We start from the raw sequence: 228,660 nt of genomic DNA, 5'->3' as shown, positions 1-228,660 counted from the left end.
TCAAGCTCGTAGGAAGCGAAATAGTAGATGTAGCGAGACCCGGAGACCACGTTTCTATAGTGGGAATAATTCGCGCATTCGCGCCGACGCTTCGAGGCGTAGGAAAGCTTAGAGTGTTCATGTTGCATTTAGACGCTAACTCAATAGAAGTTTTAGGTAAAGAACCAGAAACAGCGATCCCGTCACCTGAAGAAGAAGAAAAAATTCTCGAACTTGCAAAAGACCCGTGGATACACCGAAAAATCATGAACTCAATAGCACCTTCAATCTATGGCTACGACCACGTGAAAGAAGCAATAATGTACCTTCTCTTTGGAGGAGTGCCAAAAACTCTTCCAGACATAACAGTAAGAGGAGAACTAAACGCTCTTTTCATTGGAGACCCGGGAACAGCAAAATCACAACTATTACAGTATGTAGCTAGAATTGCACCACGAGGATTGTATACTTCTGGACGCGGCACAACAGCCGCCGGTTTGACTGCAGCAGTAATAAGAGAGAAAGGAGGCGGAATGAGCCTCGAAGCTGGAGCACTAGTATTGGCTGACAAGGGAATTGCATGCATCGACGAGATGGATAAAATGCGTCCGGAAGATAGAGTTGCAATTCACGAGGCAATGGAACAGCACACGGTTTCCGTTGCAAAAGGCGGCATCGTCGCAACACTCAACGCGAGAACCGCAATACTCGCAGCCGCCAACCCCTCCTTAGGAAGATATGAGCCGCATCGTACCGTGGCAGAGAACATTTCCTTGCCGGTTACGATACTTTCAAGGTTCGACCTTATTTTCGTATTGAGAGATGTGCCCGACAAAGATACAGACAGTAAAATGTCCGAACACATTCTCGAAATCCACAGAAAAGGCTTGAGCCCCGTTGAGCCTCCAATACCATTAGAATTATTGAGAAAATACATAAGTTACGCAAAAGGAATCAAGCCAGTCCTAACTCCAGACGCATTAAACCGTCTCAAAGATTTCTATTTAACAATGCGTTCAGCAAGCGAGGCGGAAGGTTCACCGGTTGCAATAACTGCGCGGCAACTTGAATCATTAGTGCGTATAGCAGAGGCACGAGCCCGTGCAGCTCTCAGAAAAGAAGTTACAAGTGAGGATGCAGAAGCAGCGATTAATATAATGAAGAAGTCTCTGGCAGAAGTCGGAATAGACGTGTCCTCGTACAAGTATGATATAGACATTATAATGACGGGAAAATCAAAAAGCATGAGAGACAAGCTGCAAGTGATTCTTTCGACTTTGGCGGAGATGGAAAGGGAAACTGGAATGGTCGAGAAAGCAGCACTTCAGAACGAGTTGGAAGCAAAATATAAGATTCCAAAAGGAGACGCAGAACGCCTAATCACACAACTGTTACGTGAAGGAACAATTTACGAACCTAGAGAAGGTTACCTAAAAAAGACATAGAGTAAACGTAAAGGGCTTAACAGGTAATAAAAGGGAGGACTGTGCGCTGTCACTCGGAAGCTTCAACGTTGGCTTCTTTGTAGTATTGTGCGTTTGCAGTGAACACTGTTACGCCTACGGTTACGCCGATGTCGCTGACTGAAACGTGGTCTGGATTGGTTACGTAGACTATCATGCTCCAGCCTGACTTCAGAATCAAGTCGTCATTGGCCTGGACAAGGTCATAATTCACAGTTAGTGGCACTTGCTTGCCAGAAAGCGAACCGTCACTGTTTGGAGCGATATATGGTAAGTCATCGTTTATTGTGTCTTGTGTTTTATTGTAATATATAGTGCTCCAGCCGCACTCTTGACCTCTTACAGATATTTTGTCAATGACGATGTCACGACCGCCTGTGTTAATTATCAAGAAGGCTGTTTCAGCAAAGGTTGTGCCATTATGCCACGTATGCAGCTTGTATACTTGGAGACTTTCCTCTTGAACTCTTGTTGTGGTTACGTTAATGGCGTAAAAAGTGACAACGGTCGCGAGCAACACTGAAACGACTAGTATGATTAGTGTTGTTACTACAACGCTTAGTCCTTTTTTATTCTTTAACATACGCATAGCATTCATTCCTACCTGAATTGTTTGAAAAAGTAATTGAAAATGAAAAGTAATAGCATTTGTATGTCATAGAAACTAACGCAATTTAACGATTATGATTAAAGTAGCTGATTAAAATTTAGAACTTAACAAAAATATTTGAAGTAAATTCTAACGATTCAGTCTCGATTCGTGAACAAACGTTAAAAATCCAGTAGCGTTAGATAGCAGTTGTGAATGTTTCATGAAGCCAGTGATGGTTGTTGTTGGCACAAGACCAGAAATAATAAAGATGGCACCGGTTATCAGAGCTTTACGTAAGAACAAGATACCGTCAGTTTTTGTTCACTGCGGTCAACATTACGATTACAACATGTCTCAGCAGTTTATTGAAGAGCTTGAGCTGCCAATGCCAGATTACGGATACAAACTCAAAGCTTACTCGCAAGGAGCGCAAACTGCACGCATAATAGTCCACATGGAACGATTATTGAAAAAAGTGCAGCCCGCTCTTGTTTTGGTGGAAGGAGACACAAACGGAGTTTTAGCAACCGCTTTGGCAGCAGTCAAGCTGAGAATACCAGTGGGACATGTAGAAGCAGGTTTGAGAAGTTTTGATTTGCGCATGCCCGAAGAACATAACAGACGCTTAACAGACCATGTTTCTACCTACCTGTTCGCACCAACAAAAACAGCGGAAAACAACTTAAAAAAAGAGAATGTGTGGGGAAAAATCTACATTACTGGAAACACTGTGATAGACGCAGTAGCTCAGCACTTGCCAATAGCAGAAAGAAAATCAAAAATATTGGAAACTATTCGCTTTAAAAGATTCGCTTTAGCAACAGCCCACAGAGCAGAAAACGTAGATGACCTCAAGGTTCTCAAGAATTTTATGGAAGCCTTCGCAGAAGCACCAATCTCAGTGGTTTATCCAATGCACCCTCGCACAAAAAAGAGACTGAAACAGAACAAGATATACGCTAAAATCAAAAAAACAGGAAATCTGCATATTTTGCCACCGCTTGGCTATTTAGACTTCTTGGTTCTAATGAAGAGATGTGAGATGATAGTGACCGATTCAGGTGGCATCCAAGAAGAGGCAACAGCGCCATCTATACGCAAACCAGTCTTGGTTATTCGCCTTTCCACCGAGAGACCAGAAGCCGTCGAAGCAGGTTTCGCCACGGTTGTTGGGGTAGAAAAGAAACAAATATTGAACGCTATCATAAGAACGCTGGAGCAACAAAAAGAACTTCCAGAAAAATCGCCTTACGGAGACGGAAATGCAGCTGAAAAAATTGTCAAAATAATCAGGGAAGAAATGAGTTTTTAGTGTTTATGAAATGTATGTGACTTTTTTATCTTCTTCTTTACGGGTTTCCTCTGCTTGTAAAGCTCTTTTCTCTTCTATCTTCTGCAAACGAACAACCATCTTCTCTGCTTTTGCGATTTCTTCGTCTAAACCATCTAAATTCACATCAAGATTTAATATCGACTGCAAAACTTCCAAAACACTCTTAGCAGCCTTCGGGTCGGGTAGGTACCCGCGCGTTTCGCCTAAAAGACAAAGCGCATCCATTTTCTTCAAACGCGCTAAACCAAGAATCAAGCCGGCAGTGCCGACGATAGGACTTCCCATAGGGCTGAGCATGGCTTTGGCCTGTAATGCCTTATTCAAAAGTTCTGGACCTGTCGCAGCAGCAATTACTTTAGGTTTATCTTTTACCTCGACGCGGTAACCGCCAATCGTTATTATCAAGCTTACTTTGTGTTGCTCAGCAAAGTTGAGAATGCGGTCTGATATTTCGTATTGACCTTCAATTGTTTGTGCTTGGCTGTCGCCTGTGAAAAGAATAAGGTCGTTTTTCCCATTTCTGTTCTTCCAAAAATAGAATGTTCCACGTAAGAGTCGAATCCCTCCTTTTTTGTTAACGAGCACGAAATAGGGAAAATGTGGAGAGTACAAGTATGCGAATTTTTCAGCCTTCAACTGTTTAATTAAATAGCGTATGGCGATTTTGCCGACAATCCCTAATCCCGGAAGACCCTCAATTAGAATGGGATTATCCAACTGAACCGTGACAAATTCTTTAATGACTGTCTCCTTCATTTTGTCAATCCTTCCTCTTCAAAGCCATCCTATACTTGAGGTATTTATCGTCAGGAGAGAACTTTGGTGGATGTGGTACACGAACTTTTCCACCGCAATAGGGGCATCCATCACTTTTCAATGTGTATTTTCCGCATTTTTCACATTTTCTTAAGAGCCAAACCACTACTTCTCCCTTCTAAAGACGCCTTGCCCGCCAGCTTTAGAAACGTTAGAGATAACATTTTGAGCAACTCTCTGCAGAACATCCTCTGCGCGCTTGTAATTTTCCGCCATAACCTCAATACAATATTTGGGCGCTGCAACAACATAAAAGCGAAGCTTTGCGTCACGGGATTTTTCAGCCTTTTTGGCGTTTAGAAAGGCTTCTTTGATAACTTTTACTCCGTTAGGTTTCATGCAACGAAGCTCAACCACGCCTTTTACACGAACCATTGGAACACGGATTCTTTCTTTTGCAACCTCAACAAGAACCTTTGCAAGGTCTTCGGGCACACCTATTTTTGTCAGAGCTTCTATGCCTTCTTTCAAACCCTTTTCGAACCCCTCATAAAGTCCATATTCTTTTTCGATTGGCGCACCAACTTTTTCATAAATACTTTCCAGCGGTTGCCCAGTTTTTTCGGCGACGCTTCTGAGTAGGGCTTCTGCTTTTCTTTCCTTTTTCCATGACATGATTTTCTCGATTTTCTCTCTTTTTGTAACTCTTCTAAGAGACAAATCAATGTGTCCTTTTTCTACGTCCACCCGCAAAACTTTCAAAACAACTTTTTGCCCTTCCCGAACGAAGTCTCGGATGTTCCGAATCCAAGAAGAAGAAACTTCAGAAATGTGAAGCAACCCTTTTTTATCGTACTCATCTAGTTTTACGTAAGCACCGTAATCTGTTACGGCTTCTACCGTGGCTATCACTAAGTCGCCCACTTCAGGCCATTCTTGTTTTTTAAAAGCCATTTTGGTGTTCATCCTCTTTCAAAAACCGCGACTATCTCACCTTTGATTATTGCTTTTCCACCTGATGGTGAAGCCAATTCGGTTCCGCAGACATTGCAGTTGACCTTGTTTACGGCACGATTGAAAACTAGTTGTTCATTTCCGCACTTTTGACATTTCACTCTGAGGAAACTGCTTCTCGGTCTCGGAATAAGTTTTTCCCATTCAGCCATTTCTTGCTCACCTCAAAATCTACACAATTGCCAATTTTCTTAATCGTACACCGTCTTTATGCCTAGTGTAACCGCAAACTTTGCATTTCAACTTTAAGGTTTGCTTTTTTGTTGTCTTTGAAAATTCTCTTTGAAGAGGATACTTCTGTCCGCCATAACCTTTCTTCTCGCGTTCGTGATGGCGTTCGCCTTTGGCTAAGGCTCTTCGCTTTCCAGCCTTGTAAAGAGATACTGCGTGAGCTTGATGCTGTTTGCATCTTGGACAGTATGTTCTGATTTCTTTAGGAACATTCACTTTAACCACGACCAGCCTTCCATAAAGAAAACAAACACGTTCTTATACTTTTTCGCTATGTCCCCGAAATAAATGTTTAACTAATCGGCGTGTGTTAAGCATTATTTAATTGGATATAACGAGACGTTAAGGATAGATGTGGAAAGGACTCATGCTAAGTCAAACTATTAAGAAAAACAGCGTTACCATAATGATACTGTTACCTTTATTCTCAATCATCGCTCCATTTGCGATACTATATCTCTATCAAGACGTGGCATACCCACCATATCCATACTACTATAAAGTGTACACAAACACGTTCGAAGCCACATGGAAGGGCAGAACCTTCTACCTCTTCTTTCTCTGGCTGTTCGCCTTAGAAATGATACTCGGCTGGGAAGCACTCAAAACAATAAAGTGGAAGTTAAAATCCATAAAGACAGCCATATTTGTTATAACGCTCTTGCTTCCTACTGTGTACATAATCGTTGCCAATTTCTACGGATTTAACAAGGCAATAGTTGATTGGACTTATAACAGAGGGATGCATCCTCCAGAACGCCCACCCGACTGGATGCCGCTTTCAACAGAATACCTGGTTCTCACCGTTCTTTTTGCATTAACAATTCTTGTTGGATATGGAATTATAGGCTTAATGAATTACTCCATTTCGATAACCTTTCTAGGAATTATTGGGCTAATATACACAATAGACAATTTATATCCAAAAGGACAATTTACGCCATTTCAAATTCTTGTTCCTACAACATCAATGCTTGCGGCAAACGTCCTAAACTTGCTGGGATACCGAACCACATTTCTAACACCCACAGAAGGAATGCCACATCTTGAAGTTAGCAATTCAACGAACAGTTGGAATGCAGTTATAGCATGGGCGTGCTCGGGAATAGACAGCCTAATAATTTACTCAGTTACGATTCTCTTATTCCTAAAAAGAAGCGCCATTCCAACAAAACAACGGATAATCTATTTTGTGATAGGCGCTGCTGTTACCTACTTCATCAACATTATTAGAATAGCAACCATTTTCATTATTGGAGTAAACGGCGGCGATTGGGAAGCTTTCCATAACTTTTATGGACAATTATACTCAATAACGTGGATTATATCGTATCCATTAATAATAATTGGAACCCGTGCTTTGTGGAGCAAAATTAGAAGCTGGAAAACGGTCGCAAATAACACGGCTGGTTTCTCGCATCAAACAAAACCTTCAACGTGAAGCCCTTAACTGTCACATTTAGTTAACTTCAACTTTCTCCGCTAAACCCTGTTTAACCAATATTTTAGCATTTTCCATAGGCAGAGAAGCAACATCCTCAACTTTAAAAGGACCATAAAGTTTCATATCCGCACCAATTATGGCAGGAACGTCCTTAAGAAAACGCAAGACAGCCCTCTTACGCTCCTTTCCAACATTGACTTTTGGCGTGTGCCCGTGAAGAACATCTTCTGTAAGCTTTCGAAAAGCCTCAGCGTAAGGTAGAGCGCCCTTGAGAAAACTCTCTTCCTCAGCAGTTAACAAATCAGAAGGAACCACGTTGCCTTTCGCAATCATATTGACCAATTTTCTGTAACGTGCATGAGTCACTTCACGGAACATGCGCTTAACATTTTGCATTTCTCTAAACAGAAGCCTTGCTCTTGCCGTTTTCTTGTCGAGCATTCGGCTTTCTTCTCTAAGTTTTCGCATATAATCAGTGATTCTAAAGTAAAAATCGGAGGGAAGCTTGCCCAATTCGGTAGTTTCTGTTTCTATTTTCCAGATTTCGTAGAGTTCATTGTACATTTTTATTCACGCCCTCTGCATGTTTTCAACGTGCTTTTTGTGGTAACAAATCTTCGCCATGCTTTATATCCATCGCATAACCCTTTTAACGCATTAACCACTGATAAGGGTTCCACTTTAACTCGAACATTAGATTTTAAAACGTAATCTCTCGGCGGAAAAAATGTATAGCGCAAGAATTGTGGAAAAGTAGTTTTTGATTGGGCGAAGAAATTTTTGAAGTAGAAGTAGGTTTGGTTGCGAATGTACCAATATAGCCATTCTGTGCCTACTTGCTTGCCTTTAAACTTGTGCCAAACCAGCGCCTTCGAATTATAAATTAACTTGTAGCCAAGCCTTTTGATGCACATGCAAATGTCCGTGTCATCTCTGTAGCTTGTCCCCATGTAATTTTCGTCAAATCCTCCTACTTCCAGAAGCAAGTCTCGCCGAAACGACATGTTGCATCCAATGAAAGAATCAACTTCCCGTAGGTTATCGAAAGGAATGTCAAAGTTTCCAACAACAAACCCGCTGTCAAGAACCTTCCCCACTTCGCTCCTGCCTATTTCTACATAAAACTTGCTAGGTTTCCCGTAGGGAATTACTCTTCCCCCAACTCCACCAACACTATTGTCTAAGTAAGGTCCACAAATATGCCTTAACCACTCGTTATGAACGACAACATCATCATCCAAAAAGGCAACAACATCCCCCTCAGCTTCGGAGACCCCCACATTCCTAGCATGTTGCCTGTTTCTTTCGCGTATAGAAATGTACCGTATTGGAAAACGATCACTCAATTTTTTAGTGTCATCCGTAGAGTTGCTGTCCACAACGATAACTTCGTGTAGTTCATCCTTCAAATTAAAGAGTGAGGTTAAACATTCCTGCAGATCTGAGCATCTGTTGTAGGTAACGATTACGGTTGATACTTTGATTGTCAGCTGCAGCTCACCTCAACAACATTTAACCTACAGTCTCTGCTCGATTTTTGCAGACAAGCAACACAGCAGCAGCTGTGGACAGCTCCACTTCTTGATTCTTGTAAGGACCAAATGTTTCATCGCCGATTCTGAAGGAAGGCGCATCTGAAACATGAACTTTCACTGTTCCGCTTTTAAAGGCCACAGCGTCTTTGAACGGGTCAAAACTGTCTATGGCTGATGCTGGAAACTCAACTTTTTTCAAGCCAGTCTTACCATGCAAGGTGCCAGACAAACGAATCAGTCGATGCACGTCTGTAGTGACGACGGTGTCAATTTTTGCAGATTCAAGTTTAACAACATGCTCCATTATTTTTCGCCAACTTTCTGCACCAACGCCCTTGACTCGACCCAAAGCCTTCATGTCAGACCAATCTTTTAACACCAACGCTTTATTCCTTAATATTGCATTTGAAACATTACTCTTAAGTCCGATTCTCTTGAGGTCATCTTCCTCAGCTTTCTGAATGAACCGTTGCAGTCCCGAGGCTAGGCGTTTACGCCAACCAAAATCACCTAGTTGGGTGGGAAAGGCGGATGACGTTTCTCCGTGTTTCTCATCTAAACCGTGAAAGGGGAAATTGAATCCTAAACCAGAAAAGTAATCAACAATTTCCTTACGGGCAACCGTGTCCAACGTTTGAACCGTTTCGTTTTCTACATGCACGTGATAGCCCCGGTGACCCGAAAAAAACACATGCGTTTCCTTCGTGGAAAAACCAAAATCAGTCATCAACATGTCCAAGACTTTAATGGTTTCTTCCCTAGCAGATTGCAAACAAACCTCACAAAGCCACGTGTTAACCTCAAACTTTTCCTTTCCACAAACAGGGCATTTATCAGGCACAATTCCTTTTCCAGAAAATCCACAAGCCCCGCAAGCCCATTCGTCATGCACTTTATCGCATGGAGTGGGTATGTGGTCTGCGTCGATGTCGAAAATCAAGTCGGCGCCTAGCCAGCCTTTCTTGTCCATTTCAGCTTTAGGGTCGTCATAATAAGCACAAGAATAATATGCGTCAGATGGAACGAATTCTTTCAGAAAATTCCGCAATTCGTTTTGATTTGCGAAAGCCTTGTGGCGCACCATAACGTTGTCAAATGAGATAAAGCCGAACTCTCTCTTTTCAATCATACGTGGAGTTGCAACTTCGCAATTCTCGCTACTATAATAATCATGGAATAACTTGTTGATGAACAGTTTTGACTGCACTTGACATCCTCTTTTATAGGGATGGACTAGCCACTTATATGTAACAATATTCGACAGAAACCAAGATAAACACTTTATGCAACATGCTAAGGAAACTCATCAAAAACAAATTTCTCCGGAGGCAACCACATAAGCTTAAGAAAAGCGTCACCCACAAACTCGAAATACAAAATAGAAATTTTATGCTTGCCAGCAGTTAACTCCACATCAAAATAACCCGAATCGGAAGTGTATGAATCGTAAACTAGCTCGTCATCAATAAAAATCATAGTACAATTATCTACAATTACCTTAAACTTGTAATTGCCCGAGGTTTCCACGTTAAAGAACCCGTCAATAAATGAGGAGAAATAGTCTCTGTGTATCGTGGGAAATGGTGACATATACCGAAAATTAAATGAAGGCGCAAGAACCACCGACGAAACTGTTGGAATGCTGGAGAGATACAGAAAGTCAGAAGTAAGGAGTTTGGGCACTGTTTCCCACGGAGGCTTCCAGAACAAAAATAGAGTCTCATTTTCTTCAGTTACATTGTACTCGAACTGAATTGGGCGGAAACCTTCTTCTAACACAAGTTTTGCTGAACTGTCTTGAAAATCTATTACTGTTTCATTTTTAATTGACAAACGTCTATAGTTACTTGAATTTGACACGATATAGAAACTGTACTCCCCACTCACGGGAATGAACAGTTGCCCATCCCACACCACACTCAATTCAGAACCATCCCTGTGAGGATTCAGTTTTTCAAACAAAGTAGAAGAAACAGTCACGTTCAACACGGTTTCATTAAAAAGGGGCACATCACCAGTAAACGAACCATTATAAACAGTCATCAGCAAGCCTTGATTATACAAACTGATATTAAAACCACTGTCAAAAAGACGAATAGAATCGCCCACAAATTCCTTTTTAAGAAGCCAAACATAATCCGCAGAAGCGTATACGCCATAACTTCCATTCTCAATCAAGCTCAAAGCATATTTTTCCATATTCTCAAAGTACCATTCAGATACCGTATCAAACAAGATGAAATCAGGAGAAATATTTTGGAGGAAAAACTCCACTGCACTAACGTTGCCTGCACTCGATAAGACATTCCATTCCCACATTGCATACGCGTACATCCGTTGGCTCAAATGGGGATGTATATTGTTTTGAGTCATTATTGACGCATCAGACGGCACTAATTCTAAGATTTTGTTTAACGCTGTAAGATGTTGAGAAGAGCACCAGTTGACTTTGTTTGCAAGAGCACCAAAGTGGGGCTGATAGAAGAGGATACTGTAAGAAATTACCAGCACTGATGTGTAAAATATCGCCAACACCTTCTTACCTAAGCTTCCAAAAGAAAGATTAAACGAAAAGAAAGATCTAACCTTGTCTTTCAAAAAGGAGAGTCTTCTGCTTCCTCGTACAGCGGATATAAATACAAATGGCACGGCAAACGCGACATACTGATAGCCTATAACTGTATAGTAAGGCGGATAATTAGATAAGATCACAGCCAAAAACCACGGAGCGCCAATAAGAAGAGAGGGAATATCCAACAAAGACAACAAGCCCACCGGAATCAGCAGCCCAAACATGTAGAGAATCTTGTCGCCCAGAGTAGGTAATATCAACTGTAAAGTTCGCAACGGATTAACAATAGTATTCCATAACAGTCCCAACGGATTATGCACGGGATCTCCAAACTGAGCCCAATTTAGGTTAGGACGCACTGTGGGGTTACAGATAAAGAGAACAGTTCTCGCGAGTAGGTACCAAGAAATTCCTAAAATTATCGTTAATATGGAGGCAACTACCGTCTTGTTAAATAAAAACTTGTAATTGAGATTTTTAATTGAATGTTTAATTTCTTTTCTTTCGCTCCAAAAGCCGTATAAACCAAAAAATATGACAATAAACGGGACAAATTCCACAACCGACAATGCTAGAATTATGAACAAGAAATAGTTTAGAAACTTCTTTTCGCTGAAGTAGTAAAACGCAAAAAAGAAAAAGAGTGGTAGAAATGCTTGTGTGTGAAAATCAAAGAGGTTTACACCTATCAAGGGCGGATAAATTAAATATAACAAAGAGAATAGATAGGCGTATTTCGGACTACGGGTTTCTTTTAAACCAATCAAATAAAGCGGAACAGCACCCAAAGCAATCACAAAAGATTGCAAAACCAACAAATACGCAGTGCTTTGAAAAATCTTATACACTGGAACCGCAAGGAAAAGCACCGGAGAAAAGTGTATTCCAAAAAAACACCCGTTGGGGTTTATAGGCAGCTCAACAGTGTACCAGAAAAATCTGCCGGCATTTGCTGTGGACCAAATGCCTTGTTCGTAAATGCCTAAATCCCAAGCGGTCGTCAAAAAAAGACCATGCTTGAGTATTGATAAATAAGAGAGCACTATAACGTACGTTAAGATAGAGACTAGGAGCAGCACCGGAAGCTTGCGAAATCGTACATAACTCCCAATTTTTTCCATCAACTTAAAGCGCATGCACCTTCAGACGAACTAGGTATATCTAGAGCTTGTTCTTATTTTTATCTAAATCATAAAAAAGATACGCTAAGAAAATGTAAAATAGGCTCAAGCAACAAAACCTTCTCAAGGAGCAACATAGAAAAATAATGACGACAATTCCTTGATTATCTCAAAATAGAAAAGTTAAGAATAAGAAGAAGTGAGTTCCTATTGAAGGAAAAAATAACAATAATCTGTGACCCCTTACTCAGCGAGTACGGTCCAACACGCCCACCAACGCTAATAGCAAGGGAACTAAAAAGACGTGGTTACCAAGTAACATTGGTATCGATTATTGCAAGCCAAAAAGTAAGGCAGAATCTTGAATTGGAAGGAATTAGCGTTAACGTGATTGGCGGTAGAACGCCTTTCAAGAGCGAATCGTTAGCATGGTTTTATTTTTGGTTGTTAGAAGGATTCTTCTCCGCGAACTCAAAAAAGCTAAAGGGATTAAGATCAGCACTAGACGGACCTGTGCTGAATTTCTCTAACACAATAATTTTTCCATGCAAGATTTGGTACGCTCAAGGTCCACCAACAGTCTTGCTGGATAAAACCAAAGATTACTTAGCATTACATTATAGAACAGTTTACCTTTTTTCTGCACCCGTCCTTAGAAGAATAGACAGAAAAATGACCAACAAATTTTCCAAATTATCGGAAAAAGTATTCGCTAATTCTAAATATTTAGCTAGAATTTACGAACAAATGGAAACAAAAGTCGAGGCCGTTATCTATCCGCCTATTGATTGTCAAATATTTAAACCCACAACAACCACGCCAAAAGGAAACTATGTAGTGACATACTTTGGAAAAGAAACAAACTTCAGAGTCATCAAGAAAGCTTTGGACAAAGGAATCAAAATAAAGGCTTTCGGAGGAAAAATAGTGACGGCATCTAAAGAAACTTTAAAGCATCCAAACTTGGAATTCTTGGGCAGAATCAGCAACCATAAACTCGTCGACCTTTATTCAAATGCCGCATTCACACTCTTTCCATACATTGATGAACCATTTGGATACATCCCAGTTGAAAGCATGGCATGCGGCACGCCTGTCGTAACTTTTGGCAATCAAGGGCCAGGAGAAACGGTTATTGATGGAATAACTGGGTGGCTTACATATAATGAAAACGAAATTGTGGATATTGCCTTGAAAATATGGAACACGGGATACTCCAAAGATGTAAGAGAAGAATGTAGGAAAAGAGCTTTGGCATTTGACATTAAAGCAATCGCGAAACAATGGATTAGCGAGATCGACAATAAAGCATGATTAAAAAGGTTTTAGGCTTCTCTCAATCGTGTATGAACACGGGCGTTGAAGAATTCAATGAGAGTTTCATTGGAGAATTCTACATTGTCGTAAAAGATATACCTTGGGATTCTAAGATAATCTTCGAAATTTGCCTTTCCTATGTAGAAAAGGAACTGTTTTATCTCGTTCAAAGTCAGTTTGGACTTCCCCAGTTTTCTGTTAGTGAATACTATTGGCATCTCGGTTATGTAGCATCCTTTCTTAACAGCTTGCCGTATAGTTTCTATTTGTATTTCATATGTTTGGCTGTGAAGTTCGCCTATTACTTTTTTTAACATGTTTAGGGAGTAACATCGTAATCCACTGGTACAATCTTTTATCTTTGCTCCAATTATTACAGACGCGAATTTGTTAGCTACCTTACTTATCATTATTCTTATGGGGCTCCAGTCGGTGATTTTTCCTCCTGGAAAGTACCTACTACCTATCACCAAGTCGTAGCCCCTTTTTGCGACCCGCACAAGTCTAGGTATGTCTTTTGGGTTGTGTGAGTAATCTGCATCCATCGTAATTACGTATTTGGGAGGAGTTTCCATTGAAAGAAATATTTTCATTCCATCAGTAATTGCCGTTCCAAGACCGGATTTTTCAGGTCTCACAAGAAGTAGAATGTTATCGTATTTCTTCTGAAGTGCCCGTACAATGTTTGCTGTTCCATCAGGGCTGGAATCGTCAATCACCATTATTGAAACGTTTAGGTTTAGGTTTTCAATCTCGTTTATTATTTGCTGGATGTTTGCTGCTTCGCAGTAAGTTGGAAGGATTATTCCTATATCTGCGTTTAGTTCAAAGTTTCCTTCAAGTATTTTTGGAGAACTTGTTTGGAGAATAGTGTCTCCTACGTGTCTCCAGTTTTCCACACTTGTAGTGAAGGAAACTTCAGATTTCATTTTTATGTTTCAACCTTCTAATTATCTTATTAAAGAGAGAGTTATCTCTTATCATGCCGAACATACTTACCGCGTTTTCAACTTATAAGCTTATTTCACGTTTTTTGCTTTTCTGCGGTAATAAGTGAGCGGGTGATGAATTTTTTCGCATAGGGCGTCCGGGTTTGTGCATACACCGTGGGTTTTTAGTGTTTCACATTTGGGTGACGTGTATTGCGTTCTGGAGCCTCTTTCTCCAGCGATGTGCTCGACTTGGTAGCGTGTTAGTCTCTCGTTAAAATCAGAGAAGTTTCTAAACAGTTCAATTACGCTTTCTGGAGACATTCCTATGTTGACGAGAAAGGATGTTAAGGTGAATCTGCCTATGTGTGATAAGTGACGCCCAGAAGATACGGCTTTATAAAGTGTGTCTATGCATGGTGGAAAAGCTTCTCGGATGACAGCCTTTGGAAATCCTTCCATTTCCATTTTGCCTATACGGTCTAAGGTTAGTTTCTTTAGTTTTTCAGCGATTGTTGAAAATTCTGGGGGGAATTTGGCTTCTTTTATTTCTAATCTTTTCTCGATGTACTTGCGAATTTCTTCCTTCAGTAGCCTCACTATCTTGTTTGTGTTTAAGTAAACCTTTCCGTTGGATAGTAAGCAGTTTACGAGTTTCCATTCTTTCTCTCGCAAGTGTGTCGTGTTTTTAAGATAGTCTGTAAAGTGTAACGTGAATTCGTAGGGAAGCTTGTCATTACGGTTTATTTCAAGTTTCCATCCAAAATTCTGTGCAATTGCCAAGATTTTTTCTTTCGGTTCGTCTTGCATGTCGTTGAGAACTTGTTCTGCCTCTGCCAAAGCGTATCTTTTTTTGATGAAGGAATTTTCCGTTGCAATAGCCAGCATTGTAGCGACTGGGAAGGATAAGATTTCAACTTCAGGCCTTCGGAGGTCTCGACTTACTAAAGCGAATAAAATTGCTTCTTCAACTCTCGTTTCGGCGCGTTTCAGAATTTCCGCAAATTCGGGGCTTGTTAAATCTTGAATTTTTAAATCCAATTTTTTTACATAGTCTGTGGTTTCTTTGAGAAAAGGATATTTTGCTAAGTCAGAAAGGGTGAATTTGGCAGCGGTAACTTGCATTTTGTTTTTCACGTTATTCTGTTTCGATTCTTGGTGCTAAATAGAACGTGAGTTTTCCTTCTTTTGTTTGTTGAAAGTCTATTTTTATGGGCATGTCTGTGGAGAATTCCATAGTTGCAATGTCAGATGTTGCTGACGCTGTTTTTATGATTTCGGAGAGGTAGCTTAGGCTGAATGTTGATTTTGATGGTTCTTTGGCTTCTAAGTCTAGGAGGGTGTCGCTTCCTTTTTGAAGCGTTATTGTAGCTCCCATGAGGTCACCTGTGGCGTTGAAAACTATTTTTTCAGCGTCTGCTTCGATTCGCACGTGGTCGCTTACGAGTTGTGCGTCTTCGATTGCTTGGCTTAAGCCTTGGGTTGTGGTTTTGGCTTTTACGTTGAATGTGAGTTTTGGCGTGGGTACTTCTTCTTCTGAGGCTTCGAGAGTTGGCATTGTAAAGTTTCTTGAGTATTTTCCGGTTATTTTTAGTTGTAAACGTGCAGTCTTTTCATCTAGCGAGAGTTCGACTACTTCGTCTTTGCCGGCTCTCTTAAGCAGTTTTAGCAGTTCGCTTATGTTTATGCACATTTTCGTTGGTTCTGTGCACATGTATTCTTCGAAAACTGTTTTTGGCCATTCGAAGTCTACCATGGCGACGCGTGATGGGTCCATGGCGCGTAGTTTCATTCCTTCTGGGTCGAGTTTGAATGTGGCTTCGTCTACGAGGATTGATATGGATGTGACCATGTCTCGCAGAAGTTTTGCGTCGGCTACTTTGAGTTTGAACATTGTAGTCACCTTTTTATTGGATATTGTTAGCTGTGAATAAAGCCTTTGCGCATTTAAGCGTGATGCTGAATTAGAGAGGTTGCTGAATGAAGACGGTGGATTTGAAAAGAGAGTATCACGTCATAAACAGATTTAGCTGTATTCTCTGAATGTGTAACTACATTTTGTGCATCGCAGAAACTGCGTGGAAGATTCATCAGCGCCTCTCGTTTGCACTTGCCAAACATAAGCTGTGTTATTTCCGCATTTGGGACACTCAATCCTAACCGTTGGTAATGTTCGAAGTTTTTGTTCTTCCTTGCTTATTACCGCGACAAGTTTTTGCGGGTTATGCTGTATTACTTTGGCAACTTTTGGCGTCACCCTCTTTTCTGCGGGTTTCTTTTTGTAGCCGCACTTGGGACAAACCATCATCAATGATGCTTCTTTGCCGGTTTTTCCTTTTTTAGGTACAAGGCGAGAACCACATTTGGGACAAAATTCCATGTGTTTTTACTCCGATGTCCGTTTGTTTTCCCTTATCATTGTCCCTTTTAAACTTTTTCTTATTGGAATAAATATTAGGGCTAAACGAAACTTATTCCAGAAGCAATAAGATGTGCTACACGTAGTGCCTCAGGAATGTTACTTCTTGTTGAAGTTAACTGTAAAATTTTTTCTGCGTCATCCTTGAGGATTCCGGAGATTTGCATGTAGACTTTCTCGTTTTTGTTTCGTGTGAAAACTTTGAATATTTCTCCCGCGTTCTGTATTGCTTCCCAGCGTTCTTCGCTTTTTGGTAGATTTTTCAAAGCCTTGCGGATTTTTGCAAGGTTTGGTTTTTCGCGTGTAACTGCTATCGCTGGAAGCTTTGTTTTCGCATTTAACTTCTTAATGTCGACAATGTTGAAGCCTGCAAAGGTTACTCCATTAAGCATTATGACCCTTAACTGTTTATAGTGAGGCGAGTTAATTATCATGGAAGCTATTTTTCTTGTAGCGTCAAAACCGTCAATTTTCACTTTCGTATGCATTACGCCGTCGAGGAAGTATCCACCGCGAAAAACAACTCCCACAACAGGTATAAGTCCCTTGGTGCGGGGTGTGAACATGCCATCGTCGATTCCGAGAACGCGAATTTCGGGTTTGATTACGCGGAATTTTTTTGAAACCAAAATATCTCCCTGGAGAGGTGGCAATCATGAAATATAGGACTACATTCATTATAAGTTTAGCGAAAAACCAAGAGTAATGTAGGAATTATCAGAGTACGGGGGAAGCGTGTGAAGATTAAGTCTTCCATTAAGAACTATGGCAACATGACCGAAGTGTTAACAGACCATGGGTTGGCTTCTCTTGGAGATGCTTACGTAAACTTCGTATATTCCGTGGCAATATCGGCTAGAAAGGGTGCACCTTGCGGTGAAAAGGTTAAAGGAAGCGTACTTGCTGAGGCAATAAGAAGAACTGGGTTAAGAGAAAAGTTGCCTTCAAGAATGACGCGGCATTTGATGGCTGATGCTGCTGAGGCACTAATAGCGTACGCGTGGCTTCAAGGGTACATTACAATAGAAGAGAGTATTACAATATTGACAAGCACAGAAGACTCAGTAGAAGGTTTTAGCCAGTTACTTTCGGCAATAAAGAAGAGAATTAGGCTTTCTTGAGGGCTTTCTCGAACTCTTTACCGAAAAGTTTGTTCATGTCACGTGTTTTTTCTAATGCGTTATGTAAGATGGTTTCGGGTTTTGCTTTGCCCTTTGTGCGAACGTAAATTATGGAGCTTGATGCTAAGGGGTGTGGCATGTCATAGCCTGCTAAATCAACATTTTCGTCTTCTAAAAGTCTCTTTTGCAGTAGGTTGCAAATGGTGTGTCCTATGCCTTCAACTTCTATTTTTATCTCGTTTGACGTTTTCTTTAATACTTTAACTTTCATCTCTAGTCTCTCCTTTTACATTACAACGGTCCTTTTCCATAATCTAAAGCTGTCTTGCGCTTTTCAATTTTCCCACATCTCGGACAATGCATAGCTTGCCGTCTCTGCTCTAATAAGAAGCCGCACTGAGAACAAAAAGCGTAAACCACTCCTAAATTTTTATCTTTGGTTGACAAATGGTAGACTTTGTTCTTTTCGCTTATTACTTCAGCTCTTATGATGTCGCCTGGCTTGCACACATCAAACATCGAATCCACATAACGCATTTGCACGTCAGAAATGTGCAGGACACCAGTGAAAATGCCGGAAAGTCGTTTATTATTTATTTTGAAAATTCGTACACTTGCACTTTCAGACTGGACATTTGAAACTTGCCCAAGAACCGTGTTTCCAACTCTAGGAACTAGTGCCCCCCGAATTAATGGAAAAACTGAAACACGCCTATTCACAAGGTCAAGCAGAGCGCGCCCAACAACCTTAGAATAAATTACGCCGTCCTTAACGTAGGTTCCAGCATCTGGAATAAACTCTTCAATAACGCCTAAGCGTTCTCCGGGCAGCACAAATTGGCCGCTTTCTTGTTTGGAGGGTTGTGGATTCATTTAAATTCACTTTCTGCATGGCTTGTGCATAGATTTGGACGAAGCGAGGGATAAATGTTCGCCAATGTGATATGTGTAGTTTTCTGTGCCGCTCAATAAACCTTTTGATTGGTGCTGGCAGTAAGGCATGCCACAGTTACTTTTTGCTAAGTTCATCTCTTTCTTTCTATAACATATAGGTCTACTAGAAACTCATGCTTCCTTTTCGTGTGGAACTCAAACATGTGCGGAATCGTCATAAGCATGGCATAAACTGCTTTGATTCGTCCGTCATGTTCTTCGATGAATTTTTCTAAAAAAGAGTTAGGCGCTACTGGTTCCAAAGCTACTTTGTTGCGTTTCAGTCTTTTAATGAGTGCTTTGTCTTTTTGTGTGCTTTTGTGTAGCGAGTAAATGATTTTGCTTGTTTTAAGAGCTTTTTCGAGAAATTTTCGGTCTGCATGTTGTCTTTGTACGCCATAGGGCGGATTTTGTAGGATGGTATCAAAGTTTCCGCGGATAGCGTCTATGTCCGCAATAATCCATTCCACTTTTTCTCGCAGGCCTACATGTCTTGCATTTTCGTATGCAACTTTTATTGCGGTCTTATCTAAATCTACGCCTACGACTTGGTTTGCACCTAAAAACGCGGCGCCTAACGCGAGTCTTCCAGTGCCGCATCCTAAATCCAAAACCGATTTACCAATAATGCCGTTGTATGTGTAGGCTGCCGTGTAAAGGATTGTTGCTGCAACATCTGCTGGAATTGTGTATTGTTCAAGGCTTGGTTTAGGTGAAGGATGCGGCTTCACTTGTGAAAGCAGCATTTCCAAGTCTAATTTTCGAATAATCCTTTTCTGCATAATTCTTCCCAAGACAACTCGTCAACAACCACGCGAGCTTCATTAATTGTGAGCACGGGTTTCGGGAATTTCGAGGCGTCATCGAGAGAAATTCTTGGACATGCAGTGTTCACGTAAGCGTCTACCGTGGGAAACTCCATGAGCACTTCTGGCGTGACCTCTCTAACGACAAAGAGAAATGCTGTTTTCCCGTTTTCTTCAAGTTTACGTTTCAAATTCAATGCTTCATCAAATCTTCTTTGCCCAGGCTTCAATCCAATTAAAACTGCCGTGGATTTTGCCTTTTGGGCTTCTTCTATGCTTGCCCATCGTTGTTTCAGAATTTTCGCTGCTTCCTCATCAATCGGATAGGCGCGGTTTTCGTAAGGGTCCGCAACTATTGTGGGCTTAGACGTAGAAAGCGCAACGCCTAATGCATGAAAGCGCCCGCCGCCAACAAAAATAAAGGCTTCAACATCTTTTGCTATTGATTTAGCGTTGCTGTAATCGCATCCGATTACTTGCCCGGGATAATTCAATCGTCCAGCGTCGCCTAAGACGACAATTTTTCCGGCGCGGAGTAGGATTTCTCTGACGCTGTCGAGGGCTTGCACATGCTGGACGGTTGTTGTTAAACCTATCTTACGCCATTTTTCTATTATGGGTAGGGCTTTTTCGATGGCGCTGTCCACATTTATGGTTGCTCTAGCTTCGATGTAGATTGTTGGAACTCGTTCGTATTTTAACAGTTTTGCATGTCCATAATGGATGATTAGGTCCACGCCGAGTGTTTTTGCTTCGGCTGTGGCTAAGTCGCATGCGCCATAGCATGGGTCTGCAGAAATTATCGGTAATGCACCAAATTTTTCAATGGTTTTGGCTAGTCGTGGCGCTTCGGGTTTTAGACCTTCTGGAAGTTGTATTAAGACGTGTTTCGCTCCTAGTTTGAGTATCTCCTGTTTGATTCTTTCTTCTTCAAAATCGAATTGTTTCAATTTTGGACACTCTCTAAACCGGAAAGTAAGAATGTTTAATTTAGAAAAGAGAAAGCGAGGTTTATTCTTCTGTTTCGTTCCATCTGGGCGTCCATTCCCAGTCCGGCTTTGGTTTTCGGTTTCCGCGCCCAAGAGCTCTTTCGCTTTGCTCGGCGAGTCTTTCAAGTATTATTTTGCGTTCTATGCTTGCGACAAGTTTTTTGGTGGATATTACTGCGTCGTTGTTTACTGATATGCTGTCGATTCCGGCTCTTACGAGAAATTCTGCAAAGTCTGGTAGGTTTGATGGTCCTTCTCCGCAGATGGAGACTGTGCAGCCGTTTTCATGAGCTACTTTGATTAAGTGAGCAATTATACGCTTTACAGCTAGGTCTCTTTCGTCGAAGTATCCCATCTGTCCTAGCCTTTCAGAATCTCGGTCAATCATTAATATGCCTTGGGTCATGTCGTTTGAGCCTATGGAGAAGCCGTCGCAGAGTTTCGAGAATTCGTCGGCAAGTATGGCGATTGACGGCGTTTCAGCCATGAACCACACTTGGAAGTCTCTTGACCTTTCTAAACCTTCTTCTTTCATGATTTGGAGGCATCTTTTGGCTTCCCACACTGTACGTACTACTGGGAGCATCACCCAAACGTTTTTCAAGCCCCATTCTCTGCGGCACTTCTGGATTGCTTGACACTCAAGTCGAAAAGCCTTCTCGTACCATTGGCTTATGTAGCGGCTGCATCCACGCCAGCCAAGCATGGGGTTGGCTTCGACAATTTCGTATTTTTCGCCGCCCTTCAATTCGCGGTACTCGTTTGTTTTGAAGTCGCTGAAGCGGACGACAACTGGGCGGGGTTGGATGGCTCTCGCGACTGTGGATATGCCTTCGGCAAGTTTGTCCACGAATTTTTGTCCTTGCCCGGTTTCTATAAGGTATAGTGGGTGTTCGCCTATATAGCTGGCTAAGATGAATTCTATTCGCATCAGCCCTATGCCTTCGAAAGGCAGGTCCTTGTACTCTTCGATTTTTTCGGGAACGCCTAGGTTCATGTAAATTTTTGTTGCGGTTACGGGTACGGATTGGAAGGTGCCGCCGACAACTGTTGGGGATGGTGTTGAAGCTCCGGAAGCGGATGAAAGCTGTTCGGTTAATGTTGCCATTATGCCTTCGTAAACAACGCCGCTTCTTGCGTCGACTGTGTATTCTTTTCCGGTTTCCATCAGTTTTGTGGCGTGTTCTGTTCCGACGATGCATGGGATGCCGAGTTCGCGGCTTACGATTGCTGCGTGGCATGTTACGCCGCCTTTATCGGTGACTATGGCGCCTGCGAGTTTCATGAATGGCACGAAGTCGGGGTTTGTCATGTCTGTGACGAGTATGTCGCCTTTCTGCATGACTTTTGCTGCTTCGTCTGGGTTTAACACGACTTTTGCTTTGCCTACTCCAAAGCCTCTTTTGCCTGCTGCGATTCCCCTCACAACAACTTTTAAGGTTTCTGCGGGTTTCATTGCTTCGGCTTCTGGCTTTTCAGGTTTCTCTGCAAGTTTTAGGCTCCAAACGGTTTCTGGTCTGGATTGTGTTATGAAGACGCTGTTTGGAAATTGCAAGTCTCCGTCAATTGCCCATTCAATGTCTTGTGGTTTACCATAATGTTGTTCGATGCGGTTGGCTAATTCTGCAAGTTTGAGAATTTCTTCGTCGCTTATGCATGGTTTTTCTTGATGTTCCGGATGGACTTGCAAGTGTACTGTTTTTCCAGTGTTTGGGTCACGCACATAAGCAATTGTTTTTTTGGCAATATTTCGTTCGACTATTTTCATGGTTTTTTTGTCGACGACGAAGTGGTCTGGGGTGACTGCTCCAGAAACCACTGCTTCGCCTAAACCATAGTTGCCTTCGATAACAATTTGGTTAGGGTCGCCTATGACAGGGTTTATTGTGAACATTACGCCGGCAGCTTTGGAATTTACCATTTTTTGGACGCCGACGCTTATGAGCACTTTTTCGTGGGCGAAGCCTTTCTCGGTGCGGTAAAAGATTGCGCGTGGAGTGAAGAGGCTTGACCAGCATTTCACGGTTTTTTCTAGAACATCGTTGACGCCTCTGACGTTCAAGTATGTTTCTTGTTGTCCCGCAAAAGAGGCGTCTGGTAAGTCTTCAGCGGTTGCGCTTGAGCGCACTGCGACGAAAACATCTTTTATGTTGAGCCTTTTGGATAGTTCTTCATAAGCAAGTCTTATTGCGTTCTCGATTTCTTTTGGCATCGGCGTGGATTCTATTAAGGCGCGAATTTTTTTGGAAGCTATTTCATATTGTTTGGGGTCGCTGGGGTCGGTTACGGTTTCTTTTATTATTTCGTAGATTTTTGCTGCTATGCCGGTTTCTTCAATGAATTTTTTGTAGGAGTAGGCGGTTATTGCGAAGCCCGGTGGAATTGGTATTCCAGCGCTTGTCATTTCGCCGAGGTTTGCGTTTTTGCCTCCTACTAGTGGGATGTCGGTTTTTCGAAGGTTTTCAAACCATATTACTAAATCTTTTTTTGCTTCATTCAACTGTTTTCGCCTCTTCTGTTTGTAGTTTTTCTACAATTATGCGGCATGGAATTGGGAGCTTGGCGCTTCCGCGTTTTAATGCTTCTTTTGCTACTTCAACGCCGTCTGCGTTCACGTTGATTGTTATTATTGTCTGGTTTGGTTCAACGCGCGCGGCGGTTCCGATTGGTTTTCCAAAGGACCTGCGCATGCCATCTTGCAGACGGTCTGCGTGGGCGCCAAAAATCATTTTGTTTTCTCTAAGGATTATGTGAGGGTACGGATGAACGTGTAAGCGGTAATTGTTTTGGAATTTATCCATTAAAGGACGGTTTGCTGCCACACGTGCGGCTTCTAGGGCGTTGTGGCGGACTTGGGCTCTTTCTAACGCGATTAGTTTGACTGCGTATGCAAACTTGGTTTTGGTATCTCCCATAGTGAATTTGGTGATTTTTGGTGGTGGAAAGCCTTTTACGAAGTCTTTTCTTGCGTAGGGTTGTCCTTTAACGGCTCTGTAATTGCGTGCACGCATTTTGGGTTCCCTTTTCTGCATACATAAGCGCAATATTTAAACGATTTGTTGACGTTGCCTTTTGATTAAAGTTATGAATTTGGAATTAGTTTTGAAAATTCAGAATGACGGTTCATGTTTTTATGGTGGTAATGGTTTGTTTTTGAACCATGTTTTTGCTAGTTCCTCGTAGTTTGGGAAGACGTTTTTGAGTATTGGAATGTACATTTGTATTTCTTCTTGGGTTAGGTATTGGAATTGGTATTCGCCCATGTATGGTGATGCTTCGCCGTCTCTTGTTACGAATTCCACGTGCATGAAGGGGTCGCCGCGTTTTATTGTTATTGGGCAACGGTCGTTGCTGAGGTTTACTAGTTCTAGGGCTAGACGCCCGATGAAGCCGCTGTGGACTTTTGCTGCGTTTAGGAAGCTTAAGCCCATGCGTCCGTATTTGCTTTTGGCGGTTAGGTGTGCCACGTAGTTTGGTGGTGTGAAGACTATTTCATATGTTGTTAGGTTTTTGTGTTCGAGATAGTGCAGTGTGGTTTCTTCTTTTACCGTTAGGATGTAGCCGTCTCCGTCGAGGAGGTTGTGGTCGTATGGGTATATACACTTGTATTTTTCGATGAGTTCTTTGAGTTTGTCCTTACCGAGTATGCACATGTTGTATGCGCCTCGTTGAGTTTTGTAGAAATACTGAAGTTCTTTTGTTATATAGCTTTTTAACACAAAGATGTGTGCGCGTGAAACAGCGAATAACCTATTTGTTTGGAACCAAATATGTTCTGTTGAATTGTTTTGGTTACTTGTGAATAGAGATAGTTCTATAAGTTTATTGGGTTACTATTTCATTAACTTGCAAGTTTGAGGTTTTTAGTTTGAAAGTGGAGTTTAGTGGTCATGCAATGGAGAAAATGCGAAAGAGAGGCGTAAACGTGGCACATGTCTATAATACGTTAGAGAGCCCGAAAGAGCTTTTTGAGGATATAGAGCATGATGTGATGGTAGCGATTAAGAAAGTTGACGACAAATTTGTTATAGTAGTTTTTAGGGAAGAGGACGGTGTAGTTAAGGTTATTACACTCTACTACACTACTAAATTTGAGAGACTTGTGAAGTCTAAAATGGTGAGAGGGGCATGGAAGAGAATAAAGTGAGAGCATGGTATGACAAATCGGTTGACATATTGTATATGCTATTTGAAGAGGGCCCAAGTCACGAGATTGTCGAGGTGGACCCTGATGTTCATTTGGAACTTAATGAGAAGGGCAAAGTTATCGGCATAGAGATTTGGAATGCTGGCAAACGCGGTCTCATAAAGCAAATAGCAAAAGCCACAACAGAAACAGCATAATTGTAAGGGAATAATCAGCGTTTTTGGCTACGTAGTTTATCGATTATTATGTGCATGAAACGTGGAACATAGAAGCAGAACAACCATTTGCTGTTAAATGAAATATTTTTGCGCCCTAACACGCCTGGAAGTTTCAGTAAGCATACAGCAAGTTACTAGCAATGTCACCATTAAATCCTAACCATGCTTAAGCCCCTCTAATAAAAAATGGAGAAACAAACTCTATACCATAAACACTTTCAGACTAAAGGTTCAACCTATTTATAAGGGAGGGGTATAGTTTTCGCAGAGCGCAATAGTTTCTCATAACCACGAACACGCATAGTTAAGTAAAACTTCTCACACAAACAATAACCCAACCCAAGGAGAAACCAAAAAATGAGTTGCAAACACTGTCATAACCAAGCAGTTTACACATGCACAGTCTGCGGAAAACCACTATGCCCACAACACACTCGATTGCGAACCGTATGCCCAACATGCCAAAAGAAACCCACACAGAACTATACCATCACAATAGCAAAAACAAAAAAAGAAAAAGACAAAATCCGAAAGTTTGTAGAACGCTTCTGGGGAGAACAAGAACAACTAACCTTTAACAAAAAATTCATCGTCACCGAACTCCCAGCCTACATCGCAAAAACAAAAAACACCATTGCTGGCTTCGTCTCATTCGCCGAAACACAAAACGCCATCATAATCGTAGCATTGGGCATACTACCAAAATACCAAAACGCTGGAATAGGCAAAGCACTAATCAAAAAAGTCGAAACAAAAACCAAACAATCAAACAAAAAACAACTACTTGTTTCAACGTCAAACGACGATTTACCAGCATTAGCATTCTACCAAAGCCTAGGCTTCCAAATTTATGAAGTAAAACCAAACGCCATAGCAGAGAAACACGGCAAAACAATAAAAGGAATAAGCGAATTGCCAGTAAGAGACGAACTAAGACTGCGAAAAATCATCCCTTAACAATACCACGTTCACGCCTAATACCATCCAACACTTCCTTCGCCACACCATACTTACCAAACAACTCAGAAAGCCGCTCACAAGGATACTCCACACAAAAACCACAATTCTCAACCTTCTTCGCTCTACCACACTTCCTTATCCCACACTCATTACAATACCAAAAAATCCGCGCACCATCGCCTACACAACCATCACAATTAATATCCTCTAACTTGTATTCCCGCTCATACTGCTTGGTAAAAATTTCAGCTACACGCTTCCGCTCTGCATCATTATCCTTCTGCGTAGCAACAAAAACAGGACAATCAGAGCAGACTATCCCACAATAACCAACAACCCTAACCAAACAAGTTCTCTCCAACACCATATTAGAACCATAAACAGATTAACCTACCGCTTCGCTTCAACAAGCACCAACGTCTCAAAAAAAGGCAAATCACGCCTCGCAACAACATTCGCCCTCAACCCTTCCCTCGCAAAATCTTCCAAAGTCTCTTCAACTCCAGCCAAAGTAGACTGCATAAGCAACACACGCCCACCACGCCTAAGATAACCTGGCACTTCACGAATAAAACGGTCAATAACCCTTCTACCACTCTTCCCACCAGCCCAAGCACGCTCAATCCAAAACGCCCCTTCACTAAACTCAACAGGCAAATAAGGAGCATTAAAAAGAACCAAATCAAATCTCTCATTCGGCTTAAACGGCGAAAACAAATCTCCTCGCACAAAAAACATTTTATCCATAACCCCATTCAACTCAGAATTTTCCTTCGCACAACGCACAGCATACGGGTTCACATCAACCGCAACGACACCAGACGCTTTCTCCGCAGCAATTATGCCCAAAAAGCCACAGCCTGCACCCACATCAAGAACAAAATCGCCTTTCTTAACAACCAAATTCTCAGCAAAAAGAAACGAATCCTCACAAGGCTCATAGACATTCTCCCAAACAACAAAAGCATAATCTCCAAAAAACACTTTTTTACACGCAAAACGCATTAGCTAACACTCCAAAATCTTCAGGCGCCAACTCCCTAACACGCCTATCACCAAAAGGAACAACCACATCAGAGGACACACCCCTCAAAAAAACCGACACAGCATTCCTAACCTTCCTATTACGCTGCGTAAACAGCATACGCACCAGCCGCTTGAACAATTCCTCATTCTTTAACTTGAATGGCTTAGGCTTTTTCGGCTTCAAACGCACAACAACCGAATCAACCTTCGGCTGCGGAAAAAACATCCCCTTCGAAACATCATCCAACAACTCCACTTCCACAAAATAATACGCAAAAACAGCCAACCAACCATAACCATCACTCCCCACAGAAGCCACAAGCCTATCCGCAAATTCCCTCTGAAAAACCAAAACCGCACAATCAAAACTTCTATTCAAAAGCCACAAAAACAAACGAGAAGAAATACGATAAGGAGGAACAGAAACAACCTTATTAAATTCTGGAACTGCCACCTTAAGAACATCACCCTCAATAACCTGAACATTCATCAAATCCTTAAGCTGCTCACGCAAAACCCTAACAAGCCTCGCATCAAATTCAACAGCCAAAACACGCCCACACTTGCCAGCAAGAAAACGCGTCAAAAAACCAAGCCCAGCACCAACATCTAACACCACATCCCTATTGCACACCATCGCATAATCAATCATCCGCCGAAAAACCGATGGCTCAACCAAAAAATTCTGTCCTAGACGCTTCTTCGGAAAAATTCGATGCGCTCGAAGCAAAAACTTCGTCTCAGCCAACAAGTCCATACTACCACAAATAAACTATTGAGCCCTCGTAAACAACCGATACTTACTCTCGCCCGACAACTCCTCCAAAACACGCTTAGTAATCAACTTAACCGGATTAGGCAACTCCGTACGCTTCTGCAAATCATCAAAACTCTCAAAAGGCTTCCTCTCACGCTCATTAATAACTTGCCACATATACTTCTTACCAATACCAGGAATCAACTCCAACGCATGCATCCGAGGCGTTATAGCCCTTGCAGTATTAAAAAAGTTAACAAACCACTTTTCACGATTCAAAACTATCCTACTAATAGCTGTGGGAAGTTCCATCTTCGCAGCAGCCGTCAACTCCTCATAACTCACCCTCCCAATAATATACGTAATCTCCTCACGCGCATCCTTACCCACATAAACACGGTCATGAAGCTTAAGCGTAACACCTTCCTTAGCCAAAGCCTCCAAAAGCGTAAAAAACTCTTCACCTATCAACTGCACAAGCGCTCCCGCTCGGTAACCAGCCCTGCCAGTAGGACGAATCCCAGGACGCCCATGGGGCAAGAAGTCTAAGACGTAAGCGTATTCTTCGTATCTTTTCTCCATCATGTTCGCCTTTATCTTACACTCTTTTTGCTTAAAAAATAGTTGCTAAAAAGGTTCATTCAACTTTTCGATGTTCATCCAAAAGGGCAACTATGGCTTCCAATTTTGAAGTCTCAATAATCTTGCGTCCAGCAGCAAGAAAAACCCTTAACTCATCAACACTCTTCGGCATACAGTTAACTATCTGAACCGCTTCCTCCTCATCCAAACCAAACTCCTTCACAAGCCTTTCTACAAGCTTTCCAGCAGCCTCCGCATCTACCTTCGAAAACTTAGAAACATAATCATAAGTGCGCCGCTGGAACTGATCCAGATTCTCCTCGCCAATAGACTCCAGCATCTTCTTAACTTCGGGAAGAGTAAGCTTCTTTTCCTTCTCACTTTTTCCCGCCATCTCAATCACGCTTTAAACGGCTCCAAATGTTCCGGTCTAACAATAATCTCCTTAACCGCATCCCCTTGCATAACGCTTACGACATAACTTCGCCCGCGTTTATCAACTATCGTGCCAACCTTTCCATGGTAACGTCTATGCGGCATGCCTTTCTGAACACTTGGGTCTATCTTTATAACCACACTACTTCCAGAAGGATACTCATACAGAAGCTTGCTCAACTTCGTTTTCCCACGTTCACGCGGTTCCTTACGTAGCAAACGCCGAGTCCCTGAACGATATCCCTTTGACTTCTTCATCCATTCTTCACCTTTTCAATCTTTCATAACCACGTTCAAAACATCAAGTTTTATAGGCTTCGCTCTGTTCTTGAGAAGTTCTGAAACGCTCGGAGTTGTTCTTCCATCATCCCCAGTCACCAATTCTTTAACGTAAAGCCCTCCTTGGCATCGTATTTTCATCTCAGCCTTTTTAGGCGACAAAACCTTTACTTTCACGTCATATATGTACTTTTCCCGTGTCAAATCTGCTCGCCTATGCAAAACACGGGTTGGCGTCTTTTGTTTGATAATTGCATTTGTTAATTTATCTTCAAGAAGCCGCATTTCTTCTTCCGTGATTTCATCCTCAAACTCGACTATTACACGGTATTCTTTCTGAGAAGATTCAGCCCTCTTCAACCTTCGAATCGCATCTTTGCTTGAAAATTTTAGATTCGAGACTTCAACCTTACCTTTTGCATAAGCATTCACTTCGTTTTCTAATTTCTTAAGGTCCAAGAACCGCTTCTTAGGTCTCGAAATTTCAATCACGAAAGGTCTACCTTTGCCAAGCATACGAGCATCAATGTCTTCCCTTCCAGAAGCATGAAACGATGTTTTTGCACCACATGTCGTGTCCAAAAACAATTTCCCAATAATCTCCTCAACCGATTCCGGATACATCTTCCCAGTCCAATTACATTTTTCGCAACCTTTTCCTCTGCAGTTCGAACAGAACCATTTTGACTGCGGTATGCCTCTGGCAAGTTTCTTGTAGCGCCCAGAAATGAAAAGAGGGTTCACTTGAAGCACTATCTTGTCAGTGAATGGATTAACAAGCACAACCACATCGGGCTTCTTATGTTCCACAACCTTCTCACTATACAAAGCAATCTTTTTACCCAACATCCTTCCAAATGCGGTTCGCATACTTTCAGCATATACCGCCTCAAACTCAGCCCTAAACTCGTCCTCTCGCTCCTCTACAAAAAGAGGTAATTCTACGCCCACCAAAAAGTTGTTATATTCATATTCCCTAAGCCACTTTAATGCTTTTTTTGCCAAATCTTCAGTCATTTCAAATTTGTTTTCGCACAAAAAACATGCCTTAGGCAGATTCTTTTCCGGCACTCGCCTTTTCATTTTATGCAATATTTCTTTGGCTGTTTCAAAAAAACCGTTTGTCGCAAGAATTTTGAGGATTCTGATGCCTTCTTTAGTTTTAGAAATGGCTAATGCGTGCGCTTCCAAAGTTAATGCAAGTTTTATTGTTTTTCCTCGTTCGTCGTTTTCTACTCCATGCCCAAGTAGAGCGAATTGTCTTCCTAAACAATGGTCGCACAAAGGATACTTTTCAAGCATTTTTAACGCTTTTTTTAAAATGTTAAACCCCATTGTAAGGTCCTTTCCAAATCACTGTGCACATTACTTAAAATCAAGCGGTAAGCCTTTCCCAAAGAACGGCAACTTCTTCTTTCGTCTAAGCGACTTTAACATTTTACGCATCATCACGTATTGTTTCAGAAGTTCTTTCACTTCCTTCTCGCTTGTTCCAGAACCCCTTGCAACACGCTTTATTCTGGAGGCGTTGAAAATTTTTGGATTATTCTTTTCTTCCGGCGTCATAGACTGAATCATTACACGCCACTTTTCCAGACGGTCTTCAGCAGTGTTCAACATATCCTCAGGTATATCGTAAGACATGCCTGGAACCATTTTCAAAAGCTTCCGAAAAGTTCCCATGCCTTTCATGGCTTCGAACTGCTCATACATGTCTGTCAACGTGAACTTGCCACTCAGAATAGCTTTGGCTTTCTTCTCTGGCACTTTAATCTCTGCTTCGCGAACTTTCTCCAACAGAGTTTCAAGGTCACCCATGCCTAAGAGCCTGCCAACGAAACGGGAAGGAATGAAGGCTTCTATGTCTTCCACTTTCTCGCCGGTGCTGATGAATTTTATAGGAGCACCAGTAGCAGCAACCGCGGAAAGAGCACCGCCACCTCGCGCAGAACCGTCCAATTTTGTAACGATAATTGAGCCTAAAGGTGTGGCTTCATTGAAAGCTTTCGCTTGAACTGTTGCTTGTTGTCCGATTGTTCCATCAATTACAAGCACAATTTCGTCGGGTTTAATGTTTTTTTCAAGCATTTTCATTTCTTTAATTAGTTCTTGTTCCTCTTTGTGGCGTCCTGCCGTATCGATTATCACAATTTCCTTGTTGTGGAATTGTTTTAAACCGTCAAGTGCGATTTTAACAGGGTCTTTTGCTTTTGGGTCGCCGTATAATGGCACATTTATTCTATTTGCTAATTGTTGCAATTGCGCATACGCTCCGGGTCTGTACGTGTCAACGCATATTAGCGCTGGTTTTAATCCTCTCTTTTGGTAGTATCTTGCAAGTTTAGCCGCCGCGGTTGTTTTTCCTGAACCTTGAATTCCAACAAGCATTATCACGTTGCGTTTTCCGGGTTCCACTTTTATTGGTGCTGGTTTTTCTCCGAGGAAACGAGTTAATTCTTCATAAACAACTTTTATTACGTGTTCGCGGCGTGAAATGCCTGGAGGGACTTTTTCTTTTAGGGCTCTTTCTTCTATTTGTTTGGAAATGTCTAGTACAAGTTTAACGTTGACGTCTGCTTGCAGCAGAGCCCTTTGTATGTCGCGCACAAGCTCTTTGACTGTAGCCTCATCTACGATGGATGCTTTGAAAACTTTTTTTAGGGCTTCGTAAAGTGTGGAGCCCAAGCGTTCTAGTGCCATGTTGTTTCTCCAGATTTTAAACAGTTTATGCTTTTAAATAGGTATTCTGCTCTTTAAGCTTAACTTGCATAACCTTTTTACGGCTAATTTAAAAAAAGATGAAGTTGAGGGTTAAAGTTTGAGTGACGAAGTTAAAATTGTAGAGAAGAAAGAGATTCCGTCTGGCACTACGATGTTGTTTGGTTTTCCAGATGTTGGGTTGGTCGGCGTTATTGCAGCGTCGCATTTGATAGAAGAACTTAAAGATTTTGAGGAAGTTGCGTTTATGGATTCAAAGTTGCTGCCGCCGATAATTGTCTTGCATGAGGGCTTGCCGCATTCTCCGATAAGAATCTTTGGAAACAATGAAGTCTTGTTAGCTGTTTCTGAAACTGCAATATCTGCAGACATTATTTATCCAGTAATGAACGCGTTAATTGAATGGGGAAAAAGCAAGAATGTTAAGATGATGATCTCATTAAGCGGTATTCCAATACAGGACAGACAAGATGTTCAGGAGTTGAAAGTTTTTGCTGCAGCATCAAGTCCAGATATGCTGAAAATGGTGCAAGAAAAAGGCATAGAAATATTGAAGGAAGGATACATGGTTGGTCCCCAAGCACTTATGCTCCAACGATGCGCGACTATGGGTTTACCAGCCATAGCATTGCTTGCGCAATGTTTCCTTAACTATCCAGACCCAGAAGCCGCAGCAGAAGTACTAAAAGGATTAGCAAGCGTCACTGGAATAAAAGTGGATGTTTCAAAACTTCTTGAGAAAGGCGAAGAAATTCGTTTGAGAGCCAGAGACGTTATGAGACGAACACAGCAGGAGATGACTAAAATGAAGAAAACGCAAGAGTACGACATTCCATTGTACGTTTCGTAAGGAGGAATGTAAATGTCTAGTAGAAGAAGACGTTCAATCTTTGACTTGATTGATGAATACTTTGACGAGTGGGAAGAATGGTTCGAAAGGTTTGGAGAACGATTAACAGAAAGACCAAGCTGGAACCATAAAACTTGTGCCGTTGAACCACTTCGTGACATAATGGTAACGCCGACAGAAGTGATCGTAACTGTTGATTTGCCCTACACAGAAGAAAGCACCGTGCAAGTTAAAGCGTTAGATGAGGATACTCTCGAGATATCAGCGAGAATGAAACGGAAAATACGCCTCGAAGAACTTGGCATAACACATTACAAAGGCGAATTCCAAACATTCCATTGTCAAACGCGCATTCCAGTGCCCGTACAGATGGATAAAATGGCAGTGCGTTTCAAAAAGGGAGTGCTAGAAGTGCGCATTCCCCGCAAACACGAATATACAATTCCAGTGGAATAAGTGCAGAAGCCTCAGCCCATAAATGTCTTCACAAATCCGACGGCTCTTCTCGCATCATCGGCTTCAATAAACACAAGCACTAAACGAGAAAATAAACTTTGATGGAAAGTTTTAACAATAAGATACGCCAACTTCTAGAAACAGCTTGATGGTGAAAATTCATGGCAACCGAACGTGCTATCCAATTTGCCGTGTTCGCACTTTTGCTTGTAGGATTAGGTGGTGTTAGCGCTTGGGCAAGCTATACTTACGTCTCACCTGATGTCTTAAAATTCGCTGGTATAGCATTAAGTTGGGGAATAATTCTGCTGGTCCTTTATTTAGGCTTCAAAAAGCTCAATTGGGAGTGGTGGAGTTAGTTAAGTAACACGCCCATCACCAGTTCATCATGATATTTACCGTCTTCGCCAAAGTATGCATCCTTCAGTATTCCCTCAATTTTAAAGCCAAAGTTCTGATAAAGGTGAACAGCAATTTTGTTATCAGCGACAACATGTAAGCCTACTCGGTGCAGTCCTTCCTCTTTCGCAAGTTCCATGAGCCTAGCAAGCATTGCGGTTCCTAATCCCACGTTATGAAAGCTTTGGTGAAGATACATCACCAAATCGCCTGTTCCTTTTCTTCGTACATGAGGACCCTTGAAAATCTGCATGTGTCCGATAATATCGCCTTTATATAAAGCGATTATAGCTATAATGTTTTGAAAATTGCTAAACCAATCTCTTTCAAGCTTTTCCCGATTGTAAGGAGGCATTCCCCAACGTACAGCGTCGTTCGAAAAAGATGCGTACATGTGGATAAGTTTCTCTTTATCGTCCATCTGAAACTTTCTTATAAGTACGGTTCTGCCATCTTTTAACTTGACCTTTTCAGCTGTCAAGAAGGAGTAACCTCCAATAAGGAGCAACTGTCAGATGAGCTCATTTTCGTTTGATGTCAAAATTTCGATCTTTCACTTTATTTTGTTCTTACTATCTTGATTTTGCCCATTATCCGCCAATACTCAATCTCAACGCCAGCAGCAATTTTCGCCTTCAACTCTTCCTCTTCTGGATAAGGAGCATCAAAATATTCGTAGGTTTCCAGGTCCATTATTTGAATGCTTGAGGGAGTGACAGCGTAAACTTGTCCACTGCGCTTTTCGATTATTGGAACCTCCGCGTTAGCATCCACAGGTTTTACAATGCTCCTTTTTACGCCGTCAAAAACGCCGATGGCCACGATTCTTGCTTTGGCAGAGCCATGTTTTCCTGGTTTTGATTTGGTTATGTCAACTATTCGGCACGGTTCGTTGTCAACAATCATATATCCGCCTACGCGTAAACTTCCAACATCAACTGGTTTGCTCATTTACTCACCAACTGCTCACGGTTTTCATCCACAGCAATTTTAAACAACACCCATATATAGATTAAGGTGTCGCTAATACAAAACGGTGAAGCAGTTGTTCAAAAGCGTCGGATTGGTTGCCCGTTTTGACAAAAAAGCAGCCATAAAACTTACTGAAGACTTGGCTAATTACTTGATAGAAAAAGGATTAGAAGTATTTGTAGAGGACACATTGGCAAACAAGGCAAGCATAAAAGGGAAAACCATTCCGCTTGAGAAAATGAAAACCGATTTCATAATAACAATTGGTGGCGACGGAACCATCCTACGAACATGCGTCGCTATTCCAAAGCCAGAACCACCAATACTCACAATAAACATGGGCATTCGAGGTTTCCTAACAGAAGTCGAACCAAAACAAGCCTTTGCCGCCATAGACAAGTGCTTAAAGAAAGAATTTGACATTGAAAAGTGCATGAAGCTTTCAGTAATGGCGGACGGCACAAAGTTTCCCGACGCCTTAAATGAAGTATTAATTGTAGCTGATGAACCAGTAAAACTGCTTTACACGCGCATCCTAAAAGATGGACAGCCAATTTTAGGCTCCCAAGCAGACGGATTAATGGTTTCAACACAAACCGGCTCCACGGGATATTCGCTTTCGGCTGGTGGACCAGTGTTGGACCCGAATGTAGACGCGTTTGTTTTGACTTCTATATGCGCCTTAAGCGTTTTTCGCTCGATTGTCTTCCCAGCAAATTCCAATTTAACTGTTGAAGTTGTTAGACCGAGAAAGATTCTAGCAATAATTGACGGACAGTATCGGAAAATTATAAATTCTAAACTTCCACGCATTACAGTCACACGTTCAAAATATGAAACCTCTTTTATAAGGTTCAGAGAGAACTTTTACCATCGCCTCAGAAGCAGACTTCTCTTTAAAGGAGTCTGACTGACAACGTGAATAGAAAAGTTATAGTTTTGGACACATCGGCTTTCGTGGCCGGCTTCGACCCATTTTCTATAAGCGAGGAACAATATACTGTGCCGATGGTTAGAGAAGAAATATTTGGAAGCTCAATGTCTTGGGTTAGATTTAAAACGGCAATGGAAAGCGGAAAGTTAAAAGTGAAAATGCCAGACGAGAACTTTCTCAATAAAGTTAAAGCGTCGGCAAATCTTATCGGCGACGCATTTTTCCTTTCAGATGCGGACCTTCAAGTTTTGGCTTTGGCTCTAGAGCTTAAGTCGCAAGGTTATAATCCGTTAGTTGCTACAGACGATTACTCTATACAGAATGTAGCAAACCAAATGGGTATACCATTTACTTCTCTAGCGACATTTGGCATACGCTTCCGATTACAATGGATAAGATATTGCCCAGCGTGCCATAAGAGATACCCGGCTGATTACAAATACGAAAAATGCGAGGTATGCGGTACAGGGTTGAAAAGAAAACCATTAAGGAAAAAGAACTTAGACCAAGAATAATCATCAACAATATAAGAAAGCAGATAGTTTAAAATTTGAAAATTGTTGAGGTTTAGTTATGAGCACGATCGAACGTAAAACCATTTACTTCAAGGAAGCAGGCGCTAAGAACACAGATGCATTGCTCAAACTTGTTAAAGAGTACGTAGAAAAAGAAGGCATAAAAGACATAGTTGTTGCATCAACAACCGGCGAAACAGGGGCAAAAGCATCCAAAATCTTCAAAGGTTACAATGTCGTTGTGGTAACGCATTGCCACGGCTTTCGTCAACCCGGAGAAACTGAGCTAATAGAAGAATATAAGAAGGAAATTTTGGCGAATGGAGCGAAAATCTTCACGGGCATTCATGCCTTAAGCAGTGTAGAACGAGCAATTCGCAAAGATTTCGGTACTATCCAATCTTTAGAGCTTATTGCAAACGCGCTTAGACTTATGGGAGAAGGAACAAAAGTATGCGTAGAAATCGCCTTGATGGCTGCAGATGCTGGTTTAATTCAAGTTGACAAGGACATTGTAGCTATTGCTGGAACTGGAAGAGGCGCAGACACAGCATTACGAATTCAGCCCGCAAATGCCGCGAGGTTCTTTGAACTAAAAATCAGAGAAGTAATAGCAAAACCACATGAGTTCTAAACAAACATTAGAACAAAAGTTTCAATCAACCTTTATTAATTCCGCTTGTTGTAAGAATGAACTCCAAAGGAAGCGTTTAACCATTGAATTTTGCGGAAAAGCTGAGGCAAGAATTTTCATTTTTTCGAGGAAACTACCTAATACTTATCATAAGCTGGATTCTAATAGATTTCGCCCATGAACTGCCAGGAACATACTATCCCGACTATGTCATTCAACTCGGCGGAAGCGCGACAATCCTGGGAATAATAATGCTTGTTTCTCTGTTAGCATTAGCTTCCGTTCAGTTTTTGGGAGGATACTTAGCGGACAAATATGGAAGACGATGGCTTGTCTCAAGCTTAACCTTCGGAGTTGCCCTTTCATTCATTTTTTACGCGATTGCTCCAAGCTGGGAACTCATTCTAGTCGGAGCCGCCATACAAAACCTATGCCTACTATACCAGCCAGCCTTAAACGCGTTAATGGCTGATTCGCTACCGCCGGAAAAACGTGGAATGGGATTTTCTGTGCTTAATTTAATAATGAGCGTTTCAACCACACCTGGACCTGTTGTTGCACTATTTTTGGTGACTGCTTATAGTTCCATAACGGGCATGAGAATCGCCTATACTATTGTTATATTCCTATATCTCGCAGCCGCAATCGTGCGCCTAAAATTGAAGGAAAGCATCAAAACCCCCGAGAAAATAAACATAAGAGAAGCACTACGAGCATACCCAAAAGCCATAAAAGAAGGAATAAACGTCTGGAAAACAGTGCCGCATTCAACACGGTTTCTATTTTTCTCTGAATTAATTATGCGTTTCTCGATTGCAATGACCCAGACATTATTCATGGTCTACGCTTTCTACGTTCTCCAAATAGGAGGCCCACGCGAAGTCGACCCAACATTCCAGCTTGCTCGCATAAATTGGGGTTATGCCATGATTGCCCTTTTCGTCTGCATGATATTTTTGTCTTTGCCCGTAGGTAGATTGATTGACAAAATTGGCAGGAAAAAACCTTTACTAACTGCAAATCTTCTGATGATTCCAGCCATATTATTGTTCATTCTCGGAAATTACTTGACGCTCTTCATAGCCATGCCACTTGTTGGATTTTCGATGCTTCTCGGCTTTTCGTCTTATCAAACAATGTATGCTGACCTTGTTCCGCAATCAAAACGAGGAAAAATAACGGGTTCAGCGAACTTTTTCGCTTACATATTCATGGCTTTAGGCGCAGGTTTGGGCGGAATCTTGTATGATGCTGTATCTCCTATGCTTCCGTTTCTACTTACAGCTACTTTTGCAATTCCTTCTACAGTTTTGATATTATTTGTACATGAACCGAAGCCCGAAGAAAGGCAAGCATGATTCACATAATCTTGACATGATCAACTGCTTCATTAAAAGAAAAGATGAAAAGAAAGTTATGTTAGAAGAAAAACGACGAAGATGTAGGTCATGGTTGTTAAAACATTAGGTGGAGAAACTTCTGCTACACTTCCTCACTATCGCGTTTGCTGAAGTATAATATGTCACGGTGTTCCACATACCCGCATTTCTTGAACAACTTTTTTGACGCAATATTATAATCTTCGATTAAGGCGCAGAAAATTCCTAAACCATGCTTTCTAAATATTCGCTCTGATTCAGAAATCAGTGCTTTGGCAAAACCGCGGTTTCTATAGTCCGGATCAATTGCTAATCGGTTTATCCAACCTCTTCGCATGTCACTGCTTAGAACCGCGACGCCTACAAGGCGGTTATTCTCAAAAACTCCAAGAAAAAATTCCGGGTTCGCCCTCATTTGCACGGCTATTGCTTCTTTGCTATCTCTTCCGTTAGGTTTAAAAGGCAAGTCTGCTTTGCGCCAAAGCCGTACTATTTCTTCATAGTTCTCTATGGTTAGTTTTCGAATTTCCATGCAACCACACAGAGAGCAACAGAAGCCCCTATTCTTTTTCGACCTCTTTTACGACATCTACAATTATGTCTAATGCAGAATCAACGAGTTCTCGCGTAATATTAAGTGGAGGCGCAATCCTAACTGTGGAAGCCCCACAGGTTATCACGGCAACTCCTCGTTTCCAAGCGCGCATCATAATTTCCGAAGCTTTTTTAGATTCGGGTTTTTTGTTTTCTTTGTTTTCCACGATTTCCATTCCAATCATTAAGCCTTTGCCCCTTACGTCGCCGACTATCTCGCTTTTCTCTTTTAACTCCTCAAGTCTTTTAAGAATGTACGCGCCTTGTTTGGTTGCGTTTTCCAGAAGTCTTTCTTCCTTGATTATTTCGATTACAGCGTTTGCAGCAACGCATGAGAGTGGATTACCACCGAAAGTGCTTGCATGAGAACCGCCAACCCAGTCCATAATTTTCGCTTTAGCTATAGTTGCGCCTAAGGGTAGTCCCGAAGCTAATGCTTTGGCACTACAGATGATGTCAGGTTCAACGTTCCAGTGTTCGATTGCAAACCACTTCCCAGTTCTGCCTATACCAGACTGAACTTCGTCATCAATGAGTAGAATGCCATATTTGTCTGCGAGTTTCTTTAGCCGCTGGAAATATTCTGGTGGCGGAACCACGTATCCTCCTTCGCCTTGAATAGACTCAAAAACAATGGCAGCAACATCTTCTGGAGGCACATACTTCTGAAGGACAAACTCGTCAATAAAGTCTACGCACCAATAGTTACACTCTGGATAGTTAAGTTTGAAAGGGCAACGGTAACAGTACGCATAAGGCACATGAGTGACGCCTGGCATAAGCGGGAAGAAATAACGCATTTGAGCGGGTTTACTAGCAGTAAAAGATAAAGAGCCAATTGTACGCCCGTGAAACGCGCTTATGAACCCGATGAAAAGTTGCTTACGAGTGTGCCATTTTGCAAGTTTGATTGCTGCTTCAATTGCTTCGGTTCCGCTGTTACCAAAGTAGACTTTTTTGGCGTCTTTTCCTGGCGTAATTGATGAAAGGTTTTCTGCGAGGTCAATCACTTCCTTATAGAAGAAGTCAGTGTTTGAATAATGCAAAAATCGGTCACATTGATTCTTTATTGCTGCAATAACCTTTGGATGGTTATGACCAACGTTTAGGCATACCAAGCCAGAGTTGAAATCTATGTATTCGTTTCCATCCACATCTTTCACGATACAGCCTTTTCCAGATTCAACAACAAGCGGGTAAAACCGCACGTATGACGGCGAAATCAGTTCCTCGTCTTTTTTTACGAGCGCTCTAGCTTTTGGTCCAGGTGGAGTGACAACGATTTTTGGGTAATTCATCCTAAATCACCAATAGGAGGATAAGGATTAGAAAAGAGGGTTTTATATAATTACCTATCTTTTTGGACAAAAAATAATGATTAGATAAATGGTCCAAAATAGGCTAGTTGCACATTTTATTAGTACTTTGGAGGAAATTAAGACGGTTTATGGTCGCGTCACTGTAATCTCAATCGCTGAAACATTAGACTTTTGGCCTTCACCGCGCGTTACTTCCTCTGTAGATATGTTGATACCTTGAAGCTGCAAATCCTTCAGAAACGCTCGCCGTAGCAACTCAACAGTGTCAACAGCTCTGCTTATCACTCGTCCCCTTGCTTTAACTGTGACTTTTTTGGCGCCTGAGTTGAAGAAGGTTAAGCAAGCGACTACGTAGTTCATCACTGGTTTTTTGCCGATGAATACAACGTTATCGTTTGATTCTGGGTTCCGTTGTGGTTTCGCTGGTTTTTGGGCGGTTTCCTCCTTTCGCTTCTTTTCTGTCATATTTTACCTCCTTTTTCGCTGATTGCAAATGGATGGCATCGTAAAGCGGAGTATACATGGTTTTTGAGATTCTTATATTTTTCCGTGCAGTGTAGCGTCAGACAGACTGTTTGAAGTCAATTTGCGGTAGCGTTCCCAGTCTTCATCAACCCACTGTTGGATTCTGTTGATGTCTTCTTCTGTCAAGTTACGGAATCTGCCTTGCAATTGTAGGTATTCCTTAACAGGTTTTCGTTTTGCTTTATCAACCAAACGGTCGCTTGGAGAATTAAGCTTGAACTTGCCATACTCAATTTCGTATAAAGCCCACAAGCCCGTTTGAACGGCGAGGCGCCCAAGCTCTACTGTCTTGTTTGCGTCATAACGCCATCCTGTAGGACACGGTGCTAAAATATGAATATATTTTGTACCTTTGATGTCTCTTGCCTTTCTCATCTTTTCTACAAAATCTATAGGATATGACGGACAAGCGGTTGCAACATAAGGTATTCGGTGCGCCGCCATTATGAAAGGCATGTCTTTTTTCCTTTCTCTTTTTCCTGACGGAGTAGTTGTTGTCCACGCACCATAAGGTGTCGCTCCGCTTCGCTGCATCCCAGTATTGCCGTAAGCCTCGTTATCATAGCAGATGTAAATGAAGTTTGTTTCTCTTTCTGCAGCCCCAGATAATGCTTGAATTCCAATATCAACCGTTCCACCGTCACCAGCCCAACCGATAACCGTTATGTCTTCCATTTTTCGCTGACGTAATGCAGCAACAATTCCAGAAGCTGCGGCAGCGGTAGACTCAAAAAGAATGTTTTGGAGAGGAACAGCAACGGAAGTGTATGGGTAAGGTCCTTGAATTACAGTCGTACAGCATGCTGGAACAACCATTATGACCTTGTTTCCTAACGCTTTGAAGAGTAGACGAATTGCGATAGATGGACCACAACCAGCACAAGCTGCATGGCCCTTAAGTAAGTATTCTTCTCTTGGAAGTTCTTTTATGGTCACCATTATTCTCACTCTCTCAAATCAACCCATTCAGTTTCTTTCTCAACTTTTCCAGCGTGCATCTGTTTTAGCGATTTCTTAGCAATTTTCTTGATAGTTTCTGAAGTGACATCTCTTCCTCCTAAGCCCGCAATAAAGCCCGTAAGCAATGGTCTGTTTTTTTTGTTGTAAAGAGACGCTTTGATCTCCGACGAAAGAAAGCCTTCCATTCCAAAGGATATGTGACGGTCTATTGTTGCTAACATTTTAGTTTGTTCAGCAAGCTTTGCTATTTCTTCCGTTGGGAACGGACGAAAAACTCTAACCCTTGCCACGCCCACTTTTAAACCTTCTTTGCGAAGGCTGTCAACGGCTATTTTTGCGTCGCTTGCCATGGTACCCATAGTAACCAATACTAAATCCGCATCATCACACTTGTACTTCTCAAGCAACCCGCCATACTCAAACCCAAAACGTTTACCGTAGTCCTTATCGATTTTCGGAATCAACTGCTTCGCGTTCTCCATAGCTTCTTGAATCATGTAACGAAACTCCATATACCAATCAGGCGAAACCAAATTCGCATGAGACAAAGGACGATTAACATCTAAAATCCACCCACATCTGTAGGGAGGCAGAAAATCGTCAATCTCCTTTTGTTCAGGAATTTTTACAGGCATGTAAGTGTGCGATAAAATAAAGCCTTCTAAGCACACCATGGCAGGCAAAAAGACTCGTTCGTCTTCGCAGAGTTTGTAAGCTTGAATAATCGTGTCAAAAACTTCTTGATTATCAGCGCAGTAGAACTGAATCCAACCAGTGTCGCGCTGCGAAAGAGAGTCACTAAAGTCGGACCAAATGCTCCAAGGGGCGCCCATAGCACGGTTAACAACAGCCATAACCACAGGCAAACGAGAGCCAGAAGCCCAATGTAATGCCTCATGCATAAGTGCTAATCCGTGGGCAGAGGTCGCCGTGAAAGTTCTGACTCCCGCAGCCGCTGCGGCAATACACGCAACCATGGCGCTGTGTTCGGATTCCACTCGTATGTATTCGGCGTCCATCTCTCCGTTTTCAACAAAGTCAGCTATTTTTTCTACCACGGTTGTTTGAGGAGTTATTGGGTATGCAGCTACAACCTTTACTCTTGCTGCCTTTGCAGCGTATCCAGCGATGTGATTTGCAGTATCAATAATCATTTGCGCCATTTTTATTCTTCCTCCCGTTTCATCGTTATCGCTTTGACTGGGCACTCATTAGCGCATATTCCGCAGCCTTTGCAGTAGTCGTAATCTATCTTTGGCGAGTCGTCTTCTTGACGTGCAATGGCTGCGTCTGGACAGTAAATCCAGCATAAAGTGCAGCGAGTACATTTGGAATAATTAACTTCAGGCCGGAATGTTCTCCAAGTTCCTGTTTTTCCCATGCTGCCCACTGTAGGTTGAGATAACGGCGTAAGAGGCATTTCCTTACGAGTTTTTGAGGAGCTACTCATGCGTTTTCACCATCCTTTTATTAGACGCTCATAAGCCAATTCTGCAGCCCGAGAATTCTTTTCTCCAGCTGCGCCTGACCAAGTTTCTTTTATGGCTTTCACGACACTTTCCAGTTTAACTTCTTCGGTGGCCTTAGCGAAAGCACCTATTATCGACGTGTTAACCACGGGCGAACCAGCGACTAGGAGATTTAGTTCGAGGGCGATTCCTGTTGCGTCAACAGTTGCAACCTTATAATTTTTTATTCCAGTTTCATCAGGGTGCTTTGTCGTGTTTAGGATTATTACCCCATCTTTCTTCAATCCTTCAGTTACATCCACAGTTTTGTAAATTGCAGGGTCAAGCACAATTACATAATCGGGATTGTACACTTGACTATGTATAAGAATTGATTCGTCACTTATCCTTGCAAAGGCTTTGACTGGAGCGCCACGTCGTTCTGCTCCAAAATAGGGAAAAGCTTGAACCCATTTGCCCTCAATAAAAGCGGCATGCGCCAACAACTCTGCTGCTGTTACGCTGCCTTGTCCTCCGCGCCCATGAATTCTGATTTCCTTAAGCACGGCTCTTTCCTTCCATTGAGAAGAGAGAAGAGTTTGTTTCAGACTTATTAGTTTAGCTTAGAAAAAACACCAAAAACAACATTAAAATGATGCCGCTTGACACAAAAACTGGGGCAACTATTCTCTTTGCTCTTCGTTTAGCCTTATCTATAAGAAGACAGAGGGTTTCTAGTGCTTTTTCTCCTATAACTTTAACGTTGTGGATTTCCACTTTACGGCATGCAACTTTAACGCGTTCTAAATTTGATGTGGCAGCAACTATGGCCTCTTTTATATACTCAATGAGTTTTTCGTGGTCTATAACCTCGCCGATAGGGTGATATCCGCGTTCAACTAGCACTATAGCATTTACTAAATGTGTATCTGTTGTGAAGATTTCGCCTTCATTTATTCCTATAGAAGATAGGGCAGAGAGGATTTTTTCACGTAACCCAGTGACCATGTTGTTGCCGTCAATGACTAAGTAAGCAGTCTTTTGAACTCCCACTTTGACAACCAAGGCGGTGATTCCTCCCGGTCCCATGCCATCTCTGAGACTGAATTCTTTAGGCTGAACAGTGGCTATGCCGACTTCGAAAGGTAACTGTTTGAGGGAAACCGCTTTTTCTAAGCATTCCACCGCGACAGCTTTCAATGACCTTAAGACTTCTTCTGTACCTGCATTTCCGTTGATACTATTATGGGCGTTAACAACCGTATAGCATGCTATTCCATGTCTTTCTGCTTCTTGACTAACAAAAGAACCCAATTCTTGAGGAAAATCTTCAGTGGTTCCAGGTGCAAGACTGAAAGAGATGAAAGCTGATTTACCGAAAATTTGGCAACACGCCGTGGCTATGCCATTACTAACTTTAACAAATGGCGTTGCTTTTGCCTCTGAACCCTCAAAGTTTAGTGAGTCAATAACTTGACTGATTACTTTTTGGTTTTGAGACTGCGAAGCCAAGTCAAACTCGTGCCCAAGCAATCCATGGGGGATGCATGCGACACACTTCAGCGCATTTTCTAATGATGTTTTAAGCATCGAGGGCAGAGGGCTGCTTCCAATGTTTTTGAAGGGCCCAGGATGAATAGATGGCACGGCAATTACTGCTTTGGGTTTGGCGGAATCAAATTTTATGAGAGAAACTTCCACGTTTTGTTCTTCACCCAGCTGTTCAAGAAAACTTTCAAACGGGGCATTTAAGTCCGCAACCCAATTCAACAAGAAAGCCTTTAAAAGAGATAAGGAAGGAACTTTAAGCGTTTTTTCGCCTACACGATTCAAAGGGGAAAGGAAAAGCCAACTTGAAATAATGCTTACAACACACGCGAACACTAAAAACAACAAAAAGAAGAGATAATCAAGTTTCGTCCAAATTATCATCAATTGAAGTACGCAAGGGATTGGTTGAAGGAAAGAAGCTGCGAGGAGTTTGCTGTAACTTTTGAATGATGTCGCGTTAAGAACCGTTAACCGAAAGATAAGCACGGCAGAAAATCCCAAAAGGCATAATCTAATCCACCAAATTGAACCAAACCAGACAGCGACAATAGCTCCTGTAAAAATGAAAAAAAGCCAGAAAACCCAACTGAAAAGTGAAAGTCCAGTAGTTCTTCTCAAATCGTAAATGGGGTCGCCTTTCAAAATTAGAGCGCTTATAACATGGTCAAGAACGATGTTCGTAAGTAATAAAGAAATGCCGAGAAGCATTCCCATTATTAATCCGTAAAGAGAAGGAAAAAGGATAATTGCAGAAAATATACCACTGCCCATGCAAAGCAAGGCAAGAAGCAAAACCATCTTTCCATAAGGCGGAAGCTTAAACAACGAAGAATAATGCTTAACCGCCTTGTCCATGGATATAGTTAATGGGTCGCTGCTTGCCACAATCATCCTCTCGTTCAAATTTCCTATGAAACATTATTAGGCATATTTTAAAGTGTCGCGAAGCTCCGCATAATCACCACGGAGAGTTAAGACACTCTTAGGAATAATCATTCACAAGAGAGACCCAAAATTTTTACATAAACACTGAAAAAATGGGAACACATAAATCAAAAGGCTATCATGGCGAAAACGGTGAGTGAACATTGCCTCATTAGGGGCAACGGTTTTATTTACCAAATATCTATTATAGGATTTTGCGAACCTTATGCCAGAACAAAACGTCCCTCCAACCATATTTCACATGCTCGAGAAAAATCTGGGTAAACAAATACGTGTAATTTTAGACCCAGCATATGGCTTTGAGGGGACATTAGCAGCAATTACGCGTGAACCCGCGGGGATATGGCTTTCCGATGCAGAAGCTATAATATTACGTGCAACAATCGCGCAACCCATACCACAAGTCGCAGGAAGGGAAGAAAGAAGCGAAATATTCGTTCACCTTAACTCTGTTCAACGAATAGAAGTTTTACATCCGCCTTCTCGACGCTAGAATGGCACTTTTAGAAAAAGACATTTGCCAAAACACAAACAACGATTAAGGTTATTGCCAAAGCCACAAGTATCTCAGGTTTAACCTTGACCCCTTCCGTCTCCTCCTCAAAGAACCGGAGCAACCCTGCACTTGCAGCAGGCATTGGCGCTGACTCTTTCTTCTTCTTTTTCTTGCTCATCTGAGCCAACCTTTCTCAATCAAGAGTGTAAGTAACTTTACAAGTTTCTCTATTATTAATGTTATGTTGTCTCAAAAGAGTTTTTATTTGTGAGTAAAGGATACTGTGATGCAAAGGGTGTTGATGATGACTACTCCACATGATGAATATAATCACGTGATTAATCTTCTACAACAACATCACAAATGGTTCCAAGAAAGTATCCCACTCATAGCCAGCGAAAATGTTCCAAGCCCAGCCGTTCGCGAAGCAATAATGTCTGACTTTGGAAACCGCTACGCAGAAGGATGGCCCGGAGAACGCGTGTACGCCGGATGCCGCTTCATTGACCAAGTAGAATTCAAATGCATTGAACTTATGAAAAGGCTTTTTGATGCAGAGTTTGTGGATGTCAGACCCATTTCTGGCGTCGTAGCAAACTTGGTTGTTTATACCGCGTTCACAGAACCTGGCGACACTATGATGGCTTTGTCCATTCCGTGCGGTGGACACATCACGACAGGCAAGAAGGAGCTGGGAGGAACAGCTGGAGCTGTCCGCGGTCTAGTAGTTGAGTATCTTCCGTTGGATTATAAGGAATTAAATATTGATATTGACAAGGCAAAGGAGAGAATTCAAAAACTAGCAGCAGAAGGAAGACCACCTAAACTTGTCATGTTTGGCGCGAGTGTTTTTCCATTTCCGCATCCAATTAAGGAACTGGAAGATATGATTCATTCAGTAGGCGGAACAGTAGCATACGACGCAGCCCACGTAGCAGGATTAATTGCGGGAAAACAATTCCAAGACCCACTTAGAGAGGGCGCAGATGTAGTAAGCTTAAGCACACATAAAACATTCTTTGGACCACAACATGGCGGAGTTCTTTCATGGAATAAATATGCCGATAAGATAAAGCGTGCAACATTTCCAGGAATGGTAAGCAATCACCACTTACATGCAGTTGCAGGCGTCACAATAGCATGCGCGGAAATGCTTGAGTTCGGACAGGAATATGCAAGCCAAATAGTGAAAAACGCTAAAGCATTAGCCCAAGCACTTTACGAGAGAGGCTTCAATGTATTAGCAGAACATAAAGGTTTCACGCAGTCGCATGTGATTCTAATCGACATAACGAAACAAGGAGACGGCGGAACAATCGAAGAGACTTTGGAAAAAGCGAACATCATAATTAATAGAAACTTGCTACCATGGGATATCAAAGAAGGACGTCACTTCATGCACCCGGGCGGCATAAGATTGGGCGTGTCAGAAGTTACAAGACTTGGAATGAAAGAATCCGAAATGGATGAAATAGCAGAGTTCATTAAGCGCGTGGTAATGGACAAGGAGCCTTTAGAAAAAGTGAAAACGGACGTGGCAGAATTTCGAAGAGACTACCAAAAAGTACATTACTGCTTTGAAAACGCAACTGAAGCCTACAAGTACATAAAAATTCGGTAAACGCGTTTAATGCTTATGATAAAAGAGAAAATACAAGTATGGACTATTGGACACAGCAGCCGTTCAATAGACACTTTTCTCGAATTACTGAATGAATACCAAATTCAAGTGCTCATAGACATCCGTAGATTTCCAACATCAAAAATCGAACATTTCAAAAAAGAACAAATGCAAAAGTGGCTCTCGGAGCATGGCATAGAATATATTTGGCTTGGCAATGAATTAGGCGGATACCGACAAGGAGGATACAAAAAGCACATGCGAACTAAACTTTTCAAAAAAGGAATAAAGAAGCTTTGTGGACTCGCGGCAAGCAAGCGTGTTTGCCTCATGTGCATGGAGAAAAACCCGAAATATTGTCACCGCCGATTTATCTCCACAAATTTAGAAAGAAAAGGTGCCAAACTAATTCACATCATTGAAAAGGGACAAAAGAGCCTTACCGTTTAAGTTGGCGATAAAGGCACTCACAGCCGCTCAGAACTTAAAACAACATCCAAAGAGGTCAACTTTTTGCTTCCAAACATATTCTGAGAAATCTATGAAGAGCTCAACATGCCCAAGATTCTGAAAGCCTTGCTTGTGAAGGAATCGAATAGCTTGGATGTTTCGTGCCACAGGTCTTACAGATAAAAATCGCACTCTCAATAATCGCGCTTCCGAAACAGCCCGTTCTACTAGTTTTCTTCCAATTCCCTTGCCACGATAACTTCTACTAACAATGAGGGGCTCTATTTCCGCCTCATTCCCTTCAACAATCAATCCTACAAGCCCAACCACTTTAGAAACAGCAACCGCCACCCAAAGCTGCTCGCATCCAAACTTTGTAAGATATTTATCAAAATAGTCTTTTGGATGCTCTCCACCGATTGTGGAATCTTGGTAAATTTCACGATGCCATTCTATTAATTCGCGCCATAAAGAGCGGCATTCTTCTCGGTCAGTATCTCGGTATTTACGAATAGTGATAGACATTAACACTTTAACCTCAATTAAGCCTACACTAATTTTATCTATAATAATTTCATCTTCTCTATTTTAATAAATGAACAACGCTCTCTACGTGAACCAAGGTGAAAAAATTTTGCACATATCAAGGTTTCAAAAAATGATGCGCCAAATATACTTTCATAGAGATTCCAAACGTGGAATAGATGGAACATATAATTGGCTTGCAGACGAAGTGAAAGAATTAGGCGAAGCGTTAAAAGCAAACAACAAAAAAGCGTTAGAAGACGAATTTGCAGATGTCATTGCATGGTTAGCTTCACTCGCAAACGTCGCCAACGTAGACCTAGAACAAGCAGCACTAAACAAATATCCTAATCAATGCCCAAAATGTAAACGCACACCATGCAAGTGCACTTTTTAACCTAAATTTTCCAATCGCTTCTGCCCTAAACCCGTGAGACCCCAAACGCGCGGTTTATTGCCTTTTCTCTCAACTATCCCTTCAACCTCAAGAAGCTTCAAATGATGCATAACAACACCATAACGCATTCCCGCCTCTTTCATAATGGCTCTAACGTCGAGGGAACGCCCCTCAAGAGTATTCAAAATTCGTGTTCTAGCTTTAAGCCCAAGCTTGACGTTTCTTATACGTGTCAAGTAGGCATTAGGATGATAAATCTCTTTTAGCATGTCCACCGCATATTAATTACGCCGTTAAAATAGAAAAAGTTTCTTAAGCAAAATCCATTAGGCTTATCTGCTTTGGCTTTTGCCCCTTAAACAAAGCGTTAATTTCCTCTCTTACAAGTGAAATTCTCTGAGAATAATACCGCGGCAACCGATACTTCTTGACAAGGTGCTCCGCTGCCTCAAGATACTTCTCAATTCCACCACGATAGACAGTGAGAGTTAATTGCCCTCCACAAGAGGGGCACTTACCGCGAAGAGGCAACCGTCGAAAATGCTTGTTGCACGATTTGCATCTGAAACCTTGTGTCGAGAAAGCACGTAAGTTTCCAGCAATATCTCGAATAAAATGTTTAGTTAAAACCTTTAAGGCTACCTTCCTAGCATCCACAGCCTCAATTTTCTCAGCTAACTCAAGCTGACTATTTAGTTTTTCAACCATCGTTTTGAACAATTTATACGCACTATCAACATTTCCCATGTTAACATTTGACACCGGAGTCGTGAAGCCGAACCCTTCAAATTGTGCCTCTGAACCAAGACGGTATTCGATGATGTCAATGAGGTGGCTTACTTGTCTAGCCTCTGTATGTTCCCATGTTTTTTCATAAAATTCTAGGGGGTAAGCTTTAGCGACATCCACATCGTGCGCTTGCCTTTGCACTTCTTGTGGATTAACAATTGGAATAAGAAGCAGTGGAGCATCCATTATTCCGCCTATCTGCGCGGGCAAATACTCTCTGGAAAAATTGAGCAGAGTGTCCAAAGCAAGCATTAAAGCGTCTTCGTCGCCGTCGCAGTCTCTACGCTTGGCTGAATGCCAGATTGGATGCGCATAACACACGTTTAAGTTGGTAAAGCCTAAAATGCGCCCTATAATACTGACAGAAGTATGTGGAGCTAGACCTGCAACTAAATGTCCAACAAGGTCTTCCACTCGCTTAACGTTATAGTAAGGCGAAAGCCCATAGACTTTCGTTAAGAGCTCATCAATAAAGTCTGCAACATGCACAAAGTACTCCGCACATTTCACCGGAACTATAACATCTTGAAGTTTCAATTCGCACACTTGATTTGGCTCGGTTAATTCTGCACCATCAACTGCGTGAGTGTAGCCCAATTGCCTAAGCCTTTCCACAGAAACGCCAATTTCAGAAGGTTTGAAATGCGTCAAAGGAGCGTTTGTAACATCAAAACGAATTGTTCCATCCTTGTAGACTGACAACCCATGTCTTGCACGCAAAACGCCCTTTTCAAGGATTTCTGGAACCTTTTTCTCATTCGTTAAACCTTTGACGCATTTCAATATTTTGGGTGTGGAAACACCTAGACGACTACACGCGCCTTCAAGCATTTCTCTAAAGTTAATTACTTGCTTTTGATAGAACTGCACGAGCACTTTACAGGATGGACATTCTTCTGCATTCAAAGTTCTCCCGCATCTGGGACAACTTTTCTCGAGAATGGTTTCAGAGCCGCATACCGGACAAATAATCCTAAATGTGAAAGTCTTGCAAACAGGACATTTACGCTTGACAACTTCTACAAATGCTGGTTCCTTTTTTGCCGCTTCAACTATGTCTCGTTGAGAACCACCAGACAAACCTATAGGAAAAAGAACGTGGACAAGAGGTTTCATCTCCCGCCTTTTCGCTTTTTCGGGTCTTCCCATCCTAGCACCAACGAGAGTTGGAGCTTTTTCCCGTACTTCCACGCCAGAGAGTAACTTAATCACACCGAGAATAGTTTGCGTGGATGAAAAATTCTCATCGAAAGATTTCCCATAGCCAAGACAAAACGCAAACGCATGGGCATCTTCATCTTTAATGTGAATCTTGCTATTGAAAACTTCATGTGGCAAACAGATTGTTTCCAACGCTTGCTTGACATTTGCCTCAATTTCTCCAACAATTTCGCAGCAAACGCTATTTTCAAATTGTACTTCTGCATTATGAAGCCAGTTTCTTAATAGTTTAAGCTCTTCAACTGAAGAAAGGTACGGCCAGAAGAATGTAAAAGACGGGTGTAGGGGTACGCGTAAAGCTAGTGATAATACAATAGCTTCCTTAACATCGGGCTTGTAAAAGAACGGATCTGCCAAGAAAGCAGTTAACCTCTCAAATGGAATCTTCGTAGTTTCTGTTATAACCTCCAAATTTCCATTAAATTGCTCTGAAATCGCTTTCCGTAAATCTTCAACCCACCACTCTTCAACGTATCCAGAAGGCGCAAGAGATTTACTGCTATACAAGAAATCGCCATAACCAATCAACATGTCTCCTAAAAACAGAATTTTTTCTATTTCGCCTTTTATAGCATTGAAATTTTCAAGAGTAACTCGAATAACAGACCCATTTTTCAACCGAACAATAGGCGGCTCCACAGTATCCACAGGAACAGCAATGCCGCCTTTTCCGGGAAGTTCCAAACGAAGTTGAGTGCCAGCCGCCAGAAAACCTTGAAGAACTAGCATAGTCGCAGGATGAATGCCCACAGCAGACAAACCAGTGTTCCGAGCTCTACCATATCTTAAACGAAACCCTCCACGCCTCGACGGAAATGAAAAGATTGGACGCCCAGCAATAACATCATCCATAAACCCTGCAGACTTTTTCTCAGATTTCTTACGAAACTCCTTAAGCCAATCCCACCCTTGAATCCCAAGCTTCTCAATTATCGTTAAGACTTTAAGCGCACGCCCAACCACACCATCATTCACAACCCTTAATGCACCACCTCTTACACGGTTAGTCTCTACCCGCGGAAGATTCCTAAAAGAAGAAACTTCCACAGGATCGGATTCCGTGCCCGTTACTTCAACTGGAAGCCACTGAAGCGCCTTACGCAATTCATCATCTGAAACATGAAATTGAAAGCGGCTTACAGAACGTTCATAGAGTCTAACTTCCTCAATGAAACGTAAAATCTCTTCTTCTGTAGGCTTATAACGGTCAAGACCCAACAATCGCCGCACAAAGTCTCCAACAACTAGTGTAAGAGCTTGGTCTGTTCCACCTGCTGATCTGATGGGACCGGCAAAATAGATTGCGAGATATTGTGTTCGATCACGGTTTGTTTTAATTTTTACTTTTGCTACCCCTTGAAGAGGCGCGGCTGTCAGCCCTTCTGTTAGAATTGCAAGTGCGGTGCGTATTGATTGCTCCGCTGCTGCTTCAGCTTCCATATGCCCAAATTTGCCATAAACGATTTCTTCAGCGATTTTGAACGCTATCTCTTCCCTTGGTAGCCTTTTGCTTAACTCTCTTATACTTTCTGCAACACCTTTCGGTCCAACAAGACCTTCTACAAGATCGGCTAAATCTTTAGCAATTATGCACTCGGGTTTTAATGTTGGGTCAAGACCTTTTGCTCTGGCTTTTTCGCTTATGGTGTATAGTTGGTTTAGTTTACTTTCTAAAGTCTCCATGTATTGCCGATAAGCTTCGCTCATTGGACCATTCAAACTTTCTCCCGGCTACAATTCTTTTTGCCATGGTATATTTTGGTTTTGTAACACGAAAAACGCAAAAATGTTAAAGCAGAATACTTCTACTCCCTATGAATTCTACACAAAAACACTGTTGACCATTTTTCTTTTGTGCGTCCCGTGGCTTTATGATAAGCGTCCCCTGCAAGTTTACATCGCTTTTCAACACACCCTTTACAGTGCCCATGTCTCAAATCAGAAGGCCCATCACAAACGCCACAGTTAAGTATCAAAACCTCACCTAAACCTCTCAGTGTAGCCCAAACATATTCATATTCATCATATTGCGGTTCAAAATCAGGCCACACATCATAGACATTTTCGTTTCCAAGAATTTTCTTCAAAGCAGAAAAATAGTTTTCAAAGGCAGTCAAACCCGTTTCACATCTTGCCTTGCCTTATGCCTTCTACAATCTCAGAAACTTTTTGCTTAACTTCATTGTTTTCGACAACATTACCAGTGACGATTATGTCCGCACCAGCCGAAGCTGCCGCTAAAGCTTGCGTTCTGGATCTTATGCCGCCTCCAACAATCAAGGGAACATCAATGTAATGTTTAACAGCATGAATCATTTCAGGAGGAACAGGTTTTTTGGCGCCAGAGCCAGCTTCCAAATATATGAAGCGCATACCCAGATACTGCCCAGCTAAAGCATGTGCCGCAGCCAGTTCTGGCTTATTGTAGGGAACTGGAACCGCTCTGCCAACGATGCCGGCTGTGCCACCCTCACCAACAATTATGTACCCCATGGGAATCGGCTCTAACCTATGCTTCTTAACTAAGGGAGCCCCCAAAACTTGCGCACCCATTAAGAAATAAGGGTCAACAGAATTTAAGAGAGACATAAACCAGATAGCGTCAGCGTAACGCGTTATGCCTGTTACGTTATTTGGAAAAAGGATTACTGGAATCTTTACTGTACGCTTGACGGCTTTAACAACGTGATCTAAGTGTGTGCTGGAAGTAAATGTTGATCCGCCAATCATTATAGCAGAGGTGCCGCTTAAGTTTGCTTTGGCGGCAATTCTAGAAGCTTGAGGAGGTGTCACTTTTTCTGGGTCTATAAGGGTCATGTGAATTGACCCTTCTGACTCAATTTTTTCAAGGAGATATTTTTCAACACGCCCTATCATGGCTAACCAGCTCAGCTAAACATTTTTACTCTCGGGCAAAGAGGTTTTTCGTGAGCTTCCGTAAAGTTTGTCAGTAAACATGCAGTAAATGTCAATTTCTCCTTGCGCAGGTTTCGCGGGAAATTCTTCTTTCAAGCCGCAGCTACCACACCCAACCACTGCGCGGTTTTCCTCTCGGAAAATTTCGACCCTCACGGCTTCCTTTCCACATTTTGGGCAAGAGAAGAATTTGGGCAACCGTTTCTTTGGGATACGAACAACCTTTCGTCTTCTTCTCCCCATTTGCATCCGCCTAAATTCCAGAGTACACCTTTTCATATTTACATTTGTCCTTAAATACTTGCCTATAAGCATAAGACACTGAGGGTGTAGCTGTTTGGAGTTGACGCCTTCAATTCTGGATTTGAACTGGCAAGAAGTAAAGGCCAAAATAACTAGGTTCATCAAGGATTACTTTGAGAAAACCAAAGCAAAGGGCATTATTGTATCGCTATCTGGAGGAATTGACAGCAGCACAGTCGCAGTACTTTCAGCCTTAGCTATTGGCAAAGGCAAAGTTTTGGGACTCATGCTACCAGAAAAAGAAACCTACAACGCTAAAGATGTTAAACACGCAGAGCTTGTCGCTAAAAAATTCGGGTTAAAAAAAGAACTAATTGATATCACTCCTGTATTAGAAGCATTCTATAATTCAATACCAATCTTTGCTCCAGCAGATAACCTTTGCAAGGGTAACATAAAAGCACGAGCCAGAATGATTTACGCGTACTACTATGCAAACAGGCTTAACATGCTCGTTTGCGGAAGCTCGGACAAATCAGAAACAATGATGGGCTACTTTACAAAGTGGGGTGACGTTGCCGCAGATATATCACCAATAATGGACCTCTACAAAACTCAAGTTCGAAAACTTGCGTATCACATAGGGGTACCAAAAGAAATCGTTAAAAAACCATCTTCGCCAGCATTGTGGCCAGGACAGTTTGCAGAAACAGAGCTTGGCATAAAATATGAAAAACTTGACCTTGTTCTTTATGGACTGGAACATTTCATGAAAACAGAAGAAATAGCAAAGCAACTAAAAATAGAGAAAGAACTTGTGGAAAAGATAAAGCATAGATGGCTTGCCGCAGAACATAAAAGGCGGATGTTGTTAACAACAAAAATCGAATACCGAACTGTGGGAGCAGATTTTAGACTCCCACGCAATATGCCCTAGTCATCGAGAGGATGATCATGAAAGAAAAATTCAAAGTATCTCTCGCACAAATAAGCTGCAAATGCGGAGACAAAGCAGCGAACATAAAGAAAATAGAAAAACTGGTTTCTAAGGCGAAGGAACAAGCGGCGGACCTTGTGATTTTTCCAGAACTTTCATTAACAGGTTATGTTGTAAGAGACCAAATTTACGAGCTAGCGGAAACAATACCTGGACCATCAACCAAAATCATCGAAGGAATCACTAGAAAGGCAAAAATGCACATGGTTTTCGGCATGCCAGAACTAAGTGAAAAAGCACAAGCGACTGTCTACAATTCAGCAGTTCTTGTAGGCCCCGATGGTTTTATCGGAAAATATCGTAAAATGCACCTTCCAACTCATAGCGTCTTCGAAGAAAAGAGATATTTCAGGCCTGGATACCAAACGGCAGTATTTGACACCAAACTTGGAAAAGTAGGTTTAATCATATGTTACGATATCTTCTTTCCAGAAGTAAGTAGACTAGCACGCCTTGCCGGTGCGCAGTTAATAGTGTGCATCTCTGCTTCGCCAGCAGTGCGGAAAACATTTTTTGAAGCATTAATAGTTGCCAGAGCCATAGAAAACACGGCTTTTCTAGCGTATGTAAATTTGGTAGGCATAGAAGATGGTTTACAGTTTTGGGGCGGAAGTAGACTAATAGGCCCTAACGGAAAAATTCTTGTGCAAGCAAAGTATGATGATGAAGACCTTGTGACATGTGATGTGGACTACACGGACATAAGACCAGTTGAGACGTTTGTTCCCACGTTGAAAGACTTGCGCCCAGAGCTTTTTGACAAGCTGAAGGAAGCCGCAGAGAACCTTTAGAACAGCTACCTACGTTTCTTCACAGCTTTTTCTATTCTGGTTAACGCCTCTTCTAATTGTTCATAAGATGCAGCGTAAGAAATGCGTAGGTACCCTTCTCCATGACTGCCAAAGGCAGAGCCTGGAACTGTTGCTACGCGGGATTCTTTGGCAAGAAACTCTGCAACTTCTTCAGAGGACATGCCAAAGTCCTTTACGTTTGGAAAAACGTAGAACGCGCCTTTCGGAAGTTTACAAGCAAAGCCTTCAATCTCGTTAAGTCTATCGTACACTAGATGGCGTCGTCTATCAAATTCTTGAACCATGCTCACGACAGAGTCATGAGGACCATTTAATGCAGCCAGCGCAGCATACTGTGCAGGAGTATTTACGCAAGCGACGGTATACTGGTGCGCCAGCCACAAAGGAGCGACAAGTTCCCGTGGTCCATAAACATACCCAACCCTCAATCCAGTCATCGCATAAGTTTTAGAAAACGAGTTAACAACTAACGTACGCTCGCGCATCCCACGAAAAGTAGCAAAGCAACAGTGTTTCGCTTCGTCATAGAGAATTTTCTCGTAGACCTCATCAGAAATCACAATCAAATCATGTTCGACAGCGATTTTTGCCAGCGCGGCAGCCTCATCATGCGAAAGAACGGCGCCTGTGGGATTGTTGGGATAGTTTAGAATTATCACACGTGACTTTTTTGTGATTAGTGACGTCACATTTTCAACCGACGGCTTAAACCCACTTTCTTCAAAGAGAGGAACAGAAACAGGAACACCACCAGCCAGCAAAATGCTTGGTTCATAACACACAAATCCAGGATTGGGAATTAACACTTCATCGCCAGGGTTTACTAAACTAAATAACGCAAGAAAGATTGCTTCTGTTCCGCCAACTGTGACTAGTATTTCAGCGTCTGGGTCGTAACGGAGATTGTAGTCTTTGTAAGCTTTTTGAGAGAGAGCTTCTCTAAGTTCTGGAATGCCGTTAGTTAGTGTGTAATGTGTTTTTCCTTCTTTTGCAGCACGAGAATACGCCTCTAAAACATGCGGTGGAGGCGTAAAATCAGGTTCTCCAACAGTTAAATTAATAATTCCTGGTGTTTTTTGCGCTAAAGCGAAAAATCGGCGTATTCCAGAGCTTTTTATGGTTTTTAGGCGTTCTGCTGGCTTGAAGTGTGAAACCAAGAGGTAATCCTCAGTATGCATTATTTTCTTCAGCATAAAATGTTTACGTTCGTAAATCAGCCAGTATGATGGAAGAATATTCGATAGTCTTAAAAGAATTACCTCGTATACAAAACTGTATTCATTAGCAAGAACGCGCAGAGGGAAAGATGTGAAGTTAAAAGAAAGTGTACAATCGTGGCTTACAAGTTCCTTAAACGACCCTATTGTGAAAATACTCGCTAAAAACAGCCACTTAACAAAAACACAGCTTGAAACACTGCTCATAGACGTTTTATCCGAAAATATCGCAGGTAAACCGCTAAAATACGATGAAAAAGCCAGATTACGATTAATGAAGGCAAAAATAAGTCGAGGAGCCTTTAACAGGACTCTAAAACAGGCAAAAGAAAACGTAATAAAAGCAATCTACACGGTACTGCTCTTAGGATATTTAGGAGTCTTCGAAAGCACAACTTTAGACCCGTATCTAGAAGTAGCAAACAAGTTGCAAGAGTATGTTGACGCGTACAAGAACATGCCAAACAAAAGTGGAGAACTGAATGAGCATCTAAAAGTCATAGAAATCATAAGAGAAGAGCTTGAAACAAGCCTAAAACAGCTTTCAAATGCCTCGGAAGGCTTAGTGTGACGTCACAAATCACACCAAAAAGAAACATAACTTATAAGACGCGGAACCCAAAATCTGTTAGCGAAGAAAACAGCGGGAAATTCGAAAATAACCCATAGTTAAGGCGATTTATGGTTTCATAGCAACAATGACGTTTGACGTGAGTGTTGCAATAAACTGTGATGTGTGACGTCATGGGAACATAGGTGCATGCGCAGGACCATAATCTTTAAATCTTTTATGGTAAAAATGTGATGTGTGATGCAACATGATTGACTCATGCATAATCACATGTGAATCACAGAGGAATGCCCTTGACTGATATTTTGCTAATTCTTGTGGGCATGTTGTCTGCTGCGACCGTAGGTGCTGCAATTGAATATTATAGGCAGCTTCGCAGAGTTCAGAGAGAATATGAAAAGGCGCGAGAAGTTGTTGAAGACATTGTTCTGAGTTTTAATAGGCAACTTAGACAGGAAGCAGGAAAATTGGAGACTGTTGCATACAAGGTTCATTCGATTTCTTCAAAAAGTGACAGCGCAGTTAGCAAGGCGGAAAATGTTGATAAACAGTTACATGTTTTGGAAACAAAGCTCAATGGGGTTGTAGAAGATAAGGATAAAATGTTAGCAAGACTAGAAGAGGTTGACAAGAAACTGCGTGATATTGTCGCGTCACATGAGACATTAAATGCTAAGGTTTCAACCATAGAAGAGCAAGCACGTCGCATCACAGCAGTTCCAGAAGCAAAAATTGAGGCGGTGATACCTATAAAGAGAGACAAAGTTATGGCTCCATTGACTGACACTGAAATTGCTGTGTTGGAAATGCTTGCAATGGAAGGCGCAAAAACGGCTCCGGAGATTAAAGAAAGAGTTAAGCTGAGTAGAGAACATACGGCACGGTTAATGAAAAAGTTGTATGAGGAAGGCTATCTGGAAAGGGATACAAACAAGATTCCATTCAGATACAGTGTTAAGAAAGAAATGGAGAAACTTTTAAAAAAGACAGAAAGCGAAGCAACGTGATATCATAAAGGAGATTCTTGTTCACGCAGTTTTTTGAGACGCTCATCCATTTCAGAAAGACCCTTTGTTTCAGCAAGCCCATAGTCCTCTTTTCCTCTTCTCTCTAAATATTCGGGGTAATGTGTAACTTTTATCGGTACGGCAAATCGAATTTTAGGTTCAGATATAAGCAGAGCCTCGCCGACATCTAACATTTTAATTTCGGTATCGCTGTATTCCAAGTAAGGCGTATTTTCAGTTAAGTATGTTCTATCTTTTCGCAACTCGGTTTTCATTATAACTTTTGTCCATAATTCAGCGAAAACGTCAAAGTTAATCCTTGATGGTCGCGGTGTTACAGCGTTAAGTCCAACTCTGTATTTGCGGTATGTCAGGGCGATGTCGGAAAATATTGTTCGTGGCTTGTTAGGGTCGAGAAATTCGTGTGCTTCTTCGAGCGTGATAAGAAGTGTTGGAAGTTTCTGCCATTCTGTATAATTTTCTTCCCACATGCGCTTGTAATGACGCGCAACGGTCGCCGCTACGAGACAAGTGATTTTGTTCTGGTCTTCTGAGCTTATTCCTGAAATGTCTATGAGGCAGGTGATTCCGTTGCATAGGTTTTGTGTTACGTTGTCAATGAAGTTGTAGTCAGAAGTGGGGAACAGGTCAGGGGAAAGAGAAGACAGCTTAAGCATTAGAGCATCAATTACATGCTTCATTTTGTAATCTGCAACGCGTCCCACTCCGGCATGTCCTTCAGCGCCATAAACTTCTCTTGTTTCTTCAATCCAGCGTTTTCCGAGCTTTTTGTAAAGCTTTCTTGCAAGCCTAATTTGAGGAAGTCCTATGTCAGGAAAAAGCGTGAGAAGCTTTTCTGGACTGATTGTGTGCAAACCGACAGTCATTTTTCCATCGCGTGAAGAATAATACTGAACCTTGCTGTGAAAAAGTGGATGATCTTTTAATCCCTTTTGGGGTTTGATGCCTTTTCCTTCGAGAAGCTGTCCGGCAAAGTCAAAGATTAAGGCCACTGTTCTGGGGCTGTTGTCAATTATTTGCGCGTTTAAAATAAGTTCAGTGTTTGTTTTTCCAGAGCCTGTCATTCCGAACATGCCCATCATTAGGGGTATAGCCTCGATGTTTATGCCTACGGAGCCAAGAGATTGCACGCCTGAACGAAGCTGCCCTAACTCTAACTCTCCAGAAAGTTTCAGGACAGCGCAATCTTCTTCGCTTGCTGTGTATACTTTGTCTCTATAGTTTGGATTGAACGTTGGAGAGCGCACCTTGCCAGTTGTTTTCTCTAAAAAGAGAATAGCGGCGACACAGCGGTAGGCAGAGTAGGGTCCAAAGGATTCTTTGCCTTCTGCCTCACGTAATTGTTCGATAGTGTCAAGCGTTGAGCTGCTTTCAGCGTTAACAATTCTTGCATAGAAACTTCTCTCGCCTGAGTGTATGCGAACTATTTGTCCAAAAGAAAGAGTTACTCCTTTATTGAGGAAAAAAGAGACTGCGTCTCCTTTTGTTCCACATATGAACCCTATAGGGTCAGACTTGTCCATCCCACCACTCCCACTCAAACGCGTGTTTTATCCCGTGAAGTTCGTCTGCAAACCGGCAAGAAAATTCTTCTCTACGCAATGTCTCCAATAATCCCGCTTCAGCAAGGACGCTTTCTACTTGATCATGGTAAGCTAAGAGCATTGCATCAGAAGGTTTCGAAAATTCATGAGCCAGCAAAAGAGGAACAGGATATCCTAAACAGCGAGGATCTTCAGCCACAACAGTTAGAGGCGCAAGCAATTCACATACATCACCTTCAGTCAGGTACTCCATGATATCACAACGAAAAACGCGTGGACTCTCTTTGCACAACTTAACAAGCGATATATCGCCATACAAACTCTGATCCTTATCCGCTTCTCTCACCGGATGAAACACCCACATATCATAGGGGGAAAGAATGCTTATAGTAGCTATAAGATCTCTACCTTTTTCATCGTGAAGCGAAGGAGAATTTTTGCTAACAGCCAGAAGGATAATCCCTTCCTTTTCGCATTTCTCATACAAAGCCACACGAAACTTCCGTTCCCCACCAAAATAGCCGCCGCCATCAAGCAAAAGGTAATTACTACGAGGATCCTCATGCTCGTAGTATGAAAAGTTGGTTTTGCCTTGAAGAAGATCAAGCCCCATTTGACTTTCTAACTCGATCCTTACGTCTGTGAGGAAGTTACTACGAGTATGTGCATCGCCAATCACGGTACATAATCGTTCGCGGTAACCCCAATCGACATTCCGTTCTTTCACTGAGGCATATGCAACTCGCATGAGGTAGATTCCCCAGTTATTTGCTCTCTTAAGAGTTCTTGTAGAGCAATCAACTGCAATAAATCTTCCAGGAAAACTGTTCATTTTCTTTAAGGGTTTTATTAAGGATACGTCCGGTTTGGCGGATATTACTGGTTCCTCTCTCATCTCAGTCACACCAGTAACTCTCCCTTTGTCAAGGTAAAACCTGAGTTTCTTTTCCATTTCATCCAAATCTAATCTTATTACGCCGTTCACTTGCGACCTTTCCCCAAAGTGTTGCTTAAATCGCAAAATTTTTCACTAAAATAGTTGTTTGTATTTGTTAATTATCTTTTTGTAGAAAAATATTCAGGGTTTCGGTATCTGTTGTTTAAGTGTGGCTTGAGGAACGTTGAATGTCAGTTTATATTTTAAACTGTTGGCTGCTCCTGTTTTCGTGAGTATTCCTTTGGTTGTTAATCTTGTGAGATAAGTTGCCACAGTGCTAAGGCATATAGGCTCTTTAAATTCTTGTTCGTAAACAGTTTGAACGTCTTTTGAGGAGAACCACACAATAGGAAAGTGCTTGTGAATTAACGTACGGACTTTTTCGTATTTAGTGAACCCGTTGCCAACGCCGGCGGGATTACTGCTAGGATTGGTTGGTTCAGTTGGCATCCCGCCTAAAAGTTCCACCATATCTAAAAGCCGTAGAGCCTTCTCTCTGGTTATTTGCCCCTCGAAGGCTACAGCATACTTATTGCCTTCACTATCGAACACTTCAACGCGTATTTTTCTTGCTGGCATAGGTTGGCATGCACCACATGTGGTGTTCACAGTTTTGCAATTCACAAGTTATAGGTGTTATGGTTAAACAAAGAAAGAAAAGCACCATCTAAAAAGGGTAAAAAGAGAAAAAAACGAACACTTCCATCTCTTTTAACTTTACAAGTTTCACACAGTCTTAAAACAACGAAAACAGCAAAAAGTAAAGGGAAAGTGTTGTTTTCCAATGGAAGGATAGGGGTGGCTTATTCACAGAAAAGAAACATAAAAAATTAAATATTTCAAGAAGAGAGGTTGGAAAAACTGCACTATTAAGTTAATTTCACAATGTTTTCACAAAATTGTGAAGGAAAAGGCAAGCTAGCAGTGTAAATTGCAAAAGAGTAAAGATGCCTTCGGGTTGCTTGAAAAGTTCATCAATCAAAGGTAATGTTTCTCAGTCACCCCTCTGTTTCCTTTGGAACGTTTTTATGGTTGAGTTAGGAAAACTTGATTTAAAATAAAAATTTTAAGTAATAATTTAAAATGTTTAATAGTAATAATTATAATTTGTTTTATCGTCTTTACCTCTCAGAGTATATTTCTCCTTTAAAGAAATCATCATTACTTGTTACAAATAAATCAGATTTCCACTGGAAACTTTGGGGTGACTGTATAAACTGCATAGTTTTATTCTTGTACTTTTTCCTTTTTAGAATGTTAAAGTTTAAATTTAGTTTTTTGTATGGTAGAGCTTATGTTCTCCACTGGAAAATGGGGCTTTACCTTTGAAAATATGTGAGGGGAAGAAATGGACGAAGAGGGCATACTTGAAAGTGTGTTTCAAAAGTTTGTTACTAACGCAAAAATCTTTAAGGACAGGGAAGTGCTACGCCACGACTATCTACCAAACAGGCTACCTCACCGAGAAGAACAGATCCGACGGCTTGGAGAAACCGTGGCTCCAGTTCTTAAAGGAGCAAGAAGTTCCAATGTTTTAATCTATGGAAAAACGGGAACAGGAAAAACAGCTGTAACAAAATATGTGCTCAGCCACCTTGAAGTTAAAGCTAAGGAATTCCATGCCCCCGCAAAGTTTTGTTACCTCAATTGTAGAATGGCGGGTTCTGAGTATCGTGTTTTTGCAACATTATGCCAAAGTGTGGGCGTCACTGTTCCTTTTACTGGTCTCTCTGTTGGAGAAGTCTTTGATAGATTTAAAAACGGTTTGGATGCCTCGAGAATAATGCTAATTATAGTTCTGGATGAAGTTGACACTCTAATAAAGGCGCATGGAGACGCTGTTCTTTACGAGTTAACACGAATAAACGAAACGTTGGCTAACAGTAAAGTGTCAATTGTTGGCATATCTAATGATCTTCGGTTGAAGGAGTATCTTGATCCTCGTGTTTTAAGCTCGTTAAGTGAAGAAGAAATTGTTTTTAAACCATACGATGCAAGTGAACTGCGGAATGTTCTGTTTGAACGTTCAAAGTTAGCGTTTTTTGACAATGTCCTGTCTGATGCTGCATTAAGCCTTTGTGCTGCTTTGGCTGCTGCAGAACATGGTGATGCGAGGCGCGCGTTGGATTTGTTGCGAGTTGCAGGAGAAATTGCGGAAAGGCAAGGTGCAAAGGTAGTTGTTGAGGAGCATGTCAGGGAAGCAGAAAAAAGCATTGAACATAACCGCGTGGTTGAAACTCTTAAGAATTTAACTTTACATTCTAAATTGGTGCTTTTGAGTGTTTACCATTTAACTAAGGTTGACGCTCAACGCGCGATAACTGGTGAAATATATGATGTTTACAGTGAACTCTGCGGGGAATTAGGGCTTGCGCCACTGACGCAACGGCGTTTAGGTACGTTAGTGAGCGAACTGGATTCTATGGGCTTATTAAATACGAAGGTCGTGAGCATGGGAAGGTATGGACGCACAAAAAAGATTAGATTGGAGATAGCCCGCAGTAGTATTAGAGATGTTTTTGCCAATGACGGTAGACTTGGACGATTGGTTGAGTATGAAGCAAAATGCCTTTCAAAACATGCCAGTAGTAGGAGTTGAGGATGGGAGTTTTCAAAAGGGAACAACACGGAAAACAGTGCTTGCTACAGTGCTGCTTAAGGGGCATACCCTTGAAGATGTAAGAACAGCAGATATACTTGTTGACGGCTTAGACGCAACAGAAAAGCTCAAAAAACTTTTGCACGGGTGGACGTTTAATGTTGTTTTCCTTGCTGGAATTTCTTTTGCTGGTTTCAACATTGTCGACCCAGCGAAGATTCATGAACAGTTTAAAAAACCGGTCATTGTGGTAACGCGAACAAAACCTGACAATAGGGCGGTGAAACGAGCTCTCCGGCGTCATTTTGAAGACTGGGAGACGCGTTGGGATGTTTTTGCGAAGTTGGGACCGTTTCTTGAGATTATTACCTCTCTTGGTAGACAACCAATTTACGTTACAGCAATAGGCGAAAGCCTTGGCTGGGCATGTAAACTCGTTCGGGCATTATGTGTTTGTGGTCGTGTTCCGGAACCACTTCGCATTGCACGGCTAATTGCACGGGGGCTATCCTAACTAAACGGAATAACCGTAACTTCCAGCGTTTGAAGGTTCACTACAGGAACTTTTCCAGGAGTAGGAACTAGTCCGAGTCGGCGCATGTAACTTGTCTGTTCTTGCCATCCGCCCGAATTTACAATCAAGACTCCTCGATAATTTGTATGCCCTAAAACATGTACGTGGCCTGCATGGAAAATGTCTGGGGCACGCTCTATAACGAGAAAATCTCTGTTTTCCGGAGAAAGTGGAGTTTTCCCACCATATGTTGGTGCTAAGTGACGACTTTGTAGTAACAGTTTCATGGCTTTTTCCGGGTGGTTAAAATCCATTCCGGGAACTGTGGAGGTAATGTCATCTAAACTGCGTCCGTGATATACCAATAATTCTACGTTGTGCAGACTTAGGAAGCAAGGGTTTCCAAGCGAATGCACATTTCGTGACTCTTCTAATGTTTTTAAGTAAGTGTTTGCAATTGCTGGTTGGGGTAGGGCTTTTCTTGGGGCATCATGGTTTCCGGGTATAATTATTACTTCTATGTAGTCTGGTATCTGCTCAATATAGTTTGCAGCAAGTTTATACTGTTCATACACATCGCGTACTGCTAACTCTTTCACTTGGTTAGGATACACGCCTATCCCGTCTACAATGTCCCCCGCAATTAAAACATATTTTACATGGCTTGCCATTTCCCTCATAGCGTCATTTCCATATTTGCCGTTAAGCCACAATATGAAACGATTGAACGCTTCTCTTTGAAATTTTGTGCTGCCCACATGCATGTCTGAAGTTAAAACGGCATAAACTGGAACTGGAGCTTTGCGTTGAGGTTTTTGGGCGATATCCGGTAAAATGATATCTTCAGCAATTAAGAGGTTGCTTCTGGTCTTTGCAACACTTAAACAAACTACTTGGTCAAGCATGAGTAGACGTGCTTTTTGTTGTAACTCTTCTGGCGCATTCTGAGGCACCAGCACCATAGCGTTCGCATGTAAATCCTCAATTGCCAAGAGCATTTTCTGTTTGGATTCCCTCTTTTCTGTTATAATGCCTATTACTTTGAGTTTAGCATTTGGAGGCGCCTTCAAAGCGTCAATCACGGATGCTGCACTTTTAACGTCCACCCTTTGTCTCAGTAGTTTTCCTATTCGTTCGAATCTGTCGCGAAAATACCCAAGATAATCCTCTATTGTTCCACCTGAGCTCAGCTTGCCTGTAGGGTCCTCGATAACCTTTATTTGTGCGTCAACTTCCTCAGCGTAGGCATGGAAAGGCCTCTTTCCTTCAGTCATTTGAGGCTCTTTTAGTTCTTGCGGCGTTTCTTCCAGTGGCTGAATTACAATTTCTTTTGTAGGTTCTGGCTTTTTGACTACTTCTTCCAAAAAACTTCTTTCAATAAACAATGGTTTTTCCTTTTGAGTCTCTATTTTCTGCAGCAACTTGCTTATGATTTCTGTTGGATCTTCCGTCGCTGCTAACGTGCTTAAAAATTCGAAGGCTTCCTTGTTTAGCTGGTATCCTGCCGAAATTGTCAGCTCAATGGCTTTTTGCAGTTTTTCTATTCCGCTCATATGCGCATAGTTCTCCAATCTTGCTTTTTTGGCACTATTATGTAGCCTTCAGCGTCATCTCCTATGGCTTCTGTTTGGTTATGTATGTAGAGATAGGCTGTAAGGGCTGCTGTAATGGCGTCGAGTTCATGTGGTGTTAACACACGTGCTTTTATGTCGCCTTCTAACTCCATGCTTTTGAAGGTTGCTTGGATTTCTCCCCAATCTTTTAGCTGCATCCCCAAAGCCTTACGCGTTGAAGTAGGATGCACTTCTATTACGTTATATCCTTTTTCCCCTATTAACTTGTTCAATTTAATCGCGCGAGATGTAAGCATTCTCATTGCTGCCAGAACAGGCGGAAAAACGCGGTATCCTTTTCTTATCATTTCTCTGTCCGCTTTTCTCAATAATCCTTTCTGAGGAAAACAAAATGGAGCATCTATTGCGATGAGAGTTGGATTATTTTTGGTAATATTCCACAAAATTTCTTGATCATCGTATAACAAACATGCCTTAACCTTCTTATTTTTCCAAAGTGCCCATCCTGAAGGGTTATTTGAGGTTCCAGCCAAATCTATACCAATTATACATTCTTTCTTCAATTTCAACACACATGCTTAGATTTATAAATTGGCATTTTGTTTAGATATGTTAATATTCGAAGCACGAATACTAACTTTAAGGATATGGCGATACGTATGAGCGAATTACGTAAAGTCCAACGCACTCCAACAGGAACCTTTTTCGTGTGTTTACCCCGCGCTTGGGCGGAACAGTATGGTTTGAAAAAAGGGTCTGTCGTAGCTATTAGCGAAACTGCCGATGGCAAACTCTTGATAGACACTAAGTACAATGTGGAACCTTCCCCCCTCACTGCCAACTTGAAGCCCGGGCCATACTTGGGGCGTGAGATTATTGGTAAATATTTACTTGGATTTGACATTATCCGTGTTGAGTCAAAGGAACGTATTAGCTTTGAGGTACGAGATGCTGTCAAAAAAACTGTCAGCCGTTTGGTTGGGTTGGAAATTATTGAAGAGGACTACGCAAAAATTGTTTTGCAATGTTTGCTTGAGCCTTCGGGGTTTCCACCTGAAAAGATTCTTCGCCGTGGCTATGCGATTGTTTCAAGCATGCATCGGGATGTTGTTACCTCTTTTACTGATGGAGATGTTCAGCTGGCAAAAAGCGTCATTGCACGTGATGACGAAAGTAACCGACTTTATTTTCTTCTGGTACGTATCTTGCGCACGATAATTCAGAATCCAAGTTTAAGCGACAAGTTAGGCGTTAGCCCAATTGAATGTTTGGATTACCGGTTAGCAGCAAGCCTTGTAGAAGCCATCGGAGATGAGTGCGTACGCGTGGCAATGAAAACTGTTGAGTTAAAAGAGACGAAGCTTGCTGAAGATTTAAAGAAACTGTTTGTAGACTTTCACTTACTATGTTTTGAGGCTCACGAAAACGCATTGACTGCATTTTTTGTGGGTGACATTGCCTTGGCGGAAAATGTACGGAATATGCGGGAAAAAATTGACAAAACATTTGCTAGCATTGAGAAGGTCGCTAGGGCCCAGTCGCTCGATGTTGTGCCGCAGATTCTGGCGGCTGCTTCGTTTTTAAGGCAAATCTATGAACATAGCGTCGACATAGCGGATTTGGTCATGCCTAAAAGGTAAAGTCCAACTGTTTTAGAACGGAAGTTTTTCTACTTTTTGTGGAGCCTTACTTAACGAAACATCTTCTTCTATTCTTAATTCGCTAGAGTAGTGAATTTCACCGTCTATGCGGCAATGAGATTCGATAACAACATTTTCGCCGTAAACATTCCTTGCGTACGCTCCTTTCCTCATTAAAATTTGCTTTCCGAAGACATCTTCCGCGTTAGCGTTTTTGTTAACAACCACTCGTTCTGCTCTTATTGGCCCATGAACCTTGCCTCTATGACCTATCTCCACAAAACGTGCTATCACGCCTTCCACCGTTCTTATTGAACCACCAACTTCCACATGATTTTCTGCCATAACTTTTTTGGCGTTTAATGCACCGCCTACTTCAATATCTTCTGCAGAAATCTCCTCGCCTATTTCAACTATGCCTCCTACTTCCAATTCGCCAGAAAGCTTCAAAGATTTGCCAACTTCCAATCTGCCACCAACATCAACTTCTATACCTTCGCCTGCACCCGTTATCTTTACTTTTCCGCCGACATCTATGTCTTCAAAAGTTAGGTCACCTTTGACTTCTAACGAACCTCCCACATCTATTTTGCGTCCTTTATTTTTGTTGGAGAGGCTGACAATTCCGCCGACATCTATGTCTTCAAATTCCAATTGGTCATCTGACTCAAAGCTTCCACCGACATTTATTTCGCCGATTTTGCCTCCTTTTACTTTGGCGGTTCCTCCTACCTCAAGTGTTTTGATGTTACTTTTTGATTCAATGAGGAGGCTTCCCCCAACGTCGATGTCGACTGCTTCGACTTCTCCTTTAGCTCTGAGGCTTCCGCCTACATCTATATCTTCTGCCTTCAGTGCACCTTCCACGTTTATGCTTCCTCCCGCATCTATCTTTTCTGCGACTAGGTCTTTGCTGACATGTAATGTCCTGTCAATGTCCACATGTTTCGCGGTCATTTTTCCATTAACCTCTAGTCGTCCATCTTCGATTTCAATTGAATTTTTTATCTCCAAGTTTCCATAAACAGTCACGTCGTCTTCTGCTTCTAGATTCTCCGCTGACAAGTCGCATTCGAAAGTGTTGTTTCCTTCGCAGTAAATGTTGCCGAGGATGTTCACTTTCGGAGGTGTTCCTGTTCCTTTTATGATTGAGTTTCTGCCAACTCTTAGGTCACCATTTACTATATCTAAAGTTACAGTACTTTTTGATGGGATAGTCTTTTTTTCATTCATTTTAAATCATCACCTCAATCTTTTTTTTAGTGTTTAAAAAGGGGACTCACATGTGGTGACTAGTTTTTGCCTCAATTTGTTGCTGTTCCCTTCAGTTTACAGTATGCCGCTTTTGCTCTTTCCATTTCTACCTTTACCTTGCAGTTTTCACATGTTTCAGTTCTAATTAACAAAGCAGAATTTGGCTTGGTTAACTTGATATTGACGTTGTTAATGTGCCCAAACAGTTTTGTTCCTATAGTAGCCTTCTTCTGTGACTCACCCTTCAAACCTACTCCATTCTTTATATGACGTGCCATTTTTTCATTCACCTCACTTTTTAACTAAAACCAGATAACTTTCTTCAGCCCTTAAAAGGCGACGCACTTAATGAGAACACATTTAGTAGTTACAATTTGTTACTGTTCCTCTAAAGCCGCGAAGAACTTTCGCATTCTCTTGAATGTTTCCAAATATTCCAGGCCCCATTTCGTTGCTCTGTATTTCTTTGAGTCGTTTACTATTACTTCGCGGACGAAACCGTGAGAGACCAGAAAATTCAAGATTTTCTTTGTTCTGTCAACGGGCATGTTGGCGCCGTAAGAGATTCTCGTTAAGGAACACAGTCCCTTCCTTGCTATTATTTCGATAATATTTGCGTAAATATCGTACTTTGTTCTTCTCTGCTCATTTGACAATTGGCGGTTTCCTCAAATTACGTTACTATTAAATGCTGCATGCTTAATCTTAGTTTTGGTGATGTCTATTGCATCCTACGCCTTCCGGTGCTGAACAATATCATATTGCATGCAAAAAAGGCGACTTAGCCAAATATTTGCTTGTACCCGGCGACCCTGACCGCGTTCCGAAAATTGCAAGCTTTTGGGATTTCGCCCGTGAAGTTTCTTGTCATCGTGAGTTTCGAAGTTTCACAGGAAAATACAAGGGAGTTCCAATTTCTGCCATGTCCAGCGGTATTGGCCCTGCTTGCATGAGCATACTTGTTAATGAGACTTCCCGTGTAGGCGTGGAGACGTTTATTCGTGTGGGCAGCACGGGCGCAATACAAAAGCACATTGAATGTGGCGATGTGATTATCTCCTCTGCTGCCGTGCGTCTTGACTGCACAAGCAACTATTACATTATACCTGAATATCCCGCTGTTGCAAACTACGAAGTCTTACTGGCTTTGATTGAAGCGGTTGAATGCTTGGGCATAAGCAACTATCATGTAGGCATTACGGCAACAACAGCAGACTTCTACGCTGGACAAAACCGCCCAACAAAAACAGCAAAAAATGATAGTCTACTGCCTGCATTACAAAAGGCTGGAGTGTTAAATTTCGAAATGGAAACCGCCACATTATACACTCTTGCAAGCCTTTATGGATTACGAGCAGGTTCAGTGTGCGCTGTTTACGCCAACAGATGCACCAGCGAATTCAAACCACAAGCAGGCGAAGAAACCGCAATAAAAATCGCAAACGAAGCAGTAAAAATACTTAATGAATGGGACAAAACAAAACATAAACACAAAAAACAATGGTTTTTCCCATCGCTTCTCTCAAAATAATAAAAACTCTTTTAGAAGACAAACACGCTTCATCTATTGAGCCGGGGTGGCGGAGCGGTTAACGCGCTGGCCTCGAGATCAACCAGCCTATATATAAGGGGGCTAGGAGAAAAAAACACAAGCAAGCCAGTGGGCCTTCGGGCTCGCAGGGGTTCGAATCCCTTCCCCGGCGCCACAATGTTAAACTATTAATTGTGCAAAGTTTAGGTCATGAAAGCAACTGCTGTTGCGCATCCTATTCAAGGCTTAATTAAGTATCATGGGTTAAAAGATAAAAAGCTGAGAATTCCCTTTCACGATAGCATATCTGTCTGCATCGAAGCCCTACACACTACGACTACAGTTGAAACACTCAACTCATCAAAGAAAGACTCTGTGATAATAAATGGAACAGAGGCTGTGGGCAAAGATTTTGAAAGAGTCGAAGCCGTTCTAAACAAACTAAGAAACCTTACCAAGTATTCGGGAAGCTTCAATGTTGCATCCCAAAACAGCATAACCGGCGGAAAAGGTTTGGGTTTTTCTGCTTCTGCTTTTGCTGCTCTTGGAACTGCCGCTTGCGCCGCCTTAGACTTTGAGATTGATTATGTTTCACTTTCTGAACTGGTCAGGCTTGGCGCGGGTTCCGCCACACGAAGTCTTGCCGGAAGCTTCGCAATATGGTACGCAAACAAGAATGGCAAATCGTATGCTGAGCCGATTGTAGAGCCAGAAACCGTTGATTTGGGCATGGTTATTATGCCAATATTTTCTACAATTAAAACGGATGAAGCACACAGTGAAGTCCTTAGCTCCCCATTATTCAAAGCTAGATTAAGACATGTGGCAAAAATCGTTAAAACAATGAAACACGCTATAGAAGTTGGCGACATTGCTACAATAGGACAGCTTGCCGAAGAAGACAGCCTAAATCTGCACGCTAGCACCATGACCGGAGAAGCCCACATGATTCTTTGGGAACCGGAAACTATCCGAATAATAAAAGAAGTACAGAAAATGCGATGCGAAGGCATGCCCGCATGGTTTTCAATAGACACCGGCCCCTCAGTATTTATTAACACTTGTGCCGACCATATGGAAGACATAGCTAATCGACTTCGCGAAATAGGCTTTTCTAAGATTATAATCAGCAAAGTCGGTGGCAAACCATTTCTTAGCAAAGAACACCTTTTTTGATGTAGCTGTTTGCCCCAAAACATGTTAGAGCTCTGTTTTTCCAAGCTCTTTTATGCTATGCTACCTTCGTTGTTACTATTGCCTTGATATTCCGTCTGTTCTCTGGTATCTGCACAAATTTTACGTTAACATTGTGTAGAAATTCTTCTACCGCCTTTTTTGCCGCTTTCTTTGTTGGATATTCTCCTTTTAATTCAATCCACGGTAAAGTCTCATCAATTTTAATCCATACCACGTACAAAGGCTTCACCAATATTAGACTTGGAAAAGGTTAGAATTCTGGTAATTAAAACAGTTATGAATTTTTAGTAATGATTTTTGTTAAGTTTTTGGAAACTTATTTAAGGGATGCTGTACCAATCGTTAGGGTTTAGGAGCGACTATTTGGGTGAAAATTGAGGGTTCGCTTGAAAAAGCCGTGTTGAAGGAGTGCCTATGGATGAGCGAAGACGTAGGAAGTTCGGGAGAAGGTGAACAAGGTGAAGCTAGCCAACAGTCCAAACTGCGTTTACAAGGATTTTCCACAGGCAACGCATACGGCAAGAAAGCCCACCCAACAAGTTTTCACTTTTAGACTAATTCCAAATCTCTTTCTGTGTGGTATCTTCCAAAAGGAGGCATCGTGCCGATGAATCACTCTGTAAACTCAAAGACTTTCCTTAAGACGTTTAAAGAAACCCAAATTGCCTTCTCCTTTGATGTCGGCGGGTTACTCGCCGGCTTCTTGGTCGCCCTCCAACTTGGCGTTTTCCAGCTTTCTCCTTGGGCTATTGCAATATACCCAGTTATTGTAAGCGCAAAAGGTGTCATTGGAGGTTTGCTTAGCGGACGTTTAAGCACAGCGTTACATATCGGTACAATTTACCCACGCTTTTTCAAGAACACTGAGAGTTTTTACCGGTTTTATGCAGCTCTTATAGTTATAACATTTGCCACTAGCATCGTAATGAGCATATTCTCCTTAATTTTTGGTCTTCTCTTCTGGAGTATTTCACTTGCAGATTTTCCCGCAATCTTAGTGGTGGTCACAGCTACTATGACTCTAGGATTGGCAATTACTTTAATTACTATGATGGTTGCGTTCGTCACTTTTAAAAAAGGCATAGACCCAGATGTTGTCGTATACCCTATAATGTCAACCACTGCTGACATAATCATAACAATATTCTATGTTTTCGTGCTGACCCTGTTCTTTCTTTCTGGCGAGTTCGGCGTCTATGCTCTACTTTTTATTGCTTTAATTCCTGTTGTTCTGATGGTTTATATTATACCTCGAAACATCCACAACAAGGAGTTCATAAAGACTGTTAAAGAGTCTTTGTTTACAATGTTATTTGTTGCAATAATCGTCAACGTCACAGGGACTGTTCTAAAGAGAATAAGTAACATTGTTGAGGGCAGAAAAGAAATTTACACGGTTTATCCTGCGCTGATAGACCTAGTAGGAGACGTAGGGTCTGTTGTTGGCTCAACAGCTACGACAAAGCTTGCTTTGGGTATGCTTAAATCATCTATGTCTTCCATAAAGCAGCATAGTACGCAGATTTTCAGTGCTTGGTTGGCTTCAATGCTATATTTTGTTCTTCTTGGTATCTTGTCTTTGTCACTAAACGGCATATTTTCACTGTTTGCATTTTTTGGTTTAATTTTGGTCTTGTTGGTAGCGAATGTGATTGCAGTCGTAGCAATAATTCTTGTGTCATATGCAATTTCAATCTTGACTTTTCAAAAAGGTCTAGACCCCGACAATTTCGTTATTCCTATTGAAAGCTCATTTGCTGATAGTATGACATCTATCGCTTTGCTTGTTGCCTTATTTCTGGCCGGCTTTCTTTTAGGAGGGTAGGGTTAAAATATTCCTTACCTTATACTTTGCCTTGGAGCGACCTCAAAAGTATGCCTCACTTCGAAAAAATCGAATACAAACCCATACCCGTAAGAGACTTGCTTTTAGAAATGAAGAACCTTTCTGAATTGATGATTGATTTGGCTTATTCTGCTGCGTTATTTAATGATAAAGAACTTGCGGAGGACGTACTAGAGCTTGAAGGACGTGTTGACACACTTGCTTACCTTTTGGATATGACTGTTATGATAGCTGCGAGAGACTCTAAAGACGCAGAAGCTTTGGTTGGCGTTTCCACCGTAGCTGCAGCAGCAGACAAAATTTCAGACGCCGCTGCTGATATTGCCGCGATAGTTACACAAAATATTGGTGTGCACCCCATTGTAGGTGAAATTTTTGAACGGGTTGAAGAACGTTTAACACGAGCTAAGGTAGTTAAGGAGTCGGTGCTTATTGGAAAGAGTATAGGCGAACTGGAATTAGCGGCAAGAATGGGGGTAGACATAATTGCAATTCGTCGAAATAAAGACTGGATAATAAACCCAAAAGAAACTGAGCGCATTCAAGATGATGACGTCCTCATAGTCCGTGGCGCCCCTCTTGGCGTTAAAGAGTTTAAAGAACTCACCGAAGGAAAAACGATAGATGCAAGAGAAACAGTAATGGCGGAGCGACGTCAAAAACAATTCGAGGAAATTGTTAACCGCTTTGTTGAATTAAAAGACACTTCCGAATTAATGATGGATTTAGCCTACTCTTCATTACTGTTGAATAGTAGAGAGTTAGCAGATGAAGTTCAAAGGCTCGAGGAATGCGTCGACAAACTACATACGGAATTTGAACTGCTTGTTTTATCTAACTCTTTCAAAAAAGAAGAGGCTAAAGGGTTCCTTGGACTGATAAGGTTGGGCGTTGTAACTGAAAAAATAGCAGACGCCGCAGCAGAGATTGCTGAGGTTGTTTTGAGAGGCATCGAACCACATCCCATTCTTAAAATGACCATAGAAGAAGCCGAAGAAACTGTTACTTTTGTTAGTGTCACCGAAAACTCTCCTTTAGCAAATAAGACTTTAAGGGATGCTAAAATTCCAAAAGAGACTGGCATGTGGGTTTTGGCAATCAGAAGAGGAGACAAGTGCATAAGACCAAGACCAGAATCGAAAATTGAAGTGGGCGACGTTTTAATCGCCTCTGGTTATGCTGGTGGAGAAGACGACCTAAAAAAATTGGCTTCCCCTTGACTTGCACTGTTCAATTGCTAGGTAGTTAGTTAGGATACTTATTTTGGATTCGCTAATACTATAAACTCGGAATCCGATTTAATGTAAAGGAGGCTGTTAACTACGAAAAGGAAAGAATCAACCACAGAAAATCAGAGCATTACATGCCCAAACCCTTCTTGCGGAAAAACTTTTACTAATCCGATAAAAGCTGAAAATTTAGGCTCAAAAAAGGTTGAAGTTTACGATGCATGCCCCTATTGCTTGACGGAAATAATAGTAGAAGAAACCCCATTAATCCCTGAAGAGAAACAAGAACCGAAAGCTAAAAAATTGGAAATTGAAAAACCCACAGTGCCCTTTACTCCCGAAAAACCAATAAAAAAACCAGGCTGCGAACACCATTTTGGATATCTTAGTCAGCGTTCATCAAAAGAAAAAATTCCTGAAGAATGCATGACATGTGAAAAGATAGTGCAGTGCATGCTCAAAAACGTGACAGGTTAAGTTGGTTATCAATGATACACACATGTTCTTTTAAACAGTCGTGTTTATTTTTACAAAATGTGTAGGGGACAGTATTAATTGGCAGCAACTTTGCAGAGACGAACGGGTGCAGTTACATCGGCTATTCCTCAATCAAAGACGTTGAACGCTGAAACAGTGACGAGCATCGCCACGGGTTTCCTTAAACGAATCGGTCACAAGGGCGGTTTAAAACCTAAAAGGGTTTCTTTAGAAGAAGGAATCTACACTGTTGAAGTGGAGATGAAAAAACTTACTGCGCTCGTGAGAGTTGACGCTGAGACGCATGAAATTAAAGAATACGAGATACAACCAAAAGGTGAGGAAACTCCTTTTATTTCGATTTCTCCTAAAGTCATAGTTGTTGTATTTGGTGTTGCGGCAGCCGTTTATGTTGCTTTTCATTTTGTGTTTAAGATGTTTGGGCTGTAAAATACCTTTTAGTGAGTTGATATTCTTCTAAATAAAATAAGATAGATGTAGAAGTCGCGTTCTTAACTAACAAGTTTTGAGGGTTATTGTTACTTTTCGCTTTTCTTCTTCCTCTCTGGCTTTTTCTCTTCTTCCGCTGATGGTGGTGGTGGAGGTGGTGGCGGCTCCAATGGCTTTTCTTCTTTTTTCTCTTCCATTTCGCTGGTTATCTCTTCGATGGGTTTTGGTGGCGGTGTCGTCGCCATGGTCCATCCTATCCATGCGCCTATGGCCATTATGGCAATGAAGGCTATGAAAACGGGCACTGCGACAACCCAGAAGCGTATTGCAGTCAAATTTGCCTCCGCTGTTGATACTCCAAAGACTGAAAGCCATTGTGGGAAGAATAATGTCAGAATATAGAAAATCGCAATCACAAAGCAGACTATGAATATTATTCCGCCTATTGATTGGTCTTTACTAACCATATTTACATCACCATATGTAAGCCATGTTTACCTTCTTACACCTTTTAAAGTTTACCATTGTTTTCAGTGTGTTGCTATATCGTTCCCATTTCCCATGTTGCCAAATATTCTTTCTGTTCGCTTGTTAGTTCATCTATTCTTATTTTCATTGCGTCAAGTTTCAGTTTCGCCACGGTTTCGTCTATTTCTTTTGGAACCAGGTAAACTTTTGGCGGCATCTTTTCACTTTTAACTAAGTGTTCCACACACAAAGCTTGATTTGCAAACGACATGTCCATGACTTCTGAGGGGTGTCCTTCTGCTGCTGCTAAATTCACGAGTCTTCCTTCTGCTAGAAGATATAGTCTTCTTCCGTCTTTGAGTGTGTACTCTTCTAGGTTTGGCCTGATGTTCCTTTTTGATGCGGATAGCCCTTCCAAGTCTTTTATGCTTATTTCCACATTGAAGTGTCCGCTGTTGGCGAGTATTGCGCCGTCTTTCATTTTTTGCATATGCTCTTTTCTTATGACGTTTATGTCGCCTGTGGCTGTTATGAATATGTCGCCGATGGCGGCGGCTTCTGTTATTGGCATTACACGTAGTCCATTCATTGCGGCTTCAAGTGCTCTGAGCGGGTTTACTTCTGTGACTATGACGTTGGCTCCCATTCCTTGGGCTCTCATGGCGATTCCTCTTGAGCACCATCCGTAACCACAAATCACGAAGTTTTTGCCTGCTAAAAGGATGTTTGTTGCTCGTAGGATGCCATCTATTGTGCTTTGTCCTGTTCCATAGCGGTTGTCGAATAAGTATTTAGTATAAGCGTCATTAACGGCTATAATTGGATATTTCAATGCGCCAGTTTTCTCCATAGCTCGGAGTCTTAGAACGCCAGTCGTTGTCTCTTCTGTTCCGCCTTTGATGTTCGGTAATGCTTCTGTTCTTTTGCTGTGAACTGTGCCAACAAGGTCTGCTCCGTCATCAAGTGTTATCATGGGTTGCTGATCTATTACCTTTTCAACACACCAGTAATATTCCTCGGTTGTCTGTCCTCTCCATGCAAAAACATTAATACCTTTTTCTGCAAGGGCTGCAGCTACATCATCTTGTGTAGAAAGAGGATTGGAACCACACAACGCAACTTTTGCTCCACCAGCGAGAAAAGCATCAACGAGAACAGCTGTTTCTTTTGTCACATGTAAGCATGCGCCTAAGGTTAAGTCTCTGAAGGGTTTCTCTTTGCTGAACTTTCTTTTTATTCGGTTTAGAACCGGCATGTGTTTTGAAGCCCATTCTATTTGTAGGTGTCCTTTTGAAGCTAGAGTTGAGTCTTTCACTTTGAATTTTTCCATTCGGTTTTTCCCTTCTCCAATGCTCATTCAAAAATTACCTATTTAACGTTGGCGTTTAATCTTTCAAGAAGTTTGCTTTTGGCTTTTTCTACTTCTTCTATCACTTTTTCAACGTTGAATGTTAGCAATTTTCTGTCTTCCATTACTATCTTGCCGTTTATGATTACTGTTTCTACGTCTGAGGCTTTTGCAGCATAGACCAGATGACTTGCTTCGTTGTATATTGGATAAAGATGCGGTTTGTTCATGTTGACTATTGCCAAATCTGCCTTTTTTCCGATTTCTATTGAGCCTATTTCCGTTTCCCAAGAAAGAGCTTTTGCTCCTTCTATTGTTGCCATCTCGAGAACTTTTTCAGCAGGCATTACGGTTGGATTTTTGTTGGCTCCTTTATGCAATAAAGCAGTTGTTTTCATAACTTCAAACATGTCTGCAGAGTTGTTTGAGCAAGGGCTGTCGGTGCCGAGTGAAACTGTTATGTTTTTCTCGAGCATTTTTGGAACCGGACTTATGCCTGAGGCGAGTTTAAGATTTGAGATGGGGTTATGGGAAGCTTTTACATTTTTGCTTCTCATCACTTTCATGTCACCGTCTGTTAATGCCACGCAATGTGCGGCAACGACTTGTTCATCTAAAACTTCCAATAAGTCCAAATACTCCATGATTCCATTTTTTACGTCGACGTTGAAGGTTCTGCGAACTTTTTCTTTTTCGTCTTCTGTTTCGGCGACGTGAATATGCCAAATTATCGGCGCATCTCGTGAACCATACCTTTCGTTTAGGGTCTCCTTTATCGTTTTTAGTTCTTTCATGTATTCTGGGTCTACAGTGTACGGCGCATGTGGGTCAACGCTAGCGCGTATTGTACAATTTGCCGTGTTATGCCAATTCTTTGCCAAATCTTCTAATGCTTTTTTGTCTTCCTTTTTTCTCCATGAAAAGCATACGTGTCCTACTACGCCACGTAAACCAGCATCAGCAAACGCTTTTGCTTCGTTTTCTTCTGGCGTGTAGTGATACATTGTGTTGACGGTGGTTGTTCCACCCATTATTGATTCAATCGCTGTTAACAAGGCGCTCACGTAAATGTCGTGTGGTGTCATGTGTTTTTCTATGGGCCATATCCACTTTTCAAGCCATTCTTGAAGCGGTAAATCGTCTGCGTATCCTCGTAGTAAACTCATGGCGGCGTGCTGATGCGTGTTTACAAGTCCTGGTATGACAACTTTGCCTTTTGCATCTATTTTTTCGTAGCTTCTTCCGTATTTTCTCTTTAGTTCATGTGTTTTTCCGATGTCTGCTATGGTTTGTTCTTCTATTACGATTGCGCCTTCGCGGATTATTTTTCGGTTTTTCATTGTGAGTATTGTTCCGTTTTGTATGAGAATGTTCATGAATGAGCACTTCTTTGTTTATTCTTGCTTGCATCGCTATATTTTTAACTTATAACCGACACCTTTCGTTTTGGTGGTTTCATGCCAGAGCTAAAGGTTGAGCGGCTGGAAGAGTATCTTTCAAGTGTTTATAAAAAACCTGTAAAGATTATCAGCGTTGCTCCTCTCGGAGGGGTGGGAATTACTGAGTTGAAAGGTTTTGGATACGGTGTACCATGGTTTATAGAGTTTAACATTGATAAAGAGACCAAACGCGTTGTTTTGGAGACAATGCGCCCCGAAGGCTTTGGGCATGACCACTTTTCTGACAGGGCCGCTGTTCTGCTTTGGCAACATTCTACCTTTAACAAACTGCCTAGGCATGTGCGTTCCGTTGATGTGGGCGCGTTCACAGCTGATGGAGAGACGTTAAAGTCGGTTGGTGATTGCAGCGAGTTTTTCTTGTTAACTGAATTTGTAGGCGATGGTGTGCTTTACCATCATGATTTAGACAGCATTAAGAAATCGGGTTTTATGAGAGATTTGGATGAAGAACGGTGTGTGGCGCTGTCTGAGTATCTCGCTGAAATTCATGCAGTAAAGAAGGATGCTTCTGGGCTTTATGTAAGGCGCATTCGCGACTTGCTTGGGCATGGCGAAGGCATTTTCGGGTTAACCGACAGCTACCCAAGCGGTTTAGGCTATGTGGATGAGAGATTTTTTGTTGAATTCGAGAAGGCTTGTTTGGAATGGCGTTGGCGGCTTAAACACAAGACGCATAGACTTTCTCAAGTGCATGGAGATTTTCACCCATGGAATGTCATGTTCAAACAAGGATTAGATTTCGTAGTATTAGACCGCAGTAGAGGCGAATGGGGCGAACCCGCAGATGACGTAAGCGCTATGACAATTAATTATCTCTTTTATGCTTTACAAAGTTCTGGAGAGATTGAAGGACCTTTTGAGAGGTTATTCTTGCTTTTCTGGCGAAACTACTTAGATAGGACGGGTGATGAGGAGATTTTAAGTGTTGTTCAACCGTTTTACGCTTGGCGAAGTCTCGTGTTGGCTTCGCCTGTGTGGTATCCGAATTTGCCTGTGGATGTGCGCAAGAAGATTTTTCGTTTTGCCACTCGTGTGTTGAAGGCTAAGGAGTTTGAATTTGAAACTGTCGAATCCTACTTCAAATAGCTTATACCACTGCTACTGGGTTTGCATGGCTAACGTTGGGGTTAAAGAATAAATAGTTTCTCAACTAAATCTGTTCGTCTGTGGTGACTGTAGTTGGACACGGTTAACTCTATTAACAATTTAAAGCGAGCACTCAAAGAAATGGGCTATTCTGATAAGGCGGTAGAAGAGATTTTGAAATGGTACCAAAGGCGTAACTCCTAACATGGATGAGTCGCGTGAAGGGCGTCTACCTTTTAATCGTTTCAATCGCTAAACCCATCCAAATTCGCGTTGGTGCGTTGGGTAACGTATCTTTCGAGAAGGGCGTCTATGTGTATGTAGGTTCTGCTCAAAACAATTTGGAAAAACGTGTGGAACGGCATCTCAAGAAGGTTAAGCGGAAATTTTGGCACATTGATTACTTGCTTGAGAATGAAAATGTGAAGATTTTACAAGTATTCTATAAAGTGACTGGAAAATCCTACGAATGCAAGTTGGCTAAAGAAATAAGTAGAAAAGGAACTGCAATAATTGGTTTTGGTTCTTCTGACTGCAACTGCAAAAGCCATCTGTTTCGGCTAAACGATTATCAGTCTTTAAAAGAACGTATGCACTCAATGAAAGTATGACTCGCGGAGCGAGTATTATGCCCCAAAATGGTTGGTGTGTCTGGATTACAGGGCTTCCAGGCAGCGGTAAGTCTGTCGTCTCTGAAACTTTGTTGAAACTTCTGAATCAGCATGGCATCCACGCGGAATTGTTGTCTTCTGACGCTTTGCGAAGGATTCTAACTCCTAAGCCAACTTATTCAGTTGAAGAACGTGACATAGTCTACGCTACGCTTGTTTACATCGCTAAGCTGTTAACACAGAATGGCGTAAACGTTGTGATTGATGCAACTGGCAATTCGAGACGTTATCGCGAAAATGCGAGAAAACAAATTCCAAAATTCATAGAAGCCTATCTCGAGTGTCCGTTGGAAGTGTGTATGAAACGTGAGGCAAACAGAGGAAAAACCTACCAAGCACCAAAACAAATCTACGCTAAAGCTTTAAAAGGCAAAGCACCAACTGTGCCCGGGATAGGACAACCATACGAACCACCCTTAAACCCAGAAATAACCTTAGACACCACAAAGCATAATCCGGAAGAATGCGCCCAAAAAATATTAAAAACACTCTTTGAACGTTTTTCATAATCATACAGCTTTAGCGTTACAGAATAAGGGTGCTTCTTCTTAGGCACACCTTTAATAGTCTCAGTCTATTTCTTTAAGGCGATTTGTGGTTTGTGAAACTTATGCCGGAACTTCCCGAAATAACCGTCATTGCTGGACAGATGAATAAGGAAATCGTAGGAAAAGATATCGCGAGTGTTGAAATAAAACAACCTAAAAACCTAAACATTCCAGTCGCTGAATTTGAGAAGATAATCAAGGGAAAAGCTGTAAAGGAGGTTTTTAGTAGAGGAAAATGGATTTTCATAAAACTAGCCTCAGCCTACTATTTGCTCGTAAATCTTGGGATGGGAGCTGAGCTTCTTCATTTCACTCAAAATCAGACGCTTCCAGAAAAATATCACTTTAAAATGGCATTTTCCAATGAAAGCGGATTTACAATTCATTTCTGGTGGTTTGGCTACATTCACTTGTTGCATGAAAAAGAATTGTGTAGGCATGAGCTTACCTTTAGGCTTGGGATATCGCCAACAGACAAATTGTTCACGGTAGAAAAGTTCAAGGAGCTATTAGCAAACAAGAAAGGAAGAATAAAGGAGTTCTTACTTGACCAGAAAAACATTGCAGGCATAGGAAATGTTTACGCTCAAGACATCCTTTTCAAAGCCAGAGTACATCCAAACAGAAAAATTCCAACGTTGTCAGAAAAAGAAATTGAAAACCTTTACAAAGCTATCACCAGCATACTAAATCACAGCATTAAATTAGGTGGATTAGCTTACGAAAAAGACTTCTATGGAAAAAGCGGCAAATTCACCATTGACGAATTTCTCGTAGGCTACAAAGCTGGAAAACCGTGTCCTTTATGTAAAACGTCAATAGAGAAAATCAAAAATGGCAGCACGTCCTCTTATGTTTGTCCAAAATGCCAACAAATACAGTGAGAAAGCGCTAAATACGACGCTAAAGTGTAACTTGCAAAAAGGCGAATAAAAAGTGCCCAGAGTAATTCACTTCGAGATTAACGCAGACGACCCAAAAAGAGCGGCAAAGTTCTATGAAAAGGTTTTCGGATGGAAAATCGAAAAATGGGGGCCGGTCGATTACTGGCTTGCCACGACCGGAAATGAAAAAGAGCCGGGTATCGATGGTGCAATAATGGAACGTTTCAAAAAGGGAACAACATTCATTTTTGTTGAAGTTCCTTCTGTTGACGATTTCTTAAAGAAGGTCATAAATGCTGGCGGAAAAGAGGTTACAAAGAAAGCACCAATCCCCGGAGTAGGTTATTCGGCGTACTGTAAAGATACTGAAGGAAATATTTTCGGACTCTTCCAACGCGACCCCAAAGCAAAATAGACAATAATCTTCTCCTTTTTCTATAACTGCTGTTTTCCCCTAATATAATTCCATACAGCGTCTGCTTGCTCTTTCGAAATCATTTTCAATTCGAAAAGGCTGCGGGTTAAATCCGAAACCTTGGAGAGAACATGTACTTTATACCCTAATTTTTCGAGGTTTTCTTTTCCGCATTGTTCTCGGTCAACAACAACCATGACATGTTTAACTTTCGCTCCCAGTTCTTCAAGAGGTTTTATTCCCTCAATCTTTGATAATCCTTCCGAAACGACATCATCGAAAAATAGTATTCTGTCGCCTTTAGCGACCTCTGCACCGGCAATTCTACCAGTCACTCCATAGGCTTTTTCTTCTTTTCGCACGACAACGCATGGCAAGTTTACTTTACATGCTATGCTGGGCAGAATTAACGCGCCCTTCAGCTCAATAGATGCCAACTTGTCTATTCTATCAACCGCCATGAGATTCTTTATTTCGCAAGCCGCAACATCCGCAATATTACACAATGCTTCTGGAGAAGACAATAAACATGCAAGGTCTATATAATAGGGGCTTAACGCACCTGACTTAATCCTGAAACTACCAAACTTCAAACATCCAGCGTTGAAAAGGCTCTCCGCAACCTTTAACGTATTATCGTTCATGTTTCGAGTCTCCTTCGCAAAGATTACGCTTTTCCAAATTTAACACTTACCGATACATTGAAGACAACTTGCATTAGGCTGGTTTCCAACAAAACACATGTTAATAAATACACAAATTATTGGTTACACCTAAACATTAACGGTAACGTTTATAACTCATTGTTTTCATTCCTAAAAGACGCGAAGCGGAAAAACAATGGGACATAGAAAAACGCATGCGCCAAGACATGGTTCACTTGCTTACTTACCTAGGAAACGTGCTAAACGCTTACTGGCTAGAATTCGCTTCTGGCCAAAAATCGAAGCAGAAACTCCGAGGCTTCTAGGTTTTATTGGTTATAAAGCTGGAATGACCCACGTATTCACGATAGAAGACAGAAAACGTTCGCCAAATTTTGGAAAAGAAGTAATGCGCTCAGCAACAGTCATAGAAACACCTCCCATACTCGTATGCGCTATACGCGCCTACACCAAAAACCAGTACGGTCTACAACCTTTTTCTGAAGCTTGGATGAAAGACCCACCAGACGAACTTGAAAGAGTGTTCACTCTACCAGAAAACTTCAACACTGAAGAATGCCTCAAAAAAATTGAAGAAAACATGGATAAGATAGCAAGGATTCGCATTATTGCTTCAACTCAGCCAAAACAAGCGAGCGTTCCCAAGAAAAAACCAGACATAGCCGAAATCGAAATAGGTGGAGGCACAATCAAGCAACAATTTGAATATGCAAAAAGCTTACTCGGAAAAACAGTATTGCCCACAGAAATATTCAAGGAAGGCCAATACATAGACATCGTAGCCGTATCCACTGGAAAAGGCTTCCAAGGACCAGTAAAACGTTGGGGAGTAACAATACTCCAACATAAAGGAAGAAAAACAAAACGAGGCATAGCAACCCTAGGCCCATGGAACCCCCACCACGTAATGTACAGCATCCCCAGAGCAGGACAGATGGGTTTCCACCAAAGAACAGAATACAACAAGCGCATATTAAAAATAGGCACAGATGGAAAAGAAGTAACGCCAAAAGGAGGTTTTCTAAGATACGGCGTAGTCCACGGTCCATACATTTTGCTGGAAGGGAGCCTGCCCGGCACCGAAAAACGCCCGATACGCTTACGATATCCAGCACGTCCACCAAAACAAGTTGCTGAAGAATCACCTCAAATTATATCCGTATCTCTTGAATCTCCCCAAGGCAAGTAACTGGTGAACGCAAAATGGTCAAGAAAGCCGCCAAAATCTTCAATCTCGAAGGCAAGCCAGTTGGAAAAATTAAACTTCCGTCAGTTTTTGAAACGCCATTGCGACCAGACGTTATAAAAAGGGCAGTTTTAGCCATTCAATCAAGCCGATTCCAACCAAAAGGCAGAGACCCAATGGCTGGAAAACGAACCTCAGCAGAATCCAGAGGCGTTGGCTTAGGCATTGCTAGAATACCTAGAACAAAGGGTCCAGCAGGAAGAGCCGCTTTTGCTCCGGGAACCGTAGGTGGCAGAGTGGCGCATCCGCCAACTCCAGAGAAGAAAATCGTTAAACAGATTCCTAAGAAGGAAAAGCGCCTTGCTTTGATGTCTGCAATAGCCGCGACAGCATCTAAGACTGTAGTAGCCTCTCGTGGGCACTCTATTGAGGATGTTCCAGAAATTCCGTTAATAGTTACTGACGATTTGGCAGAGTTAAAGAAAACCAAAGAAGTTGAGGAGGCACTTACACGGTTAGGTGTGCTTTCAGACATCTATCGAGTAAGGGAGAGCAGAAAGGTTCGTGCCGGAAGAGGCAAGAGTAGAGGGAGAAGAATCAAGCAAGCAGTGGGCCCCTTGATAGTTGTTACGGAGAACAAGGGAATAATCGACGCCGCGAGTAACATACCGGGTTTAGATGTGGTTACCGTTAGAAACTTGAACGCAGAAATTCTTGCACCCGGAACGCATCTTGGGAGATTAACAATATGGACAAGCAGCGCGATTGAAGAGCTTAACAAGCTCTATGGTGGAGGAGGAACGGAAACATAATGGACCCTTATGATGTTATACTTTACCCGTTAATGACTGAAGCCGCAAGTCTAATGGTTGAAAAGGAAAACAAATTGGTTTTTGCCGTTAATCTGAAGGCAAGTAAAAGTGACGTAAAAAAGGCAGTAGAGGAGCTTTACGAGGTTAAAGTTGAAAAAGTTAACCTTTTAATAACGCCGCAAGGAGAAAAAAAGGCTTTCGTGAAGCTTCACCCCGACTACAAAGCGGCAGATGTCGCGATTAAACTTGGAATATTGTAAGCTATGTTGAGGAATGATTAATGGGAAAAAGAATTCGTGTTCAAAGACGAGGACGTGGTGGCCCAACCTTTAGGGCATCCACCCACAAAAGGCTAGCTCCCGCGCGGTATCCTTTGACGATTCTAAAGGAATATTTTGAAAAATCATTGAAAGGCGTTGTTGAAATGTTGACCCACGACCCAGGCAGAGGAGCTCCACTCGCCTTAACCAGATTTGAAAACGGAGAAAAATGTTACACTATTGTCCCTGAAGGAGTTTATGAAGGGCAACAAATTCAACTGGGCGGAACGGCTCCGGTTGAGGTTGGAAACATTCTTCCTGTGGGGAAAATTCCAGAAGGTACAATGGTGTGCAATGTAGAACTGCGTCCAGGAGACGGTGGCAAACTCGCTAGGTCTTCTGGAGCATATGCTATAGTTGCAACACACACTCCTCAAGGAACAATAATTAGGCTTCCTTCTGGAAAAACAAAGTATGTGAGCGACTATTGCAGGGCGACAATTGGCGTAGTTTCCGGTGCTGGCAGAACAGAAAAGCCGTTTTTGAAGTCTGGTCCAAAATTCCACTTAATGAGAGCTAAAGGACATAAGTATCCGAGAACTAGGGGAAGAGCAATGGTTGCTGCTGTGCATCCGTATGGTAGCAGCAAGCGGAGTGCACGGAAAGTCACTACTACTTCGCATGGGGCACCGCCCGGACAGAAGGTTGGATTAATCGCTGCTAGAGGTGCTGGACAGAAAAAGAAGAAGTTAGCTGAATAATATAGCAGAAAGTTTATAGCGTTTGGAATTACCAATGAGTTGAGGAAAAATGCCAAGAGAATTTACATACCGTGGATATACGCTTAACCAACTGCAAAGTATGTCAATGGACGAATTCATCAACTTGCTTCCATCAAGACAAAGGAGAAGTCTCCATCGTGGTCTCAGAGTTGAACAAAGGATTCTGCTTGAGAACATAAGAAAAGCTAAGGAAGCGCTTAGGAAAGGAGGCAATGCTACGGTAAAAACGCATGTGCGGGACATGGTTGTTCTTCCAGAGATGGTTGGTGTTACAATTCATGTGCACAATGGTAAAGAATTCGTTCCGGTTGAGATTAAGCCTGAAATGATTGGGCATTACTTAGGCGAATTTGCTATCACAAATAAGCCAGTAAAACATGGGACTCCAGGTATAGGCGCTTCTCGTTCGTCAATGTATGTTCCGCTAAAGTAACCTATTAGAAGATTTTTAAGCACTATAGTCCATATCTGAAGGTTTTTTGCCCGGCGGCTTAGCTTGTGGTATTTGCGGCAGCGGAATTGGCGGCGGAATATTCAAAGTTCTGGATATTAATATAGATTCTACAAAGGCGACGTTTGAAATTGACTGCACTATAACTGGTGGTGGCGGCTTCTTCTCCTCATATTCCTTGTAAATCTTTTCAACCTCATTTTTCTCGCCGGCTACGTAAGCCTTCCCTTTAAGGTTTATTTGCGCTATTGAAGGGTTGTAATTTATTGTTAAAACAAAGGGAACCTCTATTGAATCATCCGATTTCTTCTCCATTCCCACGAGATTGAGGTTTGTGTTTATCTGAATTGGCGGAATAGGCTTCCTAATGTCCCAGAAGCGGTCGGCAGAGACATTAGAGACGGAAACATTGACCCTTATCATTTAACTCATCAAGGAGTATCACGCCAAAGCGTGATTTAAAGTTGTTTATTTTTCAGTAATCTTGTATCGTGTAAAACCGCAGTGCCCGCAAGTGTATCTGTTTCCGTGGTCAGCCATGAAATATCCAGGTCCACAACGTTCACAAACTGGGCGTAGCCTCGAGATTTTGTTGCTTTCTATTTTATAGAAGGCGAATGCGCCCTTTTCTTCTTTTTTCTTTTTTGCTGGTTTTTCCTTTTTTTCTTCTTTTTCTTTTGGAACTTCTTCTGGAGTTTTAGACATGTTTATCCCTTTTCCTCTTCTTTAGGTTTTTCTGGCGGTATATTTCGTTTAATAATGTATTCGGGTTCAATAAGCCTTGCTTGCTCAATTGAATCATAAACGTTTGCAACGCCAACGGCGAAATGTGTTCCTGTTTTTGTTTCTAATTTTTTAATGAAAACTAAATCTGCATCTTTTTTTAGGGCAGAGGCAACGGCCTTTCTGACCTCTAGCCGTGGAGGTGTACTGCCTGTTTGGTTGTGCTCTACGTGAAAGCAAACCTCTCTTCGCTTCAGCACCGGGTTCTGCTTCTCTGAAACTATTTTGATTTCCATGACTTTCACTCACGCGCGGAGTGATTGATACCGTACCTTCTTATTTAGTTTTCCGAATATTTTCCATTGTTTTCAGAATGTTAGCGATTTCTGCTTTTTTGTCTGATGTTGCTTTGACCGCCACGATTCCTTCATAAGGTTGACCATATACGACAAAGGCGTTTTCTGGGGCGTATAAAATGGCAATTAGTGTCAGCAAGTCTTCTTCTCCATCCACAATTATTTTGGTTTTCCAAGCTGTCTTTAAAGCGTCTTGGATTGCCATGAATGCTTCTTCGGTTATTGTTCCAGGCGGATTTTTGACATTAACAGTTTTGTGTTCTGTTGGTGGAAGAGGTTGCGCGGTTCTTCTCATGACTCTGTTATCTACAATGGAAAGTTGAGGGAGTATGCAGTTTTCTACAAGATTTCTAGATACAGTGTCCCCAACAGATATTATACATGCTGGTTTTTCCTTGTCCACCATCTCTTTGAATTTCTTCATGGTTTCAGCAAACGAACCTCGAATTAGAGTGCCAAGAGGTTTCTTGAGTCTTATGCGCAATTCTGGCGTAAGACTGTACTTAATAGACATCATTATCTAACCTTTAGTGCATAACGTCCTTTCTCTTTAATGTCCATGGTTTTTGCAATTGCTGAGCCTTCTGGGTCAAAAACTATTACTAATCCGCCGAAATCATCGCTTAGAGAAGATGATTTGCATTTTGGGCAAACGTTTTCTTTAGTTATGATTCTGCATGTTGGGCAAGCCTTTTCGCTCATCTGATCACTCTCTATTTTTAGCAGTTTCCTCTTTTTCTGTAGGCGCCTTCTCGAGCGTTTCCTTTATTTTGCGCGTTTCTTGTTCAATCCATTCTAATTTGCCAAGAAATGGCTGTCTAGATGTTACACCTATTTTTCCAGAACTTCCTGCCCTGCCCAACGAGACTGCGGTTATTCGGACACGAACTTGGTCTCCGCTCATGAGTTTTCTTTTTGATTCTTTGCCTAATAGGACGCCTTGTTTTTCGTCGTATGAAATGAAGTCATCCATGAGTTGTGAAACGTGGAGTAACGCGTCTACTGGTCCTATGCGTACGAAGGCTCCGAAATCAGCCACTTCCACTATTTCTCCTTCCACTACTTCTTGAATTTTCGGGTAGAATGTTAACAGTGAAAAGGTTACTTTGTGGTAAGTTGCGCCGTCTCCGGGGATTATTTTTCCGGTGGGGCTTACTTTTACGTCGGTTACAGCTACTACATAGCCTAGTTCTTCGCTAACAACGCCTTCATATTTTGCCTTAACTTGCTGATGCCCCACAGTTTCTAATGGGTTGCCGAAGGTTTCTGGTGGTATGCGAATGGTATCTTCAAGGGTTACAAGTTTAAACAACTGGTTATATCCTCCCGTCAATCTCTAGACGTGACTTTTGCCTCACATAAATAACTGGCACATTTATATTTCTTAGCCTCTTTCTGAGCTGTCTGTCATTTGTGAAAACTGGGCTTTTCCATTCTTGGGCGATTTCAAATATAACGTCATCAAGAGAACCATGTTCTCGCTCTACATTAACTAATGTGCATTCTTCAGCCAACTTTAAAGCGAAAGAAGCTTGCTTTCTCATTTTCGGCGACCCTTCTCTTACGATTTTTTCAAGTTCGTGAAGAATGGGAGAAAGCAAAACTGGTTGAAATCTAACTTTTAACAGTGTTTTCAGTTCTTCAAATATGTCGATTTTAAATTGAAGTGGAACAAAAAAGGCGTTTGAATCCAAGATTATTTTTAACGGTTCCCTTTTATGCGCGGGTTCTGTCTTCATATTATTATTTCATTCCGCAGCTTTTAGGAGCGTAGAACTCCGTATCCTATGAGTCTCCATCTACCCGTCATTTTTCTGCTTAATGCAACGCGTGAGCCTGTTTGTGCACAGACTGGTCTTGCAAGCTTAATCGTAGTTGCGTTTTTCTTTATTGAGGTGACTTTTCCAACGGTTATTGCGGCACCCACATGTAGAAGTAGTGTTTCGCCGATGTTTATATTTTCGATTTTTGCAAGTTCCTTTGTTCCAACTGCTCGTTCAAGAATATGCGTTTCTAAGGTTAAATCTGACTGTGTTGGTGGGAGGGCATCTTTTCTTCCAACCATGTTGCCTGTTAATCCGTCAGCTTTTGAAAATGAAGGGTCTAAAAGGGTGCCTACGCCAACTAATCCTCCGCAATGGGCTTCTTTCACGTTTTTTCCGCCTGCATGTAAACTTACAATTTCGCTTACTAACGGGTGATAAGCGCTTTTTCCTTCTTCAATGTTTATTCCCGGGCGAATTTCTACTTCTTCTCCAACCACAAACTTGCCTTGAATTATTGTGCCTCCAATTACTCCTCCTTCAAGTTTCTCTAGTGGAGTGCCTGGCTTGTTTACGTCAAATGAACGGACAATGTACATCAGCGGCGGTTTTGTTTCGTCTCTTGGCGGTGTTGGTATAAACTCTTCAATCGCTTGAATAAGGACATCAATGTTTACCATGCGTTGTGCTGAAACAGGAATTATTGGCGCGTTTTCAGCAACTGTTCCCTTCACAAAATTCTTAATTTCTATATAGCTGTCTCTTGCTCTTTTTTCGTCAACAATGTCAACCTTGTTTTGAACAATAATAATGTTCTTAATGCCAATAATTTCAGCTGCAGCCAAATGTTCCCTTGTTTGTGGTTGGGGACAAGGTTCATCAGCTGCGATAACCAGTATAGCCCCGTCCATTATTGCCGCTCCAGAAAGCATAGTTGCCATTAGAGCTTCATGACCTGGAGCGTCTACAAAGCTTATTGCTCTGGCAAATGTTGTTTTTGAGCCACAGTTTGGGCAGACTGGTTGTGTAGAATAGTTTTTTGGTTCTTCACATTTTGGGCATTTGTAGACTGGCATGTCTGCGTAGCCTAATTTTATTGTTATGCCTCTTTTCAATTCTTCGCTGTGTCTTGACGCCCAAACGCCAGTTAACGCTTGTACTAAGGTTGTTTTTCCGTGGTCAACATGTCCTATAGTGCCGATGTTTACTTCTGGTTGTTTTGGTAATGGTGCGCGTTTTTCGCTGCTCATTTCTTCATTTCCCATAACGTTTACGAATTATTGAAGGATTAAAACTAAGCGAGTTAATAAACATTAAGTCTTCATTTAAGCATCTGCAGCTGTTTGGGTCTCGGTTTCGACTTCCTTTTCTGTGTCTTCTTTTTCCTTCTTTTCTTTTGTCTTCTTTCCCTCTTTTGCCTGTTTTGGTTTCTCCACAATTTTCGCGTTAACCTGCACAATTTCATCTGTGATTATGTTCCCGCGGACAGTTTTCCGTCTTCGTTGTCCTTCATCTTGAGGATTAAAACCTACCCCGCCGCTTAACACCACTCGTCTGCGTACGCCACCGTGAACGTTTGCTCTCATTGGAAATCCGTCTTTGTCTGAACCTCCCGTTATCTGCAATTTATGTCCCGGTAAGCCTACTACTGACCCATCAATTACGTCGCCTATTTTCCTTCCAATGAGCTGGACAGCTCGTGCTTCTTCAAGTTCGACCACTTTTGAGGTTCCAGTTTCCGGGTCTGATATGATTACTTTGAATTTAGCCATTACAATGGACTCTCCAAGCTAGTGTTATGAAATTTAAACATCTCTCTATTAAGGATTTATGAAATTATAGCTTGATTTTTCAGAGACGGCAAGTAAAAGTTTTAATGCGCCTTTGAAATCGTTTTGTGGCTATGTGGCGACTAGGGTTCTTCTTTCACGAAATGGCGTTTGGGCTGCTTTCTATTTTTCTTCCATTGTATATTGTCTCCATTGGGGGGTCACTTGTACAATTTGGAATAATGAGCGCAACAGCCTTGGTTTTGACAATTCCTGCTTCCTTCTTTTGGGGGTACTTGTGCGATAAAACAAGACATTACAAACGTTATATTCTAATCTCATTTTTGTCATCAACTATTATTCTTTTCTTTTTCACCTTGACAACCACCATAGGATTTTTGATAATGCTTTGCGCGGTTATGTCCATTTTTCACGTGGCACATGAAACTCCCAAAAATGTGTTGATAGCAGAATTCTACACGCGAGAAGAATGGGAAAAATCGTTTGCCTTGTATGAGGGCTTTACAGAAACTGGGTGGCTCATTGGATTACTTTTAGGGTTTTTAACGTCAACTTACGGCGTTGCTCCAGCATTTACATTGTTGCTTTGTAGCGGCTTAAACTTAGTTGCGTTTATTATTTCTTTACTGCTTGTAACAGACCCTCTTTTAATCTTTGAAAGAAGCCTAGTTAATATAGAAAAAGCTGTAGGCTTCGCTCATAAAGGCGTGATGGTTGCAACAAAAATCTTAGACGGTTTGCCTCTAAACGGAAGATTAAAAAGAGAAAATCAGTACGCGTTTTTTGCTGGGCTTGTCCTGTTTTCGCTAGCTACAAGCATGCTTTTTACGCCTTTACCAGTGTTCTTTTCTCGTGATTTAGCTTTTTCCGCTGGCGTAGTTTTTGTGATTTACGCGCTAAATTCTGCTGCGAGCGTTACAGGCTATTTTCTTGCAGGTAGCAGATTAAATACAGGCGCAGAAAAGTCTGCAGTAAGCAAAATTGTAATGTTCAGAAGCATACTTGCCTTTTCACTGTTTTCTCTTGTTTGGATGCCTGCATACACTTTGCCTTTGGCAACACTCATACTTGTTTTAATGGGCTTTGCTTATGCCCTCTTCTTGGTGTTCACTCTTTCATTGTCCATGGAGCTTATGCCTCAAGGGAAAACTGGTTTGTTCAATGTTCTCATAGGTTTAGGCGGAGCAAGCGGCTCGTTTATCGGACCTTTTCTTGCTGAAACGTTTGGATTTGCTTGCGTTTTTCTTGCCACCAGTCTAATTTTCTTGTTTGCTTCTATTGCCTTCAAAATCTTCGCTTGATAGGCAAATAGAAAAAGGGAGAATTATGGTTATTCTACGTGAACTCTGAACAGGTCTACGTCTTCGCGCATTGCCGGTGTTAACTCGAGGAAGTCTCTGACAGCACGTTCAATGTCTTTTGACTGCGTTACGTATCTTCCAACAACAATTATGTCTGCACCTTTCTCTAATGCTTCCTTAGCTGTTTCCGGCACTATCCCGCCAGCGACGGCAATTAAGAATTTTTTGTCGCTGAAGGTTTGCCGCATTTCTTGAATAAGCTCTAAGCCGAGTGTTCTTCCAGTTTCTTCGTCTATTCCTCTATGCAAGATAATTACGTCTGGGAACTGCTTCAGCGTCTTGAGTTTTTTGATAGGGTCTTCCACGTTCAACATGTCTGCCATTGCATATATTCCAAGTCTTTTTGCTTCGTGAATGAAAGCGTCAAGGGTTTCGGCTGGCGCCAATCCTGCTGCAATAACTGCGTCTGCCGTTTCTTCGTAAGCCAAGTCAACCTCAACTTTCCCAACATCTAAAGTTTTCAAGTCCGCAATGAAGAATATGTCTCTGGCGATTTCTCTTAGGTCGCTTATCACTTTTGTTCCGTATCTTTTTATTAATGGTGTTCCAGCCTCAAGTATTATTCTGTCGCTTCTCGGAATTTCTGATATGATTTTCTTTGTCTTTTCAAATTCTGGTATGTCCAGTGAGATTTGCACGTAGGGGGGTCTCCAAAGGCGTGGCACTCTGAATCCCATGATTGGGTGTTTTGCTCTGTCTTTATCGTAGAAAACTTTCTCTAATGTTGGATACTTTGATAGAGCCCTTTTCAAAGCCAGCTTTGTTGCGCCATAGTTATAGTGGTATATTTTGCGGTAGTCACTTGCCTGTGGATGTACAAAAACACTGCACACTATAACCCAGTCGTCCACCTTATCTTTAGGAATAATGCCCTCTTCAACCGCGTCGGCCACGGCCTTCGCCACTGCTGCTTGCGCGGGACCGAAAATCTTGCCTGCATCTTCAAGATTTTTCACAGTAACTTTTGGCACAAGTAAAGTATGCGGTTTTGGTGGAAGATTCGGTCTTATAACCGCCAAAAGTGGTGTGTGCCCAGCTGAAAGGTTGGAAAGTCCTGCGGCAAACGCTTCTCCGACAGGTCCGTCTTTGTCGCCTATTAGAAGGTCAATGTGTGAAACTTCGTTGCCTTCTCCAATGAGCGCTTCGCCGATTAAGTAGGTGTGTTTCTGGGGTGCTTCGACAGCTTCCGACAATAAATCTGCGGATATGCCTTCAGTAACTTCATCGAAATCGACATTAAACTCTTTAAGCCACGTGTATAACGTGTCCCTATGAATATTTAGAAATTGTGCTGTTCCAGAAATTGTAGGCTTTGTCGGTTTTCCTCTGAGAAGACTACGAGTTTTCGCTTCTTTCTTGGCAGCTTCCGTCAACATTTTGATGAATTCTTCCCGTGTTTCGGGCTTTTTCAGGCTAGTTTCCGACATTATGTTTGTCACCAGATAATTTAATCTATATCTCTTCTATATAAGACTGTCGGAAAATTGAATCTCTAAAGCGTGCCGGTCAACATTATTTTTTAAGTATTTGTCGGTTATAGCGTTAGAATCTTGGTTGGTTCTTGCACTTTCATAAAGCAGTTGTGAATTGTGAAGAGTAAATTAAATAGGTTGAAAGGTTAGAAGCTAGTATTGGCTTATGGAGTGATTTGGGTATTGCAGACAAGTGTCGTTTGTTTGTGTTTGATGGTTTTAGGGGTTGCTTTGTTTTTGTATGGTAGCAATTATTATCATGCAATAGCTGGTTGGGCTGGAGTGTTTCTAGTGTTTGTCGGCTTTTTCGCGCTTGTAACATTAAAATTGTACAGGAAATTGGGTAGCTAGCACTTGTATAATGCTGCATATTTTGTTGCAGATAATCTAGGAAAAACTTGACACTTACGCCTTTTTTGTAATCTTTTTATGAGCTCTGTGGGGTCGTAGAGATTTCTGCAAGTGTGAACGTTTTTACCAGCAATCTCTTACGCTTGCGAAGTTGCTTTTTATTTGTCTTCTCCAAACTGGCAAGTCTTCTTGGCAGCCTGAACTCTTTTTTTATTCAACTTTCCATTCTTATTTGTCGGTTAAGTCATTGGGAAAGATAAGATGATTTGGTATCTCTTAGTTTAACAGAGGATGCTTATCTAGAAATAGGGAAAGAAATTGTTTGTGTTGAACAAACCAGCATTCTTTGTTCTGGGCAGTTGCTTAGGAGAAAACATGGGAAAAGATATGGGCGCATTACTCGGGGGTCTGCAAAAACAATATTGCATCTATTAGAGATTCAGTGTTGCTCTTGATTTTAACACGAATATACCAGCTGTCGCTTGGCAAGCTGAGCATGCGAAAAAAAGAGGTTCGAATCCAACACTACTCACTATAATTGCTGATAACACAGCGGCGGTAGCTTCAGCAATGTCAAAAATGGACTCAGATAAACCGAAGAACAAGCCGCGTCTGCCTTTTTCGCTGATATTTGTCATTAAGACGAGGAAGGATGGACGCTGGAGTGCATAGGATATTCCAAAGAAAAATTCAATCAAGTAGAGATGCATTAAATTTGAAGCGAGCATATAGCATAGAGAACATGTTGCGCCCGTTGCAACACCAGCTAAGAAGACCTTCTCCTCCCCATAAGTATCAGCGAGTTTTCCACCTAGCGCTTTGAAAGCAGCCGCAATAGAGCAGAAAACTGCGTATAATAGTCCTACATCGATAAATGATGCGGAAAAATGATTAACAACATAGATTGGATAAATTGGACCCAGCAAGCCAACTCCCAAAGCGCTTAGAGTACTCAACATTATTAGGAATAGGACTGCGGATTTTACCATATATGCGACCTCCAACTTGAGGTAAAGCATCAGCACGGTTTATTCTAGACATCTTTGGGTCGGCTTGCCTCCGCACAAAGCAAAATTTTCCGTTTATAAAGGGTTAAATAAACTTTTCGCGAAAAGAGAATCCTTCGCGAGTTTCCTATTCTCCTTGTAAAAATTCTTGGAACATATTCAAATATAATGCATTAGCCGCTTGTTTTCTTGCGTTAGCTTATGTTTTGGTGCTCCGGGCGGGATTCGGACCCGCGTCTCCGGCTCGAAAGGCCGGAATACTTGACCGGACTATACTACCGGAGCTTTCTTTTGCTGAAGCAATATGCAAGATATCTATTCGTTCGAATAAATCTTACCTTTTATTGCATTATTGTATTCAATAGTTATTATGATTGTTTAGGCTGGTGCCTATAAAATTTCGATTATAACGCGCGCTTTACACTTGTTCGTCTTTTATTACCCTTTTGTAGATGTCAGCGCTTTTTCTGCTTATTCTCTCTTTCGTTTCTAAGTTAACCGCGTATAGCCCAAATTTCTGACCGAAGCCCTTAGCCCATTCGTAATTATCAGTTAAAGCCCAATGGAAGTATCCGCGTACGTCAATTTTCTTTTCTTTTATGGCTTTTTCTAAGACTTTTAGGTGCTCAGTTATGAAATTTGGTCTAAGCGTGTCTTTTTCGTCTGCGATGCCGTTTTCTGTCACGTAGAGTGGTTTTCCATAGATTTTCATTTTGTTTAGCGCCTCCAGCATTCCTGTCGGGTATATCTCCCATCCTAAATCTGAAGTTGGCCAGCCATCTGCTGATTTGGTATTGGGTTGGCAAGCGAAGCCATAGTTTGGAACAATCTCTGGAATTGCAGGGATTCCCGCGAAAAGTTTTGCCAGAATGGATTTCTTTCCTTTTGTCACAAATCTACTGTAGTAGTTCACGCCTATCCAATCAAGGCGGTGTTCAAGATAACTTTTCACTTCTCCCTTCTCTTTTAATCCGTCAAGGTTTTCATCCAACCAGCCATAACAAACGGCTTGTATGAAAAACTGATTATGCATGTTATCCATGAACTCTGCGGCTTTTACATCATGTTCTCTTTCCAACGAGAGGGGTTTCGTTGGAATCACATTGTGTATTAACCCAACATTAGCGGCGCTGTCGCTGTCTTCATCAGCCTTATGTGTGTCAAACCTTTTTATAGCATCGTATGAACGGGCATGGGCGATGACTAGGTGACGCGCTGCTTTTCTTGAAGTTTTGAAGTCGTTTAATGCTGGGGGAAACCCGGATTGAGGTATCATGTAGCCTGTTTCAGGTACTACGGCGGGTTCGTTAAAAGTTGCCCAATTATCAACTATGTCGCCCAACTTCCAAGCTGTATACGCCGCATATTTTGTAAACTCGACTATGGTGTTTTCATCAACCCACCCTTTAGGACCCATACGCATCCGTGTTCTGTGAACAGTTATTGGATCATGAATCCATAAAGGCAAAGTGAAATGGTTTAGGCAAACGAACACTTTAAAGTCCTTTGCTCGCAAGTCCTCTATTACAACTCTGTAGTGGTTCACCGCTTCTTTGTTAGCTATTTTCTCAAGTTTTTCAAGAACTGGCTCATCAATGTCTATTTTAGCAATTCTCCCATCAGACGCCCTTTCCACTCCAACCTCGACGGCAAACGTGTTATTTGGAAAGATTCTGCTCCATTCAATTCCTATCCTGTAAGCGTTTAAACCGAGTTTTTTGGCAAGAGCATGGTCTTGCTCGTAAAGGTCCCAGTAGTTTATGCCATTTTCTGGTAGGTCCCCGCTGACGATGCCTTTCTTTATGTTGGAAGGGTCATGCACCCAAATGTACCAGTCTGTGTTGGGGTCAATGTTTCTTCCGTTTGGATCGCCCATCTCGAATTGAAACCCGCTGTTGGCTACGCCCCAGAGAAAATTTTCTGGAAGTTTCATTTCATCACCAACTGATGTTATTTACTTACGTGGTATTATATTATTGATTGAGTCGAGAAATGTCTTAATTACGTAAGTCTCTATCACATGAGAGCTGTCTTTAAACAGGCTCTTAGTGATGCAAGTATAGTGTCTGCCTTGTTTAATGTTGGTGCGTAATGAGCTGTTTTAGCTGAGTTTGTCATTATAGTTTTAATTCCAAGTTTGTCAGTCCATGTGACAACAGTGCACGTGTCAGTTATTACGTGGGCGCCGCTTTGCTCTATTTTTTCTATATATTTTCGTGTTTTTTCTTTTATGAAGCGTGATGTGCAAATCCACAATTCTGTTTCAGCCTTAACTTTCCTTGTGCCTATACAATCTGCGATTTGTCTGATTTCTGATGGTGAACAGTGAGGGCATCCAATGAAAACTAAGTCTGGCTTCTCTGTAGTAGCGGTTGTTAGCTCTTCCATGGTTCGCTTTATGTCGTCAGTCTTCACGTTTACTTTTTCAAGTTCGCTGGCGTTTACTCTTTTTTTGTTATGGTAGAACATGTTAACCATTCCTGTTGATGCAAGAGAAGCGCCTAACTGTTTCAATTCGTCCTGTGAAGCGCCTTGCAACCCTTGAATTACTGGAATTTTGTCTTCCAAAATTTTGCCAAGAAATATCCCTAAAGCGCCAAATTCCACTTCATTCCGCAACGGGCTTTCTATGTTCACCAAAACTTGAGGTTGACGATTTTCAGCCCTGTGAACCCCATAGTCTGGTGTTTTTCCAATAATCGCCGCGGCAAGAGCGCTTGGTCCTCCTTCCCGGTTTGTCCACGCTCCAATAACCGAATTGGCGTAGACCACAGCGGACGATTCAGCCCATGCAAGATGTGAGCCGCGTCTTGGCTTTTCCAAGTAATATGGCGTGCATGTGAGAGAATTTTTGAAACCCATCTTATTGAAATATTCTAAAATTTGTCTTTGTTTTTTACATATGTCGGATGGCAGTTTCTTACATAAATATTCCTTGTCGATGCTGTGAGGGTTTAATGTTGCCTTTACGCTTGTTTTTACGTTTGCGTTTGCTATTGCTTCTAAAAAATCTGCGGGGGCGTCGCCGAGCGTTTTGTATGAAACTCCAGAAACATGCGCGGAGTTTATCGGGATAAGTTTTGTTGCATTAAAGAGTTCACCCAAACGCACGAGTATCTTCATGCAGATTTGGTTTGCCCAGCCAAATTCACCGTTGTAGATGCGCTCCTCTTCCTTTGTCAAATACAAGCCTTTTGAGTCTCCTTTCTTTTCAAAATTTTCACTATGCCTTTGCAAGTGTCAACTTCCACTAAGTCGCCTGTCTCAATTTGCTTAATGTCTATTTGGTCAATCATAGGAATGTCTGCTATTATGGCGCCGACGACTACGACTGGGTCTGCCGTTTGGTTGATTATTGCTTTTGGTGCCAAATTTTTCTTTGCCAAAGAATACAACACGTAACTGCCTACAGTTGAGCCGTGCCCGTGAGGAAAACACAAAACCTTGCCTTTTACACATTCTCCGCATAAATCGTGGTTTTTCTCGATTATTTTTCCGTCTGCTGGATCAACTCCGCCTAAGAAGCTTATGGGTTTCCTTGACACTAACGCTTCCGCTTTGCATTGTCCTTCGACGATTCCACGCCCTTTTAATGTTACTGATTGCATATTGTCCACTTTAGTAGGATATTTTCGCAGTTGTTGGAATTTTGCCTAAAATTTCTGACGCTGCATTGCCGACTTCTTCGCGGTTTTCTTCAAGCGTGTAAACGCGCAGTATGTTCATGAATCCTTTTAGAACTTCGAAGATTTTTGAGATTTCGCTCAAACGTTGAGGAACCATTTTGCCTTCTTTTGTTCTATAAAATACTGGGATTTCCATTGGTTCCATGAGGACTGAATGGTGGTATGGGACTGATGGCACGGTGGGCACGTCTATTATGACAGTTTCAACTTCAACTTTTGCTTTTTGTGCGATTTCAGCTTGTATTTGTTTTCTGTATGCTTCTTGGCTGAAAATGTTTGAAATCATGGCGTCTTTTTCGTAGAAAGTTCTTTCATAAGCGCATTTAAGCATCTTTCTCCTTTCCAGATTCGTTATTATTGCATTTGATTTTTTGCAGTTTTTTAGCATTGTCCACACTGTATAGTCGTCCATGGCAAGATACTCGTCGGCAGTTTTGAAACTTGTCAACCTGAGTTCTCCGTTTGCTTTTTCCATTGCCATGGCAAGCATGAGTTGTGCGGCTCTTCCGACGCGGTGGAAGTATATGCTTTTGAAGGATTCTATGCGGGCGATTATTAGTGATTCAAGGGCTGAAAGCGCGCCAGCGTCTACTGCTAGGTTTTCGCCTAAAACGTCTAATGCGTGGATTAATCGGAAAACGTCTACGTAGCCGTATTCTGCGCCTGTGTGATGTGTGTCTCTTACGACAAAATCTAGCTTGTCAACGTCGACTGCGCTGCTGATTATTTGGTTTAAGAATGTCTTTTTGGGCTTGTGCAAAGTGCCTATTGCTAGTTTTCCTATTTCTTCGGGTTTGTATCCGATTTTTGTGATTTTGTCTTTTAATTCACTGTTTGTTATTATCCATTTCGTCATGTCTTCATGCGTCTTTCCGAGTTCTTTATCCAGTAGATGCTCAAAAACATGAGAAAACGGCCCGTGTCCGACGTCGTGAAGCAGTGCTGCGATTTTAACCATTTCTGCCTCGTCTTCGCTTATTTTTTGTGATAGGTTGGGGCTTTCCACGGTTTTTCCTGCAAGGAACATGACGCCGACGGAATGTTCGAAGCGTGTGTGGTTTGCTCCGGGATAAACGTATTCTGCGCCGGCTAATTGGCGGAGTCTGTGTAGTCTTTGAACTGGATATGAATCTACGATTTCTTTTTCTGCCTCGGTTATGTATACATATCCGTGGACTGGGTCTTTTATTTCGCCCCAATAGTTTTTGGGCATCGGCGTTTTCTCCAATGTTTTAAATAATTATTAATGCATCTTCACTCTTATAATGCCTAACGTCTAAAACGCTTGGGATTGAAACATGAAAGGGAAAGGCATCTTTATTTGCGTTGAAGGATTAGACGGGTGCGGAAAGACAACGCAAACTAAACTTCTTGTTCGAAGGCTTAGAAAACTTGGGTATGATGCGGTTTACACGGCTGAACCGACTCGTGGCAAGATTGGAAATTTTATAAGAAGATACTGTCTACATGGCGGCAAGCGAATGCCTGTTGTAGTTGAAGCTTTGCTTTTTGCCGCTGACCGTTTTGAACATGTAAAAGACGTGATACTTGCCGCTTTGGATGAAGGAAGCATCGTGGTTTCTGACCGTTATGTTTATTCTTCCATGGCTTATCAAGGCGCTGCAGGACTCGACTTAAAATGGATTGAAATGATAAACAAACATGCAATACGCCCGAACCTAGCAATATTCATTGATGTTGACCCTCACACTGTGATTAAACGGTTGAAGTCTAAAAAGTCGGTGATGGAGAATTTGGAAACGCAGTTGAAAGTGCGTGAGGTTTACATGCAGTTTGTTGAAAAAGGTGAGCTTATCAGAATAGACGGTAACAAGTCTAAGAAGGAAGTTGCAGACGCCATTTTAAAAGTTGTTAAGAAGTTTTTGCGTGAGAAAGTCTAAACAACTAAGATGGTTTAAGCATTTTTCGTGGAGAAGCTTGGTTAATTTTGTTTATGATAAGGTTGATTATGTCTTCTGGTGTTGTGTATCGCAGTCCTCTTTCATGGAAAACTTGTATTTCCAGCAAATTCTTGTTTGATATAAAGCGAAGCATGTAGTAGTCAAATTTTAATGGGGTTTTCTTTTCATTTTGTATTTTGTAATATCGTATGGCACAAAAGAAGTCCATTATTCGGCATGGCTTTTTCCACACGGAATTCAGCACTTTGCTTGTTTCTTCCTCGTCTAAATAATTGAAGTTGTTTGCTTCAGCTATTCCCCAGTCAAAAACTACTTTGCATTGAGGTACTGAGGGGTCGGCGATTTCCTCTAAGTTGAAGGTTTCGCCATTTATCTCGTGAAGCGTGCGAATTAATGTTTGCTGAAATCGTTTACTTGACACTAAAATAGTGAAGTGGGCTGTTTTGTGGATGTTTTTTGGGAAGTTTTCGTAGAGTCCAAGCATTCAAGTGGCCGCCTAGGTTCTTTTGATTTTTCTTATTTTTTCAAGGTTTTCCAGTAATTCAGATAATACTTTACCTAGTTTTTCGAGTTCTCCCACATCTGTTTCTTGTTGAATTCTGTTTTGTAATTCTTGCACTTTAGCCATGACTGTTGCTTCAAGTGTGTCGAGAACCATGGGGCTTGTTGCCTTTGTTGGTTCTTCTCCTTCTTTTACAATTATAACTTTCTTTTCGCATTTTGCACACCAAAGGTCGCCGCTTTTTAGTCTGAAGAGTGGAGAAGCACAAGCGGGGCAAGCTAATTCTGTGAGGGTTGCGCCTTGTCGGAGCAGGTCTGCCATTCGTTTAACATCTTGCTCTTCCCGTTTTTCTGTCGGCAAGTTTTAAAACCTCAAAGTAGATTAGTATAAAGCCTATATAATTTGGTTATCGCGTAGTATTATGGGGTGGCGAGTGTGGTTAGGAAAAAGAAGCTTGAAGAGTATGAGGAGCGGATAAAACAGGCGATGGTTGTGTTGGGTGAGGTTTCCGAAGATAATACGACTCCGAGAAATATTAGAAGAGCAGCTAAAGATTCCATAAACGCTTTGCAAACAACAGAGTACACGCCCGCCGTTAAAGCTTCAAATGCCATATCAATTTTAGATGAGATTCTGCAAGACCCGAACATGCCACCTTACACGCGGGTTAAATTGTGGAACGTAATGAGCATCTTAGAAGCCATAAAAGATTAATAACTAAAAGGTGAAGTAAATGAAAATTTCTAATTATCAGAATGTTGAAGCCAAAGAAGCAGATGAAGGCGCTTCAAAGCTTAAGGTAAGATGGCTTATCACAAAAGAAATGGGTGCTCCAAATTTTGCCATGAGACTTTTCGAAATGGAGCCCAACGGGTACAGCCCGCTTCACAGCCACCCATGGGAACATGAAGTGTTTATTCTCGAGGGAGAAGGGCATGTTGTAGGCGGAGCTGGAGAGAAGAAGTTTAAACCCGGCGACTTCATTTTTGTTCCTCCAAATGAAAAACACCAATTCAAAAATACTGGTAAAAAACCGCTTAAGTTTCTCTGTCTTGTTCCTCATAAATGATGCTAGTGACTTAGGCTTCATAACTGCACATAGTTTTTAATGGTTTATCTTCTCGGTAAAAATATATGCTAGTTGTTACATCTTGTTTTGGGCTTTAGGAGACCAGTCCATTTGAAATATGACGTAATAATCGTCGGCGCAGGACCCGCTGGAATATTCGCTGCTCTTGAACTTACAGAAAAAACCAAACATAACATTCTAATGCTGGACAGAGGACCAGACATAAACCAACGTAAATGCCCCGCAAGCCGCGGATTCGAATGCGTCCACTGTGAACCATGCCTAGTTTTATCCGGATGGGGAGGCGCCGGAGCATTCAGTGATGGCAAACTAACCTTGTCCACAGAAGTAGGCGGATGGCTCAACGAATACGTGTCTTCAAAAGAACTCGAAGAACTCGTCAACCACGTAGACAGTTTATACTTGAAATTCGGCGCAACCGAGCACGTTTACGGAGCAGATGTCGAAAAGATGGAAGAAATCGAACGAAAAGCATCATTAGCCGGCTTGAAGCTTATTCGCCAAAAAATCCGGCACATGGGCACAGAAAGATGCGCACAAACCCTTCGAAAAATGCGTCAAGAATTAAACAACAAAGTTGATTTCAAACCACGAAAAGACGTCAAAGGACTCATGGTGAAGAACGGCACAGTGGAAGGCGTCGAAACAGTAAACGGCGAAAAATTCTTTGGAAAATACGTTATCGTTGCGCCAGGCAGAAGCGGGGCAGAATGGCTTCAAGCAGAAGCACAAGCATTAGGCTTGAAAACATTGAACAATCCGGTTGACGTTGGAATAAGAGTGGAAGTTTTAGCCTCTGTTATGGAGGAATTAACAAACGCCCTTTACGAGCCAAAACTTGTTTATTACTCCAAATCCTTCGATGATCAAGTTCGCACTTTCTGTGTTGCGCCTTATGGAGAAGTCATAACAGAATCTTACAACGGAGTTTTAACAGTTAACGGACAAAGCTACGCGGAACGAAAGACAGAAAACACAAACTTCGCCATCCTCGTAAGCACGTCATTCACTGAACCGTTCAAAGAACCAATAGCCTACGGAAAATATCTTGCCAGACTCTCGAACCTTCTCAGCGGCAGTGTAATAATCCAACGACTAGGCGATTTAGAAGCAGGAAGAAGGTCAACAGCCGAAAGAATCTCACGAAGCGTCATCATTCCCACACTAAAAAATGCCACGCCAGGCGACCTCAGTTTCGTTTTGCCATACCGTTACCTCGCAGACATCAGAGAAATGCTTCAAGCCTTGGATAATCTGATTCCAGGCATCTATTCCAGAGACACTCTCTTGTACGGTGTTGAAGTGAAATTTTACTCCTCAAAACTTCAGTTGAGCAACTGCTTAGAAACAAAAATAAACAATCTATTTACCATTGGAGACGGCGCGGGCGTCACACGCGGACTAGTTCAAGCCTCAGCATCTGGCATCATCGTAGCCAGAGAAATTATAAAGAGAGAAAAGCAGAAAACGTGAAAATTGAATGTCAATCGTCGAAACGATTAGTTGTTCGCATTGCGGGGCGCCAATCTCTTTCAAGCCAGGCGAAATCATAGCAACATGCAGATACTGCGGTTATACTGTCGTTATACAAACGGGAAAAGCCTTCATTTTCGAACACTCAATGTTGCTGAACGAGTACGACCAGACGCAAATCGAAGAAGCAATAAGAAACTGGATGCGCAGCGGTTTTTTGAAACCGCCAGACCTTGCCCGAAAATCAAAACTTACGGAAAAAACCCTTGTGTATGTGCCGTTTTGGGTTGTGACTGCGAAAGTGGAGACTATTTATAAGGGAATATTTGAGCGAATCGCTCCTCCGGTCGTTAAGGAAGGTCGAATAGCGAAAGAATATGACTGGCTTGTTCTTGCAAGAAAAGCGACCGAATTCCCAACTAGAGAATATGATGTGCCTTTAGATGGCAAAGTTCCATACGATTTCAGACGAATTGAGGATTTTGCTAAAACTCTTAACAGCGAAATCGACAAGGACGAAGCAGTTGAACGGGCTAAACAAGAAATTGAGGAACATCACCGGCATCTAGCGATGCAAGACGTGGATAGAGTGATTGAAATGAGAAACGAAATTAAAATAAACCAAACAGTTTACTTACACGCCCCCATATGGTTCATAAAATACGATTACGAAGGCAAAACTTACCAGTTATACGTTGACGGCGCAACTGGAACAGTCATAAAAGGCGACATCCCACCAGCCAAATTCGGAATACTATGAAAAAGCTGCTAAACCGACAATAAGAAGACACTGTTGATAAACATTTTTTATCTACGTCCAACTAATGCTAATAGAGGCTAGACTGCGAATGAGCCAGAAAATAATCGGTCGAGGAACATGGTACGACAAAATGGCAGCGAAAATAATCGAAAGAGAACAGAAACTAGGCAGAAGCTTAGACCCAATTCGAACCGAAATGGGCATAGCAGCTTCTGGCTTTCCACACATCGGCAATCTAAGCGATGCAGCGCGGTCTTTCGCCGTGACTTTAGCGCTCAGAGAGCAAGGCTTCAAATCTGAACTTATCGCTTTTGCAGATGATAAAGACGGACTAAGAAAAGTTCCAGCTGGAATGCCAAAATCGCTAGAAGAGCACTTAGGACGTCCAGTAACAGATATTCCTGACATTTTCGGTTGTCACGCAAGTTATGGCGAGCACATGACCTTACTGCTTCTGGAAGCACTTGACAAATGCGGAATAGAATACACGTTCATGTCTGGCACGGAAGTCTACCGAAAAGGATTGTTTAACGAAGAAATCAAAACCGTGCTCACCAACGCAAAGAAAATCGGAGAAATAGTCAAAGAAGAAGTCGGGCAAGAAAAGTTTCTAGAAGTTTTACCCTATTTCGCAGTCTGCGAAAACTGCGGACGCATATACACAACCAAAACCTACGATTTCTTGCCGAAAGAAGGCAAAATTCTCTACTCATGCGAGGGAATGGAAGTTAAAGGACGATGGCTTGAAGGGTGCGGACATAAAGGCGAGGTGGACTATAGGAAAGGCGACGGCAAATTAAGCTGGAAGGGCGAATTTGCAGTAAGATGGAAAGCTTTAGACATACGGTTTGAGGCTTTCGGTAAGGAAGTTGCGGATTCCGTGCGGGTGAACGACCGCATATGCCGAGACATATTCTGCTGGGAACCACCGTCCCACGCAAAATACGAGTTGTTCCTGGACAAGAGCGGCAAAAGGCTCTCAAAATCAGCTGGGGTAGTGTTTACTCCACAGACATGGTTTAAGTATGGCTCGCCTCAATCGCTTATGCTACTTATGCTGAAAAGGTTTGTTGGCTCGCGCACTTTAGACGTAACTGACATTCCTTCTTACATGAACGAGCTGGATTACTTAGAAGATTTGTATTTCGGAAAGAAAACAGTGAAAGATAAACGAGAACTTGCAAAACTTCGAGGACTCTACGAGTATTGCTGGGCAATGAAGCCACCACATAAGCCAAGCACCCACGTTCCCTATAACATTCTGACTTTTCTAGCTAAAATGGCGCCGAAAGGTCGCGAAGAAGAGTTTATCACTGAGACACTTCGAAGCTACGGTTACTTGCAGAAAAACCAAACACTTGACGATGAATTAAAAAGGCGGATTGACTACGCGTTCAATTGGACAAAAGATTTTGAAGAAATAAAAGAAACAGAAGTAAGCCTAACCACCGAAGAAAAAACTGCCACAGCAGAACTGCTTGAAATATTAAAAACCGAAGACGAAGCAGAAAAAATACAAAACGCCATATTCGACACAGCCAAAAAACACGGACTACAACCAGCCTCATTCTTCAAAATCCTATACACTATCCTAATAGGCGTACCACAAGGACCAAGGCTCGGACCATACATCATGACAATGGGAAAACAAAACGTAATAAACGCGCTAGAACGAGCACTGACAAACGCAAATGCGAGTTAACCAAAAATCCTTTTCTACTACAAACACAAAGTCTGTTCTGGGCCCGTAGTCTAGGCAGGATTAGGACACTGGCCTGCGGAGCCGGAGATCCTGGGTTCAAATCCCAGCGGGCCCGCTAATTTTCACCTTTGTCTAGTTTTTCTTTTACTGTTGCTTTTCTTCGCAATATAGATAATGTTTAATATCGAGAATCTTAACGGGGGTTTAATCCATTAGGGTTCGTCATTTTTGGATAATTTGTTTAAGATGTCCTTTTCAATGTTGTTTTCGTCTATTTTGAACGTGTCGGGTTCGTCTCTTTTCAGTATAGTTTGTAGTGCCTCAGCATCAAGTTCGTTTACGAGTTTCAAGATTTCTTTTTTTGCTGTTTCAACGTGTTTTTTGAGAACTGGCTGATTTCTGTGCATTTTTCCTGCTAAGGGGCATATTTTTTCCATTTTAAGGTACCATTCGATTTTTTGGGTTTTTTTGTTTATGTCGAAGGTTATTGGTCCGGCGACGCATGTTTCTGGTTTTACAGGGTGCACTTGGCATTTTCTTGTTTTTTTATCATAGAATATACAGTAGCCTTCTGCATCTCCTCTTGGAAAGGTGTATCCCTCGTGAACAAATGGGTTCTCAATCATAATCTTTTGCTCTTTCAAATACGCTTCAATTATTCGCCTACGCTGGTCTGTTATGGGAGGATACGCATCTTGGCAACAGCTGATTTTGCAAGAGCCGCAGACGTCGAAGAAGTTGCTTTGTCGTTCTTCTTTAGTAGTCATGGAAGCCTCTCCTTATTGCTTTTAGAAGTAGGGTTGATTATTTATAAGACACTTTATAAGTGTTAAGTAAACGCTTACTATTGCCTCATGCAAATCTGTCTTTTGTGCTTTTCTCAAGATTCTTTCTCTGATAATTTCCGACAGATTGCCACATTCCAGCCTCTTTTTTATTAATGGAAGATATTTTCTCTCTTCATCCGTCGCATTTTTCCAAGCAGTATCCATGTAATATTTACAAACATGACGGGCAGTGTTTCCATAAGGGTGCAAAACATGTGCTTTTAATCCTTCTCGGATTATTGAGTTGAAATCTTTCACTAACATTTCGTGAGACAAAAACTCCGTTTTGCCGTCTTTTAATAACCCTCTCAGCAAAGCTCTCACAAAACAGCTCAAAGCCACGTCTGACTTAACACATTCCTGCTCGTCCATTACTCGTATTTCAACGGCTCTTCTGTCAAATCGGAAAATTACTCCGCGAGAGTTAACCCAGTCTTGATAAGGAAGGTAATCGTTTACGCCAGCCTTGACAAGGTCTAAGGAATATTTGCCAATAATATCTTCTTTGTACTGCCTAAACGAGGAAACATATTCTGGCACTACATCGCCAGTTATGGAAGGTACTTCTTTTTGGTTTAACATATAAAAATGTAAGCGCGTGTCAACGTAGTTCCCTAAGTGTCCCTCAAATAGGGGCGAAGACGCGCAGATGGCAGGCAAGTAAGTGCATATTTCTGCAAGCAAATTATGCACCAAAACTGCGTCTTTCTCACTGGAATATGGCAAGTTCAACTGAAAACTTTGAATGTTAAGCCACCCATGTTGTTTGAGATTGAAAACTTTGCTGTAAGCCTGATAAATCTGCTTGTGGCGATGAGGCCAAATTCCAGTGTCTTTAAGTTTTAGTAGTGGGTGCATGCCGGTTCCGAGAAGGCTTGCTTTGTATTTTCTTTCTAAAAAATCGGCTATGGCGAGAACTGCTTTGTGCATGTTTTCTTCAAATTCTACGGGCGATTTGAAAGGCTCGTTTGGTTTTATTTCCATTACGTGTAATTGAAGTTCCTTGCCAAAAGTGAAGTTTGGCTGTTCTACGAAGTTTACGATGCGTCCGCGGAAATCTTTTATGATTTTGTCAACGATTGGCAATGCTTTGAGTTCTTCGTTTACTATGGAAAATTCATGTTCTGGTCCGAGAACTTCTAAAGTTTTGTACGTGGCTGTTCCCTTTTTTAAATCCTACTTGTTTCTGGAATATGATATAAAAATTACAGTTAATTTTAAATAGTCTGAAGCAAATACCGCTTTTTCAATTGTCTGGTGCTTAATGCGTGTTGGTCGTCTCAAACATCGACCTAACCACAGATTTGCCTACAATGAAGCCGTCAACGTTTCTTGAATCGTCAATTAAAGATTTTACTCTCAACATTAACAATGATTATCGCTATTTGAAAACTGGATATTACGTGTCTTTGCATGCGGAAATTTTAGGTAACCCAGTGATTCCAACAAGCGAGAACTTGGTTGACGCTTACAGAACGCCAATTCTGCTGCTTCGCGCTTCAAAAGCGGGCATTCCAACGATACCTTACATAGTAACTGGTTCTGTGAAGCAAATAATGGCTGAAGTTGGCTTTCCAACTGTTCTTTTCGCAGTAAACCCGTTCTCATACGATGGCTTTAAAATTGCAAAAAATAGAAGCGCCCTTTACAGAGCAGTAAAAAGTTTAGAAATGAATTACAAGTTTCCTGTTTGTGCGCAACCTCTCCAAGGCGAGGTGACATCGTTTAAGTCAATTTTTGGGAAATGTGAAATGGATAGAAAAATAAGAGAGATTTCGGAGATGGTGTACGAGGTTTTCGGGATTCCACTTTGCAAATTGCATGTTCAACGTGTAGAAAAGGAAGCTTACTTATGCGGACTTCAACCATTAAGAAAAGAGGAACTCTCACCAAAGGACTTAAAAGTAATTAGCGAAGAAATTTGGCAAATTTCTAAGAATGGTGAACATCGGGTTGGCTAACATCGCCTGTTTTGTCGAAAAATATAATTTTACAGACCCAAAAGAAGCCAAAGCGCTCGAAAATTTCAAGTTTACAGCGGAAAAACTAGGTCACAACTTTAATTTCATGTTTCGAGAGAATCTTCTGGAAATTCCAAAGTATGACGCTGTCTTTATTAGAGCGACAACTGACCCGCTTTTTACTGCGTACATAGTTTCCAAGACTGCTTGGGAGAATGGTTTAAGAGTTGTTGACGACCCCAAATCGATACAAATCTGCGGAAACAAGATTCACTTGTATTCGCTCTTCGAAAAATATGATGTGCCGCGCATCCCAACAATCATAGTTAACAAAGACGACTTCCATCATAAACGCATATTAGAAATCTTCAGAACGTTCGGAAGACCAGTCGTGGTTAAAGCGCCATACACGAGTTTCTCAAGATACGTGGAAAAAGTTGCTTGTGAAACAAGTTTCCGTGAAGTTGCAAAAAGATTTTTCAGAAAATCTGATGTGTTGGCGGTGCAAAAGTTTACGCCAACTGCTTTTGACTGGCGAGTCGGTGTATTAAACGGTGAAGTCTTATACATTTGCAAGTATATGGTGCCGAAGGGAAGATGGAAGCATGGCGCTAAACGTCGTGGTAAGCCCAGCTTTGTTTGGGGCAGGACGGTGTCGCTTAAAAAAGAAAATGCGCCAGTCGGATTGAAGGAGACGGCGTTGAAGGCATGTAGAGTTGTGGGAAATGGACTGTATGGAGTGGACATTAAAGAGGTTGATGGTAACTATTTGGTGGTGGAAGTTAACGACAACCCAAGCATATACGCGGGACAAGAAGACTTGCGGAACAAGGACGTGTACGAGAAAATCATAAAATATTTGACAGACTAGCCTCACTCTCAAATTATTTTTGGATGTAGAGATGCCACATTAATTTTCGACAGTTATTTATTCTAACATCCCATTTTGTCATATCTGAAGGAGAACACGTCTAATGCCGAAGAACATTGTTGATGATTATGAGCTTTCAGAGAAAATGACTGTGGATGCTCTAGTAAAACAGATGGAGAAAGCATGGGGTTTTACCGCAGGAAAACTGGCTCTGAGCGTGAATATTCTGGAACGCATGATTAGGACGCGTGACTGCGTAAAGTTTCTCTCGTTCACAGGCAATCTTGTAGCTACCGGAACAAGAGGCGTTTTCAAAGACCTCGTGAAAAGAAAACTTGTCGATGTTGTAATCACCACTTGCGGGGCTCTTGACCACGACATTGCCAGATGCTGGAAAAACTATTACAAAGGCTCATTTGTAATGAATGACGCTGAACTTCGCAAGAAAGGCGTGAACCGTTTAGGAAACGTGCTCGTCCCAAACGAAAGCTACGGCGTAATAATCGAAGAAAAAATGCAGGAGCTGCTTCAGAGTTTATGGAAAGAAGGCGAAAAAGAACTCTCATCCAGTCAGTTGTGCCGCGAAATTGGAAAAAGAATCTGCAACGAAGGCTCCATTCTCTATTGGGCAGCCAAAAACAAAATACCAGTTTACGTGCCAGGCATAACAGACGGCGCCGTGGGTTACCAACTGTGGCTTTTCTCTCAAGACCACAACTTCAAAATTAACCTTTTAAAAGATTCTGGAGAACTCAGCGATATCGTTTACAACGCGAAAAAAACCGGCGCACTAATAGTGGGCGGAGGCATCTCAAAACATCATACGCTTTGGTGGAACCAATTCAGAGAAGGCTTAGACTACGCGGTTTACATAAGCACTGCCGACGAATGGGATGGAAGCCTCTCCGGTGCTAGACCACGAGAAGCAGTCTCGTGGGGAAAAATAAGCGCGAAAGCAAAACGCATAATGATTGAGGGCGATGCTTCACTTATACTGCCCGTGATGATAAGTTCGCTGATAAGTAGATTAAAGAAAAGTCCTAAGTTACTTGGCTGAATAGCCACGAAAGGTCTGGAGCTTTCCTTTTAGCTTTCACCCTTTCATTTAACGCATGCGTTATGAGTGGCAAAGCTATTGTTGCGTCGCAGTAGCAAACGGCTCTTTTTCCTTCGCTATGGATTTTGCCCCAGCTAACCGCTTCTTCCAAAGTGCAACCTGACAAGCCACCCCATTGGGGCGAGTCGGTTGTAATTTGTATTGCGTATTTGTGCGGATAATAATATTCTTGGACACTTTTACGTTTGAAACCTTCTCTTCCGGGCACGCCTTTGTCCATGGTTTTCGGCGAGACGGATATTGCGATTAGTTGTGTGAAGTCTTTTGGTACTCCCCCGCCTATGTAGATTACGCCAATGTCCTTTGTTTTTTCACCTATGCCAACGAACTGGTCGAACTCTTTGACTGAATCTATTACGATTGGGTGTCCCATGTTTTTAGCCATTAGAAAGGCTTCGCCGTAAGCGCTGTCGGAGATTGCAGGACAGAAAATTGGCACGTTGTTTTCTGATGCTACTGCGGCTATGCTTTTTATTCCTTTTTTGCTGAGCCACTTGCCGAACAAGTAAAGAAGCTCCATAGAAGAGTATGTGAAGTCCGTTCGCAAGGTTAACAAGAAATCAGTCATCAACTCTTCCATTTTCCTATAATCAGATTCCTTGCCAAACACATCATAATACCTGTTTATGTCAGCTTTTAGAAGCGCCTCATCGTTCACCATGTGGCTTCCCTGCCAATATCCAAAACCCATAGCGTCCACAATGTCTTCAGAGACATTTGCGCCTGTAGAGACAAGAACGTCGATGAAGCGGTTTTCCATAAGCCAATTAATTATCTTCCACTGTCCAGCTGTGCTCATTGAACCCGAAAAGCCCATGATGATTGTTAAGTCCTTTTCTTTCAGCATGGCTTCCCAAACTTCCACAGCCTCTCCAAGCTTTCTTCCTTGATAGGCTGTTCTGCTCATCTCCGCCAAAAGTTGAGAAATACTTTTTTCTTTCACTTCTATGGCTTCAACTTTTCTCTTAAAGTACTCTTCAACCATGACTGTGCACCGCCCGTTTATGATATAGCGACTAGTATATGAGTTTTTATTATGCTAAACTGCGGAAAAGCATAGAAGTTAAATGTGATTCTGTTGTAGTCTAACGCTGGATGCGTGAATGTACTTGAAGATTTCAAAGGACGAATTAGCCAAAATGATAGATTCCACAAACGTGAAGGCAACAGCTACAAAAAGCGAAATTGAAAAGTTATGCAAAGAAGCCGCTGAATATGGTTTTCGCTGCGCAGTTGTCAATCCATTTTACGTGAAACTTGCCGCTTCAATCCTTAAAGGCTCAAATGTCAAGGTCTGCTCAACTGTTGGATTTCCAGTTGGCGTTTCGCTGCCGGAAATAAAGGCTTTGGAAGCCGTTAAAGCAGTTGAAGACGGCGCAGAAGAATTAGACATGGTCATTAATTTGGGCGCGATGAAATCTGGCGATTACGAGGCTGTGAAGCGAGACATTGCGGCGGTTATGGACATTAAACGACTATCTAAGGGCATCATCGTCAAAGTCATAATAGAAACCACTTTTCTCTCCAGAGACGAGAAAATAATTGCGTGTAAACTTGCAAAAGAAGCTGGAGCTGATTTTGTGAAGACATCGACTGGTTTGTTTGGTAAAGGTGCAACGGCAGAAGACGTAAGGTTGATGCGGCAGACGGTTGGCAAAGACATGGGTGTTAAAGCAGCAGGCGGAATAAGAACGTACGCTGACGCAATCGCCATGATAAAAGCTGGCGCAAACAGGATAGGAACAAGTACGGCAGTGCAAATAATTCAAGGAGTGCCGTAAACGAAGCTACATTTTCTCCGGCGCCTTAATCCCAATTAGGTTAAGAGCATTTCTTAACACGATTCTAACAGCATCCGTTAAGGCCAGTCTTGCATCGCTGAGCTCTTGCGGTTGAGCTTTTATCACGGGAAACGCATTATAGAAAGTGTTAAATTTGTCTGCTAAAGCGTTAGCGAAGTCAGCAATCATGTTTGGTTTGAGGTATTCTGATGCTTCAATGAAAGTGTCTGGAAAACTAGCAAGTGCCAAGACTATTTCGTGTTCAAGCGGCTCTTTCAGTAGCTTGTAGTCTGGTTTTTCTGGTTTTCTTTCGGCTTTGCGTAGGATGCTGCATGCTCTTGCGTGTGTGTATTGGATGTAGGGTGCGCTGTTTTTTTCGAAGTTCAGTACGCGGTCCCACGTGAACACGACAGGTTTGGAAGGGTCAACCTCAACCAAGGCATAGCGGACTGCGCCTATGCCAACAAAATCTGCAATGTCTCTTTTTTCTTTTTCAGACAGTTGTGGAGAGCGCTTCGAAACTTCTTCGTAAGCGCGTTCAACTGCTTCGTTCATTACTTCGTCAAACATTATGTAGTGTCCTCTTCGACTGCTCATCTTGTAACCCGGCAAAGAAACGAGATTATAAGCGAAGTGCACCAGGTTTTCAGCGTGCTTGCCATAGCCTATAGCGTGCAACGCAATTTTCAGTTGTAATTGAGCGAGGGTTTGCTCCATTCCTATAACATTAATGTATTTGTCTGCCTGTTCAAACTTCCACAACGTGTAGGCGATGTCCCGCGTCGTGTACAGTGTTGTGCCATCTGCACGCACAAGCGTTAGAGGCGGAATTTCATAATCTTCTCTCAATCCAAGTTTACTCTTCAAATCATAGTTTCTTGCAACTTTATCTGCATCAAATTCCAGAACCCCGCCCAAAGTGAAAACATATGGTGTAGTCTTTAGTCTTTGAATAACCTCGGAAACTTTGCCGCTCCATACGTAATCGCTTTCCCAATCCCACGAATCAAAGATAACTCCCGCGCGGCTGAGGGTCTCAGTAAAACCTTGCATGCAGAGTTCAACAACTTCTCTCACGAGTTTTTTTGCTTTTTCTTCTCCCATCTCGTAGGCTCTGTTCAGCCTTCCAATCTCGCTTTCTGGGTCTTCGTCCTTGCTTATTTTCTCAAGGAGTTTCTCGAAAAGGTCTGAGTATTTCTCTTTTAACTCAACAGCCACAGCCATCCATTCGTCCAGTTCACGGTTGATTTTGGCAATTTCTTCCATGGCTGAAACCGTTTTGGCGCGGTCTAGCTCTTTTTTTAGGCGGTTGATTTCGACTATGCAGCTTGTTATTGTGTAGACTTTGCCGATAAAGTGGTCTGGCTTCTCTGAGGGTTTTGGTTTGCCAAGTTTCTCGTAACCATAAGCCATAACCGCTGTTTGCCGACCAACATCATCAACATAAAAGTGACGAAAAACTGTGTGTCCTCTAGCGTTTAGTATGCGAGCGAGCGAATCGCCTATCATGGGATTTCTGGCGGTTCCAATGTGTATGGGATGTGCTGGATTCGCGCTTGTGTGCTCCACGATGATTTTTTGTGGTTTTTCGGTTTTGACAAAACCGTAGTCTGCATCAAACTGCAAAACTGACTCAACAGTTAAAGCTGAAAACTTTGCGAAATCTACGTGAAAGTTTACGTATCCAGCTCCAGCGGGCTCTACCCGTTTAGTTAAGCCTAATTTGGATTTTTTAATAGTCTTCGTTAACAATTTAGCTACGTCAAGTGGCTTTTTGCCGATTTTCTTGGCAAGCTCAAAACATACAGAAGACGCAAGTTGTCCATACTCTGGAACTGGTGGTTTCTCAAAAGTTAACTCGGGAATTTGGGTTTCAGAAAAAGCTTTCTTTAAAGCCTCTGCTAGGATTTTTTCACATTCACTACGGAACTCTGCAAAGGGGTTCACTGAAACCATCGCATGTTAGCCTCAATCGCCAAAGAGTTTCTCACCATTTAAAGAGATGAGGTTATATTTTAATTTGAAAATCAATTAGCTTGTCAGCCGTGGAAATATGCGAACTAAAATCATCTTTTCCGAAAAATGTTTAGGATATGGACATTATCACATTGAAGGACCAGAGAGAGTTAGGAAAGCCGCAGAAATTTTGAAAAATCTTGGATACGAATTTTTGGAGCCCGAACCCGCCAGCGAGGATGATTTGCTTCGTGTGCATGATGTGGATTATGTTTGGGGCGTTAGGAAAGGTTTGGTTGCTGATGGAGACACTCCCGCTTATGACAATATTTTTGAGTTCGCCCGATTAGCGGCTGGCGGAGCAATATTGGCAGCTAAAGTTGGCGGTTTCTCAATTATGCGTCCACCTGGGCATCATGCTGGCGTGAATGGTGCCGCCTTAGGCGCTTACACGCGAGGATTCTGCTACTTCAACAACATCGCAATTGCAGTAAAACACCTAAACAAGCCAACGCTTATTCTGGACATAGACGGGCATCATGGCAATGGCACACAAGAGATTTTCTTAGGCAACGAAAAAGTCACCTACGTTTCCTTACATAGACACCCAAATTATCCGGGCACAGGCATTTTTCACGAAGGAAACTGCCTAAATTTTCCGTTGCCGCCTGACTGCGGAGACGAAGTACACATGGCAACGCTTGATAAGGCTCTGAGTTCAGTTGACATGGAACGGTTCGAAGTGGTCGCGGTTTCCGCTGGGTTTGACACTCACGCAGGAGATTTAGCGAGCCTTGGGCTTACAGAAAAAGGCTATAGAGAAATTGGAAAAAGGATTGCCAAGCTTGGAAAGCACACGTTTTTTGTGTTAGAAGGCGGATACAATGGAGAAAACGTGGGAAACGATATAAACGCGCTGTTAAAGGCTTATGAAAGTTCAATTTAGCGTCAATTGATTATTTGGTGCTGTTTTTACTTGTTTTCTTGGCTCTTTTTGCGTGTCTCATATGTTGTTATGATGACTACTGCGGTGAGGATTAGTGTTGCGGCTGCCACATTTCTTGCAGTTATCGGTTCATTTGCCAGCGTCCAACCAAGAAACATCGCCACAATTGGGTTTACATAGGCGTATGTCGAGACCCTCGCCGGCGTAGTCACCTTCAGCAACCAAATGTAACAAGTAAATGCAACAAGCGCGCCAAACACGATGAGATAAACCCAGCTGACCAATGAACGTATGGAAATCAAATCCAGTCTTACGCGATTCAGTTCTCCAGTTACCAAACTTGCCAAAAGTAACAATATTCCACCAGCAACCATTTCCAATGCAGTGGCTAACAACTGTGACTTTGGTTGTTTGGCAGAACGTGAATACAGCGAACCATTTGCCCACAAGAAAGCACCAAAAACGATAATTCCAGCTCCGGCGAGGTCAACGCTGCTAGCGCCTAAACTTTCTACTCCGCCGACAAGCAAGATAACACCGACAAAACCCAAAACTACTCCGCCAACAACCTTAACGTTTGGCTTATGCTTGTTCCACAACCAATCCAGAAAAACCATCCACAAAGGCACAGTGCCAACCAACAAACATGCTAAACCAGAAGGTACCCACTGCTCCGCCCACACAACAGCACCATGCCCACCCAACAACATCAACCCGCCCAAAACAAAAGCACAACTCCAATCACCTCTAGTTTCGCCTTCCACACCACGCAATCGAATAAAAACATACAAAACCGCTCCCGCAACCAAAAACCGTGTCCCAGCCATGAAAAACGGCGGCAACGACTCAATAACAAACCTAATCGCCAAGTAAGTCGAACCCCAAATAAGATAAACTGCCAAAAAAGCCGCTGCCACCTTAATCTTCAAATCAGCTGCAACCCCACATTAAGAAACAAACTATTACTATTTGCAAAGATTTAGTGTTTTTGCCGTCACAAACCCAAAAACAAACATAAATAAATGTTCAGCGGGCCCGCGGGGATTTGAACCCCGGTTCTCCGGCTCCGGAGGCCGGCGCCTTAATCCATACTGGGCTACGGGCCCTTCGCTTCTCTGCTGAACAATGTATTGGCAACACAAATTAATTGTTACTGTACTGCTCCAAGCATATCAAGTCTAAACTCTAATTCAACCTATTTATAAGGGGGGGCTATAACCTGTAAGCACGGCTATTACAACAACACTCAAACATTAAGCTTCCATTAACTCTTCATTTATCCACCATGCTTTCTTCTTACCTGACTTTTCGCCTGGATAAAACACTATGATAGGTTTTCCAAGCTGCTGTTTAGACGCTTTCTGCATTCTTTTCAGCCTATTCAAAACAAACCACCTGTTTGCCTTCAAATATTCCGCCAATTCAGGCGTTGTTGCACCCTTATAATGAATAAGATAATCCACTATTTTGTGGTCTGTTTCATCAATACAAAACGTGTGAGGATTTGCTGCTCCACGCTCATGCGTAAGCAACTCTAAATCGGCAAGATACCTTCTTATCTCAGAAAACTCCTTCTCCACCTTATCCATTCGCTGCTCCAACTCCAAAAGCTTGTCCGGCTTAGGCGTTTTCTGCAGCTTCTCCAAAATAGCATCACGAATAAAATCGCTTCTCTCGCCTTCCGGAACCCGCAAAACCATCTCCTTGTAAACTTCTTCCGGTATCTTAACAGAAACAACCCTCAACTTCTCCATCAAAGAGTTCCCACCACACTACTATAAACAATTCTTTAGTTTTATGTCTCTTTTGCTAACTCACCTTCGGAAGTCTTTTAAAACCTACAACCCCTAACTCTAAACTGAAGCATACGATTGAGTGGTGCTTCATGCCACAAAAAACCACAATCTCCCTAATCAAATGCGACGTAGGCTCACTAGCTGGTCACCACATCGTCCCAAAACCCCTCCTTAACATCGCAGAAAAAAACCTCAAAAAAGCAAAAGAAGAAGGCTTGATAAACAGCTACTACGTATTCAACGTTGGAGACGACCTACAACTACTCATGGTACACGAAAACGGAGAAGCAAACACAGACATCCACAAACTCGCTTGGGACACATTCCAAGAAACCGCAAACAAAGCATTAGAACTAAAACTTTACGGTGCAGGACAAGACCTTCTCAAAACAGCATTCAGCGGAAACATCCGCGGAATGGGTCCAGGCTTCGCAGAAATGGAAATAGAAGAAAGAGGCTCAGACCCAATCGTAGTATTAGCAGCAGACAAAACTTCAAGCGGAGCATTCAACTATCCACTTTTCCGCATTTTCGCCGACCCAATGAACACTGCTGGACTCGTAATCGACCCAAACATGACTGGCGGCTTCAAATTCGAAGTGCTAGACACTATAGAAAACAAAAAAGTAACACTCAAATGTCCAGAGGAAATGTACGAATTAATCGCCCTAATAGGAACAGTACAGCGCTATATGATTTCACGTGTTTGGCGAACCAGAGACAACCTAATATGCGCGGTAGGCAGCGTGACCAGACTTTCACAGATAGCAGGCAAATACATCGGAAAAGACGACCCAGTCATGGTCATACGCGCACAACATGGGTTACCTGCAGTAGGCGAAATACTTGTACCATTCATGCACAGCTACCTAGTTGAAGGATGGATGCGTGGAAGCCATTGGGGACCCATAATGCCAGTCGGGATGAAAGACGCCAAATGCACAGCTTTTGACGGTCCTCCAAGAATCGTCGCATTAGGCTTTCAAATTGCAAACGGTAAAATTGCAAGCGACGACAACGGAAAACCAATGATTGCCGACTTATTCGACGACGCTGCATTTGCATTAGCGAGACGTGAAGCCTTAGAGTATGCGGCTATGCTTAGGCGCATGGGAGAATTTGAACCAGCACGCCTAGGTCCCGAAGAAATGGAATACACAACCTTACAGCAAACTCTAGAAAAACTCAAAGAACGCTTCGAACCAGCTTAAAGCTTACAAAGAATTAGTTGGCTGCGGCCGCTTTTTTCCTTATCCTAGCTAACTCTTCGCATCGACTTTTCACAATTCCGTAAAGCTTCTGGCGTAGTTCTTCCCCAAAAAACTTATGCTCTTTTAACAGCAACGTCTTTCGTGCCAATTCAATGTCGCCTAGCCCCATAAACCACGCTTCAAAATCTCCACGGTTGATGTGAAATTCTATTGAAGCTGGGTCAACTTTCATGATTTTGTCGCAGAAGTCTTGAAGGCTAGCTGCGTGAATGTTTAGGGGTTTTCCAATATCGACGTAAAAGTGGAATGATTTTTCTAATGGTAGGTAAGTGAGAATCTCTGCAGCTTTTCCGTTATCTATTTCTGGGAAACCAAGCGTTTTCTTACCCTTTTCTGTGAGGACATAAACGCCTTTCTCTGGCGATTCCAAATATCCCATGCGCGTTAGTCCCATCAAGTGCATCATGACCTGACGAAAAGCCAACCCCGTTTCTTTAGCTATCTCATTGGTCTTTGTAGGTTTATCTAACATCCACATGGTTTCAATAATTAACCGTTTAATGGGTGAAATGCTCATTTCGTTGCACTCCATTTAATATGTTAATATGTGCTTTATAGACTTTTCAAATTTTCCTTTATCCATACCTTTTAGACAACAAAGAAAAACTAGTGAATTGAACAAAAATTAATGACTAAAAGGAATAAGGCATTCTCAGTAAAAAAAGTAACACTCAACCACACCAATCACGTTACTAATGATGTGTCAAGCTTGAAGTAAACATGTGCGTCTAGGAAAGTAAATAAGCAATGCCTTCATTAAGCAATACCTTACTATCAAGATAAAAGAGGACCACAAAATGAAAATGGCTGTGCTTGTCTACGAATACCCGCCAAAAATCGTTGGCGGTTTAGGAACGTATGCCGCTGAAATTACGCGAAAGTTTGTCTTAATGGACCATGACGTGACAGTCTTCACAATGAACGATGATGTTGGCAGCTTGCCGACCAGAGAGATTTGGAGAGGCATAGAAATCCACCGTCCATTACACATCGACATATCCGATTCGCTTCCAGACGTGCTTGCGGAAGACGTTAGAAAATGGGGTAGAGGAATCCAGCTTTTCTCCAAAATTCTTGTTTACAATTATTTAAGTGCATCAAAACTTGTCAACGAACTAATCAAAAAGGAGAACTTCAAATACGACATTGTAATAGCTCACGACTGGCTTTCTGCAATAAGCGGAATAACTGTTAAAAAAGAAGCTGGGTTACCATTTGCATTCCACGTTCACTCCACAGAAAAAGGAAGAACACTTGGAAACGGTTCAGAAGTTGTAAGCAACATTGAGCTTCGCGGCGCTAAAGCTGCTGACCTTATTGTGACAGTTTCGTATGCAATGAAAGAGGAGCTTATGAAGTTAGGCTTTCCAAAAGACAAAATCCAAGTATGCTATAATGGCGTTGACCCTCAAAAATACAATCCAGAAACTATTAGCGCTGAAGAAGCCAAAAGAATACGGGGTTCTTATGGCATAAAAGATGACGAATTAATGATTCTTTTTGTCGGAAGACTTGTAGGCGTCAAAGGCGTTGACAAGCTGATAATGGCTATGCCGCACGTTCTGCAAAAACATCCCAAAGCAAAACTGGTTATTCTAGGCGTTGGCGATTTACAGGACTACTTAGTCAACTTGGTCAGAACCATGAGACTGCAAGATTCTGTCAAACTGAACTTTAACTTTGTTTCCGAAGAAGAACGTATTCTGCACTATGCAGCATGCGACATGGCGGTTTTCCCAAGCCTATACGAACCATTCGGAATAGTTGCTCTTGAAGCAATGAGCATGGAACGTCCAGTAGTCGTGGGTGCCGCTGGAGTTAGCGGAATGCGCGAAATAGTTGTCTGCTGTGGTGAAGAACAATGCGGTTTCCATGTTGACCCTAACAACCCCTCAGACATCGCATGGGGCATAAACAGCACTTTAGAAAATCAAGACAAAAGGAAATGGCTAGGAAAAAACGGCAGAAAAAGAGTTTTAGAAGAGTTCACATGGGACAAAATCGCCGAGAAAACGGTAGAAGCTTACGAGAAAATAATTAAACGTTAGAATTTTATTGGTGCCGCTTTGGGCGTCGGTGTTCTTCACTTAAGGAAAAAGGTTGCAAGAGAAGCTGCAACTCTTCTTTATTCCGGAATTGAAAAAGAATATAAGCAAGCTAAGCTGAAAGCTGCAAAAACTTTTGGCGTTCAATTTGTTCCAACCAACTTGGAAGTGGCATTAGAGCTTGACAAAATAGCGGAAGAAAAAGAGGGATTAGCAAGGCAAGAGCGGTTGATTAGGATGCGGACAGAAGCCTTGAAACTTATGAGGATTCTGGAAAGATACAGTCCTAAACTTGTTGGAAGCGTTTGGCGTGGAACCATCCATCATGAAAGCGACATAGACGTAACTGTTTATCATAGCGAGCCGAATGATATCGTAGAAATTCTGAAGAGGAATGGCTTCCATATCTTACAAATTGAATGGGTGGCTGTGACAAAAAAGGGGCAAAAAAAGACTTCATTTCACGTGCATTTAGAATCTCCAGCAAAAGAAAAAATTGAAATCATCGTTCGAAGCCCAGAAGAAGCCCAACTTAAGGAAAGATGTGAGATATACGGCGATGAAATCGCTGGTCTTCGTGTGCGTGAATTAGAGAAGCTACTTAAAGAGAACCCTTTGCAAAGGTTTGTTCCTTTTCTAGATTGAGGAGACTTAAATACAAGGCGCATCATAGAATAAATTAAGGTGTAAACTTGGAATTTGACAAAGAGCGTTTCAAAAGAATGTTTCCTAACTTAGCCAAGGAAATGGAAATCGATGACCATAAGGTTTCAGTAAATTCTGTGCGAACAGACACGCAGACCGGTGAGAAAGCGTCATCTGGAAGGTTTGTTCATTACATGCCTGATGTAATAGACTTTATTAGGCGATGTGACACCGAGAAACAAGCGGAAGAAATAATAGCATACTTGGAAAAGAGGGGCGAAATAAGTAAGCAATATGCTAGGAAGCTTAGGAAGCAGCTTAGAGAAAGTGGCGTAAGAAGTTTTGGTTCAAAGAAAGAAGAGAATTACTACTTTAAACATGGCGAACTCTGACAACATCAGTTTTTTAATTTTCCAGCAAACTTTGTTTAGACATTCATTGAGTTTTCAATTGTTTTCTTTACAAAAACGTGTAAGTACATACGTAACTGAAGCGGGTAATTCTAAAAGTAAATAAATAGGCGCATCAATAAATAGGAAGCCTAAAAATCTCGAAACCAAGCGGAGGAAACCACGTGAAAAAAACAGCCTTAGTGTGCATCGGTTTTTCAGTTGTTATGCTAATTCTTATCTCGGTATCATTTAACATTAAAACGGTTGAAGCCGCAGATAGCGCAAATTATCACATAGAACATGTTGATCACTCTATAGAAGTTATGCGTAACGGTTACATCCTCTTAAATGATACTATACGGATAGTTGGCAACGCTTCTGCCGGAACAACCCTCGACAACTTTCGCATTGGTTTTCCATATAAATATGGAGCACACGTTCTTCGCTGCGTGGTTTATAACGGTTCCGATATCATAGGCGATGTGAAGCTTGATGTTCCATTAGACAATCATATGGGTTTTTATGCTGCCGAGATAGATTTTTTGCAGTCTTTAGACGTAAGTAGTGGAGTGGAAAATGTTTTTTCTGTGGGATTTATACTTTCAAATGATCTCCTTAACGCTTCAAGCTCAACAAGATACATTTTGGACTTTCCAGCATATCCAAGTCTAACAAAATCCGCTGCTAGTTGTAATGTATCAATGTCCTTTCCAGATAGCCTAGTGAATATAACAATCACAAAAGACGATGGAGCAGTTAACGTATCTGCTTATGAAATTGCACCTCTTCCAGAGTTTACTGCGATGTCTGCGACTGCAGACTTTACATTAACTAGTGATAAACTACGAGTCTTCAGCGTAAACGACTTAACCCGTGAAGTTACAATCAACGAGGCTAGCGAAATAAACGGTGCAGACAACTACTACATAACAAACAAAGAACCCCAAACGATAGCAGCCATCGAAATAATCTTGCCTGCTAATGCTTCTGTTATAAGCGCACATGACCAGTTTGGAAGAAAATTTGCGCAGACGCCTACGTTTGTGGGAAGAGAAGGAATAAACCTTTACAGAATTGCGTTTCCGTTGCCTTTGGAAAGTTACAAGTCAACTAGGTTTACCATAAAATACTCCTTACCAAATTGGTACATCAGCGCGTTGGATGGTTCCTATGGGTTCAATGTTACGCTTCCGTTGTTTATGCAAATGGACTATTACATAAAAAGCGCGTCAGTAAAAGTGACTTTACCTGAAGGTGCGCGAATACTAAACCTTGAGGGCATCATAGCTACCAACGCTTATAGTCTGACAAGAAACATTTTTCAAGAATCAATAACAATCAATCGCCAAGGCGTTGGCTGTCTCGAAGAGCTTTACCCTGCGCAAAATATTTTGCAAATAGCCTACGAGTATAATCCTTTGTGGTTGTCTTTTCGTCCTACGTTATGGGTGTTGTCTCTCTCTGTTATTGGATGTGCGGTTGCCGTTGTTTGGAGGAGACCTAAAGCTCCAGTCATAACTGCTGTTCCTGCGGTAGCCGTAAAGTTGCGTTCAGAAGACATCAAAGCTTTCATAGATGCTTATGAGGATAAGAGAAAGACGATTTTGGAAATGGATAATCTTGAGGCTTTGGTAAAGAAGGGAAAAATTCCAAGGCGCAGATACAAAGTGCGGAGAAAGACTTTGGAGATGCACCTTGAAGCTTTGGCCAGAAATACGGCTGAAATTAAAGAGAAGATGCGTGTTGCAGGTGGCAAGTTTGCTGATTTGATGCGGCAACTTGAGATTGCAGAAACTGAAATTAACGAGGTTGAAGCTAACATTAAGAGCATTGAAGCTCGTCACAGTCGTGGAGAACTTTCGTTGGAAGCTTATCGAAAACTTCTTGCAGATTATCAACGTAGAAAGGAAGCAGCGAACACGACTATTAGCGGAATTCTATTGAGGCTTCGTGAAGAACTCCGTTAGTGAACCTAAACACTTTTATTTTACTGCTTAGAATTCAATGAAAATCTAAATGGAGAGGAATCAGAAATGGTGAAAATAGTGGTTGACAACCATAAATGTACCGGATGCGGTACATGCGTTGAAACTTGCCCTGTTGGCGTTTATGAAGTCAAAGATGGAAAATCTGTTCCAGTAAAACCTGAAGAATGCTTGGTCTGCAGAGCATGCGAGGTTCAATGCCCAGAAAGTGCAATTCAAGTTATTGAGTAACTGAAACTGTTTGAATCTAAACCTTTAATCCAGTTTCCAGAAATTTCTTTGAGTTTTTTTGGCTTCTCTTATTATTTTCTCTCCTTGTTTTCTCACACGACTATTCACTGTTGGCGATTTATCATTCACGGCGTATTTGGTTCCACTCATTTTTGCGATGGCTAAAGCGGCAATTTTACCCACAAACTTTCCATAACCACCCTCTAAAACACAAACAAGCTTCCCATCACACATTTCTGACACCAAATCCACTATTAGCTTATAAGTTTCTTGATAAGACAAGAGCGAAAGCGCAAGATTTCCCACAGGGTCTGTGTAATGTCCATCTAATCCAGCCGATACTAACATGAATTGGGGTTTGTACTGGCGTATTATAGGCGCTACGATCTCTTTTAGGGCCCTTATATATACTTGGTCGCTTGTTTGGTAGGGAAGTGGAATGTTTACGTTGTAACCTAAGCCAACATCTTCTCCGACTTCGTTTATGAATCCTGCTCCTGGAAAGCTGCGTGGATCTTGGTGTAGACTTATGTATAGGACTTTGTTGGTTTCGTAGAAGGTTTCTTGTGTGCCGTTGCCATGATGGGCGTCTATGTCCAATATGAGAATTCTGTCTAGTTTGAATTTTTTAAGTAAGTGTTTAGCGGCTATGGCGGCATTGTTGAAAATACAGAAGCCCATTGCACGAAGGCGTCCAGCGTGATGTCCCGGAGGACGCATTAAAGCAAACGCGTTTTCAAACTCTTTGTTCATCACAAGATTGACTGCTGTTATTGCGCCGCCAGCCGCGTAAAGGGCAACATCAAAACTCTTTGCAGATGCCACTGTATCGCCTGAATCTAGAGCTCCTCCTCCAGCTCTGCAAACTGCTTCAACAAGTTTAATGTAATCTGTATCATGAACAAGCTGCACATCTGCAACGCGAGCTTTTTCGGGTTCTACAAACTGCCAGTTCTTGCTTTTTGAAAGTTTTCCTTTTTTTAGTTCGTTGATTATTGCTCCTAAACGCTTTGCTGATTCCGGGTGACCAATGCCCGGGTTGTGTTGATAGTATATGGGTGAAAAAATGACTGCTGTTTTATTCATTTTATTTCATCTTCTTGAAGAGTGTCAAGAATGTTTTCTTTACGTAATCTCTAACGGATAATCTTTCCTTTTGTGCGAGTTTTTTCAGAGTTTTGCTAACGCCCGATGTGTATTGTATCGCTTTTTTCGGTTTTTCCACTATAGCTTGCGGAAGGCCAAGATTTTTGGCGACTTGCCTCAGAATCAGCTTTCGCATTCCATCGTCTGGTAATTTGATTTTCATTTCCAAAGGTAATTCTGCAGCAAATTGTGCTATTTGGTAAGTGGCAAAGGGCAAGCGTAGTTCTACATTGTGGAAGTTGCAGAGTTTGAAGTCTCTCTCAAAGTTGGTTTCACACATTTTAGTAATATCGTTGAACATTGCTCTGTGCACTGTTTCACTTCCATATGTCAAGTAGTCATCGACGTATCGCTTGTATCCCCCAAAAAGCTCATCTGCACCTTGACCAGCTAACATTATTTTGAAATTCGCTTTAGCCGCTTTTTCTGCAGCCCAATAAATAGGAATGCCTATGCTTGCTTTTACAGGGTCTGGCTCTTCAATTAGCCAAAGAACTTTTGGAAGCGTTTTCTCAACATCCTTTTCGCTGAAAAGGTGAACATGAATTGGTAACGCAAGCTCTTCTGCTGCTTTTTTTGCATGTTCAGTTTCCGGTTGCCCTTCAAGGCTAACATGTATCAAGTGAACATTTGCCGCAGTTTTCTTTGCGAGAAACGCAATTATGCTGCTGTCTAATCCGCCTGAAAAAGCCACGGCAATTTCCTTCTGTCCAAGCATTCTTTCCCTTATCGATTGTTGCAGAAGCCTTTGCAGTTTTTCGGCGGCAGTTTGAATTGGTAAGCGCCTAGGCTCCGAATAAACAAACGTTTTAACGGGCTTAAATTTGAAACCATGTTTATCGATAGACGCCGTGTTTCCCGGAGGAAAAGAATCGGCATTTTTTATTCCTACTTTCCATAATGCTTTGCGTTCAGAAGCTAAACACGCCAAGTTTGCATTTTGACCATAATAGAGTGGACGCACGCCCAACATGTCTCTGCCAGCAATCAGTTTTTCTTTTTCTGCTATAACAAAAGCAAAGTCGCCTTTCGCCTTCTTGATGCTCTCTTCAGCGATTTTTTCGTGGTTCTGCCGCAGTTTTTTAGCAAAAGTTTCTGTTGTAGCCGAGTAAAGCCTTCCTTCAAAAACCAACGTTGCGTCCTCAAGCTTTATTGGTTGCGGCTTATCTGTCGTGAGAATTCTTGAGAAGACATGTCCAATTATTATAGGCGAATCGAAGTCTTGATTTGCTAGTGCTCCAGCAGACTTTGCTATTTTCACTTCAGTCGGCGAAGCTATTCCAAAAGTGTCAACGTCTTCATGTTCCAATACTTTGAGCATGGCAACTGCAGTTTCTGCTGCGTTCTCGTCTCCTCTGTTTATGGCTGCTATTAATGCGCCCATGCTGAAGAACCCTTTATAACACACAACGTTATGCGTTGCTTTCGTAAAACATTAATCCTTAATCTTCCTATCTCTTCGCGGAGGACAGAAAACTTGCCGATTCTTCCCGTGGATGTAAGCCCAATAGACACTGGGCGTCATGGGACTCCGGAAATGCGGAAAATCTTCGAAGAAGAAGCGCGAATTCAGAGACTGCTTGATGTTGAAGCGGCTTTGGCGTGGGCGCACGCTGAAGTAGGGGACATACCAAAGAAAGATGCTGAAAAAATTGCGGCTATGGCTTCTACAAAACATGTTAAGATTAGTCGCATTAAGGAAATTGAACGAGAAATAAAACATGACATCGCCTCTATGGTCAGAGCCTTGGCGGAAGTTTGCGGTCCAAGCGGAGCCTACGTCCATCTTGGCGCAACAAGTTACGACATTGTAGACACGGCTAACGCGCTTCAACTAAAGGATGCGCTGGAGCTTATTGAGAAGAAACTGAATGATTTCGAGAAGGTTCTGATGGAAAAGGCGTCTCGGTATAAGAATACGTTGATGATGGGTAGAACTCACGGTCAGCATGCATTGCCAATCACTTTGGGCTTCAAGTTTGCCGTTTGGATGCGAGAAATTTCCAGGCACATTCAAAGACTACGGCAATGCAAAGAACGCGTTATTGTTGGGAAAATGAGCGGCGCCGTTGGAACGCAAGCAGGCTTAGGCGAGCACGCCGTGAAAATTCAGGAACTTGTTATGCAACGTTTAGGAATTAAAGCCGCTGACATATCTACGCAGATAGTGCAACGAGACCGTCACGCAGAACTCGTATGCTTGTTAGCGCTTATTTCTTCTACACTTGACAACTTCGCCACTGAAATCCGAGAACTGCAAAGACCCGAAATTGGCGAACTCTTCGAGTTTTTCGAACCAGAAAAGCAGGTTGGAAGCTCCACGATGTCGCAGAAGCGAAACCCAGAGCTATCTGAGAGAGTTTGCGGTTTAGCCCGAATTGTTAGGAGTCTTGTTGTTCCCGCTTTAGAAGATGTTGTAACTTGGCATGAACGAGACTTAACACAGTCTTCGACAGAACGTTATATGCTTCCTGAAGTGTGCATTTTGGTTGATTATCAGCTTTTCTTGATGACTAATATTGTGGCTAATTTGCGTGTGGATGAGGAGCGTATGCGCAAGAATACTGAGCTGACTCAAGGACGCACCATGTCAGAAGCAGTGATGATTGCGTTGACAAAGAAAGGCATGAGCCGCCAAGAAGCCCACGAGCTGCTAAGAAAATTGACATTGAAAAGTGAGATGGAAAAGCGGCATTTCAAAGAGGTCCTTCTTGAAGATAAAACTGTAAGTAAAAAATTGACTGAAAAAGAAATTGCTGATGCATTAAAACCTAAGAATTATCTGGGAACAGCGAAAGAGCAAGTAGCAAAAATGGTTAAGAAAACCATGAGAGAGCGCAAGGCTAGAGGAATAGCTTAGTATTCTGTTAACGCCTTCTGCTTCCACTCTTCTTCTTTTCCGAGTTTTTCCCACGAGTCCTTCTTTACGTACCCACCTACTTGTTCTTTAATTTTCTTCGCCAATTTAGGTCCTATCAGTGGCAAGTTCATCAAATTTTCAATAGGTGCATATTTTATGTCTTCGATTGTCTTGTATCCAGAGTTGTAAAGTATGCGTCCGCGAACTCTACCAACGCCTTCCAGTTTGACTATTGGCAAGAGTTCTTTTTTCACGCCTTTCTCAGTTCTTTCTCTTAACTCGTTAGTTTGCGGTAAGACGTGTTTGTTGCCGAAAAGCATCGCCAACTCATGCGTTGCATAAAGTAGCCATTTTGCATTTTCAATTGTTCTGTAAAGGTCGCCGGGCTGCGTTCTGAATTTCTCGATTATCTGGTCTTCGCTTAGTTCTTCGATCCAAGCTTTAAGAACCATGGCTGTTTTGACTTCTCCAAGAAATTGTTCGTAAGCTATGTGGTCTTCCCACTCGTTTGGCATGTCAACCAGAAACTCGTCCCTATGTTCATCCACGAAAACTGCTATCTCATCAATTTCTTGTGTATACGGTCTCATTATTGGACCCATGTCCGGCGTGTGTGCAATCATGTGTAGAAGACTCAAGTCCGTAAAGTATGCTGGTTTCCGCCTTAACGCATCACGGATAATCACAGCCGAAACGGGATCAATGTAAAGCTCGCTTACGCGTTTTCCAAACTTTGTTGCAAAAATACTTTCGCCATCAACCTCAATCATTTCCTCATCATAAAGATACTTGAGAATCTTCGCAATAATACTCTTAATAGCGCTTATCTCATACTGATAAGCATAAAAAGTTCTACCAAAAAAATCATAAATTCCACGTTCCGTGTGAGCATAATCCGCAGCAACAGTCGCTAAAACATGTCCTCTCATTATCCTTTCAACAGCAAGCCTCGACCATATCCGCTCTGGACGCGCCAGAATATAATTTTCCATAAGATAATCCGCTTCATCATCAGTTTTAGCTATGAGCACGGCTTCACCAACCTTGTCATATTTTGGTCTTCCGGCTCTGCCAGCCATCTGCTTATACTCTAAAACGCTAATTGGATACCATCCGTAACCGGGCTCGTAGCGCCTATAATCCTGGATTATTACGGTTCTCGCTGGCAAGTTTACGCCGAAAGCCAAAGTCGGCGTGGCAGTCAAAACTTTAATTTTTCCTTCTCGGAAGGAATCCTCTATTAGTTTACGGTGTCCTCCGCCCAAGCCTGCATGGTGGAAGGCTGTGCCGCGTTTAACAAGTTCTGCCAAAGTTTCGCTTATTCTTGTCCTTTCTCCCGTCGCTAAAATTCTCTCTGCAACATGTTCCAGCGACCGCTTCATAGGCTTGGATAAAACTTCTTCAATTTCGCCAGCTACTTTCTTTGCAACTGTAACAGCGCTTTTTCTTGTTGAAGCAAAAATTAATGCTTGACCGCCAGATTTAACAGTGCATAATGCCAAATTAATGTCTGGGCTCTTGGTTTTTTTCTCTATTTTATGTGCGGCACCGTCTCTAAATTGAATTTTCTCATGCAGGAGAACGCCTTCTTTTAGAAGGATTGGTCTCCATTCAGTAGTAACATAATCTGCCCTAAGCCATTCAGCTATTTCCTGAACATTGTTTATCGTGGCACTTAAAGCCAAAATCTGCACGTCTGGGTTAGTTTGCATGAGCCTTGCTAGAACAACCTCAAGCGTTGGACCACGTTCAGCATCATTCAGCAAGTGCACTTCATCCGCGATTACAAGTGAAATTTCATCCATCCACTTGGTTCTGTGCCGCAGAAGCGAATCAGCCTTTTCATTCGTGGTGATGATTATGTCATAACGCTCCAGCCACGGGTCGCTACTGTCAAAGTCGCCAGTGCTTATGCCTACCCTCACGCGATTCTCATCTTTTTTCTTTATCTGAGTGTACTTTTTGAACTCTTCAAACTTTTCATTTGCCAAAGCGCGCAGAGGTGTCAAATAAACGGTTTTGCCATTCCCTTCAAGTATATGTTTAAGAGCGCAGAATTCAGCAATCAAAGTCTTTCCAGAGGCGGTTGGACTTGCCAGAACAAGGTTCTTTCCTTCAAGCACTCCAGCTTTTACTGCTTCCTCTTGCGGAGGATAAAGCTCAATAATTCCAGATTTGATGGTCACTTCTTTTACTGCTTCTGGGATTGGCAAGTCTGTTATTTTCACTTGGATGCGCTCTTCCTTTACAATTGCAATTTACTGCACCAGCAATTATAAAGTATTAGATGACGCGTTGTGGCTGAATTTTGGGTTATGTTTTTCTATTAGGTAATTGCTACTAAAAGTGAAGAACGTTAGTTTATCATAAAGGATTGAGTTAAGTATGGTTGAAAATGTGAAAGAACTGCTTCGTGCGCATGAAGGGATAAAACGCGAAGTTTATTTGGACATTGAAAACTCAAGCGTGGTTCCGCAAGAAGTAATTGACGCAATGCTGCCATACTACAATCAACGGGCATATGGCAACCCAACACTAACGCATAAGCCCGGTTGGGAAGCCTTCGAAACAATAATGGAATCCACACAGAAAATTGCCAATTTTTTGGGATGCAAAATGCTTGAAGAAGTTAACTTTACACCAGGTGAAACGGAAGCCAACAATTTAGCTTTAATGGGAACGCTGTCTTCGATGAGAAACAAGGGCAAGAAACTTGTAATTTCGGAAATTGAGCCAATAAGCGTTTTACACGTTACCGAAATGCTGCAGAAATACGGGTTTACCACAAAAAAGGTTCCAGTGGGCAGTGAAGGCGTCATAAACCTTGAAAAACTGAAAGAAACTGTTGACAAAGAAACTGTTCTTGTGAGTTTATCCGCTGTAAATCACGAGATTGGAACAATACAGCCCATCAAAGAAGCTCTGGAAATAGTTAAGGACAAAAATCCAGAAGCACTTTTCCACACAGACGCTTCAGATGCTTATGGCAAAGCTCCGTTTAACGTACAACAATATGGCGTAGACTTAGCAACCATAAGCAGCTATAAAATCTTGGGACCCCGAGGCATAGGCGTCCTCTATGTAAAAGAAGGCGTTAGCGTGGAAAAAATTCTTGAGGGTCAAATTGGAACGCAGAAACTCTGGCCAGGCGTTGAAAACACGCCTTTAATTGTTGGGTTCTCGAAGGCATCTGAGTTGGCCTTTGAAAATTTTGAAAAGAACACAGCTCATATGCGTAGCCTTAGAGACAAATTGATCAACGGAATAGTAGGGAAGATTTCTGACGTCAAGCTTAATGGGCCAAAAGGTGACAAGAGAGTTTCAGACAACGTGAACATTAGCTTTTTGCGATGTGAAGGTGAAGCATTAACCATTGAGCTTAGTTTGAATGGCATTTATGTTTCAAGCGGGAGCGCTTGTACAAGGCGTTTGCTTCAACCTAGTCATGTTCTTGTTGCTATCGGCAGAAAATTCGACGAAGCCCACGGCAGCATACTTATGAAGGTCACGAGGTATCATACTGAAGAGGACATAAATTATGTTTTGGAAGTTCTTCCTAAGGCTGTTGAAAGAATACGGGGAATTACAGGCGCTACAGGAGTGGAATAAGCATGTCGCGGATACCTTTACCTTACAATCCCAAGGTGCTTGAACTATTCAAAAACCCTAAAAATTTGGGCAAAATGGAAGACGCTACGGTAACCGCAGTTGCAGGCAACCCCTCTTGCGGAGACATGATAACTTTCTACCTTAAAATTAACGACCAAGATATCATCGAAAGAGCGTCTTTTGAAAGTTACGGCTGTGCAGCTAACATTGCCACGTCAAGCATAGTCACCGAAATGATTAAGAATATGAAACTTGAGGAAGCATGGAAAATATCTTGGAAGTCGGTTGCAGAAGAAGTTGGTGGACTGCCGAGTGTAAAGTTTCACTGTGGCATTTTAGCTGTTGGAGCTTTGAAGCGAGCCATCAGGAAATATTACAAGAACAAAGGTGTTTCGCCCAGCTGGATACAGGAAGAATTAAGTTTTGAAGAGAAGCAAGCGTTGGAAGAAGAGGAGTTGGCGAAGGTTCTCGCTAAACGGATTAAGCTTGAGGAAGAAAAGTAATGTTCGACCCTTATAAGGTTCGAGAGGATTTTCCAATATTAAAACGGAAAATCAACGACCACCCACTAATCTACTTCGATAACGCGGCAAGTTCACAAAAGCCAAAGCAGGTAATAGACGCTATGAAAAACTTCTACGAAAACCACAATGCAAATGTTCACAGAGCCGTTCACACCCTTTCTCAAGAGGCTTCTCAGTTTTACGAAGATGCACATGAAGAAGTTGCAAAATTCATTAACGCAAACGGTATTGAAGAGACAATTTTTGTTAGAGGCACAACTGAAGCCATCAACCTTGTTGCTTATGCGTGGGGTCTCCGTAATCTGAAAAAAGGTGATGAGGTAATTGTGTCTTTGATGGAACACCACAGTAACATTGTTCCTTGGGAGATTCTGTCAAAAATAAACGGTTTCAACATTAAATACGCAGAAGTCAACAATGATGGCACATTAAACTACGAAGATTTTGAAAGCAAGGTTTCCGGCAAGACTAAAATTGTCTGTTTCAGCCACGTTTCAAACGTCACTGGAGTTATAAATGATGTAAAGCGAATTGCAAAAATTGCGCATGAACATGGCGCCTTAACACTTGTGGACGGCGCACAATCAGTTCCGCATTTGCCAGTTAACGTTAAAGAATTAGACATTGATTTTCTCGCTTTTTCCGGACATAAAATGCTGGGGCCCACGGGTATCGGTTGTTTGTATGGTAAGCGTGAACTTCTTGAAGATATGGCACCTTTTCATGGCGGAGGCGAAATGATACGTGAAGTCTCATACAATCCTGCTACGAAGCGTTGTTCGATTTCTTGGAATGATTTGCCATGGAAATTTGAGGCTGGAACGCCGAATGTTGGTGGTAGTGTTGGGTTTATGGAAGCAATCAAATATCTGAAGAAGTTGGGTATGGAGAATGTTAAGGAACATGAATGTACAATGACAGAGTATGCCATGAAACGCTTAGAAGAATGCAAGAAAACCGAGGTTTATGGTCCAAAGAACACATCTATTAAATGTGGAATAATTCCTTTTGGTGTGGACGGTTTAAGCTCGCATGATGTCGCTTTGTTTCTTGACAATTATGGAATCATGGTGAGAAGCGGTTTTCACTGCGCCCAACCGTTACATCAGATATTTAAGTTAAGCTCCTCAGCACGAGTGAGCTTCTACGTTTACAACACACGCGAAGAAATTGACCGTTTCATAGAAGTTTTGAAGGAAATTGAGTTGGTTTAATGGCTTCCGTCGAGGATTACGTGGCTAGAATTGAAGAAACATGTGGTGAAGAAAAACAATTCATTGTCTTGTTCAGATACGAGAGAAAAGAAGAAGCAATCGCAAAGATTCTAAAAAAGGCTAAGACTGAAAGGTCCGTTTCATCCATAATTTTTGAGTTAACTTTCAAGAACGTTTCATTTCGCCTTTATGGAACGGGCAAAGCTATTTTTCGGAATCTTAAAGATAAAACTGAATTGCGGAATATTTTGATTGAACTTTTATTGTAATTTTGTGACCGAATTCATTGTATTGAATCGTGAGAAGTAAGATTTAAATTAAATCCCACGAATAACACTAATGAAAACACAGAGGGAACCATTTTGCCAGAAACCAAACAAAAAATTTCAGAAAAACAAATGGAAACAAGTGCAGTCGGGTTCGGATTCCAGGGTGGAAAAAAGAAAAGAAGCGAAACCGTCTACATGGTAGAGGAACAGGTAAGAACAGAACTAAAAGATACAAAACTATCAGTTTCAATAACAAAAGCAGCAAACCTCGACTCGCCATCACATACAGAACTTCGGAAAAAATACAGAATAGACAAGTACGACTTGCATCCTGGATATGTTTTTCCCGAATCCCAACAAACACTAATACCGCGCAATACCCCAGAATATATAGACAAAGGCTTCAATTACGTTGAAAGAATAGTACGCGCCCTATACCACTTCAAACAGTGCGCCTTAATTGGTCCCAGCGGAACAGGAAAAACACACATAGTCTACTTAGTCGCGGAACTCTGCGGTCTTCCTATGTGGGAGATAAACTGTGGTTTACAGACGTCTGCCTACGACCTTTTTGGAAGATACATAGGACTTGGAAAAGAAAACTGGATCGACGGACAAATAGTAATGTGGTGCAGAAACGGCGGCATACTCTATCTAGACGAAGCTAACATGATGAAACAAGACATAGCCACAAGACTGAACCCAGTCTTAGACACCAGAGGACACATCGTCCTCACAGAAAAAGACAACGAAATAATAAAAAGACATCAATACGGCTACCTAGTAATCTCCATGAACCCCTTCTCAGCCGAATTCATTGGAACCAAACCATTAAACGCTGCTCTCAGGCGGCGCATGTCAGTTTGGATAAACTTTGACTACCTAAGCATAGGCGACAAAGTAGCTCCAGACGAAGTAGAACTCATAGCGAAAAGAAGCGGAGTAGACGAAAAAACAGCCGAAAAAATAGTCCGCGTAGGAGCTGAACTTCGAAGGCAATATAAAAATGGAGACTTACCCTACGGCCCATCACCTGGAGACCTAATCAACTGGGCGACCTTGGTTGCGGATGGCTGTCCGCCAATAGAAGCGGCTGTGGAAACAATAGTTGGAACAACAAGTGATGATGTGGAAATACAAGCTGTCGTGAAACGCATTGTGGAGTCTATTTTCGAAAAATAGAATATGGGTTTAGACCTTGAACTTTTTTGATTTTGCATGGTCAACTGCTTTTCAAATAACAAAGAAAACGTATAATGAACTAAAAGTTCTTTTTCATGATGATCTAAAGTATCCTTATCTTGGAAAGGACGGTAGAGGATACGTTCTTCATTTGGTCATTCCCAAACGGTTGAATGGTAACCATGTCTATTTTCAAGGATTAAGATTTAACCTTCAAAATCCAACTCATAAGAAGATCATCTGGTATTTGTTCAAGGCATCAGTTTTTCATTTAAGCTTGCATGTTCTACTGTCGAATTTTTCAGTTTATTTAAAATGGTCACGAGGTAAATCAATTAACTTGGCCACGTTTGTCATCAGCGCGATTGAAGATGCTATAATAACTAATTATTTGAAACAGTCATTTCAGCATGTTCTTCCAGAAATAGCCTATGCCAATACTATTTCTTTTCTTCGAATTAAGAAAGCTGAAGAGCTTTCGAATGACATGTCACGAGTCATGACTTCAGCGCTTTTAGGCTATAACGTGGGAAAAATTAAGGGTAACTTAAGTAACGGAGCACGTACGGATGTTGAAGCAATAACTTCCATTCTCCGCAAAATAGAAGAAAACCCAACAATTGATGACAGAATAGACGCCGCAACCAAAATCTATGACGCTCTCACCACTTATGGAAACGTTTTCGAGATTCCCTCTCTTTTATACATGGAAAGCCACGGAACAAACGACCTTTTCTATGAACAAAAAATACCAACGGAAGAAGAAATTCAGCAAGTTCTCCCAGAAGCCCTAATAGCACTCTCTCCAGAAACCAAAGACGAAGAGCAACGTAGAAGTATGCTGCAAAATTTAAGAGAAAGCGAGCCTCTCCAAGCTTTAAACGCTTGGTTAGAACGAGAAAATTCCAAGCTAAAAATCTTAAAAGGCTATATTGATATAGGAAAAGAAACAAAATTTGAAGATTTCGAGTTTCCAACTGAAGACTATGTTGAATTTCAAAGAAGACGCGAAATCTTAGGCGGTCCCGTTAGACGCATATTATATAGGCTAAGGCTTTTGAAAAACGTTGGCGGCGAAGATTTTAGACAAGAAAGTGGTTTCGTTGACTTGCAGGAAGCCATACAAGTAATCGCCAGCAAAAGCCAACGAACAGATATATTCTCTCGAGAGGAGCTTCAAACAAGAGAAGACGCTTGGTCAATACTCATCGATGCCAGTCACAGCCTCAGCATGTTTAAAGGCGAAGTACGCGGCATAGCTTTATGCTTAGCTGAAGTTGCCAAACAACTAATTCTTGATCAAAACTCTTGGGGCATGTACGCCTTTAACACTAAATTTTACGTCATCAAGGATTTTTCTGAAAAATTCGACACCCGCGTAAGAGCTAGAATTGGCGGTTTATCTCATGGCGGTTTAACATACTTGCCTGACGCTATCTTGCTTGCAGCCCAAGCTTTAACAAAGCGACTTGAAGAAGCCAGAGTTTTAGTCGTTGTCTCTGATTTCTTTCCCGCCGGTTATGAGGAGGCTGAAGAGAAACTGAAGGAGAACATCAAGAAAATTGAGCGAATGGGCGTAGGAATTATAGGAATAGGCGTTAACAGCCGCGCAGTCAAACAATATATTCGAAATAGTTGCGTCGTTGAAAATCCCTTTGACTTAATGAAAAAGTTCACTAAGGCATTCATGGAATATAGTTCCAGCTAAGCAAGCAGGGTTTTTTAGACTTGTTTTGCAACTGAGAAGTCCGCTAGAAACTCAAATTTTTCCGCGGTCTCAACGCCTTTTTTCTTTTTAAAAACTATCTTTTCTGGGACTCCGTCGTGAATGTATGTTATGTAGAGCACTTCTTTTCCTAAACCATATCGTTCCAAATCAACAATAGAATTTTTGGCTTTCTCTAATTTCTCAATTTTATCTTTCAGTTCTTCAGTTGCCTCAAAAAGTATCTCTGCTTCTCCCAACTCGTCGGCACAGAGCATTATGTCCTTAAACTGCACCCACTCAGTAGAAGTGTCAAGTTTTTTGCCTTCTTTTTTGCCGCTTTTTCTGCCTCCCGTTCTCAAAACTTTCTGGAATTCAGCAGTTTTTTTCATTTGTTCCTGGTTTTTTGCTGATTCTGGGCTTCTCAGAAGGCTTCCTAACCATTGACTGTAATCTTCAAGCAACAATTTGTATTGGCTTATTTCCGCTTCTATACCTTCTCTGATTTCTTTGAGAGAATAGAATGTTCGAATTTCCGTTAATAAGTCGCCCAAACTAAACACCACCAAGTTTAGCCTTGATTTTCGGTTTTAAGCGATTGTTGGACAGCGTCCATTTGTTCCTCTTCTTTTGAGGTCGCGGATTCTTCTTTGCCGCCAACAATAGCTTTAGCGACTCCTTTCAGTTCCTTCTTGACTCTTCCAAAAAAGTTAACTCGTGTGCTTATCTTCTTTCTATAAAGCATAATCACTTTTGCCAGTTCTGGCATTATTAGCCATAAAACAGCCATGACAATCTCTGGTGGATATTCAGCTAAAAATGCTGAGGCTACTTCACCTTTTTCGTGAACAAGTATCAAGTGTCCTTCCTCGTTTAAGACTACTTTTTTCACGTTTTTGCGGAGTGGCACGTCTTGTGGTGGAATGTTGAAGGAAACATTCAATTTTTTGAGAATCTGCTTAAGAGCTACGCAAACTTCGCTCATGAGATTATTTTCTTCCATCAAAAACTCGCTCAACTGTAAAGTTTCCTCGCTTATACTCTTCAAAAGTTCCTGCAGTTTCTGTTCAATTTCAGCCCCGGATTTTTCTATTTCCTTTTCATCTAAAATTTCTCCACGTTCATCAGAAAGCTTAACAGGATGGAAAAAGTAGGCTTCTTCGATAACCTCCTCTTTTTGAGTTTCTTCTTTTGGTGGAGCTTCCACATTTGCCTTAGGTTTTGGCGGCGAATTCTTCTCTTCCATGAGCATCTATCCTAATATTCTTCGATAATTTGCTCTCTCGCAATTAATCAAACTGTTAGAGGATAATAGAATTAGTATGTTGTGTGCTGTTACGCACTAAACAGGCGATTTATTAATTATCGTATATTATGTGTGGTTTAACGAAAAGAAAAGCCGCCATGCCATATAGAATAGCGCCTAAAGCTTGCCGATGTAAATCTTGAGAGTACCAAAACCAGCTTGTTCCTCCACTAAAATGCAATCCCGCTATAAACCACGCAAACAAAGCGTCAACTAAGGGCTCAATAAGTATGGCAATTTTAGACGGAAGTTTTATGACATGCGAATCCACACTTAAAACCATGTATATCGGCATGTTTGCAACCAAAACAAACAATGTTAATCCTGAAAATATACCAAAGTTCTCCATGAAGGCTCTTGCATACAAATTGGCCTCTTCATGCGGTGCACGGCAAAACATCAGTGTCGATAAATAATCAAAGAATATGAAAGCAAAAACCAGAACCGCTCTTCTTAACCAATGGTTATTTTTAGGCAACAGAAAACGTTTTAGACTAAACACTGTGCCTATTCTGTTCTGCATCCTTTCTCCTCGCGGCTTACTAAACCTAACTTAATGGTCTTGCGGTTAAAACTCTGTCGATTAAAAAAGGAATTTCTGATGTGAATTTTTAATTCATATTTCAAATTCAAAAGTATAAAATACAAACTTCGCGAAATCGGATTCTGCCTCGGAGTTCGAATAAGGAGCAAGGCTACAAGAAGGGTCAAAATGGAATTATCTGTTGAAAAACCTGACAACATCATGAAACTATACGACGAAAATACTGGCTCATGGCGATTTGTCAAAACAGACAAAGGGCTCTCCAAATCGCTTGAAACCATCGAGAAAACGCTTTACAGGCTTGGCTTATCGAAGAATGAAATAAAAGTTTATGTTTATCTTGCAAGAGCAGGTGAACGCAAAGCGAGTGAAATTTCTGAAGGGTTGTCCCTTCACAGAACTGAAACCTACAGAATCTTACGCGACCTCGAAAAAAAAGGGCTAATATCGTCTGTTTTTGAGAAACCGTTAAAGTTTATTGCGACGCCGTTTGAAAAAGCTCTAGATATACTTATTGAAACCAAGAAAATGAAGCTAAGTCTTCTTGAGAAACGCAAAGCAAATCTTGTTGACATTTGGCTTTCTCTTCCTAAACCAGAAGCTGAAAATGAAAGAAAAGAAGTGTTTCAAATACTCGAAGGCGAGGAGCAAATCAGCTTAAAAGCAGACGAGATATTAAACACCGCAGAAAAGGAAGTTTCCATATTTGTATCCGAACATGACATACCCAACTTCTATCACTCCGGGCTCTTGGACAAACTTGAGAAAATCTCCAAAAAAGATGTGAATGTACAATTATTAACCAACTATTCTCCCAAAAGCTGCTTCTTCATCGAGAAAATAAAATTGAAAAAAGCTAAGTATTCACTTTCAAACGTTGATGAACTACCAACGTTTATACTCACAGACAACAGTCAACTTGTTTTGTTAATTAGAACAAATAATGGAAAGAAACGAGTTGCAGCCTTATGGACTAACTATGACGCATTCGTGAAAGCCTTAAAAACACTCTTTCTAGAATTATGGAACAATAACGCTTAGGCTTTCTTCTTAAATCTATTTACAGTCTCGTGCAACATAGTTTTTATTAACGTTCTAGCTTCCCGATCTATAGCCAATAATATTGCTGAATAAATTATTCCACCGATTACTGTTACTCCTATCGTCAAGAAAATGGTCGTTGGATGTGGAATTATAAACAAAAACACTGCCATAACAATTGAAGCCATCGTGTATTTCGCAATAGCCTTCCAAGGAATTTCTACCTTAACTGCCTTGTGCACAAGAATATATAACACTATAAACATTGCAAAATGAGCCACTGTATTAACCGCAGTGACGTATATTGTCGCTAGCAAAGGTTGATTCCTCGCAAAATTAGTCAAAAGATAGAAGGTTGTTGGCAAAGTTATCGCTGAGTGAGCATAAGGTAAAGAAAAAGCAATAAACATGCGGCTTTTTGCAACTTGTTTGAAGGGTATTTTTGCCTTTTCGTCTATTTTTTCAATTCCATAGAGTGTGGAGGCATAGATATTTGAGATTGTGAGTATTAGCGCGTCTATACCTAAAATCATCAAAACCGATGTAGCATCTTTGTAGACTTCTTTTTGGATAACAAGATAGGAATCCGCCATGGCTAACACGCCTGTCGTCATTGGAATTGCGAACATCATGACCATTTTTATTGCTGCTGTTACATCTTCCATTTTGTTTTCTGACAGAAGTTTAGGATATAGCGCGTATGCCAGAAACGTGGAGTAGGTTATTATGTTTGCAATTATTATGGCGGCTTGGTAATAGCTTGGTGCTATTTCTCCTCCATAAATTGGAAGCATTAGAAATATTGCTGCAGCTATCCTATCGCCTACTATATTGTATATGTTAAATGTTGAACCCTTAATCCATTCTCTAATGTAGTTAAAGGCTATTTTCTTCTTCAGTTCAGACATAACTTCCTTAATGTAAAACACAATTCTAACAGCAAATGCTACCATAATACTTATCAGCGCACCTAAAAGAGAAAATTGCAATTCTATTATCAAAATAAAAGCCAACAAAACTTTACAGACCTCGCCCACTAGCAAACCGTATCCTACAAAATGTGGTTTCTGAGCTTGTATGCATGCTTCTAAAGCCGCAACAAAATAGTTTTCTACAATATAAACTGCAGCAACACTAAAAAGCAAAATATAGTTTCCAATGTTAAATGTTGGAATTAACAAAGGAAGCATCGCAAAGTAAACAAGCGCTGCAGCAACACCTAACAGCATGTTTGCAAAAATTCCCGTTTTGGCAGCACCCTCTTTATCTCGGGCAACGAAACGCATAATCCAAAAGGGAAAAGCCGTTGACAGCAATATGAAATATGGCATTATGATGTTGAATGTTCCCCATGTTCCATAATCAACTTGCGACACTGAACGCACTAATATAAACGTAAAAATGATTCCAGTCCCTACACTTAGCAACTTTGCTGTAAAAAGTATAATTCCAGAATATTGCAGTCGAAGTTTCTTTTTTGCCAACGGGTCACCTTGGTTACCTTAATGAGTGCACTCAAGACGGTAATTTGTTTTGTGCTGGTTTTAAAAGTAGCTTAAATTTTATTTTTGTTCTGCTAACCCAATTGTAAATTGGAATAAGCAGATATTTTACTGATTGTGGGAGTGCGTCCTTAATTTCTCTATGTAATCCAAGTTTTGTGGCCATCACTCCTTTTCTTGTTAAAGGTATGCAATATCGAGTGAGCGTGAATTTAGTGACTCCATTACTCTCTTTAAATTTGTCAAGCGATGGATGGTTTCCCATTCTGCCATACATAAGCCACCGAATACCATTGCTTGCACAAACTTCAACAGCTTTAGCCACTAGTGCGTTGTTTACTGCTTTGTCCCAGTGTTTCTGAAGTGAAAGTATCTGTGAGATAATGGCTACGTTATCTCCATGAACTAGTTGTATAAATCCCACAAGTTCCTCTTGAAGGAATGCTCCAATAAAAGTACAATTCTGTGACGAAAACACCACTTTTTTTACTACATCTAAGTGTGTTCCAAAATGTGGAAATCCTCTTTCCTGTCGTATTGGTGTTTCATTGTAGATTTTCCAGATGCCTTCTGCCAGCTTCACGCTTGGCTCTACTATTTCTGTTCTGATTCCGCTTTTTTCTGCTTTACGAACCATGTTTCGCGTCTTTTTCCCTATGCTACTCCACCATTCTTCGTAGCTGTTTATTCGCAGAAGCCCAACATTGTCGTCTACCTTTATCCAGCCTTTTGCAGGATTTGGAAGTGTGTGACACCATTTTCTCTCAATAAACGTGAATATGTCTATGCCTCTTTCCCTAAGTTTCTCAAGAAACCTCTCATCGGGAATTACGTTTCGTTCATATTCTTTTGCGTCTCTGGCTATCTTTAAAAAGATTTTCTTGTGTATTTCCAACGTTTCGAGTTCCTTGTCCACGTTCAAAATTCTCCTCAACGTATCGTAGTAAGGTCCTCTGCGGTTTATTTTTCCTCTTTGAAAAAGCCATATCGGGTGAATATGCAGGATGCGTCCGTTTCTAATGTAGTCTTCTGCGATTTTTGTTGCCGTTTCTTGATTGTGGGTGTAACAAAGAATGTCTAAGCCTTCAGTAGGAAACTGGTAAAAAGACTGTAGCGGAAAGTCTTCTGGGATTTTTGGCGCTTTCGCTTTCCATCGCTTCCACATTATCCTCGCTAGAAAGCGGGCAGTTCCATGAATCGTGTAGTAGCGTATTTTTCTGTTTGTTACCTGCTCCAGCATTTTCAACTCTTTATAGGGGTCGTTTGCAATGTGAAGAGCAACCTCATGTCTATCATTATTTAGCAAACTTAACAATTCTTTGTCTGGGATTGTTTTTGGCGTAAAAAACCAGTAAGCTTTCACTTCTCTCGGCGATTCGTTAATCATTCTAGCAAGTATCTTTGAATTCTTCAAGTAATCCTTGCCAACTTTAATGTTAAAAGCTGTATAAATGAAACTTCTAATTCTCGAAGGATAAGGATAATCCACGTCAATTCTTAATTTTATCAATGTCGTCTCCATTCGCCATTTTAAAATGAAATTAGATTCTACATTTATAAACCCTTTATGCATTTTTGAATTTGCTAAAAAATTTTGAGAAAGGGCATCTAAATTTTTCTTTAATCAGTTTATATTCCATTTATTTGACGATAATACTCTCTTCCTCATGGGACGGAATAATTGTGAACTATTCTGGGTAAACTCAACAAACTATTCACGTCAGTAACTAATAATTCTGTTTACGCTACTCAATGGTTCGCTTGATATCTCTCCAAAACTAGTTTAGATTTTTGTATAATGATGTTTTACTTCATGTTGTTTTTAAGGAGAGATATTTTTCTAAATCTAAATTATTGATTTTAAGTTATTCTATAACAATTGTAGTTAGTAGATTTAAGAATCGCATCGTGTCCGCTACCTTTCGATAATCTTTCCTATTTGTTACGACAGCCTTTCCGATTCCCTTAGCTGCTTCTTTGAGAAGGAAATTCAAATAGGAAGGCAACATGTTTTTATTCATTAAATTCAAGAAATTTCGTGCGTCTTTTCCTTGAAATATTTCTTCCGTGTCTTTGAATTGCAAATTTATTGTTCGATTTGATGGAAAGTTTGCATAGAATCCAAGCAAGGCTTCAAAATAAGGATTTTTTGGAATCTCATCATAATAAGAGCGCAAAACAAGCTGAATCATATCCAACAAGCATTTAGGAGAACTGGGTTTTTGAGTAAAGAATGGTTTTGACCATCTTTTAAAAACTCTGATTCCTACTCTTTGAAGTTTCAAAAATGGGAAATTCAATCGTTTGCCGAGTTCAATCACTGTTCTTAAACAGCCGTTTGTAGTTTCAAACTTTCCAGCATCAGATCTAGCGTAATTTTCTGGGTATACTCGATATTTATACCATGGTTTGATTTTTTTTAATTTCAAAACAGCAACGGTTTTCTCGGTAAATTTTAACCAGTAAGGCATATTCCAAGTAATGTAAGTTGAAATTACATTTTGAAACGCTGCTCTTTTAACAAAGAATACATCAGAGGCTATATTCGACCCTCTATTTAAAAACAATACTGCAGGTGAGAAAAAGTCAATGGAACTTACAGTTTTTGCTATTCCGTTAATCGCTCCGCGTTCGTCCATTTGGTATAAATCAGCAAAAACACCGTCGTAATTTTGGTTTTTCAATTGTGAAATGTTTCTTTCTAATGCCATTTCATCCAGAAACTCATCGTCGGAATGTAGAACTGTAACGAACCTACCCCGCAAAAATTTAGTACCATTCATCAAAGCATTCAACTGTCCACTATTTTTTTGTTGTAGATAGATAATTCTGTCATCTACAAATCTATTAATAATGGCTGGTGTATCGTCCATAGAACCATCGTCTATTATTATCAGTTCCCATTTTTTGTAGCTTTGATTTAGGAGGCTTTCTATTGCGTTGCATATGTATTTTGCGTCGTTAAATGTTGGCATCAACACTGAAACTTCAGGGTTTTCAGCCATTCTTTCTTTCTCCCAACACATTACTATAAATTTCTAGGATTTTTTTGGCATGGACCACGTAAGAGTGGTTTTTTAACACATATTCTCTTGCTTGTCTTCCTAATTCCGTTGTTAATTCTTTATTTTCCACAAGTTCTTTAATTGCTTCCGCTATGTTTTTCGGGGCTTTCTCTTCTATGAGTATCCCATTTTCCATATGACTGATAACTTCGCGCATTCCACCGATGTTAGAGCATATAGCGACTTTGCCGCAAGCCATTCCTTCTAACATAGCAAGCGATGTAGCTTCTTGGATGCCATGAGAAGTTATTGAAGGTATGAGGATAATATCTGCCATCTTGTAGTAAGGCGCAATTTTGTTATGAGGAATTAACCCAGCAAAACGTATTCTATTATCTTCATCTGCTTCTCTCATTATCTTGTCTTTTTCTGGGCCGTCCCCAGCAATAACCATTCTTATTTGTTCATTTTTTATGTGCTTCAAGGCTTGGACAGCATAGATTACACCATTCTTTTCCACAAGCCTTCTAGCCACTAAAATAATAATGTTGTCTTCACTGAATCCAAAGGTCTTCTTCAGTTTCCTTTGCTCGTCTTCTGAAACTGGCTTGAATAAGTCCGTGTCAACAGCATTATGCGTTACGCTAATCTTGTCTGCTGGATAGTTAAATTCTGAAATGACATATTCTTTCAGTCGCTGGTCAACAGTTATCACGTAATCTGCATTTTTCATCCCTTCCCTCTCAAGTTGCAAAAAATATGGATACAGTTCTTCACGAGTTTTTTCGTTTTCTATAAATTCTATGTTTTCCCTTGCGAAATAACCGTGAAGAGTTAACACTTTCTTTTGAGGATTTTCTGCGGTGCTTATTAAGGATAAGACATCGTGAGCATGGATTACGTCAAAGGCATTTTCTGGAATGTGCCTTCGCAAGTAGTCTATCATCCACTTAAGTTTGGACTTGTATCCATATTTGTCCTTTAATAGAAGCAAGGCACTTCGTTTGATTAATTCTCTCAAATTCTTTGGATTATAATAAAGCGTAATAACCTCAGCACCTATTTCTCTTAATCCTCGTTCTAACAGTAGTAGGTGAATGTGTTTTCCTCCAAGATGCGTTATGTAAGGGTTATCTGTGGATGTGAGAAGCACGCGCATTTAGCAACTCCTCACAGAATCATAAATTTTTATCAGATTTTCCAAAATCGCATCTATCGTATGTCCCGTCTTGAAATAATCGTATTCTTTTTTCCACAAATCATTATCTGCATTTTCTATAGCCTTTACAATTTCATTCTCTGTTACGACATCCTTCAATGGAAAGTTGTTATACTCAGGATATTCTGATGAGACATACGTTATTACTGGTCTGCCGCATGCTATTGCTTCTAACGAAACAACTCCCAAAGACCCCAGTTTAAATCTGTCAATAACTACGTCCGCATTCCAATAGTACTGGTTGAGTTTCTCGTGAGGAACTTTGGGCAGTACATTCACATGTAAGCCAACCGAGTAAGCTAGACTTACGGTTTTTTCAAAATCCACGCCGTACCTAATAATGCTGACTTCAACTTCTTCTTTAATCTTGCCTAGAGCTCGTATTGCCACGTCTGTACCCTTCACATTCCAGTTTGAATCGCTTGCAATAAGCACTCTCTTCTTTCCATCGTGTTCCACAAGAGGTTTCGGGTAAAAAATCTCTGCATCAACAGGATTAGGCAGATACTCAGCATCTTCTCTGAACCGCTTTGCAATGCCAAGAACATCCGGCGTGCTCACCAAAACTTTGTCACATTTTTTCAAATTATGCTTGACTATTCTGCTCCATAAAGGATGCTTGAGGCTGACTCTCAAATCGCTCCCGTGTACATGTCCAATTAATGGTTTTTTTCCTAAACGTGCTGCAATGTAACAGTCTTGAAGAAGATAATGAATATGGTATACATCGCCTTTCGCTTTCAAAATTTTATAGGCTAAACCGAAAGTTTTGCTCCATAAACCTCTACTGCGCTTAATGTGCTGTTTTTCTATGTCCGGCGGCATATACTTTAGCAAGGTTTCTCCGACAAAAGCGCAATCGTTAACCATGACCACTTTCATTGCAGCACCATTAAACTACACACTTTATCCTACCTTAAATATTTTCGAAAAATCAGAATGAACTAATGATTTGAGCAAGCCATATCTAAGAATGCTTTCCTAATCTGCGCATTAATTCTTTTTGCAGCATATCCGCTCTCTTTTTAACTTTCTCAACTTCACCCTTTACAACTTCATCCTCAATCTCTTCCTTTCTCTTTTCGTTCGATTCCAAAATCAAACGCAGAAATTTCGAGTCATAAACACTTAACAATAATTCGGTGTTCGGTATCAAACAATGTCCACCAATAACGTCGGGATAATGAATAGGCTTATTCAACCTCAAACGATGTATATCCTCAAGCATATCCACAACTTCATCAAAATCCGCATTGAAGCATAGTGAGATGCGATGCATTTCTTGAAAGCAGGCAATCATCCAAGCTCTGTAGGTTGTTTCGAAAAGCTTCGCTAGTTCAGTTTCTACTGGGCTTTTCAGAATTTTGACTTTCAATCCAAGTCTTTCATAGTGTTTTTTGGCTCTTTCTGTTGCTTCTTTCGTGAAGCCGCCGACATATTTGCTCCAGAACATTATGTCTCTCTTCATGGTCTCCAAGGATTGGTGCATTCCGCGGATTGGAGAATGAACTATATGCGACTTTGTAGCTTCGTAAATTTTCTGAGTTGTGAGCGGTGGCACTGTGCTTTCGATTATTGTGAGTTTTGGATTAATCTTTTTGATGTAATCTATTGTTACTTTGACAAATGTTTCTTGTTTTGTGCACGGATAACAAATATGCATCACGTCAACCGCTTTTGGAAGTTCCGTTGTTCCCGTAATCTCTTGCATTTTTTCCGTGTTCAAATCAAAACCGTGTACTTCAAATTTTCCGCTTTCTCTGAACAATTCAAAGAGGGCACCGCCCACTTCGCCTAAGCCGACAATCAAAACACTCTCTTTTGGCATAAACGTTCACCGGAGATTTTCAAATAACATTGAGTCACATATAAACTTACGTTGAATACACCTTTCAATAACTTCATAAGGTCTCCAATCTTTGCACGATTTTTGTGATGATGTCAACTGGATTTTCAAGTTTATCCAACAATTGTCGTGTGTCTTGTTTTTTGCCTAAAAGTTTCTCGGCAATTTTCACTACTTCAGAAGGATTAGCTTTCACGATTGGAAACCCTCTTTCCATTAAGAAGTCATTCACGTACTGTTGCTGAAAAGTATTTATGACTATAGCGGGTGTCCCTTGCAAGGCAGCTTCTCTCGTAATTGTTCCTCCAACACCAACAAACAAGTCTGCTTGAGCCGCTAAACTCGTTGAATCTACAAATCTTTTTGGAACAATCAAGCCACTAACAGTTTTACGATGATATCTCGAGAGAAAAACAACTTTTCCAAGCCTTGTCAACTTCTTTGCCAAAGAAATCATGTCAATCGCTTTCTTTGTGTAAACAGCCTTTTCCTCTATTTGCCTAACCATAATCAACGGCTTCCCGAAATCATACCTCGCTTTCGGTTTAAAATTCTTAATCCAAGCTACCTCGTCTACGCCGTTAAAACTCACAAGTTCTCCTTTAATACCGTAAGCTTGTAAATTTTCCTTCGGAATCGCTTCTGAGACGACAACATAATCGGACACAGGCAATGTGAGTCTATGTACAGCCTCAGCATAAGTCGTATCGAGAGTCGTAATCACCTTCGCCCCTAAACCAAACGCCACTCTACATAATTCCACAGAACCATGGGAAATTGCCACTTTAGGCGCTTCTTTCTCAAAAATTTTGCAGAACGCCAGCTGACGCCGTGTGCTTTCCTTTAATCTCGTTAGTAACGATTTTGGATTGTATTTTCCAGCAACAATGAATTTTTCGTTTAAAAATTCCGCTAAAGGTAAAGTGTCCGGATGTTTTCTGGTAGTTAAAATGACTTCGTGTTTCAAAGCGCGAAGTCTTTTTGCTATGGCTACACCATATCTTACGTGTTTGCCTGTGCAAGCATCATACCATATTTTCATTTTTAACCCTCATAAATTGACATCCAAATTTTTTAGCAGCAAGATAATCTTCCTCTGTATTACCCACAAATAGAATATTTTGGGGATTGTTTTCTAACATTTGTGCAGCTTTCTGCAATTGTTTTGTTCTATCGAGGTTGTCTTCTCTGGTTATTGTGAAACTGAATGACAAGCCTAAGTGTTCGGTTATGTTTTCAACTAACTTTTTGCCTTGCATTGTCACAAGTGCTTTGGGAATTTTAGAAAATTTCTGGTAAAGCATAATTCCTTTTTTGCTTACTGTAAAATTTTTCAGCGCTTCCAATTCAAATCTGTCCCAAACTTCAAAAACTCTTTTTCTTGTCTTCTCATCCAATTTAGATATCTTTTCTGTTAGCGGTCGTACTTCTTCAGTTTTCATAATTTTGCTAAACTCTTTGAAAAGCTTCTCGTAGTCTATTGGTAAGTGTATTAATGTTCCGTCAAGGTCGAATACGACAGCTTTAATCAACGGTACATTTCTCCAATTGTCTTTCCATTTCGAACTAGTTTCGCTGGCGCATCAATGTGGCGGATCCAATAGATGTTTTCTGGCAGTACATCATATTTTGGGATCTCCGGGATTCTTTCACCGTAGGCGAGTTTCAAATATAAGTATGGGATATTTGCGTAGTAGTCTTTGCGTAGGATTTTGCTTGCGTAAGAAAAAAAGAAGGATGTTGTGAACATTCTTCCCGCGTTGATTTCAGTTACGCATGGGACTCCATTCTTGTTTTCTTTTAGGTCTACACATGCTATGCCAGTAAAGTTTGGGTCGATGGCTAGTACAGCTTCTGTTCCTATTCGATTTACTTCCTTGTCATGTACTGTTTTTTGAACGGATGGCGTGCCTGTTATGCCTGAGGGCGCCAGATAGGGGTAGACGTATTCGATGCGTTCTCTTGCCATTGATGTTACGAGTTCGCCGTTTTTCCATAAACTGTGGAATCCGATGTTTCTTCCTGGCAAGTGTTCTTGAGCGATGAATTCCCAATCAACGTTTCGTGATTTCCAATAGTTAATCCATGAGATGGCTGTTTCTTTATTACTGGCTGGTGTGCTTCCTCTTCCGCCGGCGCCGTGTCTGGCTCTAATCCAAATGGGTGTTCCAAACTTTTGGAAGGCGTCGTCTATATCTTGCTCTTTGCGTAGAGCCATAGTTCTCGCCACTGGTATGCCTTCGTTTTGCCAGATTTTTGCGGAGTCCAGTTTGTCTTGGCATGTGTTTACTGCTTTTTTTGATGGCAGAAATGTTTTTGCTTTGAGTTTTTCGCGATTTTCTGAGACAACTTGTACTTCGATGTCTGGTTGTGGATGTAAAAATTCAATTTTCTCTTTTTCTATTAACTCGTTTAATTTATCGATGTAAAGCTGTTCTGTTGCTTTTGGAACCAGATACTTCTCTTCGGTGGGAGCCAAATAAACAAAATGTGGATTCGCTTCTGTTCCGACAATGAACATTTTTTCCGGCGCGATGCGAAGCGACATAACAAAGTTTATGCCGGCAGGTCCGCCAGCGCCAGTAACCATGATTCTTTTCATTCACTCACCTGAGATTCTTCCTTCTTAAATATACATTTGAAATTGTTTATTGTGCCTTTCTTTGCAGTATAAGAAGTAATCGATTTATATTTATTACCAATCAGTCAACTTTAATAGAACAAAAACGTCTAAGCCAAAGGAACAAGATGGGCCGGTCGTCTAGCTTGGTAGGACATTGGCTTTACGAGCCAAAGGTCGCTGGTTCAAGTCCGGCCCGGCCCACCATAATACGGTCAGAAAATGGAGTAGTCTCCAAGAAATTCTATTATTTGTTTTGGGTTAAACACTGAAAGAGTTGCGGTTGGTAGATTTTTGCCAATTTTCGAAATTAATCCGACGGCATCCGTTCCAAGTTTGCACGTTATTGCGTACTCGAATAATCCCAGTTGTTCAGTGTTTACTACATCGCGGTTGATTCCGGTTGTTTTTAAGGCTGATTGAATTTCCTCCAATGTTACTCCCAAAATTATGAGCTTGTCCTGTAATGATTTTGTCCATTGCCTATATTGGGTAAGCTGTTTTTCCGAAAGAATCGTTTCAACCTCCTTGCTTTCTCCGTCCATATTTGAGATTTTGACCATTAAAGGGAGGTTTTCTTGGAAACCGTATAGTTGAGCGATTTTTTGCAATGCTACTTTTCTTCCATCCACAAGTTGTGCTTGCAAATACTGCAATGGAACCATGGCGTCAACGATTTCTGGGGCAAAAATGCCTACGTCTATGCTGATTTTATCATTTCTCTTGTCTATGTTTACTATTCGCCCTTTCAATAATGAAAATTTTCCAATCGATTTTAAATGTGTGGGGCAAAGTCCCACTTTATCAGCTAGATAACGCAATGCTACTTGTTCATCTTCACCAGAAACATCTACTTGAACCCATCCGCGACGAGTAACTCCGCAAACTTTTGCTTCAACTTTTAAGCCTTTAAGCGTGTTCTCTAAAAACTTGTTAACATACTTCAGTTGAAAATTGTTGTAGGCTTTTACAGATAAGGTCACGGTAGGCATTTGCAATCGCCAATCAAGCTCAGCATTTCTCTATGTAATTTCTGTATTCTTGTAATCGCCGAAGGCGGCAACTTTTTTGAAAAGTTTTCTATTGTTCTTTCTATAGGCACTCGTCGTGAACCTTCAATAAGCTTGTCTGCGTATGCAACAATCTTTTCTTCTAGAGTTTGTGGAACGTAAATGTCCTTTGGCCAGCCAAGTTTTTTCGCTTCTGTTGGGGTTATTCCGCCGCCGACATGTCTTTTTATTATGGCGACTACTGGTTCTGGCAAGTCTAGCGTTTTTGCAATTTCTGCTCCAGTAATTGCATGGTAGACGCTGTGGGTCTTTGCTCGTCCAATGTCATGCAGTAAAGCTCCTATTTCCACAAGTTCTAAATCAACGTTTAATCCTCGTTCTTGGCAAGCTTTTGCGATTTCAACAGCGAGTTTTGCAACTGCTTTACAGTGTCTTATTACGTTCCTTGTGCATCCGCTTTGACGGAGAAGTGATATGGCTTGGTCGGTTGTTGGAAGTTTTTCACTCACCAAGTTCCTTCCTTAACTGTTCGACTTTCTTTGTCAATGCTTGAACAATCTTGTCGTTTTCATAATGCATTAGTGGTTTGCCGCATGTGGGGCATTTGAAGACAAGTTCCACGGTTTCTTCGAATGGAATGCGTTTGCATCCTGGCGTGTAGCAGTAGTAGAAATCATGGTTTTTCTCGTATTGTAGCCTTATATTGAGTTTTTCGAGGACTCGTCGTTTTTGGCTGAGTATGAAGCCTTCAAGCTGGTCTGGTTGTAGTTTCCAGTGGAATATGAACCAGCCGGTTTTTGGGTCGCGTGTTCTTCTTAGACTAACGAGCGAGTGGTCGTAGAGTTTGTAGAGGATTTTGCGGATGGAGTTTATTCTTATTCCTGTTTTGTTGGCGATTTCTTCGTCTGTTATTTCTTCTGAGTTTTTTAGAATCTCGATTAATTTAATTGCTTCTCCTTCACCTAAAGCCTCTGCAACTTTCATCAATGTTGCATCATCAATAGTTGATAACATGGTGATCCTTTTGCTCAAACATTGAACACTCGTTTCCTAAATAATATATGTGTGACCTTTAATTTAAATCTCTTTTTCCAATCCGAATCAGAAATTCACAATTTTCTTGCCTCTTTTCTGAGGGATTATCCTAACTTTTGCGTTACTGAAGCTCTTTTCTAACTCTTTTCCTTCAAATAAACGGTCAAGAAACACCGCGAGACTTGCACATTCTGAATGCGGTTGATTCCCAATAGCTACGTTAAAATCTGAAACTTTTTCTTGGAAGAATTCTGCTGGAACTTTCTGGCTTCCAACAATAACCAAAATCTTTTTTCCAGAAAACTTGATTCTCTGAAGTACGTCGCTTATTTGAATGTTTTCTCCATAGGCTGTTAAGTGAACAACTATTCCATTTTTCGCCTTCCAATCTTTTACAGCCTTTTTCCATGGTATCCCCATTTCAAAAAAGAATAGTCCTCCCCAGTTTTTTGTTACTTTTTCTATTGTTTCCTTAATTTTTTCATCTTCTATGTCTGATAGTATCATGCCAGCTGCTCCCAGTGCGCGTGCTGTTAATGCAACGTGGGTTGTTAGCCTTGCATCTCTGCGTAGTCTGTGACCCCACCTTAAAACTACAACTTCCGGCATTTTCTTACATCTCTTTCGTTTAGATTTTCTCGAATTTTCCATTGAACTCTTCTACACGTTTTTTAACTTTTTCTGCGAACCATGGGGCTGCTTCGAAAACGATGTTGGCGGAGTTTTCTGCGTATTTTATTGTTTTTACGTCTGTACTTTTGAATAGCCATGATATGAATGGCATTGTCTCGTTTGTTGTTGGAATGATGATGGAGGCTTGAACATAGTTTTTTAGCATTTTTAGGATTTCGTTTTTCAGTAGATCAATGTTGGTTTTGTGAAGGGCTGATATTGGCACGGGGTTTGGAGCAGTTTCTTTTAGGTTTTCGAGTTTCTGGTAGATTTCTTCTTGGGATATTAGGTCGATTTTGTTTAGTGCTGTTATTATTGGGATGCCTGATGCGCCTATGCGTTCTATTGTTTCTAAGCAGACTGTAAGTTTTTTGTGTATTGCATAGATGGGCTCGCTTACGTCTACGACGAGAAGTATGAGATCTGAGTATATGGTTTCTTCAAGTGTCGAGTGGAAAGCCTCTATGAGCGTTAATGGTAAGCGGTCTATGAAGCCTACGGTGTCGGTTAATAGAAATTTCTTTTTTGAGAACTCTACAAGTCTAGTTGTTGTGGAGAGAGTTGTGAAGAGGGTCGTGTCCACTGGTACTTCTTCTTCTGTTAATGCGTTAAATAATGAGCTTTTTCCGGCGTTTGTGTATCCAGCCAAAGAAATCGATAAAAAGCCTAGTTCTGCTCTTCTCTCTCGGTGCAAAACGCGTTTTTCTCGAATTTTCTTTAGCTTCTTACGTACGGTATGAACTTGTTTCTTTACAGCCTCGTAGTAAACATCTACTTCGTAAGCGCCAAGTCCCATGAATCCAGGCTGTTCACCTTTCTTTGCCAATCTTACTCTCTCTTTTGCATGAGCTAGTTCGTATCCAAGTCTTGCTAATTGGATTTGTAATTGTGCCTCGGTTGTTGTGGCTCTCCGTGTGAAGATTTCTAGAATTAGCTGGAAACGGTCGATTACCTCTACGCCGGTGGCTTTTGCCAAATTATATGATTGAACTGTTTTGAGTGGATTGTCAAAGATTACCTTTTGAGCGCCGGTTTCTTTCACGAGTTCCGCTAGTTCTTTGACTTTTCCAGCGCCTATTTGATAGCGTGAGTCGCCTTCTCGAGTCTGCTCTATCTTTCCAACAACTATGTATCCTGCTGATTCAGCTAAGTTTTTGAGTTCTTCTAGGCTTGATGGTTCAAAATTTCTCCGTCGTTGAACTATGATTGCCTTCGTTCGGTTTTGTCCTCCTCTTTTTCCGTGTCTTTTTTGTTTAGTTGGATTAGGTCGCCTAATGTTAATTCGTGGGTTGATGGTTTCGGAATTTTTGTTTGCGGAGTTTTTTCTTCTGATGCTGGGACTAATAATTTGACTTTGAGAATGTGTTCAAGTTTTGTTGTAAGCACGTTGTCTGGTTTGATTTTTCCAGTTTCAATTTTTCTTAGCACTGAGACTTTTTCGTTTATTTTTTTGCCTAGTTCTTCGTGGGAAAGTCCAAGTTTTTCTCTTGCTTGCCTTATTTTAGAGTCAAAATTTTCTATAAGTTCTAAACTTGTGTCTACTGTGGTTTCTGTGGGCTTTTTACTTTGGGTTCTGAGTGGTTGAAGTGTTGTTTTGGGTTTTGGTGTTGCAACCTTTGGTTTTATTTCTTCCCAGATGGTTGTTCCATGTTTGGAGCATTCGTTACATACTGTTAACTTGGCTCCTTCAATTATGACTCTTAGGGGTTTGCCGAAGATTTTGCGTCCGCAGACTTCGCACCGCAATTGTTGGCACACACCTAAGCTGTTTTTATTAATTTGGTTATGTTTATAGTTTGTTAAACCATGGTAGATTGGGTGATGGTATTGGCGCGTTTGGAAGAAGCTCTTAAACGAATTAGAAGCGTTGCAGACTACCAGTTTGGAAAGGGCGTGGGCACAGCGCTTTTTCCAGAAGATGTGGAAATAGTTTATTCGCAGCGAACTGGCAGAATTCGCTACGTCTATTTAGGTGGCAACAGACTCGCAACGCTTCGCCCAACAGATGGCTTGTTCTCCTTGAGTATTGCGGGTGCAAGGCGAATCGCTGAAAGCGGTTGCTCTGTAAACTGTTTTGTTATTGTTCAAAATGAGGTTTCAGAGGTTATCGCTGATGGTGGCGATGTGTTCGCAGCGCATGTCGTGAAAGCTGATTGTGGCATTCGCCCAAAAGACGAAGTCATCGTTATCGGTGAAAATGGTAAGATTTTGGCTGTTGGAAGGGCTGTTTTGTCTGGCGAGGAAATGAAAGTTTTCAAAAGGGGTGTTGCAGTTAAGGTTAGACGTGGTTGTTCAGAATAGAGTTAAGTATATGAGGTTTAAGTGGCAATTGTTTAGTGGAAGGTGAACATTGTGCACAGGCGCGTTAGCCCTCGTGAAGCGAGGCGAATGATGCAACGCATGGGCATGAGCATGGACGCAATTGAAGAAGTTAAAGAAGTTGTCATCAAAACATCAAACAAGGAGATAGTTATTGAAGAACCCGAAGTGGCTGTTTTAGCTGTTCAAGGACAAAAAATCTATCAAGTGACTGGAGGAAAAATCACGGAGAAAGCTGTTGAGCGCAAATTAGCCATACCAGAGGAAGACATAAGACTCGTGGCTGACCAAACTGGCAAAAGCCTAGAAGAAGCCAGAAAAGCTCTAGAAGAAAGCGGAGGAGATTTAGCTAAGGCTATCCTTTTGCTTCAGTCCTAGGTACATTGTCGTTGTTATTTTCCGTTGCTTTTAAGTGTCGTTACCTATAGTATTTTGGATTGGAGGCGAGACTGTTCAGTGTTTGACATTGTCTCTGTTGGACATTTCAGTATTGACTCTATTTTCTTGCCAGATAGACGCTTGCCCTTTGTTGTTTTGGGTGGTTCTGTAGCTTACGTTTCTTTTGCGGCTAGGCGTTTAGACGCTAGAGTTGCTGCTGTTTCAAAGGTTGGCGATGATTTTCCAGTTGCTTACTTATGGTGGCTTCGGCAAGAAGGTGTCGACTTGTCTACTGTAGTTAAGGTTGAAAATGTGAAGACCACACGTTTTGAACTTAAATACGACAATGAACTGTCGAATCGTACATTGCGGCTAAGCAGTAAAGCGCCAGCTATAACCACAGATGATGTACCAGATTCTTTGAAAGCCAAAGTCATCCACCTCGCGCCTATAGCTGGCGAAATAACATACGAAGTAGCTGAAAAACTGAAACACCAAACTGAAGCCTTATCAATTGACCCACAAGGACTGGTGCGCATTTTTGACGAAAACGGAAACGTTTCCCTCAACACATTAACAGATAAGCGCATTTTAGAACTCGTAAACATTTACAAGTCTTCTCAAGCGGAAATCGAAGCAATCACAAACCAACAAGACCTCAATTCAGCGATAAAAGCAATTCATGATTATGGTGTTGAAACAGTAATCGTTACCTTAGGCGTGAACGGCGCGGTATTATCGGTTGAAAATGATGCTTGTAACATTCCAGCATGCAGAACAGAAAAGGTTGTAGATCCAACAGGCGCAGGAGACGCCTTCATTGGCGGTTTCTTAGCAGAATATGTAAACGGCGAAAACCTTCTGAGATGTGCATGTGTAGGTGCTGCAGTAGCATCTTTAGTTGTTGAGGCTCCTGGTCCAACTTTCTTCGGCGACAAAGAACAAATTTATCAGAGAGCACGCATGCTTTATGAAAAAGAAATTAAAGGATGACACGTATTGTATTGCGTTAAAACTGCGAGTAAAAAGGGGCGTTAAAATTTGGGACGAGTTGACAAAGGCGTGAAATGCAGCATATCTAACTGTAGCAAAGAAGCAATTCGCTCACTGTCAACCGATAAGGTAAAAGCTGCAGGTTTAAAAGTTGGCAGTAGCGAAAAACGTGCCTACCTATGTAAGGAGCATTATAAAGAGTTTAAGAAGAAGACAAAGAAAGATAAGCAACTTGAAAAATGGCGTTATAGCGCTTAGCTGGAGGAAAAACGGTTCATGAGGATATTGCAACTACACTCAAACTTCATCGAGTACAAACCAGTCCAAAAAGAGATAGCCATGGCAGAAGAAGCCGAAAAAAAAGCTGTGCGCCTTGAAGAAATAGTCGTGCTTTTCACAGCTGTTGAAGAAGGCGACAACACATCAGTAGCCAAAAAAGCCATAGACGAAGTTTGCGCTTTCCTCGAGAAACTGAAAGTAAACCGCGTCATAATCTACCCCTACGCACACTTAAGCAGCAACTTGGCAAAACCCACAGAAGCCCTAAAAATCGTGAAAACCATGGAAGCCTACGCAAAAGAAAAAAACATAGAAACATACCGTGCGCCATTTGGCTGGAACAAACAATTCACAATCTCAATAAAAGGGCATCCGCTAGCCGAGCAATCACGCGTAATATTGCCCGCGAAAGCAAAAGAGGAAAAAGAAGAAAAAGTTTCTGAAGCAGTAAAAGCCGAAGAAAAACTGGAATCCTTCTGGTACATTCTCGAACCAAACGGAAAAATGACTCCAGTAAAAGAATTTAACTTCAAAAAACACGAAAACCTAGAGAAATTTGCAAAATACGAAATTTCCAAAGTGCGAGCCAGTCAACAAATGCCGCCGCACGTGCCCTTAATGAAAAGGCTAGAAATAGCCGACTATGAACTCGGGAGCGACCCGGGAAACATCCGCTGGTATCCAAAGGGACGATTAATCAAATCCTTGCTAGAGCAGTTTGTCACTGCCAAAATGATTGAATATGGTGCAATGGAAGTTGAAACTCCAGTCATGTATGATTTCCAGCATCCCAGCCTAGCAGACTACATAAACCGTTTCCCAGCAAGACAATACCTATTAAAATCAGAAGACAAAGAGCTCTTCCTACGATTTGCCGCATGCTTCGGGCAGTTCCTCATGGTTCACGACACACAGTTTTCTTACAAGCACATGCCGCTGAAAGTTTACGAATTAACACGTTACAGTTTCAGACGAGAAAAAAGCGGCGAAGTCGTTGGTCTGAGACGACTCAGAGCCTTCACAATGCCTGACTGCCACGCCTTCTGCACAAATTTGGAACAAGTCAAAAAGGAATTTGTGACAAGATTCAAGTTATGCATACAAATCTTGGAAGAGATAGGTTTACCTAGAGAAAATTATGAAGCAGCAATACGTTTCACAGAAGAATTCTACAAGAAAAACAAAACATTCGTCAACTCTCTTGCAAAAATCTTTGGCAAGCCGGTGCTGGTTGAAATGTGGAAAGAACGTTTCTTCTATTTTACCCTCAAATGGGACTTCAACTTCGTAGACAATCAAAACAAAGCTGCCGCTCTCTCAACAGACCAAATAGACGTGGAAAACGCCAAAAGATACCACATAACCTACGTAGACGAGAAAGGTGAAAAACAACACCCACTAATTCTGCATTGCTCTCCAAGCGGCGCAATAGAAAGAGACGTTTACGCATTACTAGAAAACGCTTACAAAACACAACAAAACGGCAAACCGCCCATGCTTCCATTATGGCTGGCGCCAACACAAGTGCGCATAATTCCCATGTCAGACAAATTTCTAAAAAATGTTGAAGACATAGCTAAAAAAATAGAAAAGCATTGCATCCGCGTTGACATAGACGACCGCACATTAACTTTACAAAAGAGAATTCGCGAAGCTGAAATGGAATGGGTTCCCTACGTAATTGTTGTAGGACAAAGAGAACTCGAATCCGGCATACTTCCAGTGAGAGAAAGAAAATCAAGTAAAATACGCCAAATGAAACTAGAAGAACTCATAAAGGAAATTGAAAAGCTAACAGAAAACAAGCCATTTAAACAACTTCCACTCCCAAGATACCTCTCAAAAAGACCGCAATTCTACGGTTAATAATGAAGAAAACTCTCTAATCTTTACAAAAACTATATCAAACCTTAACTCGATAAACTACATTCTTCAGCTTGGGGGATAAATCTTTGGAAAAAGATTTGCTCGTTTATATAGACGGGAAATACTATCCAAAATCGCAAGCAAAAATTTCCGTTTACGACCATGGGCTTCTCTACGGCGACGGCGTCTTCGAGGGAATCCGCGCCTACAACGGCGTAGTTTTCAGATTAAAAGAGCACATTGACCGGCTTTATCGTTCAGCTCATACTATAATGCTGCAGATTCCAGTAACGAAGGAAGAAATGATAAACATAGTCTTGGAAACTCTGCGAAAAAACAGCCTAAAGGACTCATACATTCGACTCGTAGTTACAAGAGGAGTAGGAGATTTAGGACTTAACCCAAAAAAATGTCCCAAACCCACAATAATAGTGATAACTGACACAATTGCATTACATAAAGGCGAAGCCAAAGAAAAAGGCGTCACAGCGATGCTTTCTTGGGTCAAAAGAGACCCGGTGGACGCGACAACACATGAGATAAAATCACTAAACTACCTTAACAGTATACTGGCAAAAATTGAAGCAAACATAAGCGGCGTAGACGAAGCCATATGCCTTGACAAAAACGGCTTCATATGCGAAGGCGTCGCAGAAAACATATTCATAGTAAAAAAAGGTAAAATATTCACACCACCAAGCTACACCGGCGCCTTACCCGGAATAACTGCCGAAGCGGTGATGCAGCTTGCCAGAAAACTAGGCTATGAAGTCATAGAGAAGAATATAACACCCTACGAACTGTTTAACGCAGAAGAAGTATTCTTCACGGGAACCGCCGCAGAAATTGTGCCAGTTCGCGAGATAAACAAGAGAACAATAAACAATGGAGTGCCCGGACCGATAACGAAAAAGTTGATGGAAGCATTTGCTAAAATGGTTCAGGACCCGAAAGAAGGAATTCCTATCTACTAGGAAACATTTAAAAAACAGTAAGCTTAGCTGCTTAACTATTTCTTTCCATGAACCTTTCTACTTCATTGAAGGCTTCTTCTAACGTCTCAATTGGTGGTAGAAACACTCCTCTTACATGTCCAGCACCATAAACTGGGTCAAATCCAGACCCATGTACAAGAAGCACGCCTGTTTCTTTTAACAGTTCCAATGCAAATTCCTTGTCCGTTTTCCACTTTTGTCCTACCGCATGGATTTTTGGGAATACGTAAAACGCCCCTTCCGGCTTAGCGCAACTTAAACCCTCAATTTCGTTGAGCCGTTTCCATGCATAATCCCTTCTCTGCTTAAGTTTCCGAACCAGTTCCTTCACATGATCCTGCGGTCCATTCAACGCAATCACTCCAGCTTTCTGAACCGGCGTGTTTGCGCAAAGTCTTATTCTCGTTTCTTTTTCAATGCACTGTTTTAGTTCTTGCAGTTCATCTTTTTGATCATAAAAATACAAGTAGCCCAGTCTCCATCCCGTCATTAAATGCGCTTTAGAAAAACCATTAAGTCCAATTACTGGAACATCTTTAGCCAAATGAGCTGTGCTGATAAACTTTTTCTCATAAATTATTTGGTCGTAAATTTCATCTGACAAAACTGGCAAATCATGTTCTCCAGCTAAGTCCAATATTTGCTTCACAATTTTTTCATCATAAAGTGCGCCACACGGATTGTTAGGATTAATGATCGCAATTGCACGGGTCTTCTTTGAAATTTTCTTTTTTAAGTCATCAATGTTTGGTTGCCATTGTTCTTCTTCCACAGTTTCGTATGTAACTGGTTTTCCACCAAAGAATTTAGCATATGAAATGTAAGGTGGATATGTTGGTCCAGGAAGAAGAATTTCATCTCCAGCATCAATAAGTGCAGCCATGACCATTTGTATGCCTTCAGAAATTCCTTGGGTCACAATAACATTTTCTGCAGAAATGTCAACACCATTAACTCGCTTTTCTTTTTGACTTATTGCTTCTCGAAGTTCTGGTATGCCTTCTGAAGCTGAGTAAGCGTTTGCGCCTTCTTCTACAGCATTTATTAATGCTTGTTTAATATGTTTTGGCGTGTCAAAGTCAAATGCAACTGGGTCTCCTATGTTTAGATAGAAAATTTTCTTACCAGTTTTTGCAATTTGCTTTGCATAGGCGATGACGTCGCGGATGGCGTATTCAATGGTGCGTACTCTTTCAGTAGCCTTTACATTAGTCAAACTATTCATCCTTCCAGAATCAACGCTTCTGTTCTCTGCAAAAATAAAGCTTATGGGGCGAATTATGGAATGTGAAATGTTGTTGTGGCTTCTACTCCTTCTTTTGTGGCAACTATTATTACCACGTCGGTGTCTGGGTAAGCTTTCCAATCGAATTGGCATAGAAGAATGGCGATTTCGCTTGGCTTTATGATTGTCTGGTTTTCCGGGATGATGCCTTCCGCTAGAACTGTCTGGTTTTGCAGTTTTATCGTTACCTTTGACACCGTGAGATTCCATATGGAGTAGCTTAAGCTTTCAACTGTTATGTTTAAATATTTTGTATGAAAATCGCCGAACTCTGCAGTAGCAACTTCTGTTATGTTAAGCTCTGCCACTGGAAGAGCAAAAGTAAAATTGAACACATACTCTTCCCCAGTCTTGTTTGCCAGAACATAAACTGTTAAAGTTAAGTTTTCTCCAGCACGATTCGTCCAATCCGAAATATTACAGTAAAATGGTTGCACTGCACTTGAGTTTATTAATCCGTAAGGTAATTGCGGATCTGCCTTTGTGCCGTTGACTAATTCTCCAGTTTCTGCAACTACTATTTTTGTTATGTTAATGGCATCCAGCGAAGATGCATGGTTCTGTAATGTAACATTAAAATGAGTTCTATCTTGCAAGTTGAAAGTTTCATTTTCGTTGAGAATCTTGACAATAATTGGTGGTGGTGTTATCGCGGTAAAGTTTATCTCAATCTCTTGCAATGTATACGCTTTCACTTCGATTTTTTTCCCTCTTGTTTCCGTCCAGTTCCAATCAAATTTGAAAACAGACGATTGATTAGCTTCTAAACCCACGGAATAATTATTCGTGATAGCTGTTGCATTTTCCGGAGTGCATGTAATCATTGTAACATTAACATAGTTGTTTGTCTCTGCAAAATTGAATATTGTCACATTGAAATGGTCCATAGTGTCTACGTTGAAAGTAACGTTTTGAATTAGTGGATAAACTTGTTGTAGATCAAGTTCTTTTATGAACTGGTATCCTTCATTCGTTTCAATCATTACGTTCGCCTTTTTTAATCCGTGCCAGTTGCCTGTAAAATTAAAACTTACAGACGTTTTTGTGACTTCATATGGAAGCGTAGGCGATTTCAACGCAATATCATCAATTCCAGGAATGTCAATCCAATTGACTGTCACGTTGATTTCAGAGTTTGTAGCCATAGCTAATGATAAACTAAAGTTCTTGTATGAAATTCTTGGATAGAAATATGGAGTGACAGATAGTTTGACGAATGGTAATTGTTTTTCTTTATTTGCTGCTGAGGCATCTGAAGAAAAGATGCTTACGACAACCGTTTCTCCACCATGCTCTCCAGCGAATCTTCCCCAAGTCACGTTTTCGCCGTCTATTCTTATCTTGGAGCATATTATATTCATGAGTTGTCCCTTTTGAACACTTATTCCCTCTTGAATTGAAGGTTCTGCTTCAATCACGTCATAAAGTGTAGATTGCCCTTTTAAACTGACGGTGATTCTTGTTATTGTTGCATTAGATGGTGAATAGGACGGATTTAAAACTCCAACTTTGAACCATGCCGCATTATTTTTATCAAAATAAACATCTGTTATCGTTAGAGTTGTTCCTTCTGGGAGATCGGTGAATTGTGGAATTGTGAACATATAAGAGATTATGCCGCCTAAAATTGCAGACAAAATCAAGAGAAGTATAACAATAATAGTTGAAAGTGCTTTTGTGTTGCTTAATATGCGCATTTTACTCTCCCCCAAATTATGGATGTTGTTGTATCTCATATTCTTAGAGGTAAATAAGCATTCTCGTATGCTTGTTTTGCGTTATAATTTACAGTAAGCTTAAATCCATTTTGTTTTCAGTAGTTAATCCACAATCAGAGGGAGAATCGTGACAAGATGCGATGTGCTCGTGGTGGGCGCGGGAATTTTAGGTTTATCCACTGCGTACCACACAAAAAACAAGAATCCTAAACTGAACGTTTTAGTTGTCGATAAATTAGGCGCTGCGGGTCAAGGTAGCACTGCGAAAAGTGCGGCGGCTTTTCGTTGTCTTTTTTATTCTCGCACTAACTTTGCCTTGGCTGATTCTTCCGTTGAATTTTACAAGCATGCACAAAATGATTTGGGCTATGACTTAAAACTGCGTTGGGCAGGGTATCTTTGGCTTTTTGACGATAATGGTTATCAGAAAATGCTTCCAGTCTTGAAAGATCTAGCCCACAGAGGCTTTAAGTACAAAGAGTATGAAGGAAGCGATTTGGCTAAAAAATTATGCATGAACACCGACTTTACTAGGGACGAAGAAGCGCAAATGATGGGTTTAGGAAATGTTTACAAAGGAATATTCATTCCTAAGGCAGGTTTTATAGATGTTGATTCTCTTGTGAAATTTTACGAGTCTGAGTTTTTGAAACTTGGAGGGAAGATTCAATACAACACTGCGGTTACTGAACTTGTTGTGGAACCGCGCAAACCGTTGGGCATGCCTGGTGAGCCTTATTTCTGGCAAGATGCGATAGTTACTGGAGCAAAAACCAATAAGGGTTTCATACGAGCTGAAAAGACAATTGTTGCGGCTGGAGCTTGGGCTTCTCAGCTTTTAGATCGGCTCGGAATTGATTGTTTCATTAAGGCTAAAAAACGGCAAGTGTTTTCAGTCAAGGCGAATACCGAGGCTCTCAGAAAACTGCTTTTCACAAAAGAATTCTCAAATGCTGGATGTTTGCCTTTCACAATTTTCCCTAAGCCTTCTGCTTACATTCGACCTAATCCTGAAGAGGAAGCGTTTTGGCTGGCGTATGCTGACGAATTTCCAAGGGCTTTCAAAATTGAAGATAACCCTGAACCGGAAGAGAACTACTATCAATATGGGTTATATCAAGTTACAGCCAAATATTTCCCTCAATTTTCTGGTTGCCAACCTTTTTCGGCTTTTGCTGGTTTATACGAGATAAACACTATTGACGGGCAACCTTTGGTTTTTGAAGAAAATGGCGTGATGGTTGTAGGCGGCGCGAGTGGAAGTGGCATAATGAAAGCCGATGCTATAGGCAGAATTGCCGCTGCATTATACAATGGCGAGGAATACGCGTTGCTTTATGGTGACAGAAAATTCAAAGTCAGCGATTTAGGCTTGAAGCATAGAAACGTCGAACCAGAAAAACTGATTATTTAGCCTTTGAGTGATTAAATTTATCTACTTTCAAGTAGATACTCAGCAATATTCGTGGAGAAGATGAATATGTTCGGCTGGACTGGAACTTTTTTGCAAGTAAACCTCAGCAAGGGTAAGGCTATTGCCAACCGTTACGAAGCTAGTTTAGCCAAAAATTTCCTTGGCGGCAGAGGATTTGCTGTCAAAATTCTGTGGGATAAACTCAAGCCTGGAATTGACCCTCTTTCGCCTGAAAACTTGCTGGTTTTTGCGGCTGGTCCATTAACTGGTTTGTCTCTTCCTAGTAGTGGTAAACTGGTTGTAGCGGCAAAAAGCCCTTTAACTGGAGGCTACGGGGATGGAAATGTTGGGAGTCTTACTGCGGTTCAGATGCGTAAGGCTGGTTATGACGCTATAATAATTGAGGGCAAAGCTAACAAACCAATTGTTCTGCTTATTCGAGACGCAATAGCGGAGTTTCTTGATGCAAAAGACTTGTGGGGTTTAAGTTCATTTGAAACTGAGAAGAAATTGAGAGAGCTTTATGGACGCGCAGCTGGCATTCTCTGCATTGGTCAAGGTGGAGAAAACTTAGTCAAGTTTGCAAACATTGTCTGTCAAGAAGGACGCGCTGGTGGAAGACCTGGAATAGGCGCTGTCATGGGTTCTAAAAATTTGAAAGCTGTCGTTTTCATCGGTTCACATGAAATACCAGTAGCCCAACCTAAGGAAATGAAAGAGCTTGGCGCTGAAGGCTACAGAGAAGTTATGACTAAGCCGAGCTATGCTTTCTGGAAACGTCAAGGCACGATGATGACAATCGAGTGGAGCCAAGAAAACAGTGTTCTCCCAACATGCAATTACCGCGAAGGCGTCTTTGAAGAGGCTGACGAGATAGGTGGTTTTACAATGGAGAAGTTTAAGGTTTCTAATCGTGGGTGTCCGCAGTGTAACATGACTTGTGGAAATGTTGTTAAGAGTTCTGATAAGAAAGAGTCTGAACTTGATTACGAAAACGTTGCCATGTTAGGCTCAAACATTGGATTAGGCAACCTTAAGCAAGTTGCAGCGCTCAATAGGGCTGCTGACGAGTTTGGGTTAGACACCATTTCATTGGGTAACGTGATTGGTTTTGCTATGGAAGCATCAGAAAAAGGATTGTTAACAGATAAGATTTCGTGGGGTAAATTCAAGGATACAAAGGCTCTGATTGAAGACATAGCATATAGACGTGGGTTAGGCAGATTGCTGGCTGAAGGTGTTCGTTTTGCTGCTGAAGAAATTGGTAAAGATTCTAAACGTTGGGCTATGCATGTTAAAGGTTTGGAAATTTCCGCTTATAATTGCCATTCAACACCAGCTATGGCTCTGTCATACGCAACAAGCTCAATAGGAGCCCACCATAAGGATGCCTGGGTGATCTCTTGGGAAGTCAAAGTTGGACGCGAAAGTTATAGTGAAGAGAAAGTTGACAAAGTCATTGAGCTTCAACGTATCAGAGGCGGGGTTTTCGAGTCCTTAACCGTTTGTAGGCTTCCATGGGTTGAGGTCGGCTTCGAGCTTGAATGGTATCCAAGGTTCTTGTATGCGGCAACCGGGTTAGAGATGAATTGGGACAATCTAAACTTGATTGCTGACCGCATGTTCAACTTGACTCGTGCCTTCTGGGTTCGTGAATATGGCAAAAACTGGAGCAAAGAGATGGACGTCCCACCAGCAAGGTGGTTTGAAGAACCCTTAACTAAGGGCGCTTTGAAAGGTGCGAAGCTTGACAGAGCGAAGTATGATGTTATGTTGCAAAGATATTATAAGAAGCGCGGTTGGGATGAGCGTGGAATACCGACAAAAACAACACTGAACAAGTTAGGATTGAATGACGTTGCAAAACAATTGGGAAAACGCGTAAAACTGTACGAATAAAAACTGAAATTAGGATAAGAAATTGTTGGTTTAGTATGCTCTGGCGAAGTAGACTACTTCTTTTGCTTTTCCTCCACAATATACGCATCCCGCAAATGTCTTCTCTTTTTTAAACGGTACTATTCTGATTGTTGCACCCGTTTCTTCCTTTATCTTTTCTTCACATTCTGGACTCGCGCACCAACATGCTCTGAGAAATCCGCCTTTTTTCCTCAGTACTTTCTTGAATTCACTGTAAGTTTTCACTGTTGTAATATTTTCTTCTAGAGCCTTCCGGGCTTTGTTAAAGAGGTTTTTCTGGATTTCTTCCAGCAGTTCTGTTACCGCATCAATTATTTTTTCTTCTTTGGCTGTCATTTTTTCAAGCGTGTCTCTTCTGGCTAATGTTACTTGTTTTTGTTTCACATCTCTGGGGCCAATCTCTATTCTTACTGGCACGCCTTTTAGTTCCCATTCGTTGAATTTCCACCCCGGCGTGTATTCTGCTCTGTTGTCCAAAACAACTTGTATACCTTTCTTCTGCAATTTTTCATAGATTTGTTTTGCTTTGGTTAGAATTGCTTTGGGATCGGCATCCTTATAGGGTATGGGAACCACTACTACTTGTATTGGCGCAACTTTTGGAGGCAATACTAATCCTTTATCGTCACCGTGCACCATTACCAGCGCGCCTATCATTCGCGTTGAAAAGCCCCATGACGTTTGCCAGACATATTGTTCTTTTTCATCTTTGTCAAGGAATTTGATCTTGAAAACTTTCGAGAAGTTTTGGCCTAACTGATGCGAGGTTCCCATTTGCAAGGCTTTTCCATCCGGCATTATTGCTTCTAAAGCTGTTGTGTAGAGTGCTCCTGGAAATTTGTCGCTTTCAGACTTTTTTCCCGTGAGCACTGGGATCGCGAGGTAGTTTTCCATTACGTCCTTGTATTCGTTTAAGATTTGCATTACTTCTTGGTCTGCTTCTTCTTTTGTAGCGTGGGCAGTGTGTCCTTCTTGCCATAGGAATTCTCTTGTTCTAAGGAAAAGTTTGGTTCCTTTCGTGTCCCATCTTATTATGTTGCACCATTGATTAATTTTTATTGGTAAGTCTCTCCAACTTCTAATCCACTTGGCAAATGTTGCGTACATTATTGTTTCAGATGTAGGTCTCAAAGCGAGTTTCTCTTCTAATGGTGTGTCTCCGCCCATGGTTACCCATGCAACTTCTGGTGTGAAACCAACAAAATGTTCTGCTTCTTTTTTGAGAAAACTTTCTGGTATGAATAGCGGGAAGTACACGTTTCTATGTCCTGTTGCCTTTATTTTCTGGTCGAAGATTTGTTGGATTTTTTCCCAGATTGCGTATGAGTGTTCGCGGAATATCATGCAGCCTTTTACTGGAGCGTAATCTGCCATTCCTGATTTTACGATTACTTGAGTGTACCATTCAGAGAAATCTTCAGATTTTTTTACAGTAACGCCTACGTCTGACATTTTCATCTCTCTCCTTTTTCTTTGGTGGTTGAATATAATTCTAGTGTAGAACAGATTCTTATGTGGGCTAAGTTTCGAGAAAATTTAGCAATGTGGAACGCAATCGCCCATTTTAACCACGTTCCAAACATTACTGAATCAAACTATTAAACGTTTTCTTCTCATAACCTTAAGCACATGCTTCTTGTTTAGATGCATAAGTGTTTTAACCGTTCACATCTAAATTTGAATGTATTCCTTGCACAGACTGGAATGGCGTGAATTAAAGTTGAAGGCAATTCTGGTTATCGGAGACGGAATGGCTGATAGACCAGTGAAAGAGTTGGGTTGGAAAACTCCCTTAGAAGCCGCACATAAACCATCAATGAATAAAATTGCAAAGACTGGAATCTGCGGAATAATGGATGTAATTGCACCGGGCATACCACCTGGAAGCGACACGGCTACGTTAGCGTTGCTCGGTTATGATGCTATGAAAGTTTATTCAGGAAGAGGTGCCTTCGAGGCTATAGGTTCGGGAATAGACGTTTTGCCGGGTGATGTAGCTTTTCGATGTAACTTTGCAACGGTTGACGATGACTTTGTCGTTTTGGACAGGCGTGCTGGCAGAATCGCAAATGAGGATGCTTCCAAACTTGCTGAAAGTCTCCAAAAAATCAAGCCAATCGAGTCATCAGTCAAAATGGTATTCAAAAACACTGTTCAGCACCGTGCAACTCTTCTTCTTCGAGGACCCAAATTATCAACAGCCATAAGTGACTCTGACCCTGAGAAGGTTGGAGAAAAAGTTCTGGAAATCAAAGCTTTAGATGACACTTTAGAAGCGAAGCACACAGCTAAAATACTCAACGACCTCTTGCACAAATTCCATAACGCGCTAAGGGAGCATCCGGTCAACAAGAAAAGAGTAAAACATGGATTGTCTCCCGCCAATGTCATTTTATGTAGGGGCGCTGGTACTGTTCCGAACATTAAGCCTTTATCTGAAGTTTATGGTGTTAATGCGGCATGTGTATCTGCTGTTTCTTTGATTAAAGGCGTTTGCAAAGTCGCCGGAATGAAACTAGCAGACGTTAAAGGAGCCACGGGAACCCCTCAAACCGACTTCGTGGCCAAGGCTAAAGCAACGGTTCAAGCGTTAAAAACAGAGGATTTTGTGCTTTTACACGTGAAAGCACCAGACGTTCCTAGTCATGATGGAAACCTTAAACAGAAGATTGCAGTAATAGAAAAAATAGACAAGATGTTAGGCTATTTGCTTGAGAAGGTAAATTTGAACGAGACTTATTTAGCTGTGACCGCTGACCACACAACTTCTTCCGTCACACGGAACCATGAAGGAGACCCAGTTCCAGTAGCGATAACTGGACCATACGTTCGCTGCGACGATGTTGCCGAATTTGGCGAGAGAACTTGCGCAAAAGGCGGTTTAAACCGAATAAGAGGAACTGATTTAATGCCTATCTTGATGAATCTGATTGGTAAAACCAGAAAATTTGGAGCTTAATGATTATTGCACTGGCATTAATCGCCATTCTCGGTAATCTGTTACAACTTTTATGTATCCTTTAAGCATGTTATCCGTTTCTATGTCTCCAGTGTCAACTCTTAGAACATTTCCTTCAATGCTCTGAAGCTTGCCTTTGGTTGCTGCAACAATAATATGCTCTTTTCCAACATGCTTGATGATTTCAGGACTTATTTGCTGGTTTCCCCTTCCCAAAAGAACCCCTTGGTGCCCAATCGGAGAAAGAATAATCCATGTGTTCCGCCAATCTTTTACTTCTTTCAGAATTCTTTTCTCATCCACATCCAATAATACTTTTCCGTTCTTGTAGATGTCTACCCCAAGCACCGTTTTTGCTACGCCCAGTAACTCGGCTATGCGTTTTACTGTAGTTCCTGGACCCAGGATGTACGTCGCGTTTGGCTGCATCCCTTCAACTATGAACTGCGCTATGGCTGTCTGGTTTTCTTTCTCATCAACTGTTTCTGGACTTACTTGTTTTCTTCCTTGAATTCGCATTGGGACAAAGGGTCCTTTCAAAAAACCATATAGCTTAACGGCGAAAATGTCGCTTCGTATAACCTTCTCATCAGCGTCCATGATTTCGAACTCTGCAATTTCTGCTTGCTTATCAGCAAATATTAAGACCACATCTACAGCGTCTCGAGGGCTTACGGCAAAAACACCACTATACATTTTCACTCCTGAAGGCACGCCCAAAACTGGCACTTCACTGTTGCCTTGCATGGCATCTAAAATGTCTTTAGCTGTGCCGTCTCCGCCAACAAAGACTATTAAGTCTGCTTTTGCCCTAATCAAAAGTTTAACAGCGGCTTTTGTATCTTCAGCAGTAGTTTCTTTTCCTATCTTCATAGATAAAACTTGAACTGGAAACTTCGCTTTTTCCGCTTCTTCTTCACCCATTATTCCTGGGCAAGTCAAAATCTCTATTTGTCTATTTTCCATGCTTTCCCTTAGTTTTCGCAGAAATTCTATGGCTCTTTCCGGCGCTACTGGCTTTGCGCCTCGCGCAATCGCTTCTTTCAGAACACCGTTTGTACCTTTCAGTCCTACTTTGCCTCCCATGCCCGCAATTGGGTTAACGATAAAGCCTAGTTTCATTGCTTGTCAGTGACAAGATTTATTGCGTGAGCTTTAAACTATTTTGATGAATAAGGAGCATTCAATCAGATGAGGTTGTCGTCTGCTGGGACATTTTCAATTCTATCTATCTTGTCTAATCATGAGAAAATGGGCGTTGCCACTGCTACAGGCGTGGAATCGGTTGGCGATAGGGTTCCTCACGCAAAACCCGGAGTGGGTGTTGTGGCAACGCAAGCCTATACAAATGTGACTTATGGCATTAAAGGCTTAGAAATGTTGGCAATGGGTTTAACTCCAAAAGAAGCTTTGGAGAAGCTTTTGGCAGAGGATGCTGAAAATGAATTGCGGCAAGTTGCGATTATGAATTTTAGAGGAGAAAAAGCGGTTTTCACAGGCGCTAAAGCTCCGCAATGGCATGGAGAAATTATAGGTGAAGACTACGTTGTTATTGGAAATTTGCTTACAGGGAAAGAAGTCTTGGCAAGCATGGCTAGAAAATTTGAACATTCCAGCGGAAGTTTAGCTTGGAGAATGGCAAACGCGTTGAAAGCTGGAAGCGAAAGTGGCGGAGATAGACGAGGCGAAATTTCAGCCGCGCTAATTGTCGTTAGCGCAAAAAAGGTGGAAGTAAATTTGCGAGTTGATTTTCACAAGAATCCAATTGAGGAACTGCTTCGTAAGCTTGAGACTTTATAGTTAAAATTATGATGTATACATGTTTCTTTTCTGAAAATTCTTATATCTCGCAGATTCTAACATCCTTTTCTCTTCGAATAACTGGAGTCTTGCTAAATGTCTAAAAAGAACATGAAACGAATTCTTGTAACAGGCTCCACAGGACAAATCGGTTCTGAATTAACAATGGAACTGCGAAAAAGATATGGCGGAGATAACGTTGTAGCGGCTGGACACAAACGAAAACCAAGCGGCACACTTTTGGAGTCCGGTCCCTTCGAGTTTGTTGACACTTCTGACCGAGAAAACATCAAGAAAATCGTCGAAAAATATGATGTTGACACAATTTACCATTTAGCAGCAGTTCTCTCAGCCACAGGCGAAGAAAACCCGCAACTTGCGTGGCATGTTAATATGGACGGGCTTTACAACGTGCTTGAAGTTGCGAGAGAACAAGGCACGACCAAAGTCTTCTGGCCAAGCTCCATAGCTGTTTTCGGTCCAGAAGCTCCTCGCGTTAACACCCCCCAAAACACCGTGCTGATTCCCCGAACCATGTATGGCGTAACCAAAGTTGCTGGCGAGTTACTATGTAATTATTATTTTGCCAAGTTTGGCTTGGACGTACGAAGTGTTCGCTACCCAGGCATCATAAGCAGTGAAACCCTTCCAGGCGGAGGCACAACTGATTATGCCGTGGAAATATTTTACGAAGCGATTAAAAAGAAACGGTACACCTGTTTTGTGAGAGAAGACACAGTTTTGCCTATGATGTATATGCCCGACTGCCTAAAAGCAGCTATTGACCTCATGGAAGCAGATGCATCCAAGATTAAGTGTCGCACGAGCTACAACCTGAGTGCGATAAGTTTTTCCGCTGGAGAATTAGCCGCAGAAATACGAAAGTACATTCCAGACTTAAAAGTGGAGTATAAACCTGACTTCAGACAGAAAATTGCCGATTCTTGGCCTATGTCGATAGATGACAGTGCAGCACGCAAAGATTGGGGTTGGAAACCCGCATATGATTTGGCTTCCATGACGAAGGACATGATAGAAAAGCTGAAAAGACGATTTGCAAGCGGGGGTTTAGTCTAGAAAGAGTTAAGAGAATGCTTTGTGAGTAGGAAAAGTGGTGTTAATAAATGCGCAGCCCAACAGCGTTTTTACGCGAAGAGTATGAAGAGTTAGTGCGAAATGAACTTGACTGGAAAATCCGTGTTTTGCAAGGCCCAAGCACACCATGGTGCACTGTTGAAGGAAAAAAAGTCTTAATGTTTTGTTCAAACAATTATCTTGGATTAAGTAATCATCCAAAACTGAAGGAAGCAGCGATAAAAGCTGTTCAAACGCATGGTGCTGGCTCTGGTTCTGTTCGCCCAATTGCTGGAACAATGGACATACATGTGGAACTTGAGAAGCGCCTTGCTAAATTCAAACGTGCTGAAGCTTCGCTTGTTTATCAAACGGGCTTTGCAGCTAACGCGGGCTTGATTCCGCAGCTGGCTGGTAAAGGCGACTTGATAATAAGCGACGAACTGAACCACGGCAGCATAATAGACGGAGTCAGGCTTTCACACGCAGAAAGAGCCGTTTACAAACATGCAGACATGCAAGATTTGCAACGGGTTCTAGACGAAGCAGAGAAACACCAGCCACCATACAGGCGTATACTGATAATCACAGATGGCGTTTTCTCCATGGACGGCGATATAGCACCCTTAGACGGAATCGCAAAACTGGGCGCGGAACATGGCGCAATGGTTTATGTAGATGATGCTCACGGCGAAGGCGTACTAGGCGAAGGGGGAAGAGGCATTGTTAGCCACTTTAAGCTTAGCCGTGACAAAGTCCACGTTGAAATGGGCACATTCTCCAAAGCGTTTGGCGTCGTAGGCGGTCACGTTTCTGGTTCGCAAGACTTGATTAATTTTGCCTATAACAAATCACGAACTTGGCTTCTCAGCGGTTCACATCCACCAGCTGTTGCAGCTGCTTGCATAGCTGCCATCGACGTTCTGGAACAAGAACCACAGCATGTACAAAGACTTTGGGAGCATACGCGGTATTTCAAGAAAGCCATGAAAGATTTAGGCTTTGACATTGGCAACAGCCAAACCCCCATAACGCCAATCATAGTTGGAGAAAGTGGTGTGGCCAAAAAACTAAGTGCGCGTCTCTTTGAAGAAGGTGTTTTTGCTTTACCTATTGTCTATCCAATGGTTGCAAGAGACAAAGCCCGCATACGAACAATCATGAACGCTGCGTTAACTCGAGAAGACTTAGATTTCGCCATAAACGCATTTGAAAAAATCGGAAAAGAACTACACATAATCTAATTCTCTTTCCTTCTCTATTTCTGTCGTCCAATGTTTTTAAGTGGAAAAATGGACACTAAAACTGCCAAGAAACTTTTACGCGAAGAAATTTGGACCAAACTTGAAAGAAATGGCGTTGCAAGGTTTCCGCTTCCTTGTCGTGGACATATTCCAAACTTTGCTGGTTCTGAAAAGGCTGCAAAAAAGTTAGACAGTTAAAAGAATGGGCAGAAGCAAAAACCGTGTTTGCAAATCCAGATTATGCACAGCAAAAGATTCGAGAGCACGCACTTTTAGACGGCAAGATTCTAATTATGGCTTCGCCAAGACTGAAACTTGGCTATATTATTGTCAATCCAAAAGATGTTAAAGGAAGAGAAAATTTTGCATCTACAATAAAAGGCGCCTTTAAATATGGACATAATGTTAACGCAGAAGAAATTCCGAAACCAGATTTAATAGTTGAGGGGTCAGTGGCAGTTGATAAATACGGACATAGACTTGGTAAAGGAGGAGGATACGGCGATACGGAAATTAAAATGCTGAAAAGGAGGTTCGGCGAGGTTCCAATTGTAACAACAGTTCACGATATACAAATCGTTAATACTGTTCCACTCGAAGAGAGAGATGAAAAAGTCTCAATAATTGTGACACCAACGAAGGTCTTACGCGTCTCAAGCCAAAATTAATATCGACAAAACAAGATGAACTATTTTTATATTAAGGATTTGCTTGTTCTACGTTTTAAACAGACGCTATTGATTCAATTAGTCGGATTAACAAATGATGGATAAGAAAAAAGGTGTTCATCCGTTTGCAGGCAACTAAACTCTCTAATTTAAATGTACGATACTTTTCATGTTAAGTGATGTTAAAGTCAGGTCTAAGCTTCTTTAGTTTGCCATAGATTACAGTGGCCTTATCGAGGATTTGTATATGGCTTGATAAGCCTTTTCTTTTTTGCCTTCAGCTTCTACAATTTCTTTATGGAGTCTTTTTGCATCTAAGGGGCAGCTTTTTGCTACTTCTCGTACAAACTTTCTCAAATCATCTTCGTTAAAACCGCAGCTTGTGGTAAGTTCTTCTATGATTTGCTGAGCAATTTCTGTGTCGCCGTAACAGCTTGTGCTTAGTTCTTTTCGCATAGTTTCCAAAACATCTGGGTCTATGCTACATTGAGCGCTTAACTTTTCAGACCATTTCTTACTCAAACATTTTCACTTCCAACTATGAATTAAGGGTATTTTAAGAAAGTTCAGTCATTTAAATATTGACCTTTATCGGCGCAGTTTTTCTAATGTTTTGTTTACGTCTTCTAACCCAAGTTTATGAAGAACTTCAACTGTTGGTATGCCGTTCTTGTCCCAGCCAACCGCTTCATAATACCTATTTCTGTATTCTTCCACTGCTGTTTTGTCGGTGGTTTTTCCTTTGTAAGGTCCGGAAGGCAAGGGTTCATAGAATCTTGGTGGGTTGTCGTCGTGGATTTTTGGGTTCCATTTTAAGTCTGGACCGCCAAGAAGTAGCAGGGTTCTTTGTAGTTGCAGTATTTTCATTGCTTTGGTGTTGCACCATTCTTCGCGTGTTAACTTTAAACCTGTAACTGCCTCGTAAAAGTCAAATTTGAGGTTGCGTGGTATTCCGAAACTGTTAAAGTTGCAGTATACGCCTGAGTCATTGAATATTTCCATTAGTTCGCTTCCGCCGCTGTCTAGTGGTAGTCCAGTTGTGGATGTGTGGTCTCCGCCTTGCACTGAGCAAGCGTAAGAGATTATCTCTGGGTAGTCTTTGCCGCTGCGTATGCCGTGGGCGCCTATTCCTATACCTTTGGACTGTACAGCGTAGGGCAATACGTCCGCGTTTTTCATTTTTCCAATTTTTAATGCTGCCCGATAAGTTCCTTCAGCCAGTAAGTCGCCTACTCCTTCTCTGAAAGCGATTTTTCTAGCTAAAGTCGCAAAAGCTTCAGCGTCACCCCATTTAAGTTCTATTCCGTCCAAATCCTTTTTAGTTAATATTCCTCTCTGGAAAAGTTCGGCAGCAAAACCCATCACGTTTCCTGTTTGGATACCGCACAAACCCAAATCGTCAATGAGCGACGAGAGAAAAACGTTTTCTTCTGGTGTGAAAATTCCTAAGTTTGGACCTAAATAAGCTTGCATTTCATAGTCTGGGTTATCTGTTATAGCTCCTTTAAATTTGCCACTTTTTACAACAGCCACTTTTAAGCAGCATGTTGGACAGCCAAAATCGCTCCAGTACTGTTTGACCCAAACTCTGTTTTCAAATTGGTCAACCCCGAAACTTTTTGCGTCGTGCCATTCTTCTTGCCAATTTTTTACCGGTTCTGAGCTTGTTTTTGCGCCGACTTCGTAGCCGCCTGAGCCTGTTCCCCATCGTCTCCAGATGTCGTTATCATACGCATTATCGTTTATAACTTGGATTAGCCGCTTAACTCTTCTTATGTCAGCAACCTCTGGCAAAGGTCCGGTACCCTTAACCGCTACTGCTTTCAGTTTTTTGGAACCCATAACTGCTCCGTAACCACCGTAGCCCGCCGCATGAGACCATTTGGCTGCAACGACTGCTGTTCTTACTTTGTTCTCTCCTGCCGGACCGATGTAGAGCAGTGCTGGTTCTTTCCATTCGCCATAAAGTGGATAACGCCTTTTCAGAAGTTCTCTGCTCTCCTTTGTTAGTGTCGTGACTGTTTGTTTTGTGTCTTTGCTCCAAACGTGGTTTGCATCTCTAATTTCAACATCTGAGTCTTTAACGAACAAGTAAACTGGTTTTTCTGAGGCGCCGGTAATGATTATGCCGTCATAACCCGCACATCTTAGCTCAACGCTGAATTCTCCGCCAACAGTTGAGCCTACGACACCGTTGCTCTGTGGCGATTTGCCTGAAACGCAGATTCTTCCGCCGGGAAAATATCCAGTTAATGGTCCTGTTAAAAACAAGAGTATGTTTTCTGAACTTAACGGGTCTACTTTTTCCCATTTGTTGCCTAAGCGGTCCCAGAGAATTTTTGTTGCTAAGCCTCTGCCGCCAATGTAATCTTTTAGAATTTCATCTTCAAATCTTGTTTCTTTAATTTTGCCATTTGAAAGGTTCACTTCAAGAAATTTGCCAGCATAGCCTAGAATCATAGATATTCCTCAGCTTGTTCCCCGTACATTTTAAGGGCTAAATTTTTGGTTATTTCTTCTGGAGTGCGAGCATAAAGCTTGAAGGGATGGTCTCCTCTTGAAACTTTCTTTAACACATTCCATCCTCCTTCTTGGCATACTTTTACACATTGCGGGTCACCATTGCACAAGTCGCAAATCACCACACGCTTTTCTGTTGGGTGCATGTGTGGTATTCTTCCCGGACACGCGTCTATGCACTTGCCGCAGGCGATACACGCTTTGTTTTTTACTAAAACCGCGCCTGTCTTCTTGCTTATTAACAACGCTTTTACTGGACAAGCTTTTACACATGGATAATCTTCACATTGAGCGCAGAAATGTGGAAACTCTACACCGGGAACTAGCATGAATACTCTTACTCTTGAAGCTTCTGGCCATATGCGTTTTTCGTGGAAAAGTGAGCATGCAATTTCGCATTTTCGGCAGCCGCTGCATTTTGAGAGTTCTCTTGCTATCCAAATTGGCTCTTTTTTCGTTGTCATTTTGAATCCTTTCCGAAAAGCTTGTAGAAATTTTCTGTAACTCTGCAGTGATTTAAATGTGACGCTTTTTATCGATAACAACCTCTTTAAGTATATTGCTCTAATTCAGAGTTAAAAGGAGAGCTTTTACAGTTGCAGTTCGACGACATCGTTAAATGGATGACGAGTCTTTCAACGCAATATGGATATTTTGGAATTTTCTTAATCAGCTTAATTGGTGCGTTGTCGATTATTTTCCCCCTTCCATATACTGTCATTATCTTTACGTTAGGAGCGCAATTTGAGCCTATTTGGATTGCACTTGCGGCTGGAACTGGTGCGGCAATAGGTGAGTTTTCGGGTTATTTGCTTGGCATCGGCGGCAGGAAAGTCATAAGTGAAAAGTACAAGAAAAAAATGGCTTTTCTAGTGAAAGTCTTCAACAAGTATGGTCCAATCACTATTTTTGTATTTGCATTGACGCCTTTACCTGACGATTTATTGTTTATTCCTTTGGGTGTTATGCGTTATAGTGTTGTTAAAGCTTTGATTCCGGCGTTTGTTGGTAAAGTTTGTATGAATTTGATTGTTGCATATGCGGGGCGATTTTCAATCGGCATAATTAAGGACATATTCGGTGTGGAAAGCGGTTGGGTGTCTGTGTTGGTTGGTTTTGTTCTTGCAATAGTTTTGTTAATAATTGTATTTGTTATAATGTTTAAGGTGGACTGGGAGAAGCGTTTAGAGAAATACGTAACAGAAGCTAAGGATAGTGAAAAGAAGCTTGAGAGTGATAGCTGACCTTCATATTCATAGTCGTTATAGTCGTGCCACAAGCCAAAAAATGTCAGTTGAAGAAATCGCTCGTTTCGCAAAGATAAAAGGCTTAACATTGGTTGGCACGGGCGATTTTACACATCCGAAATGGCTTAAAGAACTGCAGGAAACGTTAGTTCAAGAATTAGATATTGGCTTGTATAGAATGGTTGGAAACTTTGAGTCTCAAATTTATTTTATGATAACAACAGAAGTGAGCACCGTTTTCACCTTTGAGAATGAGTTAAAAAAAGTACACCACGTTATTTTGACGCCTAACATAGACGTTGCCGCGCAAATCAACGACAGGCTATCAAAATATGGCGACTTAACGGTCGACGGTAGACCAACATTAAACATGGATGCACCGCATTTAGTAGAAGAGGTAATGGAAGTCTCAAGCGAAAACACGATTTTTCCAGCTCACGCTTGGACTCCATGGTTCAGCATCTTCGGCGCCTTCAGCGGCTTCAACAGCGTCGAAGAATGTTATCAAGACATGACAAAGCACATTTATGCATTAGAAACAGGGCTCTCATCCGACCCACCAATGAACTGGCGCCTAAGCAAACTCGACAAATTCACACTGGTTTCTAACAGCGACAGCCACAGCTTCTGGCCTTGGCGCATTGGACGTGAGGCGAACGTCTTCGAACTAGACAAGCCAAGTTATCATGAGATTTTAGATGTGCTTCGTTCTAAAGATAAAGAGCGGTTCAGGTTTACCATAGAAACAGACCCAGCATATGGAAAATATCATTGGACAGGCCATCGAAACTGTAATGTCGCGCTTTCTCCGCAAGAGGCAATCAAACTTGGTAATATTTGTCCTGTTTGTCGCAGAAAACTTACAAAAGGCGTGGAACAACGTGTTGAAGAATTGGCCGATCGACAACCCGACTTTAAACCTGACGGCACGATAGGTTTTATGCGGTTGCTTCCGCTTTCTGAAATTATCATGACTGTATTAGGTGTTGATTCTCCTTCTGCTCAGCAAGTGTGGAGCATTTACAATGCTCTTGTTGAAAAGTTTGGTGACGAGTACACGGTGCTGATTGATTCTTCAAAAGAGGCATTGTGTGATGTTGTTGATGAGAAGATTGCTGAGGCAATAATTAGAGTTAGGGAAGGGCGAATCAGAATAGTGCCTGGATACGATGGTGTGTACGGGCGTCTGGTGCTTTTTGAAGAAGGTTCTGCGGCGAAGCCTGTTTTGCAAAGAGTTCAACAGTTGAATATTACAGACTTCATGTAATCGTCTCTTTTACGTATTCTTAACTGTATATGTGTTTAGCGGATATACGGGAAGACTTATTAAGTCGTAATACATACGATGCTGTATGAGGGTTCACATTGCAACACATAATCCAACCCGCAAACAAGAAAGAAGACAAAATCTCGAAAATCATCGATAGAGTGTTAAGGCAAGTTTTCGGCGACGAAGCAACGCTTCTAATTTACAAGCATCTAGAAAACAATTACTCTCTTAAAAGAGATGAAATAGCTGAGAAAATCGAACTTTTTGCAAGAGGCCTCGAGGATTTTCTTAGGTCTGGCGCCTATGTTGTCGAACGTAAGATTCTAGATGACATCTACTCTAACTATGGCTTACTCCGCAGACTAGACCTGGAAAGAGTCCAAGAAGAATACGACTTTGCCAGCCAAGTAAAATTGCTCATGCGAAAGGCATAGCCAACTTTTCATTTTCCTAATTTTGCTGTTTCGTCCTATAATTTAAACTCTGCAATTTTTACATACTAACCATAAAAACCATAACCATTTATATAACTGTACTTCTGAATAAATCCCTTCTAACACTCACATTAGAAGGGCAGCACATTTGAAAGACATTCTCGTTAAAACTGTTGATGTAGCAGCTCAAAAGTTTGGAGCCGAATACGCTGAGGTTCGGGCGCAAAAACTTTTCAAGACCATGCTTACGCTTAAGGAAGGTCATGTTGAAGCGGCAAAACAAGGAATCGAAAACGGTGTGGCGCTGCGAGTGCTGGTTAATGGTGCTTGGGGTTTTGCATCAGTTGGTTCTGTAAACATTGAAACCTTAACGGAGGCTGTTTCAGACGCTTGCAAAATGGCAAAGGTTGCAAGTGCGAGACTTAAGAGCCCGATAAAACTTGCGGAAGCAAAAGCCATTGAAGATAAAGTTATTGCGAAACCACGGAAAGACCCCTCAGATGTTCCGATAGAAGACAAGATAAACACCACACTAGCAATTAACAACACCATACTGGGCTACAATAAACGTGTAAAAAGCTGTACAATAGATTATCTTGACTTGACTGGAACCAACTATTTCGTGAATAATGAGGGAACTGACATTGAGCAAAACAAGCTGTATGTGTGGTCAAGAATAACCGCCACGGCATCAGAGGCAGAAGTTTACACTTTCAGCCGAGAGGAGATAGGTTCCACATCAGGCTACGAGATATTTGATGTTGAAACTCCAGAAAAAATAGGTGAAAGTGTTGCGAAACGAGCAGTGGAACAGTTAAAAGCTAAATCTCCCAAAGGTGGCTCATTTCCTGTGGTTTTGGGACCCAATGTTGTTGGCGTTTTTGTTCATGAAGCTTTTGGTCATCTTGCAGAGGCTGATTTGACCTTGTCTGGTTCAGTGTTGTTAAACAAGTTTGGGAAGAAGATAGCGTCTAACATGGTCACTTTCTATGATGATGGAACTGTTAAAGACGCTTTCGGTTCTTTTAAGTATGATGATGAAGGGGTTCCAGCACAGAAGACGCTTCTCGTGAAAGACGGTGTTGTGGCTGGATTGATGCATAACCGCGAGACCGCGCACAAATTGAACATGGAACCAACCGGTAACGCCAGAGCTGAAGATTTTAGAGTTGAGCCTATAATACGGATGCGCAACACGTTCTTGGAGCCCAAGGATTATTCTTTCGAAGAACTAACCGAAGGCATAAAATTTGGCTACTACTTCAAGAGTTTTCGTGGTGGGCAAGCAAATTTGGACGGCACTTTCCAGGTTGGAATCCAAGAAGCATATGAGATAATAAAAGGAGAAGTACGCGAACCAGTGCGTAATGCTTCTATAAGCGGTAACACGCTTGAAACTTTGCTAAAAGTGGACGCGGTTGGAAAAGATTTTGTGTTATCGCCTGGGAGATGCGGAAAGGGACAGACCGCCTTCGTATGCGACGGCGGTCCCCATATTAGGGTAAAGGAGGTTTTGGTGGGTGGCAGTGCTTAAGCAGCAGGAAATGTTAAGTCTAGCTGAAGACGCAGTTAGTTTCGCCTTGAAGAAGGGCGCTGATGAAGCTGAGGCGTTTGTGTATCAAGGTTTCGCTAATAATGTTGTTATTGAACGTGGGCAGATTGCCAAAAGTTCCCGCATGATTGACAGGGGATTAGGCGTTAGAGCTGTAATAAAAAAGGCTGTGGGCTTTTCCTACACTAACATGCTGGAAAACAAGACAGCAACTGAGGAGACGGTTCTGAAAGCGATAAGTTTTGCAAAAGCAAGCAAACCGGACGAGGACTGGCATGGCTTTTCAAGCAAAAAGCCTCTTGCAACGGTAGAAAACACTTATGACAACAAAGTTGCGCATCTTAATTCAGAAGATTTAGTCAAAATTGCTTCTGCAATGTTAGATGCGGCTGAGAAAAAGGACAAGCGGGTTTTTCTCATAGAGGGAGGCGCCGGCGCTTCATACTTATCTTCTGCAGTGGCTAACTCCAACGGTGTTGCATGTTTCGACCAAGGCACAGTCATCGAATGCAGCTTAGCGGCAATTGCTCAAGAAGGTAGCGAGGTGACACCTGTGTGTTTTGAGTTTAACGCTGAAAGAAGCTATAGTATTGATCCGGAATGGGTTGGTGAAGAAGCCGCGCGATTGACAGTTTCTGCTTTGAAAGCGAAGAAAATAGAGACAAAGAGCACCAATGTTATATTTACGCAGTTCGCGTTGCAGCAACTTTTCTATTTCACTTTAATCAATGCTGTTAAGGCGGGTTTCGTGCAGAGAAACCAATCTGCGTTTAAAGGCAAGATAGGCGAAAAGGTTGCATCAGAAAATGTGACAATCTATGACGATGGCTTGTTTAAGGGTGGGCTTCAAACTTGGAGGTTTGACGGTGAAGGTGTTCCTCAGCAAAAAACAGCGATAATCGAGAAGGGCATTCTACGCAATTTTATCTACGACAATTACACTGCTAAGAAAGAAGAAAAAGAAAGCACTGGAAACGCCACCAGAGCCGGATATTTGTCGACGCCAAGCATTGAAGCCACAAACTTTCACATTTTGCCTGGGAAAAAGTCGCCGGAAGAACTCGTCAACGAAGTCACGGATGGTCTCATTGTATCCTTTTTACAAGGTGCCCATAGTAGCAACCCTGCTAGCGGAGAATTCTCTGTAGTTGCGACGCCCGCTTGGAAAATAAAAGACGGTAAAATCGCTCACGCCACTAGGGGAGTTATGATTGCTGGTAACATTTTTCAAGTATTAAAGAATGTTTCTATGCTGGCTAACAATGAGCGTAAGATTGGGCAGTTAGTTGCGCCGTGGGTTCTTGTGGAAAACGTTAAAGTAATCGGAAAATAAATAACAGAGACTTTCATTATTCGCATGGAAGAGGCGAGAAATTGGCTGGCAAACTCAAGAAAGCTTTGCTGAAGTATAACACGCCACGAAGGATAGTGCAGTTCTTGTCTTTCATATTTTTCAGCGCGATCGTTTTCAATTTGGGTTCTTTGCCCCTTTTGCTTCCTGTTATGTGGACTTGGAGGCTTCAGCCTAACACGGTAGGTGATGCGTATACTGCAATACAGCTTATGTTGTACAATGCTGTTTTTCCATGGGTTGCTGTTGCTTCTTTCCTAGTTGTTGGCATTTTAATTGGCAAATCATTGTGCGGTTGGGTTTGTCCGTTCGGTTTTGTTCAAGACTTAGTTGGCTTCATTAGCCGTAAGAAACGAGAAATTTCGCCGCGAACTCATGAAACTCTGATATACGTGAAATATAGCATCCTATTAATCACTTTGTTCATTAGTGGAACCTTCGCAGCCACAAAACTTGCTGGGACCTACAGAAGCTATGAAAGTGCTTTGGGCATTTTCACACAGGCGCCGTTCACTGCTTTGAGTCCTGCGGAAACTTTGTTTGGAACGTTGCCGGCATTTGTTCAGAGTGCAAGCGCCGCGTTTATAAGTCAAACTGTGGATGCTGGGTCTTTTATTGCAATTTTGCCTCTGCTTTTCTGGGCGCAACTGTTCATAATGAGCTGTGTTATCACTTTTGCTGTATTTGTTCCTCGAAGCTGGTGCAAATATTTCTGTCCTCACGGGGCGATTATGGCTGTTTTGAACAGGTTTAGTTTTCTCGGCTTACGTAGAGATTTAACCAAATGCACCAAAGGTGAATGTCGCCTCTGTGTTGAGGCTTGTCCGATGCGTGTCCAGATTTTGGATTTGCCTTGGGAGAAATTTAGCGACCCAGAATGCATCTACTGCATGAAATGTGTTGACGCATGCGAAAACAAAGCCATCAAACTGAAATATCCGTAGTAGTGCGCGTAAGCATTTCATTGCATGGGTCTCTTTTTCTGTTTCCGGATTAAACCAGACTTGAAATAGCATTTTTGTTTATTGGAAAAACTTGAATTATTGGGTGGTGAAAAACAAAATGAAGGAAAAGGCTAAATGTTCAAACCACAGTTAAATACTGTGGAGACGTGTCACCGCCTAGCCCTAAACGAAGGGCAGAAAGAGAACAAGGGGGGGCGATGATGAACGTGCGAGTTGCTGCTATCCTAATAGTTTTAGCTTTTCTAAGCCTAATAGTCGTAGCCTACAACTTCCAATTCCATAATATCCCATATTCAGTGTACCTGAACACTCACAAGTTGTCTGAGTGGGAAATTCCACCACCTACGTACACAGACCTCACTCAAAGCGATTTCTCCGGCAGTCCTTATGAATATACAATAGCGAGCGATGCTGTCCGTGATTTCATTGAACTTCCCAAATTGAGTAGTGCTCGTTACTGGTTTGAAGAATACTTCAACTATTCAAAAGGGCATGACATAATAAAATACTACAGTGACTACTACTACATCCAAATAGCCTATTTCCCAGAAGTAGAACGGACATTGGGAGAGCATGTACTTCTTTGGGTTATTAACGTAGGCACGGTTGTCGCATGGGCTATCTTTGCATATACTCTCTATCTAACCTACAAACAGACGACACCCCCTAGAAAAATAGAGGTTTCGAAAAATGAAGAAAGTATCCTTACTGTTCATCTTGCTATTGCTAGTACCTCTGCTTCAAACAAGCCATGTGTACGCTCTATCTTCAGGGTACGAAAGATACAAAGATGACAAATGCGAATTCTATGTTGAGTATTTCCCAATAATTCCCTACAACCCTACATATCCAACGGCTAATGAGGAATTTGCCTTCAAATTTTATATATGGCAATATTGCTGGCACGAATTCTTTAGTGACTTTATTCCTCATGGATGGGCTATATGGGTCTTTTATAAATGCGATTGTGGAAACTGTGATTACGCGGTATATAAAAGATGGTATCCTACCTCATCGTCTCAAAGTGGACAGCCCGTCTCATGGACACTTACAGTTGGAACCGAATTTCTATCTTTGGGAGCAACAATCAACGCCATAAGCGGTGACTTTTACACTAACTACACTAGATACGAGAAGGATGGATATACTCATCTACAACAGCTTGCAGAAATGTACGGTTACGACCCTTTTCGAGGTAGCGTTTACACTGAAGGAGCAGGAAGTATCGGAATTCAAAATGGTCTTGCACAAGCTCACCAAGGGCATCATGCTACCATATGGATTCATGTACGTGCAATGTGGTGGGAGTACTTGTATGGTTTGGTGCCAATAGGCATCGCTTTAATGGATACCAACTTTATAATAGGAGACGACATCCCATCTGAAACAGATTGCTGGTTGACAGTGGAGCAAGGCGATACGTCATTCACTGTAGAAGGAGGCGGTGGTGGCGGTGGTGGTTGTCCAACGTTGTTTGTTTGGAATGGCACAGACTACGCTGATGAAGGCGTGTTAAATATTCATGCAGAATCGGACATAACCGTTCAGCACACACTAGAGAACTCTTTAGCCTTAGAAAACGGTGTTTACAAGCTTCAATTAAGAGAGTTAGACAATTACACTAGCCATATTGACCAAGTGAAGCTTTATGCTGTGGATTATCAAGGAAAATGGAACCCGTGTCCGTTAATATACGCTTATCACAACGAACTTGGCTATGTAACAACCAAACTAATGTTAGACGATGAAAAGCGTGTGGACTTGACACCAACACAAACCATAGACCTAAAATTCCTACCTTCAATACCATACACTCAAACAGCCCACTTTGTATTCGAAATAAACGGATACAACATGAAAATACCTTAACCACCAAAGCCTAAAACTTTCCCTTTTTCTATCTTTTAAGAAATGTTCTAAACAAGTTTATGCCCAGAAGCTCTTTGAGTAGTCTTTTAAGACTGTTTGGTAAATCGCCTTTGTTTGTTGGGCTATGTTGTTCCAATCGTATTTTTCTTGAACTTTCTTGTACGCGTTTGTTCTTATCCAATCTGCGTATTTTTCGTCAAGTAACACTTTCGTTATCCCCCACGCCAACGAGTCTGGATTATTAACGTACGTTTTAACGCCCGTCACATCATGCTCGACTATTTCTGACAAACCACCCGTGTCCGAAACCACAACAGGACTCTTCGCCGCCATCGCTTCAAGAGCCACTATCCCGAAAGGTTCGAAAAGCGAGGGCACTACTGAAACATCTGCACATTTCTGCAATTTCTTCAATGTTTCGTCATCAACAAATCCAGTGAAAAGCACTTTATGTGATAATCCTAAACTTTTAATGATGCCTGAAAGCTGCTCTTTCATGTAACCATTGCCTACTATTACAAATTTCGCGTTAACTTTCTCCAAAACTTTTGGAACCGCATTGACAAGAACCTGAACTCCTTTTTCGTAAACAAGTCTGCCCACAAACAGCACAATTTTCTCTTCAGGCAAAGCAAACTTGCCTCTAAAACCGCGTAAATCCGAATTTTCCACTTTTGCGTAGGCTTCTGCGTCAACGCCGTTTGGAATCATAACCAGCTTGTCTGGTGGCAGCCCAAAAGCCCATTGAACATGCGAAACCATATAATTGCTGCAGCATATCACTTTCCACGCCTCATACGTGAGCCACGCCTCTGTCTCGTGAATCATCCGTTCATAGTCAAAATGAATTCCATTTCTCCGCCCAATCTCAGTCGAATGCATAGTAGTCAAAAGTGGCTTTCTAAAAACATGTTTTAATCCGATTCCCGCGTTTGCAACAAGCCAGTCGTGAGCGTGAAAAACATCAACTTTTCCACTTAAACTTTTGACAAGCGCTGCGGCTTCCTTCTGCATGTTCACATTCATCAAGTAAACCCATGTTGCAAAATCTGGTGAAGGATTCTTGTAAGAATCAATCCTGAAAACTTCTACACCATCAATAACTTCATGCTGAGGCGCACCTGGAAAATCACAGGTAACCACATAAACCTTTGTGCCATTCTTTGCTAAACTGCGAGACAAGTTATAGACATGCGGTGATATTCCTCCAATAATCCTGGGCGGAAACTCCCAAGTAAGCATCATAACAGATAATTCATCAGTCATTCGGAGAGAGCGCCTCCAGCAACACTCTTATAAATTTCTAGAACATTTCTCGCCCAATGCGTGGATTTCGGCGGAATAATTTTTACCTTTTCTAATGGGACCTTGTATAGTCGATAAACCTCGTCTCGCATCCACTCAGATTTAACAACAAGTTTTGCCGCTTCATACATGCCCAACCATTCAATGCTCTTAATAGCCATGTTAAACGGTGAATTTGCGCCATGAGAACGATGCTCTTCAAGGCTTTCCACAGAATAAACAAACGGCACACCAAGTGCTTTTTTCAGAGTAACCGCGGCTGGTATGAAATGCCAATCATGGACGTCGATGAGGTCAAGCCGCTTATCCACGTTGTAATAGATGTTTGCTGCTGCTCTTTCAACTTCTTGATTTAAAGTGAGAACCCACGTGAGAACACCAATATGCGTGCGAACAGGATTCGTTACTCTGTAGACTTTTACGCCTTCCGGCTCCTCATATTGCCCCGTCAAATAATCATGATAAGTAACCACGAAGGCTTTTACATTATTTTTGACAAGTTGTATAGCAAGCTCTCGAACATGGTCTGCAAGTTGTCCGACAATTCTCGGCGGATATTCCCACGAAAAAATGGTGACTTGCATTCGCTTTCACTACGTGAAAAATGCACAGACTTTTATTATTCCCCGTCCTGTCAAATAATACCTTTTCTTTCCCTCATTATCCGTGAAGCTTTCTGCAAAACCTTCAAGCTTGTAATTGTCTAGAGTTCTTTCCACTTCGTTTATGTCGATTTGTAAGACCTGTGCCAACTCTTCGCTTCTTCTCGCTAAGTCCGGGGCTGTTGCGCATAGGTTGTGTAATGTCTGTAATATTTTCTCCGGAAGTGGTAGTTCTTCTCTCAAAGAGTTCACCCTAACTAGCCTTAAACTTACTTTTTAATGCTGTTTCTTTTATAAAAGCATACAATACTGCTTTAGAAATATTTGGTTGCCATTTGTGTCTGCTTGCTAAGTTCTCTGAATCTTTCATTGACAACCTTAACGAGTGCTTTTCGAAGCGCTTCACTCTTCACTCTTGAAAGTCTAACTTTCTTCAACTGCGCCGTTAATGTCTTGTCTTGAAGCGATTTTTCCGCCCACTTTTCGAAGTCTCCACGAGAATTGTGAAATTCTATAGATTTTATGTTAATTTCTTGAAGAGCTTTTCCGAATCCTTTCAAACTCCACGCCATGATGCCGGTGAACTTGTCTTCTCCTACTCCGGCATAAAATAAGAACGGCTCGTCCGCAACTGCAGCTGCGAGTCTCACTCTGTTTTCAAAATCTAGTATTGCCGCTTGTTCTGTCACAAAAGCGTCTATTGGAGACCCGAAAGGACTAAAATAAGAGTGGACTTCGCCTGGTGCGCCGCCTGCTGTGAACATGTAATAGAGGTGGTCGCTTGTCTGGAAATACCGCCACATTTTCAAAAGCGCCTCATCTCCGGTTTCCTTTACAAGCGGTTCCAGTCTTCTCGTAGTCGAATAGTAAGCCCACTGCATCGTGTTTCCAAGCCAACAGCTTGCGTCTCTTTCTAAATCTGCCCAAGAAACTGTTCCGCCGAGCTCTGGAACATCAATTTCTCCAGATGGTTCATACTTTTCCACGACTTCTGAGGGCGTAGACATGTGTAGATGCCACCATTTTAGAATCTCCCGTGGCAGATGCTTTAGAAACTCGTGTATGCCTGTTTCTGGCCAGTGGTGTTCGCCGAAAGTTTCGTAGTCTGGGAATATGTTAATGCATTGTCCGGGTGTTGCTGCCAGCCAGCTTGCGTATTTGTCTGCGGTTAAGGGCCACTCGTTCCACCATCTTGCTGAGAATCTGAATCCTATATCGTCCGTTAGCTTGTAGTTTCGCAATAATACCTTGATTTTCCTGTCGCCTTTCGGCGTGTAAATATAGTTAGGCGATTTTCCGTGGAGTATTCTTTCTACGCCTTCCGTGAAAATTCCTTTGAAACCCAACTTTTCTACAGTGTTTGCTATCGCATTGTTGTAAAGTAGCTCTGTGTTTTCGAAAACTTTAGGCGTGTAACCAAGTAAATCTTTCATAATTTGCTGGTGCATTTTTACCTGTTCGATAAATTCGTCTCTTTCCGGGTATAGGCTTGCCAGCGAGTGATAATAGGTTTGGCTTAGGAATTCCACGCATCCAGTTTCTGAAAGCTGTTTGAACGATTCTGACAGGTCTTTGTTGAACATTTCGCACTGTTCTAAGAAAACGCCGGAGATGCTGAATGAAACTTTGACTTGCTTCTTCTCTCTTTTATATTTGTCTATTAAGTCTAGCAGTATCTGATTGGATGGGAAATAGCATTTTCTGCATGCTCTCAAGAAAACTTCCTTATTCACTGAATGGTCAAAATAATAGTCGAAAAGTTCTTCCTTTTTTATGCGTTTGAAGAGTTTGTTTTCCCAAAAGAAGTTTTTCTTAATCCTGTGTGGTTGATGGACTTCGAAAACGAACACTATGTCAACCAAAGCTTTAGCCTCTGTGTATTCATTATCAAACTGCATATTATTTCTAATTTGCTATGCTAAACATGCGTGAAGGAAGGCAACGTAAAAGTTTAGGTTTGATTCGAATTCTGAATTCATAACTTATTTATCCGCACTCGAACCTTCTTTGTTTTACAACAAAGGTGAAACCGCGTGTCAATAGAAAAAATTAGAGTGGATAATCCACAAGAACTGGGACAAATGATAACCAAAGAAATGAGCCAAATCGAAAAAGACTTGACAATGATCTGCAGTAACGTTCCAATAAATGACAGAACCACATTGGATGTTTTGTGCCACGACAACAATGGTCAACTTGTTATTATACAATTAAGCGTCAAAGAAGACGACATAATGCTGCTGCAAGGAATACAAAGCCTCGACTACGTTGACAAGTTCAAGTCATTCTTGAAAGCCACATACAACAAACACAAAATCGACGGCAAAGAAAGACCACGATTGATCTTGATCGCGCCAAGCTTTTCAGACGCGCTAAAACGTGCAGTTGAAAGCATGAAGGGAATGCGCATCGACCTCTACGAATGGGAATACCTAAAGCTTGGAGACCACAAAGGCCTCCGTCTCCAACCCATTTTTACCTGGGCTCCGCATGAGAAACCAAATGAAAGTGAGGAAAAACCACCAGAGAAGAAGCGCGAACCAAAACCAGTAAAGAAGAAGGAACCCGAGCCAGAACCTAAACCAGAAAAGAAGGAAGAACCTAGACCAGAACCGCCAAAGCCTAAACCAGAACCACCGAAAGAAGAGTTTCCGTTGTCTCCGCCACCACCAGTGCCTCCGAAAGAGGAAGAGCCGAAGAGGAAGCTAAAGCTATTCTAAATAAGACTGCGCCTAGTAGTTTCGTCCCGTCTTTAAGTTTCCTCTCAAAAACTTTTCTTGTGAAAAATGCTATCTGAGGTGCTTTCGCATGAGAATTGGGTTTTTTGTTTGGGAGTATCCGCCAGCACTTGTTGGCGGCTTAGGAACTTACGCTGAATATATCACTCGAGAATTTGTTTCTATGGGTAATGACGTGACAGTTTTCACTCTTAACCCAGGAAACTTAAAAACTAGAGAAATCATAAAAGGCGTGGAAGTTCACAGACCCTTAATCGCGGATGCAAGCAATGTTTTTCCAATGTTCGTCATTGACGACCTGAAAAAGTGGGGAACAAACATCCGCATGTTCAATGACATATTCATCTATAACATTCTGAGCGCGTCAAAATTCATAAACAGCATGTTGAAAAAGGAAGGCTGCAACTACGATGTTGTCTGCGTACACGACTGGTTAAGCAGCATAGCAGGGATTATAATAAAAAATGAAACCAAAGTTCCAGTGACATTTCACGTTCATAGCACGGAATGGGGAAGAGCGGGCGGAACGGGCTCTGAAGTTGTTTCCTATCTAGAGTGGGCAACCGCACAGAAAGCAGACAAAATAATCACAGTAAGCCACGCTATGCAAGAAGACTTAGTAAGACATGGATGGCCAAACTCAAAAATAAGCGTAGTCTGGAACGGTGTGGACCCAGAACGTTATAATCCACGCAATTGCAAACCTGAAGAAGTAGATGCAATCCGCAGTAGATACGGCATAAAGCCAGACGAAAAAATGCTTCTCTTTCTAGGAAGGCTCACTTGGGTGAAGGGTGTTGGAAACCTGGTTCAAGCAATGCCGACAGTTTTGGAGGAATATCCTAAAACTAAGCTTGTAATTTTAGGCAAGGGTGAACAGCAGAATGACATAATTGAAACTGCAAAGAGGCTGGGAATAAGCGATAAGGTTGCTTGTAAATTTGAGTTTGTGCCAGAAAAAGAACGAATACTACATTATGCTGCGTCTGACGTGTGCATTTTCCCATCCACCTACGAACCCTTCGGCATAGTCAGCCTAGAAGCCATGTCCATGGCAAAACCGCTAATCGTAGGTGCACAAGGCGTGGTTGGCTTCAGAGAACAAGTTGTCTCTTCTGGACCCGACCAAAACGGCGTTCACGTTAACGGCGGAAACGCTGCAGACATTGCATGGGGTATTAAGCAAGTGTTATGTGATACTGAAAGAGCGAAACGGTGGGGAGAAAACGGCAGAAAACGTGTGTTGCAGTATTTTACGTGGAGAAAAGCTGCTGAACAAACGCTTCACTTGTACCAGACGCTTCAGCATCCACAAGAGCATGGAGAATATCACGTAGTAGATTTAATTGAGAAAATGACTCGAACATAAAACTTTTTTATTATATAATAATTGTTTAGTTTTTGTTATAGAATTTTAAACGCGTTTTTTGTTGGTCTAAAAATAAAAAATAAGGGGTTATGGGTAGGTTTTTCCGAAGTTGTCGCATGCAACGATTACGTCGCCCATGTCTATTTTGTTGTCCCAGTATAAGTTGCATCCGGGAGAGTGGGGACAGCCGGGCGGGCATGGGTTCTGGTGCCAGAAGTTGCCGTCTGTGCCAAGTGTTGAGCCGAAGGCGTCACACACGCTTATTACGTCATCCATTTTAACTTTGCCATCGCAGTCAACATCTCCTACGAGCCTGCTTAGAAAAGTCGCTTGTCTTTTCCATAGTGGTGCTTTTTTAATTATATATGTTGTCAAGAGTGATGGATAATACTCATATATTATGAATTCGACGGGATTTTGTTTTTGTTGTGTGTGACCAATTACGGTGAAGTTTATTCTGCAGAGTAGTCCCCAACCTGTTACGTTAACTCCTTCAAAGGTTGACTCAAAGGTGCCGCACATTAAGGTTCCAATGTTAGAAATACCGTCGACTTCTAAATATTGAAGTGGTCCAGCAGGATCTTTGCCTTTGAAAATGTTTTCTTCTGATGGTATGATGCAGCCTGCGTAGTTTATTATGCTGTTGTTCCAAGAGATTCGTATTTGCCAAGCAATTATATCGGTAACGTTTACCACGTGAAACTCCATCACGAGCGTATCGCTTTCTGGGTTGCTAGCATAATTAACTGAAATGTCTTTATTACCTACAGATAAATCGCCATCTCTATATTTTGTGGACTTTTTGTTTTCAAGCAACACCGAGCCCATAATTGGAGGAATCCAGATTTGGCTGAATTTACCAAAATTTAAGAGTACACTTGCTATGTCTGAGGAGTCTATTTTTCGGTCGTGCCAACCGTAACGTGGTCCTGCTATGTCGCAGTGGAAATTCCACCTAGGACTGGAAATAGGCATTCCCACCTTCCCCGCGAATGAACCATACGCCATACGTATGATGAGTACGTCTAAAGTATCTACTATTCCGTCGTAATTAACATCTCCCGGCCAGTATCCTTCTGCACCTGGCGTGTCTGTCATTGGCCACTTCCACATGTCGTAGCTGTATATTCCTGGAGCCAGCGGGTTATAGTAGTGTCCTTGGACCCAGTCTCTCATGTATCCTCTTTCTATTGCTACATACAGTGGGATTGTTGGCGCTTCCTGGAAGAAGATGTTTTCCACTTGGTAGTATATGGCTTGTCTTACTGGACCGTCTGGCGTGTATAGTCCTTGTTCTATTAAAGCGTCTACTGTTGGGTTGCTGTAACGTTGTGCCGCGGCTAGGGCTCCTTGACTGTGGGCGTATGGATAGGCATAACTGTGGATGTCAACGTAGTCCGCCTGCCAGTCCATGACAAAAGCAGGCAGCATGTGAGCGTCCATGTCGGTTAGATAAGCGCTCCATGGTGGTCCAGCAGTGTATGCTGTGAATGGCCAGCCGTGGTCGCTGGCTACCTTGTTTATTGAGGTGGCTAATTGTGTGGCTATTGCTTGTCTGATGGTGTTTCCACTGTTAAAGCAGATGTAAACTGTGAAGCCTACGCTTGTTAGCGGTACTCCGTTGAAGCTTGCAGCAGCAAAGTAGCTTGCAGCCAAGCTTTCGTCATAGTAGTATTTGGGTATTGAAGCGTCTATGTATGGGAAGCCTCCTGGAGCGAAAGTGTTGGGCTGGTAGGCTTCGCCTAGCAGCTGATCTTGAAGTATCATTGTGAAGTTTATCAAGTGCGCAAAGGCTTTGCGCACGTTCACATTGCCAAAGAAGTTCCTAGGAATACCATTGGGATTAAGCACATCATAGTCATATATTTCTCCATAACGGTTGTCCGGCGTAGGCTCAACGTCAAAAGTCATATGGAACGAGTCAATGGATAAACTAGGTATTGGATAGTCCAATCTAATACCTTCTCTTGTGGGCCCATATTTGTCGCCGTTTACATGCAACTCGCCACATCTTGCACGCGGAACCGCTGCAAAATCCGCAACTCCAGCAAGAAACTCGGCAATGCCTGTACTAGTACTCACTTGCCTAACTGTTAACCTCTCAATCCACCCTGCTGGTCTTATGCTTGAAGAGATTTCCGGCGGATACGGTGGACTTGGCCAGTCTGCAGGCCAACCGCGCCAGTAGTTGTCGTATTTGACCAGGGACCAGCCATATGCCCATTGTAGCCGATCTAGTATGTATGGTCCTGTTCCGCATGTTACTCCTGGGTCTGCTGCAGCGCCTGGTACAATGTCCACGGCTGGGTTTTGTCCCACATCTGGGTTCCAATAGTTGAGCCACGTCGCCCAGTTTCCGTCCCATTCTCCTGGATGTGTTGGATCGGCAAGTTGAGCTTCTGGACCAACATAATCCAGCAGCCAACTCTTGCTCATTATTGAAGCCCAAAACTGGCTAACCACTTGGAAGAAGATTCTCAATGGATAACCAAGCGGCAACACTCCAACATCGTCCCAGAATGCTTGGCGTGTTCGACCATACCAGTAGCTGCTCGGGTTGTCGTCGAAGAGTTTGACTGGCGCGAATGATACTGGGCCTCCTGGTGTTAAGCCTTGGTTTGCTATGTTAAGCCAAACGTGAGTGCTGTTGCTTTGTACAGCCTGGTTTATTGGGTTAGACGGGTCTGAAGGCCATGTTGGGTCTGCACCGTAAGTGTTGAGCAGTGGCTCGTAAATCATCCACTGCGGACCACCAACATAGTCAAGAACCATCCAACGCTCAAAACTGTGCTCAACATCAGCCGTAGTCAAATAGTACTGTGTGAAAGTTATCGTGCCCAAGTCACTCCTGCACCAAGTATGGAATGGCACACCAACGCGAACTTCGAAGTACACAGTGAAGTTCGTGTAGGCAGGTGCCGCTGGATCTGGAGGAGCAACCACAACCTGCGTTGCCAAATGCGGAAGAAAACAATCATAACGTTCCCCATCAAAAGTTATCAACGTCTCATAAACATTAAACAACAACTCCGCACTAGCCATGTCATAACAGTTTGCCGGGTCAAAAGTCACCGGATGATAACCTAGAGGAACATCAACAATAAGCTCATACTGGTTATTCGGTGTTTGAGCGTACGATATATTTATTGGTTCGATTATAGAAACTAGCAAAAGAAAAGCTGCAGTTGCAAGTGCAGTAATCTTATGATTCATTTTTTCTTTCTCCTTTATATTGTGTCGAAAAAAGAGACCTCTCTCAAGTGTTGAAAACAGGTCTCTTCTTTCACTAAGATTATTTTGAAGGGGTTATTTAAAATAAGTTGAAACATTGTTTCAGTGAATCAACGCCTCGAAGTCCTTTAAGTTTGAAGCTATAAATACAACTTCTGGTTATACTTACGAAACATTTTATAGTATTCCATCTTGAAAGAATAAGTGACCAAAATGAACAAGTAGACCTCAAGTAATTATTCTAACTAGAGGTCTAACATAATATAAAAAGTAGGGAAGATTAGGCTTTTCTGGATGCAGCCTTCTCTAATGCAACAACGCCCGGCAATTTTTTGCCCATTAAGAATTCTATTAAAGCTCCGCCTGCAGTGCTGACGTAGGAAATTTTGTTTGACAGTTTAAGCTCTTGTAGGGCAGATATTGTGTGTCCGCCTCCTGCGAGAGAAAATGCTTTTGAATTTGCGATTTCTTCGAAGATTTTCTTTGTTCCGTAAACGAATTCTTTGTTTTCGTATACTCCCATTGGTCCGCTGATGACGATTGATTTTGCTTTTCGTATAATCTTAGCGTATTCATCTACAGTTTTTGGTCCAATGTCGAATATTGAATGGTCAGTGGGTAATTCGTTTATGGAAATTTCTTTTCGTTTGCCGTTTACTTCTACCGCTAAATCAGTAGGAGTTTTGATTTTATCAGGATATTTTTGAATAAGCTCTTTTATACCCGGCACTAAGCCCATGAGTTCTTTCTTTTCTAAGAATTCCATGTTTGCCTTGCCAAGGTTGGCGCCTTTCGCAACGAGAAACACGTGACCGACAACTCCGCCGGTGAGCACATAATCAGCGATTTTGTTAGTCAAAACATACTTTGAAATTTCTAAGGAGTCATCTGCCTTTGCGCCTCCAAGAATGAACACACATGGTTTTTCTGGGTTCTCTAGGACTTTGCTTAAAGATTTTAGTTCTCTTTCCATTATACGTCCAGCTGCACTTGGCAAAACAGCCGTGAAGCCTATTATTGAGACGTGTGCTCTATGAGCTGCAGCGAACGCGTCATTCACAAACAATTGTGCCAAAGGAGCAAGGTTTTGGACAAGCTCTGTTTTGGCGTGAGCTTCTGGTGTGCCTTCCTTTGTTTCAGCAGCAAAGTTTCTGACGTTGTCTAAAACTAAGATTTCGCCGCTTTTGAGATTTTTAATAGCATTTTTTGCTTTCTCGCCGAAAACGTCGTCTACATACTTGACTGGTTTTCCCAGAATCTTACCCAGAATTTCTGCGTGTTGCTTCAGTGGTATAAAGTCTGGGTCGCCTTTTCGTCCTTGATGTGCTAAAACCACGACTTTTGCGCCTTTTTCTGCAAGCTCCTTTATTGTTGTTTCACCATGTGCTCTGATTCTCACGTCTTCTAAGACTTTCTGAGTTTTTGGGTCTACTGGCGAGTTAAAGTCCACTCTTACGAGAGCGACTTTGTCCTTCACTTTTACGTCATCTATAGTTAGATATTTCACCATTTCACTTCACCTTTCTTGAACAGAAAAATAGGAAGGAGGTTTGTTTAAAAATTTAAGCCTTTAAAGTGCTAGAAACCTGCTTTCTTGCCTACTAGTTCGATTAGCTCGACCATGCGGCAAGAGAAGCCCCATTCGTTGTCGTACCATGCGAGCACTTTGGCGAGGTTTCCCCCTACGACCATTGTGGATTGGGCGTCGAAGACTGCTGAGTATGTGCTGTGGTTTACGTCTGTTGAGACTATTGGGTCTTCAGTGTATTCCAGTATGCCTTTTAATGGTCCTTCTGCTGCTTTCTTGAATGCAGCGTTAATCTCTTCTTTTGTAGCGTTTTTCTCAAGAACTGCTGTTAGGTCTACTATTGAAACGTTTGGAACGGGGACTCTTAGGGCTATGCCGTCTATTCTTCCTTTGAGTTCTGGCAGAACCAAACCGGCTGCTCTGGCGGCGCCTGTTGTTGTTGGTATAATGTTTATTGCTCCTGCTCTTGCTCTTCGTAGGTCTTTGTGTACGAGGTCTTGGATTCTTTGGTCGTTTGTGTAAGCGTGTGCGGTGGTCATGAGTCCTGCTTTTACTCCGAAGTTTTCCTGTAGGACTTTTGTTACTGGGGCTACACAGTTGGTGGTGCATGAGGCGTTAGAGAGTATGTGGTGGTTGTTGTGGTCGTATTTGTCGTGGTTCACGCCTAAGACTATTGTTATGTCTGGGTTTGTGGCTGGAGCTGATATGAGCACTTTTTTGGCTCCAGCTTGAAGGTGTTTTGCAGCACCATCTCTGTCTGTGAACAAGCCCGTGGATTCGACAGCTAAGTAGACACCTAAGTCTTTCCAAGGCAACATTGCCGGGTCTTTCTGTGATAATACTTTTAGCTCTTTTCCGTTGACTATTATGCTGTTGTCTTTGGTTTTGACATCAGCGTTGAATCTTCCATGCACAGAATCGTATTTTAGGAGATGTGCAAGTGTTTTTGCGTCAGCTAGGTCGTTTATAGCTACGAAGTCTATTTTGGCATTTCTTTCTATTGCTGCTCTGTAAAGTAATCTTCCTATCCTTCCGAATCCGTTTATTGCAACTTTTATTGCCATTTAAATCACCTTTAATTTACTCGTGGTTTACTCTCATTCAACTAATTAATTTTTTGCGGTTACTTCAGCTTCATTAGTACCATTTCAGCAGCCAAAACCAATGGTTCCCAAGTTTCGCATACTGGCGGTGCATAAGCGGTGTCTGCTTTGGCTAATTCGCGGACTGTCATTTGTTTCTGTATTGCGAAGGATATGGCGTTTATGCGTTGGGTTACTTCTTCTCCGCCGATTATTTGGGCTCCAATTATTCGCTGTGATTCTTTTTCGACGACAAGTTTCACTTTGATTGATCTTGCACCCGGGTAATAGTCTGCTTTCGTTTTCGAAGTGATTGTTCCAGTCACAACATCAATTCTTGCTCTTTGCGCTGCAGCTTCAGTCAATCCAGTAACGCCTGCTTCTGTGTCGTAAAGTCTCGTTACAGCCGAGCCTAAAACTCCAGTGAAAAGTGCATAGCCTCCGGCGGCGTTGATTCCTGCAACTTTTCCGTGTCTTACGGCGACTGTTCCAAGTTGTTGAACGGCTGGTTTTTGTGTGACTATGTGGGTGCTTTCTGCGCAGTCGCCTATTGCGTAAATGTCTTTGACGTTTGTTTCCATTCTCGCGTTTGTCTTTATTGTTTTGGTTTCTCCCAAAGCGATGCCAGCGTCAACTGCGAGTTGAGTGTTGGCTCTCACGCCGAATGCGCTGACGAACAAATCTGCGTTAATTTGTTGTCCACCCGCCATTATGCCTGTCACTTTTTCTGTTCCAAGAAATTCCTCAACGCCTTTTCCGGTGAGGATGTTTATTCCTTTTGTTTGGAGCATTTCTTGAATCATGCTTGCCATGCCTGCATCAAGCATCATTGGGAGAATCTGAGGCAACAGTTCGACAACCGTGACTTTTAAGCCTCTTTCTCGGAGAGCTACTGCCACTTCGAGACCGATTAGACCCGCTCCCATGACTACTGCGGTTTTGGCTCCGTTTCTGATTGCTTCTTCTATTCTTTCTCCGTCTTCTAATGTTCTTAGGGAATGTATGCCCTGTTTTTCTTTTCCTCTTATGGGCGGCGTGAAGGAGTTTGCGCCTGTGGCTAGGATTAGACTGTCATAAGGTAAAGCTTCAGTTTTGCCAGCTTTGTCTACTGTTTCGACGGTTTTGTTTCCAGCGTTAATTTTTGTGACTTTGGTTTCGGTTTTAAGGTTGAGTTTCATCATTTGGTAGAAGGATGGTGGGAAAACGATTAGGTTTTGGAAGCTTGGTATGTGCCCTGCGAGCACGAAGGGCAGTCCACAACGTGAGTAACCCGCGTGTTTTTCCTCGGTTATTAGCGTTATTTCTGCAGTGCGGTCGGTTTTTCTAGCTGCTGATGCTGCATCGACGCCTGCGGCATGTGCGCCAATTATTACTATGCGTCTCGGCATTTGCTTTTTCCTTCTATTTTGCTAAGCTTTTGTGCCATTCGACAGCTTTGTTGAAGTCCATTATGTTGGCTAATTCCGCTTTGAGGTTAGAGGGTTTAATCACTAGCAACCAGCCTTTTCCGTAGGGGTCCTCGTTTAGCAACTCTGGTTTCGATTGGACTTCCGCGTTTACTTCGAGGATTTCTCCGCTTATGGGTGCGACTAAATCTGAAACGGCTTTTACAGATTCCACTGTGCCGTAGGGTTCGTTTTGTTTGGTTGTTGACCCAGGGCTTGGCAGTTCTGCATAGACTATTTCTCTTAGTTGTTTTTGTGCGTAGTCTGTTATACCTACGCGAACTTTGTCTCCTTCAATTTTGGCCCATTCAAAATCTTTTGTGTAATACAGTCCTTCTGGCACTTCGTATCCGTTTACTTTTACCATGTTTTTCACCTTTTTTGTAGTTGTTATTCTGTCACATCTTAGCCTTTAAAATTAACTGTCTCTTGGTGGATTTTGTCGTTGAAGTATTATCTGTTTAAGAAAATTCCGTCAAGCTTAAGCGAAACACTTTATGAAAAAACGCTTAGAAGGGCTAGCGTTCTCTTTTTCCTTGTATGTATTCTTCCACCCACTCTTTGGCTATGGGGTCTGGCACTTGTATCGGCGGATGCTTAAAAGCGTATGAGGATATGCTTATGAGTGGACCGGCGATTTTGCGGTCTAATGCAAGTTTTGCTGCTCTTATAACGTCGATTACGACTCCAGCGCTGTTTGGCGAATCTTCTACTTCTAGCTTGACTGTTATTGTTAAGGGTCTGTCGCCGAATTTTCTGCCTTTAAGCCAAATGTAGCATATTTTCTTGTTTCCCAGAAAGGGCACATAGTCAGAAGGACCTATTCTTGTTGGCAACTCGTAGGGGACAAGGCTTGTTACTGCTTCGGTTTTGCTTATACGCTTAGTGTGTAAACGCTCTTCCACGGTCATGTTCTGGAAATCCGTGTCGCCGCCGAGATTAAGCTGATAAGTCTCGTCGACAATCACTCCCCTATCCACGCATAACCTAACCAAGTTACGGTGGAGAATGGTTGCACCCAACTGGCTTTTCACGTCGTCTCCAGCCACAGGTAATCCTTTCTCTTCAAATTTTTTGCTCCAAACCGGGTCTGAAGTTATAAACTCTGGTATGCAGTTTACAAAGGCGCATCCAGCATCCAAAGCTGCTTGAGCATAAAAGCGCGTGGCGTTTCGACTTCCAACGGGTAAGTAGTTGACAAGGATTTCTGCTTTGGCTTCTTTGAGGACGTTTACCACGTCTGTCTGTTTGAGTTTGCTGTCGTCGTGAATGTTGAATGTTTCTTTCATGTGTTCGGCTACGCCGTCTAGTATTGGGGCGGGCGAAACCTTAACGCCTAAATGGGGCACGTCTGCAAATTTGGCAACACAGTTCGGTTCGGTAAATATGGCTTCAGCTAAGTCCTTTCCAATTTTGTTTTTGTTCACTTCGAAAGCGGCAACAAACTTTACATCTCTAATGTGGTATCCGCCGAAGTTCACGTGCATGAGTCCCGGCACTGTTTCGTCTTCTTTTGCATTTTTGTAGTATTGAGCTCCTTGGATGAGTGCAGATGCACTGTTGCCGACGCCTACGAGCGCTACTCGAATTTCTGGCAAACATATTCCTCTTCGTTGCTTTTGGTCAAGCTTTAGGAACTGCCTACTCTATAACTTTTTCTAGAAACATGACAAGATTAAAAGGGAACATCCCAGCATTAATGAATAGTTGAGAATTTGGTGAAAAGGAATGAGCGAAGGCAACGTAGATGTGAAATTTGAACCCTTTAAAGAAATAGTCATAATGGAACGCAACTACTTCTCAAACCCAGACGACATAGCAAGATTCATTTCCGTCATCGCCGGAGGCAAACCTGCTGGACTTTACTGGGCAGACGGTGTCGTATTTCTTTATTTTCCGCTTCCCGCTTCAACAGAAATCGCCGCAAAGGCGTTAATTGAAGAAAAACGCGTTTATTGGACCTTTGTTGGATATTCACTGATGCCAAAATATCAATCCACGATTGAAACGAAAGAAAAGATAATAGTTCCCATCATAGACATGTCTTCTAACCCCATGTTCCGAAAAGTTGCGAGTTGGTTGAAAGAACAAAAATGAATCATGCGATAAAAAAACTGAAAACACTGAATGTTAAAGGGAAGGTTTTCTCTGGAAGCGGCGAAGGTTCACGATTCACTAGTTTGCCGTGGGTGAAAGAGCAAATAGAGGAGAAACTTGGCTTCACACCCTACGTTGGCACATTAAACATAAAATTACTCGACGGCTACGTTGGTTTTAAGAAACAGCTAAAAAAGGCATCGATAGAGATTCTGCCTGAAAAGGGTTTCTGCCGTGGAAGATGCTTACCCGCCTTTTTTATGGGTGAAACGAAATGTGCGATTGTTATTCCCGAAATCGCAAATTATCCAGATGATGTTGTTGAAGTTATTGCGCCGATAAATTTGAAAGAAAAATTTCAGCTTAAAGATGGCGACTTGGTCGAAGTTAATCTAATGCTTTGAAAGCTACTGTTTCTGTTTGTTTTTCAGAAAACTTTTCACATATTCCCGTAAGCATCCACTTTTCTTTAAGTAGAGTCCATATTTTACCAAGGCGTTCATAGCTCTTGCAGCGTCTTCCGGCGAAGGATAAGCGGGAATGCCTAGTTTGTCAAATCTGAAGCGCGTGTGTAAAGCCATTTCTGTCTCTCCGATGTCACATGCGACTATGGGTTTTTCGTATTTGTTTGCGACTTTTGCTACTCTGTCAATGTAGTCTTCCTGCAAGGCGGGAGTGTGATGTAAACCTAGCAGTATTATGCCATGGATTTCTGGGTCTTGAAAGAGAATTTCCGTTGCATATTCAAACATCTCCGAAGTTGCAGATCCTGTCACGTCCACCGGGTTTGAGTTGGTTGCAAACTTTGGAAGTTTCCCTTCTTCCTTTAAGCGTTCAAACTTTCGAATTGTGCTTTCAGAAAAACGTTTAACCGTTAATCCTCTCAATTCGCATTCGTCGACAGCCATTATGCCTGGACCGCCTGCGTCGGTGATTATCCCCACGTTTTCTCCATTTGCTGGCGGCTGCATAGCCAATGCTTTTCCCGCGTCAAAAAACTCTTCCATGTCCTTTGCTCTTAAGACTCCAGTCTGTGCAAAAACAGCATCATATATTTTGTCTGAACCAGCCATGGCGCCAGTGTGCGAGGCGGCGGCTCTTGCGCCAGCTTCTGTTCTTCCAGCTTTAAGCGCCACTATTGGCTTTTTCTTTGTTACATTTTTAGCTATTTTGATGAATTCTCTTCCAGATTTTATATCTTCAACATACAGCAGAACAACTTTGGTTTCGTCATCATACAAAAGGTAATGTAGCATTTCAGCTTCGTCTACGTCGCATTTGTTGCCGAAACTTACAAACTTGCTGACTCCGATTTGGCGTCCGGTTAAATAGTCAAGTGCTGAAACGCCGAAGGCGCCGCTTTGTGTGACGATTGCGATGTCTCCTTTTAACGGTCTTGGAGTTGCTACAACCTCGTCTCCGGTTGTGAGAATTTTTGTTTCTGGCAGAAACAGCATGTCCACGCCTGTTCTTGTGTCGTAAACTCCGAGGCAGTTTGGTCCTAGAACGCGTATTCCTGCTTTTTTGGCAGTTGCTACAATTTTGTTTTCAAGTTCGTAGTTTCCGATTTCGCTGAATCCTGAACTGATGATGACTGCAACTTTCACTTTTTTGGATGCTGCGTCTTCCATTATTTTTGGAACAATGTTTGCGGGAACAACAATCACGACCAAATCAAGTTTGCCGGGAATTTTCGTCAATGTGGGGTAGCATGTGAATCCTAAAATGGAGTCCTCGTTGGGGTTAACTGGAAAAACTTCTCCTTCGAAAACTCCTCTTCTCTTGTTTTCAACAAAATTTTTGAAAATCACGTGCCCAGCCTTGTTTATCCTTTTTGTTGCTCCGACAACTGCGACGGATTTTGGTTTAAAGAAGGCGTCTAATTGCTTAATTGTTGATTCCATGAAGTTTTTCACCTTTTGCTTCTAACAATGACTATGGGTTTATGCTTTACTGTCTCAAGCATCTCCCAGCTAACGTCAGTTAGTCCAGCTTTGAATTTTTCCGCCATGTCCCAAACAGTTCTTCCAGCGCCAAAACCTCTAGCGCGATTCGCAATTTCAGCTATTTCTAAAGCGTTTTCCGTAGGCAATCTGCATCCAGCCACAGCTATTGGTGTGGCTCTTCGCTTGAGCTTTAAAAATCGTCCAACAACATATGCGAGGAAACCGCCGAATGAATGGATGCTTTTGATTGGTTTTGGGCGTGGAGTAAAGTGAAAATTCATAATCGAGTAGGTCTTGTCAGTATCCACAATTATCACTGATACTTTCTTATGCAAGTTCAGCCAAATTTGCGAGTGTATTTTTTGTGCTATCTCTTGTGCGTTGTTTAATGGCAGGCTAACATACGAGTATGGTAAGTTGCTTCCGTCGATGCCGCCTTCCGAACCAAACATTAAAGCTTGCAAAAGCCCTGCATATTGTAGTGCAACTTGTTTGTGACGGCTTCCGCTGTCTAAAGGATAGTTTCTGAGATGCTGGATTAGTCTCCTACGAAGGCGACACAGCCGACCCAGAAAATAGCCCCAAACTATGCGCATCCAGAACTTGGCAATCAACTTGGCATTGGAGCTTGGCTCAGCAGTGCCTTCGTCAATAATATTATTTGATGCTGTTGAGATTGCCTTTTCCGAAACAACAACAAAATCTCCATCAGCAATCTTTCCCTTGACATTATGGATTATTTCTCTTAAGTAATCCTCTCCCGGACGCCAATATTTTGTTGTTACAACTCGCACTTTATACTTGACCATTTAAACCGCATCAGCATTTCAAAATACCGCGCTAAATTGTTAAAAGCTTCGGAATACACTTTGTCAAAAAAGATTTAGAACTGTTAAAAGGAAATAAATAACGTTTTAAACTATACTGACCGATTAACGCGTGCATGCAGAGGGCACTGTTCAGAGGGGGTTTCAAAATTAATGAAACACGTTAAAATTCAAGCGTTCGACTGTCCCGACGCTTGGTATAAAACGTTGAATGAGATATGGAAGAACGGCGACACGTTCGAGGTTAAGTACGGGTCTGAATGTTCTCTTACAAAGAAGCTTAACGTAAGCATAGAAATTCTCCACCCAGAAAACCGACCCTTAGTGGATGATAAGGCTCCATGCGACATGAAATACGTTCAATGGTACGCACTAAAATACCTGTGGTCGGGACTTATTGAAGACGAAACTTACACGTACGGCTCTAGGCTCAGAAAACCAGTTGACCAAGTCGAAGAAGCAATTAAAAGATATCTGGAGGAAAGAAACGATAGGCAAGTAACTCTTGTTATAAGAATGCCAGAGGACATTAAAAAGAAAATTGGAAACGAGAAACATGAGCCTCCATGTTTGAGTTTAATAGACACAGAAATACTTGATGAGCAATTGCACTTGACTTGCTATTTTAGGTCATGGGACGCCTATGCCGGTTTGCCAGCTAACATCGCGGGGATTCAGTTGTTTGCAGAAGCGCTTGTGTCAGAAATCAATGAACGAGGAAATTTAAACCTTCAAACAGGCAAACTAATCTTTCACAGCAAAAATTGCCACATATACGAAAGACAGTTCAAAATAGTTGAGGATTTGATTAACCCAAAGAAAACTCCGAGACGCGTTTTGTCCAGTCAAACAGCAACGGCTCAACCTTAACCCTGCTATATTTTGGCATATATGCGGTCGCTTGTGTATTTTCCGCTTTGCATTTCCCCTTCTATTTCACGCAAAAGCAATATTCGTTTAAATGTTGGCGGGTGGGTAGCAAACCACGTGTTTATTCTTGCCCATGCTGATTTGGCTTCTTTTTCCATTGCTAACTCCAGTTCTCTCTCGTCAAGCACTCCATCCTTGTCTAGGTCATACTCCTGCTTTTTCTCCATCACAATATCAACTTCCTCTCTAGCCATTGCGGGGTCGCCTATATAGAAAGCTCTGGCTCCAGACGGAGGTTTTGAAGAAAGCGACAAGCCATATGTGATTTTTGCCAGCGCGCTTTGTAGGCTTCTAGGTGAACCTGTTAGATAGGCAGAATAGGCGTCAGCGTAATGTTCGCGAAGTCTGCTGAGGCGCATCACGCATAAAAGCGAGATTATGTAGACGATGTATGATACTATTGCCGCTGCGATGAAAGCTGCTTTTATGCTGCCTTCTTCTTTCTTCTTTGACGATGAGCCGCTGAACCTCACTACTTCCCATGTTCCTCTCGCGATGAGATAAGCGAGAAGCGGTATTGCCGAAAGAACGGTCATTACAATGTAATCCTTATGTTTTATGTGACCCAACTCGTGCCCGATAACGCCTTTGATTTCTTCTTGGGTAAGTTTTGTTAGGAGTCCTTCGTGAACCGCGAGAGTGGCACCTTTTGCGGTTCTGCCAAACACGAAAGCGTTAGGCGTGTCTTCTGGCACTACAGCCAGCTTTGGCATTGGAATTCCGCTTTTTTCTGCAAGCTCTTTCACTGTTGATTCGAGCCATGGATTTTCTCCTGCTTCTAAGTAGCGTAGGCGGGTTGAGCTTGCAACGATGGCTGGTCCGATGAGATATTCAAGCAAAATAAACAGCACTGTGCCTATCACTGCGTAGATTAATGGAAAGTTGAGAATGAGCATTATGGCGGATAAGAACACGGCAAATATTAATGCCACTAGAAATATGGATGTTCCCATTGCAAACTTTAACTCGGCTAATCTGCCCAAGCTTTTCCCAGCAATATCGACATGACAACTGCGGAATTAAGTTTTTCTTAAAATAAACGCTTAAGTTTTCCATGCATTTGCATATTTACTTTTGTGAAGATGGATTCTGAATCTGACTTACAAATACGTAGAATTCATACTTCAACTTCACATCCATTATATACTCTGCAGTGGCATTTTTTAATAACGCGGCAGATGGAGGCGGAACTTATGAGTAAGAAATACGCATATGTAATTGAAGTGGAAGTTCCGAACGGTTCACGAGGCTGGCAAAAAGAAGTGAACAATAGAATGCGAAAGGCGATAGAAAAATTAAGGTTAACTGTTGAAGAGCTTGGCGGAAGAGTTTGCGTCAGATACTAACCAAGAACGTGCATTTTCTAGCGTTTTAGCTTCTTTATTATCTCTTCGTAAGATTTGTCCGATTTCTTCTTAGCACTAATTTGTATTTCTGTTGTCTCCTTACAAGTCTCAAAAACCATGCATGTAAGCGTCTTCTCTATACCCTTGATAAACCTCAGTCTATCAATGATAAATTTTCCAACGGCATCAACATCTTCAGCCTTAAGTTTTATCAGTAAATCCCAGTCACCAGTGATTATGTGAGTCTCTTGAACTTCGGGGAACTTCACTATTTCGTTCGCAATCTCCCTCTGCGAGATTAGTTCTCCATCATTTTTGGTTCTGTAGGAAACTGAGACAAGAATAAAAGCTGTTGTGGCATTACCAAGCTTCTTTGAATCTAGAATTGCCTTGTACGCTTTTATTACGCCTAACTTTTGCATACGCTTTATTTTTGCGAAAACCGTCGTTATCGGTGAATTAACCTTTCTAGCGATGTCTCTCGCGGTCAATCTGCAATTTTTCTGTAATAAAGCGAGAATTGCTAAATCTTTTTCATCAAGTTTGGGTTCCATGTTGGAATTATTACACTTTTTTTCTATAAAAATCTTGTTTTTTTGGAAAATGTGTAATTTTTCTTATAAAAAATTTATAATCAACAATGTGCATCAAATTTTGCAGCAACGACGTATAGAGGCTATTATATGAAGAGGACTCCCTCATTCGCAAGAAGTATAACCATAGCTCAGAATAAACTAGTTGAGATACCAAAGCCTCTAGAGTTGCTCTCTCAAAGCGAGATTCAAAGAAAACAAAACGTCAGCAAAATAACAACTTTCACCCTGGAATATCTCACCAGCGAATTTCTAAAAAGTGGATTCGAGTGGCTGCTACCAGTGATATTTTCCAAATCCACTGACCCTCTATGGCCAGATCCAGGAGCATCTATCGAGAAGCGTGTAGAAGTAGAGATTTACGGAAAAACTGTTAGAGCAACACAAAGCATGATAGTTCACAAAATTGTTGCATGCTCTCTTGTCCAGCCAAAACTATTTGTGCTTTCGCCCAACGTGAGAATCGAGAAAATAGAAAGAGCAAACAGTGGATTGCATGCCTACGAGTTTACACAGTTAGATTTTGAAATCAGAAATGCAAGTTCACGCGAAGTGAGAAGCCTTGTTGAAAGAATGATTTCTGGGCTGGTAAGAAATGTGAAAAGTAATTTGAGTTTTGAATTGTCTTTTCTCAACAGAAACCACAGTTTAAAGATTCCCGAAACACCATTCAAGGTTTATGATAGAGAGGAACTTGAAAACAAGTATGGAAGAAACTGGGAAACACAACTCACGCTTGAAATCGCCAACCCTGTATGGATAACTAACGTTCCCCGCGAATTCTACGATTTCGAAGACTTTGAGAACGGCAAGTGGGACAACTATGATTTGCTGTTGCCAAGGTATGGAGAAGTGCTTTCTGGCTCAAAAAGAGAATGGGAATACCACAAATTAATAAGAAAAATGGAAAGAGACAACGTCAAACAAGAAAATTTCGCATTACTACTGAATCTGGCTAAACAAGGAAAACTAAAACCTTCCGCAGGCGCCGGAATAGGAATAGAAAGACTAGTCAGCTGGATAGCAAGCGCTAGACACGTGGGAGAAACGCAAATGTTCCCAAAAATCCCAGGACTAGTATACGACCTATAAAAAACCTCAAGATAGAGTTTAGTGCTCCGGCCGGGATTTGAACCCGGGTCCGCGGCTCGAGAGGCCGCTATACTTGACCGGACTATACTACCGGAGCCCTGAACTATACTAGTCTACTTTCTTTTTCGATATATGGCCACGCCATCTTTCTCGCTATACCTTACATATTCGAAGCCAGCTTCTATTAATTTGCTTTCTTCTTCTAAGTTTCTGGCGTAAGCCACATGGTATTCGTCGCTTTCAAAGTTTATTAACTGTGTATAGAAATCTGTGTTTTCAAGTTTTTTATGCCCAAGAAGTTGCTGAACCCATTTGATGTTTTTAGTTTTATGATATTCCATGGTAGCCTTCCAATGTCTAAAAGTGTGGAGGCGAATCTGCAGTAGTCGTGGGTTCTGAAGTTTTCTTGCAATCTTTTTGCGTTGGTCGTAGAAATTTGCACGCAAAGTATACTGGTTTGTGTTGAATACGTATTCGCTTGTTTTTGGTAACGCATTAATCATGGCGATTGTTTCTGCTGATACCTTGATAGCTCTAGCCAAACTTCCCTTAACTGGGTTGTTAATTCTGATAACACATGATTTTTCATCGATGTCGATCCACTTCAATTTTAATGCCTCAGCAGTTCTAGCGCCCGTTTCCTTCAGCACTTGAAGAAAAGTTGCTGTTTTCTTGCCGCAACCAGCGATTAACTGATCCAGTTCTTCCTCAGTCGGGATGAAAGGCAGTTTCCTTTCAACCCTTGTTTTTGGCGGTTCAAATGCTATATTAAATGTCTTAGCGAAGCTTTTGTAGGCTACTATAAATACACGTTTGTTTGAGTCGGTCCAGTTGTTCGTAGCTAAAACCGTCAACACACTGTCTGGATCTAAGAGATTAGCGCCTCTTTTGACCAACTGCTTGAGTCTGCATACACGTTGCTTTATAGTTTGTTCAGCAAGACCGCGCTTTTTAGCGTTCCAAGCGTAATCTAAGATGTGCGCTGCAATTGTATTTGTCTCTGTGGCTCCCGCAGCCTGCTTTTCACTCTCTTTTTCTACTGTGGCCAAGGTTTGCACCGCCTCAAGGGCGGAGGGCCCTCGCCCGTCTGGGTCATTGTTCCCTTGGCAGGAATAGAATAAGCTAGAACGCGAATTTAAGCCGGATGGAAGAATCCTCCATCCGGTTTTGGCTTTTTGGTTGGGGTCTGTGAAGCGGTAGCCGCAGTTTCTACAAAGCCAACGCTGAACACTTGAGCCATCGCTGAGGTATCTTAGCCCATCTCTATAAAGTTTCGTAGAACCACATTCTGGGCAACTTATTGGCTGAGGAGATTTAGGAGACTGCGTCGAAGAGCCTGAAGCCTCAAGACATTCGTGCGGAAAAGAATCGCGCTCCTCAGCCTCAGTCACGTTTAAACCACCTTCCAGAAACCGTTGCCCGTTGAAACAGCCTTGCCCTCGCGTTGTAGCTGCTCAAGTATCGCCATGACGGCTTCAAATGGTAATTCCGTAGCCGCCACTAGTTCGCTTTCATGAGCTAAACTCTTCAAATGAGTTAACTCAGCAAGGGCATTGAAAATCCGCTCTACATTTTCTCTAGTTAAAAATGGGCTGCGCGTGTAAAGTTGACTTGCACATTTCGCGCATAATAGCCCCCACGACCCGTCCGGATAATTCACTTGAAAAGCGACAGGCTTTGCACCACATTTAAAACATCTCTCAGTAGGAAACATCTCTGGATCCTTTAACTTGTAAAGAGTTGGCACCTGCCCAGAATGCGATAGTTCATCATTAGAAGGAAATGAAATTGGGGCAACTGAGGCAAGTGGGTCGGGTTCCTCTTTACTCTTAAAATTTATGCTTTCCTTGTTATTCTCTTGTTTTGCTTCAACTTTTTTCGGGGAGAGAAAAACTTGCCTCACTTGCCCCACCTGCCCCGTTTCTTCTTTTACGCTTATTCCAATCCATACTCGCTGGTTTTCGCCGCCGATACGTTTCTTAACTAACATAACTCGGGGTTTTTTCCTAACTTCTCGAGAGAACACTTCTTCGCTTACGATTGGTAAGCCTTCTTCTTCGCATACCAGCTTGAATCCTTCATATAGCGCCTTTTTTGTGACCCATAGGTTAGATCCATAAGCGCAATATTTGTCCAAGAAATATTGTGCTGGTTGGCTCCAACGTTTGTATTGTTCCACAACATTGAGCATTGTTTCGCTTCGTGTAAACCGCTTATTTTCCAGAAGTCTTTTCAAGCCTTCTAAAGCCCAGTTAATTATTCCGCTTCGCTCTTCAGGGCTATTAAGCCATTTCTCCTCTATGTTTGGTATCCGCTTGTCCTCTGGAATTGCTATTGGAAACTCTACTACGATTACACGTTCCCACCAAGCGAGGCTTGAATCATTAATAGGTGGAAGCCTGTTTGCAACCACAATAAGCTTGGCATAATTGGTAAACTGAACAGTTTTCTGTTTATTTTTAAACTCTGCCGTTATCAAATCTTCGCCTGTAAGCATTTTAATGGTTTCCGTTGTAACCAAAGTGGTTTTAGGTTCACTTACAACGTTAGCCAATTTTCCAATCAAGTTGGTTGCTTGAAACCGTTCAGGTAACCTCTCAAGGGGAATGCTTACACAGTTTTCTTTTCCTAACAAGCTTATCAAAGTACGCACGAGTGTTCCTTTTCCGTTTCTCCCAGGACCCACCAAAAAGAATATAAAATGAAAAGGAAAGCCTCGAAGCAAGCAATACCCAAACATTTCTTGAACGCATTTTTGCGCGTCCTCTTCAGGTAAAACTTCTTTAAGCCAATTCAAAAATTCCTCAGCCCGAGCAGCTAAGTTGTATTCAGCATGGATGATATTACGGAAAAATAGTTTAGAACTATGTGGCTTAAGCTCCATAGTGGCTAAGTCTAAGACGCCATTTTCAAAACATATCAGATTATGCGGTGGCTCCTCTAATCCGTTCTGGAACGTTAACGCTTGAATGATTTGTGTTAAAGTTGTCAAGTGATAGGGCTTGTAATTTTCGCCTTCCTCCTCAACTAGGCGTTTATGTATAACGCCTTCAGCATCATCAACCCAATATTTACCGTTCCAACGGAACATCAAATATGTGCGGATGTCTGTGGCTATCGGCGTTTCCTCTAAGAGTCGATTGGCTAACATGTAAAGGTTAATCTTCTCTTCTTCATATTCAACCCCTTCAAAATTTTTTGCTCCTTGAAGCGTTACACCTAAAGCTTCGGCCAACTCCTTTATGCTGTAAACTTTTCCATCATGGTAATCGATTGCGTAAAATTTGGTTTTATGAATTGCGAAACTTGGGTTATTGTCTGGCTTGTGAAATGGGCAATGTGTGTAGAAGTATTGATTTCCTTCGCCTGCCATTTTTAGGTGCTGTTTGAGCTGTTCAAGCCATTTCTGCAAAACTTTTGTCGCAACACCCTTGTTTGTATCTTCACGTTTGTCGGTTACTTCTAAAGCTTTATAGAAAAGAGCTTCAGCGTCCTCGATTACTGTAGGCATGTTGTCGTTAAGTCTAACGTAGCCTTCACTTGGAGCCATAATGCAAATTTTTGGTCCTGCGATAAGCTCCAATGCGTGGCTGTCATGATATTCGCTTATTGGCGACGGTTTAACCCTGCTCAAGTAAACATAGTGCAGTCCTTCTGAAACTGTTTGCTCAATTTGTGTGACAGGAAAATTCCTTAAAAGTGCCATTCCTTTCTTCTTAGCCTCTTCACTTATCTTCTTTACGTCGTAATCAACAACTGCCAAAAACAAACCATCTTTGTTTGGCCAACTGCAAACTACGCCAAATCCATCCGCATTTTGCCATGGTTGAGTTTCAAACTCCTCAATGGTTTGCCTCTGCTTTTGCCACCTGCTCCATTCAACAAGAGGCTTCTTAATCACTTTACCATCAATGCTCTGCTCTAAAAACACGGCAACAACATTAAAACCATGTTCAAAATATTGGAAAGCCTCAGCCTTCACGGTCAGCGTATTTCTCTTTTGGGCTCCCTCCTCCCCCATTTTTCTAGACCTCCTTGGCAAGCAGCTTTTCAAGTTCATTTTGGATGTTCAGAAGCGCTATCAGCTCGTCCTTTGAAACGATGTTTGCTGGAAAAGCTATGAGAACACCATCGTAAATCACATAAAGGCTTGTTACCTTCTTTGCCTTTAGAGACTCAACAAATTTCTTAGGTAACGTCAAAGAATATTGAGCATAGCCATTTTTCCATGAGCATATAATTCGCCTCTCTTCAACTTTCGGAACGTGCACGCTTACTGCTCACCCACTAGATAAATACGCAAGAATTAGAGTGGGCTCTAAGACGACAAACCAAACTTAAAATAATGTGTAACGAAGAAAACAGAGCAAGCAAAAGTTTGCATTAACACAAGCTAGACGTTATTAATAGGCAAGAAGAGCTGTCGTTGAGTTTCATGCCCCGGGGTAAAATACAATAAGAGCTAATTGTATCGTGACGCGAGTCATGATACAACAAGTGCTAAATGTATGCCATTTTTAAAAGCAGTATTCAGGTGGTGAGCGTTTGCGACTTAGTGTTCAGATGAAAAAGATTCTTTTGACATTACTTAAGGCGGAGTTGAACCCGGAATTTTTTGAGGGAAAAGTGGAAATTTGGCATAAAAAAGACCTGAAAATGCTTGCGAAAATCATGAGAGGTGAAATAGGTTCTGGTGAAATGGTTAAGAAAACCGTACCACAAATGACTAAGGACAGCCTACTAATGGTCATAAAACCGTCAGCTATTACCGTCCGCCAGCTTCCGAACAAAAAACATGTTTACATCCATGGCTCTGTGGACTTTTCGTTTAGCCGTAGCTTAAGGCGTCTAGTAAAACTAGGGTTAGTAGACGTATTGAAAGAGGTTTCTCCTGGGCGTCATGGTCACCTTTACAGCTTATCAGAAAAGGGAAGAATGGAAGCCCATAAAATTCGAAACGAAATCCTCAACATACTCAACGAGTTTCAACACCTCTTATAATATCGCGTGCTATAAGTTCGTGATCCAGCTTCAAGCATTTTTTGCCCCGGGGCAAATTTTTCATAGTCTAAGATGCGGTACTGCTGTTGTTTGTCTTGGTTTTTGCGACATAGCCATTCTGGCTTCTGTGAGTTCGCGTTCTAGTTCTCTTTTCTTTTTGGTTTTTTCCATTAGGTTTATGAAGAGGTGGGCTTGTCCTCGGTCTTCCCAGCTTTGCATAAGTTTTGGCACAATATCCCACATGTTGTGCAAGTCGCCGAAGTCTAAGCCCAATTCATGGACCAAGCTCATCAGCTCATCGTAACATCCAACCTTCTTAAGCGCAGCTTTAAGACGCTCAACCTCATCAAACAGTTTGACATATTCACGCTTCAGAGCCTCATAATCAACAGCCTCATAAGCAGGCGGCTGAATGCCCTCCAACTCAGCCAAACGCCTCCTCAAGAACTCATTAACCTCTTCGCTTACGGATTTACCAAACCTCTCAGATAATACCTGCTTAAGCCTAGCATAAACCTGTCCGTCAACATGAAAACAATGCGGTTCCGCATCAACATACTTTTTTGGACGAGGCATACGTGTTTCCCATTAGAAAAATAGAAAACTCAAACACCCCCTCCCCTCCACACTAGTAATAATAATATACTATTATAGAGAATAAAGCCTCAACAATACTTATACTCTCATTGCGTTTTCACTTTGGCAATTTTTCTGTTTTTCCTGTTAGAAAACCCCTCCACCCTCCTAGAAACCCATGATAATGGATGTTCTGTTAATTCACGTTAACAGACAACGCCCAAAAAATAACTATTAGAAAATTTTTCAAAACCTTAAACCGCGCCTTATATACAGCCTTTCTGTGGCAACCCTGTCAAGGGCTACTGGCATTAAATTAAAGCCAAGATTTTTTACTTGTTCTCGATTAACGCACGCATGTCGAGACATTACGAACTGTTGGCATTAGGCCTTTGCGATATTAAAAGCGATGTGGTTTATAGCCCTAAAAACTGCTATGTTTTCTATTTTTCGTGAAGGTTCTTTGAAATTTGCGGACACTTAAATTACCAAGCGCATTTTACGCAACCTAACCACATTAAGGCGTTTTAGAACCTTTCATAATTCCTTGAACTTGTCTATTCCCTCCAACAGCCATTCATAAGAGAATCATGATCAGCTAGTATCAATCGAAGTGTTTTCACAAAACATAAGAATTAAAGTTAATTGTATTAATAAGAGAGGATGCAAGATGAAGGTTGAGCCTACAATATTTGTTTTAGCATTTGTCCTATTATTCTTTCCGTTTAATCAGAGTTTACACCTATTCAGTTCGCCAAAGATAATGAGTGGCTCTGCGCAGACAGGCCCAATTCAGCCCATACCTGGTCAATATGCTAATTTCTCTTTGTCAGTATTCAGCTATAATGGAACGTTTGTTTCGTCTGGATACTATAACATAACTTATCAGCAGCCCGATCCTAGTTGGGAGAATTGTATTAACGCAACTCGTGATCTGTTTCTTCCTATTTGGGGTCTTATTTCTGGTTGGCAGCTTGTGAATGTATCCAATCGCCAAATAGTTGATCAATCAGCTTCCTTTTGGTCTGGAGCGACATACTACGAGTTCTGGATGCAATTGCCGCTTCAAATAGGGGAGAATGTGACATGGTGGACGACTCCTTGGGCAAACGCAACGGTTCTGGCTTCCGAAATATTAAACTTGATGGGACGGGAAATTAATTGTTGGAAAACTTGTTGCAATGTATCGGGAATTTCGCCTGATCCAAAAGATCTTAATCAAACTGCATGGTTTGATAAGTCAACTGGGCATTTAGTTAGAATGATTGAATATGAAAATGATCGGTATTTGGATATTTCAGTTTTTCAGACAAACATCGTGGTTCAGACAGTCCATAACCTTAATACAGGATTAAACTACACAGCGATTCAAGAGGCTATAGATGCTCCAGAGACCCTTAACGGTCACACTATTTTTGTTAAAAATGGAGTTTATTATGAACACTTAATTGTATATAAATCTGTATCGTTAATTGGCGAAAATAGGGACATGACGATAATTGACGGGAATGGAACGGGAACTGTAATTCAAATAACAGCCAATAATGTCAGCGTCATCAATTTTACGATTAGAAATGCTGGAAAAACATGGAGCGGAATTGGTTATCCACCAAGCTGCATCAGCGGCAATAACGTCGCATATGTTAATATCACAAATAACGTTTTAACTAACGCTGCTGTTTGCACATGGTTTTATTCCTCAACATTCATAAACATCAGTAATAACAGTGTTACTAACGCGATAGCGGCTGGCATAATTGGATATGCCTCATCCAACATTGTAATAAATCAAAACCTTGTAGATAATTGTGGATTAATGGGGCTTCACCTTGATGGAAGTAGCACTGGCTGCGACATTATAAACAACACTGTCATGAACACTTTAGAGGGAATAGAAGTAGAGACATCTGCTGGAAATTATGTTGTAGGAAACCTACTGGAAGGCAACAATGTGAGCATAGTGCTTAATCAGTGTAATGGTTTGAATACCTTCAGAGAAAACAACATGACAAGTGATTGGTATAACCTAATAATTTGGGGTTGGACTCTTGACGCCTTTATGCAAGATTTTGACACAACAAACATTGTAAATGGTAAGACAGTTTTTTACTTCACCAGCGCCCATAATCTACTCATAAATCCATCTAACTGCCCAAACATTGGCTATTTAGCAATTGTAAACTGCACTAATACAACGATAAAGGACATTGATCTTTCCTTGAACAAAGATGGCTTAATACTGGCTCAATCGTCCAATTGCAGTTTAATAAACATAACCCTAGACGGAAATAGAGGTCCACTAATTTACGGAGGTTTAACTCTCTTCAACTCAACCAACAACAAAATAGTTAACAGTCTAATCAGCAACAACAGCGTGGGCATATGCACCTACCAGTCGAATGGAAATATTTTTTACCATAATGCTTTCATCAACAACACAATACATTTAATTTCTAACTTCTACTCACCATTCCAGTCTCCACCGCAATCTGCACCATATTCAAACAACATTTGGGATGATGGCTATCCCAACGGTGGAAATTACTGGAGCAACTATGCTGGAGTAGATTTTCATAATGGACCTTACCAGAATGAGACTGGCAGTGATGGAATAGGAGATTCAAAGTTCAGGATAAACAGCGGTCCTGGAACACCTCCTGAATTAGTGCAGTTTGACAATTATCCTTTAATGGGAATGTTCTACGATTTTGAAGTGGCTGGACCAGGCAACGAAATATACCACGTTCAAGTGATAAGCAACTCTACCGTGTCTGAGCTTAATTTGGCTGTTTGGCTTAGCTCCCCAAACGAATATCTACAGCCTGGACAAGAATTCCTACAATTTTATGTAGAAGGCGAAAACGATACTAGCGGATTTTGCAGGATAACCATTTCAAGAGCTTTACTAAACGATTCATATATAGTGTTAGTTGACTGGACAATAGTGCCATCGTATCAACTTGATGTTTCAAACAGCACCCACACCTACCTATACTTCACTTACAACCACACAAAACATGAGGTAATAATAATCCCAGAATTCACCTTCACCTCGATACTATTGCTATTCCTAACAGCAACACTGATCGAAATCATATTATTAAGAACAAAAGCCAAAACATCAAAAACAAACTTGGATATCTCATTAAAACCGCGACGAACCCCAACACAAATATTTTCTGTAAGTGTTTACTAAATTAATTTGCTTACGATAAAATAATGTTTAAACGTAGCAGACATCAGAGAAATTGAGTTTTAAGTTCTGGCATCATGTCCTCTTCATCTATATACACAGCAAGAGAATTGATTTTCTGTTAGACGTTATTAATGAAAGGACGGGACCTTACACAAAATAAAAGTATTGAGAATGATCGTTAGGAGTTTGGGTAAAAAGGCTATTTACCTTATCTTATGGTTTGTTTTCTTCATCTTTCTTGAGTATATAATGTTAAGAAAGTTTTAAATTTAAGAAGAGGACTGAAGTTGTTCAGTTTATAGTGTTGAGGATTTAGAAGAAGATGGAGAATGTTATTTTAAGTGTTGGAAATTTAAATGTTGAATTGAATGGGGAAGAGATTCTCGCAGGTTTGTCTTTTAATGTTTATGAAGGTGAAGTTTTGGCTATTTTGGGTCCGAATGGGGCTGGGAAAACAACTTTGTTGAAAGCGTTGCTTGGGATTATTCCGTATGAAGGTGTGGTGGAATGGAAGAAAGGAGTTAAGATTGGTTATGTTCCACAGAGGTTGCCTTTCATTAAGGATGTGCCTTTGAGTGTTAAGGAATTTTTTCAGTTGGAAAATGTTTCAGAAAGCGAAATGAAGGAGATTTTGACATCAATTGGTTTAGGAGAAGAATTTTTGTGGAGGAAAATTGGAGATTTGTCTTCTGGTCAGTTTCAGAGAATTTTGGTTGGTTGGGCTTTAGCTTCTGATCCTAATGTTCTGCTTTTTGATGAACCTTTAGCGGGCATCGATATCGGCGGTCAAGAGTCGGTTTATAATCTTCTTGAAAGGTTGAAAAGTGAAAGAAATTTAACAATTTTATTTGTTACTCACGAGTTGTCAATAGTTTACAGATTAGCTGACAAGGTTCTTTGCTTGAACAAGAGGATGTTATGTTGTGGTGCGCCGAAAGAAAAGTTAACTCCGGAGGCTATTTCAAATCTTTACGCAAGTCCGGTAAAGTTTTACCAGCATAAACACGAAGAAGGCGGAACGACATGAGTCAGTTTCTTCTAAGTTTACTTTCCGGAATTTTTATTGGAGGAGCTGCTGGTTTCTTAGGTTCGTTGATGTTGCCGAAACGGATGTCTTTGGTGGCTGGTCCTCTAGGTCATTTAGCCTTGCCTGGAATCGCTTTAGCTTTGATTTATGGCTTTGATATTTCTTTAGGAGCTTTTCCACTTGTTATTTTAGGAATAGTTTTGATTTGGCTTTTTGAGAGAAGAACAAAACTGCCAGCTGAGGCTTTAACAGCTGTTGTTTTCGCCACAGGTGTTGCAGTTGCCTTTTTCTTTTTGCCAATTGAACAGGCAGAAGCTGCTTTGGTTGGAGACATTTCAAACATTCAATTTAATGATGCAGTTTTTTCCATCGCCTTGTGTGTGCTCGTCTTTTTTGTTGTTGAAAAAATCTATTCTAAAATGACTCTGATAAATATCTCTGAAGATTTGGCGAAGTCTCAAAAGATTAATGTTGGAAAATACAATTTGGTCTATCTTCTGTTGATTGCTTTGATTGTTGCTTTGGGAGTAAAGGTTGTTGGCGGACTACTAACTGCCGCTATTGTTGCAATACCTGCCGTCACATCAAAAAACTTGGCTAAAAACCTTGCCCAATACAAACTTTTGGCTTTAAGTTTTGGCATTTTAAGTTCAGCTGTCGGAATTTTCCTCTCACAACTAACCTTGTTGCCAGCTGGTCCATTAATCATTGTTTCTAGCGCTTTTCTGTTTGTAATCTCTATGATTTTTAAAAGATAAAAATAGGATTACTGTTGAGAATTGCTCTCGGAACCATGTGGAACGATGTATAGGGGTCTTCCTTCGCTTAGGGCTTGGGCTGTTTTTCTTCTTGCTCTTTGGACGAGGCGCCAGACTGTTCCTCTTGAAACCCCCATTTTTTGTCCCGCTTCTTCTTGGGATAGCCCCTCTAAATCGACCAGCCTAAAAGCTTCAAGTTCCGCTGGTTCCAGAAATATGGGTTCTAAGCCGCGTGGTGGGTTTGGTGTAAAACCGTTTATCGGCGGCATAATTCCTAACATAACAGGTTTGGGAAATCTTCCTCTCCTGCCGTATCTACGTCTTTGTCGCCACATGATTTTCGATCCATTTTTATTGTATTTTATGTTAAGCGGAACATTTATATATTTCTGTGCGTTTTCACATAATTGAAAATGTGCATAAGCACAAAATAGAGTTTAAGAGGTGAAAAGAACATGGCATGGGGTTGGAGAGGTAGAGGTGGCGGCTGGACTGGACCTTATCCTGGAAGAGGGCCATTCAGCTATTTACCGCCTTGGCAGAGACTTGGATGGTTATTTGGTTTTGGCAGGGGATTCGGACGAGGGTTCGGCAGATGGTGGTGTGGCTACCCGTATAATCCATGGGTTTGCGCTAGGTTTCCTTGGCTTCCACGATGGTGGTGGGCTTATCCACAATATGGATATATGTTACCATACATGACTTTTGGCGGGGGATATTGGTATCCCTTTAGCACCTATGCAATGCCTGGTTATGCCTATCATCCTAGAGCGTATGCCTATGCATATCCTCCAGCACCATACATGACATATTGGTGAAGGAGTGAATTGAAAATGGCTTGGCCGAGAAGAGGTAGAAGATATCGATGTTGGTGGGGTTACCCGCCTCAATACCCATACGCATATCCACCGCCTGGACAAATTCCGCCGCAGCAATATCCTTACACGCCTTATGCTTATCCACCGCCAATGTATCCGCAATATCCGCCAACTGCACAGCCAGTGCCGCAGTCTCCAGAAGATGAATTGGCAGCCTTGGAAGACTATAAGAAGGAGCTTGAAGATGAGAAAGCCAGCATAGAACAGGAAATCAACGATGTGGAAGCAAGAATAAAAGAGTTAAAAGCGATGCTTGAAAAAGGCGGAGGACAACCGTCAGGACCGTGAAAACGTTGAGTTTACCAATGAAGCATTTTCAATGCAGCAACTGCGGACAAATAATAGAAGTTCCTCAAGGAGCCCCAAAACCAGCTAATTGTCCAAGATGCGGAGCGCCAGCAATGATGATTCACAGGCTGGATAAGGGTCCGCCTGGAGGAAGGGGAGGCGGTAGAGGCGGAGGGCCTCCGTGGCTGCGAACTCCACCATAATCTCCCTTTTTTAGTTTTAGAGTTTTCAAATAAGCACGCTAGGAGTTGATTAGGATATGGGAAAGAAGATAGCTGTTCCAACAAAAAGTTATGACGGTTTAGAAGATGTTGTATCGGAAGTTTTTGGCAAAGCTAAAACTTTCACTATAGTGGAAGTTGAAAATGGTCAAATTAGAAATGTGCAAGTAATCGATAATCCTGGTGCAACTTACGAGTATGGTTCTGGACCAGTTGCCGTGAAAACGCTTGCAGACCTAAAGGTAGATTTTGTATTAGCCGTAGAGCTTGGTCCAGGCGCTTCTGGATTGCTTGAGCACTATCATATAAGGAAGGTTGCAGTAAAACCCAACATAAAAGTTGCAGATGCTATAAAAGATTTTACGAGATATCTTTTAAATGTAGAAATTAGGTAACCATACACAAATTGTGATATTAAAATGTTAGATAAAGAAGCTGAGAAGACGATATTGACTGCTCAAAAGAATGAAATCACAGAGCATCACATCTATGAAAAGTTGGCGCAGTCGACAAAAGACTCGCATAACAGGGAAGTTTTAAAACATATTTCAAACGATGAACTAAAACACTATGGTTTTTGGAAAGGATATGCCCATAAAGACGTGAATTCTGATAAGTTGAAAGTTTGGAAGTATTTTTTGATTTCAAAAATTTTCGGAATAACTTTTGGAATAAAGCTTATGGAAAAGGGCGAAGAGAAAGCTCAAGCAACTTATGAAAAAATATCTGAGTTTGTGCCCGATGCCAAAGGCATTGTAAAAGATGAGGATGAGCATGAAAAGCGACTCATGGAATTAATTGATGAAGAAAGGCTGAGATATGTGGGTTCTATAGTTTTAGGTTTGAATGATGCCCTTGTCGAGCTTACAGGAGCCCTTGCGGGATTCACACTTGCTCTTCAAAACACTCGTTTGGTCGCTATGACGGGTTTGATTACCGGGGTGGCAGCGTCGCTGTCGATGGCTACATCAGAATACCTATCCACAAAATCGGAAGGAAATGCCAAAAATCCTCTTAAGGCGGCAACATATACGGGCATTGCTTATGTTTTAACGGTTCTGTTTTTAATATCGCCTTATCTGCTTTTCACAGACGCATATGCTTGCCTAGGCTTGACAATACTGGCTGCAATTATCGTTATTTTCTTGTTCACCTTCTATATTTCGGTTGCAAAAGGTCTTCCATTCAAGAGGAGGTTTCTGGAAATGACGCTGATCAGCCTTGGGATAGCCAGCATAACCTTCATTATAGGATTTTTCATAAAAGCATCATTGAACATAGAAGTGTAGTGATGGTGATGAATGAAGAATTAATCAAAGTGTTTTTGGATAAGCGAAACGTTTTTGCTGTAGTTGGTGCAAGCCGTGATCCTCGAAAGTATGGTTATCAAGTATATAAAGATCTTAAGAGTGCTGGTTATAAAGTGTATGCCGTAAATCCTAACGCAGAGGAAATTCTAGGTGACAAGTGTTATCCAAGTTTGGAAAAGTTGCTAGTAAAACCTGATGTTGTTGATGTGGTGGTTCCTCCGAAAGTAACAGAGTATACTGTTGAAACTTGCAATAAACTTAGAATTACAAAAGTGTGGATGCAACCAGGCTCAGAATCAGATAAAGCAATCAAATTCTGTGAAGACAACGGTATTGATGTAGTGTATGGCGTTTGCGTAATGATTGAACGAGCAAAACATGTCGCAACCAGTTAAAAATTTAGCGAAACTGGAAGGTGAGGAAAATGCGAAATCTTAGGGCAGAGATGTTTAACAAAAAGGCAGCTGATCCAAAAAATAAACCTAATGAGATAATAGAGGCCTTAGGGTTACAGCAAGGACAAAAGGTTGCTGATATTGGGGCTGGTGGTGGTTATTTTGCTCTGCGGTTTGCTGAGGCTGTTGGAAAAGATGGGCGAGTTTTTGCTGTGGATACAAATCCGAAATTTTTGGAATACATTAGGCATTGTGCGAAGAGAAATGGATTTGAGAATATTGAAACTATTTTTGCCGCTGAAGATGCTCCAAATTTACCTGATAAAAGCATAGATTTGATTTTTATGCGAAACGTATGCCATCATTTAACAAACAGGATGGAATACTTCAAGAAACTAAAAAATGCGCTTAAATCTAACGGAAGAATTGCCATAATCGAGTATAGTTCTAGCGGTGGACGTTTTAGCTTTCACAGAAAGTTTGGGCATTACGTCCCTAAAGAAATTATAATGGCTGAAATGGAAGAAGCTGGATATAAACTGATGAACGACTTGGATTTCTTGCTAGAACAATCCTTCATGATTTTTTCCTTAGCCGATAAATAGTATTTACACGGGCAAACTGTGAAGTTTTCGCATGTAATATTTCTTTCCTTCGTATTCAAGCTCTATGAGTTTATTTTCCTTCAGGAGTTTCTCAACAACTTTCCAGTCGGCGTTTGCTTTCTTCAAAAATTCTGCTATCGCTTCTTTCCGCATGGGATGAACAGCTGTTATGCTCAGCAAATCTGCTTTAACATCTCCCGTGAAGGCGAAAGCGTCTCCCTCATATCCTATTAAGTATTCCACCTTGTCGCTTCCAAGCTTTCCAACAAATTTTTGAAAAGCTACATTTACAATTTCCTCCCTCGCTGGTTTAACCCACTTTTCCGTAGGCGGTCGCGTTGGTATAGCGACGTAAGCCTTGTCCAGTTTAGCCAGATCTCCTAAGAACTCTGCTATCTTTTCCAATTCGCTTTCGTAACTTACAGCATCAATAAGCATTGTCTCGCTCACAAGGATTCCTTTGAAAGTTTTTGCAAACTCCTTTATGCCATCTAAAAGCGTGTCCAATTTTAAGTCTTTATGCGGCCTGTTTATGCGCTTCCATAAGTCTTGGCTGACTGCGTCGACTTTTAATGAAACAAGATCTGCAGCTAGCAAATCTTCTCTTACTTTTTCTTGCCAAAGCAGAGAAGCGTTCGTTATAACAGCTACAGGAATCTCCAAATGCTTTAAGAGTGAGATTTCTTTGCCTATGTTAACATCAAGCGTAGGCTCTCCGTCCGGCACAAAAGTTAGATAATCGATTCTTTCGTTTCTCAAGACAGATTCGTTCACTTTCCTTTTAACTCTCATCAAAATGTGTTCCGGTTTATAGAAGACTTGCCTATTAACAAGCATATGGCTGGTTTTCCCTAATTGACAGTAGACGCATGAGTAAGAACATGTTTTTTGTGGAATATTGTTTATCCCCAAACTTCTTCCTAGACGCCTTGATGGAACTGGTCCGAAAGCTATGTTCTCTTCATCAAGAAACTTCATGGCTTTTAATACCTTTCTATCTCTTTAACTCTTCAACTTCTTTTTTGCCTTCTTCTAACTCCTTTTCTTGTTCTTTGTCTTTTATCAACAGCAAAGCTTGAGACTCGCCTACATGCGTTTTCTCTTCCTTCGCTATGTCCAAGAGAATTCTTTTGATCTCTGCATTTTCGGTCATGGCTGCCATCTGTTCATAGAGATTTATGGCATCCAGTTCAGCAATAATTCCGGCTCTCAGTATTTCTTTGTCTAAGGTTTCCTTGCTTATTCTTTCAAGGTTTATCGGAATTTTTGACAACAATCTTATCACCTCCTTTTGTCAATCAATAACTTTCATGTTAAGGGCTTCTCCAATATTAATGTGGAAAGCTTTTCCCAAATACCTTCAATTTCTTTAGCAACATCGCTTCTCGGAGAATATTCCATGATTGGCTTTCCGTTTACCATGGCTTCCGTAACTATGGAGTTGAAGGGAACCTTGCCAATAACCTCTATGCTGTTTTCTTTACAAAAACGCTCAATTTTCCCAGTGTTATCCATGTTTATGTCATACATGTTCACGCAAACAAAGGGCAGAACACCAAAATGCGCCAACAACTTCAATGCCCTTTTAAGATCGTGAAACCCGGACGTTGTAGGCTCAGTAACAACCAAACCAACATCCACGCCTGTGACTGAAGCTATAACTGGGCAACCGATTCCAGGCGGACCATCTATTATTATGAGGTTGATTTTATCTTTTTCAGCTAACACTTTGGCATTCTGTCTAACCAAAGTTACAAGTTTCCCCGAATTTGCTTCACCTGGGCTAAGCATGGCATGTGCCATAAACCCATGTTTTATCTTTGAGATGTAAGCATGCCCAGAAATTCGATTCGTCAATGTTACGGCGTTAACTGGACAAACAAGGGAACAGACGCCGCATCCTTCGCATGAAAATGGGTCCACGGTGAAGTTTTGCGTTACAGCGTCAAATCTGCATTTTTCTCGGCACAGACCGCATTTTACGCATTTTGCCTCATCAATAACTGCCAATTTGGAGCCCTTGAATTCCTGTGTTTCAATGATTTCTGGATGCAAAAGCATGTGCAGGTCTGGAGCATCCACATCACAATCAGCCACAACAGCCCTTTTTGCCAAAACCGCAAATGAGGCAGTTATGGTCGTTTTGCCTGTTCCACCCTTGCCACTTAGAACTGTGATTTGTTTCATTTGCCAACAAGCCTTCTTGCTTCATTAAACAACATTCTAAATTTTTCTTTCCATTCTGGTATTTCTTGGCTGAAGGGAATTCCTTCCGAATAAAGTTCAGCAATTCTCCTCTGATAAGGAATTTCAAGTAGAATTGGTATGTTCTCCTCTTTGCAATATTCGTAAACTTTCTCGTCGCCTATGCCAGCCCTGTTAACAACAACGCCCAATGGAATTTTCATATCCTTTAAAACTTGAACTGCTATTTTCAAGTCATGTAGACCGAAAGGTGTGGGTTCAGTTACGAGAATACAGAAGTCGCTGTCTTTAACAGTTTCGATTACTGGACATGATGTCCCAGGGGGCGCATCTAGAATAACATCTCTGCTCTTGTTAATGCATTTTTTAACTTCTCTAATTAGTGGAACAGCCATGGGCTCGCCAACTTCAAGCTCGCCGTAAACAAGCTCTAAATTGTTGGCAAAACCTCGTTTTAATGTCCCAACTTTGTGTTTTCCTTCGGTTAAAGCCTTTTTAGGGCAGACAAGAATGCATCCGCCACATCCGTGGCAAAGCTCTGGAAAAATTAGAACTTTTTCGGAGCTGGCGAAAATGGCGTTGTATTGGCAGAAATTTGCACATTTTCCACAGTGATCGCATAATTCTTCGTTTAAATTGGGGATTACTGTGTAAACTGGTTTTTCATGGCTTATTTTGGGATGCAAGAGCAGATGAGCGTTTGGTTCTTCCACATCGCAGTCTAAAAGCTGAACGTTCCGTATAGAAACTGCAAGGTTTACGGCTACCGATGTTTTCCCTGTTCCACCTTTTCCGCTGGCAATGGAAACAATCATAATAATCTGCTTTCTTTAATCTCTCAATTTTCAAGTTCTTTTTTGCGATTCTATTATGTCCTTATGGTAGTCGCTATAAAGCGCTATGACTGGGTTGTGGCCTAAAAGTCTATCTTTGACAATTAGGGTTGTCACTGGAGCTTTCGAGTTCGTGGTGAAAAGCATGTCGTGTCCCACGCATAAGCCAACGATGATGTTGATGTCTGTTCCTGCTGTATTCAGAAGTTTGGCTTGGACTATTGGGTTGCAAGCAGCCTCAAATTTTAATGGATCGCCAATTTTGTATTCTTTAGCCACGTTAAGTTTTGTCTTATCAGTTGCGCCGCATTTACACCTAACAGACGCAACGGCAAATCCTGCCTTTTCCAGAATGGTGACTATTCTAGCGGCTTCGTCTTGCAATCCAGCGCAGAAGGCTACTCCCAACTTTTTGGCGTGAACAAGCTTGCTAAACTCTATGATCTCCTTGATTCTGGGGCGCACAGCCATCAACGCGCCTCTAACAAATTCATAAGCCTCCTTTTCTGTGATGGTGGCGGGAACATAAATTTTCTTTACGTCGTCTTCTGCATACTTCTCAATTGCTGACTTAATTATTTTCTCGCTTGTTTTCATTGGGCAGAAATTTGGAAGCAAATTTTTGTCGATTTCCTCGAAGGGCATGCGGCTGCAGTAAGCTTGTGGACACTTTGCACATTGAGGGTGAATAGCCAATTTATACGCTCCTCCTCAAATTTCTGAACGACCCCTTATTTTTTCATATTCCGCTATTGCCTTTCGAAGTGTTGTCATAGCTAGCTTTGCACAGTCAAGCTTTTCGGTCGGTAATCCTCCAAGCGCATTTATTATATCCTGCTCTGTTATTTTCTTTGCCTCATCAACAGTCTTGCCCTTTGCGAGTTCAATCATGGCAGATACAGACATGGCTGAGCCGGGACAACCTACATAACAAAACTTGCCATTTTTTATGATGCTTGCTTTACCAATCTTCAAATGTAATTCTATAAAATCTCCACATGGACCAAGATATGTTGTGACTATATCCGGTTTCTTTAGCGCTCCTAAATTCACTTTGTCTGCATACAATTGGATAGCTTTCTTGGGATAGCCTAGTTCTGCCATCAACCGCAGCTCTTCTTCCTTTAGTTTCTTGGTCAATTATAAACCTCCCATTTGTTGCGTCTACGGCAACCCTTATCGATGGCGAGCGTGACGACAGCCTTCTGTAAGTTCCTCTAGTCTGTCTTGCCTATACGCCTCAACAACTTCTTTAACAGTGTCCGCGTTAGCCTTTAACACAGCCACTCTAGCCTCTTGGAAAATGCTCAGTGCTCGTGGTCCCATTCCATAAGTGATTACGGCGTTAGGTTTGAATTGTAGTAGGCGATCTGGTGGACGTCCTGTCCCGCCGAAATGTTCACTTTCGTTGGACACTGCTTGGACGTTTGAAATGCTGCCGTCTTCGTTTAACTCTATGACAATGAAGTATGACGCTCTCCCAAAATGCTCCGAAAGCCTTGCGTTAAGCCCATTTCCATCTTCAGCTGGAATAACTATTCTTTCCTTCACCTTTTCACCTCCCTCTTTTCTAGATGCTTATAACAATTTTTCAAGCTTTTTCCGCCTCAACCTCTCAAGCTCTTTGTCATCTGCGTTTTCTATGGCTCCCACCGCCTTTGCCTCCAGCCGCGCCCTCTACCCGCCACCATTCCGAAATGCCCTCCAACAGTTGGAGCACTTGTCCCTTCTAGTTCTCCTCTCTTGTATTTTTCAACAACTTCCCTCACAGTCCCAGCGGCACCTGTAACAATTTTTATCCCTGCAGCCGACAAAGCCTGAAAAGCGTTGGGCCCAACGTTTCCAGTTATAAGCACTTTGGCTCCTTTGCTCGCTATGGTTTGGGCTGCCTGTATCCCAGCACCGCCCATAGTGCCAGAAGCCACATTTGGAATAGCCTCAAACTGCATAGTCTCTGAATCAACTATGACAAAGTATGGGCATCTGCCAAACCTAGGATCTATAGGCGCATCTAGGCTATTTGCAGATGCAGACACACAAATCTTCATTTAACATCCTCTCATTGATTATTCCTTCTTTTTTCTTATCAGTCTTGGAAGAAGTGTGGGATCGGGGATTGTTTGCTCTTTCCATTTTTTCTCCTCCAAAATTTTGATTATTTCATCCTTCATGGTTACAGGAACATCTGCCACTGTGCGAACAAAAAGGTGAATATCACTTGGCACGACGCCATACAAGCGTTTGTGTAAATCAATGTAATGGGTGAGCTTTATTGCTCTTCCTTTAGTGGTGTCGTTGGGGCGCATACAAAGCTTAGCTATCATAACCATGGCTTCCTCTTTGGTTTCAGCTGCAACAAACAAATGCTCTGGAACTGGACCGGCGTAAACGCGTTCTCCAGTGCGGGCGTCATAGACATACCAGTCTTCTTCGCAGTCTTTTCTTCCTAGAAGCATGCGTCTATACTTTGTGCCGTGTGGACCAACAGGCTCCTCCCATGTTTCTTCAAAAATTCTTCCAATCGATATTTCAAGGTTCTTCACGGTGGCGACATCGGATTTTAACTCGCCTATTTTTATATGGGCAGCTTTTTTGGACATTTACTCACCTTTCAAGGGTTTTTAACAGTTTTCCTTCATGATTGTAAATGTTTATTTGAAGGGGCATCTGCCCTATGGCATAGTGGGTTGCACATGCAAGGCAGGGATCGTAAGCTCTGAAAGCCATCTCCACCCTGTTTAATAGTCCATCGCTTACTTTCCCGCCTTTTATTAAGGCCTTGGCGGCATCTCTTATGGAAATGCATATTGCTGGGCTATTGTTTGTTGTGGCTACTATCAAATTAACATCCTTAACTAAGGCCTCTTCATCTAAAACATAATGGTGGATGAGGGTGCCTCTTGCAGCCTCGATAATTCCAACGCCTTCTCCAGGTTTTCCAGGCTTGTTTCGGACATCTTTGCTTGTAATTTCCTTGTCTCTGCTCAGCTCCAAACATCTTTCAGCCGCGTATAACAGTTCTATCAACCTAGCCCGGTGAAACCCAAGGGTTGAATGGACAGGTTTTTCACCAAGCGTCTCAAACATTCTCTTATATTCTTCTTGAGCTAGGGATGTTGCCATGCCGTCAGCCACATTAAGCCTTCCAAGCGGTCCAACACGGTAAATGCCGCTGTCTGATCCTCCAACAAACCCCTTCCAGCCCACCTTCTTTAAGTATGGAAACTTGACGTAGCTCCAAGGCTCAACGTGTTCCTCAATCACATTCAAATATTCGTGTGGAGCAAACCTTACAAATTCTCTACCTTCTGGATCAACAACCCGCACTTTGCCATCATAAAAGTTGAGCTTATTATTTTCGTCAACTAATCCCATATAATAAGTCTTTAAAGTGTAGGCATCGCTCAAAATCATATCCACGTAATCCTTATTCTTTAGAACAACTTCATTAAACAGTTTCAAACTAAGTTTTGCGAATTCAACGCATGACTCAGCCATTTTCTCTATTTGTTGGCGCTCCTCCTCTGAAATGGGTTTAGAAACTCCTCCTGGAAGCCCGCAAACAGGGTGTGTTGCCTTACCTCCAATCATTTCCGTTATTTTCTGCCCGTAAGCCCTATGTTTAATAACCTCCCTTCCAACATCTAAGCCTACTTTCTTTATAACTCCGAAAATGTTCCTTTCGGCTGGCGAAGCGTCTGGACCAACAACAAAATCTGGCGCTCCTAAAAAGTAGAAGTGAAGTGTATGGTCATAAATCATGTAGCCACAATACATGAGCTCCCTAAGCTTTTTAGCCGCTGATGGCGGCTCAACATTGAATGCGGCGTCTAAAGCCTTTGTAGATGCGAGGTGATGCGCAACAGGACAGACACCACAAATTCTACTGGTCAGAATAGGCATATCTTCAGCCTTTCTTCCCTCACAAAACTTCTCAAAACCCCTCAGCTCTGGAACTTGGAAATATGCGTTCTCCACATTTCCCGTCTCATCAAGGAAAATGGATATTTTGCCATGCCCTTCAAGGCGTGTGATGGGGCTTATTGTTATCTCTTTCATTTCTCAGCCTCCTCACGCTTCACCTGTTTAAGCGGGGTTGCCAGCTGCTTTCTCTGCTCCAGATAATGTTCAATTTTCTTAACAATATCTGTAAATGCTTTTGAGGCTGGCGAGTCCGGATGCCCAACTATGAAGGGTTTGCCTTCGTCTGAGTCTGTGCAGATCTCTGGATCTATTGGTATGCTTCCCAAAAATGGAACCGCCAGGTCCTCGGCTATTTTTCTTCCCCCTCCTGTTTTGAAGATGTTTATTTCTGCTCCGCATTTTGGGCAGGTGAAACCGCTCATGTTTTCAATTATGCCAATCACTGGAGCACCCAACTGCCTAGCGAATGTCACAGCCTTCTTCACGACGATCTGGGAAACTTCTGATGGTATAGTGACTATGACCACGCCGTCCATGTCCGGGATAAGTTGCACAACGCTTAACGGCTCGTCACCTGTTCCTGGCGGCAGATCCACAAGAAGGAAGTCAAGCTCTCCCCAAGTAATGTCCGACAAAAACTGTTGAATAGCCCTCATTTTTAAGGGTCCACGCCAAATCACTGGCGACTCGTCACTCGGAAGCAGAAAGTCCATGGAAACAACCTTTATTCCCAAAGGCCCAACAACTGGGAAAATTACTCCAGCAGCAAGGGCTTGAAGCCTCTGCCCCCTTAAGCCAAGCATTTTTGGGATGCTTGGACCATGAATGTCAGC

The 228,660-nt window shown here is 41.7% G+C and carries 249 protein-coding genes, 6 tRNA genes and 3 pseudogenes (2 of these 258 running past the window's edge); 112 read left to right on the top strand and 146 right to left on the bottom strand.

Annotated elements, in window-relative coordinates; translation table 11 throughout:
* On the top strand, positions 1 to 1,424 hold the 3' portion of the coding sequence (locus tag QXW63_06425; protein ID MEM3461524.1) for a minichromosome maintenance protein MCM. 625 nt of this gene lie to the left of the window's left edge; only the last 1,424 of its 2,049 coding nucleotides appear in the window; its start codon lies beyond the left edge, outside the window; its stop codon occupies positions 1,422 to 1,424.
* A 49-nt stretch (positions 1,425 to 1,473) separates the two neighbouring features.
* Here the strand turns inward: QXW63_06425 and QXW63_06420 are convergent, their stop codons facing one another.
* Positions 1,474 to 2,025 (bottom strand): hypothetical protein, encoded by a 552-nt coding sequence (locus QXW63_06420; protein MEM3461523.1) that lies wholly within the window; start codon positions 2,023 to 2,025, stop codon positions 1,474 to 1,476.
* Between the two features lie 229 nt (positions 2,026 to 2,254).
* Here QXW63_06420 and wecB point away from each other — a divergent pair, with 229 nt between their 5' ends.
* On the top strand, positions 2,255 to 3,346 hold the full coding sequence (gene wecB, locus QXW63_06415; GenBank protein MEM3461522.1) for a UDP-N-acetylglucosamine 2-epimerase (non-hydrolyzing): 1,092 nt from the start codon (positions 2,255 to 2,257) through the stop codon (positions 3,344 to 3,346).
* 3 nt (positions 3,347 to 3,349) lie between these two features.
* Here wecB and QXW63_06410 read toward each other — a convergent pair whose 3' ends face one another.
* Genes QXW63_06410 through QXW63_06390 form a run of 5 tightly spaced genes read right to left on the bottom strand, consistent with a single transcriptional unit; the run spans position 3,350 to position 5,584 of the window.
* Complete coding sequence (locus QXW63_06410) at positions 3,350 to 4,123, bottom strand: proteasome assembly chaperone family protein (GenBank protein ID MEM3461521.1); 774 nt, start codon at positions 4,121 to 4,123, stop codon at positions 3,350 to 3,352.
* 4 nt (positions 4,124 to 4,127) lie between these two features.
* Complete coding sequence (locus QXW63_06405) at positions 4,128 to 4,289, bottom strand: RNA-protein complex protein Nop10 (protein MEM3461520.1); 162 nt, start codon at positions 4,287 to 4,289, stop codon at positions 4,128 to 4,130.
* Positions 4,289 to 5,077, bottom strand: a complete 789-nt coding sequence (locus QXW63_06400; protein ID MEM3461519.1) for a translation initiation factor IF-2 subunit alpha — start codon at positions 5,075 to 5,077, stop codon at positions 4,289 to 4,291. Before QXW63_06400 ends, QXW63_06405 begins: the two co-directional genes overlap by 1 nt.
* 8 nt (positions 5,078 to 5,085) lie before the next feature.
* The gene (locus tag QXW63_06395; protein ID MEM3461518.1) at positions 5,086 to 5,289 is read right to left on the bottom strand and encodes a 30S ribosomal protein S27e; all 204 of its coding nucleotides are present in this window, start codon (positions 5,287 to 5,289) and stop codon (positions 5,086 to 5,088) included.
* A gap of 19 nt (positions 5,290 to 5,308) precedes the next feature.
* Positions 5,309 to 5,584 (bottom strand): 50S ribosomal protein L44e, encoded by a 276-nt coding sequence (locus QXW63_06390; protein ID MEM3461517.1) that lies wholly within the window; start codon positions 5,582 to 5,584, stop codon positions 5,309 to 5,311.
* A 151-nt stretch (positions 5,585 to 5,735) separates the two neighbouring features.
* On the opposite strand from QXW63_06390, the gene QXW63_06385 reads away from it, so the two are divergent.
* Positions 5,736 to 6,809 carry an exosortase/archaeosortase family protein gene (locus QXW63_06385; GenBank protein MEM3461516.1) on the top strand — a complete coding sequence of 358 codons (1,074 nt, stop codon included), beginning with the start codon at positions 5,736 to 5,738 and terminating at the stop codon, positions 6,807 to 6,809.
* A gap of 18 nt (positions 6,810 to 6,827) precedes the next feature.
* Here the strand turns inward: QXW63_06385 and QXW63_06380 are convergent, their stop codons facing one another.
* The 4 genes from QXW63_06380 to QXW63_06365 all read right to left on the bottom strand — a co-directional run bounded on the left by QXW63_06380 (position 6,828) and on the right by QXW63_06365 (position 11,923).
* On the bottom strand, positions 6,828 to 7,376 hold the full coding sequence (locus tag QXW63_06380) for a hypothetical protein (protein MEM3461515.1): 549 nt from the start codon (positions 7,374 to 7,376) through the stop codon (positions 6,828 to 6,830).
* 2 nt (positions 7,377 to 7,378) lie between these two features.
* Complete coding sequence (locus QXW63_06375; GenBank protein ID MEM3461514.1) at positions 7,379 to 8,278, bottom strand: glycosyltransferase; 900 nt, start codon at positions 8,276 to 8,278, stop codon at positions 7,379 to 7,381.
* 46 nt (positions 8,279 to 8,324) lie between these two features.
* Positions 8,325 to 9,554, bottom strand: a complete 1,230-nt coding sequence (locus tag QXW63_06370) for a DNA primase small subunit PriS (protein ID MEM3461513.1) — start codon at positions 9,552 to 9,554, stop codon at positions 8,325 to 8,327.
* Between the two features lie 86 nt (positions 9,555 to 9,640).
* Positions 9,641 to 11,923 (bottom strand): DUF2079 domain-containing protein, encoded by a 2,283-nt coding sequence (locus QXW63_06365; GenBank protein ID MEM3461512.1) that lies wholly within the window; start codon positions 11,921 to 11,923, stop codon positions 9,641 to 9,643.
* A gap of 327 nt (positions 11,924 to 12,250) precedes the next feature.
* On the opposite strand from QXW63_06365, the gene QXW63_06360 reads away from it, so the two are divergent.
* On the top strand, positions 12,251 to 13,354 hold the full coding sequence (locus tag QXW63_06360; GenBank protein ID MEM3461511.1) for a glycosyltransferase family 4 protein: 1,104 nt from the start codon (positions 12,251 to 12,253) through the stop codon (positions 13,352 to 13,354).
* Positions 13,355 to 13,365: 11 nt separating this feature from the next.
* On the opposite strand, the gene QXW63_06355 is transcribed toward QXW63_06360, so the two are convergent.
* The 5 genes from QXW63_06355 to QXW63_06335 all read right to left on the bottom strand — a co-directional run bounded on the left by QXW63_06355 (position 13,366) and on the right by QXW63_06335 (position 17,334).
* Positions 13,366 to 14,286: a polyprenol monophosphomannose synthase gene (locus QXW63_06355; protein MEM3461510.1), complete on the bottom strand. Its 921-nt coding sequence runs from the start codon at positions 14,284 to 14,286 to the stop codon at positions 13,366 to 13,368.
* Between the two features lie 90 nt (positions 14,287 to 14,376).
* The gene (locus QXW63_06350; protein ID MEM3461509.1) at positions 14,377 to 15,411 is read right to left on the bottom strand and encodes a DNA primase large subunit PriL; all 1,035 of its coding nucleotides are present in this window, start codon (positions 15,409 to 15,411) and stop codon (positions 14,377 to 14,379) included.
* 13 nt (positions 15,412 to 15,424) lie between these two features.
* A complete protein-coding gene (pcn, locus tag QXW63_06345; GenBank protein MEM3461508.1) occupies positions 15,425 to 16,180 on the bottom strand; it encodes a proliferating cell nuclear antigen (pcna) in 756 nt (251 codons plus the stop codon).
* 132 nt (positions 16,181 to 16,312) lie between these two features.
* Positions 16,313 to 16,666: a transcription factor S gene (locus tag QXW63_06340; GenBank protein ID MEM3461507.1), complete on the bottom strand. Its 354-nt coding sequence runs from the start codon at positions 16,664 to 16,666 to the stop codon at positions 16,313 to 16,315.
* A gap of 80 nt (positions 16,667 to 16,746) precedes the next feature.
* Positions 16,747 to 17,334, bottom strand: coding sequence for a DUF99 family protein (locus QXW63_06335; protein ID MEM3461506.1), 588 nt, complete (start codon positions 17,332 to 17,334; stop codon positions 16,747 to 16,749).
* 108 nt (positions 17,335 to 17,442) lie between these two features.
* Here QXW63_06335 and QXW63_06330 point away from each other — a divergent pair, with 108 nt between their 5' ends.
* Complete coding sequence (locus QXW63_06330) at positions 17,443 to 17,826, top strand: ribonuclease III family protein (GenBank protein MEM3461505.1); 384 nt, start codon at positions 17,443 to 17,445, stop codon at positions 17,824 to 17,826.
* On the opposite strand, the gene QXW63_06325 is transcribed toward QXW63_06330, so the two are convergent.
* The 7 genes from QXW63_06325 to QXW63_06295 all read right to left on the bottom strand — a co-directional run bounded on the left by QXW63_06325 (position 17,813) and on the right by QXW63_06295 (position 24,273).
* Positions 17,813 to 18,097: a DNA-directed RNA polymerase subunit L gene (locus QXW63_06325; GenBank protein MEM3461504.1), complete on the bottom strand. Its 285-nt coding sequence runs from the start codon at positions 18,095 to 18,097 to the stop codon at positions 17,813 to 17,815. The genes QXW63_06330 and QXW63_06325 overlap by 14 nt on opposite strands.
* Positions 18,098 to 18,117: 20 nt before the next feature.
* Complete coding sequence (locus tag QXW63_06320; GenBank protein MEM3461503.1) at positions 18,118 to 18,699, bottom strand: exosome complex RNA-binding protein Csl4; 582 nt, start codon at positions 18,697 to 18,699, stop codon at positions 18,118 to 18,120.
* Positions 18,700 to 18,851: 152 nt separating this feature from the next.
* Entirely contained in the window at positions 18,852 to 19,541 is a 690-nt protein-coding gene (locus tag QXW63_06315; GenBank protein MEM3461502.1) for an METTL5 family protein, read from the bottom strand.
* Entirely contained in the window at positions 19,514 to 20,515 is a 1,002-nt protein-coding gene (gene dph2, locus QXW63_06310; GenBank protein ID MEM3461501.1) for a diphthamide biosynthesis enzyme Dph2, read from the bottom strand. Before dph2 ends, QXW63_06315 begins: the two co-directional genes overlap by 28 nt.
* 61 nt (positions 20,516 to 20,576) lie before the next feature.
* Positions 20,577 to 23,054, bottom strand: coding sequence for a phosphoenolpyruvate synthase (gene ppsA / locus QXW63_06305; GenBank protein MEM3461500.1), 2,478 nt, complete (start codon positions 23,052 to 23,054; stop codon positions 20,577 to 20,579).
* A complete protein-coding gene (locus QXW63_06300) occupies positions 23,047 to 23,586 on the bottom strand; it encodes a 50S ribosomal protein L16 (GenBank protein ID MEM3461499.1) in 540 nt (179 codons plus the stop codon). The genes ppsA and QXW63_06300 overlap by 8 nt, the downstream gene beginning before the upstream one ends.
* 99 nt (positions 23,587 to 23,685) lie before the next feature.
* The gene (locus QXW63_06295; GenBank protein ID MEM3461498.1) at positions 23,686 to 24,273 is read right to left on the bottom strand and encodes a hypothetical protein; all 588 of its coding nucleotides are present in this window, start codon (positions 24,271 to 24,273) and stop codon (positions 23,686 to 23,688) included.
* Between the two features lie 155 nt (positions 24,274 to 24,428).
* Here QXW63_06295 and QXW63_06290 point away from each other — a divergent pair, with 155 nt between their 5' ends.
* The 3 genes from QXW63_06290 to QXW63_06280 all read left to right on the top strand — a co-directional run bounded on the left by QXW63_06290 (position 24,429) and on the right by QXW63_06280 (position 25,876).
* Positions 24,429 to 24,701 (top strand): DUF4258 domain-containing protein, encoded by a 273-nt coding sequence (locus QXW63_06290; protein ID MEM3461497.1) that lies wholly within the window; start codon positions 24,429 to 24,431, stop codon positions 24,699 to 24,701.
* The gene (locus tag QXW63_06285; protein ID MEM3461496.1) at positions 24,683 to 24,898 is read left to right on the top strand and encodes a DUF2283 domain-containing protein; all 216 of its coding nucleotides are present in this window, start codon (positions 24,683 to 24,685) and stop codon (positions 24,896 to 24,898) included. Before QXW63_06290 ends, QXW63_06285 begins: the two co-directional genes overlap by 19 nt.
* 378 nt (positions 24,899 to 25,276) lie before the next feature.
* Positions 25,277 to 25,876: a GNAT family N-acetyltransferase gene (locus tag QXW63_06280; protein ID MEM3461495.1), complete on the top strand. Its 600-nt coding sequence runs from the start codon at positions 25,277 to 25,279 to the stop codon at positions 25,874 to 25,876.
* On the opposite strand, the gene QXW63_06275 is transcribed toward QXW63_06280, so the two are convergent.
* Genes QXW63_06275 through QXW63_06240 form a run of 8 tightly spaced genes read right to left on the bottom strand, consistent with a single transcriptional unit; the run spans position 25,866 to position 31,658 of the window.
* Positions 25,866 to 26,225: a DUF3795 domain-containing protein gene (locus QXW63_06275; GenBank protein ID MEM3461494.1), complete on the bottom strand. Its 360-nt coding sequence runs from the start codon at positions 26,223 to 26,225 to the stop codon at positions 25,866 to 25,868. The genes QXW63_06280 and QXW63_06275 overlap by 11 nt on opposite strands.
* A gap of 44 nt (positions 26,226 to 26,269) precedes the next feature.
* Positions 26,270 to 26,884, bottom strand: a complete 615-nt coding sequence (locus QXW63_06270; protein ID MEM3461493.1) for a class I SAM-dependent methyltransferase — start codon at positions 26,882 to 26,884, stop codon at positions 26,270 to 26,272.
* The gene (gene rsmA / locus QXW63_06265) at positions 26,868 to 27,662 is read right to left on the bottom strand and encodes a 16S rRNA (adenine(1518)-N(6)/adenine(1519)-N(6))-dimethyltransferase RsmA (protein ID MEM3461492.1); all 795 of its coding nucleotides are present in this window, start codon (positions 27,660 to 27,662) and stop codon (positions 26,868 to 26,870) included. Before rsmA ends, QXW63_06270 begins: the two co-directional genes overlap by 17 nt.
* A 15-nt stretch (positions 27,663 to 27,677) precedes the next feature.
* Positions 27,678 to 28,244: a DUF655 domain-containing protein gene (locus QXW63_06260; GenBank protein ID MEM3461491.1), complete on the bottom strand. Its 567-nt coding sequence runs from the start codon at positions 28,242 to 28,244 to the stop codon at positions 27,678 to 27,680.
* Positions 28,245 to 28,299: 55 nt separating this feature from the next.
* The gene (locus QXW63_06255) at positions 28,300 to 28,638 is read right to left on the bottom strand and encodes an RNA polymerase Rpb4 family protein (GenBank protein ID MEM3461490.1); all 339 of its coding nucleotides are present in this window, start codon (positions 28,636 to 28,638) and stop codon (positions 28,300 to 28,302) included.
* A 5-nt stretch (positions 28,639 to 28,643) separates the two neighbouring features.
* On the bottom strand, positions 28,644 to 28,937 hold the full coding sequence (locus tag QXW63_06250; GenBank protein ID MEM3461489.1) for a 50S ribosomal protein L21e: 294 nt from the start codon (positions 28,935 to 28,937) through the stop codon (positions 28,644 to 28,646).
* A 15-nt stretch (positions 28,938 to 28,952) separates the two neighbouring features.
* Positions 28,953 to 30,293, bottom strand: coding sequence for a tRNA pseudouridine(54/55) synthase Pus10 (locus tag QXW63_06245; protein MEM3461488.1), 1,341 nt, complete (start codon positions 30,291 to 30,293; stop codon positions 28,953 to 28,955).
* 30 nt (positions 30,294 to 30,323) lie between these two features.
* Positions 30,324 to 31,658, bottom strand: a complete 1,335-nt coding sequence (locus QXW63_06240) for a signal recognition particle protein Srp54 (protein MEM3461487.1) — start codon at positions 31,656 to 31,658, stop codon at positions 30,324 to 30,326.
* 118 nt (positions 31,659 to 31,776) lie between these two features.
* Between QXW63_06240 and QXW63_06235 the strand changes: the two genes are divergently transcribed.
* The 3 genes from QXW63_06235 (at position 31,777) to QXW63_06225 (ending at position 33,341) form a co-directional block, all read left to right on the top strand.
* Entirely contained in the window at positions 31,777 to 32,526 is a 750-nt protein-coding gene (locus tag QXW63_06235; GenBank protein MEM3461486.1) for a proteasome assembly chaperone family protein, read from the top strand.
* 12 nt (positions 32,527 to 32,538) lie between these two features.
* Positions 32,539 to 32,982 (top strand): Hsp20/alpha crystallin family protein, encoded by a 444-nt coding sequence (locus QXW63_06230; GenBank protein ID MEM3461485.1) that lies wholly within the window; start codon positions 32,539 to 32,541, stop codon positions 32,980 to 32,982.
* 161 nt (positions 32,983 to 33,143) lie between these two features.
* The gene (locus QXW63_06225; protein MEM3461484.1) at positions 33,144 to 33,341 is read left to right on the top strand and encodes a hypothetical protein; all 198 of its coding nucleotides are present in this window, start codon (positions 33,144 to 33,146) and stop codon (positions 33,339 to 33,341) included.
* Here QXW63_06225 and QXW63_06220 read toward each other — a convergent pair.
* The gene (locus tag QXW63_06220) at positions 33,338 to 33,862 is read right to left on the bottom strand and encodes a GNAT family protein (GenBank protein ID MEM3461483.1); all 525 of its coding nucleotides are present in this window, start codon (positions 33,860 to 33,862) and stop codon (positions 33,338 to 33,340) included. The two genes, QXW63_06225 and QXW63_06220, sit on opposite strands and share 4 nt — an antisense overlap.
* A gap of 77 nt (positions 33,863 to 33,939) precedes the next feature.
* Entirely contained in the window at positions 33,940 to 34,332 is a 393-nt protein-coding gene (locus QXW63_06215) for a translation initiation factor IF-5A (protein ID MEM3461482.1), read from the bottom strand.
* Between the two features lie 94 nt (positions 34,333 to 34,426).
* Here QXW63_06215 and QXW63_06210 point away from each other — a divergent pair, with 94 nt between their 5' ends.
* The 4 genes from QXW63_06210 (at position 34,427) to QXW63_06195 (ending at position 37,794) form a co-directional block, all read left to right on the top strand.
* The gene (locus QXW63_06210; GenBank protein MEM3461481.1) at positions 34,427 to 35,263 is read left to right on the top strand and encodes an NAD(+)/NADH kinase; all 837 of its coding nucleotides are present in this window, start codon (positions 34,427 to 34,429) and stop codon (positions 35,261 to 35,263) included.
* An 8-nt stretch (positions 35,264 to 35,271) separates the two neighbouring features.
* Positions 35,272 to 35,802 carry a ribonuclease VapC gene (locus tag QXW63_06205; GenBank protein MEM3461480.1) on the top strand — a complete coding sequence of 177 codons (531 nt, stop codon included), beginning with the start codon at positions 35,272 to 35,274 and terminating at the stop codon, positions 35,800 to 35,802.
* Positions 35,803 to 35,860: 58 nt separating this feature from the next.
* Entirely contained in the window at positions 35,861 to 36,436 is a 576-nt protein-coding gene (locus tag QXW63_06200; GenBank protein MEM3461479.1) for a pyruvate kinase alpha/beta domain-containing protein, read from the top strand.
* Between the two features lie 83 nt (positions 36,437 to 36,519).
* Complete coding sequence (locus QXW63_06195; GenBank protein MEM3461478.1) at positions 36,520 to 37,794, top strand: MFS transporter; 1,275 nt, start codon at positions 36,520 to 36,522, stop codon at positions 37,792 to 37,794.
* 124 nt (positions 37,795 to 37,918) lie between these two features.
* Here QXW63_06195 and QXW63_06190 read toward each other — a convergent pair whose 3' ends face one another.
* From QXW63_06190 to QXW63_06155, 8 genes are all read right to left on the bottom strand, one after another.
* Positions 37,919 to 38,347, bottom strand: coding sequence for a GNAT family N-acetyltransferase (locus QXW63_06190; GenBank protein MEM3461477.1), 429 nt, complete (start codon positions 38,345 to 38,347; stop codon positions 37,919 to 37,921).
* Positions 38,348 to 38,375: 28 nt separating this feature from the next.
* A complete protein-coding gene (locus QXW63_06185) occupies positions 38,376 to 39,707 on the bottom strand; it encodes an acetyl ornithine aminotransferase family protein (protein ID MEM3461476.1) in 1,332 nt (443 codons plus the stop codon).
* Between the two features lie 147 nt (positions 39,708 to 39,854).
* Positions 39,855 to 40,193, bottom strand: coding sequence for a DNA-binding protein Alba (gene albA / locus QXW63_06180; protein ID MEM3461475.1), 339 nt, complete (start codon positions 40,191 to 40,193; stop codon positions 39,855 to 39,857).
* Between the two features lie 72 nt (positions 40,194 to 40,265).
* Positions 40,266 to 41,192, bottom strand: coding sequence for a pyruvate synthase subunit PorB (porB, locus tag QXW63_06175; GenBank protein ID MEM3461474.1), 927 nt, complete (start codon positions 41,190 to 41,192; stop codon positions 40,266 to 40,268).
* Positions 41,193 to 41,197: 5 nt separating this feature from the next.
* Positions 41,198 to 42,376 carry a transketolase C-terminal domain-containing protein gene (locus tag QXW63_06170; GenBank protein MEM3461473.1) on the bottom strand — a complete coding sequence of 393 codons (1,179 nt, stop codon included), beginning with the start codon at positions 42,374 to 42,376 and terminating at the stop codon, positions 41,198 to 41,200.
* Between the two features lie 2 nt (positions 42,377 to 42,378).
* Positions 42,379 to 42,663, bottom strand: coding sequence for a pyruvate synthase subunit PorD (porD, locus tag QXW63_06165; protein ID MEM3461472.1), 285 nt, complete (start codon positions 42,661 to 42,663; stop codon positions 42,379 to 42,381).
* A gap of 6 nt (positions 42,664 to 42,669) precedes the next feature.
* Positions 42,670 to 43,227 (bottom strand): pyruvate ferredoxin oxidoreductase subunit gamma, encoded by a 558-nt coding sequence (locus QXW63_06160; protein ID MEM3461471.1) that lies wholly within the window; start codon positions 43,225 to 43,227, stop codon positions 42,670 to 42,672.
* A gap of 52 nt (positions 43,228 to 43,279) precedes the next feature.
* Positions 43,280 to 45,097, bottom strand: coding sequence for a DUF2070 family protein (locus tag QXW63_06155; protein ID MEM3461470.1), 1,818 nt, complete (start codon positions 45,095 to 45,097; stop codon positions 43,280 to 43,282).
* Positions 45,098 to 45,362: 265 nt separating this feature from the next.
* Here QXW63_06155 and QXW63_06150 point away from each other — a divergent pair, with 265 nt between their 5' ends.
* Positions 45,363 to 45,650 (top strand): hypothetical protein, encoded by a 288-nt coding sequence (locus QXW63_06150; GenBank protein MEM3461469.1) that lies wholly within the window; start codon positions 45,363 to 45,365, stop codon positions 45,648 to 45,650.
* 10 nt (positions 45,651 to 45,660) lie between these two features.
* On the opposite strand, the gene QXW63_06145 is transcribed toward QXW63_06150, so the two are convergent.
* Entirely contained in the window at positions 45,661 to 45,831 is a 171-nt protein-coding gene (locus QXW63_06145) for a preprotein translocase subunit Sec61beta (GenBank protein MEM3461468.1), read from the bottom strand.
* A 126-nt stretch (positions 45,832 to 45,957) separates the two neighbouring features.
* Between QXW63_06145 and glyA the strand changes: the two genes are divergently transcribed.
* The gene (gene glyA, locus QXW63_06140; protein ID MEM3461467.1) at positions 45,958 to 47,274 is read left to right on the top strand and encodes a serine hydroxymethyltransferase; all 1,317 of its coding nucleotides are present in this window, start codon (positions 45,958 to 45,960) and stop codon (positions 47,272 to 47,274) included.
* A 15-nt stretch (positions 47,275 to 47,289) separates the two neighbouring features.
* The gene (locus QXW63_06135) at positions 47,290 to 47,724 is read left to right on the top strand and encodes a DUF488 domain-containing protein (protein ID MEM3461466.1); all 435 of its coding nucleotides are present in this window, start codon (positions 47,290 to 47,292) and stop codon (positions 47,722 to 47,724) included.
* Between the two features lie 27 nt (positions 47,725 to 47,751).
* On the opposite strand, the gene QXW63_06130 is transcribed toward QXW63_06135, so the two are convergent.
* Entirely contained in the window at positions 47,752 to 48,249 is a 498-nt protein-coding gene (locus tag QXW63_06130) for a GNAT family N-acetyltransferase (protein MEM3461465.1), read from the bottom strand.
* A 109-nt stretch (positions 48,250 to 48,358) separates the two neighbouring features.
* Here QXW63_06130 and QXW63_06125 point away from each other — a divergent pair, with 109 nt between their 5' ends.
* The gene (locus QXW63_06125) at positions 48,359 to 48,646 is read left to right on the top strand and encodes a MazG nucleotide pyrophosphohydrolase domain-containing protein (protein ID MEM3461464.1); all 288 of its coding nucleotides are present in this window, start codon (positions 48,359 to 48,361) and stop codon (positions 48,644 to 48,646) included.
* Here QXW63_06125 and QXW63_06120 read toward each other — a convergent pair.
* The 5 genes from QXW63_06120 to QXW63_06100 form a co-directional block, all read right to left on the bottom strand.
* Positions 48,643 to 48,915 (bottom strand): ArsR family transcriptional regulator, encoded by a 273-nt coding sequence (locus QXW63_06120; GenBank protein ID MEM3461463.1) that lies wholly within the window; start codon positions 48,913 to 48,915, stop codon positions 48,643 to 48,645. The two genes, QXW63_06125 and QXW63_06120, sit on opposite strands and share 4 nt — an antisense overlap.
* A gap of 43 nt (positions 48,916 to 48,958) precedes the next feature.
* The gene (locus QXW63_06115) at positions 48,959 to 52,375 is read right to left on the bottom strand and encodes a DNA polymerase II large subunit (protein ID MEM3461462.1); all 3,417 of its coding nucleotides are present in this window, start codon (positions 52,373 to 52,375) and stop codon (positions 48,959 to 48,961) included.
* A gap of 86 nt (positions 52,376 to 52,461) precedes the next feature.
* A complete protein-coding gene (locus QXW63_06110) occupies positions 52,462 to 52,773 on the bottom strand; it encodes a hypothetical protein (GenBank protein ID MEM3461461.1) in 312 nt (103 codons plus the stop codon).
* A gap of 7 nt (positions 52,774 to 52,780) precedes the next feature.
* Entirely contained in the window at positions 52,781 to 53,533 is a 753-nt protein-coding gene (locus QXW63_06105) for a geranylgeranylglyceryl/heptaprenylglyceryl phosphate synthase (protein MEM3461460.1), read from the bottom strand.
* 15 nt (positions 53,534 to 53,548) lie between these two features.
* The gene (locus QXW63_06100; GenBank protein MEM3461459.1) at positions 53,549 to 53,815 is read right to left on the bottom strand and encodes a hypothetical protein; all 267 of its coding nucleotides are present in this window, start codon (positions 53,813 to 53,815) and stop codon (positions 53,549 to 53,551) included.
* Between the two features lie 94 nt (positions 53,816 to 53,909).
* Here QXW63_06100 and QXW63_06095 point away from each other — a divergent pair, with 94 nt between their 5' ends.
* Positions 53,910 to 54,752 carry an NAD+ synthase gene (locus tag QXW63_06095; GenBank protein MEM3461458.1) on the top strand — a complete coding sequence of 281 codons (843 nt, stop codon included), beginning with the start codon at positions 53,910 to 53,912 and terminating at the stop codon, positions 54,750 to 54,752.
* Between the two features lie 17 nt (positions 54,753 to 54,769).
* Complete coding sequence (locus QXW63_06090; protein ID MEM3461457.1) at positions 54,770 to 55,603, top strand: carbon-nitrogen hydrolase family protein; 834 nt, start codon at positions 54,770 to 54,772, stop codon at positions 55,601 to 55,603.
* 5 nt (positions 55,604 to 55,608) lie between these two features.
* Here QXW63_06090 and QXW63_06085 read toward each other — a convergent pair whose 3' ends face one another.
* Entirely contained in the window at positions 55,609 to 56,802 is a 1,194-nt protein-coding gene (locus QXW63_06085) for a pyridoxal phosphate-dependent aminotransferase (protein ID MEM3461456.1), read from the bottom strand.
* A 130-nt stretch (positions 56,803 to 56,932) separates the two neighbouring features.
* On the opposite strand from QXW63_06085, the gene QXW63_06080 reads away from it, so the two are divergent.
* The gene (locus QXW63_06080) at positions 56,933 to 57,412 is read left to right on the top strand and encodes a hypothetical protein (GenBank protein MEM3461455.1); all 480 of its coding nucleotides are present in this window, start codon (positions 56,933 to 56,935) and stop codon (positions 57,410 to 57,412) included.
* A gap of 293 nt (positions 57,413 to 57,705) precedes the next feature.
* The gene (locus tag QXW63_06075) at positions 57,706 to 58,419 is read left to right on the top strand and encodes a MarR family transcriptional regulator (protein MEM3461454.1); all 714 of its coding nucleotides are present in this window, start codon (positions 57,706 to 57,708) and stop codon (positions 58,417 to 58,419) included.
* A gap of 2 nt (positions 58,420 to 58,421) precedes the next feature.
* Here the strand turns inward: QXW63_06075 and QXW63_06070 are convergent, their stop codons facing one another.
* Genes QXW63_06070 through QXW63_06060 form a run of 3 tightly spaced genes read right to left on the bottom strand, consistent with a single transcriptional unit; the run spans position 58,422 to position 61,500 of the window.
* Positions 58,422 to 59,963, bottom strand: coding sequence for an ATP-binding protein (locus QXW63_06070; protein MEM3461453.1), 1,542 nt, complete (start codon positions 59,961 to 59,963; stop codon positions 58,422 to 58,424).
* Complete coding sequence (locus QXW63_06065) at positions 59,950 to 61,005, bottom strand: hypothetical protein (protein MEM3461452.1); 1,056 nt, start codon at positions 61,003 to 61,005, stop codon at positions 59,950 to 59,952. Before QXW63_06065 ends, QXW63_06070 begins: the two co-directional genes overlap by 14 nt.
* Positions 61,006 to 61,062: 57 nt before the next feature.
* Complete coding sequence (locus QXW63_06060) at positions 61,063 to 61,500, bottom strand: hypothetical protein (protein MEM3461451.1); 438 nt, start codon at positions 61,498 to 61,500, stop codon at positions 61,063 to 61,065.
* 769 nt (positions 61,501 to 62,269) lie between these two features.
* Here QXW63_06060 and QXW63_06055 point away from each other — a divergent pair.
* On the top strand, positions 62,270 to 63,520 hold the full coding sequence (locus QXW63_06055; GenBank protein ID MEM3461450.1) for an ORC1-type DNA replication protein: 1,251 nt from the start codon (positions 62,270 to 62,272) through the stop codon (positions 63,518 to 63,520).
* On the top strand, positions 63,501 to 64,034 hold the full coding sequence (locus QXW63_06050; GenBank protein MEM3461449.1) for a DUF99 family protein: 534 nt from the start codon (positions 63,501 to 63,503) through the stop codon (positions 64,032 to 64,034). Before QXW63_06055 ends, QXW63_06050 begins: the two co-directional genes overlap by 20 nt.
* On the opposite strand, the gene QXW63_06045 is transcribed toward QXW63_06050, so the two are convergent.
* Complete coding sequence (locus tag QXW63_06045; protein ID MEM3461448.1) at positions 64,031 to 65,587, bottom strand: DNA-directed DNA polymerase II small subunit; 1,557 nt, start codon at positions 65,585 to 65,587, stop codon at positions 64,031 to 64,033. The two genes, QXW63_06050 and QXW63_06045, sit on opposite strands and share 4 nt — an antisense overlap.
* Entirely contained in the window at positions 65,584 to 66,171 is a 588-nt protein-coding gene (locus tag QXW63_06040) for a DUF429 domain-containing protein (GenBank protein MEM3461447.1), read from the bottom strand. Before QXW63_06040 ends, QXW63_06045 begins: the two co-directional genes overlap by 4 nt.
* 96 nt (positions 66,172 to 66,267) lie before the next feature.
* Here QXW63_06040 and QXW63_06035 point away from each other — a divergent pair, with 96 nt between their 5' ends.
* A complete protein-coding gene (locus QXW63_06035) occupies positions 66,268 to 67,248 on the top strand; it encodes a phosphate uptake regulator PhoU (protein ID MEM3461446.1) in 981 nt (326 codons plus the stop codon).
* A 12-nt stretch (positions 67,249 to 67,260) separates the two neighbouring features.
* Here the strand turns inward: QXW63_06035 and QXW63_06030 are convergent, their stop codons facing one another.
* The 3 genes from QXW63_06030 to QXW63_06020 form a co-directional block, all read right to left on the bottom strand.
* Positions 67,261 to 68,481, bottom strand: coding sequence for a hypothetical protein (locus QXW63_06030; GenBank protein ID MEM3461445.1), 1,221 nt, complete (start codon positions 68,479 to 68,481; stop codon positions 67,261 to 67,263).
* Between the two features lie 71 nt (positions 68,482 to 68,552).
* Positions 68,553 to 68,780, bottom strand: a complete 228-nt coding sequence (locus QXW63_06025) for a hypothetical protein (GenBank protein ID MEM3461444.1) — start codon at positions 68,778 to 68,780, stop codon at positions 68,553 to 68,555.
* Between the two features lie 99 nt (positions 68,781 to 68,879).
* A complete protein-coding gene (locus QXW63_06020; protein MEM3461443.1) occupies positions 68,880 to 69,158 on the bottom strand; it encodes a winged helix-turn-helix domain-containing protein in 279 nt (92 codons plus the stop codon).
* 68 nt (positions 69,159 to 69,226) lie between these two features.
* Here QXW63_06020 and QXW63_06015 point away from each other — a divergent pair, with 68 nt between their 5' ends.
* The 3 genes from QXW63_06015 (at position 69,227) to mvaD (ending at position 71,209) form a co-directional block, all read left to right on the top strand.
* On the top strand, positions 69,227 to 70,033 hold the full coding sequence (locus tag QXW63_06015) for a nucleoside phosphorylase (GenBank protein ID MEM3461442.1): 807 nt from the start codon (positions 69,227 to 69,229) through the stop codon (positions 70,031 to 70,033).
* A 40-nt stretch (positions 70,034 to 70,073) separates the two neighbouring features.
* Positions 70,074 to 70,208: transfer RNA gene (locus QXW63_06010), tRNA-Ser, on the top strand.
* Positions 70,209 to 70,243: 35 nt separating this feature from the next.
* On the top strand, positions 70,244 to 71,209 hold the full coding sequence (mvaD, locus tag QXW63_06005; protein MEM3461441.1) for a diphosphomevalonate decarboxylase: 966 nt from the start codon (positions 70,244 to 70,246) through the stop codon (positions 71,207 to 71,209).
* Positions 71,210 to 71,264: 55 nt separating this feature from the next.
* Here the strand turns inward: mvaD and QXW63_06000 are convergent, their stop codons facing one another.
* Entirely contained in the window at positions 71,265 to 71,450 is a 186-nt protein-coding gene (locus QXW63_06000; protein ID MEM3461440.1) for a hypothetical protein, read from the bottom strand.
* A gap of 147 nt (positions 71,451 to 71,597) precedes the next feature.
* Here QXW63_06000 and QXW63_05995 point away from each other — a divergent pair, with 147 nt between their 5' ends.
* The 5 genes from QXW63_05995 to QXW63_05975 all read left to right on the top strand — a co-directional run bounded on the left by QXW63_05995 (position 71,598) and on the right by QXW63_05975 (position 75,232).
* Entirely contained in the window at positions 71,598 to 71,783 is a 186-nt protein-coding gene (locus tag QXW63_05995) for a hypothetical protein (GenBank protein MEM3461439.1), read from the top strand.
* Between the two features lie 54 nt (positions 71,784 to 71,837).
* Entirely contained in the window at positions 71,838 to 73,055 is a 1,218-nt protein-coding gene (locus QXW63_05990; GenBank protein ID MEM3461438.1) for a magnesium transporter, read from the top strand.
* A gap of 50 nt (positions 73,056 to 73,105) precedes the next feature.
* Positions 73,106 to 74,296, top strand: coding sequence for a TrkA C-terminal domain-containing protein (locus tag QXW63_05985; protein ID MEM3461437.1), 1,191 nt, complete (start codon positions 73,106 to 73,108; stop codon positions 74,294 to 74,296).
* Between the two features lie 243 nt (positions 74,297 to 74,539).
* Positions 74,540 to 74,782 carry a hypothetical protein gene (locus QXW63_05980; GenBank protein MEM3461436.1) on the top strand — a complete coding sequence of 81 codons (243 nt, stop codon included), beginning with the start codon at positions 74,540 to 74,542 and terminating at the stop codon, positions 74,780 to 74,782.
* 78 nt (positions 74,783 to 74,860) lie between these two features.
* Complete coding sequence (locus QXW63_05975) at positions 74,861 to 75,232, top strand: hypothetical protein (GenBank protein MEM3461435.1); 372 nt, start codon at positions 74,861 to 74,863, stop codon at positions 75,230 to 75,232.
* An 89-nt stretch (positions 75,233 to 75,321) separates the two neighbouring features.
* Here the strand turns inward: QXW63_05975 and QXW63_05970 are convergent, their stop codons facing one another.
* The 3 genes from QXW63_05970 to QXW63_05960 form a co-directional block, all read right to left on the bottom strand.
* A complete protein-coding gene (locus QXW63_05970; GenBank protein MEM3461434.1) occupies positions 75,322 to 75,699 on the bottom strand; it encodes a hypothetical protein in 378 nt (125 codons plus the stop codon).
* A gap of 74 nt (positions 75,700 to 75,773) precedes the next feature.
* Positions 75,774 to 77,057, bottom strand: a complete 1,284-nt coding sequence (gene ahcY, locus QXW63_05965) for an adenosylhomocysteinase (protein ID MEM3461433.1) — start codon at positions 77,055 to 77,057, stop codon at positions 75,774 to 75,776.
* An 11-nt stretch (positions 77,058 to 77,068) separates the two neighbouring features.
* Positions 77,069 to 78,424, bottom strand: coding sequence for an amidohydrolase (locus QXW63_05960; GenBank protein MEM3461432.1), 1,356 nt, complete (start codon positions 78,422 to 78,424; stop codon positions 77,069 to 77,071).
* 81 nt (positions 78,425 to 78,505) lie between these two features.
* Here QXW63_05960 and QXW63_05955 point away from each other — a divergent pair, with 81 nt between their 5' ends.
* The 5 genes from QXW63_05955 (at position 78,506) to QXW63_05935 (ending at position 82,112) form a co-directional block, all read left to right on the top strand.
* Positions 78,506 to 79,594: a phosphotransferase gene (locus QXW63_05955; GenBank protein MEM3461431.1), complete on the top strand. Its 1,089-nt coding sequence runs from the start codon at positions 78,506 to 78,508 to the stop codon at positions 79,592 to 79,594.
* Between the two features lie 218 nt (positions 79,595 to 79,812).
* Positions 79,813 to 80,205 (top strand): GIY-YIG nuclease family protein, encoded by a 393-nt coding sequence (locus QXW63_05950; protein ID MEM3461430.1) that lies wholly within the window; start codon positions 79,813 to 79,815, stop codon positions 80,203 to 80,205.
* Positions 80,206 to 80,222: 17 nt separating this feature from the next.
* Positions 80,223 to 80,774 (top strand): adenylyl-sulfate kinase, encoded by a 552-nt coding sequence (locus QXW63_05945; GenBank protein ID MEM3461429.1) that lies wholly within the window; start codon positions 80,223 to 80,225, stop codon positions 80,772 to 80,774.
* A gap of 101 nt (positions 80,775 to 80,875) precedes the next feature.
* Entirely contained in the window at positions 80,876 to 81,697 is an 822-nt protein-coding gene (locus tag QXW63_05940) for a DNA-formamidopyrimidine glycosylase family protein (protein ID MEM3461428.1), read from the top strand.
* A gap of 52 nt (positions 81,698 to 81,749) precedes the next feature.
* Positions 81,750 to 82,112: a VOC family protein gene (locus tag QXW63_05935; protein ID MEM3461427.1), complete on the top strand. Its 363-nt coding sequence runs from the start codon at positions 81,750 to 81,752 to the stop codon at positions 82,110 to 82,112.
* Between the two features lie 20 nt (positions 82,113 to 82,132).
* Here the strand turns inward: QXW63_05935 and QXW63_05930 are convergent, their stop codons facing one another.
* Positions 82,133 to 82,756, bottom strand: coding sequence for an orotate phosphoribosyltransferase (locus tag QXW63_05930; protein MEM3461426.1), 624 nt, complete (start codon positions 82,754 to 82,756; stop codon positions 82,133 to 82,135).
* Between the two features lie 196 nt (positions 82,757 to 82,952).
* Between QXW63_05930 and QXW63_05925 the strand changes: the two genes are divergently transcribed.
* Genes QXW63_05925 through QXW63_05905 form a run of 5 tightly spaced genes read left to right on the top strand, consistent with a single transcriptional unit; the run spans position 82,953 to position 86,250 of the window.
* Positions 82,953 to 83,966 (top strand): 50S ribosomal protein L3, encoded by a 1,014-nt coding sequence (locus QXW63_05925; protein MEM3461425.1) that lies wholly within the window; start codon positions 82,953 to 82,955, stop codon positions 83,964 to 83,966.
* A 14-nt stretch (positions 83,967 to 83,980) separates the two neighbouring features.
* A complete protein-coding gene (rpl4p, locus tag QXW63_05920) occupies positions 83,981 to 84,775 on the top strand; it encodes a 50S ribosomal protein L4 (protein MEM3461424.1) in 795 nt (264 codons plus the stop codon).
* On the top strand, positions 84,775 to 85,035 hold the full coding sequence (locus QXW63_05915) for a 50S ribosomal protein L23 (protein MEM3461423.1): 261 nt from the start codon (positions 84,775 to 84,777) through the stop codon (positions 85,033 to 85,035). Before rpl4p ends, QXW63_05915 begins: the two co-directional genes overlap by 1 nt.
* Before the next feature lie 20 nt (positions 85,036 to 85,055).
* The gene (locus tag QXW63_05910) at positions 85,056 to 85,796 is read left to right on the top strand and encodes a 50S ribosomal protein L2 (GenBank protein ID MEM3461422.1); all 741 of its coding nucleotides are present in this window, start codon (positions 85,056 to 85,058) and stop codon (positions 85,794 to 85,796) included.
* A gap of 49 nt (positions 85,797 to 85,845) precedes the next feature.
* Positions 85,846 to 86,250 (top strand): 30S ribosomal protein S19, encoded by a 405-nt coding sequence (locus QXW63_05905; GenBank protein ID MEM3461421.1) that lies wholly within the window; start codon positions 85,846 to 85,848, stop codon positions 86,248 to 86,250.
* Positions 86,251 to 86,265: 15 nt separating this feature from the next.
* Here the strand turns inward: QXW63_05905 and QXW63_05900 are convergent, their stop codons facing one another.
* The 9 genes and pseudogenes from QXW63_05900 to QXW63_05860 all read right to left on the bottom strand — a co-directional run bounded on the left by QXW63_05900 (position 86,266) and on the right by QXW63_05860 (position 90,882).
* Positions 86,266 to 86,691 carry a hypothetical protein gene (locus tag QXW63_05900; GenBank protein ID MEM3461420.1) on the bottom strand — a complete coding sequence of 142 codons (426 nt, stop codon included), beginning with the start codon at positions 86,689 to 86,691 and terminating at the stop codon, positions 86,266 to 86,268.
* A gap of 45 nt (positions 86,692 to 86,736) precedes the next feature.
* A pseudogene (locus tag QXW63_05895) lies at positions 86,737 to 86,904 on the bottom strand (30S ribosomal protein S27ae).
* A 71-nt stretch (positions 86,905 to 86,975) separates the two neighbouring features.
* The gene (rps24e, locus tag QXW63_05890) at positions 86,976 to 87,287 is read right to left on the bottom strand and encodes a 30S ribosomal protein S24e (protein ID MEM3461419.1); all 312 of its coding nucleotides are present in this window, start codon (positions 87,285 to 87,287) and stop codon (positions 86,976 to 86,978) included.
* Positions 87,288 to 87,327: 40 nt separating this feature from the next.
* Entirely contained in the window at positions 87,328 to 87,861 is a 534-nt protein-coding gene (locus QXW63_05885) for a DUF359 domain-containing protein (protein MEM3461418.1), read from the bottom strand.
* Positions 87,862 to 87,863: 2 nt separating this feature from the next.
* Positions 87,864 to 88,049, bottom strand: a complete 186-nt coding sequence (gene spt4, locus QXW63_05880; GenBank protein MEM3461417.1) for a transcription elongation factor subunit Spt4 — start codon at positions 88,047 to 88,049, stop codon at positions 87,864 to 87,866.
* Between the two features lie 4 nt (positions 88,050 to 88,053).
* Positions 88,054 to 88,659 (bottom strand): DNA-directed RNA polymerase, encoded by a 606-nt coding sequence (locus QXW63_05875; protein MEM3461416.1) that lies wholly within the window; start codon positions 88,657 to 88,659, stop codon positions 88,054 to 88,056.
* Positions 88,660 to 88,663: 4 nt separating this feature from the next.
* Entirely contained in the window at positions 88,664 to 89,086 is a 423-nt protein-coding gene (locus QXW63_05870) for a DNA-binding protein (GenBank protein MEM3461415.1), read from the bottom strand.
* Positions 89,087 to 89,109: 23 nt separating this feature from the next.
* Positions 89,110 to 90,360 carry a translation initiation factor IF-2 subunit gamma gene (locus tag QXW63_05865; protein MEM3461414.1) on the bottom strand — a complete coding sequence of 417 codons (1,251 nt, stop codon included), beginning with the start codon at positions 90,358 to 90,360 and terminating at the stop codon, positions 89,110 to 89,112.
* Between the two features lie 75 nt (positions 90,361 to 90,435).
* Positions 90,436 to 90,882, bottom strand: coding sequence for a 30S ribosomal protein S6e (locus QXW63_05860; protein ID MEM3461413.1), 447 nt, complete (start codon positions 90,880 to 90,882; stop codon positions 90,436 to 90,438).
* A gap of 131 nt (positions 90,883 to 91,013) precedes the next feature.
* Between QXW63_05860 and QXW63_05855 the strand changes: the two genes are divergently transcribed.
* Positions 91,014 to 92,201, top strand: a complete 1,188-nt coding sequence (locus QXW63_05855; protein MEM3461412.1) for an MFS transporter — start codon at positions 91,014 to 91,016, stop codon at positions 92,199 to 92,201.
* A 29-nt stretch (positions 92,202 to 92,230) separates the two neighbouring features.
* Here QXW63_05855 and QXW63_05850 read toward each other — a convergent pair whose 3' ends face one another.
* The 7 genes from QXW63_05850 to QXW63_05820 form a co-directional block, all read right to left on the bottom strand.
* Positions 92,231 to 93,688: a bifunctional 5,6,7,8-tetrahydromethanopterin hydro-lyase/3-hexulose-6-phosphate synthase gene (locus QXW63_05850; protein MEM3461411.1), complete on the bottom strand. Its 1,458-nt coding sequence runs from the start codon at positions 93,686 to 93,688 to the stop codon at positions 92,231 to 92,233.
* 827 nt (positions 93,689 to 94,515) lie between these two features.
* Positions 94,516 to 95,073: an MFS transporter gene (locus QXW63_05845; GenBank protein MEM3461410.1), complete on the bottom strand. Its 558-nt coding sequence runs from the start codon at positions 95,071 to 95,073 to the stop codon at positions 94,516 to 94,518.
* A 225-nt stretch (positions 95,074 to 95,298) separates the two neighbouring features.
* Positions 95,299 to 95,376: transfer RNA gene (locus QXW63_05840), tRNA-Glu, on the bottom strand.
* A gap of 133 nt (positions 95,377 to 95,509) precedes the next feature.
* Positions 95,510 to 97,024 carry a beta-galactosidase BgaS gene (bgaS, locus tag QXW63_05835; protein MEM3461409.1) on the bottom strand — a complete coding sequence of 505 codons (1,515 nt, stop codon included), beginning with the start codon at positions 97,022 to 97,024 and terminating at the stop codon, positions 95,510 to 95,512.
* Positions 97,025 to 97,107: 83 nt separating this feature from the next.
* Positions 97,108 to 98,280 carry an aconitase X catalytic domain-containing protein gene (locus tag QXW63_05830; GenBank protein ID MEM3461408.1) on the bottom strand — a complete coding sequence of 391 codons (1,173 nt, stop codon included), beginning with the start codon at positions 98,278 to 98,280 and terminating at the stop codon, positions 97,108 to 97,110.
* Positions 98,271 to 98,699, bottom strand: a complete 429-nt coding sequence (locus QXW63_05825; GenBank protein MEM3461407.1) for a DUF126 domain-containing protein — start codon at positions 98,697 to 98,699, stop codon at positions 98,271 to 98,273. Before QXW63_05825 ends, QXW63_05830 begins: the two co-directional genes overlap by 10 nt.
* Positions 98,700 to 98,709: 10 nt before the next feature.
* Complete coding sequence (locus tag QXW63_05820) at positions 98,710 to 99,990, bottom strand: HD domain-containing protein (GenBank protein MEM3461406.1); 1,281 nt, start codon at positions 99,988 to 99,990, stop codon at positions 98,710 to 98,712.
* Positions 99,991 to 100,075: 85 nt separating this feature from the next.
* On the opposite strand from QXW63_05820, the gene tmk reads away from it, so the two are divergent.
* Positions 100,076 to 100,678 carry a dTMP kinase gene (gene tmk / locus QXW63_05815; protein MEM3461405.1) on the top strand — a complete coding sequence of 201 codons (603 nt, stop codon included), beginning with the start codon at positions 100,076 to 100,078 and terminating at the stop codon, positions 100,676 to 100,678.
* A 4-nt stretch (positions 100,679 to 100,682) separates the two neighbouring features.
* Here the strand turns inward: tmk and QXW63_05810 are convergent, their stop codons facing one another.
* Positions 100,683 to 101,183 (bottom strand): hypothetical protein, encoded by a 501-nt coding sequence (locus tag QXW63_05810; protein ID MEM3461404.1) that lies wholly within the window; start codon positions 101,181 to 101,183, stop codon positions 100,683 to 100,685.
* Positions 101,184 to 101,195: 12 nt separating this feature from the next.
* Complete coding sequence (locus QXW63_05805) at positions 101,196 to 101,561, bottom strand: Sjogren's syndrome/scleroderma autoantigen 1 family protein (GenBank protein ID MEM3461403.1); 366 nt, start codon at positions 101,559 to 101,561, stop codon at positions 101,196 to 101,198.
* A gap of 75 nt (positions 101,562 to 101,636) precedes the next feature.
* Here QXW63_05805 and QXW63_05800 point away from each other — a divergent pair, with 75 nt between their 5' ends.
* The 6 genes from QXW63_05800 (at position 101,637) to QXW63_05775 (ending at position 106,341) form a co-directional block, all read left to right on the top strand.
* Positions 101,637 to 101,915, top strand: coding sequence for a UPF0147 family protein (locus QXW63_05800; GenBank protein ID MEM3461402.1), 279 nt, complete (start codon positions 101,637 to 101,639; stop codon positions 101,913 to 101,915).
* A gap of 19 nt (positions 101,916 to 101,934) precedes the next feature.
* Positions 101,935 to 102,270, top strand: coding sequence for a cupin domain-containing protein (locus tag QXW63_05795; GenBank protein MEM3461401.1), 336 nt, complete (start codon positions 101,935 to 101,937; stop codon positions 102,268 to 102,270).
* A 111-nt stretch (positions 102,271 to 102,381) separates the two neighbouring features.
* Entirely contained in the window at positions 102,382 to 103,764 is a 1,383-nt protein-coding gene (locus QXW63_05790) for an NAD(P)/FAD-dependent oxidoreductase (protein ID MEM3461400.1), read from the top strand.
* Positions 103,765 to 103,771: 7 nt separating this feature from the next.
* Complete coding sequence (locus QXW63_05785; GenBank protein ID MEM3461399.1) at positions 103,772 to 104,524, top strand: hypothetical protein; 753 nt, start codon at positions 103,772 to 103,774, stop codon at positions 104,522 to 104,524.
* A gap of 88 nt (positions 104,525 to 104,612) precedes the next feature.
* Positions 104,613 to 106,226, top strand: coding sequence for a lysine--tRNA ligase (gene lysS, locus QXW63_05780; GenBank protein ID MEM3461398.1), 1,614 nt, complete (start codon positions 104,613 to 104,615; stop codon positions 106,224 to 106,226).
* A gap of 39 nt (positions 106,227 to 106,265) precedes the next feature.
* Positions 106,266 to 106,341 (top strand) — tRNA-Arg (locus QXW63_05775).
* 97 nt (positions 106,342 to 106,438) lie between these two features.
* On the opposite strand, the gene QXW63_05770 is transcribed toward QXW63_05775, so the two are convergent.
* Positions 106,439 to 106,993 carry a YkgJ family cysteine cluster protein gene (locus QXW63_05770; GenBank protein ID MEM3461397.1) on the bottom strand — a complete coding sequence of 185 codons (555 nt, stop codon included), beginning with the start codon at positions 106,991 to 106,993 and terminating at the stop codon, positions 106,439 to 106,441.
* Positions 106,994 to 107,014: 21 nt separating this feature from the next.
* Positions 107,015 to 108,166: pseudogene (locus QXW63_05765) on the bottom strand (glutamate-cysteine ligase family protein).
* 155 nt (positions 108,167 to 108,321) lie between these two features.
* Between QXW63_05765 and QXW63_05760 the strand changes: the two are divergent.
* The 3 genes from QXW63_05760 (at position 108,322) to QXW63_05750 (ending at position 110,942) form a co-directional block, all read left to right on the top strand.
* On the top strand, positions 108,322 to 109,014 hold the full coding sequence (locus QXW63_05760; GenBank protein ID MEM3461396.1) for a RimK-like ATPgrasp N-terminal domain-containing protein: 693 nt from the start codon (positions 108,322 to 108,324) through the stop codon (positions 109,012 to 109,014).
* Positions 109,007 to 109,885, top strand: a complete 879-nt coding sequence (locus QXW63_05755) for a RimK family alpha-L-glutamate ligase (GenBank protein ID MEM3461395.1) — start codon at positions 109,007 to 109,009, stop codon at positions 109,883 to 109,885. Before QXW63_05760 ends, QXW63_05755 begins: the two co-directional genes overlap by 8 nt.
* Positions 109,886 to 109,988: 103 nt before the next feature.
* The gene (locus QXW63_05750; protein MEM3461394.1) at positions 109,989 to 110,942 is read left to right on the top strand and encodes a deoxyhypusine synthase; all 954 of its coding nucleotides are present in this window, start codon (positions 109,989 to 109,991) and stop codon (positions 110,940 to 110,942) included.
* On the opposite strand, the gene QXW63_05745 is transcribed toward QXW63_05750, so the two are convergent.
* Positions 110,926 to 111,987, bottom strand: coding sequence for a deoxyhypusine synthase (locus QXW63_05745; GenBank protein MEM3461393.1), 1,062 nt, complete (start codon positions 111,985 to 111,987; stop codon positions 110,926 to 110,928). The two genes, QXW63_05750 and QXW63_05745, sit on opposite strands and share 17 nt — an antisense overlap.
* A 130-nt stretch (positions 111,988 to 112,117) precedes the next feature.
* Here QXW63_05745 and deoC point away from each other — a divergent pair, with 130 nt between their 5' ends.
* Positions 112,118 to 112,783, top strand: a complete 666-nt coding sequence (deoC, locus tag QXW63_05740) for a deoxyribose-phosphate aldolase (GenBank protein ID MEM3461392.1) — start codon at positions 112,118 to 112,120, stop codon at positions 112,781 to 112,783.
* A 6-nt stretch (positions 112,784 to 112,789) separates the two neighbouring features.
* Here deoC and QXW63_05735 read toward each other — a convergent pair whose 3' ends face one another.
* On the bottom strand, positions 112,790 to 114,739 hold the full coding sequence (locus QXW63_05735; GenBank protein ID MEM3461391.1) for an arginine--tRNA ligase: 1,950 nt from the start codon (positions 114,737 to 114,739) through the stop codon (positions 112,790 to 112,792).
* 97 nt (positions 114,740 to 114,836) lie between these two features.
* On the opposite strand from QXW63_05735, the gene QXW63_05730 reads away from it, so the two are divergent.
* Positions 114,837 to 115,685: a histone deacetylase gene (locus QXW63_05730; GenBank protein MEM3461390.1), complete on the top strand. Its 849-nt coding sequence runs from the start codon at positions 114,837 to 114,839 to the stop codon at positions 115,683 to 115,685.
* Between the two features lie 26 nt (positions 115,686 to 115,711).
* On the opposite strand, the gene QXW63_05725 is transcribed toward QXW63_05730, so the two are convergent.
* From QXW63_05725 to QXW63_05715, 3 genes are all read right to left on the bottom strand, one after another.
* Positions 115,712 to 116,614 carry an EamA family transporter gene (locus QXW63_05725; protein ID MEM3461389.1) on the bottom strand — a complete coding sequence of 301 codons (903 nt, stop codon included), beginning with the start codon at positions 116,612 to 116,614 and terminating at the stop codon, positions 115,712 to 115,714.
* 101 nt (positions 116,615 to 116,715) lie between these two features.
* Positions 116,716 to 116,791 (bottom strand) — tRNA-Arg (locus QXW63_05720).
* A 147-nt stretch (positions 116,792 to 116,938) separates the two neighbouring features.
* A complete protein-coding gene (locus tag QXW63_05715) occupies positions 116,939 to 117,439 on the bottom strand; it encodes a ribbon-helix-helix domain-containing protein (protein ID MEM3461388.1) in 501 nt (166 codons plus the stop codon).
* Positions 117,440 to 117,570: 131 nt separating this feature from the next.
* Between QXW63_05715 and fbp the strand changes: the two genes are divergently transcribed.
* On the top strand, positions 117,571 to 118,692 hold the full coding sequence (fbp, locus tag QXW63_05710) for a fructose-1,6-bisphosphate aldolase/phosphatase (GenBank protein ID MEM3461387.1): 1,122 nt from the start codon (positions 117,571 to 117,573) through the stop codon (positions 118,690 to 118,692).
* A 13-nt stretch (positions 118,693 to 118,705) separates the two neighbouring features.
* Here fbp and QXW63_05705 read toward each other — a convergent pair whose 3' ends face one another.
* Positions 118,706 to 119,269, bottom strand: a complete 564-nt coding sequence (locus tag QXW63_05705; protein ID MEM3461386.1) for a FaeA/PapI family transcriptional regulator — start codon at positions 119,267 to 119,269, stop codon at positions 118,706 to 118,708.
* A gap of 280 nt (positions 119,270 to 119,549) precedes the next feature.
* Here QXW63_05705 and QXW63_05700 point away from each other — a divergent pair, with 280 nt between their 5' ends.
* The 5 genes and pseudogenes from QXW63_05700 to QXW63_05680 all read left to right on the top strand — a co-directional run bounded on the left by QXW63_05700 (position 119,550) and on the right by QXW63_05680 (position 124,050).
* On the top strand, positions 119,550 to 120,800 hold the full coding sequence (locus QXW63_05700) for a glycosyltransferase family 4 protein (GenBank protein MEM3461385.1): 1,251 nt from the start codon (positions 119,550 to 119,552) through the stop codon (positions 120,798 to 120,800).
* A gap of 18 nt (positions 120,801 to 120,818) precedes the next feature.
* Positions 120,819 to 121,442 (top strand): nucleotidyltransferase domain-containing protein, encoded by a 624-nt coding sequence (locus QXW63_05695; protein MEM3461384.1) that lies wholly within the window; start codon positions 120,819 to 120,821, stop codon positions 121,440 to 121,442.
* 47 nt (positions 121,443 to 121,489) lie between these two features.
* The gene (locus QXW63_05690) at positions 121,490 to 121,834 is read left to right on the top strand and encodes a DUF2095 family protein (protein MEM3461383.1); all 345 of its coding nucleotides are present in this window, start codon (positions 121,490 to 121,492) and stop codon (positions 121,832 to 121,834) included.
* 182 nt (positions 121,835 to 122,016) lie between these two features.
* A complete protein-coding gene (locus tag QXW63_05685) occupies positions 122,017 to 123,801 on the top strand; it encodes a hypothetical protein (protein MEM3461382.1) in 1,785 nt (594 codons plus the stop codon).
* A gap of 39 nt (positions 123,802 to 123,840) precedes the next feature.
* Positions 123,841 to 124,050, top strand: a pseudogene (locus QXW63_05680) (ferredoxin family protein).
* A gap of 24 nt (positions 124,051 to 124,074) precedes the next feature.
* On the opposite strand, the gene QXW63_05675 reads toward QXW63_05680, so the two are convergent.
* Together QXW63_05675 and QXW63_05670 are read right to left on the bottom strand one after the other, a co-directional pair.
* Positions 124,075 to 125,136, bottom strand: coding sequence for a histone deacetylase (locus QXW63_05675; GenBank protein ID MEM3461381.1), 1,062 nt, complete (start codon positions 125,134 to 125,136; stop codon positions 124,075 to 124,077).
* 1 nt (position 125,137) lies between these two features.
* Complete coding sequence (locus QXW63_05670; GenBank protein MEM3461380.1) at positions 125,138 to 126,580, bottom strand: asparagine synthetase B; 1,443 nt, start codon at positions 126,578 to 126,580, stop codon at positions 125,138 to 125,140.
* Between the two features lie 108 nt (positions 126,581 to 126,688).
* Between QXW63_05670 and purB the strand changes: the two genes are divergently transcribed.
* The gene (purB, locus tag QXW63_05665) at positions 126,689 to 128,056 is read left to right on the top strand and encodes an adenylosuccinate lyase (GenBank protein ID MEM3461379.1); all 1,368 of its coding nucleotides are present in this window, start codon (positions 126,689 to 126,691) and stop codon (positions 128,054 to 128,056) included.
* Here purB and QXW63_05660 read toward each other — a convergent pair.
* Positions 128,053 to 130,284: a DEAD/DEAH box helicase gene (locus QXW63_05660; protein MEM3461378.1), complete on the bottom strand. Its 2,232-nt coding sequence runs from the start codon at positions 130,282 to 130,284 to the stop codon at positions 128,053 to 128,055. The genes purB and QXW63_05660 overlap by 4 nt on opposite strands.
* Before the next feature lie 157 nt (positions 130,285 to 130,441).
* Here QXW63_05660 and QXW63_05655 point away from each other — a divergent pair, with 157 nt between their 5' ends.
* From QXW63_05655 to QXW63_05630, 6 genes are all read left to right on the top strand, one after another.
* Entirely contained in the window at positions 130,442 to 131,665 is a 1,224-nt protein-coding gene (locus QXW63_05655; GenBank protein MEM3461377.1) for a cysteine desulfurase family protein, read from the top strand.
* Between the two features lie 2 nt (positions 131,666 to 131,667).
* On the top strand, positions 131,668 to 132,168 hold the full coding sequence (locus QXW63_05650; protein ID MEM3461376.1) for an iron-sulfur cluster assembly scaffold protein: 501 nt from the start codon (positions 131,668 to 131,670) through the stop codon (positions 132,166 to 132,168).
* The gene (locus QXW63_05645; GenBank protein MEM3461375.1) at positions 132,168 to 133,403 is read left to right on the top strand and encodes a cysteine desulfurase; all 1,236 of its coding nucleotides are present in this window, start codon (positions 132,168 to 132,170) and stop codon (positions 133,401 to 133,403) included. Before QXW63_05650 ends, QXW63_05645 begins: the two co-directional genes overlap by 1 nt.
* Positions 133,403 to 133,672, top strand: coding sequence for a hypothetical protein (locus tag QXW63_05640; GenBank protein ID MEM3461374.1), 270 nt, complete (start codon positions 133,403 to 133,405; stop codon positions 133,670 to 133,672). Before QXW63_05645 ends, QXW63_05640 begins: the two co-directional genes overlap by 1 nt.
* A gap of 93 nt (positions 133,673 to 133,765) precedes the next feature.
* Positions 133,766 to 134,854: an AAA family ATPase gene (locus tag QXW63_05635; GenBank protein ID MEM3461373.1), complete on the top strand. Its 1,089-nt coding sequence runs from the start codon at positions 133,766 to 133,768 to the stop codon at positions 134,852 to 134,854.
* A 340-nt stretch (positions 134,855 to 135,194) separates the two neighbouring features.
* Positions 135,195 to 136,562: a VWA domain-containing protein gene (locus tag QXW63_05630; GenBank protein MEM3461372.1), complete on the top strand. Its 1,368-nt coding sequence runs from the start codon at positions 135,195 to 135,197 to the stop codon at positions 136,560 to 136,562.
* A 14-nt stretch (positions 136,563 to 136,576) separates the two neighbouring features.
* On the opposite strand, the gene QXW63_05625 is transcribed toward QXW63_05630, so the two are convergent.
* The 3 genes from QXW63_05625 to QXW63_05615 all read right to left on the bottom strand — a co-directional run bounded on the left by QXW63_05625 (position 136,577) and on the right by QXW63_05615 (position 138,388).
* Positions 136,577 to 137,113 carry a hypothetical protein gene (locus QXW63_05625; protein MEM3461371.1) on the bottom strand — a complete coding sequence of 179 codons (537 nt, stop codon included), beginning with the start codon at positions 137,111 to 137,113 and terminating at the stop codon, positions 136,577 to 136,579.
* 17 nt (positions 137,114 to 137,130) lie between these two features.
* Positions 137,131 to 137,805, bottom strand: a complete 675-nt coding sequence (locus QXW63_05620) for a hypothetical protein (GenBank protein ID MEM3461370.1) — start codon at positions 137,803 to 137,805, stop codon at positions 137,131 to 137,133.
* Between the two features lie 112 nt (positions 137,806 to 137,917).
* Positions 137,918 to 138,388 carry a hypothetical protein gene (locus QXW63_05615; protein ID MEM3461369.1) on the bottom strand — a complete coding sequence of 157 codons (471 nt, stop codon included), beginning with the start codon at positions 138,386 to 138,388 and terminating at the stop codon, positions 137,918 to 137,920.
* Positions 138,389 to 138,577: 189 nt separating this feature from the next.
* Here QXW63_05615 and QXW63_05610 point away from each other — a divergent pair, with 189 nt between their 5' ends.
* Entirely contained in the window at positions 138,578 to 139,450 is an 873-nt protein-coding gene (locus QXW63_05610) for a helix-turn-helix domain-containing protein (protein ID MEM3461368.1), read from the top strand.
* On the opposite strand, the gene QXW63_05605 is transcribed toward QXW63_05610, so the two are convergent.
* From QXW63_05605 to QXW63_05565, 9 genes are all read right to left on the bottom strand, one after another.
* Complete coding sequence (locus QXW63_05605; protein MEM3461367.1) at positions 139,447 to 140,934, bottom strand: hypothetical protein; 1,488 nt, start codon at positions 140,932 to 140,934, stop codon at positions 139,447 to 139,449. The two genes, QXW63_05610 and QXW63_05605, sit on opposite strands and share 4 nt — an antisense overlap.
* Before the next feature lie 31 nt (positions 140,935 to 140,965).
* Entirely contained in the window at positions 140,966 to 142,462 is a 1,497-nt protein-coding gene (locus QXW63_05600; protein ID MEM3461366.1) for a GNAT family N-acetyltransferase, read from the bottom strand.
* 355 nt (positions 142,463 to 142,817) lie between these two features.
* Positions 142,818 to 143,957, bottom strand: coding sequence for a glycosyltransferase family 2 protein (locus QXW63_05595; protein ID MEM3461365.1), 1,140 nt, complete (start codon positions 143,955 to 143,957; stop codon positions 142,818 to 142,820).
* Complete coding sequence (locus tag QXW63_05590; protein ID MEM3461364.1) at positions 143,950 to 145,116, bottom strand: glycosyltransferase family 4 protein; 1,167 nt, start codon at positions 145,114 to 145,116, stop codon at positions 143,950 to 143,952. Before QXW63_05590 ends, QXW63_05595 begins: the two co-directional genes overlap by 8 nt.
* Positions 145,117 to 146,058: a glycosyltransferase family 4 protein gene (locus tag QXW63_05585; GenBank protein MEM3461363.1), complete on the bottom strand. Its 942-nt coding sequence runs from the start codon at positions 146,056 to 146,058 to the stop codon at positions 145,117 to 145,119.
* An 85-nt stretch (positions 146,059 to 146,143) separates the two neighbouring features.
* Positions 146,144 to 147,004, bottom strand: a complete 861-nt coding sequence (locus QXW63_05580) for a GDP-mannose dehydrogenase (GenBank protein MEM3461362.1) — start codon at positions 147,002 to 147,004, stop codon at positions 146,144 to 146,146.
* Positions 147,005 to 147,077: 73 nt separating this feature from the next.
* On the bottom strand, positions 147,078 to 148,064 hold the full coding sequence (locus QXW63_05575; protein ID MEM3461361.1) for a DUF354 domain-containing protein: 987 nt from the start codon (positions 148,062 to 148,064) through the stop codon (positions 147,078 to 147,080).
* Positions 148,048 to 148,554 carry an HAD-IA family hydrolase gene (locus QXW63_05570; protein ID MEM3461360.1) on the bottom strand — a complete coding sequence of 169 codons (507 nt, stop codon included), beginning with the start codon at positions 148,552 to 148,554 and terminating at the stop codon, positions 148,048 to 148,050. The genes QXW63_05575 and QXW63_05570 overlap by 17 nt, the downstream gene beginning before the upstream one ends.
* On the bottom strand, positions 148,551 to 149,624 hold the full coding sequence (locus QXW63_05565) for a hypothetical protein (protein ID MEM3461359.1): 1,074 nt from the start codon (positions 149,622 to 149,624) through the stop codon (positions 148,551 to 148,553). The genes QXW63_05570 and QXW63_05565 overlap by 4 nt, the downstream gene beginning before the upstream one ends.
* A 148-nt stretch (positions 149,625 to 149,772) precedes the next feature.
* Between QXW63_05565 and QXW63_05560 the strand changes: the two genes are divergently transcribed.
* A tRNA-Val gene (locus QXW63_05560) sits at positions 149,773 to 149,849 on the top strand.
* An 8-nt stretch (positions 149,850 to 149,857) separates the two neighbouring features.
* Here the strand turns inward: QXW63_05560 and QXW63_05555 are convergent.
* The 6 genes from QXW63_05555 to QXW63_05530 all read right to left on the bottom strand — a co-directional run bounded on the left by QXW63_05555 (position 149,858) and on the right by QXW63_05530 (position 154,105).
* Positions 149,858 to 150,634 carry a DUF2110 family protein gene (locus tag QXW63_05555; protein ID MEM3461358.1) on the bottom strand — a complete coding sequence of 259 codons (777 nt, stop codon included), beginning with the start codon at positions 150,632 to 150,634 and terminating at the stop codon, positions 149,858 to 149,860.
* Positions 150,622 to 151,161: a TIGR00295 family protein gene (locus QXW63_05550; protein ID MEM3461357.1), complete on the bottom strand. Its 540-nt coding sequence runs from the start codon at positions 151,159 to 151,161 to the stop codon at positions 150,622 to 150,624. Before QXW63_05550 ends, QXW63_05555 begins: the two co-directional genes overlap by 13 nt.
* Entirely contained in the window at positions 151,154 to 151,684 is a 531-nt protein-coding gene (locus QXW63_05545; GenBank protein ID MEM3461356.1) for a transcription factor, read from the bottom strand. Before QXW63_05545 ends, QXW63_05550 begins: the two co-directional genes overlap by 8 nt.
* A gap of 69 nt (positions 151,685 to 151,753) precedes the next feature.
* On the bottom strand, positions 151,754 to 152,296 hold the full coding sequence (locus QXW63_05540) for a tRNA (cytidine(56)-2'-O)-methyltransferase (GenBank protein ID MEM3461355.1): 543 nt from the start codon (positions 152,294 to 152,296) through the stop codon (positions 151,754 to 151,756).
* 19 nt (positions 152,297 to 152,315) lie between these two features.
* Entirely contained in the window at positions 152,316 to 153,563 is a 1,248-nt protein-coding gene (gene hflX, locus QXW63_05535) for a GTPase HflX (GenBank protein ID MEM3461354.1), read from the bottom strand.
* A complete protein-coding gene (locus QXW63_05530; protein ID MEM3461353.1) occupies positions 153,560 to 154,105 on the bottom strand; it encodes a multiprotein bridging factor aMBF1 in 546 nt (181 codons plus the stop codon). The genes hflX and QXW63_05530 overlap by 4 nt, the downstream gene beginning before the upstream one ends.
* An 81-nt stretch (positions 154,106 to 154,186) precedes the next feature.
* Between QXW63_05530 and QXW63_05525 the strand changes: the two genes are divergently transcribed.
* The 6 genes from QXW63_05525 (at position 154,187) to ilvE (ending at position 159,168) form a co-directional block, all read left to right on the top strand.
* Positions 154,187 to 154,660 carry a PUA domain-containing protein gene (locus tag QXW63_05525; protein MEM3461352.1) on the top strand — a complete coding sequence of 158 codons (474 nt, stop codon included), beginning with the start codon at positions 154,187 to 154,189 and terminating at the stop codon, positions 154,658 to 154,660.
* A 51-nt stretch (positions 154,661 to 154,711) separates the two neighbouring features.
* Entirely contained in the window at positions 154,712 to 155,056 is a 345-nt protein-coding gene (locus QXW63_05520) for a nascent polypeptide-associated complex protein (GenBank protein ID MEM3461351.1), read from the top strand.
* A 78-nt stretch (positions 155,057 to 155,134) separates the two neighbouring features.
* The gene (locus tag QXW63_05515; protein MEM3461350.1) at positions 155,135 to 156,049 is read left to right on the top strand and encodes a carbohydrate kinase family protein; all 915 of its coding nucleotides are present in this window, start codon (positions 155,135 to 155,137) and stop codon (positions 156,047 to 156,049) included.
* A 48-nt stretch (positions 156,050 to 156,097) separates the two neighbouring features.
* Positions 156,098 to 156,307 (top strand): hypothetical protein, encoded by a 210-nt coding sequence (locus QXW63_05510; GenBank protein MEM3461349.1) that lies wholly within the window; start codon positions 156,098 to 156,100, stop codon positions 156,305 to 156,307.
* Positions 156,308 to 156,325: 18 nt separating this feature from the next.
* A complete protein-coding gene (locus tag QXW63_05505) occupies positions 156,326 to 158,194 on the top strand; it encodes a threonine--tRNA ligase (GenBank protein MEM3461348.1) in 1,869 nt (622 codons plus the stop codon).
* A gap of 86 nt (positions 158,195 to 158,280) precedes the next feature.
* Positions 158,281 to 159,168, top strand: a complete 888-nt coding sequence (ilvE, locus tag QXW63_05500) for a branched-chain-amino-acid transaminase (protein MEM3461347.1) — start codon at positions 158,281 to 158,283, stop codon at positions 159,166 to 159,168.
* A 31-nt stretch (positions 159,169 to 159,199) separates the two neighbouring features.
* Here ilvE and QXW63_05495 read toward each other — a convergent pair whose 3' ends face one another.
* Positions 159,200 to 160,405: an aminotransferase class I/II-fold pyridoxal phosphate-dependent enzyme gene (locus tag QXW63_05495; protein ID MEM3461346.1), complete on the bottom strand. Its 1,206-nt coding sequence runs from the start codon at positions 160,403 to 160,405 to the stop codon at positions 159,200 to 159,202.
* Positions 160,406 to 160,467: 62 nt separating this feature from the next.
* Entirely contained in the window at positions 160,468 to 162,171 is a 1,704-nt protein-coding gene (locus QXW63_05490; protein MEM3461345.1) for a hypothetical protein, read from the bottom strand.
* 148 nt (positions 162,172 to 162,319) lie between these two features.
* Here QXW63_05490 and QXW63_05485 point away from each other — a divergent pair, with 148 nt between their 5' ends.
* Both QXW63_05485 and QXW63_05480 read left to right on the top strand, forming a co-directional pair.
* Positions 162,320 to 163,606, top strand: a complete 1,287-nt coding sequence (locus QXW63_05485) for an FAD-binding oxidoreductase (GenBank protein ID MEM3461344.1) — start codon at positions 162,320 to 162,322, stop codon at positions 163,604 to 163,606.
* Between the two features lie 66 nt (positions 163,607 to 163,672).
* Positions 163,673 to 165,505, top strand: coding sequence for an aldehyde ferredoxin oxidoreductase family protein (locus tag QXW63_05480; protein ID MEM3461343.1), 1,833 nt, complete (start codon positions 163,673 to 163,675; stop codon positions 165,503 to 165,505).
* A gap of 30 nt (positions 165,506 to 165,535) precedes the next feature.
* Here QXW63_05480 and proS read toward each other — a convergent pair whose 3' ends face one another.
* Complete coding sequence (proS, locus tag QXW63_05475; protein MEM3461342.1) at positions 165,536 to 166,984, bottom strand: proline--tRNA ligase; 1,449 nt, start codon at positions 166,982 to 166,984, stop codon at positions 165,536 to 165,538.
* Positions 166,985 to 167,216: 232 nt separating this feature from the next.
* On the opposite strand from proS, the gene QXW63_05470 reads away from it, so the two are divergent.
* The gene (locus QXW63_05470; protein ID MEM3461341.1) at positions 167,217 to 168,485 is read left to right on the top strand and encodes a 2,3-bisphosphoglycerate-independent phosphoglycerate mutase; all 1,269 of its coding nucleotides are present in this window, start codon (positions 167,217 to 167,219) and stop codon (positions 168,483 to 168,485) included.
* Positions 168,486 to 168,488: 3 nt separating this feature from the next.
* On the opposite strand, the gene QXW63_05465 is transcribed toward QXW63_05470, so the two are convergent.
* Entirely contained in the window at positions 168,489 to 169,607 is a 1,119-nt protein-coding gene (locus QXW63_05465; protein ID MEM3461340.1) for an ATP-NAD kinase family protein, read from the bottom strand.
* Positions 169,608 to 169,676: 69 nt separating this feature from the next.
* Here QXW63_05465 and QXW63_05460 point away from each other — a divergent pair, with 69 nt between their 5' ends.
* The 5 genes from QXW63_05460 to QXW63_05440 all read left to right on the top strand — a co-directional run bounded on the left by QXW63_05460 (position 169,677) and on the right by QXW63_05440 (position 173,271).
* Complete coding sequence (locus QXW63_05460) at positions 169,677 to 170,285, top strand: DUF1028 domain-containing protein (GenBank protein MEM3461339.1); 609 nt, start codon at positions 169,677 to 169,679, stop codon at positions 170,283 to 170,285.
* Between the two features lie 111 nt (positions 170,286 to 170,396).
* Entirely contained in the window at positions 170,397 to 171,362 is a 966-nt protein-coding gene (locus QXW63_05455; protein ID MEM3461338.1) for an L-threonine 3-dehydrogenase, read from the top strand.
* 47 nt (positions 171,363 to 171,409) lie between these two features.
* Entirely contained in the window at positions 171,410 to 172,603 is a 1,194-nt protein-coding gene (locus QXW63_05450) for a glycine C-acetyltransferase (GenBank protein ID MEM3461337.1), read from the top strand.
* 48 nt (positions 172,604 to 172,651) lie between these two features.
* Positions 172,652 to 172,801 carry a hypothetical protein gene (locus tag QXW63_05445; GenBank protein MEM3461336.1) on the top strand — a complete coding sequence of 50 codons (150 nt, stop codon included), beginning with the start codon at positions 172,652 to 172,654 and terminating at the stop codon, positions 172,799 to 172,801.
* A 23-nt stretch (positions 172,802 to 172,824) separates the two neighbouring features.
* The gene (locus QXW63_05440; GenBank protein MEM3461335.1) at positions 172,825 to 173,271 is read left to right on the top strand and encodes a 5-formyltetrahydrofolate cyclo-ligase; all 447 of its coding nucleotides are present in this window, start codon (positions 172,825 to 172,827) and stop codon (positions 173,269 to 173,271) included.
* Positions 173,272 to 173,490: 219 nt separating this feature from the next.
* Here the strand turns inward: QXW63_05440 and QXW63_05435 are convergent, their stop codons facing one another.
* From QXW63_05435 to QXW63_05425, 3 genes are all read right to left on the bottom strand, one after another.
* Positions 173,491 to 173,793 carry a hypothetical protein gene (locus QXW63_05435; GenBank protein ID MEM3461334.1) on the bottom strand — a complete coding sequence of 101 codons (303 nt, stop codon included), beginning with the start codon at positions 173,791 to 173,793 and terminating at the stop codon, positions 173,491 to 173,493.
* A 66-nt stretch (positions 173,794 to 173,859) separates the two neighbouring features.
* A complete protein-coding gene (locus QXW63_05430; protein ID MEM3461333.1) occupies positions 173,860 to 175,731 on the bottom strand; it encodes an aldehyde ferredoxin oxidoreductase C-terminal domain-containing protein in 1,872 nt (623 codons plus the stop codon).
* Positions 175,728 to 176,255 carry a 4Fe-4S dicluster domain-containing protein gene (locus tag QXW63_05425; protein ID MEM3461332.1) on the bottom strand — a complete coding sequence of 176 codons (528 nt, stop codon included), beginning with the start codon at positions 176,253 to 176,255 and terminating at the stop codon, positions 175,728 to 175,730. The genes QXW63_05430 and QXW63_05425 overlap by 4 nt, the downstream gene beginning before the upstream one ends.
* Positions 176,256 to 176,387: 132 nt before the next feature.
* On the opposite strand from QXW63_05425, the gene QXW63_05420 reads away from it, so the two are divergent.
* The 8 genes from QXW63_05420 (at position 176,388) to QXW63_05385 (ending at position 184,479) form a co-directional block, all read left to right on the top strand.
* Positions 176,388 to 177,035, top strand: coding sequence for a VTT domain-containing protein (locus tag QXW63_05420; protein ID MEM3461331.1), 648 nt, complete (start codon positions 176,388 to 176,390; stop codon positions 177,033 to 177,035).
* Positions 177,007 to 178,305, top strand: a complete 1,299-nt coding sequence (locus QXW63_05415; GenBank protein MEM3461330.1) for an endonuclease Q family protein — start codon at positions 177,007 to 177,009, stop codon at positions 178,303 to 178,305. Before QXW63_05420 ends, QXW63_05415 begins: the two co-directional genes overlap by 29 nt.
* A gap of 98 nt (positions 178,306 to 178,403) precedes the next feature.
* Positions 178,404 to 178,742 carry a hypothetical protein gene (locus tag QXW63_05410; GenBank protein MEM3461329.1) on the top strand — a complete coding sequence of 113 codons (339 nt, stop codon included), beginning with the start codon at positions 178,404 to 178,406 and terminating at the stop codon, positions 178,740 to 178,742.
* 148 nt (positions 178,743 to 178,890) lie between these two features.
* The gene (locus QXW63_05405; protein ID MEM3461328.1) at positions 178,891 to 180,276 is read left to right on the top strand and encodes a TldD/PmbA family protein; all 1,386 of its coding nucleotides are present in this window, start codon (positions 178,891 to 178,893) and stop codon (positions 180,274 to 180,276) included.
* Positions 180,263 to 181,627 carry a TldD/PmbA family protein gene (locus tag QXW63_05400; GenBank protein MEM3461327.1) on the top strand — a complete coding sequence of 455 codons (1,365 nt, stop codon included), beginning with the start codon at positions 180,263 to 180,265 and terminating at the stop codon, positions 181,625 to 181,627. The genes QXW63_05405 and QXW63_05400 overlap by 14 nt, the downstream gene beginning before the upstream one ends.
* 41 nt (positions 181,628 to 181,668) lie before the next feature.
* A complete protein-coding gene (locus tag QXW63_05395) occupies positions 181,669 to 182,589 on the top strand; it encodes a 4Fe-4S binding protein (GenBank protein ID MEM3461326.1) in 921 nt (306 codons plus the stop codon).
* A 221-nt stretch (positions 182,590 to 182,810) separates the two neighbouring features.
* Positions 182,811 to 183,404, top strand: coding sequence for a hypothetical protein (locus QXW63_05390; GenBank protein MEM3461325.1), 594 nt, complete (start codon positions 182,811 to 182,813; stop codon positions 183,402 to 183,404).
* On the top strand, positions 183,301 to 184,479 hold the full coding sequence (locus QXW63_05385; protein MEM3461324.1) for a hypothetical protein: 1,179 nt from the start codon (positions 183,301 to 183,303) through the stop codon (positions 184,477 to 184,479). The genes QXW63_05390 and QXW63_05385 overlap by 104 nt, the downstream gene beginning before the upstream one ends.
* 57 nt (positions 184,480 to 184,536) lie before the next feature.
* On the opposite strand, the gene QXW63_05380 is transcribed toward QXW63_05385, so the two are convergent.
* From QXW63_05380 to QXW63_05365, 4 genes are all read right to left on the bottom strand, one after another.
* Positions 184,537 to 185,745: a glycosyltransferase family 4 protein gene (locus QXW63_05380; protein MEM3461323.1), complete on the bottom strand. Its 1,209-nt coding sequence runs from the start codon at positions 185,743 to 185,745 to the stop codon at positions 184,537 to 184,539.
* A complete protein-coding gene (locus QXW63_05375; protein ID MEM3461322.1) occupies positions 185,742 to 186,368 on the bottom strand; it encodes a glycosyltransferase in 627 nt (208 codons plus the stop codon). Before QXW63_05375 ends, QXW63_05380 begins: the two co-directional genes overlap by 4 nt.
* A 9-nt stretch (positions 186,369 to 186,377) precedes the next feature.
* A complete protein-coding gene (locus QXW63_05370) occupies positions 186,378 to 186,629 on the bottom strand; it encodes a hypothetical protein (GenBank protein ID MEM3461321.1) in 252 nt (83 codons plus the stop codon).
* A 71-nt stretch (positions 186,630 to 186,700) separates the two neighbouring features.
* Positions 186,701 to 188,284, bottom strand: a complete 1,584-nt coding sequence (locus QXW63_05365) for a DUF5752 family protein (GenBank protein ID MEM3461320.1) — start codon at positions 188,282 to 188,284, stop codon at positions 186,701 to 186,703.
* Positions 188,285 to 188,419: 135 nt separating this feature from the next.
* Here QXW63_05365 and QXW63_05360 point away from each other — a divergent pair, with 135 nt between their 5' ends.
* Positions 188,420 to 189,106, top strand: coding sequence for an endonuclease NucS (locus QXW63_05360; GenBank protein MEM3461319.1), 687 nt, complete (start codon positions 188,420 to 188,422; stop codon positions 189,104 to 189,106).
* 88 nt (positions 189,107 to 189,194) lie between these two features.
* On the top strand, positions 189,195 to 190,493 hold the full coding sequence (locus tag QXW63_05355) for a glycosyltransferase family 4 protein (GenBank protein MEM3461318.1): 1,299 nt from the start codon (positions 189,195 to 189,197) through the stop codon (positions 190,491 to 190,493).
* Positions 190,494 to 190,580: 87 nt separating this feature from the next.
* Here QXW63_05355 and QXW63_05350 read toward each other — a convergent pair whose 3' ends face one another.
* From QXW63_05350 to QXW63_05325, 6 genes are all read right to left on the bottom strand, one after another.
* Entirely contained in the window at positions 190,581 to 193,706 is a 3,126-nt protein-coding gene (locus tag QXW63_05350) for an ABC transporter substrate-binding protein (protein MEM3461317.1), read from the bottom strand.
* 298 nt (positions 193,707 to 194,004) lie between these two features.
* On the bottom strand, positions 194,005 to 195,234 hold the full coding sequence (locus tag QXW63_05345) for a phosphoglycerate kinase (protein MEM3461316.1): 1,230 nt from the start codon (positions 195,232 to 195,234) through the stop codon (positions 194,005 to 194,007).
* 68 nt (positions 195,235 to 195,302) lie between these two features.
* A complete protein-coding gene (gap, locus tag QXW63_05340) occupies positions 195,303 to 196,316 on the bottom strand; it encodes a type I glyceraldehyde-3-phosphate dehydrogenase (protein MEM3461315.1) in 1,014 nt (337 codons plus the stop codon).
* A gap of 59 nt (positions 196,317 to 196,375) precedes the next feature.
* Positions 196,376 to 197,722 (bottom strand): FAD-dependent oxidoreductase, encoded by a 1,347-nt coding sequence (locus QXW63_05335; GenBank protein ID MEM3461314.1) that lies wholly within the window; start codon positions 197,720 to 197,722, stop codon positions 196,376 to 196,378.
* Between the two features lie 13 nt (positions 197,723 to 197,735).
* Positions 197,736 to 198,146 (bottom strand): glycine cleavage system protein GcvH, encoded by a 411-nt coding sequence (gene gcvH / locus QXW63_05330; GenBank protein MEM3461313.1) that lies wholly within the window; start codon positions 198,144 to 198,146, stop codon positions 197,736 to 197,738.
* A 151-nt stretch (positions 198,147 to 198,297) separates the two neighbouring features.
* A complete protein-coding gene (locus QXW63_05325) occupies positions 198,298 to 199,377 on the bottom strand; it encodes an inositol-3-phosphate synthase (protein MEM3461312.1) in 1,080 nt (359 codons plus the stop codon).
* A 130-nt stretch (positions 199,378 to 199,507) separates the two neighbouring features.
* Here QXW63_05325 and QXW63_05320 point away from each other — a divergent pair, with 130 nt between their 5' ends.
* Positions 199,508 to 199,876: a hypothetical protein gene (locus QXW63_05320; GenBank protein ID MEM3461311.1), complete on the top strand. Its 369-nt coding sequence runs from the start codon at positions 199,508 to 199,510 to the stop codon at positions 199,874 to 199,876.
* Positions 199,873 to 200,280 (top strand): DUF120 domain-containing protein, encoded by a 408-nt coding sequence (locus tag QXW63_05315; protein ID MEM3461310.1) that lies wholly within the window; start codon positions 199,873 to 199,875, stop codon positions 200,278 to 200,280. The genes QXW63_05320 and QXW63_05315 overlap by 4 nt, the downstream gene beginning before the upstream one ends.
* Before the next feature lie 3 nt (positions 200,281 to 200,283).
* Here the strand turns inward: QXW63_05315 and QXW63_05310 are convergent, their stop codons facing one another.
* Both QXW63_05310 and QXW63_05305 read right to left on the bottom strand, forming a co-directional pair.
* Positions 200,284 to 201,780: a CoA-binding protein gene (locus QXW63_05310; protein MEM3461309.1), complete on the bottom strand. Its 1,497-nt coding sequence runs from the start codon at positions 201,778 to 201,780 to the stop codon at positions 200,284 to 200,286.
* Between the two features lie 8 nt (positions 201,781 to 201,788).
* Positions 201,789 to 202,631 (bottom strand): coenzyme F420-0:L-glutamate ligase, encoded by an 843-nt coding sequence (locus QXW63_05305; protein ID MEM3461308.1) that lies wholly within the window; start codon positions 202,629 to 202,631, stop codon positions 201,789 to 201,791.
* Between the two features lie 171 nt (positions 202,632 to 202,802).
* Here QXW63_05305 and QXW63_05300 point away from each other — a divergent pair, with 171 nt between their 5' ends.
* Entirely contained in the window at positions 202,803 to 203,519 is a 717-nt protein-coding gene (locus QXW63_05300) for a thymidylate synthase (GenBank protein ID MEM3461307.1), read from the top strand.
* 5 nt (positions 203,520 to 203,524) lie between these two features.
* Here QXW63_05300 and QXW63_05295 read toward each other — a convergent pair whose 3' ends face one another.
* Positions 203,525 to 204,562 (bottom strand): M48 family metalloprotease, encoded by a 1,038-nt coding sequence (locus QXW63_05295; GenBank protein MEM3461306.1) that lies wholly within the window; start codon positions 204,560 to 204,562, stop codon positions 203,525 to 203,527.
* A 210-nt stretch (positions 204,563 to 204,772) separates the two neighbouring features.
* Between QXW63_05295 and QXW63_05290 the strand changes: the two genes are divergently transcribed.
* A complete protein-coding gene (locus tag QXW63_05290; protein MEM3461305.1) occupies positions 204,773 to 204,925 on the top strand; it encodes a hypothetical protein in 153 nt (50 codons plus the stop codon).
* Between the two features lie 17 nt (positions 204,926 to 204,942).
* On the opposite strand, the gene QXW63_05285 is transcribed toward QXW63_05290, so the two are convergent.
* A complete protein-coding gene (locus QXW63_05285; GenBank protein MEM3461304.1) occupies positions 204,943 to 205,479 on the bottom strand; it encodes an Lrp/AsnC family transcriptional regulator in 537 nt (178 codons plus the stop codon).
* Positions 205,480 to 205,608: 129 nt separating this feature from the next.
* Between QXW63_05285 and QXW63_05280 the strand changes: the two genes are divergently transcribed.
* A complete protein-coding gene (locus QXW63_05280) occupies positions 205,609 to 206,610 on the top strand; it encodes an asparagine synthetase A (protein ID MEM3461303.1) in 1,002 nt (333 codons plus the stop codon).
* 22 nt (positions 206,611 to 206,632) lie between these two features.
* On the opposite strand, the gene QXW63_05275 is transcribed toward QXW63_05280, so the two are convergent.
* The 4 genes from QXW63_05275 to QXW63_05260 all read right to left on the bottom strand — a co-directional run bounded on the left by QXW63_05275 (position 206,633) and on the right by QXW63_05260 (position 210,881).
* Positions 206,633 to 206,707, bottom strand: a tRNA-Glu gene (locus QXW63_05275).
* Positions 206,708 to 206,723: 16 nt separating this feature from the next.
* Positions 206,724 to 208,001, bottom strand: a complete 1,278-nt coding sequence (locus QXW63_05270; protein ID MEM3461302.1) for a tyrosine-type recombinase/integrase — start codon at positions 207,999 to 208,001, stop codon at positions 206,724 to 206,726.
* A gap of 2 nt (positions 208,002 to 208,003) precedes the next feature.
* Complete coding sequence (locus QXW63_05265; GenBank protein MEM3461301.1) at positions 208,004 to 210,631, bottom strand: phage/plasmid primase, P4 family; 2,628 nt, start codon at positions 210,629 to 210,631, stop codon at positions 208,004 to 208,006.
* A gap of 4 nt (positions 210,632 to 210,635) precedes the next feature.
* Positions 210,636 to 210,881: a hypothetical protein gene (locus QXW63_05260; protein MEM3461300.1), complete on the bottom strand. Its 246-nt coding sequence runs from the start codon at positions 210,879 to 210,881 to the stop codon at positions 210,636 to 210,638.
* Between the two features lie 274 nt (positions 210,882 to 211,155).
* Here QXW63_05260 and QXW63_05255 point away from each other — a divergent pair, with 274 nt between their 5' ends.
* Complete coding sequence (locus tag QXW63_05255; protein MEM3461299.1) at positions 211,156 to 211,611, top strand: hypothetical protein; 456 nt, start codon at positions 211,156 to 211,158, stop codon at positions 211,609 to 211,611.
* 60 nt (positions 211,612 to 211,671) lie between these two features.
* Here QXW63_05255 and QXW63_05250 read toward each other — a convergent pair whose 3' ends face one another.
* Positions 211,672 to 212,187, bottom strand: a complete 516-nt coding sequence (locus QXW63_05250; protein ID MEM3461298.1) for a hypothetical protein — start codon at positions 212,185 to 212,187, stop codon at positions 211,672 to 211,674.
* Between the two features lie 670 nt (positions 212,188 to 212,857).
* On the opposite strand from QXW63_05250, the gene QXW63_05245 reads away from it, so the two are divergent.
* The 3 genes from QXW63_05245 (at position 212,858) to QXW63_05235 (ending at position 217,168) form a co-directional block, all read left to right on the top strand.
* Positions 212,858 to 215,383 (top strand): NosD domain-containing protein, encoded by a 2,526-nt coding sequence (locus tag QXW63_05245; protein ID MEM3461297.1) that lies wholly within the window; start codon positions 212,858 to 212,860, stop codon positions 215,381 to 215,383.
* Between the two features lie 322 nt (positions 215,384 to 215,705).
* Complete coding sequence (locus QXW63_05240; GenBank protein ID MEM3461296.1) at positions 215,706 to 216,410, top strand: metal ABC transporter ATP-binding protein; 705 nt, start codon at positions 215,706 to 215,708, stop codon at positions 216,408 to 216,410.
* On the top strand, positions 216,407 to 217,168 hold the full coding sequence (locus QXW63_05235) for a metal ABC transporter permease (protein ID MEM3461295.1): 762 nt from the start codon (positions 216,407 to 216,409) through the stop codon (positions 217,166 to 217,168). Before QXW63_05240 ends, QXW63_05235 begins: the two co-directional genes overlap by 4 nt.
* A gap of 8 nt (positions 217,169 to 217,176) precedes the next feature.
* Here QXW63_05235 and QXW63_05230 read toward each other — a convergent pair whose 3' ends face one another.
* Positions 217,177 to 217,503 (bottom strand): DUF134 domain-containing protein, encoded by a 327-nt coding sequence (locus QXW63_05230; protein MEM3461294.1) that lies wholly within the window; start codon positions 217,501 to 217,503, stop codon positions 217,177 to 217,179.
* Between the two features lie 120 nt (positions 217,504 to 217,623).
* Here QXW63_05230 and QXW63_05225 point away from each other — a divergent pair, with 120 nt between their 5' ends.
* From QXW63_05225 to QXW63_05195, 7 genes are read left to right on the top strand one after another with little or no spacing between them, the layout of a single operon-like run.
* Positions 217,624 to 217,986, top strand: coding sequence for a hypothetical protein (locus QXW63_05225; protein ID MEM3461293.1), 363 nt, complete (start codon positions 217,624 to 217,626; stop codon positions 217,984 to 217,986).
* 9 nt (positions 217,987 to 217,995) lie between these two features.
* Positions 217,996 to 218,334: a hypothetical protein gene (locus QXW63_05220; protein ID MEM3461292.1), complete on the top strand. Its 339-nt coding sequence runs from the start codon at positions 217,996 to 217,998 to the stop codon at positions 218,332 to 218,334.
* Between the two features lie 17 nt (positions 218,335 to 218,351).
* Positions 218,352 to 218,537, top strand: a complete 186-nt coding sequence (locus tag QXW63_05215) for a hypothetical protein (GenBank protein ID MEM3461291.1) — start codon at positions 218,352 to 218,354, stop codon at positions 218,535 to 218,537.
* Positions 218,538 to 218,593: 56 nt separating this feature from the next.
* Positions 218,594 to 218,950: a NifB/NifX family molybdenum-iron cluster-binding protein gene (locus QXW63_05210; protein ID MEM3461290.1), complete on the top strand. Its 357-nt coding sequence runs from the start codon at positions 218,594 to 218,596 to the stop codon at positions 218,948 to 218,950.
* Positions 218,951 to 218,974: 24 nt separating this feature from the next.
* Positions 218,975 to 219,844, top strand: a complete 870-nt coding sequence (locus QXW63_05205) for a VIT1/CCC1 transporter family protein (protein ID MEM3461289.1) — start codon at positions 218,975 to 218,977, stop codon at positions 219,842 to 219,844.
* An 8-nt stretch (positions 219,845 to 219,852) separates the two neighbouring features.
* Positions 219,853 to 220,260: a CoA-binding protein gene (locus tag QXW63_05200; GenBank protein MEM3461288.1), complete on the top strand. Its 408-nt coding sequence runs from the start codon at positions 219,853 to 219,855 to the stop codon at positions 220,258 to 220,260.
* Positions 220,261 to 220,289: 29 nt separating this feature from the next.
* Positions 220,290 to 220,865 (top strand): class I SAM-dependent methyltransferase, encoded by a 576-nt coding sequence (locus QXW63_05195; GenBank protein ID MEM3461287.1) that lies wholly within the window; start codon positions 220,290 to 220,292, stop codon positions 220,863 to 220,865.
* A 3-nt stretch (positions 220,866 to 220,868) separates the two neighbouring features.
* Here the strand turns inward: QXW63_05195 and QXW63_05190 are convergent, their stop codons facing one another.
* From QXW63_05190 to QXW63_05140, 11 genes are all read right to left on the bottom strand, one after another.
* Positions 220,869 to 221,843, bottom strand: coding sequence for a radical SAM protein (locus QXW63_05190; protein ID MEM3461286.1), 975 nt, complete (start codon positions 221,841 to 221,843; stop codon positions 220,869 to 220,871).
* Positions 221,844 to 221,859: 16 nt separating this feature from the next.
* Positions 221,860 to 222,141: a ferritin family protein gene (locus tag QXW63_05185; protein ID MEM3461285.1), complete on the bottom strand. Its 282-nt coding sequence runs from the start codon at positions 222,139 to 222,141 to the stop codon at positions 221,860 to 221,862.
* Between the two features lie 32 nt (positions 222,142 to 222,173).
* Positions 222,174 to 223,052: an ATP-binding protein gene (locus tag QXW63_05180; protein MEM3461284.1), complete on the bottom strand. Its 879-nt coding sequence runs from the start codon at positions 223,050 to 223,052 to the stop codon at positions 222,174 to 222,176.
* A complete protein-coding gene (locus QXW63_05175) occupies positions 223,049 to 223,885 on the bottom strand; it encodes an ATP-binding protein (protein ID MEM3461283.1) in 837 nt (278 codons plus the stop codon). The genes QXW63_05180 and QXW63_05175 overlap by 4 nt, the downstream gene beginning before the upstream one ends.
* A 30-nt stretch (positions 223,886 to 223,915) precedes the next feature.
* Entirely contained in the window at positions 223,916 to 224,599 is a 684-nt protein-coding gene (locus QXW63_05170) for a DUF1847 domain-containing protein (protein ID MEM3461282.1), read from the bottom strand.
* A 15-nt stretch (positions 224,600 to 224,614) separates the two neighbouring features.
* Positions 224,615 to 225,043 (bottom strand): iron-sulfur cluster assembly scaffold protein, encoded by a 429-nt coding sequence (locus QXW63_05165; protein MEM3461281.1) that lies wholly within the window; start codon positions 225,041 to 225,043, stop codon positions 224,615 to 224,617.
* A gap of 36 nt (positions 225,044 to 225,079) precedes the next feature.
* Entirely contained in the window at positions 225,080 to 225,454 is a 375-nt protein-coding gene (locus QXW63_05160) for a NifB/NifX family molybdenum-iron cluster-binding protein (GenBank protein MEM3461280.1), read from the bottom strand.
* Between the two features lie 89 nt (positions 225,455 to 225,543).
* Positions 225,544 to 225,951, bottom strand: a complete 408-nt coding sequence (locus QXW63_05155) for a NifB/NifX family molybdenum-iron cluster-binding protein (protein ID MEM3461279.1) — start codon at positions 225,949 to 225,951, stop codon at positions 225,544 to 225,546.
* An 18-nt stretch (positions 225,952 to 225,969) separates the two neighbouring features.
* Positions 225,970 to 226,503, bottom strand: a complete 534-nt coding sequence (locus tag QXW63_05150) for a hypothetical protein (protein ID MEM3461278.1) — start codon at positions 226,501 to 226,503, stop codon at positions 225,970 to 225,972.
* A 4-nt stretch (positions 226,504 to 226,507) separates the two neighbouring features.
* Positions 226,508 to 227,962, bottom strand: coding sequence for a Ni/Fe hydrogenase subunit alpha (locus QXW63_05145; protein MEM3461277.1), 1,455 nt, complete (start codon positions 227,960 to 227,962; stop codon positions 226,508 to 226,510).
* A protein-coding gene (locus tag QXW63_05140) for an Mrp/NBP35 family ATP-binding protein (protein MEM3461276.1) crosses the window boundary here: on the bottom strand, positions 227,959 to 228,660 show its 3' portion. It continues 234 nt past the right edge of the window; 702 of the gene's 936 nt are visible here — the last part of the coding sequence; its start codon lies beyond the right edge, outside the window; it ends in the stop codon at positions 227,959 to 227,961. The genes QXW63_05145 and QXW63_05140 overlap by 4 nt, the downstream gene beginning before the upstream one ends.

The organism is Candidatus Bathyarchaeia archaeon, assembly GCA_038873195.1.
Classification (GTDB): Archaea; Thermoproteota; Bathyarchaeia; order Bathyarchaeales; family Bathycorpusculaceae; genus DSLH01.
Note: the sequence above shows the minus strand (reverse complement) of the source record. Positions and strands in the feature narration are given on the sequence as shown.

Excerpts from the sequence above, each read along its gene's own strand:
- QXW63_05730 (MEM3461390.1), top strand. The coding sequence starts at position 114,837 with ATGCGAACTAAAATCATCTTTTCCGAAAAATGTTTAGGATATGGACAT.
- QXW63_05855 (MEM3461412.1), top strand. The coding sequence starts at position 91,014 with ATGTGGCGACTAGGGTTCTTCTTTCACGAAATGGCGTTTGGGCTGCTT.
- QXW63_05865 (MEM3461414.1), bottom strand. The coding sequence starts at position 90,360 with ATGAGCAGCGAAAAACGCGCACCATTACCAAAACAACCAGAAGTAAAC.
- QXW63_05365 (MEM3461320.1), bottom strand. The coding sequence starts at position 188,284 with ATGCAGTTTGATAATGAATACACAGAGGCTAAAGCTTTGGTTGACATA.
- QXW63_06105 (MEM3461460.1), bottom strand. The coding sequence starts at position 53,533 with ATGATAGGGCGTGTTGAAAAATATCTCCTTGAAAAAATTGAGTCAGAA.
- QXW63_05225 (MEM3461293.1), top strand. The coding sequence starts at position 217,624 with ATGGCATGGGGTTGGAGAGGTAGAGGTGGCGGCTGGACTGGACCTTAT.
- QXW63_05345 (MEM3461316.1), bottom strand. The coding sequence starts at position 195,234 with ATGGTGAAATATCTAACTATAGATGACGTAAAAGTGAAGGACAAAGTC.
- QXW63_05240 (MEM3461296.1), top strand. The coding sequence starts at position 215,706 with ATGGAGAATGTTATTTTAAGTGTTGGAAATTTAAATGTTGAATTGAAT.
- fbp (MEM3461387.1), top strand. The coding sequence starts at position 117,571 with ATGCCACAAAAAACCACAATCTCCCTAATCAAATGCGACGTAGGCTCA.
- QXW63_06300 (MEM3461499.1), bottom strand. The coding sequence starts at position 23,586 with ATGCAGAAAAGGGAACCCAAAATGCGTGCACGCAATTACAGAGCCGTT.
- QXW63_06130 (MEM3461465.1), bottom strand. The coding sequence starts at position 48,249 with ATGTCTATCACTATTCGTAAATACCGAGATACTGACCGAGAAGAATGC.
- QXW63_06070 (MEM3461453.1), bottom strand. The coding sequence starts at position 59,963 with ATGGACAAGTCTGACCCTATAGGGTTCATATGTGGAACAAAAGGAGAC.
- QXW63_05915 (MEM3461423.1), top strand. The coding sequence starts at position 84,775 with ATGGACCCTTATGATGTTATACTTTACCCGTTAATGACTGAAGCCGCA.
- QXW63_05715 (MEM3461388.1), bottom strand. The coding sequence starts at position 117,439 with ATGGAGAAGTTGAGGGTTGTTTCTGTTAAGATACCGGAAGAAGTTTAC.
- QXW63_06420 (MEM3461523.1), bottom strand. The coding sequence starts at position 2,025 with ATGTTAAAGAATAAAAAAGGACTAAGCGTTGTAGTAACAACACTAATC.
- QXW63_05150 (MEM3461278.1), bottom strand. The coding sequence starts at position 226,503 with ATGTCCAAAAAAGCTGCCCATATAAAAATAGGCGAGTTAAAATCCGAT.
- QXW63_06045 (MEM3461448.1), bottom strand. The coding sequence starts at position 65,587 with ATGAGCGGAATAGAAAAACTGCAAAAAGCCATTGAGCTGACAATTTCG.
- QXW63_06215 (MEM3461482.1), bottom strand. The coding sequence starts at position 34,332 with ATGAGCAAACCAGTTGATGTTGGAAGTTTACGCGTAGGCGGATATATG.
- QXW63_05970 (MEM3461434.1), bottom strand. The coding sequence starts at position 75,699 with ATGGTTAGTAAAGACCAATCAATAGGCGGAATAATATTCATAGTCTGC.
- QXW63_06055 (MEM3461450.1), top strand. The coding sequence starts at position 62,270 with ATGGACGAAGAGGGCATACTTGAAAGTGTGTTTCAAAAGTTTGTTACT.
- QXW63_05310 (MEM3461309.1), bottom strand. The coding sequence starts at position 201,780 with ATGGAATCAACAATTAAGCAATTAGACGCCTTCTTTAAACCAAAATCC.
- QXW63_06100 (MEM3461459.1), bottom strand. The coding sequence starts at position 53,815 with ATGGGGAGAAGAAGACGAAAGGTTGTTCGTATCCCAAAGAAACGGTTG.
- lysS (MEM3461398.1), top strand. The coding sequence starts at position 104,613 with ATGAGCCAGAAAATAATCGGTCGAGGAACATGGTACGACAAAATGGCA.
- QXW63_05990 (MEM3461438.1), top strand. The coding sequence starts at position 71,838 with ATGAATCACTCTGTAAACTCAAAGACTTTCCTTAAGACGTTTAAAGAA.
- QXW63_05670 (MEM3461380.1), bottom strand. The coding sequence starts at position 126,580 with ATGGGCGCATTAATAGCAGCCATAAACAGAGGAGACGAGAACGCAGCA.
- gcvH (MEM3461313.1), bottom strand. The coding sequence starts at position 198,146 with ATGGTAAAAGTAAACGGATACGAAGTGCCAGAAGGACTGTATTACACA.
- QXW63_06260 (MEM3461491.1), bottom strand. The coding sequence starts at position 28,244 with ATGGAGAAAAGATACGAAGAATACGCTTACGTCTTAGACTTCTTGCCC.
- QXW63_05825 (MEM3461407.1), bottom strand. The coding sequence starts at position 98,699 with ATGCAATCAGTAACATTAAAAGGGCGTGGAATCGTCGAAGGACAATGC.
- QXW63_05315 (MEM3461310.1), top strand. The coding sequence starts at position 199,873 with ATGAATCATGCGATAAAAAAACTGAAAACACTGAATGTTAAAGGGAAG.
- QXW63_06035 (MEM3461446.1), top strand. The coding sequence starts at position 66,268 with ATGAGCGAATTACGTAAAGTCCAACGCACTCCAACAGGAACCTTTTTC.
- QXW63_05320 (MEM3461311.1), top strand. The coding sequence starts at position 199,508 with ATGAGCGAAGGCAACGTAGATGTGAAATTTGAACCCTTTAAAGAAATA.
- QXW63_06230 (MEM3461485.1), top strand. The coding sequence starts at position 32,539 with ATGTCTAGTAGAAGAAGACGTTCAATCTTTGACTTGATTGATGAATAC.
- rpl4p (MEM3461424.1), top strand. The coding sequence starts at position 83,981 with ATGGTCAAGAAAGCCGCCAAAATCTTCAATCTCGAAGGCAAGCCAGTT.
- QXW63_05450 (MEM3461337.1), top strand. The coding sequence starts at position 171,410 with ATGCGCAGCCCAACAGCGTTTTTACGCGAAGAGTATGAAGAGTTAGTG.
- QXW63_05380 (MEM3461323.1), bottom strand. The coding sequence starts at position 185,745 with ATGACTGATGAATTATCTGTTATGATGCTTACTTGGGAGTTTCCGCCC.
- QXW63_05445 (MEM3461336.1), top strand. The coding sequence starts at position 172,652 with ATGGACACTAAAACTGCCAAGAAACTTTTACGCGAAGAAATTTGGACC.
- QXW63_05245 (MEM3461297.1), top strand. The coding sequence starts at position 212,858 with ATGAAGGTTGAGCCTACAATATTTGTTTTAGCATTTGTCCTATTATTC.
- QXW63_05555 (MEM3461358.1), bottom strand. The coding sequence starts at position 150,634 with ATGCCTACCGTGACCTTATCTGTAAAAGCCTACAACAATTTTCAACTG.
- QXW63_05940 (MEM3461428.1), top strand. The coding sequence starts at position 80,876 with ATGCCGGAACTTCCCGAAATAACCGTCATTGCTGGACAGATGAATAAG.
- QXW63_05575 (MEM3461361.1), bottom strand. The coding sequence starts at position 148,064 with ATGAAAATATGGTATGATGCTTGCACAGGCAAACACGTAAGATATGGT.
- QXW63_06170 (MEM3461473.1), bottom strand. The coding sequence starts at position 42,376 with ATGGCGCAAATGATTATTGATACTGCAAATCACATCGCTGGATACGCT.
- QXW63_05215 (MEM3461291.1), top strand. The coding sequence starts at position 218,352 with ATGAAGCATTTTCAATGCAGCAACTGCGGACAAATAATAGAAGTTCCT.
- QXW63_06135 (MEM3461466.1), top strand. The coding sequence starts at position 47,290 with ATGATAAAAGAGAAAATACAAGTATGGACTATTGGACACAGCAGCCGT.
- QXW63_05860 (MEM3461413.1), bottom strand. The coding sequence starts at position 90,882 with ATGGCTAAATTCAAAGTAATCATATCAGACCCGGAAACTGGAACCTCA.
- QXW63_05465 (MEM3461340.1), bottom strand. The coding sequence starts at position 169,607 with ATGAAACTAGGCTTTATCGTTAACCCAATTGCGGGCATGGGAGGCAAA.
- albA (MEM3461475.1), bottom strand. The coding sequence starts at position 40,193 with ATGACAGAAAAGAAGCGAAAGGAGGAAACCGCCCAAAAACCAGCGAAA.
- QXW63_05945 (MEM3461429.1), top strand. The coding sequence starts at position 80,223 with ATGCCCCAAAATGGTTGGTGTGTCTGGATTACAGGGCTTCCAGGCAGC.
- tmk (MEM3461405.1), top strand. The coding sequence starts at position 100,076 with ATGAAAGGGAAAGGCATCTTTATTTGCGTTGAAGGATTAGACGGGTGC.
- QXW63_06355 (MEM3461510.1), bottom strand. The coding sequence starts at position 14,286 with ATGAAATCTGAAGTTTCCTTCACTACAAGTGTGGAAAACTGGAGACAC.
- QXW63_05355 (MEM3461318.1), top strand. The coding sequence starts at position 189,195 with ATGAGAATTGGGTTTTTTGTTTGGGAGTATCCGCCAGCACTTGTTGGC.
- QXW63_05505 (MEM3461348.1), top strand. The coding sequence starts at position 156,326 with ATGAGGATATTGCAACTACACTCAAACTTCATCGAGTACAAACCAGTC.
- QXW63_05640 (MEM3461374.1), top strand. The coding sequence starts at position 133,403 with ATGGCTTCCGTCGAGGATTACGTGGCTAGAATTGAAGAAACATGTGGT.
- QXW63_06410 (MEM3461521.1), bottom strand. The coding sequence starts at position 4,123 with ATGAAGGAGACAGTCATTAAAGAATTTGTCACGGTTCAGTTGGATAAT.
- QXW63_05910 (MEM3461422.1), top strand. The coding sequence starts at position 85,056 with ATGGGAAAAAGAATTCGTGTTCAAAGACGAGGACGTGGTGGCCCAACC.
- QXW63_05265 (MEM3461301.1), bottom strand. The coding sequence starts at position 210,631 with ATGGGGGAGGAGGGAGCCCAAAAGAGAAATACGCTGACCGTGAAGGCT.
- QXW63_05200 (MEM3461288.1), top strand. The coding sequence starts at position 219,853 with ATGAATGAAGAATTAATCAAAGTGTTTTTGGATAAGCGAAACGTTTTT.
- QXW63_05210 (MEM3461290.1), top strand. The coding sequence starts at position 218,594 with ATGGGAAAGAAGATAGCTGTTCCAACAAAAAGTTATGACGGTTTAGAA.
- QXW63_05675 (MEM3461381.1), bottom strand. The coding sequence starts at position 125,136 with ATGAATAAAACAGCAGTCATTTTTTCACCCATATACTATCAACACAAC.
- QXW63_05155 (MEM3461279.1), bottom strand. The coding sequence starts at position 225,951 with ATGAAGATTTGTGTGTCTGCATCTGCAAATAGCCTAGATGCGCCTATA.
- QXW63_05900 (MEM3461420.1), bottom strand. The coding sequence starts at position 86,691 with ATGATAAGGGTCAATGTTTCCGTCTCTAATGTCTCTGCCGACCGCTTC.
- QXW63_05350 (MEM3461317.1), bottom strand. The coding sequence starts at position 193,706 with ATGAATCATAAGATTACTGCACTTGCAACTGCAGCTTTTCTTTTGCTA.
- QXW63_05335 (MEM3461314.1), bottom strand. The coding sequence starts at position 197,722 with ATGCCGAGACGCATAGTAATAATTGGCGCACATGCCGCAGGCGTCGAT.
- QXW63_05300 (MEM3461307.1), top strand. The coding sequence starts at position 202,803 with ATGAAACACGTTAAAATTCAAGCGTTCGACTGTCCCGACGCTTGGTAT.
- QXW63_05480 (MEM3461343.1), top strand. The coding sequence starts at position 163,673 with ATGTTCGGCTGGACTGGAACTTTTTTGCAAGTAAACCTCAGCAAGGGT.
- QXW63_05845 (MEM3461410.1), bottom strand. The coding sequence starts at position 95,073 with ATGGTAAAATCCGCAGTCCTATTCCTAATAATGTTGAGTACTCTAAGC.
- QXW63_05195 (MEM3461287.1), top strand. The coding sequence starts at position 220,290 with ATGCGAAATCTTAGGGCAGAGATGTTTAACAAAAAGGCAGCTGATCCA.
- QXW63_06245 (MEM3461488.1), bottom strand. The coding sequence starts at position 30,293 with ATGGGGTTTAACATTTTAAAAAAAGCGTTAAAAATGCTTGAAAAGTAT.
- QXW63_05985 (MEM3461437.1), top strand. The coding sequence starts at position 73,106 with ATGCCTCACTTCGAAAAAATCGAATACAAACCCATACCCGTAAGAGAC.
- QXW63_06285 (MEM3461496.1), top strand. The coding sequence starts at position 24,683 with ATGGAAGAGAATAAAGTGAGAGCATGGTATGACAAATCGGTTGACATA.
- bgaS (MEM3461409.1), bottom strand. The coding sequence starts at position 97,024 with ATGAAACTTCCAGAAAATTTTCTCTGGGGCGTAGCCAACAGCGGGTTT.
- QXW63_05595 (MEM3461365.1), bottom strand. The coding sequence starts at position 143,957 with ATGGCTGAAAACCCTGAAGTTTCAGTGTTGATGCCAACATTTAACGAC.
- spt4 (MEM3461417.1), bottom strand. The coding sequence starts at position 88,049 with ATGAGCGAAAAGGCTTGCCCAACATGCAGAATCATAACTAAAGAAAAC.
- QXW63_06190 (MEM3461477.1), bottom strand. The coding sequence starts at position 38,347 with ATGGAAATTCGAAAACTAACCATAGAGAACTATGAAGAAATAGTACGG.
- QXW63_05955 (MEM3461431.1), top strand. The coding sequence starts at position 78,506 with ATGCCAGAGCTAAAGGTTGAGCGGCTGGAAGAGTATCTTTCAAGTGTT.
- QXW63_05645 (MEM3461375.1), top strand. The coding sequence starts at position 132,168 with ATGTTCGACCCTTATAAGGTTCGAGAGGATTTTCCAATATTAAAACGG.
- QXW63_05280 (MEM3461303.1), top strand. The coding sequence starts at position 205,609 with ATGAAGAGGACTCCCTCATTCGCAAGAAGTATAACCATAGCTCAGAAT.
- QXW63_05615 (MEM3461369.1), bottom strand. The coding sequence starts at position 138,388 with ATGCAGAACAGAATAGGCACAGTGTTTAGTCTAAAACGTTTTCTGTTG.
- QXW63_06395 (MEM3461518.1), bottom strand. The coding sequence starts at position 5,289 with ATGGCTGAATGGGAAAAACTTATTCCGAGACCGAGAAGCAGTTTCCTC.
- proS (MEM3461342.1), bottom strand. The coding sequence starts at position 166,984 with ATGAAAATGTCAGACGTAGGCGTTACTGTAAAAAAATCTGAAGATTTC.
- QXW63_05230 (MEM3461294.1), bottom strand. The coding sequence starts at position 217,503 with ATGTGGCGACAAAGACGTAGATACGGCAGGAGAGGAAGATTTCCCAAA.
- QXW63_05580 (MEM3461362.1), bottom strand. The coding sequence starts at position 147,004 with ATGCCAAAAGAGAGTGTTTTGATTGTCGGCTTAGGCGAAGTGGGCGGT.
- QXW63_06200 (MEM3461479.1), top strand. The coding sequence starts at position 35,861 with ATGAGCACGATCGAACGTAAAACCATTTACTTCAAGGAAGCAGGCGCT.
- QXW63_06225 (MEM3461484.1), top strand. The coding sequence starts at position 33,144 with ATGGCAACCGAACGTGCTATCCAATTTGCCGTGTTCGCACTTTTGCTT.
- porD (MEM3461472.1), bottom strand. The coding sequence starts at position 42,663 with ATGAGTAGCTCCTCAAAAACTCGTAAGGAAATGCCTCTTACGCCGTTA.
- QXW63_05305 (MEM3461308.1), bottom strand. The coding sequence starts at position 202,631 with ATGGTCAAGTATAAAGTGCGAGTTGTAACAACAAAATATTGGCGTCCG.
- QXW63_05190 (MEM3461286.1), bottom strand. The coding sequence starts at position 221,843 with ATGAAGTTTCTTGATGAAGAGAACATAGCTTTCGGACCAGTTCCATCA.
- QXW63_06320 (MEM3461503.1), bottom strand. The coding sequence starts at position 18,699 with ATGAATCCACAACCCTCCAAACAAGAAAGCGGCCAATTTGTGCTGCCC.
- QXW63_05700 (MEM3461385.1), top strand. The coding sequence starts at position 119,550 with ATGAAAATGGCTGTGCTTGTCTACGAATACCCGCCAAAAATCGTTGGC.
- QXW63_05565 (MEM3461359.1), bottom strand. The coding sequence starts at position 149,624 with ATGAAAAGAATCATGGTTACTGGCGCTGGCGGACCTGCCGGCATAAAC.
- QXW63_05750 (MEM3461394.1), top strand. The coding sequence starts at position 109,989 with ATGCCGAAGAACATTGTTGATGATTATGAGCTTTCAGAGAAAATGACT.
- QXW63_05180 (MEM3461284.1), bottom strand. The coding sequence starts at position 223,052 with ATGAAACAAATCACAGTTCTAAGTGGCAAGGGTGGAACAGGCAAAACG.
- mvaD (MEM3461441.1), top strand. The coding sequence starts at position 70,244 with ATGAAAGCAACTGCTGTTGCGCATCCTATTCAAGGCTTAATTAAGTAT.
- QXW63_06150 (MEM3461469.1), top strand. The coding sequence starts at position 45,363 with ATGCCAGAACAAAACGTCCCTCCAACCATATTTCACATGCTCGAGAAA.
- ahcY (MEM3461433.1), bottom strand. The coding sequence starts at position 77,057 with ATGAGCATTGGAGAAGGGAAAAACCGAATGGAAAAATTCAAAGTGAAA.
- glyA (MEM3461467.1), top strand. The coding sequence starts at position 45,958 with ATGACTACTCCACATGATGAATATAATCACGTGATTAATCTTCTACAA.
- QXW63_05375 (MEM3461322.1), bottom strand. The coding sequence starts at position 186,368 with ATGCAAGTCACCATTTTTTCGTGGGAATATCCGCCGAGAATTGTCGGA.
- QXW63_06145 (MEM3461468.1), bottom strand. The coding sequence starts at position 45,831 with ATGAGCAAGAAAAAGAAGAAGAAAGAGTCAGCGCCAATGCCTGCTGCA.
- QXW63_05490 (MEM3461345.1), bottom strand. The coding sequence starts at position 162,171 with ATGCGCATATTAAGCAACACAAAAGCACTTTCAACTATTATTGTTATA.
- QXW63_05810 (MEM3461404.1), bottom strand. The coding sequence starts at position 101,183 with ATGCTTGGACTCTACGAAAACTTCCCAAAAAACATCCACAAAACAGCC.
- QXW63_05425 (MEM3461332.1), bottom strand. The coding sequence starts at position 176,255 with ATGACAACGAAAAAAGAGCCAATTTGGATAGCAAGAGAACTCTCAAAA.
- QXW63_05540 (MEM3461355.1), bottom strand. The coding sequence starts at position 152,296 with ATGCCGGAAGTTGTAGTTTTAAGGTGGGGTCACAGACTACGCAGAGAT.
- QXW63_05205 (MEM3461289.1), top strand. The coding sequence starts at position 218,975 with ATGTTAGATAAAGAAGCTGAGAAGACGATATTGACTGCTCAAAAGAAT.
- QXW63_05460 (MEM3461339.1), top strand. The coding sequence starts at position 169,677 with ATGAGGTTGTCGTCTGCTGGGACATTTTCAATTCTATCTATCTTGTCT.
- porB (MEM3461474.1), bottom strand. The coding sequence starts at position 41,192 with ATGGTGACCATAAAAGAACTTCCAAGAGAAGAATACTTACTTAAGGGC.
- QXW63_06340 (MEM3461507.1), bottom strand. The coding sequence starts at position 16,666 with ATGGAATTTTGTCCCAAATGTGGTTCTCGCCTTGTACCTAAAAAAGGA.
- QXW63_06025 (MEM3461444.1), bottom strand. The coding sequence starts at position 68,780 with ATGGCACGTCATATAAAGAATGGAGTAGGTTTGAAGGGTGAGTCACAG.
- QXW63_06090 (MEM3461457.1), top strand. The coding sequence starts at position 54,770 with ATGAAAGAAAAATTCAAAGTATCTCTCGCACAAATAAGCTGCAAATGC.
- QXW63_05745 (MEM3461393.1), bottom strand. The coding sequence starts at position 111,987 with ATGGTTGAAGAGTACTTTAAGAGAAAAGTTGAAGCCATAGAAGTGAAA.
- gap (MEM3461315.1), bottom strand. The coding sequence starts at position 196,316 with ATGGCAATAAAAGTTGCAATAAACGGATTCGGAAGGATAGGAAGATTA.
- pcn (MEM3461508.1), bottom strand. The coding sequence starts at position 16,180 with ATGTTCAAACTCAAAGTAGCCGACGCAAAACTTCTGCGAGACATGGTC.
- QXW63_05455 (MEM3461338.1), top strand. The coding sequence starts at position 170,397 with ATGAAACGAATTCTTGTAACAGGCTCCACAGGACAAATCGGTTCTGAA.
- QXW63_05650 (MEM3461376.1), top strand. The coding sequence starts at position 131,668 with ATGTCGCGGATACCTTTACCTTACAATCCCAAGGTGCTTGAACTATTC.
- QXW63_05390 (MEM3461325.1), top strand. The coding sequence starts at position 182,811 with ATGAACGTGCGAGTTGCTGCTATCCTAATAGTTTTAGCTTTTCTAAGC.
- QXW63_05655 (MEM3461377.1), top strand. The coding sequence starts at position 130,442 with ATGGTTGAAAATGTGAAAGAACTGCTTCGTGCGCATGAAGGGATAAAA.
- QXW63_05250 (MEM3461298.1), bottom strand. The coding sequence starts at position 212,187 with ATGCCTCGTCCAAAAAAGTATGTTGATGCGGAACCGCATTGTTTTCAT.
- QXW63_05870 (MEM3461415.1), bottom strand. The coding sequence starts at position 89,086 with ATGAAGACAGAACCCGCGCATAAAAGGGAACCGTTAAAAATAATCTTG.
- QXW63_05960 (MEM3461432.1), bottom strand. The coding sequence starts at position 78,424 with ATGAACATTCTCATACAAAACGGAACAATACTCACAATGAAAAACCGA.
- QXW63_05145 (MEM3461277.1), bottom strand. The coding sequence starts at position 227,962 with ATGAAAGAGATAACAATAAGCCCCATCACACGCCTTGAAGGGCATGGC.
- wecB (MEM3461522.1), top strand. The coding sequence starts at position 2,255 with ATGAAGCCAGTGATGGTTGTTGTTGGCACAAGACCAGAAATAATAAAG.
- QXW63_05705 (MEM3461386.1), bottom strand. The coding sequence starts at position 119,269 with ATGAGCATTTCACCCATTAAACGGTTAATTATTGAAACCATGTGGATG.
- QXW63_05885 (MEM3461418.1), bottom strand. The coding sequence starts at position 87,861 with ATGTCTATTAAGTACAGTCTTACGCCAGAATTGCGCATAAGACTCAAG.
- QXW63_06185 (MEM3461476.1), bottom strand. The coding sequence starts at position 39,707 with ATGAATTACCCAAAAATCGTTGTCACTCCACCTGGACCAAAAGCTAGA.
- QXW63_05430 (MEM3461333.1), bottom strand. The coding sequence starts at position 175,731 with ATGATTCTAGGCTATGCTGGCAAATTTCTTGAAGTGAACCTTTCAAAT.
- QXW63_06280 (MEM3461495.1), top strand. The coding sequence starts at position 25,277 with ATGAGTTGCAAACACTGTCATAACCAAGCAGTTTACACATGCACAGTC.
- QXW63_05285 (MEM3461304.1), bottom strand. The coding sequence starts at position 205,479 with ATGGAACCCAAACTTGATGAAAAAGATTTAGCAATTCTCGCTTTATTA.
- QXW63_05175 (MEM3461283.1), bottom strand. The coding sequence starts at position 223,885 with ATGATTGTTTCCATTGCCAGCGGAAAAGGTGGAACAGGGAAAACATCG.
- QXW63_05620 (MEM3461370.1), bottom strand. The coding sequence starts at position 137,805 with ATGGAAGAGAAGAATTCGCCGCCAAAACCTAAGGCAAATGTGGAAGCT.
- QXW63_06380 (MEM3461515.1), bottom strand. The coding sequence starts at position 7,376 with ATGTACAATGAACTCTACGAAATCTGGAAAATAGAAACAGAAACTACC.
- QXW63_06400 (MEM3461519.1), bottom strand. The coding sequence starts at position 5,077 with ATGGCTTTTAAAAAACAAGAATGGCCTGAAGTGGGCGACTTAGTGATA.
- QXW63_06385 (MEM3461516.1), top strand. The coding sequence starts at position 5,736 with ATGCTAAGTCAAACTATTAAGAAAAACAGCGTTACCATAATGATACTG.
- QXW63_05930 (MEM3461426.1), bottom strand. The coding sequence starts at position 82,756 with ATGAACGATAATACGTTAAAGGTTGCGGAGAGCCTTTTCAACGCTGGA.
- QXW63_05795 (MEM3461401.1), top strand. The coding sequence starts at position 101,935 with ATGAAAATTTCTAATTATCAGAATGTTGAAGCCAAAGAAGCAGATGAA.
- QXW63_06240 (MEM3461487.1), bottom strand. The coding sequence starts at position 31,658 with ATGGCACTAGAACGCTTGGGCTCCACACTTTACGAAGCCCTAAAAAAA.
- rps24e (MEM3461419.1), bottom strand. The coding sequence starts at position 87,287 with ATGGAAATCAAAATAGTTTCAGAGAAGCAGAACCCGGTGCTGAAGCGA.
- QXW63_05905 (MEM3461421.1), top strand. The coding sequence starts at position 85,846 with ATGCCAAGAGAATTTACATACCGTGGATATACGCTTAACCAACTGCAA.
- QXW63_05850 (MEM3461411.1), bottom strand. The coding sequence starts at position 93,688 with ATGTCGGAAACTAGCCTGAAAAAGCCCGAAACACGGGAAGAATTCATC.
- QXW63_05590 (MEM3461364.1), bottom strand. The coding sequence starts at position 145,116 with ATGCGCGTGCTTCTCACATCCACAGATAACCCTTACATAACGCATCTT.
- QXW63_05925 (MEM3461425.1), top strand. The coding sequence starts at position 82,953 with ATGGGACATAGAAAAACGCATGCGCCAAGACATGGTTCACTTGCTTAC.
- QXW63_05785 (MEM3461399.1), top strand. The coding sequence starts at position 103,772 with ATGTCAATCGTCGAAACGATTAGTTGTTCGCATTGCGGGGCGCCAATC.
- QXW63_06270 (MEM3461493.1), bottom strand. The coding sequence starts at position 26,884 with ATGCGTTTTGCGTGTAAAAAAGTGTTTTTTGGAGATTATGCTTTTGTT.
- QXW63_06250 (MEM3461489.1), bottom strand. The coding sequence starts at position 28,937 with ATGAAGAAGTCAAAGGGATATCGTTCAGGGACTCGGCGTTTGCTACGT.
- QXW63_05820 (MEM3461406.1), bottom strand. The coding sequence starts at position 99,990 with ATGCCCAAAAACTATTGGGGCGAAATAAAAGACCCAGTCCACGGATAT.
- QXW63_06030 (MEM3461445.1), bottom strand. The coding sequence starts at position 68,481 with ATGAATGAAAAAAAGACTATCCCATCAAAAAGTACTGTAACTTTAGAT.
- QXW63_05770 (MEM3461397.1), bottom strand. The coding sequence starts at position 106,993 with ATGACTACTAAAGAAGAACGACAAAGCAACTTCTTCGACGTCTGCGGC.
- QXW63_05585 (MEM3461363.1), bottom strand. The coding sequence starts at position 146,058 with ATGAAAGTGGTCATGGTTAACGATTGCGCTTTTGTCGGAGAAACCTTG.
- QXW63_05610 (MEM3461368.1), top strand. The coding sequence starts at position 138,578 with ATGGAATTATCTGTTGAAAAACCTGACAACATCATGAAACTATACGAC.
- QXW63_06085 (MEM3461456.1), bottom strand. The coding sequence starts at position 56,802 with ATGCATACTGAGGATTACCTCTTGGTTTCACACTTCAAGCCAGCAGAA.
- rsmA (MEM3461492.1), bottom strand. The coding sequence starts at position 27,662 with ATGGACTTGTTGGCTGAGACGAAGTTTTTGCTTCGAGCGCATCGAATT.
- QXW63_06120 (MEM3461463.1), bottom strand. The coding sequence starts at position 48,915 with ATGCTAAAAGAGATTTATCATCCTAATGCCTACTTGACACGTATAAGA.
- QXW63_06325 (MEM3461504.1), bottom strand. The coding sequence starts at position 18,097 with ATGAAAGTTAAAGTATTAAAGAAAACGTCAAACGAGATAAAAATAGAA.
- QXW63_05735 (MEM3461391.1), bottom strand. The coding sequence starts at position 114,739 with ATGGTTTCAGTGAACCCCTTTGCAGAGTTCCGTAGTGAATGTGAAAAA.
- QXW63_06315 (MEM3461502.1), bottom strand. The coding sequence starts at position 19,541 with ATGCAGAAAAGGATTATTCGAAAATTAGACTTGGAAATGCTGCTTTCA.
- QXW63_06350 (MEM3461509.1), bottom strand. The coding sequence starts at position 15,411 with ATGCAAGTTACCGCTGCCAAATTCACCCTTTCTGACTTAGCAAAATAT.
- QXW63_05235 (MEM3461295.1), top strand. The coding sequence starts at position 216,407 with ATGAGTCAGTTTCTTCTAAGTTTACTTTCCGGAATTTTTATTGGAGGA.
- QXW63_06060 (MEM3461451.1), bottom strand. The coding sequence starts at position 61,500 with ATGCCAGCAAGAAAAATACGCGTTGAAGTGTTCGATAGTGAAGGCAAT.
- QXW63_05290 (MEM3461305.1), top strand. The coding sequence starts at position 204,773 with ATGAGTAAGAAATACGCATATGTAATTGAAGTGGAAGTTCCGAACGGT.
- QXW63_05385 (MEM3461324.1), top strand. The coding sequence starts at position 183,301 with ATGAAGAAAGTATCCTTACTGTTCATCTTGCTATTGCTAGTACCTCTG.
- QXW63_06255 (MEM3461490.1), bottom strand. The coding sequence starts at position 28,638 with ATGGCGGGAAAAAGTGAGAAGGAAAAGAAGCTTACTCTTCCCGAAGTT.
- QXW63_06050 (MEM3461449.1), top strand. The coding sequence starts at position 63,501 with ATGCCAGTAGTAGGAGTTGAGGATGGGAGTTTTCAAAAGGGAACAACA.